Source organism: Methylobacter sp. Wu1, assembly GCF_036553575.1.
Classification (GTDB): domain Bacteria; phylum Pseudomonadota; class Gammaproteobacteria; order Methylococcales; family Methylomonadaceae; genus Methylobacter.
This window is the reverse complement of record NZ_JAZHOC010000074.1, coordinates 1-230,686: the sequence shown is the minus strand read 5'-3', so window position 1 is coordinate 230,686 and position 230,686 is coordinate 1. Positions and strand designations below refer to the sequence as shown.

The window sequence follows — 230,686 nt, the reverse complement described above, 5'->3', positions numbered from 1 at the left end:
GCACGTTCACATTGCTGCTCAACGATATCGTGACCGCATGCAAGAAAATATCACATCTCGTCAACCGGGGCGACCTGATCGGCGTGCTGGGCAGCGCCGAATCCGAGAATGTCCAGGGTGAGGTGCAAAAGAAACTGGACATCATCACCAACGATATCATGGTCAACGCCCTGAACTGGACCGGGCATCTGTCCGGCATGGCATCGGAAGAAGTCGATGACATCATCAAGATCCCGAGCCAGTACCCCAAAGGCAAATATCTGGCGTTGTTCGATCCGCTGGACGGCTCTTCAAACATTGACGTCAATCTGACTGTCGGCACTATTTTCTCGATACTGCGCTGCCGCGAAGGCATCGATCCGACACTGGAGGATTTCCTGCAGAAAGGCAGCGATCAGGTATGCGCCGGTTTCGTGCTCTACGGTCCATCAACGATGATGGTCCTGACGACCGGGCACGGCGTCAACGGCTTCACGCTCGACCAGGATATCGGCGAATTCATCCTGACGCACCCGAACATGACCATTCCGGATGACACCGGCGAATTCGCCATCAACATATCCAATCAGCGTTTCTGGGAAGCCCCCGTGCAGCGCTATATCGATGAGTGCCTGAAGGGCGAGGAAGGTCCGCGCGGAAAAGACTTCAACATGCGCTGGGTTGCATCGCTGGTCGCCGAGGTCTACCGGATTCTGACGCGCGGCGGCGTGTTCCTGTATCCGCTGGATTCCCGCGATCCGTCCAAGCCCGGCAAACTGCGCCTGATGTATGAAGCCAATCCGGTCGGCTTTATTATCGAACAGGCCGGCGGCGCCTGCTCTACCGGACAAGAGCGCATACTGGACATCAAACCGGCCTCTCTGCATCAACGCGTACCCGTGATTTTAGGATCAAAAAACGAGGTTGAGCGGATTGTGGATTATCACCGGCAAGGCTGAAAAATAATCATACCAGGGGGGCTCGCCCTCTATCACTCTAAACAAAATAAGAAAAATGAAGTTATTACCGACAATTGCGTTGTCTCTGTTCAGCCTAAATGCCGCTGCCGCCTATAAATGTATCGTAGACGGCAAAACAGTCTATTCCAGTTCGAAGTGCGCACAGGACGCGCAGCAATTTTCGGTCGATAAGGACTCGGACTGGACCATGAAGCTGAAGACCAGAACCTCGCCGCAGGAAGATGCTCGCTTGAACGCCATTGGCGCCTCGCCTAAGTCAAATGAACCTGAGAAAGAACTGCCGCCTAAAGCCACTGTTGTAACCGGTCAAGACGACGGCGGGCCATCAGAAGAGACTGAATTCAACTGTGACGGCAGAGACCACTGCTCGCAAATGACTTCGTGCGAAGAAGCAACTTTTTTTCTGAAAAACTGCTCAAACCAGCAAACGGACGGTGACAACAATGGCATCCCGTGTGAAAAACAATGGTGCAACGACAATAGTGAACACGATAATGGGACATATAATGACAGTGATAACGGCAGACGTAAGATCGCAACTCATCATCGCAGGCGCTAAATTGGCAGATCCGGCATTTCCAATGTCCTCAGCGAGATTAGCGCCGCGCTTCAATCAGCCGTGCTCAATTGCTTCATTATGAAAAAAATCCCCATCGGCATCAGCAGTTGCTTGCTTGGCCAGCATGTCCGTTACGACGGCAGCCACAAACACGATGCCTATATCACTGGCACGCTTGGCGAGTATTTCGATTTCCGGCCGTTTTGCCCGGAGGTTGAAATCGGCCTCGGCATACCGCGCCCGACCATCCATCTGGTCAAAGTCAATGGCGAGGTGAGCTGCATCGGCGTCAAAAACCCTGAAATCGATGTGACGGAGCGGCTGCGCAGCCATGCCGAACGGCTGAAAGCGCAACACACCGATTTATGCGGCTATATCCTGAAAAAGGATTCGCCGAGCTGCGGCATGGAACGGGTCAAGGTTTATACCGACAATATACCCAGGCGGGAAGGCATCGGCATTTATGCCGAGATCATGATGCGTAATAACCCGCTGCTGCCGGTCGAAGAAGAAGGCCGGCTGGGCGACCCCGGCCTGCGCGAGAATTTCATTCAGCGCGTCTATGTGCTGCACCGCTGGAAATCAATGCTGGAGGAAGGGCTGACGGTACGCAATCTGACCCGTTTTCACGCCCGGCACAAGCTGATCATCATGAGTCATGGCGACTACCAGGAGTTGGGCCAGTTAGCGGCCGGCGCAACTCCGGACAATATCGAGCAGCTTGCCGACCAATATATTCTGCTGTTGATGAAGATGCTCAGAAAAGTTGCCAGCCGCGGCAATCACGTCAATGTCCTCCAGCACATCCAGGGCTATCTGAAAAAAGAATTAAGCGCCGATGACAAGGCCGAGCTATGCGAGATCATTGAACGTTACCGCCAAGGCGAAGTACCGCTGATCGTGCCTTTGACGCTGCTGAAGCACCATTTCCGCAAAGCGCCCGATCCTTATATTGACGAATCCTATTACATGTCGCCCTATCCCCAGGAATTGCGACTGACCAACCTGCTGTAACCATGGCGAACATATTGATTGTCGGCTGCGGTGATCTGGGCACGCGCCTGGCTCATGCGCTCTCAGATAAAGGCCATCAGGTAACGGGGCTCAAACGCCATCCGCCAGCCCATGACAGCCGAATCCGCTACGTGGCTGCCGACATTGCATCGTGCATAGGGCTTGATAAGCTGGATGCAGACTATGATCAACTATTTTTCATCGTCACGCCCGATGGCCGCCATGAGTCAGCCTATCGCGCCATTTATGAGGCCGGCCTGCAGCATCTGCTGGCTAAACTGCCCCGGTGTCCGTGGATTTTCGTCTCGTCAACCGGTGTTTACGCGCAATCACAAGGCGAATGGGTCGATGAAGATTCGCCGGCCGAACCCGAAGCAGTCACAAACCGGTTAATCCGGCAGGCAGAAAAGCAGCTGATCGAATCCAATCCCGATAACATCATCGTACGATTTTCCGGCATTTACGGCCCCGGCCGCGAATCGCTGTTAAGAATGGCCGCGCAATCCCCCGCCATCCAAAAAGAACCGCCCTATTTCACCAATCGGATTCATCAACTGGACTGTGTCGGCGTGCTGGACTTTCTGCTCGAGCAGCGGCTAAAAGGCCGCAAACTGGAAAACTGCTATCTTGCCAGCGACGATGATCCCGCTCCTTTATGGGATGTGATTTCATGGCTGGCCGAACGCATGCATTGCGCACCGCCTGTCGCCAAAGCGGCCGGCAAAAATGCTGCGATGAACAAGCGTTGCAGCAACCGGCGCTTGAGAGATTTGGGGTATCAATTTCGCTATCCCGATTACAAAAAGGGTTATGCGGAGTTGATTGATAAAGATAGGCTGGGCTGACACCCCTTATCTTTGGAGCTACCTATGCTGGGTTTCCGCTAAAGCGCCAACCCAGCCTACATCTATTCTTCTATAGGCCAGATAGGGTAAAGCAGGACGCGGATGTCGCCGGGAAAAGCATCCGGTTTGGCGGCAGAAAATGTCACCGTGTTTTCGCCCGGCTTCAGCTTAAGCTGCAGCCTGGAGAATTCAACCTTCTTTCCCGGCGCCATGCCGCCGGGCCAATGAATTGTCTCGCCTGGGCCTTCCGAAGTCAGCGCTTGCCCCGCCGCCAGCGATTCGGAAAAGACCATGCTTTCTCCGTTGACCGTGATAATGGGCCGGTCAAGCGGAGGAACTGAGGCAGGCGTCCGGAATGCACGGACACCGTCGAGCGCGACGCTGACTGCCGTCTTGGCCGGCACGGCGTCGAAATAAAACAGCAGATACTCCGTATTCGTCCAGTCGAACTGACTGTCGGCTGGGAAGGGAAAGGTCAACAGATGCCATCCCATGAAGTCAATAGCGGCTTGAAAATCGGCGCTGCGCCCTTTTGAGTCTCTGAGCTGGATATGAAGCTGCTCGTATTTGGCATCCCCCATGACCCAGACGCCCAATGCATTATTCTCCGATAAATTCAAAGGCTTGTCGAACCGGCGGCCGATCGCCGACCATCCGCCATACTTGCCGTTGTTTGTTGCGGTATAAAGCAAGGCGCTCCCGCCGGCCTCTATCTCGCTCTTGGTTGTCCCGAAACTTTGCCGCACGCCATCGCGCACAGGCCCGCTGGATGACACAACCTTATCCGCGCGAGCAACGTGTTTCTCATATTGATTGCGATCGCTCATCTGGAAGTCGGCTGCATTGTCAAAACTTTCGATCGTGAAGGCTTCCGGGCCATTATAGGCGTCCAGCGCTCCGGGCATCCTGCCGGCAATGATCTCCACGCCAAGCTGGCGCTCGCTCGCCGTATCGTTGCGAATCATCCACGTATTCTGCTTGCCGTCCAGCACGTCCACATATCGCACCGGCTCATACAAAGCGCGGTAGAGCTGCCAGTCGCCGCCAGCATTGCTGAACAGTTTAAAATCCTTCTTCGGCTCTCTCAGCCTGGCTTTTATCTCCTGAGAGACAGGTTGGGCGCGCCGGTACTGCTCCCACTTCCGGAGCGTATCCATCATCTGCCGCGACTGCGTCTGACTTTCAAGCGCCGCGCGCGACGTCTCCAGCGAAATCGATCCATCCACTGCCAGCGCTTTGGCGGCGACATACTCGAGCTGGTCCGGCCGGATATCCTTGAACCAGTAATACCAGCCGATATCGGGGCGGGTAAAGTTCGCATCCATGCGCAGAATCCCGGGCCATCGCTCATCGAGATAGCCTTTGATGTCGCCGTGGCCGTCTGCCGAAGCGGACCGCGGCACGATATGCCAGCGCAAATCCGTACCGACGCCGTTGCTGGTCTGATAGAGCACGTCCTTCCTGAATTTACGGTAATAAGCAAGATGCATGCGGTTGAGGTAATACCAGCTGTCGATATAGTCATCGATGATGCCGTCGCTGGCGTCAACATACAGCATATCGAAATCCGCGCTGTTAAAAACATCGGCAAAATTCTGGGAAAGTTCGTCAACGAGCGAGCTGTCAGGGTCCACGAGAAAATAGCCCCACATTGTAAGCAGCCTTCTTACAGCCGATCCGGCAGGATGAGCCTCTGCCCTGGTGCCCAATGCACCGCGCACACAGCGGGTATACCGGAACGGCGGCCCCGGCTCCGCGGCCTCATAGCGGATGATCTCATCGCCTATTCTCAGGTACTGGCCTGGAAATTCCTTGCGGCGAGAATCTATCGGCGGCAGCCTGGGTTCAGCCGCCAGCGTGATGACGGAGGCTTTCGCATCGAGCGCCTCGGCAAGATCCGGCACGAGAACTGTCGCCAAACGGTCATCCGGCTTTGGCGTGATGTAGGCATCGTTCGGCGAGATCGAGGGGCCAAACACATGCACTCCGGCTTCAAGCCCGGCCGCATGAATCTTCGCCACCGCCGCTTTCACTCCCTCGAGACCGTGCGGAAAATTGTCGGTGTTGATTCGGTAATGACCGTGGCTATCCAGCCAATTGTTTTTCAAAAAAACAAGGGTGCCGAAGCCTCCCAGTTTGGCATGGTCGATCAGCGCATCGATATTGGCTTCCGACGCGTCGGTAGCAAACAGATAGGATTTTTGCACTGACTCCGAATCGCGCGCCCAATTTCCACCCAGCTCAGGGGACGGCAATCCCGCCGCGCGTTCGGCTTCCCGGATCGCAGGCTTGAAGTCCTCGATGGACGACGCCACGAGGGAAAATTTCGCTCCGACGATGCCATGGCTGCGATGAGCGCCGCTCCTGAGCAACTGCACCGAGTTACCCAACGATATCGGATGGTTGACCGTATTTTCGGTAATGCCAAAGAAGGCTGCGCCGAAGCCTTTGTCGTAGGTCGCGTTGAAAGCCGGCGCTACGATTTCGAGACGCCGCAAAGGAAACTCGATGGAAAGCCCTTCAAGATCCGCCGGTTCGGCACTAAGTACTTCAAAAGTGAGATGCCGCTTCGCAGGAATAACGCGCAAACTGACCTTGATCTGAGGATCGATGAATTGCGCGGTCAGGACATCGCCTTTCCGCGAGAGCCGGGTCACAGGCATTCCCTGTACTCCGGCCCGCGAGACAGTCAGCATCGGCCTTCTGGCATTGATTGCCGCATAGTCTTCGCTGGAATCCAGACTGATGAAGTGAGTCAAAAAACCGGCAGGTGAGAGACTCAACTGTACGGACTCATTCTGAAAAACCATGTCTGTCGCGTCAGCCGGCAGCTCCGGTAAATCCGTGGGCTCCACGCGGATGTCGTCGATATCGACGCCCGATTGCGAAGCGGTGGAAATAACCAATGCCGAATCAAGGTATCCTGCTCCGGCTGACTGATAAAAAACGGTGTACTGCTGCCATTTCGCGCCGGCATGCTCCTGCAGCAGCGTCTGGCTTTCGGCCTGTCTTTCCCGGAAGGATTCGTATGTCTGTACGGCGAATGCACCGCCTCTGGCCCATAAGGAAACGCGATACCACCTACCCGCCTGCAGGCCCCGGCAGCGCTGATAAATGTGTGCGGCGCCGCGAGCTGATGCCGTTATCCGGACAAATCGTGAGCCTGCATGCGGATCGCCAGCGCCTGACATCAACTGGCCGGGATAAGCCGGATTTAGCTGCCAGTCGGACGGAATTTGTCCGGCTGCGTCCAATTTCCATCCTGCCGCCCATCCGTCAGCGCCCGGTTTGGCGTCATGGAGAGACTCGAAACTGCCGTTATTGATGATGGAAACTCTTTCTACGGCCAAGGCCGGCCGGCTTGTCGCCATGACCATGAAAGCCACGGTTAATACCATTGTTGCGCTTAACCATGCACACTGCCGCCATTTCATTTTTATTCCTTAAGAACGCTGTTGAAAATTTTTCGACTTCCGAAATTGGCCGCCAACCGGCCGGTTTGCCCGGCTTCTTCTGGAGATTCTGTTGAGCTGGCGGGAAAGCCTCATCTTCAAGCAATCTTACCTGGTTCTGCCTTAGAAATTATTAAACCAGTAGACAATTCGCCCAATTCACCGTTTTCAGAGATTAAACAATTATATTCCTGGCCAGTTACTGAAAACTTTCGCCTTCAGCTTTAAATTTATTTAAGAGGCGCCGTAACCATCAAAAAATAATTTCTATCCTATACTTTAGTTATTTATATTTTTGATCAGACGAACTGCGCTATGGGCTACCTGAATATTTACTTTAACGATGAACTCAAATCCAAACACGAGGTGGACTCCCTCATCACCAGAATTGGCCGCAATCAGGATAATGATGTTGTAATCGACAACGTAGGTGTTTCAGGCAATCATGCTGAAATCATCAAAAACGGTGACAAATACACCATTCATGACCTCAAAAGCAAAAATGGCGTTTATGTAAACGGCGAGCGGATATCGGAAGCAGAATTAAATTTTGGCGATGAAATAAGTATTTTTAAACACACACTAAGATTCATCGCGGTTGATTTACCCCTGCCTGTTGCGGCAACAGACTCAAGAACCGCAATTGAAAAAGGCAACAACCCCCAATCGGCTACCGTGGAGGTCGACGTTTCCAGACTGGAAAGCCTGATAAAAGACAAGGAGGCCAGCAACGCTTGCCTTGAAGCTTCCGGCGGCGCAATGGCCGGCCGCACATTCAGACTGTCAAAAACCCGCTTTGTCATTGGAAAATCCTCGGATTGCGATATCCAGGTCGACGGCTGGTTTGCCCCGAAAGTCGCCGCCAAAATCGTCCGCCAAAGCGACGGTTATTATCTGGTTCCGGAAAAACGCGGAAAAATCCGCCATAACGGCAGCACGGTCAAAGCCAGGGTAAAACTCAAGCACGGCGATGATATCGAAATCCGCGGAACAAAATTTCGTTTCATCAACAAATGATGAGCCGCCGATTAAAGGCGCCTAATCCTTTTGCTCAACAGTGAAAAGCTACCATTGACTCTCCAGGTTCCCGGCTACACGATCCAGAAGCTTTTGGGCGAAGGCGGCATGGCTTCTGTTTTTTTGGCGACACAGAAATCTCTCGACCGCCCTGTCGCTTTGAAGATTCTGAAAAAATTTGATACCGAAGCCCAAATCAAGCGTTTCTTCAATGAAGGCAGGATCATCGCCTCATTGAACCATCACAATATCATTACCATCCATGACTTGGGCGAGGTCGATGGGCGCTGCTTCCTGGCAATGGAGTATATTGAGGGCGGAGATCTCAAGCAGCGCATCCATGCCGGCTTGCCGCCGGATGAAGCCATACAGTTGATAAAACTGCTCGCACGCTGTCTCGATTTTGTCCACCAGAAAGGCATCATCCACCGGGATATCAAACCTGAAAACATTCTTTTCAGAAAAAATGGCTCGCCTGTCCTGACGGACTTTGGCGTGGCCAAGCAACTTCAGTCCGATACTTCATTGACCATGGACGGCTCGGCCATCGGCAGCCCCCATTATCTAAGCCCGGAGCAAGCCGAGCAGAAACCGCTCGATGCCAGAACGGATATTTACAGTCTCGGCATTATTTTTTACGAAATGCTGACCGGGCAAAAACCGTTCCAAGGCGATTCCCCGATTGAAATCATCATCGCGCATTTAACGACCGAAGCCCCTCCGCTCCCCAAGCGCCTTGCACGATATCAGGAATCATTGGATTTGATGATTGCCAAGGATGCGGATGATCGCTTTGACTCCGCCGGCGATCTGGCAGACTTTCTTGAACAGCTCCAAAATCCTGCTTCCAGGCGTGTGTTGACCCGGAAAACCGGCAGGGCCACGCCTTCTGCCGACAAGAAAGCCAAAGCGCCCGTTGAAAGTCCGCTTTCAACAAATCAGCCAAGCGCCACCCAAAAACGCCTCTACAAGCTGGTATGGCTTGGCGCGGCAAGCGCCGCCATATTATCAGCCGCCATCTATTTTTATCCTTATTTAAATATAGAACCGGCTTCATCAGAGGACTCTTCGGCCGATCCTGCCCGAAATAAAAGCGCTACTGCCGAAGCGCCGCCTCCTTTACTGGACGAGAACAGAATCCGGCAACTGCTTGCCCAGACAGAAGCCCTTCTGGCCAAGCCGAACTTATCCATGCCAATTCTGAAACAGGCATACGATGCATACAATCTGGTGCTTGAAATAGACCCTGATAATGCTATTGCCACCCAGGGCATAACGCGCATCGGAGCCCTGTATGCGTCCATGCAGGAAAAAATTGATCTGTATCTTTCAGAAGCGGCAAAGGCGCTGCAGACCTACAGATTGACTTCGCCCTCCAGAAATAACGCCTTGTACTATTTTCATGAAGTCCTGCTTCTGGACCCCAGCAACACCGAAGCCCAACAAGGAAAATTCAAGGTCGCCAATGCTTATGCAGATCTGGCCGAGTCTAATCTGGACGCTTTTGATTACACCGCTGCCAAAGGAAATATTCAAAGAGGGCTTTCCATTTACCCTAACTCTTCCAGATTGCTGGCGCTCAGAAAGAAAACCAACGCCTTTACGGATGCCCCCCAGCGCCTGTTTGGAAAGATTAAATCGATATTTGATTAAACAGTGTATGACAACACATTAAAGAGAGGAGTCCCTGATGCCCTGGAAATTTGGACAAGCGATCAACATAGGCAAACGCAGTGAACAGCAGGATCGCATAGGCATATTCCACACAGGGGATGGAAAAAGGCATTTAATGGTTATCGCTGACGGCATGGGTGGAATCCCCAAAGGCGGTCAGGCCGCGCAAATTGTCGTAGACACCGCTGAACAGGCTTTCAAAAAAAACAGAATTCGCAATCCCGAGTTATTTCTTGAGGCTATCTGCAGTCAATCCCATGAAAAAATTAATCAACTTGAAGCAGATAGTTCATTGGCGCCCGGCACAACCTGCGTCCTGCTGTATATCGACAAACGGCAGGCCTATTGGGCCCATATCGGCGACTCGCGCCTGTACCATTACAGGCAAGGCCGGCTGATCAATCAAACGCTGGATCACTCACTGGTTCAGTTGATGATCGATCAGGGCGTTATTGAAGATCGCGGCAGTGAAGCCAGATCTTTACAAAACCAGCTTTACAAACGCCTGGGAGGCGCTAAAAAACCGGAGCCCGATATTCATACAGACGCTTTGAAAAGCGGCGATATATTCCTGCTATGCAGTGACGGGTTCTGGCAATTTATAGAAAAAGACCAGATTCCGGCTATTCTTCAGAATCATCCGCTTGATCAGGATGGCCCTGAGCATCTTGTAACCCTGGCTTTACAGAATGGAGGCCCGCATTGCGATAATATCAGCGTTACATTGGCGCAATGGGAACAAGCGCAAACGGGTTTTATACAGAAAGTGCGCTGCCTTTTTAAAAAGGATTAAGGTCAGAAATCTTCTGTTTTCCTTCCTCACATTCAAATAAAGCTTTATTCAATCTTTAAGCGTTACTTCCTGTACGGAATTACCAGGGCTTTATCCGCTTCGTTCCAGCCCTGTTTTGGTTGCGCTAATGTCAGCAAAACCTAACCTGACAGACAGCGCTGGAAGCTCGGAGACTGTCAGGCTAGCTTGCAATCACTACACACTTAGCGAGATTTTAGAGTCACCTATCAATCACTAGAGAAAGGTCATCAATCAGCCATTGGTTTGCTGGAGTAGGTGTCACTCGAACAGAGATACTATGAACTCCGGCGGTGGGAACTAGAAATGCACACTGTTTGGTAGCGCTCACCGCCCCATCAAGTACATTAGGCGTGCCATTGCCGGATACGAATGCGCCATCCAATTCTCCACTGGTTCCGCTAGTCCCACTGGTTCCACTGGTTCCACTGGTTCCGCTAGTTCCGCTAGTTCCGCTAGTTCCGCTAGTTCCGCTAGTTCCGCTAGTTCCACTGGTTCCGCTAGTTCCACTGGTTCCGCTGGTTCCGCTGGTTCCGCTCGTTCCACTGGTTCCGCTCGTTCCACTGGTTCCATTGCCAGAGAATGAGCATACAACCTGACCTTGTTGGCCACTAGGATCAACAAGAATCGTAGCCACTAGCTTGGCCGAAAAATTGCCTCGCACTGCACCTGTAGCATTAAAGATGATGCGCACTAACTGATTTGGGCGCGCTGTATTGAAAGTAACTGTTTGACCGCCAGCCTGCGGACCATTAAGGTCAAGATTTCTAGCGGCTGCGCCATTTTGTGGACTGTTGTTCTGTGTTGCGAATAAAAGGTCAGCAGTAGCTGTGTTAGTTACGAGCCCGAAACCCAAAAATGTCGCCAATGTGCCTACGTAACGCATCTTCTTGTTTGTTGATCGTATAATCATGTCTTTACCCTCATTGATATATGACAAAGTAAAACAACTAGACCAAAATTTCGTCCTCCATAGAAAGCTTGCGAAACTGAATTATGGCTGTTGGATTGGCCATGTTTTCGCTCATTACGAGAGTAATCCCAGTTTACCGGACCAGTGGCTTGGAGCGGGACCGGAAGCCTCAAGGCTTAAGCGATTGGAAGTGAATAGGATATAAAACGGCGCTGAATTGGATGGTTGAGTAGCATTATTATCGATCCGTTTTCTAAGGCCTGAACCCAATGCGGAATCAGAATGCAATGAAGCGAATACCGGGGTGTTAGTTGCGCCAAATTCTCTCTCTGCTTGTTCTTTTACCGAATTTGGCTGATTCGGCCGCAGCCAGGCTATGAAGCCAATGGCTAGGGCGGATATGATCGCCATCTTGATTGTTTTCATAAGACAACCTCCATCAGTATGGAGTTAAACTATTTTTGTCAAACATACAGCATAACGGCTGCCGGCAAGGCGCAGCCTGAATTGGTGTAATGATTAGTTGATGTTGACTTATGCTGGATTTTCGCTATTTGAAAGTTATTATTTATATTTTGGCTCTCGATTGCTATTCGTGCCATTACGGTCAAACTAAGCAGACATCGGGCCTATAGCCTGCCTCAACTTGGGCGGCTCTTGTTGTTTGCAAATAATGATCGGTTACTTTGCCTGCTATAAGGATATTCACTGCCATATTTCTTGACGAGGTTAAGGCTGCCCAGCTATTAACTCCATCCCCCGCCCAATGCCTTGTAAATTTTTACGGTCGATATGCGTTGGCGCTTGGTCACATCGATTAATTCGAGATTGGCCTGCAACGCATTTTGTTGAGCGATAAGCACTTCCAGGTATGTTGCTCTGGCAGATTTATAAAGCTCATCAGATGTTTCAATAGACTTTTTCAATGCTTCGCTTTGCTGCTTTTTCTGGAAATGGACTTGCTGCAAATTCTTCATCTTGGAAAGCTCATTCGACACTTCGACATAACCGTTCAGAATGGTTTTCTGATAGTTGTACATTGCCGACAACTGATTGGCTTTTGCCGTGTTGAACTGCGCTTTCAGCGCATTCATATTGATCAGCGGCGCCACTACGGTTCCAAACAGTGAATAAGCGAGTGAAGCCGGTGTCTGAAATAAAAATTCTGGATTGAATGCCTGATATCCCAACGTCGCCGTGATGTTGAAATTCGGGAAAAAGGCCGCCCTTGCCGCTTTCAGATCAAACTTGCTGGCCTCAATCTGATGTTCGGCTTCGCGGACATCGGGGCGGTTTGCCAGCAATTGCGAAGGAACGCCCGATGCGATTTGCTGAGGAACCGCTTCGAACAGCACTTCCTTCTTCCTCTCAATGGGCTGCGGATAGCGCCCCAGCAGGAAATTAAGCCGATTCTCGGCTTCCGTGATTTGTTGCAGCGTCTGTTTTTCCAGGGCTTGCGTATTGAGCAATTGAGCCCTGAACTGCTGTACGGCCAGTTCATTCGCCCTGCCGGCTTCTTTCTGCAGTTTGACGACCTCCAGCGCCTCCTGCTGTTTCTGGGCGGTCTGCCTGATGATGTCCAGTTCATTATCCAAGGCCAGCAATTCGTTGTAGTTAACCGCGACATCGGCCACCAAATTGGAAATAACAAAGTGGGTGCCTTCAATGCTCGACAGATAGCCCTCGATTGCCGCCTTGCGCTGGCTCCGCAGTTTGCCCCAGACATCGACTTCCCAGGAGGCCTGCAGGCCTAAAAAGAGATCGGTCAGATTTTCGGGAACAATTTGCCCGGGCGTGATTTCGGTAGAGGCGTTGCCCGCCCCGTCCATGGTGTAAAGCCCGAACTTTTGCACCCCGCCGCCTATGCTCAAATCCACTTTCGGCAACAGCGCCCCGTTTGCCAGCTTCACGCTGGAGCGCGAGACTTCAATCCGCTGCAAGGCCATCTGCAGATCGAGGTTGTTGGCCACGGCGGTATCGATCAGCTTTACCAGAAGCGGATCGGTAAAGTATTGGCGCCAGTTGATGTCTGCAATAGTCGTGGCCGTGTTTTTCTGATTTTGGAAACTTGCAGGAATCGCCTTTTCCGGAATGGACAGGTTGGTATCGAGCGATGCGCAGCCATTGATGGTTACGGCCAAAAACGAGATGGCCAAGGGGTAATAAATTTTATTCTTCATTTAATCTTAAATAGTTTCCGAGAGAGCCATTTCTTCTTTTCTTCCGTCGTGCTTGCGCTTGTCTGTAATGCTTGCAAACACCACATAAAGCCCCGGAATGACAATGACCCCGAAAATGGTCCCGAAAAGCATGCCTCCCGCAGCTGCCGTGCCAATGGTATTGTTGCCTATCTTTCCCGCCCCCGAAGCGAACATCAGCGGAATCAGACCGGCAATAAAGGCAAAGGAGGTCATCAAAATGGGACGCAGGCGCAGCGTGGCGCCTTCAATGGCCGCTTCGAGCGGCGTTTTCCCCAGCCGGTGCTGCATCGTGGCAAACTCAATGATCAGAATGGCGTTCTTGCCGAGAATGCCGATCAGCATGATCATGGCGATCTGCGCGTAGATATTGTTTTCCAGACCCATGACCATCAGTAAAAACAAGGCTCCGAATATGCCGATCGGCAAAGAAAGAATAACCGGCATGGGCAGCAGGAAGCTTTCATACTGGGCGGCAAGCAGCAGGTATACGAACACCAGGCAAATCAGAAAAATATAAATCGCCTGGTTGCCCGCCTGGGCCTGGTCCCGGGATGAGCCGGCCCAATCGTAGCCAAAGCCTTTCGGCAGTTTTTGCGCGGCCACGTCCTTGATCGCGGCAATGGCCTGCCCGCTGCTGTACCCTGGCGCCGGCTGGCCGTTGACCATGGCCGAGGTGTACATGTTGTAGCGCGTCACCTGCTCAGGGCCATAGACTTTTTCAACGCGAAGAAAGGAGGAAAAAGGCACCATTTTTCCGGCGTCATTTTTGATGTACAGCTCCATCAGATCATCCGGCTGAGCACGGTATTCGGGCAGCGCCTGCACCATGACCTTATACATCTGGCCGAAACGGATAAAGTTGGTGGCATACTCGCTGCCGATCAGGGTTTGCAGCGTACTCATGGCGTTCTCGGCGGTGATGCCTTTTTGCGCAGCCTTGTCGCCGTCAATGTGCAGCAGAAATTGCGGAAAACTGACGTTGAAGGTGGTAAAGGCATTCACGATCTCGGGCCGTTTGTTGAGCTCCTCCACAAAGGCATCGGCCACTTTCTGCAATCTTTGCAGATCGTCCGAACCGGTCTTGTCCAGCAAGCGCATTTCGAAGCCGCTGGAATTGCCATAACCCGGCACCGGCGGCGGCGTGAAAAACTCAATGCTGGCATCTTTGATATATCGGGTTTCTTGTTCCAGCATATGGATGATGTCCTTGTCGGAAACTGTTCTCTCATCCCAGTTTTTCAAGCTGATCAGATTCATGCCGTAAACGGCGCCCGTACCTTCGGAGAGCAGGCTGAATCCTGCCAGGCTGGAAACCGAATTCACACCGTCCAGGCCCGATGCAACGCGCTGCACCTCATCCGACACTTTTTCGGTGCGCTCAAGGGTTGCTCCCGAAGGTGCCGTAATGTTGGCGTATATGGTCCCTTGATCTTCTTCAGGGATAAAACCTGTAGGCACATAAGTTCCTATCAAACCGGAGCCTACAGAAAAGCCAACCAATATTCCAAACGTTATAACCCGTCTGTCAGCGATGGCGCCGATCAGCTTTTTGTAGTTGCCGGACAGCCTGTCGTACCCGTTATTGAATCTTGCAAAGAATCTCTGCAGGCTTGATTTTTCAGCATGATCGGAAACATGAACATTCTTGAGAAACAAGGCGCACAGCGCGGGAGTCAGGGTGAGCGCCGTAATCCCCGAAAGGACAATGGAAAACGCCATAGTCAAGGAAAACTGCCGGTAAAAAACGCCTTCAGGACCTTCCATAAAGGCGACCGGTAAAAATACGGCCGACATGACCAGCGTGATGGCGATAATCGCTCCGCTGATTTCGCGCATGGCCTGTTCCGTGGCTTTTCGTGCACCCATTTTGGAATGCTCCATTTTGGCATGCACGGCTTCGATGACCACAATGGCGTTGTCCACCACGATACCGATAGCCAACACCAGTGCAAACAGGGTAATGAGATTAAGGGAAAAGCCCATCAGCTGCATGAAGAAAAACGTGCCGACCAACGACACCGGCACGGCAATAATGGGGATGAGGGTGGAGCGAAAATCCTGCAAGAAGACAAACACCACCAGGGCAACCAACAGAAAAGCTTCTACCAGTGTCTTGATGACTTCATGAATGGAAGCATCCAGAAACTCGGAAACATCATAGCTCAGGGTATAATCCATGCCCGGCGGAAAGGACGTGGACTTTATCTTCGCCATGGTCGCTTTGATATTGTCAATCACCTCCTTGGCATTGCTGCCCGGGCGCTGCTTTAACAGAATGGCGGCGGAAGGCCGGCCGTTTTCTTTGGAAAGAACGTTGTAATCCTGAGAATCGAATTCGATTTCGGCAACATCCCTGAGCCGCAATATTTCGCCATTCTCCGCACTGCTCAAGACGATGTTTTCATAGGCTGCCTTGGTATTATGTTTGCCGGTGTACTTCAAGACGTATTGAAGCGCCTGCGCCCTTTTACCTGAGCTTTCACCAATTTTACCCGGCGCGGCTTCCACGTTCTGAGCTTTCAGTTTTTCAATGACTTCCGTAGCCGAGATGTTGTACATCAACAGTTTATCGGGCTTCAGCCACACGCGCATGGCGTATTCCCTGGAGCCCAGGATTTCGGCAAAACCGACCCCGTCTATTCTTTTGAGCTCTTTTAAAACATTGATGTCGGTAAAGTTATAAAGAAATTTCTCGTCCAGCGTTGGGTCCGAACTGAGTATGTTGATATATAACAGCATGGCGTTTTGTACTTTCTCGACAATAACCCCTGCTTTAATCGCTTCGGCGGGCAACTCGTCCAGCACCGAAGACACCCGGTTCTGCACGTTGACGGCGGCGACTTCCGGGTCGGTGCCGGCCTTGAAAATAATCTGGATTTCGCCGCTGCCGTCATTGCCGGAAACAGACGACATATAAGCCATGCCGGGCACGCCGTTGATCGCTCGCTCGAGCGGTGTTATGACAGCCTTAACGACAACTTCCGCATTGGCGCCGGTAAATTTTGTCGTCACGTTGACCTCGGGAGGCGCGATATCGGGAAACTGCGTGACAGGCAGTCGGGTTAAAGACAGCAATCCCATCAACGTGATCAGAATGGAGATGACAATCGACAGTACCGGCCGATGAATAAATCTTGAAGTCATGATAATCCTTACCGCCCGGTCAAGCTTTAATGTCTAACGACATCACTTCGGCTAAATCAACATCGACAGGATTGATTTTATGTCCATCCCTGACATTTTCGACGCCTTCGAACAGTATTTTTTCGTCTTTTGATAAGCCGGACTCCACGACATAAAAATCAGGAAACCGCATTTTGGGAACGATGTTCCTTTGCTGCAGCACTCCGTCCCGGCTGACTACGAAAACATACAGCTTATCCTGAATTTCAAACGTTGATTTTTGAGGAATTTGCAAGGCGTTCTTCAGCTCTTTGTTGACGATGACCTTGCCGCTCGCCCCATGCTTTAAAATGGCGTCCGGATTTGGAAACCTGGCCCTGAAAGCAATGTTGCCCGTTGAACGATCGAATTCGCTTTCGATCATTTCTATTTTTCCCGCGTGCCCATAGAGCACACTGTTGGCAAGCTTTAAACCCACCGTTTTTGCCTTTTGTTCTCCATTGGTGATGTAGTTCAGGTAATCGATTTCCGACAGATTGAAATAGGCAAACACTTCCCGGTTGTCGGAAATGGAAGTCAGCATGTCGCCTTCTTCTATCAGACTGCCGACCTTGTTCGGAAGCCGGTTGATGACGCCGTCATAGGGCGCCTTGATGCTGGCGAACGAAAGCTGTAAAGCGGCCTGTTCTTTGTTCGCCTTAGCCTCTTCCACGTCGGCTTTCAATGCTTCCGCTTTGGCCTTTGTTACAGCCAGTTCCGCTTTGGATACAATATTTTTTTCGACTAGCCGCCTTACGTTGGTTAACTCAACTTGGGCAGCCTTCAAATCGGCTATGGCATTTTTATAAACTGCATTGGCCTTTTGCAATTCCTTTTCGAATTCCAACGGGTTCAGCGTAAACAGCAGTTGCCCTTCCTTTACCGGCTGACCTTCATCCACATAAATTTTTTCAATGTAGCCTTTAACCTGGCTTCTTACCTCGACGTATTTTACCGACTGTATGTCGGCAACATATTCGCTGCTGTAGGTGGTGTCTTTTAACAGAGGGGTTATTACCTGATGGGAATCGACGGCCTCAACTTCTTTTTTAGGTGTGCAGGATGCCGTGATCAGGCAGAAGACAAGAAACAGTATTTGGCTATTTTTCATTTGAAGTCATTTAGGCAATTGAATGTCTGACACAGCAAGAGAATCGTACGAATTTTCTTCGTGCTGTTAGGATTACGGATTTTTTCAAACAGATGAAACTTAAGGCATAAAATTTTTTGCTCTGCTCATTAAACCCAGCTTTCACTTTTTCTATTAACGCATGCTTAAATTTGGAAAGCTGAATACTGAAAGGCGGACGCAGTTCTCAGAAAATGGGTACAAATGAGTAAATGAGTTGTTGTTGACAACATTGGCTAATGGCATTGCAAGTCATGGAATTATTGATTACAAAGCAATAATTATGCCAATATTAACAAAACTAAATAACATTGTTTTTCCTATAGATATTTCATCTTGTAAATTCATTCGCCTGAATACAGTGTTGCAATTTGCGAAAAGCGAGTGCAGAATGCATCACTATGTCTGTTATTTATAAATTAACTTTCTCCCTGTTCGCCTTGACATTAGTGGTTTTTGGCATCTACGGGACGTATCAGCTTCGAACCGAATCGCAGGACTTACGGGATGATGTTGAAAAAGAGACTCGCTTATTAGCCCACAGTTTGCTGGTTTCTGTAGAGAACGCTTTACGGGATCAGCAAACGGAAGACGTGCAAAAACTCCTGCAGCAACTGGAACGTCTGAAGCCTTCCATTGATGTGCGTATCTACATCCAGAATCGCAGCGTCATCCGTGCAGATGCGGAAAACGTAGTATGGCCGGAAGCCGTTAAACAAGCCCTATATCAGGCTGCACTTGAGGGTGAAACGAAGCAATTCTATTTTCCCGCGAAAGACCCCGACTTTCTGGTGCTGTCCTTGCCTTTCAATAAGGATACAGCCACTACGCCCGGCAATCTGGCGCTTGTGCGGTCATTGCAAAAGATGAAAGAAGATCTGAGCAAAACCAAAACCTACATCCTTTTATCTTTTTTCTCCTTGATTTTATTTATCACCCTGCTTTGTTTCTTTTTAGGACAGATTTACATTTCCCGCCCTCTGCGGGAACTCCGCCAAGCCATGCTGGCTTTCAGAAACAGCCGGGAACCGCCGGAGCCTTTACCGATAAGCGGAAATGACGAGCTTTCGTCCGTGCGGCAGGAATTCAACCGGATGACGGTGCAATTGTTTTCCGCTTACCGCAGACTGGACGCCGAAACCCAGCAAAGGCGGCAGTTGCAACGCGCCTTACAGAATGCGGATAAGATGATAACGATCGGCCAGTTATCGGCCGGACTGGCCCATGAAATCGGCTCGCCCCTGCAGATCATTAACGGCAGGGCGAGAGCGCTGGCCGACGGCAGCGAGGATTTGCAGGAGGTACGGCGGATAGCCAATATCCTGGTCGACCAGACCGACCGTATCACGCGAATTGTCCAGCGTCTCCTGGAGTTTGCCCCGCGCCCGTCATCCGAACCCGTGCTCTGCGATGTCATCCAGGCTGTAGCCGAAGTCATCGACATGCTGGGCTTCGAAGCGCGGCGCCAAGGCGTGGCCATGACTTTCACCCATCCTGAGATATTGCCGCTTCTGCTGATCAACAAAGACGGCATCCAGCAGATCGTGTTGAACCTGCTGTCCAACGCGCTGGCGGCAGTCGTTGACACAGGCTCGATCAGCGTCGATCTGTCCCAGGATTCCATTGTCTATGCCGACAATAAAATACCGGCGCTGAGGCTTACCGTCAGCGATACAGGGACAGGCATCGCGCCGGAACATCTGCCCTATCTTTTCGAACCTTACTTTACCACTCGCAGCAAACAAGGCGGCACCGGTCTGGGACTGGCCGTGGTCAAGACATTGGTGACCGAAATGGGGGGCAGTGTCGTCGCCGAAACAGAATTCGGCAAAGGCAGCCGGTTTATTGTTCACTTGCCCTGGAAGAATCCATCATGACTTCAGAAAACGTTCACCTGCTGGTGATTGACGACGATCCCGGCATTGTCGACTATCTACTCGACATGCTACGGCATGAGGGCTATTCGGCCGTCGGATTCACGCAAACCGATGAAGCGCTCAGCGCCATAGAAAAAGAGCCGTTCGATCTCGTCATATCCGATGTGGTCATGCCCGGCATGCGCGGCCTCGAATTAATGGCTGCCATTCACCGCAAACGGCCTGAACAGCTGGTATTGCTGATCACCGCCTTCGGCAGCATTGACCTGGCGATGCAAAGCATGCACGCAGGCGCTTGCGACTTTTTAACCAAGCCGTTCCGCATCGAAGAACTGTACGCCGCGGTAACCCGTGCGCTTGAAGACCGGCAAATGCGGCGTACGGCGGTAAAAATCGACTATACCGATGATAAAAACAGCGACACGAGCATTTTTGTAACCCGCAGCGCTTGCATGCGGCAATTGATCACTCTGGCAAAACGGGCTGCCGCAGTGAATTCGACGGTGCTTTTAACGGGAGAAAGCGGTACCGGCAAAAGCGCAGTGGCACGCTGGATTCATGACAACAGCCCGAACCGTCAAGGGCCTTTTATCGCCGTCAATTGCGCCGCGCTGCCGCACAGTCTGGTGGAAAGCGAATTGTTCGGCGTCCGCAAAGGCGCTTTTACCGATGCCAACAAAGACAGGCCGGGACTGTTTTTGCAAGCGAATTCCGGAACTTTGTTCCTCGATGAAATCGCTGAACTGCCCTTGGAAATACAGCCCAAGCTGCTGCAAGCGCTGGAAACCGGAACAATCCGCGCACTCGGCGATACCAAAGAAGAGCAAGTCAATGTTCGCCTGATCGCCGCGACCCACCAGCCGTTGGAACAACGCGTCAACGACAAACTGTTCCGCCTGGACCTTTATCACCGGTTGAATGTGATCAGCCTTGAAGTGCCTCCTTTACGAGAGCGCAAGGAAGACCTTAACGAGTTGATCAAGACATTAATCGACACGATCTGCCAACGTCTCGGCAAACAAGGGCCGGTCAATATTTCGGCGGAAGTGCTGCGTTGGATACAGGCCTACCATTGGCCGGGCAATGTCCGTGAACTTGCCAACACTTTGGAGCGGGCTATCGTACTTGCCGAACATGACACGCTTTTTATTGAAGATCTGGCGCAAGCCTCGAAAATTCCTTTCAACGACAAGAATTTTCTGGAACTGGCAATGATGCAGGGATGGACAGTCGAAGACGTTCAGCAGGCCTATATTCGCCATGTTCTGGAAGCAACCGGCGGCAATAAAATTCAGGCCGCCCGGATACTTGGCCTGGACCGCAGCACCCTGTACCGCAAGCTGGGATAATACTTTCCTGCAGGAAAATCAACCGGCTGATCTGAAACACTTTCACAGCCTCGAAGCCGCCTTTTCATATTAATGTGGACCAATACCTTCAAGCTAGACAGGTCATGGGTTTGCCGGTTTTTCCTGCCCCATGCAGACATTCAGTGCGCGCGGCAAGGTTGGTCTATGAACGGCTATTTTGCTATTATCCCTTTATGATAAACAACCACAGGTATAAATCCACACAGTAGAAATCAAATACGCCGCCTTTGTCGGGCTGCGCATCATTCCGTTCTTTAATACACATTAAGGAGGTTTTTCGTGTCCCCAAAAACACGTATTGGTCTCATCGGTTACGGCAAGACCGGCAGAGCCGTAGCCAACATATTTAGCACCGACCCGCGCTTCGAACTGCGCTGGATTGCCCGCCGCACGGCCAGCGGCGTCGCTCAAACACACCCAGACACCGCCGTCCCTATCATCAGCATTGAACAGCAACCGTTCGAGGAGCTGTTTATTCGGCATCCGGTTGATGCAGTCGTGGATTTTTCCTTGCCAGAAACAGTACATTTGTATGGAGAAATAGTGCGCAAACGCAGAATAATGCTGGTCAGCGCGATTTCCGCTTATTCGAAAAGCGATCTGGCTTATATTCGCAATCTTGGAAAGTATACACGGGTGATGTGCTCGCCCAACATTACGCTGGGGATCAATTTCCTCATGACGGCGGCCAATCTGCTACGCAAGGTCGCACCCTTCGCCGATGTGGAAATCCTTGAGCAACACTTTAAGGAAAAGCCTGAAGTTTCAGGCACGGCACTCAAGATTGCGGAAAAATTAGGCGTGGAAGATGATCAAGTCACCTCATTGCGGCTCGGCGGAATTATCGGCGAGCATGAAGTCATTTTCGGTTTCCCTCACCAAACCGTCCGATTAATCCATTCATCCATCAGACGTGAAGCATTCGGTACCGGCGCAGCTTTCGCTTTATCCCAACTGGCAAGCTGCGATATCGGCTTTTATACCTTCGAAGACCTGCTGCTACGTGCCACCAGCAACAATGAATTGCCGAAGCCCGGCATTTCCAGGGCGACAATTTGAATAAAATTAAGTTACCTTCGGCATGGCCGGAGGTAACTTAATTTACTATCCGGAATTAATATTCACTCAGCCAATAAAAGTGGAAAGGCTGGATGGACAGCCTGCCCTCCTCTATGACAGGCTGCTGGCCCGAATATAGATCGATTAACTGGCCGGAAGTACCGAACCCCTCATGAGCCAGGGTTTGCAAATCGAGAGCCTGCGGTTCGGCGCTGAAATTGCTCACCACCAGAACGCTTTTCGAGGAGCGGTTGTGATCGAAACGCATGAAGGCAAACAGATGCTCATTATTCGTATCGATCAGATGGCGATTGTTGAAATCGGCAAAGGCTGTCGTTTCCTTGCGTATCGCGATCATCTTCTTTAACGCGGTGAACAGCGTGTACTCTATCGTGCCCTGCTTCTTGCGCAGTTCAACACGTTGCCAGTCAATTGTCGGCCTGTGTATCCAGCGGCTGTCGCCTAATTTATCATGATCATCGCGGTAGCTGTAATCATTGAAGGTGCCGATCTCGTCGCCGTAATACAGCAATGGGATGCCGCCGAAGGCCATGATCAGGTTATGCAGCAGCAGGATTTTATCGATAGCGATCCTGATCTCCTGTTCATTGCCGGATTGGGCCGCTTTTTCGAGGCCGGCCAGCGAGGCCAGAGAGCCTGAGATACGCGCATCGCCGGTTTTATCATTGCGCATGAACGGCACGCCGCTGGCAAAAGACCCCGGATAACTGCCCGTATAGAAATCAATCAGAAACTGCCGGTGGGCGAAAGGATCGTAACCGGCGGCGCGAATGTCGTTGTCATCATAACCCAGACCAATATCATCATGGCAGCGCACATAGTTCAGCCAGGTGGCGCGCTCCAGTTTGCCGGGCAGGCTCTTCAAGCCCTGAGTCAGCAGTTTGCAGTTTTGGGTGGCGATGGCGTCCCAAAGCAGCGCCATGAACGTGGCGTTATAGGCAATCTCGCATTCCTTGGCAATGATCGCGTCTTCGCCGAAATATTTGATGATTTCCACCGGCGCGACGATGGCTTCGGCAATAAACAGCGCGCCCGGCGCCACGACCTGACAGCAGTCTTTCATCAATTGCAGCAGCAAATGGGCTTCGCGTTCATTCTGGCAAGTGGTGCCTATCTTCTTCCATAAAAACGCCACCGCATCGAGCCTTATTATATCGGCGCCCTGGTTGATCCAGAACAGGATGACATCGATCATCTCGATGAATACGGCGGGATTGCTGTAATTCAGGTCCCATTGATAATTATGGAAAACCGTCATGACCCATTTTTGCATGGTCTCGTTCCAGGTGAAATTGCCCGGACTGGATTCCGGAAAAATCTCCGGCATGCTTTGCTCGTACATGTCGGGAATTTCGCGGCTATCAAAAATGTAATAGTAATCCTGATATTTTTTATCGCCGGCAATAGCCTTCTGCGCCCATTCGTGCTCATCGGAAGTATGATTGACGACCACGTCCAGCACCAGCAGGATGTCGCGTTTGCCGAACTCCTCAGCGATTGTCTGCAGGTCTTCCAGCGTGCCGATCCGCTCGTCGATTTCACGGAAATTGCTGACCGCGTAGCCGCCATCGCTTTTGCCGACCGGGCATTTCAGTATCGGCATGATGTGCACAAGATTAATGCCCAGCTCTTGAAAATAAGGCGTTTTAGCCGCCATATTCCGTAAATTGCCGGCAAAGCCCGCACTGTAGAGCGCCATACCGACCCACTTCTGGCTTAAAAACCAGTTGTGGTCTTTTTCCCGGGCGATATCAAGGTCCTTCAATTCCCTTGGCCTATGCATGTATTTCCGCACCAGCGTTTCAACCAGACGCTGCATCTGAAGTTCAAAATCATCCCGCTGCCCGTAGAGGCGCTCGAAAAGATTATGGATGGCATAGAAATTCGCCCCCAGCCGCGTATAAAAATGCTGCAAATCCCGTCGCCGTTCGTATGCATTCGGCTGCAGCTCATCCAGAATTTCGTTCAGCAATGAATGGGAGATTTGTTCGTACATGATTTTCTCTCTGAGGCTACTGATTGAGTGCCCAGGCTTCCATAAAAGGCTGGTAGAAGCCAATGTCCTGAACCGTCGCGCCGCGCCGGCCGACCAGCGCCGAAGCAAAACACTGCGCGCGCTCCATGGTCAGTTTTATATTCCAGCCCATATTCAGGCCGAGCAGCAGAACGGCGGCAAAGGCATCGCCGGCGCCGACCGTATCGAGCACCTGCAGAGCCGGCGCAGGCGCCACATTGACATGATTGCCCGCCGCGTCGACCGCCAGCGCGCCCTGATCGCCATAGGTCACGACCACCCCCTCAAGGCCATAAGCCCTCTGAAACGCACGCATATCGGCGCCGATGTCGCCCGACAGCGGCTGCAGCTCAGCCAGCTCATGATGATTAAGCTTGACCCAGTCGGCATCGTCAAGCAACTGCCGCACATCGTCCTTTTTCCACCATGGCGCGCGCAGATTGACGTCCAGAAAAATCTTGCCGCGATGCCGGGCCTTTAATACGGCCAGCGCCCGTCTCGACACCTCATGCCGCACCGCCAACGTGCCGTGATAAAGCAGACCGTCGTGTATTTCCACGGCCAGCTCATCGGCAGCAATGAAGTCATAGGCCTGTGCCGGCAGGATCGCGTAACGGGGTTCGCCATCGTCGATCATGACTTGCACCGAGCCGGTGGGATGTTCGCTATCGCGTTGCAGGCCCGACACAGCCATGCCCCATGCCCGCATGGCCGCTTCAATGGCATCGCCTAACGGGTCCCGGCCGATGCGGCTGATAAAACGCGGAGCCTGGGCAAAAGCCTGCAAATGCCAGGCTGCATTGAACGGTGCGCCGCCGAGCACGCAGCTGCCGTCGGGAAAATGATCAAACAACACTTCGCCGAACACTGTAATAGGTTTATTAGTCATTAATTTTCATCCATTGTTGCGTGTGCGGCAGATAATGTGCGACACCTTCTAAAATACCAGCACTGTAATTGCCGTTCATGCCCATAAAACCGCCTTTGGCGAGATAAAGCGCGCTGCTTGTCGAGCGCAGCGCCGCCAGCTCCTGGGCTTCCTTGCGCACATCGGCGCTGGCGTTGGCAACCAGCACCGACCGGATCGGACTGATCAGCACCGGCAGATCATTGCCGCTGTCACCGGCGAACACGGTATTTTCGATGCCGAACCCTAACTCCCGCATCAAAAACTCAATGGCATGGACTTTGGTGGCGCTGGCCGGCAGCACGTCCAGCAATCCGATTGGACCGGCCTCATCGACACTATAGATCAGGTCGGCCCGGATGCCCTGCTCCCCTAGCAGGCCGCGCATCGCCGCCATCAGCCGGGGCAGACCGGCCTCTATCGGCACATAATAACTGAGCTTGAAGCGGTTCTGCTTGGCGCTTTCCTGCAACCTCAGATCCGCCAGATGCCCGAACATTCGCCGCATGTCGGCATGTTCGCGGCCGGCCCAGTCAGGCGCGATGGCTGCTATCCATTGCGGCCATTCCTGCCAGCCCTCGGCTGTTATCGCATAGATGCTGGTGCCGACATCGCCGATGACGAAGTCGGGACGCGGCAGTTCGTATTCGGCTATCGCCTGCTCCACCAGCGCCTTGTGCCGCCCTGAAACATAAGCCAGCAGCACTTCCGGGCGCGCGGCCAGAGCCGCGAACAGCGCCCTGGCCGGTGCCGATTCCGGCGCGTTGCCGTTCGGCAGCAACGTGCGGTCAAGATCGGTACAGATTAACAGCCGTTCAGTCATTGTTGTTGAAAAAATCATAGTGCTCGATCGCTTCGATAATGCCCAGCGCATGAGGTTGCCGTGCGAAATAAATACGCTCCGGTTCATCCAGTTGCGCAAGTTCCTCGCGGTGCCGGTTAGCCACGACGACGGCCAGCGTGTTGCCGCGCATCATGTCCTCGTCGGCGGCCGATCCGCCGGCGACCAGTATCCGTCCCAGCGGAATGTTCCACTGCTGGGAGAAATAGCGCAACGCCAGCCCCTTGGATGCGCGCACCGGCACGATATCGAAATATTGCCCGAAAGCGAGCCGTGCGTTGACAACCTGTTCTTCCTGACGCAGCCGCGCATTGATCTCATCCGGGGACGGCGCGATATCCGCATTGTAATAGAAGGAGATTTTGAAACGGCTTTGTTCATTCTTGGGCTGCCAGGTCAGGCCGGGCATTTCACTCATGATCCTGCGGATAGCTCCCGGATTCCAATAGTGATCGATGTGCCGGGCCCAGGCCATATCGGCTGTGATATGAGGCGCATAGTAGATTTCCGTGCCGAGGCTGGTCAGCAATACATCCGGTGTCGGGATACGGTGCTTCCTCAGCGCCGCAAGAGCCGAGTCGAGCCGTCGCCCGGTCGCGATGCCGAAAAAGACATGCCTGCGCTTGTCGCGGATATAGCGGGCGAATTCCAGCAAGCCTTCCGGGTTGCCGAGCAGGCTCTGATCGATATCGGTGAAGATGGCCCGATCCTGATAGCGCAGGGAGTTGCGTGAGCGGGCGACTTTGGGCAGCGGCACCTGCTGGCCGAGCAAGGGCCTGATGCTGTTCACGTACTTCTCGGCATGCGCCTGCCAGGAATAATATTTACGGACATTGGCCAGGCCGTTCTCTGAAAATGTCCGCCACTGCTGCCGGTCTTTGAGCAGTGCCATAAGCGCTTCAGCCAAGGCCTGTTTATCGAGCGGATCGATGAGCAGACCGTTATGGCAGTTGCCGATAATATCGACAGGGCCGCCGTTTTCGGTCGCGACCAGCGGCAAACTACATGCCGCCGCTTCCAGCAGAGTCAGGCCGAACGGTTCGGTCAGCGCCGGATTGACGAACACGCCTTTCGATAAAGCCGCCAGGCGGTAGATAACCGGAACGTCTTCCTGGTTGTGGTGTTTGGGGATTGCGATGCGCCCGTACAGATCGTAGCAGTCGATCAGGAGCAGGATGTCCGTGAGCACGGATTGGGCGCCTTCATCCATTTCGCGGATATCGTCGCGGCAGCCGGCCACGATGACCAGATTGGCTAGTCGCTGCAATTTCGGACATTCGCCGTAGGCTTCAATCAGAGTCGCAATGTTCTTGCGTACATCCGGGCGCGATAGCGCCAGGATCATCGGCTTTTCGGGTTCTTTCAGGAATCGCGTCAGGCTCTTGTGAATCGCTGTGTTTATCTCCGAACCGTCCGGCGCATGAAACTGATCCAGATCAGTACCGGGAGGAATGACCTCCATACGCTCGGGATGATAATAGTCGTAAAGCTCGTACTGTTCGGCGATTTCGTTGTTCGTGCTGGTAATGACCAGTTCGGCATTGGCCAGAACATCTTCCTCGACATTGATGCGCCGGGATAAATGGTAACGTTGTTCAATGGACTCATTGAGCAATCCCGTCGCCAGCAGCCGGCCGCGTTTGTCGCGCCCCAGGGAATGCCCGGTATGAATCAGCGGAATGCCGGTCAGATGAGCCAGACGCATGGCCACGTAGCCCGCATCGGCATAGTGGCTGTGCAGTACATCGGGCATGCGCGGCTGCTGGTGCAGCCAGTGCAGCAGATTGTCTGCGAATATATCCAGATAATCCCAGAGTTCCTCTTTACGAAAATAGCCGTCCGGGCCTGCGGCTATGCGGATGATGCGGGCCTTATCCTGAAGCCGCTCAACCGGTTCGCCGTAGTCGGCGCTGATATTGGCATCGATGATCTGGCGGGTTACCAGATCGACGCGCTCTACATCGTCGCGTAACGCCAGCGCCCGGGTCAGATCAACGACGTATTTGGTCTGGCCGCCGGTATCGGCATCACGGCCCAGTTCAAGATCGTGGCCGCGAATCAGGCCGTGAACACTGATCAGAAGCAGATAAAGGGGATCTGTTTTGCCTGTCATAACCATTCCAGTCAGCTAGAGGTTGATAGGTTTTTCGCATTCCTTTTTCATCTTATCTCTTCGTAAAAAATTTGAGCCTTCTGCCGTCCGTAGATCAGCAGAGCCTGTATTGAATCCATTGACACTATTGGTTCTATGCAGTTTCAGGCGCTATTCCTTTTTCTGAATCAACCAGTAAGTAATGCCCAATGCCATAACAACCAGTGCCGATGCACCGACATATTCATAAGGTAAATGCTTATAATCAAAGACGATGACTTTCCGTGAAATCGCCATCAAAGCGGTCGCGACCACCAGCTTGACGGGAATCACATCGCTGCGGATGTACAAAGTGATATTCAAGAAAATCTCAATGGCGATCAGTACGGCCAGAAATGCGCCGAAAGTATCCAGGATTTCATCAGTGGTCATCAGCAGTAAAGGCGGCGTCGTCAATTTTTCGTAAATGACATAGATGACATCGACAATGCTGAGCAATATCACAAAAGTCATCAGCATGGCCAGAAACTTGACGCCCGTGCGAATCGTGCGATGCAGGAACTGAATAAACGAGTCTTCGTGATCTATGGGCAGTTCTTCATGCTTCGTTACGCTCACATGCTTGATCAGTTTGACGCGCAGGAGATTGACTAAGGGACCGATTATGCCTTGATGCGCAGCAATGCCGGCAGGCGTAAATTCCTTGTCAAAAAAATGGGGAAAGTCTTTGAAAGTATTCAAATCGCGTTCGTCCAGCTTCTCAAATCCCATGCTCCAGTAGGGAAAATCCCGTTCGGCAATCGGTTTTCTTTCAATCTGGGTAACTTCTCTGTGCCGCGTATCTTTTTTTATTTTTTCAAAGGTTTCATCAACGGCTTGCTCGTCGCCTTCCAGGATCTGAAAAAAAGTCCTGTGCAAATAAATAAGCGCACCGGTAATATCTCTGGCGCTGTTATTGGTGCGGCAGGTTTTCAAAAGCCCTAACAGTTCTTCGGCATTCCAGTCTTTCAGAGCTGTACTTGCAAAAATCAATCTGATCATAGCTGTTTTCCTCTAACACTAGACTCCAATCGTCAAGCAAGATTCCTAGCATTAAAGGCTAATTGTCCGTTTCAGATACTTGAGAACGAATCAGAAAACTTTAGTATGGCTTTACCGGAAAACTCATATTGAAGCTGAAGGGATTGAAGACGGGCTTTCTTATGTCAAGCCGAGTTTTGCATCCATCAATTCGACTATCGCTCAACTGACTATAAAGGCATGCTCTCCCATCCGATCGGATGAAAGAGCATACCGGCTGCCTTTCGAGCAGTGAAATAATCGTCAACCTAATGGAATTCTAATCTTCTGGCCCGGGTAGATTAAATCCGGATCTTTGATGACTTCCCGGTTGGCTTCGAAGATGCGCTGATATTGATTGGCGTCGTGATAATATTTCTTGGCAATTTTCGATAAAGTGTCGCCGCTGGCAATCACGTAGTACTCGACATTTGCAGGTTCCAACGCCGATGCGGCATCCTGGCCTGCCGAGGCCGCTTCAACGATGTCGATTTTCGGCACGACCTTAGTAACGCCTTTGACGTTCCCGGCCATCAGCACGGCCTTCTGCGCCGCTTCCGCGCTATCGGTCTTACCGATCAGGGTCACTTCGCCGTCTTTGTAGGCAACGCCCAAATCACTGATTCCCGGGTTACTGGCCATAATATGTTCCGTAATTTTATCCGCGGCCTCGTCATCCCTATTGAACAATTTGCCGCCGATATCTTTAACAAAATCTAATAGTCCCATATCATCCTCCAGTGCTTGTTTGAAAAGCGATTAAAAGAATTTCTTGGCAAGATTCAATAAATCATCGGTGATATCGCCATCTTTATCCGCATCCAGAAAAGACGTGATCCAATTACCCGACGAATTGGCCCCGGCTTGTCCATAGTTTTGGGCTGAATCGGCGGATAAGGTCTTACCGGACGTCTGCTTGCTCAAGGCGCCCATGACCACCGCTGCCACCAAGGGCAGTAACTGCTTGACAATGCCCGTATCTGCGCCTGTTTCCTGGGCGGCATGAGCTGCCACATTGCGGCTGACATCCTTACTGCCGAAAATATGGCTCAAAATTGCGTTTCCGTCCGCTTTTGCAGTTTCTTCTTGCAATGCTTCGGGATGATCAATATAACGCTCATGGCTTCCGGTCTGTAGGGCGCTCAACAGCCCTTGCAGTCCTTCGCCGCTTGCCGCGTTGGATTTGATTCCTCTGGAGACAGCGGGCAATAATTGCCTGACAATATTCTGCACATCGCTTTGATCAATACCGACGCTTTGCGCCAACTTGGCAACCATGTCCGCATTCTGCTTTCCTAGAACAGCATCTAATAGACTCATCGCTCAACCTCCTCGTGGCTTGTGGCTTCTACTAAATAAGCACCACCGGTGCATACTGCTTTGGATCAAAATTCGCTTATTGATTTCCTCGTTTCCGAATAAAAACCATCGACTATTTCCTACATTCAGATCACCAACTTGAGATTTAAGTTCTGGAAAACTTGAAACGGCCCCTAGGACTGGCTAAATAATCGCTCACCAAAAAGAACCTCCACTATTAAGTTAAATCTATTCAATGACTAAGCAATACAATATATTAAAGCACTTTAAATATTGTCCTGCGTCAAATTTTTGTAAAAGTGTTGTGGTATAATTTTTTTTAAAAACCCTATCACTCTCTCGTGCATGAATGAAGATCAGGCCAAGCCAGCGCAATATTTAATCAGTACCGTTTCAAAGCGTTCCGGCGTCAAAACCGACCTGATCAGAGCCTGGGAAAGACGCTATGAAGCCGTGACGCCTTCCCGCACAGCAGGCAGACAGCGTGTCTATACCGACCAGGATATCGCCAGATTAAAATTGCTCAACCAGGCTATAAACAATGGTCACAGTATCGGCCGGATTGCCAGGCTCTCTCTGGATGAATTGCAGTCCCTGCTCAAAAGAGATACCCACGCGGCAAAACAGCCGATGGGCGTTGTCACTCCAATACGCGCCAACAATCGCGATCTGGCGGAAGAGTATCTGGAGAAATGCTTCAGCGCCATCATTGCTTTCGAAGCCGCGGTACTGGAAGGTCATTGTGAAAATGCCATTGCCGAGCTGGGGCCAATGCCCTTTATCGAGCACTTGCTGACGCCTTTACTGAACAAGATTGGTGAAAGTTGGCAAGCCGGTTTGTTGAGGCCGGCGCATGAACACATGGCTACGGCCATAATCCGTTCTCTGGCTTATATCCTGAGATCCAGCGCGCCCTGCCCAAAACAGGCCCCACGCTTAATTATGAGCACGCCGCTAGGCCAATTACATGAAATAGGCGCCTTGCTCGCCATGATTATTGCCGAATTCAAAGGCTGGCACGTAACTTATCTGGGACCCAATCTGCCGGCTGAAGAAATTGCCGCCGCCGTTAAATATGCCCGCGCTTGCGCGGTAGCAGTCAGCATCAGTTTCAGAACTGATGACCATGTCATCAATAGGGAGATAAGACGTCTGAACAAACTGATAGGAAAAGATGTCGCTCTCATTGCCGGCGGGAGAGCGACATCCGATTATCAAGCCGTCCTGGATGAGGTTGGCGCTTTAAGCGTTCAGAACTATGAACACTTCAAACTGATCCTGGACCGTTTACGCATTCAAACTTCGCTTCATGACTACTCTTAACCCGATCAAGTAGTTCTGATTCAAAAAGAGGGGGGATCCTTATCCCCCCCAGAATGAGCGCACCTCAAATCTGTTCGGTAGTCTTGTCGGCATCTGCTTTTTTCTGCCCTTTACTACCTGAATTAGACTGATTGCCTTGATAATCGTTTCCGTCCTGAGGCGGCCTGACGTCTCTGCGCGCCATTAAATCCTCGATTTGCTGGTGATCCAGTGTTTCCCATTTCATCAGTGCATCGGCCATTTTATGCAGGATGTCGATATTTTCCTGCAGGATGGTTTCCGCGCGTTGATAGTTGCGGTCGATGACCAGACGTATTTCCTCGTCGATCATGTGAGCGACGTTACTGGAAACGGGGCCGCCCTGAGAGCCGGAATATCTCATGAAAGGCTGACTGCTCTCCTCGCCGTAAACCTGCGGCCCGAGTTTGTCCGAAAATCCCCAGCGCGTCACCATATTGCGGGCCAGCTCGGTTGCGCGCTCGATATCATTGGAGGCCCCGGTGGTCACGCGGTCGCCGCCATAAATCATCAGTTCGGCAATTCTGCCGCCGAACAGCCCCGCTATCTGGCTCTCCAGTTTACGTTTGCTGGCGCTGTACTGATCTCTTTCCGGCAAGAACATGGTGATGCCAAGCGCCCGGCCTCTAGGCATGATGCTGACCTTATAGACCGGATCGTGATCGGGCGACTTCTGCCCGACGATACAATGCCCGGCTTCGTGATAAGCCGTTAATAACTTATCGTCTTCCGACATAACCATGGTGTGTTTCTCGGCGCCCATCAGAATCTTGTCCTTGGCTCTCTCAAGATCCTGCATGTTGACTTCTTCCTTATTGGCCCTGGCTGCGAACAACGCCGCTTCATTGACTATATTGGCCAGTTCCGCGCCTGAAAATCCCGGCGTGCCGCGCGCTATGTACTTCAGCTCGACATCTTCGGCGACCGGCACATTCTTGAGGTGCACATTCAAAATCTGCTCACGGCCGCGCACATCGGGCAGCCCGACATTTACCTGGCGGTCAAAACGCCCCGGCCTGAGCAGTGCTTTATCGAGAATATCGGCCCGGTTGGTTGCGGCAATAACGATGATGCCTTCATTACCGTCAAAACCGTCCATTTCCACGAGCAACTGGTTGAGCGTCTGCTCGCGCTCCTCATTGCCGCCCCCCGCTCCGGCACCGCCGCGTTGGCGGCCAACGGCGTCGATTTCGTCGATAAAGATAATGCAGGGCGCATGCTCTTTAGCCTGAGTGAACATATCCCTGACCCGGGAGGCGCCAACGCCGACGAACATTTCAACGAAATCGGAACCGGAAGCACTGAAAAACTTAACTCCGGCTTCACCGGCAATGGCACGCGCCAACAAAGTTTTACCGGTGCCGGGAGGGCCGACCATTAACACGCCGCGCGGCATTTTGCCGCCCAGTTTCTGAAACTTGTGAGGATCTCTCAGGTAGTCCACCAGTTCGACCACCTCTTCCTTGGCTTCCTCGCAGCCGGCGACATCTTCAAATTTGACGGTCATATTGTCTTCGGTCAGCATTTTGGCTTTGCTTTTGCCAAAGTTCATGCTGCCTCCCACGCCTCCGCCAGGCATTCTGCGCATGTAGATGACCCATATAGCAACCAGCAGCAATACAGGAAACCAGGATATAAATAATTGCGCAAGAAATGATTGTTGTTCTGGTGCGTAGGTTTTTATCTGAACACCGGCTTCGAGCAGATCATCAATAAGGTGGGGATCATCAGGATTAATAGTCTCAAAGGTTTGACCTTCCGATGTGCGGATTCTGATGAGATTCCCCAGAATTTCCACCCGCTCAACCTGACGATGTTTGACTTTTTCAATAAAACTTGAATAGGCTATGGAGTTATCCGTTGGAGGGGTTGAGTTCAGCCGGGTAATGATTACCGCCGCCGCGATCAAAACAACACCCCAAAGCAGTAAATTCATTGAATATTTCTTCATGATTTGTCTCCTGGCTTTGGCGGTACTATCAACACCTTGGCGATGTCTGAGTGCTTATGGGCACTGCTTGGTTTTATGCATAAAAAGATCATTATAGACAATTACTTATATTAACTTGCAGAATTGAAGAGATACGTAAAAAAAAATGTATCTCGCCTTTTTCCTTATCAGTTCCATATCAGGTTTTACTGCGCTTTGCCCGTGCACTCCATCCTCCGTTAGCAAAGCACGATGTTAAAACCCAGGCCTAATCATCAAGACATCCTTAAAAAGAACATCTAGCTATAGGGAAGCGGTTGAAATTTTTCATAAAAAAACCTGAGGCTCATATAAACCCCAACTTTTTCGGGCTGATTCTTCGGGCGTTGTTTTTATGGCTTGTCTGGCTTTCGGCATATCACTGATCCGATCTGAATCTATAACTTTGCTGATTTCCTGCAACGACTTCATGCCAAGACTCACTGTGAAATGATTTGAGGAGCGATAGGTCAAGCATTGCCTAACTCATTGTTTTGACCGCAGTTTATCTAAATAGGTCATAATAATGACGTCTTTGTAAGCCTAGTTAGATTACAGCCTGACCGATAGAATAATAACATATTGATTTTATTAGGTTATTTTAAACCTAGTAAATTAACAGCGCATGAACTAAGCGGCGCTTCGGAAGCGATAACCACCTGATTCTCCACCTAATCTTCATCCCATAATAATCAGTAGCCCGGCCTTTGTCTAATTATAATTAGACAAAATATGTACAAAAAGACCTGAGCAGCTAAACTTTATTAGAAAATTATAATATAAAATGAGGTTTTGGGGGAAATAGTTGATAATCAGCTACTGATAATTTTTGATGCTATCAGTCTGAGTATTTCACCGCCAAGGACATGAAGGCATAAGCCAGAACGCCTGCCGGCGCCCAACCCGCGCGGCAGTCAGGACCGGCACAATGGTGACAAGAACAATCAGTAAGGCAACCAGCGCGTTATTCTTCTCTTTTCAAATAGCTTTCGAGCTCTTCCCAGCGAGCCAGAAGATCGATCCGGGAAATGACGCCCACCAGTTTTCCGGCTTCCACTACGGGCAACGATGTCACCTCATGATCCACCATAAGCCGGGCCGCCATGAACAGGCGCATGTCCGGTTTAACGGTGTACACATCCTGAGCCATTATCTCGGCGGCTGTATGCCCCTGAGCCTTGTCGGACTGCGTGTTTTTAGGACCAAAGAAGGCAACCCAGAAATTCTCCTTCCAGATGGAATCGCGGGGTTTGAGCCGCTCGTCGAGCCCGCGGTGAATCAAATCTTCAGCTGTGACAATGCCGAGCAATTTGCCTTCATCGTCGACAACGGGAACGCCATTGATACGATTGGCGATCAGCAGGTCCGCTACCTCTTTAACCGGAGTTTCCGGCCTGACGGTGATAGGATTGGTAGTCATATAATCTCGAATTAACATGAACATTCTCCTGAGCTTGTAAGTTGGTAAGCATGCGTAGCCGTTCAACGCCTGTCGGTCCCTTCTTGAGCAGTGTCCCCCGCATAATGGCAGGCATGATGGCTGCAACAATGTCGATCTCAACCAATTTCTTGGCAGTGCGTTGGCGCAACAATAGAGAATCGCAGGTTGGCGTAACTTCTGTACAACTTCGAGGTCCATAAACTTATAATGTCTTAGACAACCGATAGGTATATTTTTACTTTTTTAGCACACAACCCAGCCGGTTTTGAAAGCAAGACTCGGAGTGTTTAATAGCAATGGTTTGTTAAATTAATCGGCAAATATCAATGAACACGAAAATTCATATGCCGAAACCGACTAACACAAATTATTTAAAAACAGAGGATGATCCTCGTTGGCAAACTGTACTTGCGCGCGATCATACCGCTGATGGTCACTTTTATTATTCGGTTAAATCCACTGGTGTCTATTGCCGACCATCTTGCCCGGCACGCATCGCCAGGCCGGAAAATGTACAATTCCATCTCAGCCGGGAAGAAGCCGAAACGGCTGGTTTTCGTCCCTGCCGACGCTGCAAACCTGATCAACCCTCCTTGCGTGAGCAGCATGCCGATAAAGTGACGGAGATTTGTCGTCTGCTGGAAACGGCGGAAAACGAACCTAGCCTTGCCGAATTGGCGGCTATCGCCGGACTTAGTTCCTTTCATTTTCACCGAATTTTTAAAGCGATTACCGGTTTGACGCCAAAAGCGTATGCGGCAGCCCAACGTAGTCATCGAGTTCGAAATCGATTGGCGAAAAGCCAATCGGTAACCTCCGCCATCTATGATGCCGGTTACAACGCCAACAGCCGTTTTTATGAACAATCGCCGCAACTATTAGGCATGACGCCATCCGATTATCGTGCCGGCGGCCCCAATAGCCGGATTCGTTTTGCTTTGGGTGAATGTTCGCTCGGTTCTATTCTGGTGGCGGCCAGCAAAATCGGTATTTGCGCCATTGCTTTGGGCGACGATCCGGATCTCTTGGCCCGAGAGTTACAAGACCGTTTCCCCCAGGCCGAACTCATCGGCGGCGATCATGAGTTCGATCAATGGGTTGCTAAAGTGGTTGGCTTTGTCGAAGCCCCGGCGATTGGCCTGGATTTACCGCTGGACATACGCGGCACCGCATTTCAACAAAGAGTTTGGCAGGCTTTGCGGCAAATCCCGGTCGGCGAGAAAGTGAGCTACACCGATATTGCACAGCGCATCGGCGCACCCAATGCAGTACGAGCGGTGGCGGGTGCCTGTGCAGCCAATACCTTGGCGGTAGCCATTCCTTGCCATAGAGTAGTCCGCTCGGACGGCAGCTTGTCCGGTTACCGTTGGGGCGTGAAGCGCAAAGCCGGACTGTTGCGGAGAGAGAACCCGGCATGAAGACCCATGTGATGGCTTGCACACTGCCGCTGCCTGCGAATTACCGGGTAACCGATATTCTGTCTTTCCATGCGCGCGATACTTTGGCTGTTGCCGAAGCCGTAGATGCCGACCGAGTGCGCAAAGGGATCGTCTGGCAAGGTTCACCGGCCTGCTTGACGCTCCGGTTTTCATCCCAGCGCGCTGAAATAGAGCTCAGTATCGATCATCCATCAGATTCATTTGAAGCTGACGCATTATCCACGCTGGCCTTGCGGATGCTCGGATTAAATCAGCCCATTGCTGTTTTCGAGGAAAGTGTCAGCCGGCATCCCCAGCTTGGGATGCTGGTCAAAAAACAGACCGGATTGCGCGTACCGGTCTCGGCATCGGCATTTGAAGCTTTGACTTGGGCGATCACCGGGCAGCAAATCAGCGTTGCCGCCGCTATTTCAATACGCCGTAAATTCATTCAGTTGGTCGGATTACAGCATTCCAGCGGCCTCTATTGCTACCCGGACGCACGGCATGTAGCGGATTTAAGCAGCGACGACTTGCACCGGGCCGGTTTTTCGCAAAGCAAGGCGCAGACTTTGCTGGCTGTGAGCCAAAGGATAGTGTCCGGTGAATTGGAACTGAATGGCGATCTGAAGGAGCCGCCGATAGAACAAATTCGTCAACAACTATTGAAAATTCGCGGCATAGGCCCCTGGACTGTCGAATATGCACTATTACGCGGATACGGTTGGCTGGACGGTTCGCTGCATGGTGATGCCGCAGTCCGCCGCGGCTTGCAGATATTACTGAACCACGTTGAGCCGATGGATGAAAACCAAACCCGGCAATGGCTGGAAAACTTCGCACCGTGGCGGGCTTTGGCGGCCGCGCATTTATGGAAACTGGCTTCCAGCGCGTCGCGGCGTCAGTGGAGATAAACGTTCGATTGGAGTATCATCTAGCGCTTCAATTTCAAACCTTAAGATCCTTCGAGATTTACTATGCCCCAATACCGTTCCCGTACTAGCACTTTCGGCCGCAACATGTCGGGTGCGCGTGCCCTGTGGCGCGCCACCGGCATGAAAGATGAAGACTTTTCCAAACCCATCATCGCCATTGCCAATTCCTTTACCCAGTTCGTGCCTGGCCATGTGCATCTGAAAGATATGGGCCAACTCGTCGCGGCGGAAATCGAAAAAGCCGGAGGCGTGGCCAAGGAATTCAACACCATAGCCGTGGATGACGGCATCGCCATGGGCCATGAGGGGATGCTTTATAGCTTGCCTAGCCGGGACCTGATCGCCGACAGCGTGGAGTACATGGTCAATGCGCACTGTGCCGACGCATTGGTCTGCATTTCCAACTGCGACAAAATCACCCCGGGCATGATGATGGCCGCTTTACGCCTGAACATCCCTGTAGTGTTCGTGTCCGGCGGACCGATGGAAGCGGGCAAAGTTAACTGGAAAGGCGAAATCCGCGCGCTGGATCTGGTGGATGCGATGGTGGAAGCGGCCGATGATCGCATCAGCGACGAACAAGTGGCTGCGGTGGAACGCTCCGCCTGCCCTACCTGCGGTTCCTGTTCAGGCATGTTCACGGCCAACTCCATGAACTGTCTGACCGAAGCGCTGGGATTAAGCTTGCCCGGCAACGGCTCGCTGGTGGCCACGCATGCCGACCGCGAGCAATTGTTCCTGCGCGCCGGCCGCCTGATCGTCGAACTGGCCAAGCGCTATTACGAGCAAGATGACGCCAGCGTGCTGCCGCGCTCGATCGCGACATTCGAAGCGTTTCAAAACGCCATGAGCCTCGATGTAGCTATGGGCGGTTCCACCAATACCGTGTTGCACTTGCTGGCGGCGGCCCATGAGGCCGGAGTCGATTTTACGATGTCGGACATCGACGCGATTTCGCGGCGCGTGCCCTGTCTGTGCAAGGTCGCACCGGCTACGCAGAAATACCATATGGAAGACGTTCATCGCGCCGGCGGCGTGCTGGGCATTTTGGGTGAACTCGATCGCGCTGGCGTCATCAATCGCGAGGTGCCGACCGTGCATAGCGCCACCCTGGGCGCCGCGCTGGAGCAATGGGACATCCAGCGTACCCAGGACGAAGCAGTCAAGGAATTTTTCCGTGCCGCACCCGGCGGAATACCTACCACGGTCGCCTTTTCACAGTCCCAGCGCTATCCGAAGCTGGACGACGACCGCACCAACGGCTGTATCCGCGACAAGGCGCACGCTTACTCGCAGGACGGCGGCCTGGCGGTATTGCACGGCAACATTGCGTTGGATGGCTGCATCGTCAAGACTGCCGGGGTAGATGACAGCATCCTCAAGTTTACCGGCCGCGCCCGTATATTCGAAAGTCAGGATGCCGCGGTTGCCGCCATTCTTGGCGATAAAATCCAGCCGGGCGACGTGGTTGTGATCCGCTACGAAGGCCCGAAAGGCGGCCCCGGCATGCAGGAAATGCTGTATCCGACCAGTTATCTGAAGTCCAAGGGCCTGGGCAAAGCCTGCGCACTGCTTACCGATGGCCGTTTTTCCGGCGGCACCTCCGGCCTGAGTATCGGCCACGCTTCGCCTGAAGCGGCCGAAGGCGGCGCCATCGGTCTGGTGGAAGAAGGCGATACGATAGAAATCGATATCCCCAATCGCCGTATCCATCTGGCCGTGTCTGTCGAAGAACTCGAGCGCCGCCGTGCCGCGATGGTCGCCAAAGGCTCGCAGGCCTGGAAACCGGTCGGCCGCCAGCGCAACGTATCGGCTGCGCTTAGAGCCTATGCCGCCATGACCACCTCTGCTGCCAAGGGTGCGGTGAGAGATGTGTCTCTAGTAGAGCGAAAGTAAAAGCTCTCCGTTGCACGCGGACGATGTCTGCTGGAGCTATACCCTTTGGCTCCAGCAGACTTCCAGACTTGAATGACTCGACAAAAATAGTTGATACCTATGGGGCGCAAGTGAATTCGTACCTACAGCGCATCGCAGGCGGTAGGCTGGGCTGCTAACCCAGCATTTCGGCCGCCCCTGCCGGGTTTCTGCTAAAGCTCCAACCCAACCTACACAGGCTGGTAAAAGTAAGCAACTCGCCTTCAGGTGCGGTAAACCCGATTAAATAACTCCGTCGCACGACACTTTGCTAAACCGATCTGTATTCAACTGACTGCATAACATCAATATTAATAACGCCATTCAACACAATCAGTTCAGATTATCCAGTACAGCTCCTGCCCAGGCCGAGAACTTGCCGGTGTAAGGAATAACTGTCAATCCCCTTCGCTCTCCGGAATAGTGAAAGATCTTATTGACCCTGCTGATTTGCGTATCATCGATAGCCAGGTCGATATAAAACACCACCTTGTTATAACCGTCGCTGCGATCTTCCGCGAACTGTTTGAGAATCAACCGCACTAATGCGTCTTCTTCGGGCAGACTGTAGCCGACGATCACCAGCACAGTCGATTCATGCAGCAGCCGGATAACCTTCGGAAAGATAGCCTGAAAATAGTTTTGCTGATAATCCTGCTCATGCGACGGCAGCATGATTTGCGGCGGATTTAATTTCAGACTGGCGAAGTCTCTCTCGCTGTAATCGAATTCGTAGCCTGCCGGGCTTTCATAAATCTCAAACCCGCCATTGATTTTCAGCAGATTATTGACAAAGCCATGATCGTGTATCGTTGTAGCCCTGCTTTTGCCGGAACATTGCCGCGGCGTGATCCCCCGATAGGTATATCGTAAAAATGAGTCATCCGGCCCCGCGCAATTGTCCAGAATAGCCTCAATTGTGGCGTCGTAGTTTGTGGTGATGAAATGCGGTCTTACGCCTTCAGGCAAACTCTCTGAACCATCGGCATCTGTAAGCAGCCGTAAAAAAAGCTGCAATATAATCTGCTGGTCATCGGTCAATCGGGTGTCGAAACAAAATTTGTCGAGATCAGGATTAACGGGGTACGTAGGCGCCATGTTTTTAAATTTTTCGACGATCAGCGCCTTGAGCTCGTTTTCAACGATAGCGATATTCTGTTCGTCCAGATATCTCGATCTGACGGCGGCATATTTTTTCATCATACCGATCTGGTAAACGATGTCTTTAAAAAGCTCGCAGGTTATATCCAGTCCATGCACCTGATAATTATTGAGCGTAAGAAATTGCTCCAGAGCCCTGCCGCGAGGCATCCATTCCTTGTATTTGAACTCAAACAACTGGTTTTCCAAAGGGAATCGCTCATCCCACGATTTAGGAAAACCGGCTCCCAGAAAAAATGAAAAATTACACAACGGCGCTGTCTTCTTGCCTTTAAAGGAATGCTGTTCAACCAGGGAAGCAAATGTTTTCGGTGAATTCATCATTTATCAATTTAGTAGCAGTACTAATTGCAAGACATTTGATACGGCAAGCCTAACGGAACTTTCATAATCTTCAGCCGCTTTGAACTTCAACTTTTATCAACAATTAGACCAGTTCACATGCCATTGATTTCATTGCCCTCTATCCTACTAATATTAAATTAGTGTGACACAATTGTATCCATAAAAGAAACAATTTGTCTTATTTTTGATATATTGTTAATTATATACGCCGACTGTATAGTAATCTCATCCTCAAGAACAGCTATTATTTTTTACAAAAACTGAAAAATGAACGATCTATCTAAAGATATTTTGACTGGTTTGGTATTTATAACAGGCCTTTACGGGTTTGTTTCAGGCGAATACATTATTTCGTCCACTCTATTTGCAACAGCCACCATTGCCAGCAACGTAAACCAGAACCGTAAAAGGAATAATGCGAAATTGATGTAATTATCCCTGAGCATTCCCTTCATATTGCTTCCCTCAACTATCATTTGATGACTCCCAGGCATTGTGCCCGGGAGATTTTTAACTTCATTTTTTCTTTTGTGATGGCGCCAACGCATCCGGATGACGCTTAGGCTAATTACCAGCTCCATCCTACCCGCTTGACAAACAGCCATACAGAAACAAGCGCGTGGCCTGCCGGGCCAAGATATCAATTTGCGCCTCATCCGGCGTTGAGTCTAAACCGAGCTGCAGCTTAAAAACCTTTTCACCGCGCAATGCGCTTATAAATTGTTCGGCAAGAAAATACGGATCCACATCGGAAAAATAGCCGGCTTTCTGCTGCCGGATAAAAAACTGCTCAAGATGATCCAGCGTTCTTTGCGGCCCTTGCTCATAGAACTGCATGGCAAGGTCCGGAAATTGCAATGATTCGCCTATCAGTATGGCGCGTATGCGTACCGCATCCGGCCGCGTAATGCCGAGAAGAAACTGTTTGGCGAAAGCAATCAGCGCCTCCTCCGGCCGGCCTTCCAGAAGCCCCTCGGACAGAACCTCGATAAACGGATCGCTGGCACGCTTTATAACCGCGCCGAACAGCCCGGCCTTGCCGCCGAATTGGTTGTAAATGGTGCGCATCGACACATGCGCCTCCCTGGCAATGGTTTCCAGACTCAGGTTTCCATAGCCGTATTCAAGAAACAGCTTGAGCGCCGTATCCAGCAACCGGTCACGACTCTGACGCTCCTCGCCCTTACGGGGGCGCCCGCATTTAATCATTTGTTCACTCATAAAAACATTAGTTGACTCGGACTATGATCATACCGTAAATTAAACGGTAATATGTTTTACCATTTATTTTTTCCTTTCACGATCAAGGTACAAAAGGGATGAAAAACGCAACACCCATATGGACTCTCATACGTCGGCCAGACTCGCCAGGGATATCAATGCATTATGCCCGGCAAGTTCTGCTGACTCTCATCACCTTATTGGCGATAGCCGGGTGCGGCGAACAGAACGATCCGGAAGCCCAAAAAGCTCAAGGCCAGGCGCCCGGCGTCAAGATCGCCCAGCCCCTGGCTCAAAATGTTACTGAATGGGATGAGTACACGGGCCGCATCGAAGCCGTCAGTTCGGTAGACGTTAGGGCAAGGGTCAGCGGCTATCTCGAAAAAGTCAACTTCAAAGCCGGGGAAAAAGTAAAAAAAGGCGATCTGTTATTCCTGATCGACCCCAAGCCCTTCAGTGCCCAGTTGAACTATGCCGAGGCCGAGCTGGAACGTGCGCGGTCCAAGCGCGAGCTGGCCAAGAATGACCTGGAGCGGGCCGAACGTCTGTTTCGCGCCAAAGCGATTTCCGAAGAAGAGCACGATGCCCGCAGCAAAGGCTTGCGAGAAGCCGCAGCGGCGGTTCAGTCCGCGGAAGCCAATGTTGTCACGGCCCGGCTGAACCTGGACTTCACCAAAGTACGCGCCCCGATTGACGGCCGCATCGGCCGAGAACTGATAACCGAGGGCAACCTGGTCAGCGGCGGCGGCGCCGATGCCACGCTCTTGACTTTTATCGTCTCTACCGATCCCGTCTATGTTTACGTGGATGCCGATGAGCGTTCGGTGCTGAAATATCGCCGTCTGGCCCAGCAAACCGGAGGCGGCCACATCGGTGCGCCCGTGCAGTTGGCCGTGGCTGACGAGATAGACTTCCCGCACCAGGGCAACCTAGACTACATTTCGCCGCGCGAGGATACGGCTACCGGCACAGTCACACTGCGCGGCGTGTTCTCCAACTCGGACGACTTGCTGAGCCCCGGCTTTTTCGCCCGCATGCGCGTGCGCGGCAGTGTCCCCTATCCGGCTATCCTGCTGCCCGACAAAGCCGTCGCGACCGATCAGGCGCAACGATTCGTCTGGGTCGTCAATAAAGACAACCAGGTGGAATACCGCAAAGTGACGCTGGGCGCCCGCATCGGTCAGTCGCGCGTGATCAAGGAAGGCGTGAAGGCCGAGGAATGGGTCGTCGTCGAAGGACTGCAAAAACTCAGACCGGGCATTAAGGTGAATCCGGAACGTATCTCGCTCGCCGAGCAGCCGATAGAGCAATAAATCATGAATCGCTTCACTCACTTTTTTATTGATAGGCCGATCTTTGCATCGGTCTTGTCTATTCTGATTGTTCTGGTCGGCAGTCTGGCGCTGCTTGGTCTGCCTATTGCCCAATATCCGGAAATCGCGCCGCCCACTGTCGTCATCAGCGCAACCTATCCCGGCGCCAATGCCCAGGTTGTGGCCGAAACCGTGGCGACGCCCATCGAGCAGGAAGTCAACGGCGTCGAGGACATGCTGTACATGTCCTCGCAGTCCACCAACAGCGGCTTCATGGCTCTGACGGTGACATTCAAGCCCGGCACCAATCTGGACAAAGCGCAGGTGCTGGTGCAGAACCGCGTGGCGCTGGCCGAGCCCAAGCTGCCTGAAGAAGTCCGGCGGCAAGGCATCAGCGTCAAGAAACGCAGCCCCGACCTGAGTCTGGTCGTCAACCTGGTCTCTCCGGACAAGCGCTACGACAGCGTTTACCTGAGCAACTATGCATTGCTGCAAATCAAGGATACGCTGGCGCGGCTGCCCGGCGTCGGTGAAATCATGGTGTTCGGCGCCCGCGACTACAGCATGCGGCTCTGGCTGAACCCCGAGCAGGTAGCATCCCGCAATATGACTGCCAGCGACGTGATCAACGCCATCCGCGAGCAGAATATCCAGGTAGCGGCCGGCGTGGTCGGCCAGCCGCCTTACAAGGAAAGCACCGATTTTCAGTATACCGTCAGCACGCTCGGGCGACTCATGGAGGCCGAACAGTTCGCCGATATCGTGATCAAGAAAGGCGAAGACGGCCAGATAACCCGACTCAAGGACGTGGCCCGCATCGAACTGGGCGCCAAGGACTACAATTCGGGATTGTTTCTGGACGGCGATCCCACCGTGGGTCTCGCCATTTTCCAGCTGCCGGGCTCCAACGCGCTGGATACCAAAAAAGCCGTCGTCGAAACCATGGAAAGGCTGAAGACGCGCTTCCCTGAAGGCCTTGAATACAACATGGTCTACGATACCGTCGTGTTCATTCAGCAATCTATCAGCGCCGTCGTCAAGACGCTGTTCGAAGCGATATTGCTGGTCGTGGTCGTGGTCGTGATATTCCTGCAGAACTGGCGCGCCACGATTATTCCGCTGCTCGCCGTGCCGGTCTCGCTGATCGGCACATTCGCCGTCATGGCGGCCATGGGCCTGTCCTTGAACACCCTGTCGCTGTTCGGCCTGGTACTGGCCATCGGTATCGTCGTGGACGACGCCATCGTCGTCGTGGAGAACGTGGAGCGCCACATTTCCATGGGCCTGTCGGCTCGGGAGGCTACGCGCAAGGCCATGGACGAGGTCGTAGGCCCCATTATCGCCACGGCCCTGGTTTTGATCGCCGTGTTCGTGCCGACGGCTTTTATCACCGGTGTATCGGGCGCATTCTACAAGCAGTTCGCATTGACTATCGCCGTCTCGGCGACCATCTCGGCGTTCAATTCATTGACATTGAGCCCTGCCCTGTGCGCACTGCTGCTGGATCGGGCGCACGGCGACAAAGACAAGCTCACGCGGGTGATCGACCGCCTGTTCGGCTGGTTTTTCAACGGCTTCAACAAGTTCTTCGACCGGTTCAGCGAAGGCTACTCGCGCCTGGTCGGGCGGCTGATCCGCATGACTGTGGTCGTGCTGGCGCTCTATGTGGGGCTGAACGGGCTCAACTTCCTGGCTTTCGAAAAAGTGCCGACCGGCTTCATCCCGCAGCAGGACCAGGGTTATCTGATTCTGTATGCGCAGCTGCCTGATGCGGCTTCGCTGGAGCGTACTCAGGAAGTGGTCCGGCAGGCAACGCGCATCGTGCTGGAAACCGAAGGCGTCAAGCATTTGAACGCCTATGCCGGCTTCTCGATCCTGAGCGGCTCCAGCCAGTCCAATGTCGCCACGATGTTCGCCCGGCTTAATGACTTCGAACAACGGGCCGGCCGCGAAAATCTGCATGCCGATGCCGTGATCAAAAATCTCCAGCAGCGCCTCGCGCAGATCAAGGATGCCCATATCGCCGTGTTTGCGCCGCCGCCGATCCGGGGCATGAGCTCGGTGGGCGGCTTCAAGCTGCAAATCCAGGACCGAACCGCGGCCGGCATTGATGCCTTGCAGCAGGTGAACTCGGAGCTGATCGCCAAAGGCAATCAGCAGCCCGGCCTGGTGGGACTGTTCTCGACTTTCCGCTCCGGCGTGCCGCAACTGTTCCTGGACGTCGACCGCGCGCGCGCCAAATCCATGGATGTGCCTTTGAAGGAAGTCTTCGACACGCTACAAATTTACCTGGGCTCGCTCTATGTCAATGATTTCAACCGCTTCGGGCGGACTTACCAGGTTATGGCGCAGGCCGATTCCGAATTCCGCATGAAGCCTGAAGACATTGCCGAGCTCAAGACGCGCAACCAGCAAGGCGGCATGGTGCCGCTCGGCTCGCTGGTCAATGTCAAGGAAATCACCGGTCCGGACAAGATTACGCGCTACAACATGTATCCAGCGGCCGAGATCAACGGCGGCACGCTGCCCGGCGTCAGTTCCGGCCAAGCCATCGATATCATGAACCAGCTGATGAAAGCGGAGCTGCCGCCCGGATTCGACTTTGAATGGACCGAGCTCAGCCTGCAGCAGGTTCTGGCCGGCAACGTGGCCCTGCTCGTTTTCCCGCTCAGCGTCATCTTCGTATTTCTGGCGCTGGCAGCCCAATACGAAAGCTGGTCGTTGCCGTTCGCGGTGATCCTGATCGTGCCGATGTGCATTCTGTCGTCCATGACCGGCGTGTGGTTGAGCCATATGGACAACAATATCTTCACGCAGATCGGCTTTATCGTACTGGTGGGGCTGGCCAGCAAGAACGCGATTTTGATCGTGGAATTCGCCAAGCAGCGGCAGGAAAGCGGCCTCAACCGCTTCGAAGCCGCCGTGGAAGCCTCCCGAATCAGATTGCGCCCAATCTTGATGACCTCGTTCGCCTTCATCATGGGCGTGTTTCCGCTGGTGGTGTCCGAAGGCGCGGGCGCAGAGTCGCGGCGACTGCTGGGCACGGCCGTGTTCAGCGGCATGATTGGCGTAACCCTGTTCGGTTTGCTGCTGACGCCGGTCTTCTATGTGACCGTACAGGCGCTGGCGCAGCGCCTGCGGCCAGCCAGAGCCAAGACCGGCAACTTGCCGATTCATGAGCCTTCTTCCGGTACCGAACTATGATCCAGTACAGAACCCAATCCCGCGTCGTCATGACTCTACTGACCGCCGCGCTGGTGAGCGCCTGCGCGGTCGGCCCGGACTATGAAACGCCGAAAGCCGATATGCCCCAAACCTTTCACCACGGCGTCCAGCCCGAATTTTCCCAGAAAGGCATAGAAGTCAGCTGGTGGAAGCTGTTCGATGACAAACAGCTGACGGCGCTGGTAGACCAGACCATACAGCACAACCGCGACCTGGAAACAGCCCGCGCCAACCTGCGCGAAGCACGGGCTCTCTATATGGAAGCGGGACTGAATCTGTTCCCCATTGTCAGTTCGCACGCCAATTATAACGAGCAGAAACGCAGCGTCGGCTCTTTGAACAACCGAGCCTTCGTGCCGCGCGAACTGAAATTGTACAACATCGGTTTTGACGCTTTCTGGGAAGTCGATTTTTTTGGCCGCGTACGCCGCAATGTCGAAGCGAGCAGCGACGAAGTCGAAGCGCAGGAAGCCAGCCTTCGGGATCTCAGCGTCAGCCTGATCGCCGAGGTAGCCAGAAATTACTTTGAACTGCGCGGCCTGCAAAACCAATTGGCCGTAGCCAGGAAGAACGCCGAAAACCAGACCCAGACGCTGGAAATAACGCGCATCCGGCTTGAAAACGGGCGCGGCACGGAACTCGATACCTCAAGAGCCTTGGCTCAGCTTGATTCCACGCGGGCCATCATTCCGCCGATGGAAAGCGCCATTTTCAGGGCTATCCATCGGCTCGGCGTACTGACCGGACAATTGCCGGATGCTCTGACCAAGGAACTGGAACAGCCTGTGCCAATACCCAAAATTCCCGAGCTCATCCAGATAGGCAATCCCGAAGAACTGCTGCGCCGGCGGTCCGACATCCGTATTGCCGAACGCACGCTGGCAGCCGCGACGGCTCTCGTCGGCGTGGCAACGGCCGATCTTTTCCCGCGCGTCACCTTCGTCGGCACTATTTCTCTTGAGGCTAGCACCCTGTCGGGCCTCGGCGCAGCGGGCGCGGACACCTACTCTGCCGGTCCCAGAATCAGTTGGGCCGCACTGGACCTGGGTCGCGTGTACGCGCGCATCAAGGCCGCCGATGCCAGCGCCGAGGCCAGCCTGGCTCAATACGAGCAAACGGTGCTGAATGCTTTGGAGGAAACGGAAAACGCGCTGGTTAATTACAATCGCGAACGGGCCCGGCGGGCATTGCTCACCACAGCCGCTAAAGCCAGCGAAAGAGCCCACCAGCTGGCGCATTTGCGTTTCCAGGAAGGCGTGACCGACTTTCTGACTGTGCTGGACACCGAACAGCGCCTGTTGCAAGACCAGGACCGTCTGGCGCAGAGCGAAACCGCCACGGCGACTGCGCTGGCAGCGCTTTACAAAGCTTTGGGCGGGGGCTGGGAATCGACTGTCGCCCTGGAAAGACCTGCTCGACTGTTGCCTTAAAAAAGCTGGCTGATGGGAAAGCTTGCCGCGAGTGCGATACGCTGTAATCGCAAATCGCGGCATCCATCGCTAGACAGGCTGTTGGTCTGACTTGGGGTTAGTCCCGTATTGATTGTCGCCGGGCTGGCTGTCCTGCGCGAAAAAGAAAATCAGAACCAAAACGCCGAGAACAGGAATCAGCGAAAGCAACTGCCACCAACCGCTGCGCCCCGTGTCGTGCAACCTCCTCGCCCCCACGGCCAGAGATGGAATCAGCATGGCCAGCGCATAAATCCCGCTGAATAATCCGGTACCCGTTTGCTCATTAAAAGCCCCTGTCACTTGATCAACGACGGACAAGGCAAAATAAATGAGCAAATAGAACAGCATGAAATACCAGAATTCCTGCCGCTGCGCCCGTCCGTCAAACACGGCATATTTGTTCTTCACTGCTTCCAGATACCAATTCATAACTTTCTCCTAGAAAATATATTCACTTAATACTATCGCATTTCAGTACAGTCAAGTCAGCTTAATATTCTAATGCTACCGGCCATCCTGACGCGACTACTATGAATTCTTCAGATCTCATTCGCCAGGAATAAAAATGGTTCTGTTGCATTAAACTGATGTTGAGCAGTTGTAGACGCCGAATTCACTTGTGCCCTTGTTGCAGCCTTCAGCATCATTTCGCTCGATTTCAGCAAACGCCAGGGCGGCTAATGCCTTGGTCGGCGGAATCTTGAATCGGAATAACCGTACAAATCCACGGTCGGATCCGCACAGTGCGGATTGACTGCCATATGGCGCGGGCCAGGCCGGAGACAGGTTCGTGCCCGCGGATACCCGACCAATGGTTCTCGCACAGCTTGATCAAGGTCCGCTAGGGCTACAAACTCCTGCTCCGACATCCACACCTTAAGCGTCTTCGCGCTTCGCTTTCCATAAGAGAGAGTTTTGTCATGGTGCTTACCTTACTTGGTTCATGCCGAGCCTTTGCTGAGCGCTACAGATCCCTGTTTGCATCGATGGCCGGGCAGCAGCTTTTATCGTTTTTTCAGCGCGTTGAAGCATCATCTTCAGGCTGATACCCGATTTCTGCCACGGCATTGGAAATATCCCAGAACCGGTCTCTGTTGTTCGAAACTCCGTAATAAATCGCAAACTGGACTTCAGCCAGAAGACTCTTCTTCACCAATTGCACGAGATCGCGGTGGCTGAGCCATATGCTTTGACTGCGGGCAACCTTAGTCGGATCATCGTCCTTTAGTACCGAGCCAATGCGGAGACATACCGACTCGAGGCCGTGAAGGTCATAATACATTCTGGCAATCGCCTCGCCGGCAACCTTGCTGACGCCATAGTATCCATCCGGACGAATGGGATCTTGCGTCGTGATTTTGACCGGGCTTGCCTGGATATGCAGGCTTGGAGGAAAACCTTCGTAAGCCCCTGTAACGTGGTTTGAACTTGCGAATATTATTCGCTTAACCTTATGAGCCTTTGCCGCCGCATAGACATTCCGGGTCCCGACAACATTGTTCATCAGTGCTGATTGCCAGTCTGCCTCAACACGCGGATCGCCTGCCAGATGAACCACGCAAGCAAGCTCAGGGATTCGTTCAAATACGGCATTTATTTGCTCGAAGTTTGAAATATCGGCTCGAAATACGTTTCCAGTCTGTTCGTCCAGGCAAATATCGACGCCATGGAGTTCGAATGCGTCTGCCAGGCCGCGCCACAGAATTTTGCCGATCAGGCCGCTGTGGCCGGTGATCAATAATTTCGGAAGTGTCATCGGTTTCGTCTCCTGGTAAGATATCGGCTCGCCGCATCCCGCTAACGGCTGATCATAAATTTCACATATCCACCCTCTTCAGACCGCTGACAACCATAAAAGGGTTCTCAGCAGGTGCTAATTCATTTATACCCTTTTGATACTTGTGCATTCGCACGGCATAAAGATCGCCCGCGTTTCCGGGCACCTCAGGCCGAATATCTTATAAGGCGCAAGTTAATTCGACCTTACAGGCACATGATATAAAGGCAAATTGCCTGCGCGGCAAAAGCCTCAGTACTCATGCTCTTCTGTTGCCAGAACTAAATACTGTGGTTTAGTCTAACCGTTAACGCTACATTCAACGCAAAGGAAGTTGTTTGAACGATGCCGAACGCAATCCCTACTATAAACTGCCGGCCATTCCCCTGCTCCGCAAGCGCATTAGCCATGACGGCCAGGTTTGGCCGGCTATGCCTGCTGGCCGGCCTGTGCGGCTGCACTGTAGGCCCCGATTACCGCGAACCTGTGCCAGCCGTTCCCAAGGATTGGCTGGCAGGAAAGGACCCGGCCTCGGATTTGAAATCCGTCGACCCGGAAACCCTGATAAACTGGTGGAAAAGCTTCGGCGACGCCCGGCTCGATCGCTTGATGGAGAAAGCGTTGGCGGACAACCTGGACCTCAAGGCGGCGATGGCCCGCATCGAACAGGCCCGCGCCGAGCGCCGGGCCAACCGCGCGGAACTGTTTCCCAGAGTGGATGCGACAGTGGGCGCCCAGCGCAACGACAACCCGCTGCCCGGACTGGCACCCGGCATCCGCTACAATCTGTTCGAGCTGGGCTTCGACGCCGTGTGGGAAATCGACCTGTTCGGCCGCCTGCGGCGCCGGCTGGAGGCCGCTTCCGCCGATCTGGACGCCGCCCGGGCGGAGTACAGCCTGACCCTGGTGACGCTGACGGCCGACCTGGCGCGCAGCTATATCGAATACCGCAGCCTGCAAAACCAGCTTCGCATTACCCAGGCGAACCTGGCGGCGCAGCAAAACACGCAGCATCTGACCGAGATACAGTTCAGGGAAGGCGTCGGCACGCGGCATGACTCGGTGCGGGCGCGGGCCCAGACCGAGACCACAGGCGCCCAGATTCCATCCCTGAGATCGGGAATCATTGCCGAGCTCAGGCAGATGGAAGTGCTGATCGGCCGCCAGCCCGGCACGCTGGCGGCCGATCTGCGCGAACCGGCCGGCGTTCCGGTGGCGTCCGGGCGGGAGCTCCTGGCCTCGCCGGCGGATACGCTCCGCCATCGCCCCGACCTGCGCATCGCCGAGCGCCAGCTCGCGGCCGCGACCGCCCTGCAAGGCGCCACGATCGCGGAACTGTTCCCCAATATATCGTTGTCGGCGTTTCTGGGCCTGCGCAACACCGACATCGAAGGCCTGTTCAAGTCGGCGGCCTTTTCCTACAGCACCGCCGCCAACCTGTTGCAGCCAGTGCTCAACTTCGGCCGCATCCAGGCCGGCATCGATCTGGCCAAGGCGCAGCAACAGGAAGCCTATCTGGCCTTCGAAAAGACGGTGCTCGAAGCCCTGCGCGAGACCGAAACCGCCCTGACCCGCTATCTCAACGAGGAAATCCGGCGGCAGACGCTGGCCCGTTCCGTGGCGGACCAGCGCGAATCCGTCCGGCTGTCCCAGCTGCGCTATCAGGAAGGCGTCATCTCGTTTCTGGACGTGCTGGAATCCCAGCGCGCCCTTTTCATCGCCGAAATCGAACTGGCCCGCTCCGAGGCCTCGGCGTCCACCAACCTGATTGCCGTGTACAAGGCGCTGGGCGGCGGCGCGGATGCCTTGCCGCCCATGTCCTCGAGGAATTAATGAACAAACCGAAAAAATCAACGCTGATCCTTATCCTCGTCGGCATCGCCATCGCCGCGGCGGCCGCGGCGTGGTGGGCCCTGCGCCCGACCGGCCAGCCCGAAGGCATCGTCTCCAGCAATGGCCGCATCGAAGCCACCGAGATCAACATCGCCACCAAAACGCCGGGGCGCATCGTCGAAATCCTGGCGCGCGAGGGCGATTTCGTCAAGGCCGGCGCGGTGCTCGCGCGCATGGACATTGAAGTGCTGCGCGCCCAGAAGGCCGAAGCGCAGGCCCAGGTCAGGCAGGCCGAAAACGCCTACCGGACGGCGCAAGCCGTCGTCATACAGCGCGAAAACGAACATTACGCCGCCCAGGCAGTCGTCGCCCAGCGCCGCGCCGAACTCGATTCCGCCCGCAAACGCCTGAAGCGCTCGCAGAATCTCGCCGTCGAGGGCGCCGCGCCGCTGCAGCAGCTCGATGACGACCGCGCACGGGTGCTCGGCGCGGAGGCGGCCGTCAGCGCGGCGCAGGCCCAGGTCGCGGCGGCGCGGGCGGGCATCGAGGCGGCGAAATCGCAGGTGGTGGAATCGCAATCGGTGATCGAGGCAGCCAAGGCCACGGTCGCACGCCTGCAGGCCGACATCAACGACAGCGAACTGAAGGCGCCGGTCGACGGCCGCGTGCAGTACCGCGTCGCCGAACTAGGCGAGGTGCTGAGCGCCGGCGGCCGCGTGCTGAACATAGTGGACCTGTCCGACGTCTACATGACCTTCTTCCTGCCCACCGAAGCCGCCGGTCGGGTCGCGCTCGGCAGCGACATCCGCCTCGTGCTTGATGCCGCGCCGGACTACGTGATCCCGGCCAAGGCCAGCTTCGTCTCCAGCGTCGCGCAGTTCACGCCGAAAACGGTGGAGACCGAGAGCGAGCGCCTGAAGCTGATGTTCAGAGTGCGCGCGGCGATCGACCCCGAATTGCTGAAGCGCCATCTCAAACAGGTCAAGACCGGCCTGCCCGGCATGGCCTACGTCAAGATCGATCCGGACACCGAATGGCCTCCCGAGCTTCAGGTCAAGCTGCCGCGATGAGCGTCGCCGCGCCCGTCGTCCGCGTGCAGGGCGTCAGCCTGCGCTACGGCGGCACGCTCGCCCTCGACGATCTCAGTCTGGACATTCCCGCCGGCCGCATGGTGGGTCTGATCGGCCCCGACGGCGTGGGCAAATCCAGCCTGATGTCGCTGCTGACCGGGGCGCGCGCCATGCAGGCAGGCCGCATCGACGTGCTGGGCGGCGACATCGCCGACGCCGCGCACCGCCGCGCCGTGTGTCCGCGCATCGCCTACATGCCGCAGGGCCTGGGCAAGAATCTCTACCACACGCTGTCGGTGTTCGAGAACGTCGATTTCTTCGGCCGCCTGTTCGGCCACGAGCGGGCCGAACGCCATGCACGCATCGCCGAACTGCTCGACAGCACAGGCCTGGCGCCGTTCCGCAACCGCCCCGCCGGCAAGCTGTCGGGCGGCATGAAGCAGAAACTGGGGCTTTGCTGCGCACTGATCCACGATCCCGACCTGTTGGTGCTGGACGAGCCGACCACGGGCGTCGATCCCTTGTCGCGCGTCCAGTTCTGGGAACTGATCGATCACCTGCGCGCGCGCCATGCCGGCATGAGCGTACTGGTCTCCACCGCCTACATGGACGAGGCCGAGCGCTTCGACTGGTTGGTGGCGATGGAGGCGGGCCGGATTCTCGCCACCGGCACCGCCGCCGATCTGCGTGCGCATACCGGCGCCGGGACGCTCGAAGCGGCCTTCATCCGGCTGCTGCCGGAGGCAAAGCGCCAGGACCACAAGGCCATTGTTATTCCTCCGCGCGACACCGGCGGCGCGCGGGAAATCGCCATCGAGGCGCACGACCTGACCATGCGCTTCGGCGATTTCGTCGCCGTCGACCATGTCGACTTAAAGATAGAGCGCGGCGAGATCTTCGGCTTTCTCGGCTCCAACGGCTGCGGCAAGACAACGACCATGAAAATGCTCACCGGCCTGTTGCCGCCGAGCGAGGGTGAGGCGCGGCTGTTCGGCCGGGTCGTCGACGCCGGCAATCTGGACACGCGCAAGCGCGTCGGCTACATGTCGCAGGCGTTCTCGCTGTACACCGAGCTGACCGTGCGGCAGAACCTGGAACTGCATGCGCGGCTGTTCCACCTGCCCGAGGCCGAAATTCCGGGCCGCGTCGGCGAGGTGGCCGAGCGCTTCCTGCTCGGTCCGGTCATGGACGCCCTGCCCGATGGCCTGCCTTTGGGCATCCGCCAGCGCCTGTCGCTGGCCGTGGCGGTGATCCACCAGCCTGACCTGCTGATCCTCGACGAGCCGACCTCGGGCGTCGATCCGGTGGCGCGCGACGGCTTCTGGGAGCTGATGATCGACCTGGCCCGCCGCGATAAGGTCACGATCTTCATTTCTACCCACTTCATGAACGAGGCCGAGCGCTGCGACCGCATCTCGCTAATGCACGCCGGCAAGGTGCTGGCCAGCGACAGCCCCGCCGCGCTGGTCGAACGCGGCGGCCACGCCTCGCTGGAAGCCGCCTTCATCGACTACCTGAAGGAAGCGAGCGGCCTCGACGCCGAGCCGGCGGCCGAACCCCAGGCGCAGGCCGCGGAAACGCTCGCCCGCCCCCAGGGCCCGGCGCACGGCCGCATCGACCGCTTCAGCCTGCAGCGGCTGTTCAGCTATACCCGGCGCGAAGCGCTGGAACTGCGCCGCGATCCCCTGCGCGGTTCGATCGCGCTGTTCGGCACAGTGCTGCTGTTGTTCATCATGGGCTACGGCATCAGCATGGACGTCGAGAACCTGCGCTTCGCCGTGCTCGACCGCGACCAGACCACGCTCAGCCAGAACTATGCGCTCGACCTCGGCGGCTCGCGCTACTTCATCGCCCAGCCGCCGATCGCCGACTACGACGAACTCGACCGGCGCATGCGCAGCGGCGAGCTGAGCCTGGCGCTGGAGATTCCGCCCAATTTCGCCCGCGATCTGGAACGCGGCGACAGGGTCAGGATCGGCGCCTGGATCGACGGCGCGATGCCCACCCGCGCCGAGAACGTGCTCGGTTACGTGCAGGCCATGCACCAGGGCTGGCTGATGGAGCAGGCGCGCCGCCATTACACGGGCAGCCTGCCGGTCGGCCTGATGACCATCGAGACGCGCTTTCGCTACAACCCCGACGTCAAGAGTTTGCCGGCCATCGTGCCGGCCGTGATCCCGATGCTGCTGATGCTGATCCCGGCCATGCTCAGCGCGCTCAGCGTGGTGCGCGAGAAGGAACTGGGCTCCATCCTCAACCTGTACGTCACGCCGGTGACCAAACCGGAGTTTCTGCTAGGCAAGCAACTGCCCTACATCGGGCTGGCGATGGTCAACTTCTTCCTGCTGTGCGCGCTGGCTGTGTTCGCTTTCGGCGTGCCGCACAAGGGCGACTTCCTGCTCTTGACCGTGGCCGCGCTGCTTTACGTCACGTCCGCGACCGGCCTCGGCCTGTTGGTTTCGGCCTTCACCCGCAGCCAGATCGCCGCCATCTTCGGCACGACGATCGCCACCACCGTCCCGGCTACGCGCTTTTCCGGCATGATCGACCCCGTGTCGACGCTGGAAGGCGGGGCGCGCCTGATCGGCGAAATCTACCCGACCACGTATTTTTTAAACATCAGCCGCGGCACCTTCTCCAAGGCGCTGGGCTTCGCCGACCTCGGCTTCTCGCTGCTGCCGCTCGCCATCGCCATTCCGGTGATTCTGGCCCTGAGCGTCGCGCTGCTGAAGAAGCAGGAGCGCTAGCCATGCGCGCCCTGCTCAACATCTTCCATCTCGGGGTCAAGGAGCTGCGCAGTCTCGGGCGCGACAGGCTGATGCTGGCGCTGATCCTGTTCTCGTTCACCGGACAGGTGTACATGACCGCGACCGGTGTGCCCGAATCGCTGCACAAGGCGCCGATCGCGATTGTCGATGAAGACCGTTCGCCCTTGTCGTCGCGCATTGCCAATGCCTTCTATCCGCCTCACTTCCTGACGCCCGCGATGATCGACCAATACGCCACCGATCCCGGCATGGACACGGGGCTATACACTTTCGTCCTCGACATCCCGCCCGATTTCCAGAGCGACGTGCTGGCCGGGCGCCAGCCTACGATCCAGCTCAATGTCGATGCCACGCGCATGTCGCAGGCCTTCATCGGCAACAGCTACATCCAGAACATCGTCAACGGCGAAGTGACGGCCTTCGTCGAGGGGCATCGCGCGGTCGCCGCGCTGCCCGTCGAGCTCGAAGTGCGCGCGCGCTTCAATCCCAACCTGAGCTCGGTATGGTTCGGCTCGGTCATGGAAGTCATCAACAGCATCACCATGCTGTCCATCATCCTGACCGGCGCGGCGCTGATCCGGGAGCGCGAGCACGGCACCATCGAGCATTTGCTGGCGATGCCGCTGACGCCGTTCGAGATCATGATGGCCAAGGTGTGGGCCATGGGCCTGGTCGTGGTGGTCGTGGCGACGGCCTCGCTCGTCTTCGTCGTGCAGGGCGTGCTCGAGGTGCCGATCGAAGGCTCGATCGGGCTGTTTGTCGCCGGCATGACGCTGCACCTGTTCGCCACCACCTCGATGGGCATTTTCATGGGCACGGTGGCGCGCTCGATGCCGCAGATGGGCTTGCTGATGATCATTGTGCTGCTGCCGCTGCAGATGCTGTCCGGCGGCACGACCCCGCGCGAGAGCATGCCGGAACTGGTGCAAAACCTGATGCTGGCGGCGCCGACTACGCATTTCGTCGCGCTCGCCCAAGCCATTCTCTACCGTGGCGCCGGCTTCGGCATCGTCTGGCCGGAGTTCCTCGCCCTGCTCGCGATCGGCGGCGTCTTCTTCGTGCTGGCGCTGGGGCGCTTCCGCAAGACCATCGGCTCAATGGCCTGATCGTCCCGGAAACCGGTTTCGTCGGCCTGTCGCCGCTGCCGGTCAACATCCGCCCGTGCATCAGTCTGAGTCCGCGAAAGACTCATGAAAGGTTTGCCGGTTATGCTTAAGTTTTCCAGCAAGCCGGAGTTGCAGCCCCGGTCCTGGCGTTTCCACGGTATCCAGGTTCAGTGGCGCATCGGATCAAAGCCCAATGTACCGATCGCCGCGTTCGGACCGAGTGAATTCGCCCCCGCAACTGAGGGTCTTAAGCCTGCATGACCAGTTTCACGCCATGCCCGATCGTTTCAGGACGGTTTGGCCATCATCAGGAGAATCAATGCGTAAAGACAACGTCCATGACAGACAAACGGCCGACTGGCACGGCCTCGACGCCGACAAAGCCATTGAGCGCCTCGATTCGGATCGCCATCGCGGACTGACCTCCCAGGAAGCCCATCAACGGCTGAAGCGTTTCGGCCGCAACCGGCTGCCGCCGCCCCGCAGGCGCCCCGCCTGGCTGCGATTTCTCCTCCAGTTCCACAACGTCCTGATCTATGTGATGCTGGCCGCGGCCGGCGTCACGGCGCTATTGGGCGATTGGGTCGACACGAGCGTGCTTCTGGGCGCCGTCTTCATCAACGCCATCATCGGCTTTATCCAGGAGGGCAAGGCGGAACAGGCCATGGACGCGATACGCGGCATGCTCTCGCTGCACACGATAGTCATCCGCGACGGCGGGCGCATCGAAATCGAAGCCCAGAACCTGGTGCCCGGCGATATCGTGGCGCTCGCCTCGGGCGACAAGGTGCCTGCCGACCTGCGGCTCGTCGCGGGCAAGGGCCTGCGCGTGAACGAGGCCATCCTGACCGGCGAATCCGAAGCGGTGGAAAAGACAGTCGATTCCGTACCGGCCGATGCGCTTCTGGGCGACCGCACCTGCATGCTCTATTCGGGCACGCTGGTGGCCTCCGGACAGGCAACGGGGCTGGTGGTCGAAACCGGCATCCGTACCGAACTGGGGCGCATCAGCGCGATGCTGGATCGCGTGCAGGCGGTCACGACCCCTCTGCTGCGCCAGATAGCCGGATTCGGCCACTGGCTGGCGCTGGCCATCGTGCTGATGTCCGCGGCCACGTTCGTCATCGGGGTGCTGTGGCACGGTCATCCTCCCAAGGAAATGTTCATGATGACCGTGGCGCTGGCGGCATCGGCCATACCGGAAGGGTTGCCGGCCATCATGACCATCACGCTGGCCCTCGGCGTGCGGCGCATGGCCAAACGCAAGGCCATCATCCGGCATCTGCCGGCGGTGGAGTCGCTGGGCTCGGTCACGGTCATTTGCTCCGACAAGACCGGCACGTTGACCCGGAACGAGATGACGGTACAGCAGGTGATCACCAGCGATCATGTGTTTGAAATCAGCGGTACGGGCTACGCGCCCGAGGGCGCCATCCTTCTGGGCGAAGCGGCGGTACCGCCCGACCAGTATCCCGAACTGGCCGAAATCGCCCGTGCCGCCGTGCTCTGCAACGATGCGCTGCTGCGCAGACATGACGACGATGTCTGGCAGGTGGAAGGCGATCCGACCGAGGGCGCCCTGCTCGCATTCGCGACCAAGGCCGGCGCCGATCCCGCGTCGGAGCGCGAAGCCCTGCCGCGCATCGACGCCATTCCCTTCGAATCCGAACATCGGCTCATGGCCACGCTCCACCACGACCATGAAGGCCGGGGCTGCATTTATGTCAAAGGCGCGCCCGAACGCATCATGGAGATGTGCGATCGCCAGGCCGGCGCCCTGGGGACAACGCTGAACACCGACTACTGGCACCGCCGCGGCAGGGAGGCTGCATCCGACGGGCTGCGCCTCCTGGCAATCGCCGCGAAGCCTGTCGATGAATCACAGCGCGAGGTGCGCTTTTCGGATCTGGAAGACGGTTTCACCCTGCTGGCGCTGATCGGCATCATCGATCCGCCGCGGGAAGAGGCAGTGGCCGCCGTGGCGACATGCCACAACGCCGGCATCCGGGTCAAGATGATCACCGGCGACCACGTCGAGACGGCCCGCGCCATCGGTGCCCGGTTGGGGATCGGCCGGGACAGGCCGGCGCTGACCGGAGCCGAGATCGAAACCCTCGATGACGAGGAACTGCGCGGCGTGGCCTTGGATGTCGACGTGTTCGCGCGGGCGAGCCCGGAGCACAAGCTGCGCCTGGTGCAAGCGTTGCAGGCGGCGGGACAGGTGGTCGCCATGACCGGCGACGGCGTCAACGACGCGCCGGCACTGAAGCGCGCGGATGTCGGCGTGGCCATGGGCCTGAAGGGCACCGAGGCGGCCAAGGAAGCGGCGGACATGGTGCTGGCCGATGACAATTTCGCCACCATCGGCAACGCGGTGCGCGCGGGCCGGGGCATCTACGACAACATCAGGAAATTCATCCTGTTCATGCTGCCGACCAACGGCGGCGAAGCCCTGGTGGTGGTCGCCGCCATCCTGTTCGAACTGACGCTGCCGTTGACGCCGGCCCAGGTGCTGTGGATCAACATGGTCACGTCCAGCACCCTGGGGCTCGCCCTCGCCTTCGAGCGCCCGGAGCGCGACATCATGCACCGCCCTCCCCGCGATCCTCGTGAATCGCTGCTATCCTGGTTTTTCGCCTGGCGGGTCCTAATGGTTTCCGTGCTCTTCATGGTCGGATCGCTGGGCCTGTTTCTCTGGGAAATGCAGCGGGGTTCCAGCCTGGAGACCGCGCGCACCATGGCCGTCAGCTCGGTCGTGCTGTCCGAGATGTTCTACCTGATCAACAGCCGATACATCTTCAAGTCCGTTTTATCTCTCGAAGGGCTGTTCGGCAATCGTTACGTGCTGCTCGCCATCGCGGCCTGCGCGGGGCTGCAGGTGCTCTACACCCATGCCGACCCCATGCAGGAACTGTTCGGCTCGACCGATCTGAGTCGGGAAGAATGGCTGAAAGTGGTCCTTTCCGGGGCGTTCGTCTTTTCCGTCGCGGAGTTTGAAAAAGCCGTGATCAGCGTCTTCAGATACATTACCCATAAGCAAGCCCGAAGCGCACCGCTGCTGAAAGACTAAGGAAGGCAATGTCTGCATTCACGGCATGACTGTAGTGAATGCAGACATCCGCTATTTTTTATTCCTTCAACACAGCCTGGCACTGTTCGGGAAGCACAAGCGCTGCAGCAGGCTTGCGGGCCTTGCCGGAGCGAAGCTGCTCGCGCGCCTCGGCCGAGAACCACCAGTCCAGCGAGGCGTCGCAGCCGTCGCCTTCGGGAATCAGTTCCTGGCCCTGGCATTGGCTGTTGCCGGCCGGACATTTCAGGCGCACATGGAAATGGTCATCATGCCCCCACCACGGCCGGATTTTCCGGAGCCAGTCATGCGGCGTCCTGCTGGTGCACAGTTGGCGTTTGACGCCGGGATTGACGAAGATGCGCTCGACCTCGGGCATGCGCGCGGCGGCTTCGAGAATTTTTTCGTTAGACGGCGACCAGCGGCTGGCATCCACCGCATCCGACCTGACGGCCAGCACGGAAGGCGCACCCCAGGTTTCGCGCTCATCGAGACTCAGGCTTCTGGCCGCCGCTTCCCGGGACAGCAAATACCAGATATCGACATCGAGCCCGGTCTGATGGCTGCGATGTCCGGTCAACGTCGGTCCGCCTCGCGGTTGGCCCAGATCGCCGATTAACAGGGTGCCCCAACCTTTATCGGCAGTCGTCTGCCCGAGTTTTTCAATGAAATGAATCAGGTCGGGATGGCCATAGACACGTTTGCGCGACAAGCGCATGGTTTGGTAGCCGGCTCCATCCTGTGGCAGCGCCACGGCGCCTCTCAGGCAGCCAGCGGTATAAGTGCCGATGCTCTGCGCCGCGCCGCTCATTATAGCGGGCGTGGTGACCCGCGCCCAGACATGGGCGGCAGGCTGCGCGACGGCGCTGCCGGAAAAGGCACTCAGCGCCAGAAAAAACATCCCATATTGCTTCACCGAAAACCGACTTCTGAACACACCCTTACCTCTGACTGATCAAATCTGAAATTATAGCGCGGCATTTTTAAATTTGCCTTGCGTAGTGTACGCGGCGTACCTTTTTGATCAGCCTTATTCTCCGCTTTTGCCTGCCGTTGGATTCGCCCGAGACGCCTGAACTCTATCCCTATAACTTGACAGCCTTAACCCATACCCTCACGGGCTTCATCTGTACCGGAATGTCCGCAGTAAAACTAAAACAGAACAGAGATCGATCGCGCGCAACATCAGTTAAGAAGAAAATCATGAAAAATAATTGAAAAATATTGTTTAATGGATATTGCTGGACGGCGAATTCTTGATAAATTCACATGACCCATTTGCAGATTAAAAAGCGTATCAATCAACGCTCCCTGGAAAGTTGCCCATTGAATATAATGTTATTTCAGTGAATATCTTTCATGTCTTGGGAATCTGAACGGAGTCATCATTAGCGCTATCGATTCGGTCAAAGCCAGATTTAGGAAGGAGTGCATATATGTGCTCAAATAATCCAATAGTTTTTATAGGCAGCAAGGACTCAATTTTACTAACGACAATGTTCTGATCGTAAAAAAGTACTTGATTAGAAAAAACCAAATTACTTATTGGTATAAGCAGGATCTTATTTAGTTTAGGTAGAAATAATGGAAAAATTATGTATTGAGGGTAAAACAGTTTTAAAAGGACGATTCGTACTGCAGGAAGTGCTCGGTCAGGGAGGAATGGGAACCGTATATAAAGCACTGGATTTAGTAGCCCAGGAAGCGCATGACAAGGACCCCTACCTCGCGATAAAACTTCTTAATCCTGAATTTCTTGATGACCCTATTTTCTTCGTGGCGATGCAACGGGAGGCCAAAAAAGCCAAATCTCTTGCTCATCCGAACATTGTTACAGTATACGATTTTGATCGCGATGCGGATAACGTTTATCTGAGCATGCAGCTTCTCAAAGGCCGCCCGCTCAGTTCCTTGATTAAAGAATACCCGTCAGGCATGCCGTTTGAAAAAGCCTGGCCCATCATACAGGACATGGCGGCAGCACTTTCCCATGCGCATAAAAACGGCATAGTCCACTCCGATTTCAAACCGGGTAACGTTTTTGTCGACGACAAGAGCCATGTCAAAGTCCTGGACTTCGGCATAGCTTGTCCATTCAAGAGAACAGGACAAAGCGATGACGATGCCACCGTTTTCCATTCCCGTTCGTTAAATGCGCTATCGCCCGCCTATGCCAGCCTGGAAATGCTCAATAACCTTGAGCCTGACCCAAGAGATGATATTTATGCCCTCGCCTGTATTGTTTATGAACTTCTGTCCGGAAAACATCCCTTTTCGCGGTCGACTGCCCAGCAGGCCTTCGATTTAAAAGTGCAGCCTGCGCCTATAACTTCGATAACAAAATCACAATGGAAAGGGTTGCAGCACGGCCTTGCACTAAAGCAGGAAAACCGTTGCAGAACAATCAGCCAGTTTATAAAGGAAATTTCTCCGGAAAAGCGTTATAAATCAGGAGCAATTGCCGCGGCCAGCCTGTTCTCTCTAGGCCTGTTTGCGGTCCTTTTATGGCTGTTTTATGGTAAAAACGAGCCGGGCTACGATGTTGCCAAATCAGAGACACAAAAACAGGCGCCTTCAGATAAGGTTGAGGCCAATGCCGTTCAGGCCAATACGCCAGCTGATCGGCAACATCAGGAAAATACGGTTGCAACCGTGCAGCATGAACCATTGAAACTGCGGTCTTCCGCACCGAATTATCGTATCGGGGAATCCATGACGCTATTGCTGGAAACGGAAAAACCGATGTATGTGACCATCGTTCACATAAGCACGGATGGAGAAATTTCTACGATTTTTCCTAACGCCTATGAGCCGAATAATTGGATAGCGGCCGGTAAGACGATTCGCCTGCCGAAGAAAAATGCGGGCTATGAACTCACTGTTTCGGGCCCGTCGGGAACAGATCGCATAGAAGCTTTCGGCAGCGCTGAACCGCTGCCTGTCACGGAGAATATTATTAATCCGGACGGTAAACTAAACCCTCAACTGCAATCCTATATCTCGTCAAGGGTCAGTTTGACCGTACCGGTTCTATAAATTTTCAGCTATTGAGTCGCTACAATGCGTACGCGTCTGTTTACCTCGCTGAACGGGTTGTTGGGATCCAGCAAGTTGCTCTTTCCCAATCCTGAAAATTGTACTCTTGAGGCATTCAGCCCATGTCTCTTGACAAAGAAATCACGTACAGTGGCGGCTCGCTTCAGCGATAAATCCTTGTTGTATCCATCACTGCCCTTGGCATCCGTATAGCCTTCCACATGGAAGTTCAAATTTTTCAGCTCGCCGGATACCAGAGCCTCCGCCACCGGAGTCAACTGCCTGACGGCATCATCCGTCAATTGAGCGGAGTTATATCCAAAACGGACTTCCAGGGAGATAGCTTTAGGCGTTGAGGCCAGTGAGGAATTCGTTGGACGAATATGGATGCCCCGTGTAAGCACTTTCTCACCACCTTCAGAATTTGTTTTAAACGCTTGAATAACTTCCTCTTTTGTAGGCGCCCTTGCTCCGACGTTTAAATCTTCGGCCCACCCGGCTTTAACTGAGGTCAGGCAACATACTATGGCCAAAGCGATGCCGTTTGATTTATTTAAAATACTCATATCCTATGCTCTCGTCTCTTAAAATTATGATAAATATTCGTCCGACCTTACCAGTCGGTAACCGTCTTTTTGTAAAACCTTTAATTTGATTGTGCTAAAGGCAGTTCAATATTCGCCAGCGAGCCTGGTGCGATCAACTGCGGCGTCTGCGCGCCGGCAGACGGATTGTGCAGTTTTTTCACCAGCGGCACTGAAAAATCGTGAAGTTCGGCCAGCGTAATTCTGCGGTCGTGGTTGTAATCTGCAAGTCCTTGTAAACCCTCCAATAGCGTGTGAGTAAATAAGCCATGTTGCGCCGGCTCATATTCCTGCGAAAGTTCATCCCCCTTGGAAGCCAGCAACAGCGGAAAGAGTGAGGCGGCTGATCGTTTGCGCAGGGATCTGGCATCAAACTCGCCGAAAATACTTTTCGCCTGACAAGTATCCACGATGAGTATGCGCCGTCCCGCCGCCTTGCGCATGTTATCGAAAAAGTCGGTCCAGCTGAGCAATGTAGAGGCTTTGCCGCTCAAATTCCTGCCGGACAATACCGACTCCACATCGTTATATTCGCCATCCTGCGGCAGAAAATAGTAATTGCCGGTCTGGTCACTGAAACCATGGGAGGCGAGGAATAAAAGCACCGTATCATTCGGGCCCGCCTGCTCAAATACTTTCAGTGCTGACAGAACATTTTCCCGGGTAGGCGGCAGCTGGGCGGAATCGGTCAACAACTGGACGTGGACCTGGTTGAAGCCGTCATTGCTCGCGGAATTTCCCAGCAAGCCAGCCAGCTTTTCGGCATCGTTGACTGCGTATTTCAGATTCGGCACTTTGTTCTTATCGGCCGCCGAGATACGGTCGAAGCGATTGACGCCGACAGCCAGCACATAGAGATCGCCTTTGGGAGGCGCTGCCTGACTCATGGCAGGCACTTCCACCCACTGTTCCGCCAGCCCTAAGGAAACGCCGTTATTGACTTCCACGCGGATCAGATTATCTCCGCCGCTGACAGGAAATCTGAAAGTCCTGCGAAACGTATCCGTCTCGTTAACGTCAAGGCGGCGTTCCTCGTTCGCCGCAACCGGCAGCAGGTTGGCATAAACGGTGACATCCTGCATGGGACGGCTGTTTTTTTCCGCCTCTACCGTCAACTCCAGTTCGGTCGCGCCCTCGGGAGTCTGTACTGCCCGGGCCGATGCAATCTGGATGCGAGGCGGGGCAATTTCATTCAGTTGATTTAGCGTAAACGTACCCTGAGCCGGTTCCGCGAAGTTCGGCGTCATGATTCCGGATAAGGTGACGGCCTGGCGTGTACCCGCGCTGGCCTGGCCAGGCTGAGGACTGGAATCCGCGCTGCTGTTTGCAGCCATTTGCATGGCCCCTATCTGTGCGCGCAGCAGATCAGGGCGATAAAACTGCTTTTCAAACTGCACCGCGCGATAAAAATCAGGCTCATTGCCTTTGCCTCGATTGATGTGCCAGCCGATCAGGCTGTCGCCGTTCTCCGATGAAGCATAATAACCGTCCGGCCGCCAAAGCACCCATTCCCGGGAAAGCCGGTCAACGAACAATGCCAAAGACTCCCTTCCGTCCTCAGCACGGTACCAGCGCACGGAACCGTCCGACAGAACGGCGACAAGCCATTTATCATCCTTGCTGACTGTAACATTCCATACTGCGCCAGGCGTCGGTGTTTTCCAGCTCAGCTGGCTGTTTTTATCATATGCCCGCAACAGCCAATCGGTTCCCAGAAATGTCTGCTTGCCAGTTCCGGAAAAGGATCGAATCTCTTCAAACGGTTCCAGCCTCAGCGGCTGCCCGTTTAACACCGGCGTTGTGTTGTCTTGCCAATGCGTTAATTGAATACGCTTTTGAGTCCTGTTCTTGGGCTTAAGTCCCGGCACGGAACCGGATTCGCTCAAAGATAAGCGCTCGATATCGAACGTAAAATTTCGGCTATCGGTTATGCTCACCGGAAAGGTGACTTGCTTGCCGTCGGCCGACACCCGGAATTCGCCACTCATGATCGGCGATTGAACCAGATGCGTATCGGAAATATGCGCCACACTGTCCTGATCGTTAATAACGCCAATCGAAGCGTCTTCAGTGGAAAAAATCACGCCATTTTGGCCATGGGGCCGGATGGATTGAATCCGATGAGCGACTTTGATCGTCTCATACCGACTCAAATCCGTTATGCGCCAGCGCAGGATTTCCGTCTCATGAACACTATCGGAATCTCCGACGCCGTAAATGAATTCGCCGGATTGGCTCCAGACAGCGCCTCTGAGCGTTTTCAAGGATGACTGCCCGGGAGCGGTACGCAAGCTGTGTTCAACCTGCAGCTGCGGCAAGGATAAGATCTGGATCAGCGGGCTATCGTATGAACCGACCAGGAGTCTCTTGCCGTCCGGAGAAAAATAGCTGTCGGCAATGCGGTTGATTTCGGGCACCTTGACGCGCGCGGCCAGTTTGAATTGCGGATCATAAACGCGAAGATAGCCATCATTGGAAGCGCTGACGGCATAACCATTACTGGAAAACGACAGCCCAGTGACCCGCTCGCCATATTCCTGATCCTGCGCCAGAACCTGAAAAGATTGAGCATCGACAAAAGCAACGCCGCCATTGCCGTGCAGGCCGATCGCCAGGACTTTGCCATCAGGGGAAAACTGCAACGCACCGATAATGTTTTTTAACCGCTCGATGCAATGCTGCAATTTTCCGGTCGCTGCGTCAAAAAGATAAACGCACCCCTGCTGATCCCATTGCCAGCAGGTCCAGCCTCCTACCGCAATAAACTTGCCATCAGGCGAAACGGCAATACTGTCGAGGTTGCCTTCGTAAGCATCGCCTATCGGGATACGAAGCGTCTTTAACAGCTTGAAATCCCGGCTACGCCAGATTTTGACGGTTTTGTCATGTGATATCGTTACCAGCCTTTCATTATCCGGCAATGGCTCTACGCCATAAATCGGCCCGCTATGGTAGGCGGTATCGACCCGGATAACCGGATCGCTGGAAGGCATTGCGGCATAAACCTTATGGATCAAGAGAAATCCAGCGGCCATTCCGAAAAGCGTTTTTTTTATGATCATGGGACAATTATTCCTCAGCTTTTTGATACCGAAGAGTTCCCGCAATGCGGAAGACCGGCTTTGGATTTGCCATTTGTTTTATTGACGCTGCAAACGGGAGAATGCTTGGTCGAATAAGTATCCTGTACTGCACCGGTTTCCGGAGAGTTCAAGCCCAGATCGGTATTATCGGCCTCACTGCCGCCGCCCAGGATAACCGACTCTTCATTCTCAGGATGATCCGCAGAGCCCGACCCTTCTTCCAACGAATTGGCGTAATTCAACGTCTGTTTGGTACTGGATGATGTGTCGGTCTGGTCAGGGTCCAGAGCGTTTGTTTTTGGCACATCCAATGTCTTTAAGCCATCCAGCGTTGACTCCGTGAGGGAAATTTCAAATTGCTCAGGGGTTGAGGCTGAATTTTCAGGTAGTTTGATTTTGGTCGTACTTTCTTCCGTTGGCTTGACAGTAATTGAATGGCCATCAACCTGAACCGTTTCCAGTGTTTTTGTGTAGTCCGAGGCCTGTTTGATAGCTGGTGAAATGGAAATTTGACCGGGGGCGGAAGGAATTGCTGAATTTCCCGACAGACTGATATCTGTTGTATTAATTTCCAATGGCTTAACGTCGATTGAGTGTCCATTAACGGAAGCAAGGCTGGAGAGGCTTTGAGAATCCGCTTTAGGTACAGAAATGACATTATCATTCAAGCCATTAAATGTAGTAAAAGAGACCACCCCATATCTCGAGTAAGTGTTTGTTGTAGCAGTACTTGCTATGCTTTGCGCCGTAACGGCATCAGGCTCAGGGATGAATTCAAAGTAAAATGCCGCGCTTCCTATCAAATGCACGTATTCATACGCCTTAATCTCAGTATCAAGGTATTTATTCACGACTTCGCCATCGATGATCCAGTATTTATTTGAGTCTTCTTCTTGTCCAGATGAATACTTGGTCTTTTCGATTACTTTCCATTTCGGTAGAGAAACAGATGATTCAGATGATTTGTAAGAAAACGCTATATTAAGCGGCGAATCCGGTTGGAATAACCCCGTTATATCTCCATTAACTGCGATTGTTCCATTTTTGTTTTCCAGCACGATTACAGGTTGATTTTCCTTATCTTGTGCGTTTTTCAAGGTATAACCTTTAAGTTCCTCGGGAAAAATAAAATCATCTGCCACAGCTATCTCTCCTGAATCGGATGCTGTCTTCTCAGGCGTTTTCACATGAACATTATTGTTCAGAGTAATGGCATCTCCCTTTAAAGCATAGATTGAATTTCCTAATTCGATATTGTTGTCATCAGTGAAAGAATCCGTTCCAACAGGCTTGCCTAAATAAACGCTACCATTATCCACCACGATTTTTCCGTTGATGGTTAACTTTCCGCTAGTGCCTGTTTGCTGAATATTCAGTACGTTATCGCTTTTACCATAATCTTTAGTAATCGGGTTGACGCCTGTCAGATGGATCTGGTCGTAAAATGTTATCGATCCTTTGCCTTGGACTGAAAGTGCTTCCAATCCGTTATAAGTAGTGTCTACTCCCAAAGCCTCATTGAAAATAATCGAGCCGTCAGAGACCAAATCCAGCTTTCCGGTAGTAAATACATCGTATAAGGAAACATCACCCTCACTTTTGAGAGAAATATCGGCTGTTCCGGTTTTCAGTCGCTTGTCCAATGCGCCCGTAATGCTTCCGGCATCGCTGACAGTCAGCATGCCGTTTTCAGTTAACACATCCCCATTCAAGACAATCGCGCCATTTGCCGATAATTGCAATTCGGCCAACTCTCGTAAACTCAAATCGATAGTGCCCAGGCCGAGTTTGCCTTGACTGGCAGTAATGGATAACGAGCGGTCGGCCATGAGACTGCCGTCGATATTGATATCGCCGTTTTGAGAAATAATGGTCGCCATGGCGGGATTATCGATACCAATTTCTGCATTTGGATCCTTGCTGCATACTTCGCCGGGCGCAAGACAGGTGTTACCCATATTGATATCGCCATCGGCATCGATATTCACGGCGGCCAATCCTGAGTTTATGCTGATGTTGTCAGCCGTGGTTATCGAGCTCTCCATGCCGGTCGCTTTCAACTCAATCGCCGCATCGCCGGTCATTAAGTTGGCATTAAGCATCATATTGCCGTTTGTAGTCAGCTTGATCTGGCTACCGGAATGTTTGCCATCCGCGCCTTTGGTACTAATATCCGCCCCACTCGCAACATCAAGCGATTTACTGTTGAAATCGACTGCGCCGGCAGTAAAGATCGGCTTGAGGATGCTGATATTATCGGCTTGAGCTACGGTCAGTGAGCCATTCGATACGGCACCGTTCAAAGTTACATCGCCGGCAGCATCAACTATCAGATCGCCTATGCCTTGTTTTTGTATCCCGGTTAATGCCTGCCCGAAAATGACGTCGGCACCGGAAATGACATCGATTTTATTGGTTGAGATAAGATGCTGCGCATGCACATCACCACTTGCCTCTAGCGAAATGTTCTGATTGCCGGCAGACAGGATTGTATTGTCCGCCATTTTAATGGCGCCGTTCGTCGATTGGATGGCAATCTCACCGTTATTGGTCAGGATATCATTGTTGAATTTAATGTCCTGCTTGCTCTGGGCTTGCAAAGTAGCGCCCGGACGCGAGCTCAGATCGATGCCGCCGAGCGTCAGAGCGCCGTTATTGGCTGTCAGCAGCAGCGACCGGTCGGCCAGCAAATTGCCGGCCATGGTGATGTTGCCGTTTTCGGAGGTGATGGTTGCCGCCGCTGCGGACTGCGCGTCAGCCTTGCCGTCACAGCCGCCGGAAACCAGGCACAAGGAGCCCAGGCTGATGTCGCCGCCCGCCTTCAGAGTCAGCACCTCCGAGCCGGAGTCGATGGCGATGTCGCCGGCTGTCGTCAGGCTGCCGTTCTGGGCCTGCAGGTTAATCGCGGCATTGCCAGTCAGCAGACTGCCTTTGACGGTCATATTGTCCGCCGCAGCCAGATTCAGCGCCTTGCCGGCCACGTTTCCGTTCGCCCCCTTGGTGCTGATGCCGGCGCCCGATTCAACGGTCAGGGTCTTGCCGGCGAGATTGACGTCGCCAGCCGTGAACACCGGCTTGACGACATCGACCAAACCATCCGCCGATACGGTGACGGCACTGTTGCTCCTCAGACCGTTCAGCACAACATTACCGCCGGCGTCAACGGCAAATTCACCGATACCCTGATTGTTCAGGCCCACCAGCGCCTGCTTGAATGTCGCGTTGGCGCCCGAAGTCACGGCGATTTTGGCCGTAGTCAGGAGATGCTGCACCTCGACATCGCTGCCGGCGGTCAGCGTGATGTTATGGTCGCCGGTCGACAGGATCTTATTGTCCGCCATTTTGATGGCGCCGTTCGCCGAACTGATGACAATGTCGCCATTACCGGTGAGGATGTCGTTGTTGAGATTGATGTTCTGCTGGCTCTGCGCTTGCAGGGTAGCACCCTGGCGTAAACGCAAATCGATGCCGCCGAGCGTCAAAGCGCCGTTATTGGCCTTCAGCAGCAGCGACCGGTCGGCCAGCAAATTGCCGGCTAAAGTAATGTTGCCGTTCTCGGAGGTGATGTTTGCTACTTTCGAGGTTTTCTCTGGGGTTGTTCCTCCACACTTTCCGGAGATCAGGCACAAGGAGCCCAGGCTGATGTCGCCGTCCGCTTTCAGGGCAAGCTCCGCCGATCCAGAGTCGATGGCGATGTTATTGTCCTTAGCCATGGTGATGGCGCCGTCCGTCGAGCTGATGGCAATTTCACCGTTATTGGTCAGGATGTCACTGTTGAGTTTGATGGCATTTTTACTTTGAGCTTGCAGGGTAGCGCCCTGGCGTGAGCTCAAATCAATGCCGCCGAGCGTCAGGGCGCCGTTGTTGGCCGTCAGCAGCAGCGACCGGTCGGCCAGCAAATCACCTGTTAAGGTAATGTTGCCGTTTTCGGAGGTGATGACTGCCGCCGCCGTGGTCTGCGCTGCCGCTTTACTGCCGCACTCGCCGGAACTCAGGCACAAGGAGCCCAGGCTGACGTTGCCGCCCGCCTTCAGGGCCAACCCTGCCGAGCCGGAATCGATGGCGATATCACCGACTGTGGTCAGGCTGCCGTTCTGGACCTGCAGATTGATCGCGGCATTGCCGGTCAGCAGATTGCCCTTGACGGTCATATTACCCGTCGAGGTCAGATTCAGCGCCTTGCCGGTCACGTTTCCGCTCAATCCCTTGGTATTAATATCGGCATTCGATTCAACCGTCAGGGTCTTGCCGGCGAGATTGACGTCGCCGGCCGTGAACACCGGCTTGACGACATCGACCAGGCCATCCGCCGACACGGTCAGGGCACTGTTGCTCAACAAACCGTTCAGCACGACATTACCGCCGGCATCGACGGTAAACTTACCGATACCCTGATTATTCAGGCCTGTCAGAGTCTGCTTGAATGTTGCATTGGCGCCCGAGGTCACAGCAATCTTGCCCGTGGTCATAAGATGCTGCAGGTCCGCACCGCCGCCGGCGTCCAGCGTAATGTTGCGGTTGCCGGCGGACAAGATTTTATTGTCCGCCATGGTAATGGCGCCGTCTGTCGAGCTGATGGCAATGTCGCCATTCTTGGTCAGGACATCATTGTTGATCTTGATGCCCTGTTTGCCTTGGGCTTGCAGGGTAGCGCCCTGGCGTGAACTCAAATCGATGCCGCCGAGCGTCAGGGTGCCGTTATTTGCTTTCAATACCAGCGACCGGTCGGCCAGCAAATTGCCGGCCAAGGTGATGTTGCCGTTCTCGGAAGTGACGACTGCCGCGGCCGCTGTCTGTGCATCAGCCTTGCCGTCACAGCCGCCGGAAACCAGGCACAAGGAGCCCAGGCTGATGTCGCCGCCCGCCTTCATGGCCAGCCCTGCCGAGCCGGAATCGATGGCTATATTACCGACTGTCGTCAGGCTGCCGTTCTGGGCCTGCAGGTTGATCGCGGCATTGCCGGTCTGCAGATTGCCTTTGACGCTCATATCACCCGTCGAAGTCAGATTCAGCGCCTTGCCGGCTACGTTTCCGTCCGCCCCCTTGGTGCTGATGCCGGCGCCTGATTCGACCGCCAGGGTCTTGCCGGCGAGATTGACATCGTCAGCCGTGAACACCGGCTTGACGACATCGATTAAACCATCCGCCGACACGGTGGCGACACTGTTGCTCCTCAGACCGTTCAGCACGACATTGCCGCCGGCGTCAACGGCAAACTCACCGATACCCTGATTGTTCAGGCCCGTCAAAGCCTGCTTGAATGTTGCATTGGCGCCCGAAGTCACGGCGATTTTGGCCGTAGTCAGGAGATGCTGCACCTCGACATCGCCGCCGGCGGTCAGCGTGATGTTATGGTCGCCGGCGGACAGGATCTTATTGTCCGCCATGGTAATGGCGCCGCCTGTCGAGTTGATGGCAATCTCACCGTTATTGGTCAGGATGTCATTGTTGAGCTTGATGCCCTGTTTGCTTTGGGCTTGCAGGGTAGCGCCCTGGCGTGAGCTCAAATCGATGCCGCCGAGCGTCAGGGCGCCGTTATTGGCCGTCAGCAGCAGCGACCGGTCGGCCAGCAAATCGCCGGCTAAAGTAATGTTGCCGTTTTCAGAGGTGATGGCTGCCGCCGCCGTGGTCTGCGCTGCCGCTTTGCCGCCGCACTCGCCGGAGATCAGGCATAGGGAACCCAGGTTGACGTTGCCGCTCGCCTTCAGGGCCAACCCTGCCGAGCCGGAGTCGATGGCGATGTCATCGGCTGCGGTAATGGCGCCATTCGTCGATTGGATGGCAATGCCGCCATTGTGGGTGAGGATGTCATTGTTGAGCTTGATGCCCTGTTTGCCTTGGGCTTGAACACTAGCGCCCGTGCGTGTGCTCAGATCGATGCCGCCGAGCGTCAGGGCGCCGTTGTTGGCCGTCAGCGACAATGATCGGTCGGCCAGCAAATTGCCGGCCATGGTGATATTGCCGTTTTCGGAGGTAATGACTGCCGCGGCCGAGGTCTGCGCATCAGCCTTGCCGTCACAGCCGCCGGACACCAGGCACAAGGAGCCCAGGCTGATGTCGCCGCCCGCCTTCAGGGCCAGCCCTGCCGAGCCGGAGTCGATGGCGATATCGCCGGCTGTCGTCAGGCTGCCGTTCTGGGCCTGCAGGTTGATCGCGGCATTACCGGTCAGCAGACTGCCTTTGACGGTCATACCGCCCGTCGAAGTCAGATTCAGCGCCTTGCCGGCCACGTTTCCGTTCGCCCCCTTGGTGCTGATGCCGGCACCCGATTCAACGGTCAGGGTCTTGCCGGCGAGATTGACGTCGCCGGCCGTGAACACCGGCTTGACGACATCGATCAGGCCATCCGCCGACACGGTGGCGGCACTGTTGCTCAACAGGCCGTTCAGCACGGCATTGCCGCCGGCATCAACAACAAACTCACCGATACCCTGATTGTTCAGACCCGTCAAAGCCTGCTTGAATGTTGCATTGGCACCCGAGGTCACAGCAATCTTGCCCGTGGTCACGAGATGCTGCAGATCCACATCGCTGCCGGCGGTCAGCGTAATAGCGCGGTTGCCGGCCGACAGGATGGTGCCGCCCGCCATGGTAATATCGCCGGTACTGGCCTTGATTAAGATGTCGCCGTTATTGGTGAAAATATGATCGTTTATATTTACGTCATGTCCGGCGGCAAGCGAGATCGAGGCGCCGGTTTTACCGTCGATGGCCTGGCGGCCGTCGATTTTTGCCGCGACCGTCAGGTCGTTGTCGGCTTTCAGGGATATGCTGGTGCCGCTCTGGAGCAAAGCATTGACTTTCTGTACGTTGACCGCCGCATCCGTTGAGGTGGCTGTTACAGAACCGTTAGCATCGGGTTTGGCTGCCGTTTTATTCTCTTCGACAGTCATCGTCTTAACGATTAAATTGCCCGGATCGAGCAACAGTTCGCCTGCCTTGCCGTTTTTGGCGCTGGCATCGACATCGCCGTCGTAGTGCAGAGTGTGCTTGCCGGAGACTTCCACCAGACCGCCATTGCCCGAACTTTGCCCTCCTCGGGCACTAATGGCGCCGTCAAAGTGCGTATGATCGTCCGCCCAGACAATCACCTTGCCGCCATCCCCTGCACTATGACTATCGGCATTGATCGCGGCATTGCGTTCGACTGTCGTAGTCCTGGCTCTGATGCCTTCGCCCGAACCCTGGAAATCGCCCCCGATCAGGACCGTACCGCCCTGCCCGTTGCCGGAGACGTCAATCCGACTGCCCTCTGCCAGCTGCACCTCGCCGCCGCGCACTTCCACGCGGCCGCCTCGGGCATGGGCAGTCTGCCCGGAAGCATCCAGCGTTCCGGCTACTTCGACTTGAGTGTTTTCATCGCCGAGCAAGGTGATGACACCGTTACGGTTTTCGACGGTCTGTGCCTGCACATGGCCTTTCAGGTTAATCAGACTGTCGACAATGGCTTTGCCGGTGCCGGCCAGAATGGTCACCATGCCGCCGTCGGCGATGATCTCGCCCGTATTGCTGACATAGTGCGACAGAGGTTTGCCTTCGGCGCTGGAAATTTGCGCCAGTTGTTCCTTGGTGACGGTAAGGTTGATGAGCTGGTCACCGTACAGGTCCAGGGTAAAAGCGTCGCCGCCGGCCAGCGCGATCTTGCCGAGTCTGGCGTTGATCGTGCCGTGGTTCTCCACCCCCGGCGCAACCAGGGCAACCAGACCGCCCTGTTGCACGGTGATGCTGCCGTGATTGATTATGCGGGCATCCGGATTGCCGGGTTCGGCAAAGTTCATGCGGCCTTCCATGAAATCCTTATTGCTGATGTTCGCCGTGGTGGCGGTCAGCGAGCCGACATCGATCTCGGCATCCTGGCCGACCATGATGCCGTTCCGATTGACAAGATAGACGCTACCGTTGGCAGTCAGCCGCCCTAAAATGGCCGAAGGATCGTTGCCCGCCACGCGGTTCAGTGTCGCGGAGTCACGGCCGGGCTGGTTGAAATTGACGTGTTCCCCGTTATCGATGCTGAAAGCTTGCCAATTGATGACGGCTCTCTGGCTGGCCTGATTGATATCCATCCGGGCGCCCTGCTGAACGATCTCGGCGGCGCCCGCGGCCACTTCGCCGCCGGTCGGGTTGGCATGTGCCATCGGCGCGCAGCTCAGGGCAATCGCCCCGACAGCCTCGGCCATCAGCAACCTTTTGATTACGGCAGGCAGTGTTTTCAGATTGTTATTGTTCGGTGATTGGTCAGTTACGGTCTTCATCGTAGTTGCTCCTGCTATTCTGGTGTCCTGGTGTTTCAAAAGGTCAATTTAAAGCCGCCGAACAAACGCATGTCTTTATTTTGCTCAGTCGATTGATCGGGATGCATGGGCTTCGCCCCTTCGATATAACCGGAGAAATAACGGGTCACCGACAGTCTCATGCCGACACCGGCCGCTTCGACGGAAACGCCGGGCCTGTCGTAGTTGTAATGGACTTCGCCGTAGTCGAAGAAGCCATAGAGGGTTGCGCTGGCTGCGTCGAAGGGGTTGAAGGTGTAACGCAGTTCTGCCTTGGTCGCAAAGCCTTTGTCGCCGATGAACTCCGATGGGTCATAGGCACGGAGGAACTGCTCGCCGCCCAGCGAAAATTGCTCAGGCGCCAGCAGAACATCTTCCGTATATTGACCCTGAAACGCGGCCAGAAAAGACCAGTTGGGCGCCAGGGCTTGAAGGCGAGCCAGATAAAGGTTGGTTTTGGTGTAGTCAACCTGCCCTTGTGCCGCCGAAAGCTGAGACGTGCCGGCTTCCCGGGACGCGTCGGAAGGATTGCGCGCGCCGAGCGCGTCTACCCCTTGGCTCAATTCCAGATCGGCAATGTTGATGCCGCGCCAGCTGTCGGCCAGGTCATAGGTTAAGCCCACCCGGAAGGAGCGGATACGGTCATTGGTGATGGTTTCGTTAAAGAAATCGCTCTTTGAGCGTGAATCGACCATCGAGTAAGTACCGCGTACGCTCAAATTCGTGTTACGGCTCCGGATCAGCGGATGCGATACCCCCAGGTTGAAGGAAACCAGATTTGATTTTAAATCATTAGAGATGTCGAACAGGGAGGAGTTAGACCAGACCTCATTAAACATCAGAGATAGCCGGGTTCCTTCACTGGACAACGGCAAGTCTTCACCTACCGACAGCACGGTCATTTTGTCTTCGAACGATTGCAAGACCCGTGCGTAGGATTTTTCCTGTAGACCTAAGATATTGTTTGCCTCGCCGTACACCTCGCCCCGATAGGTGCCCAACAATTCGGTCAGTCGGTTGTTGAAGCCGACTGAACCGCCGAAGTTTTGCTGGGCGATTTCGATCACCAGGTCGGCCGCCCCGGGCTGCTGGGCCGAAGGCGAGAGCGAACCATGCGCGGTAATGCCGGGAAGATCGTTGATCAGCAGAAGATAGCGTTCAAGCACATCAATCCTGACCGGCTTTGTTGCGCGGATTTTCTCGACATAATCCTGAAGCAATCCAATTCTATCGTCAGAGGTATCTCCCTGGAACCTGACTTCACCGATACTGCCCTCAACGACATCCAGGCGCACCAGCCCGTCTTTCAGTGTTTGCTTGGGAATGAGCACCTGGGCCAGCACATAGCCGTCATTCCGATATTGAGTGGCGGCGTTGTTGGCAGCAGCTCGTAACTGCTTGAGCGTCACCGTTTTGCCCACCAGATCCGCAAAAAACGCTCTCAAGTCTGCTTCGGGATAGACCGTGGCGCCTGAAAAAACAATTTCCTTAAGCTCAAAAGAAACTGCGCCTTCTTCCGGTGCTGGAATCGGTTGCTCCGGGATAATCTGTATGGCAGGCGGCTCGGCCTTTGGAATAGGCGCTACCTTGAGTTGTTTCTCGATCTGGCCGGGTTGAATGGAGCCTGGAATTTGCTCTCCTTGTGCCATGGCGTTGGAGGAAATGGTGAGCTGCATTGCGCAGACAATACTTCCCCGCATGGCTAAAATGCCTATATTTTTCACTGCGTCCCTTATTTATATAATTTTGTCTTTAATTTTTGTTTTTTATTTTTTGTATTGTATGGCCTTCCTGAATCAGACTCCCTCGTGATCGGCAGTTATCTATTCAGCATCGCCAGGAAATCCCGCAATCGTCACATAGTTCTGAGACTTTTCACGTCACGATGGCGGAAAATCAATTAAGCTTCGGGTCTTTATAAATCCGCGTTATGCCCCTGCAAAGTGAAGCGCGCTGAACCTTTCCCCAGGCTCAGTAGCCGAGCTCTTTTCATCAGCCATTTCCACAACGTTTATAATGTAAATCGCCCAAGCTTCATTCGTCAATGGTATGGGAAATTTAAAGAGTTCTTTTACCGCTGCTTTTGACGCCCCCGGACATATCAAGCAACACAAATACAAGGCACTTTTTTGGCTATCGCTAAATTATCACTATTGTAGCGGGCTAACCCAAATACCTCATACAGAACAGGCTTGCTCCTATAAGGGCAGAGTAAGAGTTTACCCAAAACAGATTGTACCGCAACTTAAATGAAATTTCCCGTTGTTCTTAAACACCTAATTGAGCGTTAATAACAGGCCAAGAGAAATAATATTGCTTTTCTACTGCCCGAAGGGATATGCCTTGCGGTGCCGGCTCGGATAATCCAGTCCGATTTCCCGACCACATAATCCTCAATCCGGCTCCGCTCAGCCATCCGGCCGATTAACCGCTTTTACTTAGCTGTCGGCGTAGCCCCTCTCAACCTGCTGCGTTTACTGAGCCGTTAATTTACGCTCTGTCATCTTTGTGGCGGTCAGACAGATAGTTGAAAACTTCTCCTCGCGACCGATGCCTATTTGCCAGAGCCGGTAATAACGCCGGTTGTCCATCATGTCCTGAAACGAATCTTCTTCCGTTGCTGACTCATCCTTTCTCAAACCATAACCTACCCATATCTCCCCATCCCCTTCAAACTCGGTCACATCCATCTGTTGCATGAAAATTTTCGCCTTTATCACCGGCTCCAGTTTTGCTGGCCTTTTATAAGCCGTATAGGGATGCTCATTATCGTCATAAGCACGCCATTCAGAGCCGTCGGTCAACCATAATGCATCAGGCTCGCTTTTGCGGCGAAAGCCGATGAACACATCCCCGATTTTAAAATGGTCTTCCTTCGGTATGATCAAATAGTGATCCAGAATGGTTTTGTCGGGTAAGCCTCTCAGTCTTGTTTGTCCAAAACAAAATTGCCCAGGCTCCGAGAATACCGTGGTATTGACTGTCTCAGCCTGTGATAGGGCGGCATTCAGCAGACAAGCCACAGATATGCCGGACAACATCCAATGTCGGATAGAAAGTTTCATTTTTTAAATCTCCAGATAATTTTAAAAATTGGGGATACGAGTCCACCAATAAATTCGGGCACAAACGATGATGGATATACCGCCTGACATAACGGACTAGACCGTACGCGCCCGCAGACGACACCCATAAAGGTTGGCCTTAATGCTGCAACATGCCAGCTCACTGCTTTACGAGACTGTCGATGTTACTGGGCTGTTATTGGGACATTCACCACAATATCTTCAGTACTTGTATCCTCCTCCATCTGTGTGGTGGTCAGGCAGACAGTTGAATTCTTCTCAATAGAACCGCCTATCTGCCAAAGTCGGTAATAGCGCTGATTGTTCATCATATCCTGAAACGCATCCTCTTCGGTTGATGTCTCGTCTTTCCTCAAGCCATAACCTACCCATATCTCTACATCCCCTACGAACTCGGTAACATCGATCGGATCCAGGAAAATTGGCACCTCCATCACCGGTTCCAATTTTGATACAGGTATAAAGGCCTTGGGATATAGGTACTGATTATCATCGGAATCGATCCAATCCCTAAAAAGACCATATAGCCATAACTTGTCAGGCTCGCTTTTGCGGCGAAAACCGACAAACACCTCCCCTAGTTTGAAATGGTCTTCTGGAGGTACGATCAAATGGTGTTCCAGGATGGCTCTGTCGAGTCCGCCTCGCAGGGATGTTTGCTCGAAGCAATATTCCACCGGTTCTGAGAACACCGTAGTATATTTGGGATCAGCCTGTGAAATGGCGGCGCTCAGCAAGCTAGTCGTTGACACGCCGAACAACATCCAGTGCCGGTTAAAGAATTTCATTGTTTAAGTCTCCGGATACCATTAAAAATTGGGGATGCGAATCCGCCGATAAGTTTTGGTGTCGACAGTAACAGGGATGCTGCCCGTATTCACGATCCAGTTCGTGGCATCAGCAACGCTGATGCCGGGAACGGCGGCCTTGATGGCGGCATACACACCCGACACATGCGGAGCTGCCTGCGACGTGCCTGCCATCAGCTTAGTGGCGGTTATCGAGGCACGGTCCGCGGATCTGATCGATGTCTTCCAACCGCCTCCCGGAGCCAGCAGAATTGGCCCAGTGAAGCTGGCCGGATTACCGATATTTGCAAACTCAGACAGGTCTGTACCATCCGCATCGCTGGCAACAGAACTTACCTTGATAGTATGAGGAACACAGGCCGGCCAGCGAATCCCAGTACGGCTCTTGTCGTTGCCGGTGGCGGTGACGATTGGAACTCCACGGTCAGTCAGACTCTTGATAGCATTCTTAATACTCTCATAAGTCTTTTGCGTATCCGTAAGGGAACCACAATCTCCAGAGTAGATTTGATTGTCGGCCATGCTTAAATTGACCACATAAGGGTTATTCGTGCCGGCCGTTGTGGCTGACAATACGGCGTCGAGGACAGCTAGAATATCCGCGTTAAATGCTTTTACCTTGTATTTATTCACGTCATACGAGTACACTTGCGCCGAGATCAGTCCGGCATCGGGCGCAACTCCTTGAAGGTTTGACGGCGAAACAGAAGGACTTTTGCGGCCTGCGGCGATGCCTGCGACGTGTGTGCCGTGCGAGCAGTCATGATAACCTGCGGAAGCACTCGTGGCCAAGGTCGAGCAGTCTGTCAATTTACTATACGGCTCTCCGGAGCCGGACAGACCCAGAGGGCTATCGCCCTTAATGTCTTTGCTGGGACAGATCGAATAATACCCTTCAGCATCAGTGCCGAAACAGGCTTCATAAGTGACCTTAGTCGCGCCATTCATCTTGAAGAGTTCGTGATCTTTTCGTATGCCGGAATCAACAATGATGATACTTTGGCCGGCAGCACGATAACCGGCATTCCATGCCGATTGCATATTCATCAGGCCTGTGCTGTTGGTCAGCGTCGCCTCGGCAACAGGCCGGTTCAATTCAATGCTGAGGATTCTAGAGTCGGCTTTTTTATATAGCCGCTTTAGGGAGTCGTACGGAAGGCGCGCATGAATAGCCCCGATGTCGGCATAACTTGCCAAAACCGCCGATGTTGATGATGTATCGGCATCAACGAGGATATCGTCAAAGGCGCGCTGATTGGCGCCGGCTTGAGCCTTTAATGCTTTGGCCGACATGGAACCGGCCTTCGTGGAAAAAACCGAGCCGCCGCGTAATGTGATTATTACCTCTGCCGATCCATCAGCCTGTGCCGTTTCCAGCACGTCAGCCGGCCATTGCGCCTGACGGGGATCAACAAAGCTTACCGGCCGGATGGCTCTCACGTCCTCGCTCTCACGCAAGCCATAGAACGTATTCCTGTCAATTTTTACCCGAAAACTTGGGCTGGGTATAGCCGCCAGAGACGGCGTGACATCAAAGTTTTTGAAAAACTTAGCGAACTTATGTATTTTAATATTATTCAGTCGGCTCGTGATCTGATCCAACAGCGCCGATGATGGCTTGAATACAGTTTTGCCTTTCCTGTCTATATCGTAATCGCCTTCATCAACGTTCAGAAACACTTCGACGTTGGCAAAGCCTTTTTCATTGATGATGGATTCGATGGCGTCGAGGCTGCCATCATCGTCATATGCCCGGATGCGATATGTCCGCGCATCATCGGACGAGAAGGATACTGCGTTGGCGCTATTGACCAGAACCTGAAGCCCCTTCGCATTCACATAGAGCCCGATCTGACCGATACCGTTATTCCAGTATCCTTCCGTTAACGCATACTCGCCCAACTCAGCCAGCAAAACTTCCGCTTTTGACTTCATCTCAGCTTTTATAGAGTCAAGGCTGCTTCCCATTTCTTCCAGTGTCACCGTGTCGTCCAGCGTCACCAAAACACTAGCTACGCCTTTTGAATTGGCCTCATTGAGTAATCTTTCATAATCGCCAGGATCGGATTGGGCGCCGAAGGCAATGGATGTAGCAAGCAAGGCTGACAGCGCCAGCATGGCACGACCGCTGGAAACCCATCCGGATGATAAGCAAGAGCATTCCGTTGTGCTGTGCAAAGGGATAGTTGTTACTGTTGATTCAAATTTTGTCATTATTATTCTTCCATAAGTTATTGTTATTCCCTACTAGTCCATCATTACTCTAATTCCATACTAGACAGGAGATCTCATACACGGGGCAAATGCTGCATAGTTTGAGCAAGAGCTTGCCCGAGCAAATTGTACCTCAGCTCAAACAGAATTTCCTGCCTTTAAACATGGTTTTGCTCTGTCTGGTTAACCATGATGCTGACTCCGTGTGTTAAGAGCGAGGCACGCCCGCTTTGCTTGCAGTTAACGGCGCGGCAAGGCCGCCGCGGCAGAAGAATGGCAAATTTGCTGCGCGGACGCGAAGTAGCAGTGAGCACGGAATAAATCAGAAAATTGCAGGTGCGGATTGATTCGCGCTGCGCGAATCAATCCGCACCTGCACCGGAAAATCCTCCTCCTGCTTGAGGAAGTATTTCATGCCCTTCCTGTTCAGTCTTTAAGCAGTTGATCCCCGATTGGCAGTTGGCGGATGCGCTGACCAGTGGCGGCAAAAATCGCGTTGCACAATGCCGGCGCAATAGGCGGTACGCCCGGTTCTCCCACTCCGCCCAGCGGCGTATCGAAATCAGTTGTCGGCAGCATGTGGACCCGAATTTCCCGGGGCGCATCATCCATTCGGGTGAGCTGATACGTATCGAAGTTATCCTGCATCACAGCGCCATCCTTGAAGCTGATCTCGCCCAGAGTGGCCAGGCTGACGCCCATGATGCAGGCGCCCTCGATCTGCGAACGGATTCTTTCCGGATTGACCTGAGGACCGCAATCCACCGCCACATCGATTCTGGGTATGCTCAGTCTGCCGTCTTCGCCGACAGCCACTTCCACCACGACCGCGACGTAAGTGACGAAACTGTAATGGGCCGCGATGCCCAGTCCCCGCCCCCGAGGCAGCGAGCGTCCCCAGCCGGCCTCACGCGCAACGGTTTCGGTCACGCGGCGCAGCCGCCCGGTATCTACCGGATACAATTGGGGTGATTCGCCATGATTCCAGGTATCTTCAAGCGTACGCGGATCGATGCGGCGCGGCGGTCCGATCAGGTCCAGCAAAAAATCCTTGGGATCGCGTTCTGTCGCCGCAGCCAGCTCAGCGACGAAAGACTGGACAGCGAAAGCATGGGGGATATTGGACACCGACCGGAACCAGCCGATACGCGTATGCGCCTCGGCCTCCGGATTTTCGATCCGCACATTGGGTATTGCAAAAGGCACATTGATGACGCCCATGCCAAGTTCAGCCGTCATCTCGTGCTTGCTGCCGTGGGCAAAAATAGAGGAAATCGAAGGAGCGACCGTTCTGTGCAGCCAGGCAGCGGGCTTGCCCTGGTCGTCCAGCCCCGCCTCCAGCCGTTCGAGTGAAACGGTGTGGAAGTAGGCATGATGCAGATCATCCTCGCGCGTCCAGGTCAGTTTGACAGGCTGGCCGTTCATGGCCTGCGACAAGAGCGCCGCTTCGATGACATAGTCGGGTTTGGATTTGCGTCCGAATCCGCCGCCCAGCAGGGTGACGTGTACCGTGACTTTCTCTGCCGGCAGCTTGAGCCATTTGGCCACGCGGTCGCGAGCCACTTGCGGAGCCTGCGTGCAGGTCCAGATTTCGCACTGGCCGTCAACGATGCGGGCGGTCGCCGCCGGCGGTTCCATCGGCGCCTGGGCAAGATGCGGAATATAATATTCGGCTTCAATCCGTCTGGCCGCGCCCTCCATAGCGGCATCGGTATTGCCGTCGTTGCGCATCACTTTGCCCGGTTTGCGCGCGGCGGCCTCGAGTTTAGCCTTGTAAGCTGCCGAGTCATAGCTGCCATTAGGCCCTTTGTCCCATTCAATCTTGAGCGCCTTGCGCCCCTGGATCGCCGCCCAGGTATTGCTGGCGATCACGGCGATGCCGCCGAGCGGGTTATATTCGGCAGGCGGAGGACTGCCTTTGAGTTCGACCACGCGTACTACGCCCGGCACCTTCAGGGCGTCTTTGGCGTCATAATGCAGGACTTTGCCGCCAAATACAGGAGGCCGTGCTACCACGGCATACAGCATGTCCTTGAGTCGAACATCGATACCGTACACGCTTCTGCCTATGACCATATCCTGTCCGTCGTAGAGCCCGACCAGGCCCTTGCTGATGTAGCGGAACTCGGCCGGTTTTTTTAAGCGCAGGCTTTCGCGGGAAGGTACCGGCAGTTTTGCCGCAGCCTGGGCCAGTTGACCGTAGCCGAGCGTTCTGCCGGTTGCGGCGTGGCGGATCTGATGCTGTTCGGCACGAACCTCCTGGATCGGCACTTGCCATTGTGCGGCCGCCGCCGCTTCGAGCATGGCGCGGGCCGCCGCGCCGACCCGGCGCATGGGCAGGAAGAAATGACGCATGCTGCGGGAACCGTCGGTATCCTGATTGCCGTAGCGTTTCTCGTCGCCAGGCGCCTGTTCGATGCGTACCCGCTGCCAGTCGGCCTCGAGTTCGTCAGCCACGACCATGGGCAGGCTGGTGCGTATGCCTTGCCCCATTTCCGAACGGTGGCAAACGATGGTGACTGCGCCGTCATCCGCTATTGCGACGAACACCAGGGGACTGTCCACCCAGCCGTGCGGCATGGCGTCGGCGCCATACTTCGCCTCGTCTGTATGAGGAGCGGTTTCCTCCGCCTCTATCAGCGAAGGAAACCCGGCGGCCAGTACGAATCCGGTCAGTGCCAGATCCTTGAGAAACGCGCGCCGGCTGATATTGACGATATGCAGGTCATCGCTATCCAGCCGATCGATGTTCAATTCGGAGCGATCCAGTGGGGTTTTCATGGCTTAGCCTCCGTTGTTCCTGCAGCCCCTTTAATGGCGGCGCGTATGCGCGTGTAAGTGCCGCAGCGGCAGAGATTGCCGCTCATGGCGGCATCGATATCGGCATCGGTAGGTTTGGGTTTTTGCTTGAGCAGAGCGGTGGCCGCCATGATCTGGCCAGGCTGGCAATAGCCGCATTGCGGTACGCCCAGCGTTAACCAGGCTTCCTGGACTTTCTTTCCGGTCGCATCCTGATCGATCGCTTCGATGGTGACAACTTTTTTGCCTGTCGCGGCCGAGATAGGCGTTACGCAGGCGCGCACCGGCTTTTCGTCGAGGTGCACCGTGCAGGCGCCGCATAAAGCCATGCCGCAGCCGTACTTGGCTCCGGTCAGGCCTAGATAGTCGCGCAAGGCCCAAAGAAGGGGGGTATCTTCGGGCAAATCAATCTGATGGGGCTTGCCGTTGATATCGAGCGTGATCATAAGGCATTTCTCCTCGAGTCGTTAAAAATACAAGATGCCCGCATAAACATCCGTGGCGCGCTGGCCAAGATTCTACATGAGCATTTCCAGGCAGTAAAAGTCGCACGCCGATGGCAGAGCAGTATCTGTTTCCTTTAGTCCGTCGCCGGCGAAATTTTGCTCAATGGTTCGCCGTTTCCTCTCCGTCTCACCCGTACCATTTCACTGACGATGGACAAGGCAATCTCCTCCGGCAATCTCGCCCCCAAATCCAGGCCGGCAGGCGCCCGCACTCTGGCAAGGCTGGTTTCAGGAAAATCTTCCTGCCGCAGTCGCTCCAGCACCAGTTTCGCCCGCTTGCGACTGGAGACCAGCGCGATATACAGGGCTTCGGATTGCAGAGCGCGGGTCAGCGATTCATAGTCGCCTTTGTGATGAGTGGCGATAACCACGAAATCGCCTGTTTGCGGCCGCAATTGCTGGTAACGGCTGTCGTCGCTGATCACGCGGAAAGCGGTGGGAAAGCGGTCCTCGGTGGCCTGCGGATCATTGACAACCGCTTCAAATCCTACCCGGTGAGCGAATTCGCAGAGGCTTTCCACAATGCGCCCATGACCCATCAGCCAGAGCAGCGGCTTGGGCAATACCGGTTCGACGTATACCCGCATGCTGCCGCCGCAAGGCATGCCCGCACCGAAAACTTCATCGTTCAGGTCGATTTCGATCACACAGGGTTCTCCTGTATCAAGACACTCAAGCGCCGTCCTGGACACCATGGCCTGCGCACAGCCGCCGCCGACCCAACCGGCAACAATCTTGCCCGAAAGGTCGATCAGCGCCTTGGCGGCAGGCTTGGCCGAGGACGAACCCAATATTTCGACCACCGTCGCCAGGACGTAGGGATGGCGCGCTTCGCGCAGTTCCAGCTGGAGATTGAGAATGTCCCGAGTCACGATGGTTTTCTAAATTTTTGTCAGTATTTCCAAATCTTGCGGTTTGTCAATGTCCCGAAGCACCCCCGGATCATCGCAATCGACAAGGCGAAGCTGCTCAAGATGGGCCTGAATCACCGATTTCGCGCCGGCATCGCCGCTCAGCGCGGTCAGATCCGGACCTAAAACGTACGAAAAGCCGACAGGATGCCCACGCTGGCCTTGCCAACATGGCGCGGCGATAAGTGCGCCCAAACGAAGCTCATCCGCTACCCTACGAATGGTCGCAGGCATTATCCAGGGCATGTCGGCCAAAGCGACCAGCCAGCCGGCGGCTTCAGGCCGGGCGTGAATCCCGAAGGCAAGGCTCGCGCCCATACCTTGCCCGGCATCGGCGCAGATTCGAACTTCGGCCCCTTCGGCCTGCAACCGGGCAGTGAGTGCCTCGCTGCCGGGGCGAACCACCGCCAGCACGCCATCCGTGCCGGCCAGTAAATTGCGGCAGGCACGCACTGCTACCTGATCGCCGTCGGGCAAAACATGGGTCAGTTTGTCGGCGCCGAAGCGCCGACTGGCTCCGGCGGCCAACAGTATGCCGATAATCGGGCTCATCAATTTAAAGATAATGTTGAATGCTGGCTTCGCAAGATCGGCGCGCGTATATTCATCGTGTTGACCATTCAGGTAAATCAATTCCGGCAAGACTAACATTCCCTTCGTCTTATTAGCAATATTCTCCAGCCGGGTGCCGCCAATACCTGGCGTGTCCTGACAGCGATAGGCTAAGGATAAGGCGAGAAATAACTTCCCTGAATTGTGACGAGCCATGTGGGGGCGACTTCAGTCGCCCAGGGCGAATACCCGAGGGGCATAAATGAATTCGCCCCGACATAAGCGCTGATTTCAGCGACAAACTGGAAAGTTACTTTTAACCGAATCCTAGACAATTCGCAACGACCTGATCCGGTTGACGGCGGCAGCCAGCTCGTATTTGCGCGGCATGGAAAGCGTGCCAGGGTAATCGGGCGCCAGCACTTGCAAACCCTGTTCGGCGATGTCGCTGTAAAGCCGGTCTATCCAGAATCGGATGGTTTCGGGCTGACCGGCCGACTGACTGATTTTATTGCGCAGCGCCAGCAGGCAATAGCCCAGAGCCAACACCTGCGGCGCTTCAGCGATCTGCACGACGGCCTCCAGATTGATCAGGTCCATGCCGTACTCCAATTGTCTCAGCGCACTGCGCAACGGCTTGATGCGTTTGGCGATGGTTTTTTTCAGGCGTTTGTTTTCATACGCCGGATCAAAATTATCGGCGGCCAACCGGCGTGCTGATGAGAAGTCGTTACTCGTTTCATCTTCATTGGTAATTTCACCCAGCCTGCCGCGCACGCTGGCAGTGATGTCCTGGCAATGGTAATGGGCCATAAGCAGGCAGGTGTCGGCTTTCTGCAGAAAACAGCCCAGTCCGCCTGCCACGAAAATCATCGAGACGCGCCGTTCGTTCCAAAGCGGGCGCATCATGGAATAAAGCGGCCTGATTGGTTCCAGCGAAGCGTCCAGCACCTGTCCGATCAAGGCGTCGCGCACCAGAAAGTTGGTCGCGCAGGTGTCCTCATCGAACAACAGCAATCTCGACCCGCTTTCGATAGCTTCGACAATGGCAGCCGCCTGCGACGTGCTGCCGCTAGCGTTGCCCGACGAAAAATGATCAGTCTTCAGGCCGTTCGGCAAATCGCCGATAAAAGGGCTGATGTCCACGTCCCTGATGCTGCGCCCTTCCTCGGCCCGGATAAAGAAAGCGTCCTCACGCGTCACGACAAATTCGCGGCCATCGCCCGGCACATGCGCATAAACGCCGGCCAGAATCGCCTGCATCAGGGTCGATTTGCCGTGATAGCCGCCGCCGGTAATGCAGGTAATGCCTTCCCGGACGCCCATGCCGGTCAGGTAACGGCCATCCGATAGCGGGATTTTGACCTGCAGGGAATCGGGCGATTGAAAAGCAATAACAGCCTCGCTCTCGGCCGGCCTGTCGTCGATGCCGCTGCTGCGCGGCAGCCGGGCGCCGTCGGCGATAAAAGCAACCAGACGATGCTCGTCCATAAACCGGCTGATTTCTGTACGCACTGTCAGCACATCGACAAACTGTTCCAGTTGCGCTCTGGTTTGTTCGTCGTAGCGTTCATAAAAAAACGTGGCATCGATGATGGCGGGCAGTTCCTGATTTATCATGATCCTCGCCTGTTCGGCATCAAAAACACCGCCGCCCGGCCCCTTGGCGGGCCAACTGATCATGAAGCGCAATTCAATGGCGGCTTGATCGATCAAAACGCTGTCCCTTTCCAGCATTTTCTGGCTTAACTCGATGGTATCGAATGAACCGCTGCCTTCCTTGCCGCGATTTTGCAGCGCAAACATATCGATTCCCTGTCGAAAGCGCCGAATCAGAAAATCTGCGACAGCCAGTCTGCCGGCCTCGGCCTGCAGAAAAACTTCTGGAATGACGCTATCCTGCCGGGATACGGTGACCGAGGCGATCGAGGCGGGATGGGCGCCGGCACTGCGTTGAACCCTGATCACCCTGAAATTGAAGCCGGGAAAATCATAGCTGCCTTTTAAGGCCTGTACATGATCAAAAGGCCGATCGGCAAGCGCCGAGATTAACTGATTTAGCCGGTTCATGGAGTTCCTCTCGTATGCATTAGCGGTTATGCAATTTTAGAAGACAATAGGAAGCTGCGGAGAGCACTGGCTCTGTAGCATACCTTTCGAAATTTACCGGATTATTACGGTTCCGGGAAGGTTACGCGCTGCCCATTCTACGGCGCGGCAAACGCCTTGTTTTCAATTGATGACGCTCAGGTCCTGAATCAATTCCACGGCATTGCCGTCAGGATCGCGGCAGAACAAGGCCCTGCGTCCCGATTTACTTAATGTGTAGAAAATATCCTGCTGTTCCAGTTGCTGCTGAACGGCGTCCAGATCATTGACCAGTAAAGCCGTATGGCGATCCAGTCCGCCATGTTCAGGGCGATTTTCATTCCGGTCGGGGTTAGGTACTTCGAGTAGATGGATCTGATGCTCGCCGAGCTGCAGCCAGGCGCCCGGGAACGGCAGATTGGGGCGCTCGCAGGTCTTCAGGCCCAGTATGCCGCTGTAGAACGCCAGCGCTTTCGATGTGTCGGACACGATAATGCTGACGTGATGAATTTGTAATTGGATGCTGTCAGACATGTTATTCCCTCTCCTGCATCGTAATTTTTTTTGTACGGCGCGATATCGCTTGCTTGACGAAACCTGTCGCCTTTTATTCTGCCTAATCATTGCAGACCTCGAATGTACGCTAACGCACAGAACTTCACTATGTCGTTGGTATATTTTAATCATTCTTTTTTTATATGAAAAAGAAGATGGTGTTTGGTTTTATCCCAAGAGGAATTAACCATTAATTTAAATCTTATGTTTGAGGAGACACGATCATGACTCAACAAAGAGGTAGTACCGGTTCTGGCCAAGGCAAATCATCCCGCGGGTTTGCTTCAATGGATCAAGAAAAGCAACGTGAAATAGCCAGCAAAGGCGGACATGCCGCTCATGAAAAAGGCACCGCCCATGAGTTTACGCCGGAAGAAGCAAGAGAGGCCGGACGCAAAGGCGGCCAGGTCGCTCATGAGAGAGGCACGGCCCACGAGTTTACTCCCGAGGAAGCCCGGGAAGCCGGACGCAAAGGCGGCAAAGCCGCTCATGAAAAAGGCACCGCCCACGAGTTTACTTCCGAGGAAGCCCGGGAAGCCGGACGCAAAGGCGGCAAAGCCGCTCGCGGCGGCAAAGAGGAAGAAGAAGGCGGCAAAGGCAAATCAGCCCGCGGTTTTGCTTCAATGGATGAAGAAAAACAACGTGAAATAGCCAGCAAAGGCGGCCAACACAGCCATGGCGGTGGCAAAAAGCATTAATCTTCATACCGGAGCGACCCTTTAACAGCAGCATACTGTTAAAGGATCGCTCCCCCCACAACCATCCCTATCAGCGTTTCATTGCCCTCTCAGTCTGCCATACGGCCTTATTTACGATTAAACCCACTCTCCTGCCGGCCTTCATAAGCTCGGCGTCGGATTACGTAAACGTTAATCTATTCTTAATTCAAACTTAACTTCTTCTTAATTAAGACGCGTTAGGCTATCGTCTGATTTGCCTACGTGCGATATTTCCAGCTCGCCTCGGGTATTTACAACTATACTTGAATGAATTTCATAGATGTTTACCTTAGAAGAAAAATTAAAAACCAGCATGTCCCATTCAAAATCAACAGCTTTTCGGCCTTCGCTTTTAATGGCCTGCACATTGCTCAGCAGTGTTCTGGCCGGCTGTCAGATCATGCCGTCCTTCGGGCCGTCGGAAGCACCGCCGGCCGCAGTCTCGTTGCCGAAGCAGGAAAATATTGAATCCCACAATTTTCAGCTGGCTGACGGCCAGAACATAGTCGGCTCACTGGCGACTGTCGATATACGCGAAAATGATACCTTGTCCGATATTGCCCGGCACTACGGCCTGGGTTATAACGACATCACAATAGCCAACGCCCGGCTTGATCCCTGGACCCCCCAACCGGGCAGCCAGGCGCTGCTGCCTTTGCGCTTCATTCTGCCCGAAGCCCCCCATAAAGGCATCGTGCTGAATCTGGCCAATATGCGGCTGTTCTTCTACCCTCAAAAACAGCCGAACACCTTATTCACTTACCCGGTCGGTATCGGCCGGCAGGGCTGGAATACGCCGATGGGTTCAACCAAAATCGTCTCCAAGAGAGCCAACCCGACCTGGACCGTGCCTGAGTCGATACAGCGTGAGCATGCCGAAAAAGGCGATACGCTGCCGAAAGTCGTGCGCTCCGGCCCCGATAATCCGCTCGGCAAGTACGCCATGCCGCTCGGCTTTCCAGGCTATTTGATCCACGGCACCAATAAACCCTATGGCATCGGCATGCAGATCAGTCATGGCTGCGTGCAGCTTTATCCCGAGGATATCGAGGTTCTGTTCAATAAATCCAAAGTGGGGATGCCCGTACAGATTGTTCATCAGCCTTATCTAGCGGCATGGGATCAGGACATGCTTTATCTTGAAGCGCATGAGCCGCTGCAAAAATGGGCCAAGCAAAAACCCAAGCTGAAAAAGAAATTGGTCGGCGAGTTGAAACGGATCAGCACCGAGCAAAACGTATCCATCGATTGGGAAAAAGTCGATCGTATCGTTGAACGCGCAGACGGCATTCCTACGCCGATACTGGCCGGCAGCCCTGATATAGCAGAACTGACGACGGCAGCCGTGCAACTGGATCACCCCGATCAGCTCTATGGCCAGCCTGTTGTCGAAGAATTGAAGGAAAGCGACTGGGCTCTGTTAGCGGCCACTTTCGATAACGAAACCGAAGCCCAACAGCTGGCCGCAATGCTGACGCATCAGGGACCGCCGATCCCGGCGCGCCAAATGGAAAAAAATGGCGTTTATCAGGTAATCGCCGGCCCCTTCAAGAATAAAAAGGAAGTCAAGACAGTGGCTCAACGCATACGCATGGATTTCGAGCTGGATGCCAAGCCGTTGAAGCCTGGTGAAGTCAATTAATCAGGAGTTTATGCTAACATGCAGGGCGATTTTGCCCAGGGTATCTATCGCTGACGCTCTACTGCCTGCATTGCAGGCATACTATCGAATGAAGAGAAAAAGTGTGCAAGCCCGGTCGATTTAAAAGCCATTTATCGACAAGGGTTTCACACCTTCTTCTTTTAGCCTGTCCAGGTGCGTGATAACGAGTCTTGTAGCCCATGCGGCCATTCGGGAAAACGAGATAAGGAAAGCAAAATCCCGAATCGAGGCCGATATATCCAAATAACAAAAAGAAGAACTCATCAAGATGGCCCGGAAATATTCTTCAGTTTTCAACAGCATTGCAAAACCGATACCGGTTCCTGTTCAACTCGACTGCCAATAAATGCCAATCATGGCCAGAATTTGCGCGGGCGCTTTTATTGCTGCTCGTCGCGCCAGCAGCAAACCGACACAGGCATTCACGATTTTTTGCCCTTTGGAATCCAGCCCAGTAATTGCCTGACTTTGCGTTCGGTAATAAACGCCAGCGAAAACAGTTGTATAAAGTTTTCAGTTTCAATCAGATCCAGACCGATATGTTCAGGCGCCAGTTCTTTTCGCGTACCAAAAACACGGTCCCAGATCGATAGAACAATGCCATAGTTGCTGTCGTGTTCTTTGCGCAATGTCGAATGATGCGCCCGGTGCAGCGACGGCGTAATAATGAACTGCGAGATCAGATCCTCCTTGGGCACGCGGATATTGGCATGATGGAAGAATATAAAGAACAGCTCGATAATCTCGATTGACAGCACCAGATACGCATTGACGCCAATGACGACAACAAATATCGACTTATAGACGATTTCCATCAATAAATCGAACACATGAAAGCGAAAGCCGGTGGACACATTAAAGCTTTTGTCGCTGTGATGCACTTTATGAAACCGCCACAGCCACTCATATTTATGGCTTGCCACATGCCAAAGGTAAATGGCCAGATCGAAAAAAGCGAAAGCCAGCACCCATTTGAGCGGTCCATTTTCCATACCGCCCAATAACCCGTAGGACGCAAACTGCTGCGCGATAAGAAACAGCGAGGATGCTCTTAATACCGCCAGAACAATATTGTTAAACAGAAACGCCGCGGTATTGGTGACGATCGATTCCTTATAGGTCTTGGCGGAAAAGTGCCGGTACGGCTTAATTTTCTCGACGATCAATAATAAAACAAAGGAAAGGATGGCAAGACCAAACAAGGCTTCATTAAAAAGCAGATCGCCACCGCCCCCGGTATTTACTGCAGCATTCATAAACTTACCTTCTGAAAAAACTTCATGACTTGTTCGGCATGGCCTTTAATAAACCCGTCAACTCTTTGATTTCCTTGTCTGCGTTCACTTGGTCGGTTATATCGTACTGGACGCCCAGATAATAAATAACCCTTTGCTTTTTATCGAATAACGGGATTATTTTGAGGCGATTATGAAACAGTGAGCCGTCTTTTTTATAATTTCGTATAGTCACTTCAACGGCCTGATGGTTTTTGATTGCGTCGGCAATCTGGTAGCGTGCGGCCTGATTCCTGTCGTCGCCTTGCAAAAAACGGCAATTGCGACCGACGATTTCTGCCTGGCTGTAACCGGTCAACCGCTCAAACGCTTTATTGGCATAAACGATCGGCGCATCATCCAGATCCGGATCTGCCAGGGTTATGCCGTTAACACACTCGTCCAAAATAGCGGACAGCACCTGCGGAATCAGACCGCTATCTTTTTCAACAATAAAAGCCATGATTAAACTCCAATATGTCTGATAATTGCGAATCGAGTTAGTTGCATTCAACGGCGATCAAATTTTTAATGTTTTCAACCGTGTTTTCCGCGCCATCTTCAATGGCGGCCCGTATCAGTTTTTCAAACGGACGCATGAAAACTTCCAGTTCCAGCAACTCAAAGCGAAAGGTCAGGTGCGTAGGTTGCGCCTGTTCGCCACTGGCCAGTAAATAACTGTGCCTGTAAGGTGCGGTCAAGCCTTGAAAAGTCAGCTTGATGACTGGTTGATAATCGGTAATTTCAAAAATTGACTCAACCTCCGCTCCGTTGTCCCTGCGTACTTGTTTGGCTTTGGCGCCTACAAACACCTGTTTGCCGTCCAACGGCTCAAATTCGACGACTTCCAGCGCCCATTTGGGATAGTTGTCAAAAAAATGCTCCCCGATAAACGCGAAAACCTCGCGGATCGGCTTGTCGATATCAATGCTGGCCTCGCCGGCAACCGGTCTGGACGAATCAAACGGAAACTTGATCTGCATGGAATCTCCCTTCACAGCTGAGCGAATCGCTCAACTTATGCATTATTTTTTATCTGAAAATGACAGCAGCGCCATCAGACCGACTATCAGTCTTGCCAATCATTACCTGAATATCGAGTGGTACAGCGCATGATCAGTTCCAGAAATCCAACATAAACAGTCATTTTTCCGGCTATCGCTTAAAAACGAACGGACTTAAAGTGATGTAAGTCCTGAGTGATAAACATTGAAACAAAAAAAGGGCGAAGCGCCTGACCCGCTTCACCCTTTCTCTGAACCGGGGATATAAAGCTTTACTCGCCGAATGGCCGCCGCCAGCGCTGTTGAGCGCCGGGTACATCGCCTCTGGCTTTATCTTCGGTTCGTTGACGGATATTTTCCATTTGCTGCTGCCGCTGCTCCATTCCCGGCGGTTCAGTTCTTTCCCTGATTTGTTGTTCGTTGCGCTCACGGATCTGCTGGCCGCTGCCCTGATCCTGATGGATTCTTCCCCGGATTTGCTGCTCCCGTCTTTCCTAAAACTGCCCCGGCGGGTTGCCGCCCTGCCCGCCCCGCCGCAGGGACCGGCATGGCCGGATGCCGCGAACGCTAAGGTAGAGGCGATTATTAATACTTTAACCATTTGCTTGCTGGACATAACTTCCTTCACAAACCGGGTTGATCGACCCGACATAAGCGCAATAAAGATCGGTTGAACCGAACCGACGGCAGACCGATGCCGGCACCGATCCGCCGCCATTTGGCAAAGTTTCAGTTATTCTCCGAATGCTTTACCAAAACCACCTTCGTTCAGGGATTTCCCGGCGTTCCGGCACTTTGACCAAACACCCAGGCATCCAGCGGAATGTAGTCGTCGATCCACCAGACTCTGCGAGCCATAGCGTCGGATTCGGCAGCTGCATCGTCGCCGGGCGGAATTTACACCTGATCACTCTGTCAAAAAAATATGCCTCGTCCGATCAGTTTGAGCGCTTCTAAAAAACTTCGGTTTGCCGTTCCTGATGCAGCGGATTCTTTTCCACTTGATGGCTGGGGCAAGCGCCCTCCTGTCGTGCCGGCACGAAGGCCGGCCCAAGCTGAAAATCAAGCCTTATGAAACTGCAGTTGCTGAAAATCCGTGATGCCCTGACTGACTCATTCTGGTTTCTGCCGGCACTGATGGCCCTGCTCGCGACTGGTGCCGCGCTCGGGAGTGTCGCCATTGACCACGCCGTCGGCAGCGCCTGGGTGCATGGCATGGATTGGGTCTGGTCAGGCGGCGCCGAAGGCGCTCGCGGCGTATTGTCGGTCGTCGCCGGCTCCATCATGACCGTGATTTCGATTGTGTTCTCGCTGACCGTGACGGCGCTGGCACAGACTTCATCGCATTTCGGGCCGCGCGTGCTGAGGAACTTCACTTCCGACCGCGGCGTTCAATTTACGCTCGGCACGTTCATCGCCACCTTTGTCTACTGTCTGCTTGTCTTGCGGACGGTGCGGTCGGAACACTCTGTCGAGGCATCCAGCTTCGTACCGTATCTGTCGGTGAACATCGGCATGCTGCTGGGGCTTGCGTCGCTTGCGGTCCTGATCTATTTCATTCATCATGTTTCGCAAAGCATTCAGGCCGAAAATCTCATCGCGGATGTGGGCGCGGAATTTCAAAAATCGCTGCCTGTTCTATTTCCCGAACGCATCGGGCTGCCGCAAGGCAACGATACGAAACCATGCCGTTTACCCGATGAAAGCCAATGGCAGGCAGCGCATGTCGTGATATCGGCCGCCAACGGCTATCTTCAGGGCATGGACAATGAACGATTGATGCGGCTGGCGATCCGGCACGATCTGATGCTGAAACTGGAAAAACGCCCCGGCGCTTTTGTGACGCACGCCGAGCCTTTGCTGCGCGTGCTGCCGCGTTCGAACGTCAATCATGATTTAGAGCTCGATTTGCGCGCCTGCTTCAGCCAAGGCCCGCACCGCACGCCCCACCAGGACGCGCTGTACATAGTGCAGCAACTGGTCGAAATCGCGGTCCATGCACTTTCGCCGGGCATCAACGAACCCTTTACCGCTCTAACCTGCATCGACTGGCTGGGCGCATCGCTGCGCGGCGTGGCAAGACGTGAACTGCCGACAACGTTGCGTCAGGACGAAGACGGACAGTTACGCGTAATTGCCTGCACGCTCGATTTCGAGGAACTGGCGCACGCCGCCTTCGACCAGATCCGTCATTACGGCGCCGACAATGCTGATGTGATGGGGCATCTTCTCGAAATCATCGCCAAAATTGCGCCTGATCTGCATCGCGATCAGGATCGCGCCGTGCTGGTACGGCATGCCCGGCTCATCGGCGAAGACGCCGCGCAAATCGCCAACGAAACCGACCGGCGGCGCGTGGCCGACTGCCTGCAGAAAACGTTGCGCGCTCTGAGCCGGAACGATACCTGAAGTTGTGATTTTCCTTATAAGTATGCCACGTAATCTATGATTATCTGCGGATGAAAGAGCCGCTTTAAGACGAGACGGTCTATAGGCCCTATAAACTATTAGCTAAGTCAGACAGTAATAGCACGAATAGCAATCCGATCCGAAATATAAACAATAGTACCTTGGCAGCTGAAATCTGGCCTGGCTCATCAAGATCAATAACCAGCCCTTTTACCAGGACTGCATGTTACATCTATTTGCTATATAGGATGTGTCTGGCCTTATGTGATCTCGCTAGTTGGTGAACTCCATGAAATGGAGAACAAGCGCCAACTGAGTACAGAAGAAAAGGCCATGCATGGGGCGGTATTTATTTCCCTCGAAGAAGAGGCTCAGCGCAAGCCAGCCGTGCCCTATCACGACGCTCAACTTGGTTTGGCAAGAGCAAACACCTTTATTAAAAATGGAGGTCAATACAATGATGACGCCTATGGTAATACTGAGAGGGATTCTTGGACACAACCTTTGGATCAAGAAGCTATCTCTCCTGGCAGTAACGGCATTAATTGTATTACCCAATATTGCTGATGCTCGTCCTTTCCGAGGGCAGATCGGGCTGAGTGCTATACTCTGCACGTTCAGCGATAGTCCGCAACCTCCGTATGATGCTAATTTTTATCGCCGTATGATTCTGGGGCGAGGTAATGGCTCATTTGCGGATTACTGGCGCGCTGTTTCATATAACGGTGTTGATTTCGCTAATGCCGTTGTCACCGGCTGGCATCAGGAGTCTCTCACTCTCGCACAGGCGCAGGCAAAAGCAGGCGGCCCTAATCCGAAACGAGGAGAACTGGTCACTGATTGTGTGGCAGCGGCACGTAACGATCCTGTATCACCGTATACCGTCCCGCAAGGTCATCTTATTGCCGCCATTACCTCCCCGGGTGTGGATTTGTACGGCGGCGTCGGACGTGCGTTTTTTCCGGATAATGTGGATATTGGTGGATTAGGGCATGAAAATGGACATGGACTCGGCCTTCACCACTCGTTCTCCGATGCCGCGACAAATGCCGAGTATGACGATCCTTGGGATGTTATGAGCTACGCTAACGTGTTTGCGCGCCCCAATCCTGAATTCGGTAACGGCGGCCCTGGCCTCAATGGCTATCACGTTGATCGCATGGGGTGGTTTCCGAGGCATCGAATCCGGACATTCAGTGCTGACGGCATTTCGCGCGCCACATTAACCCTTGCCGCACTGAACCATCCGGAAGTCCCCGGTGACCTGCATGTCCGGGTGCCGTTCGATCCCGCCGATCCATTCCACTATTTCACTATTGAGTTCCGAAAACGTGATGGCTGGGACTCAGGAATTCCTGCCGATATCGTATTGATACATGAAGTAAAGCGTCATTCAGATGGCCGGTATCTTTCTTTCTTGCTGAGGGAACGCAGCGGCAACCGGGCTCCTGTGCAAAGTTTAAACCGCGATGGGGTCGTCATCCAGGTCAATCCGAGATCAGCTGCAATTGGACCCAATCAGGCGCAGGTGACTGTTCAAAGCGAATATGCATCCCGTTGTCTCATAGGCTATGTTTGGCGTGAAGCCGTCCCTGGCGACAAGGTATGTGTTGCTGTCGCAACACGGGCTCAGGCTCGCGCGGACAATGCAGCGGCCGCTTCCCGCCGCAATCCGGGCGGCGGAGCGTATGGTCCGGATACATGCCGGCAAAGCTACGTCTGGCGTGAAGCAATCCCCAGCGATCATGTTTGCGTGACGCCCGCTGTTAGGACACAAGCCCAGCAAGACAATTCCCAGGCGGCCAATCGGCGCAATCCGGCTCGTTTCGTCTATGGGCCTAATACCTGCAAACAGGGCTATGTCTGGAGGGAAGCCGATGCGAGCGATTGGGTTTGCGTAACCAGCCAGATTCGTACACAAACCCGGCAGGATAATGCAGCAGCCGCTTCCCGCCGCAATCCGGGCGGCGGACCGTATGGCCCGGACACATGCCGGCAAGGCTACGTCTGGCGCGAAGCATTCCCAGGCGATCATGTTTGCGTAACTGTAGCGGCGCGTACCCAAGCGGCGACTGATAACCGCGAGGCCCCCAATCCGTTAATGATTCCATAGTTTTTCCATGTCAGGGTTATGAACCCGCTATCTCACAAGGATAGAAAAAGAGAGGAGAACCGGTGATGAAACACTCACTAAAAAGGCAACTTATCCTTATCTTGATGTTGATCTCGATACCCATAGTCAATACTCATGCCGATGAATATGAATCGCCAGTACCGGAACCGGAATCCGGAGTAGGCGTCATGTCGGAGGAAGTAGCCCGCGTACGTGTATCTTCTGCCGGCTACGGCGAAATTCAGAGTATAGAAAGAATAGACCGGTACTATGTGGTCAGGACTGTCCGCGATGGCCATCCCGTCGTTGTCAAGATTGACATTATGACAGGAGAAATGATCGAAGTCCGTTAATTGATTTTTTCCTTCCTTTTAGGATAGGATGGCGGAAGAGCCAGGAAGATCCGCAGGCTCGGTTAAAAACAGATGTTGCGCCGTTATAGGGTCGAATTCATCTATGCTTTCTGGGTACTCGACCAAGAACAGACGCCCGTATACCGGCCTATGCAGTGCGAATACCCTCAAGGGGCACAAGTAAATTCGCACCAACACGACAAAACATCCGTACTCATGAACCGAATTTTCAACTCAGGCCTTAAAGCAGCGTTTAACTAAAAATAGCGGACTGTCATAGTTGGCGGCATACTGGAGAGACTAAATGATCACAGTTATTTGGGACACTTGGCTGAAACCCGGTGCGGAAGAAGAAGGGCTGCGCCTCACGCGCCAGGTGTGGTCGGATATGAAAAGTTTCGACGGCTATATTTCGCATCAGATCTTCATTGATCAGGATGCGCCAGGGCATATCATCGCTCTGGCTAAATGGCAGAGTCGTGCGAATGCGGACGCTGTCAGGGAAAAATACCAGAACGCCGAAACGATCCGCCAACTCACTCCACTTCTCGCCCGCCCGAGGGATCGCTGGATGACCTATGAAGATCAGGTTTCTTAAATCCGATCGACCCGCACCTTGCCGGTCAGTCGTCGTCAGATGGTTGCAGATTTCAAGCCCCTAGCCCGAGTATTTCATGAAACCGCAGAAATCACGAAGAAAATTCTTAACGAAGACCGCAGTGCCGGCCATAAGGCATAATTTGATCCTGCAGCGCATTGGCGAATATGCCATTTGACTGCTTAACTTCAGCTTCCGATGCCTTGGCTGATTGATTCTATGTAAGCGCCGATAATGCGGATTCCACATAGCCGAAGCTGATAGCTTCCTGCTCGAGGCGCAGATTCTTGCGTATCCGGTTGTCTCGTAAATCATCATAGAGCGCCGCTTCTTCCGGATTCAACCTGGACAGGTCGCGCAACGTCTGTTTCCCTTCCTCTCCCCATAACGGTTCAAATGTCTGCAAAGTGTCGCGATCCATCAGGATCGACTCCGCGTGGCAGAATAGGCCGCGCAGCTGATCGAGGATGGCAAAGCCGTGGGTATCGATATCTCCCCAGTAATGAATGCGGCAACGCGAAAGCCATTCGGCCCGGGCCAACATTTCGAAACCGTATCCCGCGCCGAAAATGGCCAGACTGTTCTTAACTCGAGGGAAAGCCAGAAAGTTGATCTCATTCTCGGTAATAAAAACACGCGCAACAGGGAGATCGAGTCGGGCAAAGCTCTCGGCATCAAGGGTAATATCCTGCGCAAGGCCCAAAAGGCTATGCTCAGGATCAAGAACACGGAAGCGGATGCGAGCCGGTTTATCGCGAAATCCGTAACGCCTGGCAAATTGGCTCACACCGCTGGCTGTCTGATCAATGGCCTCGGGGGGCAATACGAGATCCAGCAATTCCATGAGCACTCCGCGATGGGCTTCGATAAACTTACTGTGCACGCCCGGGATGTCCACCTGCCTGAGGTACACTTCAGGGCGCTGATGATTCTCAAGCCAGGCGACGATTGCCAGCAACAACTCCCATTCGTCGGCAAGCTCCAAGGCGCGCAATGGCCGCCTGGCCAGCCAGTCCAGCAACTTTGGTTCGCGTTTGCGCGTCATGTCAACCAACGTTGTAAAACGGGCCGCGTCCTTCCGCTTGCCGATCAGCGCCGCGGCGTCTTCGACGGTATCGATCCATGCCTCCTGGGGCACTGCATTTGTACCGAAAATTCGATGCCTGAATTCCCGCATCTCCACCCGGCAGTAAGGCATCGCCCGAAGTTCGGCAATCCAGGCGCGAACATCGTCAAAGCGGTCCGCCATCTCGGCCGATGTCGGGCTCTTTAATACCAGACGTTTCGGGAATAGCGATCCGCCAGTAACGAGATCGCCCAGCAGTTCGCCCCGGTCCCAGAGCTTGCGCACCTGAGCGCGCAAATCAGCCGGTCTGGTCCAGGTCATCCCGCCAGCCTCGCCTTCTCCGCGCGGTACTCCTCTATCGAGAGATTGCGCAGCTTGGAAGCTTTGCCTTCCTCGTTGTGAACAAACCCCACGCTGGAGACAAAAGGCTCGATGATGTGGATTTTCTGCAGCGGCGTAACGATCAAAAGCTGCAGATTGAGCTGGGAAAACAGCCGCAGACCGTATTGCGCAGATTCGTCCGAGCCGCGCCCGAAGGCCTCGTCGATCACCACGAAACGGAAGGATCTTGAGCGTACCGCGCCCCATTCGAGACCGAACTGATAGGCCAGACTCGCCGCCAGAATGGTATAGGCCAGTTTCTCTTTTTGACCTCCCGACTTGCCGCCCGAATCGGAGTAATGCTCGTGTTCGCTGTCGTCCTCGCGCCAGCGCTCGCTGGCGCCGAACACGAACCAGTTGCGTACATCGGTAACCTTGGCGGTCCAGCGACGGTCCTGCTCGGACAGCCCTTCCCGGCCGCGGAAACGCTCGATGATGTGTTTGACCTGCAGGAATTTGGCTTCGGAATACTGGCTATCCTCGGAACCGGTCAGCGCTCCTTCGGTGCAGGCGCGCAGTTCGGTCTGAAAATCGCGGGTATCGGCATCCGGCGCCGGCTGAGCTTCCAGAATGATATAGCGGCCGGTGTTGTAGTCGATTCCAGTCAGTGATTCGTTGATGCGCGCGATGCGTTCCTTGATCGTTTCCCGCTCGCGCGCCAGCTGTGACTGAAAGTTCGCCACCTCGCGGATGGTGTTCTCGTTCAGCAGTTCCTTGAAGCGCGCTTCGAAGCGCGGCAAATCATCGGCCTGCAGCTGGTCCAGCATATTGCGGTATTCGAAAGCGGCTTCAATACTGGCATCGACCTCTGCCGTCTCCAGCTTGAATTCTTCCTTATACGCCGCCATCGCCTGGATGATCTTGTCGCGCAGGCGTTTGAGCTTCTGATCCTCGCCATCGATCCGGGTTTGCAGCCAGTCGCGCATGTCGCGCTCGCGGTTGTCGCAGGAATCGACAGACAGTTGATGTTCACCCAACGCCTCGTTTTTAATGGCATCGAGCCGCTCGAAGTACGCCGCGTGGACAGCAAAAGCAGAGGCATCCAGTACCACTTGCGTCTGTGCCTGCAAGACTTCGGCATCGCTCTTCCTCTGCTCGGTTTTGGAGCGTTCGTCCTTGCGCTTCTCTAATTTGGATTCCGTATTTTTCAATTCAGCGACAATCTCATTCAGCTGTTCAGTCAACTGCTTCAATATATCCGAAGCGGACGCCAGCCTTTTCTTCTCATCCTTCAATTGAGCCAGTTCCAGGGTCAGCGATTGCCAGTCGAGTTCGCGGAAATCGGCGTACTCATCGAGCTTTGACAGCGCCGTGAGCCGCTCCTTGAGCAAGTCCTTGTCGGTCTGGATCTTGCCAATGAGACTGCCCAATTCGCCCAGCTGGATCTCCAGCTTTCTGGCATTGGCTTCGAGGGCCGCGATCTTCGCCGTATTGGTCCAGCCCAGCACATAGCGGCTGCGGTCATCCAGGCGGTGGCGGTCGTCTTTCTCGTGACGCTCGCCGGGGGCCTTGATCTGGCCCGCGCGGGTAATGGCTTTGATTTCACGGCGGAATTGCTCTTGCGTCGCGCAGCAGGCCACATCGAAACGATGGGCGATTTCCCGCTCCAGCCAATCATAAAAAGGCGTGTCGGGCTTGATGGCCAGCTTGCGCACCAGGGAATCCCGGTGCAGGTTCGGCAGTTCACCCCGGGCGCTTTGGCGTATCCGAAAATAGACCAGCCGTCCCCTGAGGTGCGTTTTGTCTACCCATTCCGCCACTTTCGAATAGTACTCATCCGGCACCAGCAGCGACAAGCCGAAATTGCGCAACAACCGCTCGGCGGCGCCTTCCCAGTCGCGCTCATCTTCATGAACTTGCAGCAGTTCGCCGGCAAAAGGCATATCGGCCTCTTGCAAATTAAGGGCTCTGCATAATGCGGAGCGCATAGCTATCTGCTCGGCAGGGATATTGCTGCGCCGGGCTTTCAGGCTATTGATCTCGGCGGTCAGTTCGTCATGCGCCTGCTTGCCTTGACGCAAGACCACGCTCTGTTCGGTCAGGTCGTTTTGCAGTCTGTCATCTTCTATTCGCGCCGCTTCGGCCAGTGCCAAAAAGCGCTGCCGCTGCGCTTGAAAGCCGGCATCATCTTCCGACGGGCTTTCACCGATGGCGCGCACCAGTTCGGCATAACGCTGCGCCTTGCTCTCGCGCGTCTGGCGCTCCCGCTCCTTGTTACGGATATCAATATCCAGTCTCTCAAGGCGATCCCCACCGTTGTCCGAAATGCTGCGTTTGAGTTCATCCATTTTGACGCGCTGCGTGTCACGAAGCTCCTCGAAGCGCTTGACCTGGGCATCCTGCCTGTTCCATTCATCGGCAAGGCCGGCGATGCGTTTCTCCAGAAGGCCCAGTTTCAGATTTGCGAAGTAGGGCCTCAGCGCCTCGCGGCAGGCACGCAGTTCCTCGACTTGCGAAACAAGGGTGGAATGAAGCCCGCAGTCGGCAACCAGCGGCGAGAGCAGGTCCACTTGCCGCTTGGCCTTCAGCACGGCCTCGTGCGCCCGGTTCAGGTCGTCGAAGTGGCCGATCAGGGCCGTGATGCGCGGCGCGACATCAAAAGGCTCGAGCATGTGGCTGCGGACAAAATCGGTCAGGTTGCCCACCGACTTCATCGACACCGTCTGGTGAAATAATTCCAGCGCCTGTTCATTCTCGATGCCGAAGCGGCGACGGAACCAGGCGCCGTAGGGCGGAAAACTGTCGTGCACCTCCGCGCCGAGACCTCGCAGTTTCTTTCGCAGGGCGGCAATGTCCGAACCGAAGCGCGTGAAGTCCGTCGCAATCGACAAGGCGTGCTCCGCGCAGACAAAGAAGCGCGTGGGTTGCCCCTGCGCCTCCTTCATCCAGAAGACCTGTGCCAGCGTCACTGTCTGATCGTAACCGGCGTTGTGGAAGACGCCCAGAATCACCGAGTAGCTATTGTGATCGCGCAGCGGTACGGGCTTGGCGGTTCCGCTCACCTCATTGCGCTCGGATTTGTAATGCCCGAGCACATAGGAACGCAGCGAGCGTTCCTTGCTGTCGGCGCCGGCGGCCTTGTTATAAGCGATGCGATGCGCCGGCACCAGCAGTGTGGTGACTGCATCGACCAGTGTCGACTTGCCCGAGCCGATGTCGCCGGTGAGCAAGGCATTCCGGCCATCCGGATTCAGCGCCCATATCCGGCCATCGAAGGTGCCCCAGTTGTAGACTTCCAGATGATGCAGGCGGAATCCCGACAGTGTGTCGTCATCCACGAAATCCAGGCCCAATTGCATATGATTCATAATGTATTTCCTTGCGCGAGCTGTACCTGATACGCCGCGAGCCGCGCATCGAAATCCGCCAGCCATTGCGCATCGACGAAGGCTTTGAGGATGCGCCGTACCTCGAACATGGGCGCTTGCCCCGTGGCCGGTTTAAGTTTGCGCAGGAAACCCAATTCCACGATCTTGTTGAGATGAGTCTCTATCTGATCGATCAACCTGGCCTCATTGCTGCTTTCCGGCAGGAATACCCGGATCAATTCGACAATTTCGTCACGCGAAAGCACCAGCCGCGTGTCGCCTCCGCCCGCGTCGAACTCGGCCAGCTTCTTGCGCAGCAGCGCCAGCAGCAGGCTCACCGGAAACGATAGCGGTCGCCGTGCCACCAGGCGCGGAAGCTTTGGGGCGTCATCATCGTCGTTCTCATGACGCGAGCGCAGGAATGAATAGCCTTCAGACTCATCAAGCACCAGCTCCAGGCCCAGCACCGACACATAGTCGCGTACGCGGGACTGCAGTTTGAGCAAGGCATTCCAAAGGCCGGCGTCAGCCTCCTGATAGATCACGCCTTTGAGCAAAAGGATAACCAGGGCCGATAAGTCATTCGCCGCTGCATTTTCAAGTTCTTGTTCTAGCATTCTTATCTCACAAAAATCACGCGCGGCAACCGCGCCTGTTTCACATATTCCTGGCCATCCGGCCCTTCACGTTTCCAAACGATTATCTCGGCCACCTCTTCATCCGTAACCGTCTTGAACGTATCGCCGGCGAGTTGCAGGTACGCCACCAGTTCCGCCAAGCCGTGCCGCAGAGGCTGCATCTCGCACAGCTCGCGCAGGGTAATTTGCGAACGGTCTTGCAGGGTGTGGCGGATATGTCTGGCCAGCTGTGCTTTGTCGATCAGGATCTGCGAGTAAAGCGCCGCCGCATCCACCTCGACGTCGCCTGACTCCGGCTCGATATCGGCGATCACCGGTTTGACAGTCGGCGTATAGAGCGGCCGTTCCATCGGCAACTCGATGCCGGCCGCAGTGTCCGCAATGCTCATCACCTCGCCCGGCGGCGGCGATTGCCGCAACGCCAGCGCCTTGGCCTCGATGCCGCGCAGGATGTCCATGATACGGCGGTTCTCCAGCCAGGCCTGGTCGTCCAGAAAGCGCCGCAGCTGTTGCGAAAGCTGGGCCACTGTACGCTGGGCGTGTTCGCCGGCCTCCAGCCAGTCGTAATGCACGCGGCGGGTGCGGGCGTCTGGCTTGAGTTCGGTGACCGGCGGCAAGGCCAGAACGCGCTCAAGCAAGTTCGATAGCTCTTCCTGCCGGCTGCTGGACATCAGGAAATCCCAAAAGGCGCGAAAGCTGCGGCCCTGATCGGAATCGGCAATGGCATCGCGCTCGCCCATGATTTCCTCCAGCAGCGCGCCTTTCGAGCCTTCCCACAACGCGATGCGCTCCCTTACGCGCCGATCCAGCCCGCGAAAATTGTGTTCCACTTCGCGAAAATCGGTCAGCAGATCACGCGCAAGCTGGGTGAATTGCTGAAAGCGGTCTTTCAGCGCCGTATCATCCAGCAATGGAATGTCGCCCGCTTCAACGCGGGCTATCTCAAAGTCGATCTCGTCCCGCCGCTTTTGCAGTTCCGCAATGCGCGCCTGCGGGTCGGTCTCGCTGCCCTCGCTCATCTGCTTGAGCAGTTCAAACAGTGTGAGCAAACGCGATTCGGTGCCGACGAAGCTGCGCGCAGCAAGCGTACCCAGCCAGGCAATCGCCTTCTCGGTGGCCGGGGTCAGGTCGAACTGCGGCTCGTCCGAGCCTGAAGCGTAGAATTTTCGCAGCCAGCCCTTTTCGGTCCCGGCCCAATCGTTGAGATAATCAACGGCCGATTTTGGAAAAGTCCCCGCACCCAATCGCTCGCGCAAGGCAAACAGCTCATCTTCCAGCGCCTCGGCCAAATCCGATTGAGGCATTACCCGCACGTTGGGCGCGATAAAAACGCGCTGCAGAAAACTCGCCACCAGCGGCGCATGGTCCGAGCGCAACAGCCGCCAGGCCGGATGGCTCTGGCGTAACAGGTCAAGTGTGACGTAGTCTAAGTTCATTGAGGTGTTTTGATCATTCGAGAATTTTCCGCTCATCTTTTATCGTTTGCGCGGCGACATTGAGCCGCTTGCCCCGCTTCTTGCCGTTCGGCACTATCAACCTTTCGGCCTTCATCATCAATATTCCAACCGATCAGTACCACCTCATTTTACACAAAACGCCTCGGCAAAAATCGTCCACATCAGAGTATTTGTGTTAATTTTGTCAACAGCAGTTTTTTGTTCTGAAAAGTTAGTGTCAAAAACTTATTTTCCCTTTGTACAAAGATCTGCTCTTTGCTGATTCCGAGCTCAGGCTATTTAGGCGTTTTCGAGTATGCGCATAATGCCAGAAAACACGGTAAAGCGTTATTAAGTTCACTGTTGTAGCTGGTTATCAGCTAACTCCCCGGAATCCATTATGAGTCTTAGTATTTAGGGCTGTAGAACTCAGCACATGCTGCTCCTGCTCTAGCAATACTGTCTAGGTAGAATGGAAGCTAATATTTCTCCTGGATGGGACAAAATACTCATTAACCGTTACCCACCTGTTGCAGGTGGGTAACGGTTAAGCTATTCGATTCAATACAAAATCGGAATGAAGGCTGATATATTAGAGACAAGGAGTGGGGCAGACCGTGATGCTAAACCTAAACCTACCATTCATTCAAAACATCATTTTATGATGTTCTGTAAGTAGTTGCGTGGCATTTCCAGCCTTTCTTGCTTTGTAAGGATAAAAAAATGCAGAGCTATAAGTCCAGGTTAAAGTAATGTTTACAGTAACTTGTGAACTCACGCCCTGCGATCTTTAATCCTCTTACCTATACGGCTTTATCTAGGATAACCGTATTGCTGAGGATAGGTGTTTTGCTGTGGGTAGCCTTGTTGCTGAGGATAGCTGTAGCTGCCGCCTTGCGGGTAATTTTGCTGCGGATAATTTTGTTGTTGTGGGTAACCACCCTGCTGAGGGTAATTTTGCTGCTGATAGCCGCCGCCTTGGGGATAACCTTGCTGCTGGTAACCACCTTGAGGATAGCCGCCTTGCTGCTGTGGGTAGCCCTGCTGCTGTTGGGGGTAGCCTTGTTGCTGCTGCTGATATCCGCCTTGCGGCTGTTGAGCGCCTGGCTGGCTGCCGGCAGTCGGATTGGCGACAATGGCCAATTCCACGCGACGGTTCTCGGCCCGGTTGGCATCACTGGTATTAGGCAATTTCGGCATGCGCTCGCCCATGCCCTGTTGAGTGATACGCGAGTAATTTACGCCATGCTGGGTCAAATAACTGGAAACGCTGGTAGCGCGCTGCTCGGATAATTTCTGATTATAATTATCAGCCCCGACATCATCGGTATGGCCGGTGATACTGATCTTGGAGTCCTGATACTGGTTTAACACATTAGCCACCGAATCCAGAGCGGATTGGGCCTGAGGCGTCAAGTTGGAGGAATCGAATCCAAACGTAACGTTGTTCGGCATGGTCAGGGTCAGCGTATTCTCGGCTGTCCTCTGAACCTCGATACCGGTTCCTTGCAGCGATTCATTCATCTGCTGTTCCTGACTGTCCATATAGGCGCCCACCGCCGCCCCTAACGCACCACCGGCCAAAGCGCCCCAACCGGCATTCTTAAGATCGTTGCCGCCAAACAACGTACCGGCACCAGCGCCTACTGCGGCGCCCAAGCCTCCTCCTTTGGCCATATTGCTTAAACCTGATTGGCCGGTATAAGGGTCAGTCACGCAAGCGGTCAATAAAGCGGAACTGATACCGATAACTAATAAACTTTTTTTCATAATTGCACAGCCTTTGGCTAATTTTTACAAAAATACTAATGGTTCTATCTGAGATCTTTCAGTTAGAAACAAAGTGATAATTATAGAACAACACAATCCTCGGTCCACAAGGTAATCGTTCTTTCCATTTTAAGCATTTGAACTAATGATTGATGAAGTTTTATGAATTCCGGCTGAACGTTACTATAAATTCCTTTATAGCTCGCGTAGGCTGGGTTAGAGCTTTAGCGGAAACCCGGCATGGGCGGCTCAGAAATGCTGGGTTTAGCAACCCAGCCTACCGCGATTAAAAGCTCCGGTGTCCGGCGCGGCAAACGGGATAAAACATCTATGCATAACATCAGTTCCTTTATAGAAACTTAGTTCAAAGCGTGCGGGTTATCTCCGCATCGGGAAGATTATGATAGACATCAAGATAGCTATGATTTTCCGTTAAGGCTTTAATGACTGACGGCAACGGCTCGGGCCAGATTTCCGGAAAGTCCCGCTCCCGTTTTTCTGTGGCTGCAAATGCCAGCTGTTCCTGCGGAGGGTGAAACTCGGCATTGACGCCGTCTTTATTGCCTCTGGCATCAATGCGATACCAGCCGTAGTCCTGCAGATAAACCGCATTAAGCCCATGCAGGCAGTAAGGCGCGCCGTTTCCTTCCAGGCTTAAACGCTGATAGCACAATCCGGCCGGTATGCTATTGGCACGCAATAAGGCAGCCAACAAGTGACTTTTTGCGTAGCAGTAGCCTGTTTTATGCTGAAGCACTTCGGATGCCCTGCAGGTTACTGGGTTTAACCGGTAGTCCCAGCTATGACGGATATTATCCCTTACCCACTCGAAGCATTTTTTGGCCGTGTCATGGTCGGCATCTGTGTTATCCGTCAGTTGTGCAGCCAAGTTGACGATGGCTGGATGTTTCCAGTCAATGTATTCGGTCGATTGTAGATATTTTTCCATAACGAAGCTGTGCTAAACCTCTCTTCACGCCAATTCGTCATCGCGTTGGAAGTTCAAGCGTGCGGCAATGGCGTCCAGCGTCGCCGCTTCTACCCCAATGCCGAAATCGTCAACAATGATCCTGCCCAATTCTGCCGGCGTCTCGATGATGCGTGTTTCTGATAGGCCGGATTGCGTTTCGGTAAAATTCGTGTCGAAAATGCTGATGCGTCCGCCAGGCGTACACCGATTCATCATCAGATGAAACGGGAACGGCGATTGGCTCCAGTTTGAACACACCACATTGCCTGCCTCCAGATCGCAGAACCGAACGGAAGCCCGGTCAAAGCCGTACAATGCGAACCAACCATCCGCCGTGTGTTTTTCAACCACCAGCTCATCGAACAGGCTATCCTGCCTGATGCGGAAAATCTCTCCGTCTACCGTTTGCTCCAGTCCGATCTCCAACTGCAAGGGCACCGAAAAGCCGGGGCCGCCGAAACCGGCATCGGCCAGCCAAACGCCGGTTTCGGCCTCGACCAGAAAACACAGATGCGTGCGGGGTCCTCCTTCCGGCAGCCCCATGCGGACGCGCGCCAGAACAGGCGTATAGTGAAAACCCAAAGCGCCCAAAGCCTGCCCGAATAGACCGTTCAACTCGAAGCAATAGCCGCCTCGCCGTTCAAAAATCAGTTTGCGGACAACCGAAGCTGTATCCAGGCTCGGAGTGACTCCCAACAATGGATCGATGTTTTCAAACGCGATGGCCTGAAGTTGCGCCGACTGCAAACAGGCGAGCCCCTCGGGCGAAACCTCGGGCTGGCTGATGCCTATGCGGCTCAGGTATTGTTCTTTGTCAAATGGCATCGTCAGTCCTCATAGGCAGGGATCACTTCCAGCTCCTGCATGCCGGCTTCAACCCATTCCTTGAGCGCCGGATGTTCAAGCACTGCATTGACATAACCGCGCGCTTCCGCATTGGTATCCAATTGATATAAATGAAAGCGCAAAGCCACCGGCGCAAACATGGCGTCGGCAATCGTGAACTGGCCAAACAGCCAGGGGCCTCTGTCCCAATACTGTTTCCGGCATTGCTGCCAGATTTGTCCGATGCGCTCGATATCATTGCGCACTTCCTCGGGCAGCTTCTTGGCGGCCGGCGGGCGCCGACAATTCATGCCGCAATGCGCGCGCAGAGCTAGGAAACCGGCATGCATTTCCGCCGAAATCGAACGCGCGAACGCCCTTTCCGCTTGTTCTTGAGGCCAAGCCTGAGTTTCCGGGAACCGTTCGGCCAGATATTCCATAATAGCCAGCGAATCCCAGACCTTAAGCCCGCCATCGATCAGGACCGGCACTTTGCCTGACGGAGAAAAGCCAAGTATCCGATTTTTGGAATCCGCCTGAGCCAATGATATTTTGACTTCATCAAAGATGATGCCGTGGTGTTTCAGAAACAGCCACGGACGCAAGGACCAGGAAGAATAATTTTTGTTGCCGATAACTAAAGTCATGCTCATGATGCTTTAACTCCTTTTGATGCTATGAATTAGGCTTTATTACCTTGTAAATGATCGATTTATCGTCGTCCCGGGACAGCCCGAGAGATAAAGGCAGTGCGAATACCCGCAAGGGGCACAAGTAAATTCGCACTTACACGACATCGCAGTAAAACAGAGATCGATTCTGTGCGCAACATCGGATAATAAACCAACAGCTATCAAGCGTCGATGAAAATCATGTTTTTCATCATAAAGATGCTTTGCGATCATGTGCTGCGGCTACGCGCATGAATTGCCGAAACCATGATTCTATCCTGTATGAATGCACTATCCCGTAAGCAAAGCACGCATTTTACCGCCTAGCCAGTGAATCATGGCCAGGCGGTTGGGGAATAACGGCAGGGAGCCGCTTGGGCGCTGTAATGCGCAGTTGCTTATTGACGTTATAGACACCGAACACGACCACGATAGCACTGATATTGACTTGGAACTCCTCAGCCAGAAACTGTACCAGATGCGCAGTAGCCCTGCCTCGCACCGGCATTTCGGCAACATGAATCTCCAATTGCTTGCCGATGACCTTGCCGATTGCCGTACGTTTGGCGCGCGGCCGGCCCAGGATATTCAGTACCAATGTATCTTCCTCCCAATGGCAAAATGATGACATTTACGCTCCCGATAAATTTATAAAAATGCGGCCAATTGCAGCTCCAGCAAGAGGTTAAAACGCTATTCTCCTGCGGATATTGAACAATTGGCGCATATTAGAATCATATGGATTAATTATTGATCAAATTTTTTATTTTGAAAAATTGATCAGTTCGAGCCTGACTCGTAAGTTTTTTCTGATCAATGCTACATACGGACAGTTTTTACCCTCGTTTGCTGCACCAATCAGCCTGCTCCACAAGAAAATACCGGGTTAAAAATCTTCCGTTTTATGGAGGTAATTCCAAAAAATTTGAAACATGAGGCCTTTGTCCTCAGACTAACTAATGTTATGCAGACCCGGCCTTCACCGTTTGCAACGCCAACCCTTTTCTAAATGCAGTGTCTTTAAAAACTGCTGCCTGAAAAAAGCCGAGCTGTCTATTCATTGCTGGACCTAAACAATTTTTATTATATATCAAGAGGTTATACAGATGAAAATTGCCCAAGTCGCACCTTTGCATGAAAGCGTTCCACCGAAAACCTATGGGGGAACGGAACGAGTAGTTCACTATCTGACCGAAGCCCTGGTACAACAGGGTCATGAAGTCACGCTCTTCGCCAGCGCCGACTCCCGCACCAGCGCCAAGTTACACGCCATTGTCCCCGAAGCCTTGCGACTGGCTCCCGAAAAACGCGATCCCGTGGCCTGGCATATGTTGCAATTAGCTCAAGTAAGCAGTGTTGCCGAAAGCTTCGACTTTATTCACTTTCATACCGACTATTTCCATTTTCCTTTGTGGCGGAAAATGCGAACGCCGCAAGTGACAACCCTGCATGGCCGTCTCGATTTGCCCGACCTTAAATCATTATTCAATGAATTCCTGGATATGCCGGTAATTTCGATAGCCAATCATCAGCGCGACCCTTTACCCATGGCATGCTGGACCGACACAGTATATAACGGCATTCCGATCGATTTATACGATTTCCAATCTGATGCCGGTGAGTATTTGGCCTTCCTTGGCCGCATGTCGCCTGAAAAAGGCGCTGAAGCGGCTATCGAAATTGCCTTGAATGCAGGCATGCCATTAAAAATGGCAGCAAAAATCGATGATTTGGATCGCGAGTATTTTGAAACCCGCATTCGCCCTCACCTTGATCATCCATTGATTGAATTTATCGGCGAAGTGGACGAACGGGGCAAAAATGAATTGCTGGGCGGCGCGAAGGCGCTCATATTTCCGATAGCCTGGCCGGAACCTTTTGGCCTGGTAATGATTGAAGCCATGGCTTGCGGCACACCCGTCATCGCTTATCGGCGTGGTTCCGTACCTGAAGTAATGATAAACGGTGTGACCGGTTATGTCGTGGCATCCAAAGAAGAAGCCGTCTCAGCTATAGACCGTATCGACCAGATCGATCGCGGCGTCTGCCGGAGCTATTTCGAAGAACGCTTCTCGGCAGAGCGAATGGCCAAAAATTATGTCAATGCTTATCAAAAACTGATGGTGCAGCAGGAAAATAGCCGTTCGGATTCCGGCGCGTACCTCATCAATATGAGGAAAAATCGAAAAATAGCGCCAAGCGATGCCTGGAAGCAACGGCTAGCCACTGCATCGACCGGCACTTCCGACAAACTTTAACGATAACTATCGGAGGATGCAATGGAAGGTTCTGTACAAATAGATAACAGCTGGTATATCCCGGCCACTTCTTCCCGCGCCGATGATCGGACCAAGGTTCTTAAATCCGGCGACAGCTTTGGCGTTTTCAGCCGTCACGGCGAAATAAGCTGGGTTGGTTTCGGCGAACAAGGGTTTTATTTTCTCGGCACCCGTCACCTGTCATTCTGGCATATCAAACTCGCCGAACGAGAACCGATGCTGCTCAACTCCATGGTTCGGCTCGACAACAGTCGCTTGGTAGTCGACCAGACTACGCCGGATATGTTTCGCGATGAAGCGCTCTGGCTCCCTAAAGGCAGTCTGCATCTGCATCGCGAATTGATCGCCCATGAGAGTTCGCTCAGCGAGCACCTGAAAATAGTTAACTACCATGATCAACGGCATCGCTTCTATCTGGAGTATCAATTTGATGCCGATTTTAGCGATATTTTCGAAGTGCGCGGTGTGGAACGGGCGCGTCGCGGCAAGCAAAAAGACCCGACCCTAGAACAGAACGCAGTCATTTTAACTTATGAAGGATTGGACGGCGTTATCCGCCGCACACGTATCGGTTTTAACAGGCGTCCCGATCAATTGGTCAACGACAAAGCGAAATTCTGGATCGATCTGGCGCCGGGAGACAGTTATGAACTGGAATCTCTGATCACATGCGTTAATGGTGACGCCCATTTTCATTTGCTCGATCATTCGAAGGCCATTGAAGCCAAGAACCGTGAAATTGAAGCCGACCGGGCATCCCGCGCATCGGTCTGGTCCGACAACGTGCAATTCAATGAATGGCTCAACCGTTCAGCGGCCGACTTGCAGATCCTGACCACGGAAACCACTTACGGTCCTTATCCCTATGCAGGAATCCCCTGGTTTTCCACTCCTTTCGGACGCGACGGGCTGATCACCGCACTGCAAACTTTATGGGTGCAACCGGAACTGGCCCGCGGAGTTTTGGCCTTTTTGGCCGCGACACAGACCGAATTGGAGGACCCGAAAATAGAAGCCGAACCGGGAAAAATTCTGCATGAAATGCGTGAAGGAGAAATGCCCGCGCTGGATGAAGTCCCTTTTCGCCGATATTACGGAACCGTGGATGCAACGCCTTTGTTCGTTGTGCTTGCCGGCCGTTATTTTCAGCGTACCGGTGATTTGGCATTTATCAAAGAACTCTGGCCTAATATCGAAAAAGCCTTGAAGTGGGTCACTACAAAGCTGGAACAAGATGGTTTTCTCAGCTATCGCCAGCATGTAGCCGGCGGTCTGGTCCAGCAAGGCTGGAAAGATTCAAACGATTCAATATTTCATCGTGACGGCAGCGATGCCATACCGCCAATAGCCCTGTGCGAGGTTCAGGGTTATGCCTGGGAAGCGTTAAAGTGCGGTGCGGAACTTGCCGACCGCCTGGAGCTTGATGCGAATCTTCCCGGGCGCTTTGAGTTTGAAAACAAGGCGCATTACTGGCGAACCGTAGCCGATCGCCTGCAGGAGGATTTTGAAGCGGCTTTTTGGCTCGATGATCTCGACATCTATGCCATAGCACTGGATGGCACGGGCAAGCCCTGCGCAGTCCGCAGTTCCAATCCGGGACATTTGCTCTATAACGGGATAATTAAACCGGAACGAGCCGAGCGGCTGGTCCGGCAATTGACCGGGGAAAATGCCTTTAACGGTTGGGGGTTAAGAACAATTTTCGCCGGCGAAGCACGCTATAATCCCATGTCCTATCATAACGGCTCGGTCTGGCCGCATGACACCGCGCTGGCCGCCGCCGGCATGGTCCGCTATGGTTTTGTTGATGAAGCCTTGAAATATGTCGAAGGCTTGTTCAATGCCTCCATTTTCTTCGATCAACACAGGCTTCCGGAACTGTTTTGCGGCTTTAACCGCATGCAGGGACAGGGCCCGATACTTTATCCGGTCGCCTGTGCGCCTCAGGCCTGGGCCAGCGGGGCTATATTCATGCTGATCGAAGCCATGCTGGGCATTAGTTTCGAGGGAGCTCGCCCGCGGCTTCGATTGCATCACCCGCGTCTTCCAAGTTATCTTGATTGGCTGCGCATCCGGGATTTGCGCTACGGCACCGCCACCATTGACTTGACTGTTCGCCGGCATGGCAATGATATAGCGGTGAGCGTAGAACGGCGCAACGGCGATATTGGACTGGTGGCCGTGCTTTGATCGGCGGCCGGCCAATTCCGGCTAGTCGAAGGCCTATTTTCGGGCATTTCGCATGGCCGGCATTTCATGGCAGGCAATGGAAGCGGTAGAAATTGAACAATTCTTAGAAAATTCAATCATAAAGACTGAATCTATCGCTCCCGCGCTCTGCATGAAAATGCATTCCGAAGTCCCTGTTTGAGGCATGGAAGCCATGAATCAGATGGATTATGCATTTATGCCCAGCGAGCGGTTGCGTACCGTTTTCATCAGCCCGCCATAAACCCTGGCGGGGGATTTTCGGGTCGAATGAATTCGACCCTACAGTCGCTATTGACTGTGCACTATCAGTTGCATAAATACTCAAAGCACCACCTGTAAAGGAGGATGAAATGAAAGTATTTTTATTACTGCTCGCCTTGCTATCAACTTCCGCTTACGCCCAGGTTTACAAGTGCGCCCCTGGCAAATACCAGCAAGATCCCTGCCCTCATAAGCCTTCCATCCGGCCGATGGTGATCTACGACATTCCCAAACAAAGACAGCTTGCCGCACAGCACCGCTGGGCCATAAAAAAAGAGGAAATCCGGATGGAGGATGAGGCCATGGCCGAAGCCTGGGGCAGAGAACGCGTCTTCCGGATTGAAGAGGCCAAAGTGGTCGCCGCCTTGCGGCAGGCCAACGCCGCTCTACAAGCCGCGCAGGCGCTGGAAGTTCAGAACGATATTGAAATCTTCAAACTCCAGCCGTGGATTCCTCGCTTTTATCCTGATTTATCTATTTATGATTATCCTTATTAAAGGCTGGGCTTAGGCATTCTGCTCTTCTGCTGCCGGTAGAAAGTAGGATTGGATGATCTAAAGATAAAAAAGCCGTTTTAAAAATGTGGGGGCGACTGCCAGCAGTAGGCGCTTTAGGCGAAGCCGCCCCCGCACAGGCTTGCGCAAGTCCTAAAAAGATAATCCGCGCTCGCTCAGTGCCTGCGCCAGTTTGAGGTCATGCCGGAAGCATGGAAATCGCCATTGAGCTGGGACACACCAGGCAATATTTACCCATAACTATATGAATTTTTAGATATTTTTAGCACCAACCTGATGAAGCAGGATCGCGCAATTGCTCTGCATAGGTATTTGTACGAATAAACATCTCATGGGCCGTTTGTTAGTATGAATCCCGTCGATTAGCAATAGCTCCCATGCTTCTCGACAATTTTGTCTCTACTTTAAAAAGACCACCTCCCACCAACCCCCCACAATTTCTGGTGGTCTTTCTTTTTTAACTTCCGATGTCTTCTTCAATCTCCCGCTCAGGGTTACGCTTGATCCTGTTCAGCAACAAAAGCACTGCCGCCCCGGCAAAAAACGAAACCAATAAAACTCCCCAGGCGCTTTTGTCCCAGTCTACCGAATAAGAATCTGCATTTACGGCCGCCGATATGCCCGGAATGCTGGGCAGATCGCCGTCGCCGCCGTCCACTTTCAGTTGGGCCTTCATGCCTTTTTCCATGTGCTGAGGCACTTCGCAGTGCACCAGATAGGTTTTACGCTGGCTGGGCACGATAATAGAGGCTGTCTTCTGGCCCGGCCCGTAGATTTCCATCGTGAACATGCCTTGCGGGTAAATATAGCCCGGCAGATCGTGGATCATGAACTGATGCCGGATCTTGTCCTCGTTGATAAACGTGACGTTAATACGCGAACAGGGCGGAACCTCCCATTGCTGCTGGTCAAACGCGTACATGATGCCATTGAATTTTTTGGCCTGTTTATGGCCGGCACGAACCGTAATGTTGACGTCGCCGGCGATTTTTTTACAGTCGCGCGGCACATTGTCGGTATTGCTGTTCATGATCATGCCGGTTTCGTCCATCATCATGCCGTTATGGTTCATGGCCGCCACAGCAGACTGAACGCCGGCCATGGCCATTAACAAAATAAGATGCTTAACGAAATTCATTTTACCGCTCCATTTTAAAGCTGCGAACGAGATAGAACACCAGTGCGAACAGCAGTCCGACCGTCAAACCGAAGGCTATGATTTTCAGGTAATTCGGGGCCAGAGGCCCTGCTTCGCCCAGCAACTGCGCAAATTCGTCTGTAGCCCACATGGGTTTTTCGCGCGCGTAATAAGCGCTGGTAAAGAACTCATCAAACGCACCCTCGTGCAGTTTCGGCATGCCGTGCTCATCGATAAAATCGCGGTACACGACCAGAGAGATATTGCCCCCCGGCTCCACGCCGTCATTGGTCGCGCCGGTCTCGACATGATCGTGGAACATCCAGACGCCCTCGCCATCGTTATGGAGACCGTCATTGGTCGTGTCCAGCTTGATGTCCACGCGCTGCGCCGAAGCAAGATCGACCACATCGCGAATGACTTGCGCGGCTTCAGGCTGCTTGATGCCATCATAATGCGTGACCGTGGCCTTATGGCCGTGGAAATGCAGCGCCATAGCCGAATTCTGGGCGTTGGCGACGCGCAATTTGATCTTTTCATTAGGCCTTGCAACGATCAGGTCGTCGCGCAACGTATACGGGAAGGCATGGCCGTTCAGCAGGAAATAGTTTTCATGCGATTCGGTCATGTTGTATTCGCGGTTCATTTTTTTCTCGATCAGACGCGGATCGTTGGCTTCCTGAATGATTTTCGCCAACCGCTTGTCGACGGATTGATAATGCAGATCATATTCCTGGCTGTATTCCTCTTTGACGCCGACCGACAGATGCCGCACATGCCCTCCGCCGATATTGAAGGTCTGCACCCAGTTGTTCGGGCGGTTTTCCTCTACGATGAACATGCCGGCCATGCCCATCATGACGTGTTTGTCGGTCTGTACATGGCAGTGATAAAGCATGGTACCGGTCGTCCGCGGCTTCATTTCATAAGTATGGCTGTCGCCCGGGAAAACGGCCATAGCGCCGCCGTGCGCATCGCCGTCATTTTCGCCGCCGTCCGCTGTTTTCCAAGGGTGGTCAACGCCGTGAAAATGAATTGTGTGCGGGAAATAATGCGTGTTTTCCAGTGTGATATAGACCTGATCGCCCTGCTCGATACGAATCACCGGCGACGGCGCGCGCAGGAAATAATTGGCCTGGTTGGAACCGTAATTCTTCACAGCCATATCGCTGGTCTTGGGTGCGAACACCCACAGCCCCGGCTGCACGCCCGGCAACACATCATAGCTGGGAATCAGGAAATCGCCGTCGGGCGATCTGCCGTTAAGCTCGATGACTTCCAGCTTGATGCGGATCACATCGGGGTCGCCGTCGCCGTCCAGGTCGTCCGTTTTGGTCAGCGCGTCTTCGGACAGATGCGTGCTCATCAGGGTAGGCATCGAAACGTTATTGACGCCCTTGACGAAAGCGGCGATATCATAGGGATTATCAGGGTTGCACGCTAGCGATTCGGCAATCTCGACGCCGTCAATAGTCTGGGCCTGGCGCCATTCGGGATGCTCGTCCTTGCAGGGCTTTTCGAAACCTAACTGCTTGGAAGCCATCTTCGGGCGCGTGGGCGGCGGATTGAGATCGGCTTCTTCGAACTTGCCGGGCCTTAACCAATATGCCAGGGGAATCAGGAGAACTATCAGGAGAAGACTTAATAAACGTAAGTATTTATTCTGCATTTTTAGACAACTGTACCGCAAGATTCATAACTAAACGCGCCACTATACCGAAAATTTTCCGACTAGGAAGCATTAGTTCATCATAATATTAAGGCAAACGCCTCATCCGGGGCAGCCTCAGCCGTGACTTTCATGAAACCGCATGAGTCCACGAAGAAAAACCGGTATTATCACTTCTCTTGCAAAATCATGAATTTAAAAAATTTCGTATACTTCATGTTTTTCTTGATGAAATAGCCAAGTTGAGGAATGGCAATAACTGTTTCGAGGGTTTCGCCTGCATGGCTTCGTCCCGATTCTCAGCCATGAGGCCAGGTTTACCTAAAAATCGAACGGCATGCCGCCATAAAATAAATCATCAAAATCATCCAGATCTGATTTTTTGGGAATTTTATAGCTTTTTAGCCATGCTTTAAGTTCAGCAGGATTTTGAAAAGTCTCGAGCTCTTTCCGCACACCGTCTATATCTGCCTGAACTGACTTAAGATCGCGTTTCAGCGATGTAATCAATTGCCTGGGAGTTAGATACGCATAGAAAGGCAGATTTGATTGCAACTTGAACATCTCTTCAATTTGATGAATTTCCTGATCCAGCTCAGACGACTGCTCTCTCAATATCTTATTGAAATGTTTCAGACGACTGTCGGCCATTTGGCTCAAATGCGCAGGATCGATCTGCTCAATTTCCAATTGCAATTCCAGTAGCTGCAATAAGTCTTTTTTGCCGTAAGCGGTATTGACGCGTTGCATTAATTCTGTTTTGCGAGCCCGCTCCTGCTCATCCGGCTCGCGGTCGGGATGCAATGTGGCGACTAATTTACGGTAAACTTCCTGGACCGACTTGCTTGCCTGAGCCTCTTCCTCTCGTTGGCGCGCTTCTTTTTCCAATTGTTTTTTGGTTTTTTTACGCTGTTTAACGGGAGCGTCCGATTGCTCTTTTATTTGAGCTTCTGCCTGCGCTTGCAGCTTTTCCTGCAAGTGGGCGTGCAACTTTTCCGGCGAACTTACATCGACGTCATCTCCAAAATCCACATTAAACAAGCCTTCCGCGATGCTTTTCATGAGTTCGCCGACAGCGGCTTCAGCCTCCTGGTTGATGGTATCGTAATCTTCATCGCTATATTTGTTGAACAAGGCTTTCAGTTCATCCTTGTTCAACTCGGGAATTAATTGCTCACATGTCTCGCAAATAAGGTGCCTAATTTTCAACTTGTCGGTTTTTTTGAATAGCGGCTTGTCATAAGACTGATCCAACAACTTGGCCCACTCAAATTTCTGGTTGTACAAGATCTCTACAGCGGGGTCGTATTCCTGCTCAACTATTTGATGATACAAAGGGATGGCTTCTTTCCACTCGAGCAACAGCTTTTTTTGACGGTCAATTTTTTTAGTCAGGCTATTGAATTGTTTTTGGGCCGTGGATAAGGTTGTTTTTCCGTCTGCTTTGGGGGCAATTCTGACGATTTTGCGTTTGGATTGAGTCATGGTTTAAATTTCGTGGTTGAGCGGATAAGAGTCTGGAGGCGTTTATGAGTACCATTTTACCAAAATAATTCGACTGATCCTTCTCCTAATATATCCGGCCAGGGCAAGCGCATATAAATCTCAAGAAGAAAAAATGACCTGCTCCCTAAATTGATCATTTAATGCCGCTCGAAACCGCTTGCGTTTGATACTCAATTGGGAGGGTTCATTTTTCAACAGGTTAATGGCCAGCTGCCGGACAATATTAAAATTTTCTGGGGCATAACCGGTGCGGATGCGCGAGTCATCCTCTCTAAACGTCACGTCCAGCACCCAATGCAAGCCATTTTCCACGCCCCAATGCGCCCGTGCCGCGTGGGCGAACGCCTTCACATCGGTTAAAGAACAGAGGTAGTGCCGCCGCTCAATGCTCACTTCGCCGTTGATGCAGCGTTCACTTTCAACCAGGCCGATGCCGGCCAAGCCTTGCCAACGGTCGGCATCGGGCAGCGTGTCCAGGCAAGTCGACAAGTAACAACGCCGCGTCTCAATGCGTCCATGCCCCGCTGTGGTCTCCTCATGGCACTGCAACTGACACAAGGTCGGATTGCCAGACGCGACAGCCACATCAAAATAATCGCTGACCGCTTCATGTAGCCGCTTCTGGTTAGCCTTCACCGCCAACACGTAATCGGCTTGTTGGCTAACGATGTGGGCGGCAATGTCGGTTTGGCAGCCCATGGCATCAATCGTGACAATACAACCTTTCAGCTCCAGTAGCTCAAGTAACATCGGTATCGCCGTAATCTCGTTCGACTTTTCTTCGGTTTTGATTTGACCGAGAGAAAGCCCGGCTTGGCTTGCCCACGCGCTGACCATGTGGATAGCTCCCCGTTTGCCCTGACGGTCGTAAGAGCGCCGGGCCGTCTTGCCATCAATCGCCACGACTTCGCCCGCCGTCAGCTCGGCCACCTCCTGCACCCAGGCAATAAAGCACTCGCTCAGTTTCGCCGGCTCAAGACGCGCAATGACTCGCGCTATACAGTCATGCGATGGAATGCCGTTCTCCAACTCGAGCCATTGGCGCAGCCAAGCCTCTTTATCTTTGCCAAACTGTTCAATCGCTTCCCAGCCTTCCGCTCCACTGATCACCGCGCAAATCGTCAGAATGAGGATGTCGAGCAGCTTATGCCGTTTATGTCGTTCGACCCGTGGGTCTTCCAGCGTTGAAAAAACTTCCTGTAAACTCAAGGCCACTGTTTGCTCTCCAAAATGCTCAGTATCTCTGATTTTTATGACAATTTATATGCGCTTGCCCTGCGGCTATTAGTTAAAGGAACAACTCTGCCAAAAAATTTTGCATCGCCTGCCAGGAGCGCCGGTCGGCAACGGGTTGATAAACCATGCCGGAATCAGGATTGTTGGCGACCGGATTGGTGAACGCATGCATGGTATGACCATAGGCATGCAGTTGCCAGTCCGCGCCGGCCGCGGTCATTTCCTGCTCAAACGCCAGCACCTGCTCGGGCGGAGCCAATGGGTCGGCATGGCCGTGCAGCGCGAGCACCTTGGCCTTGATGGCATTGCCCTGGGTATTGCCCGGCGCGCTCAGCAGACCATGAAAGCTGACCACGCCGTTTATGTCGGCGCCGGTTCTGGCCAGATCCAGCACGCACAGGCCGCCGAAGCAAAAGCCGATCGCCGCTATTTTAGTGTCGTCAACCCAGGGCAGCAGCTTGACGGCATACAAAGCGGCCTGCATGCGCCTTTGCAGCATAGCCCGATCTTCCATGAGAGGCTGCATCAGTCTGGCGTTTTCCTCAGGCCCGGAGCCTAAAATCCCCTTGCCGTACATATCAACGGCAAAGCCGACATAACCCAATCCGGCGAGCTTGCGCGCTTTCTCGGCAACAAACTCATCCCTGCCGGCCCAGGTGTGATTGATTAAAACCGCCGGGCGACGGCCTGACACAGAATCGTCAAAAGCGAAAAATGCTTCCAGCTGTACATCGCCATCCATGTAACCTACGGTATTCGATATGATTGCCATCGTACTGTCGTCCTATTCAATGAGTTGTTATTATGTGCTGATGTGGCTACAGATGTCCCGCTTCCCGAAGACTCTTCAGAAAGCCTTCCGACGCGTCTTCCACCATATCCAGCACCCGCTCAAAACCATAGTCCCCGCCATAGTAGGGATCCGGCACTTCGCGCGTTCCCAGATGCGGCGCGTATTCCAGAAAATATCTGATTTTATCTTTATATTGTTCGGGGCAGGCGTTGAGCAATATCGAATAATTGTCGTCGTCCATAGCCAGCAGAAAATCGAAATCCTCGAAATCGCCCATCACGACTTTTCTGCCCCGTAAATGAGCCAATTCCACGCCGCGACCGCGGGCCGCTCTTTGTGCGCGCAAGTCAGGCGCTTCGCCGACATGATAAGCATGCGTGCCGGCGGAATCGATCAGAAAATGCCGTTCCAGATCACGCTCCTTCAGCAGTTTTGCAAAAACGCCTTCAGCAGTCGGCGAACGACAGATATTGCCCATGCAGACAAAGAGAACTCTTATTTTCTTCATAGTTTTACCGGTTAAAAAAATCAACTGAATATTATATTACGTACTATTCGGGGAAGATACGGCCAAACTAATAGCTGAAATCTTGCAGAGCGCGAAGATAAAGCCGGTCAATCCACAACCGCCGGCCATAAAAAGCCTTATTCGAAGGAATGATCAAACTTGCCGGAATCCGGCCGCTGTTGAGGCCTAACGCCGACCCAACTCCACATCGACATCATGCGGCTTCCGATCGTCGATCAACGATATGGCGCCCGGCTCTTCAGACTCAGCGCCGTCGATCAGAACCCGAATCACCCGCTCCGGCTTTTCGCCGATGCGTTTGATGGTGATGCGGTATAGCGTGTCGCGGTATCGATAGTGAATCTTGTACGACGGCCAATGGTCGGGCATGCACGGAGTGATGTGCAGCTTGTCAACTTTCAGCTGCAGGCCTAGCAGGGTTTCCACCGATAGCCGATACAGCCATCCGGCGGCGCCGGTGTACCAAGTCCAGCCGCCGCGGCCGGTATGCGGCGGTGCGCCGTAAATGTCGGCCGCTATGACGTACGGCTCGACCTTGTAGAGTTCTCTCTGTTGCGCCTGACCGGTGCGATTAATGGGATTGAGCATGGTAAACAGTTCCCAGGCCCGTTGCTTGTCGCCCATCATGGCGAAGGCCATTGCGGTCCAGATGGCGGCGTGCGTGTATTGCCCGCCGTTCTCGCGGACGCCGGGCACATAGCCCTTGATATAGCCAGGCTCGAGGTCGGACTTGTCAAAAGGCGGCGTCAGCAGCTGGACGATCTGCGCGTCCCGCCTTACCAGCCGTTCATCAACCGCCTCCATGGCCTGGCGGGCGCGCTCCGGATTGCCGCCGCCCGAAATAATGGCCCAGCTCTGGCTGATCGAGTCGATCTGGCATTCGTCATTGCCGGCCGAGCCCAGCGGCGTACCGTCGTCAAAATAGGCGCGACGGTACCAGCCGCCATCCCAGGCATTGGCTTCAATGTTGAGAAGCAGTTGCCCTGCCCGCTCCCGGCAAATTTCGGCAAAGCCCTCGTCGCCCCGGCTTCGAGCCAGCTCGGCAAAAAGCCTGAGATTGTCATACAGGAACCAGGCCAGCCAGACGCTTTCGCCCTTGCCTTCGCGTCCGATCAGGTTCATGCCGTCATTCCAGTCGCCGCAGCCGATCAGCGGCAGATCATGATCACCGAAGCGCAAGCCATACTTGATGGCGCGCACACAATGCTCGTAAAGACTGGCGCCTTCGGACGATTGCAGCGGCTGATCGTAATAAGCCTCTTCTTCCGGCCCCAGCTCTCTGCCTTCCAGAAAGTGCACGAACTCGTCGAGCACGCCGGTATCGCCGGTCGCGGTGACATAGCGGCACGTCGCATAGGGCAACCATAAATAATCATCGGAAAAGTGTGTGCGCACGCCCTGCCCGCCCGGCGGATGCCACCAGTGCTGCACGTCGCCCTGGATGAACTGGCGGCCGGCGCAGCGGAGCAGCTGCTCGCGCGCCAGCCGCGGCGCTGCATGGATCAGCGCCATCGTATCCTGCAACTGATCGCGGAAACCGTAAGCGCCGCCTGACTGGTAATAACCGCTGCGCCCCCAGACCCGGCAGGACAGGGTCTGATAGATCAGCCAGCCGTTGGCCATCACATCGAACGCGCGGTCGGGCGTCTCGACATAGACCGCTCCCAGCGTCCGGTTCCAGTGAGCCCAGACGGCCTCCAGCGCTTGCCGAGCACTGATTGGCTCGCCGAACCGCCGGATCAGACGCTGGGCGCCTTCGGTATCGTGGCTGGCGCCGATCACGAACACGATCTCACGCTCCTGTCCGTTCTCCAGCCCGATAGGGGTCTGCATGGCGGCGCAGGGATCCAGGCCCGCCCCGATCTTGCCCGACAAATGCGTGCGGTACAGCGCCGCCGGTCTGGCCAGCGAGCCGTTGCGGCCGATGAATTCCGCGCGGTTGCCGGTTACCGTATGCATGAGCTCGCTGATCTGCACAAATACGACCCGATGCGCGCTTTCGCGGCCATAGGCATTGCGCGCAAACAGCGCCCCGCTGTGATGATCCGTTTCAGTGACAATATGCATCTGGTTGGCGTGCCGCCATTCGCCCATGACCAGTTCCCAATAACCTGTCAGCGACAAGTGACGGGGGCGGCCGGAGTCATTGCGCAGCTTGACGACGACAAATTTCACCGGCTCATCCATCGCCACATAAGTCGTCAGCTCGGAATAAATGCCCGCTTCGAAGTGCTCGAATGTGCTGTAACCGAAACCATGCCGGCAAACATAACCGGACCGGCCGCGCGCCGGCAGCGGCGTCGGCGACCAGAACTCGCCGGTTTCTTCATCGCGAACGTAGAAGGCTTCACCGCTGATATCGCTGAGCGGATCGTTGTGAAACGGCGTCAGGCGGAACTCGTGGGCATTCTCCACCCAAGTATAGGCGCCGCCGCTCTCGCTGACGACGGTGCCGATATAAGGGCTTGCGATGACGTTGGCCCACGGCGCCGGCGTATTCTGCCCCGGCTCCAGGGTAATGACATACTCGCGCCCGTCCGGCGTGAACCCGCCCAGCCCGTTGAAAAAAATGCGTTCGCGCGCCGGCAAGGGAGTGATGATCTCGGCTGCCGGTTGCCGTACAGGCACCAGCGCTTCCGGAAAATGCTCGGTCAGCATGCGGCGCTGTATCGAGCCCTGGCGCCAGCGTTTTCTGCGTTCCGCGACACGCTCCGCCGCGACGCGCTGCTCCACCTGTTCGGCTAATGTCCCGGCGGTATCGGTCAGCACGACGCGGGCAACGGTCTGAAACAGGACCCTATCCTCTTCAGTCAGGTCTTCGGCGCGCCGCACGAAAACTCCGCCGGGCTTGTCAAGCATCTGGGCTTCATTGCTTATAATATTGATCAGCCCCATGATCTGATCATGCAGCACGGCGCGATAGCCCGAGAAATCCTCGTTCAGAATCACCAGATCCGTAGCCAGGCCTTTCACGCGCCAGTAGGCATGCGCTTGCAGCATCTGTCTGACCAGATCGATGCGGCTGACATCGCCTATGCGTACCAGCACGATGGGCCAGTCGCCGGAAACGGCAAACGGCCAGAGCCCCGGCTGACCCAGCTGATTGCGCGCAATAACACTGGGCGGCGCGCGGCGCAAGGCATTGCTATAGATCACCGAGGTGGCCAGCCGGCCGAAAATCTGTGCATCGGCTTCACTGGCGTTAAGATGGCGCAGTACCTCCTGGCTGTGAAACCAGGCCATCTCAAAAGCCCGCTCGATAAAATGCCGGTCGCGATACTTGCCAATCAACTCAAGGACCGCCTCGCGCGTATCGGCCGCGCCGGTAATGATCTGCACGGTCGCTGACTCATCGGGCTCTATCAGCAAAGTCTGCCGAATCGCGACGATTGGATCAAGCACCGGACCGTCGGTATTGGATAACGCTGATGGCTGATCACTGTCCTCGAATACGGCAGGGTTGGCGGCCGTTCGTCCCCTGCCGATAAACTGGGCGCGATCAGTCTCATAAGACGGCTCTTCAGCAATAGCGCCTTTCGAAACCATAATCAGATGGAACATCCAGGGCGTATGCTCCTCCGGCGTGCGGCGGCGGCGCGTGCAGAGTATCGCTTGCCGTTCGGGCAGGATTTCGGTTTGTACGAACAGGTTGCTGAAGACGCGATGCGCCAGATCGGCATTCAGCGGCGCCAGCACGACCTCGGCATAACTGGTGACTTCGATACGGCGCATCTGGAGAGACAAATTAGTCAGCGTCACGCGGCGGATCTCGACATCGTCCTCGGGCGAAACGCTGATTTCGGTATGCGCTTCAATGTTCCGGTCCCGGCGGCGGTATTCGGCGCGCGACTGCACGAAAATCGATTCATAATGGTCAGCTTTGCGCAGGGTTGGATGGTAGGCGCTGGACCAGTACTCGCGCGTATCGAGATCGCGCAGATAAATGAATGCCCCCCAGTTGTCGGCCGTGGTGTCTTCACGCCAGCGCGTAACGGCCAGATCGTGCCAGCGGCTGTAGCCGCCGCCGGCCTGAGTCGCCATGACATGGTAGCGGCCGTTCGATAACAGATGGACTTCGGGTATGGGCGTATTGGGATCGATGAACACGCGCAGGATCTCGCCTTCCTCGGCGACGGGCGGACGCGCGGCAGCGCTGACTTCAGCCGCATGCGGATGCAGGGTATAGCCTTTCTTAGGCACTCTCTCCTGCAGCAGCAAATCGGTCGCCCGAACCAGCGGGTCCGACATAAACCGGCGCTGCATCGGCCGGTCCAGCAGCACATGCTCAAACGCCAGAAGGCTCATGCCCTGATGATGCGCCATGAAATTGCGCACGATCGCGCAGTTCTTGCCGCGCATGACGCGCGCCGGCGTATAATCGATGGCCTCATAAAGCCCGTAGCGGCCGAGAAAACCGTTGGCCACCAGTGTCTGCAGATTACGGCAGGCCGATTGGGGCATGACGGTCAACGCCAGCGCCGTAGCATAGGGCGCGATGACCAGATCGTCGCCCAGGCCGCGTTTGAAGCCCAATCCGGGCACGCCGAACGCGCGGTACTGATAAGTCTGATGCATATCGGTCAGGTTGTAGCACGACTCGGAAATGCCCCATGGCACGTTGCGCTGCCGGCCGTATTCTATCTGCCGCGATACGGCGGCCCGGCAAGTCTGCTCCAGCAGCGTGTTCTGGTAACTGGGCATGATCAGCTGCGGCATCAGATATTCGAACATCGAGCCGCTCCAGGAAATCAGGCTGACGTCGCTGCCCTGGCTGGTCAGCAAGCGGCCGAGCGTGAACCAGTGCGTCTGCGGCAGCTGCCCCTGCGCGATCAGCAGAAAACTGACCAGGCGCGCTTCCGAAGCCAGCAGATCGTAACAGGCCGGATCGCGACGCCGCTCGCCGACATCGTAGCCTATGGCCAGCAGATCCGCCTTGGTGTCATAGAGAAATTTGAAATCCATATCGGCCAATCGGCGGCAGCGCTCGATCAGTTCGTCGATGAATCTGATGCGCTCCTTCGCCAGCTTATGATGCATTCCTGCTGCAGACTCAGCATCTGCCCCGCCTGTTTCGGCCAATTCCTGCAGAGTCGGGATGACGCTGAAATGCCGCAGATCGGGCACTAAAGTATTAAGGTCCTCCCGCAACGAGCTGACCTGATGGTCCAGCGCTTGCGCCCAATAATGGAGTTCGCTTTCGGTATCATCCGACAACGCGGCAAATAGTTCTGCTGCGGCGTGCTGTATTTTTTCCAGCTGAGCATCTGCCTCGACCAAGGTCTGAATTTCGCTATCCGGCTTGCGCGCAGCCAATAAATGCTGCAGCGTTTGAATGGGACTGGTCAGCGCCTGTGCTGACGGCAGACGATCGTATTCAGCCAGCAGCACCTGAAACGTATCTTCCAGCCCTTGAAAGGCATTGGCGGATAACACCGGCTGGGATTTCAGCTCGGCCAGTCCCGTTTGCAGCGTCAATAAACTGCCGACCAGATTGCCGCTGTCGACTGACGATACATACTGCGGGTGCAGCGGTTGCAGCGTGCGCGTATCGTACCAGTTGTAAAAATGGCCGCATTTGTAATTGCAGCCTTTGCCGTGCTGGTAGCGCTCCAGCTTTTCCATGGTCGCCACGGTGTTCCCGGTACGGTACAACAGCTCGCCGGCTGAAATATAGCCGAAATCATAGGCCGCCAAGTTGGCCGCCAATGCCATGCCCATGTTCGTGGGCGACGTGCGCGAGGCAATGACCGGATCCGGATATTCCTGGAAATTGTCGGGCGGCAGCCAGTTATCGAGCGGCGCGACAAATTGCGCGAAATACCGCCAGGTCCGCCGGGCCAGCGAGCGCAGGAAAATCCGCTCGTCAGCCGTTAAATCAGCGGCTGGCGGCGCCAATGGTTTACTGATCCACCAGCCTATGACCGGCGATACCAGCCAAATCAACAGCACAGGCGCCGTAAGCAGCCATTCTGTCCAGCGGCTGCCGTCCCAGGCGAATATCAGCGCTACGGCCAATCCCGAGGCCATAACCGGCGCTATCCACATTTCCAGGAAAAAGTCGACTAGCGTTCTGCGGGTATTGCGGCGCACATAGGAGTCCGTGTGCCATAGCAGCAATCCGCGCCGGGTAAACAGCATGCGCCCCGCCGAAGACAGAATGGCATCCAGGCAAATCATTGCGTCATAAGGCAAAAGCACCAGAGCCAGCGCTGCGAGCAATACCGAGCGTGTAGCGGATTTATTGACCAGAATGAAATGCTCCAGCCACTCGCGATCTCCCGGTTTGCGGATCAGTTCAATCCCGGCCTCCAGCAGTGGCTGAAAAAACAGGATAACAATCACCAGCAATGTCCAGAACCATGCAGGCATGGGACCGAGCAGCCACCCGCCCGCCAGCAGGGCAAGCAAAGCCGGCGGCACCAGGCTGCGCCTTAGATTATCGAAAATTTTCCAGATCGATAAAGGTGCAAGCGGGTTCGGCTGCCGCTCGCCGTCCGGCCCCGGCACCTTCGGCAGCAGCCAGCTGATCAGCTGCCAATCGCCGCGTATCCAGCGGTGCCTTCTGCTGGCTTCCATCGCATAACTGGCCGGATGTTCCTCGATCAGATCGACATCGCTCACCAGACCGGATCGCGCATGCCCGCTTTCCAAAAGATCATGGCTGAGAATGAGATTTTCAGGAAAACGCCCTTCCAGAGTCATGCGAAAGGCATCAACGTCATAAATGCCTTTGCCGATAAACGAGCCTTCGCCGAAAATATCCTGATAGACATCCGATACTTCACGGGTATAAGGATCAATGCCGGCTTCACCCGCGAACAGGCGCGTAAACCTTGACTGGCTCGCACTGAACAGGCTGATCGACGCGCGCGGCTGCAGGATGGCATAGCCGTCCGTTATGCGCCGCTTCACAGGGTCGTAAATCGGCCGGTTAAGAGGATGGGCAATATTTCCGACCAGCCTATGCGCCGCGTCTCGCGGCAGTTGCGTATCGGTGTCCAGGGTAATGACATATTTGATCGAAGGGAGAATGGACGGATCGCCGACCAGTTCCGAAAAGGCGGCTTCGCCATCGCCTCTCAGCACTGCGTTGAATTGTTCCAGCTTGCCGCGCTTGCGCTCGTAACCCATCCAGACGCGTTCATGCGGATTCCATACCCGCGGCCGATGAAACAAATAAAAAATACACGGTCTGTCGTTCCGGTATGTTGCATTGAGCGCCTCAACGGCTGTGCGCGCCAGCGTCAGCAGTTCTTCATCGCCTGGCTGCGTCTGTTCGGGCGCGTCGCTGAAATCGGTCAACAACGCAAAGAACAGATTGGGATCCCGGTTGCCGAGATAGCGGATCTCCATGGCTTCAACAAGATCGTCCACATCCTGCGGCTTGCTCAGCAAAGTCGGAACCGCCACCATTGTACGATACTCGGGCGGGATGCCCCTTGAGAAGTCCAACCGCGGCGGCATGCGAGGCGGAACGATCATCATCGCGAACTGATTGACCAGCGGCACGGCCAGCGCCATGCCCCCGATCATGCTGCAGATGGCAAAGAACCAGAACTGCCAGTTACCCGGATCTATGCCATCCAACGACATCAGTACAATCGACGTCGTTACGGCGGTAAGCAACAGAATGGCGCCGATATAAATACTCAGCCGAAACCGCCGCAAGGCACGGACGGCGCGAACCATCCAGGTCATGTGATAGTCGACCTTGCGCTCCAAAGGGTACCGGCCTTTGTCGATCAGATAAAAACCGACATGCGCGGAACGGTCAGCGGCCGTCGAGCGCTCGGCAGCAGCCTGCGCGAACGCAACCGCTTCGAGGGCCACGTCTGATTCACTGTGCACGCTGCCCTTCGCTATTTTTTCAATGATGTGCCGATACAGGTCACGCGTGGCGAAATTCTGCCTGCTGTGCATGCCGGTCGGATCTTTTCGCAGGATTTGCTCCACGGCGCTATGCGCTTCGACAAAATCCCGCCAATCCATAGAACTGATAAACCGCAAACTGCCAATGCTGTTGGCGATGGAGATCTGGTTGGCTGCCGCCGTGTGGCTGGCGTCCTGGATTAACTGCGTCGAATTGACACCCTGTTCGAGCAGCTGGTTGTCGATCCAGGTCTGCACGAAGGCCAATGCCGTGCCCTGACTCTGGAGCCTTGCATTGAATTCTTCCACAAACGCCGCCGTTAATGGCACATCAGCAGCCGCAAACTCGGCGAGTAATTGCGCGAGCTGTTTGGGGTCCTTTTCGGCCATGTCCAGCATGCGATCAGCCCACATGACCGCCGTATTGTACTCCTCGCGCCCGCGCGCTATGCGCGATCCAACCCGGCGAAGATTCTCCAGTAAAGCCAGACGCAGCATGATCGGAAATGCCCATAATTCGCCCAGCTTCAATGGCTCGACACTCTGGTAGGCGGCGATGAAATGGGTCGCGTTTTCGCTGTCGACCCTGCCGTCCTGATGTGAAATCAGTTCCAGAGCCAACTCGTAAATACGAGGGAAACCGGCTGACTGACCGATGGCCAGTTGTGGCAGTTCCCGACTGTATTTGCGGGGGAGATGTCGGCGTGCCAGATGAATCTGCTGCTCGATCAAATAAAAATTATCGAGCAGCCAAGCCTCAGCCGAGGAAATGTGCTGCTCCTCATTGACTGCCGCTGAGACCACATCATAGGCTGCCAGCAGAACCTGTTCATTATCGGCCAACCGCGGCAGCAAACGGTCCGGCCCGGGCCTTGGATTGATTCGATGCTGGCCGGCCAGCGCGACCGCATACCGCTTCAATTGCTCGACGCTGAACAGTTCCGAGCGCAATAGCTCAGTATCTCTGCCATCCTGATGGTTGTGCCGCTCAAGTGTAGAAAACCCAAACTCTTTGAACACTATGCTATTCTCCTTGCTCGAGTTCGACACTGATTGGTCTGTAATTCCGCTCCTTTAGAAACTGACTCGTACTATCCCGATACCGGCATTACCTATCGGTCAGGCAAGAAAGCTGACTAATTCCTGTGCAACGGGCTGTAAGGAAGCATGAACTGTTTAATAGAGCTTTTCCTGAACTCAAGCCTAAATTAATGGCCCGGACTTTTCATTCAATGCTCAAATAGAAAAATTCCGGATTAATTTTAAAGACATAAAAGCGAACATTTAATAAAAACCACTGATTAATCCATACGGAACAAATCTGATAAATCTTGTCATCAGCCGAGAAATAGCAAAGTTGATTCTAAATTTCTCTTCTCAAGTGTCCTTGGCAAGTATATTGATCGTTTTAATCAAATTTTAGACTCATTAATCCTGTTGTTTTCTCCAGCTCATTAAAACTTACGCGCCCAATCCAAAAAACATTGAAAGGCTTAAATCGGCCTTCGACCTTGAATAACGCGTATCACGATCACTATCAACGCGAGAACCAAAAGAAGATGAATAAAACCGCCCAGCGTGTATGAGGAAACCAAGCCAAGCAACCAAAGAATAATCAGGACGACCGCTATAGTTTCAAGCATTTCTACTTCTCCTCTAAAAAGCCATCAATGGATGACGTTTTTAACTCAAACGGGCAAAATGGCTGCCGCGAAAGTCAGCCAAAGAGGGTTAAAAATATTGCTGTAAATTTCTATCCTTGACCGAAAAGGCGTCAGGATAAAAATATCTTGCCTCGAGCACTTCATTTCAAACGCTTGCCTGTCAAAAATGGAAATGAGCGCCGAGACCTACATATTCCATTTTATTGACATAGAACTGGCCGCTTGGGGAGTGGCCGTTAAAATATTCCAGAAGAATCTGAAAATGCCGCCCCATCACGTCCAGGTTTTCGAATTGGACGCCGGCGCGCGCCGACACGTCAGTTTGCCAGTCATTCTCTTCGTAGTTTTTGAGATCCACTGCTGCGATTGGCCGCATGGCGCCGAAATCCAGATGCCATGGACTTCTGTACTCAATCCCGTATTGCACCGACCAAGGTTTGAGCGATGCAGGATCCGTATGGAACAGGCCACCGCCGCCGCCATACAATCGAATCCCGTAAGGAAATTCATAAGAGAGCTTTAAATCTATCCCTTCGAAACTCAAGTTTATACGCTGCAATTGAGTTCTCAGTAGGAACTCGTCGCCGACATGAGAGCTTTGATGGAAGAGCCGGCCGAAAGCCGAAAAGTCACCGATGCGTATGCTCGAATACACCGCTCCAAAAAAATCGGTATTGATTAAATCCGTTGAAGGAGCGTCGAGATTGAAATCACTGAATACGCCGGCCTGAAGCCCCGCCTCCCATTGCCCTGCAAATCGTCGCCCAGAACCTAAGTTTCCACGGTAAAACGGTATGGTTTCGCCAAAGCTGACTGTTGCTATATTGTCGGCATTCTCAAAATCGCCAGTGGCACTGGTATAATGATAAGCGGCAGAAAAATGAGGCCAACGCGGATCGGCCAGTAAACGCTTGAACAAATGCCCTTCCGGCAAAAATCCGGCCTGCAGTGCCAATTGCCCGCTCGGTTGAGCAGTTTCACGAACCCATGGTGACGGCGCTGATGCCAACTGGTTTTCACTTGCCACCGTCTCAACGCCGGCAACGCCCGGAATGCTCGACAATGCGTCCATGACCTTGGCACGATCTGTTCCCATTAAGTCATCGGTGCGAACCTTAATAACGCCGTTTCTTACGTTCAATTCCGGATTAGCGAGCTTGAACTCGCGCTGAAGTATACTGGCAGCATATCCGGCGATATAAGCATCTTCTACCGGCGCCGCTTTGACGCCGGGAAGACACAGAAAAAAAATGATGGCCATTACTAAGTAGTAACGCACGTAACTCATCTTATTTCGCTACAGGACTAACGACCAGATTGCTCTCTACCGATTTCACTCCCTTAACGCCGCGGGCTATCTCTAAAGCTCTGTCTGCGCTTTGCTGGGAGTTAAGGACACCGCTCAGCTTGACGACGCCTTTATCGGTCACTACATCAATCTTAGTTGCACTCAACAAGGGATCGGCTACCATTTCCCCTTTAATTTTGGCGGTTATAGCGGAATCGTCCAGATATTCTTCGACAGAGCCGGATTTTTGTCCCATCGCCTCATCCCGCTTTTCCATGCTTTCCTGTCTCTGCTCAGTGCCCTCTTCGAGTCTCTCCTGCGTTCTTTCAGTAGCTTCATCGACTTTTTTGCCTGCCTCTTCGGCCGGCCCTTCCTGTTTGCAGCCGGTCAGGCCGACTACTGCAGCTAACAAGAGAGTTACAAACAGGTTATTTGAAAAAATCACTGGTTGATCGTTTTTTATCTTCATGGGATATTCCTTAAATCAAGTGGTTGTTAAAAGTCTTGGCTATTTGCAACTTAATGATTGCCAATTGGTCAAGGTCACTCCTAATTCCCAAGTTCCTATTCATGACTAAGTCCTGTTCATAAAGATCAGAATCTTAAAAATGACCGGCATCAATCCGATTTTACCGACGTGATTTACAATCCTGCGGCCGGCATATGTCGGGCGGAGATTACACTTTAAGAAATTGCAGCCATTCCTGGCCTTTAAGTTACTGCTTAAGTCAGTGTTGATTCTAGAACTCAAACTCTATCGCCGACGAATATCAGCCATCCTATGGCTCAAAATAATCAGCATCAGTCCGATATTAACATTTAGAGGGTAATTCCATATACGGCGATACGAACAGCCAAGTCAGAATTACATTTATCTTTCACATCAGAAGATTAAAGTTCCAATAGGGGTTATATCTATTGGCCTGCTCATGCTCCTGAAGCTATATGCTCAAACTTATCCATTCATGGCTGGGCTTCAGCCAAAGATTCAATTATGATGTCCTTAGTAAAGGGGATGCTTTGATGCAATGCCGTCCGTCCATGTCTTGGCATTGCAATCAAAATGTGTAATACATCAGAAAACCATCCCCTTTCTTTCCAAGAATCTATGTGATTAATGGATTCTATCTTCAAAATCCCGAAGCCTTCGTTCGGCTTCGTCTTTTTGAATGCCATAGCGTTCCTGGATTTTGCCCAGCAACACGTCACGTTTGCCTGCAATTTGATCGATTTCGTCATCGGTCAAATCGCCCCAGGCTTCTTTTACTTTACCTTTCAATTGTTTCCAATTACCTTCTATTTGGTCCCAAGCCATTTCTATTCTCCTCATTGTTTGTGAAAGAACAAATTTCCTATAACACAGGAAACTCAGCTTAGCGGCGAACAAATGTGCATTTCGCCTTACGTTTAAGGCTAAAATATAGTCAAGTAAACCCAGATGGTCTGTGCGGTGACACACATAAGCATTCTGTCCTTAATATGACCTTGAAGCTTATAAGTATGCAAAGGTGAAGGCGAAGCCGGTCTGTTATTTAGGTATTCATAGATTAAAAAATTTCCAATTCTATGAATTACATGTATTAGTTAAGAATTAACCTGATAGATACTGATTTATTAGCAGTATCTATCAGACTAATTCAGCCTTCAGTTTGATTCCAAACGGCTTTGTCTGCAAATGAAATAGGCTTCGAAAAGCTTCATTCGCCGTCTAAATGCCATTAGGATAGTCGTAGCTATAATGCTTGCGCAATGGCTTGACTACTTCCCATTGGCTATCCAATCCGGCGTGGAACGACACCAGATCACCAGGCAGAATCCGTACTGGTTCGCCTTCTGCTGGAGTTACTAAAATTTCGCCTTCCAAGATATAGGCACATTCAGTCTCATCAAAATTTATTGGGAATTTTGAAATTTCTTTTTCCCAGATTTCCCAATTAGAAACTCCCAACTGTTTTAATCGCTCTTCGCTGGGATTGTGTTCGATGGTGATTTTGCTCATATTCTTCCTAAAAAATTACACTTATTGAAAATAATCATTTTAACATTTCATATATTATTGCTTGGACCTTTTTAATCAGTTTGTCTTGCTATTGACTGATTAACAATTTTCGCAAATTTTACATTCTTAAAAATGCTTAGGTCACATCGTTTATAAGCATGTCGAGATATCAAAACCCGTTTTTTCCAAAACCGCTCTGTGAAATTTTTCCGCTTCGGCTATGCGCTCGCTCAAACCCAAATCAGGCGAAACTGTTTCTGTGAATTGATGAATGCCGCTTGTTTTTCTCTCATTCACTACTTCCAGAATGGTTTTCCAGCCAATTTCATGCGTATCGGTAGCAAAAGCAAAAACCATTGCTAAATCACAAATATTGTTGATTAGCCGAGGTACGCCTTCCGTATAATAAAATACAGCTGCACAAGCTGATTCATTAAACACCGACGCGCTTCCACCGGCAGCCTCAATACGATGCGCTATGTAATTTTTTGTTTCGTCATAATTAAGGGGCTTTAAATGGTATTCGATGGAAACGCGCTGTGCGAATTGAGCAAGTTCAGGCAAATTGAGTTTATCGATCAGCTCCGGCTGCCCTACCAGTACGAGTTGCAACATCACGTTATTGCTTAAATTGATGTTAGACAGCAACCTTAGTTCTTCCAGGGTTTCAATGTCCATATTTTGAGCTTCATCAACAATCAGGACGACGCGCCGTTTTTTTTTATTTTGCTCGGCTATAAATTTAACAAAGATTTGATAGCGATCGGATTTATTCTTAGCATCATGCTGGATATTAAATGAGGCCAATACCCATGTAAGCAGATCGCCAAAGCTGCTGTGTGTGTTAGTGATCAGCCCTACAGCACATTGATCCTTAATTTTGCCTAACATGCATCTGATCAATGTTGTTTTGCCTGAACCTATCTCGCCGGTAATCACGGTGATACCAGCCTGACTCACTAACCCGTAATGGAGCGTAGTCAACGCTTTTTTATGCTTAGAGCTCAAATACAGGAATCCTGGATCAGGTAGAAGAGCGAATGGTTTTTTTTTGAGTCCAAAGAATTTTTTATACATATTACGTAATAAGTTCGTTAGTAGGAGCTTATCAGGAAGACCTTACGAAAGCGTGGCTCAGATGATCTTGTTACTCTGCGCTTATTGAATAAGCTGGTTTTATAAAGTAAAGGCTAGACATTAAAAAATCCTGCCAAGCTCAAGCAGTTCTAAATCAAGGAATAAAATACACTTTATACATGGCTTTCTTTGCTTTTTTATAACACATCTCTAGTAATTAAAATAATTCTCTTGGATTAAAATTTCCGAGCTCGCTATAACATCATATTACGGTGTGTAAGACTTATGATTTATGCAAAAATTGTCACTAAAAAGGCCACCGTTAATGTGGCCTTTTTTGCTTTATACTAAGGAATGGATAATAAATTATCCAGGACTCTACTGCTATCTATAACTAAGAGAAATTGATTTAAATTTTATGCGTTTTAGTCAAATTTCTCAGGTAAGCCAAGAAGTCATCTTTTAGCTCTTTATGCAGTAAACCATGTTCTACTGTAGCGATTAAAAATCCCAGTTTAGAACCGCAATCGTAGCGTTTTCCTTCAAATTCATAGGCCAATACTTGCTCGTCGGCCAATAAGTCGGCAATCGCATCGGTTAACTGAATTTCACCTCCTGCGCCTCTGCCTGTTTTTTTAATTTTGTCAAAAATGGCTGGAGTCAAAATATAACGGCCTACAACCGCCAAATTTGATGGTGCTTCCTCGGGTTTAGGCTTTTCAACGATAAGTTCAACAGGGGCTGATGTACCTGATGATTCCCGGGTTTTCACAATACCGTAACTGCCGGTCTCGGAGGGATCCACTCTCTCGACGCCGAGAATAGAAGTATGTTTTTGTTCATAGAGGCGCACCATCTGCGCCATGCAGCCTCTGCCCGCATCTTCAATCAGGTCATCCGCCAATATAACGGCAAAAGGCTCATTGCCGACCACAGCTCTGGCGCAATATACGGCATGACCTAGGCCCAGCGCTTCAGATTGACGAATAAAAACGCATGAAACATGTGACGGTAAAATGTCTCGAATCATATTCAGCGTTTCAAATTTACCTTTCGCTTCAAGCTCTTTCTCAAGTTCGTAAGCTTTATCGAAATGATCCGGTATAGCTCTTTTGTTACGGCCGGTAACAAAAATCATGGTATCAATGCCAGCTGCGACAGCTTCTTCTACAGCATATTGAATCAGCGGTTTATCAACGATCGGCAGCATCTCTTTCGGGCTGGCCTTGGTTGCCGGTAAAAAACGCGTACCTAACCCTGCAACAGGGAAAACCGCTTTAGTAATCTTTTTATTCATCAATTTTTTCCTTCAATTTAGTATAACAAATCGATAATTTCAGTTGTGGCATTGCAAATTTATTGAACCCTACAATCTTACGCGACAACATGGTGTTGTAAATATAGAATGTTAATTACGCCCATAGGAATCTTCAAAGCGTACAATATCGTCCTCGCCCAGATAACTGCCCGATTGAACTTCAACCATTTCCAGCGGAATGATGCCGGGGTTTTCAAGGCAATGTACCGTCCCCAAAGGAATATAAGTGGACTGATTTTCGGAGAGTAAGATTGTTTCATCATCCCTGGTTACTAAAGCCGTGCCTTTTACCACAACCCAGTGTTCGGCGCGATGATGATGCTTCTGTAAAGATAATCTGGCTCCAGGCTTGACTACAATACGTTTCGTTTGATAACGCTCGCCGCTATCCACGGAATCGTAATGGCCCCAGGGCCTATAAACTTTACGATGCAATTCCGCTTCACTGCGCTTATGTTGTTTTAGCTGTGCGACTACATCTTTTACTTCTTGCACTCTGTCTTTTGGCGCAACCATCAATGCATCAGCAGTTTCTACAATAACCAGGTCGCGAACTCCGATAATGGCCACCAGTTTATTCTCAGCGTGTACAAAGGAATTTTCGCTGTCAACCGCCAGTACATCGCCGCTGATGGCATTGCCAAACTGATCTTTATCGGCCACATCCCATAATGCCGACCACGACCCCACATCATTCCATCCTGCGTCCAGCGGAATCACTACAGCTTTATCAGTTTTTTCCATCACCGCATAATCAATGGAATCCGCCGGGCACGCGGAAAAGAGCGTTTTATCCAAGCGGATAAAATCCAAATCTACCTTAGCGGCTTCAAGTGCACGCTTGCAAGCCATTAACATATCGGGGTTGAATTTATTGAGCTCTTGTAAAAAAACACCCGCTTTGAAGGCAAACATTCCGCTGTTCCAGAAGTAATCTCCGCTTTCTAAATAATACTTTGCCGTGTCTAAATCCGGTTTTTCAACGAAAGCCGCAACATTGAATGCTCCTCCCTGCTGTAGCGTATTCCGTTTGATATAGCCATATCCGGTTTCGGGCTCCGTAGGTACGATACCGAACGTAACCAATTTCCCCTGCTCTGCCAGGACCTTTGCTTGTGCAATAGCATGATGAAAGACTTCCAAGTCCGATATGACATGGTCCGCAGGCAACACTAACAAAACATCATCTTCAGATTCCGCTGTCAGGGCCGCAATAGCAACAGCCGGCGCGGTATTTTTGCCCATAGGCTCCAGGATTATTGCGGACGGCTTGATGCCAATTTCCCATAATTGCTCGGCCATCATGAAGCGATGATCTTCATTGCAAATAGCGATCGGGGCTTTCATTCCTTCGACGCCATTGAGTCTAAGCACTGTTTCCTGCAACATAGTATGATTAGAAATCAACGGCAGAAATTGTTTAGGAAACTGCCCTCGAGATAATGGCCAAAGTCTTGTGCCGGAACCGCCGGATAAGATAACGGGAATCATATCTTTTTCTCTTCCTTTGCTTTGTTAAAAGTTATAAGTCCTAACTATAATGATTCTAACACTTCTTTATTAAGACAAAATTGTTTTCAATCAACCGTTGAATATCAGATCAATTTAGAATAATTTTCAGGATAAGCAACTTCTGCCTGGCAAAGTTATTGACGCGGTATGACTGCTACTGATCAGCCGCAATTGGTTGAAGTTATTCTGAGACTGGTCTCGCATAGAGTCCAACTCAGCGAAACTTGATTAAAACCTTGAACCACCGGCATCGTACGGTTTATATCGATGTAAGCCGCACAATAAAGCGAATGAAGATTATGCAGTACGTTTTTTGAATTTGAACAATTTTCGCCGTACAACGCGCTCAACATGAACCAGCGTTTAGCATGAAGCTTTTGCCAAATCGCTCTTGATTTAATGGTTTGCTAATTGAATTGTTATGATTGGGCTTCAAATGATAAAGAAGCTGGATGGTGGGGCAGAAGTTTTATTCTGCATGGAACAATAAAACAGGAAATTGATGAAATAAAAAAGCCGCATACATTCGCGGCTTTTTATAAAACATTGGAGCGGGAAACGAGATTCGAACTCGCGACCCCAACCTTGGCAAGGTTGTGCTCTACCACTGAGCTATTCCCGCATTTCAAATTGTATAAGTGGAGGCTGCGAGCGGAATCGAACCGCTGTTGATGGCTTTGCAGGCCACTGCATAACCACTTTGCTACGCAGCCTTAAAGGCAAAATAAAAAAGCCGCGTACATTCGCGGCTTTTTATAAACACATTGGAGCGGGAAACGAGATTCGAACTCGCGACCCCAACCTTGGCAAGGTTGTGCTCTACCACTGAGCTATTCCCGCGTTTCAATTTATTCGTACATTATAAAGTCTTTCTTAATAATGTCAACATTTGTTTCTATTTATTGAAGATTAATTGATAAGACCCAGCCGTCTTTACCTTGACACTCGCCTTCCAGCATTTGAACCTTGGCAAATGCGTTTTTCTTGCCAGAAAAATCCTGCAGATCTGTAACGGTTACAGGAGTACCTTGAGGCATATGCTTGCAGAGGCCGTTTCTGTCATCTTCCTCTGTATCATCATACGCTGCTATAGTGCCTGGTACGGCGACTAAACGGATTGTCGATGACTTATCATAGGTATTGGGGCTATTCAGAACATATTTCTGGCCTATTACAATATTTTTGGCAGCCGGTCCGGAAACCGTGCTTGTGGAATCGCCGCCGCTCGCCATGATAATAATCAGAAGAACTACTATGCCTCCAATCGCCCCAAAAAAGACTTTCGGATTTTTTTCTTTTAAACTCAATATTGAAGAAATCAGGTTTCCTGCCGCATCTTTTGCCGAGCTTTCGCTTTTGTTAACATTTTCTTCGACTGTGTTAACGCTTTCTTCTGTTTTGTTAACATTTTCTTCGTTACTCATTTTTCATCCTCACGAAATGTAATTGTATTTATTATATTTATTGAGACCCTGCCCAAACTATCATCAACCGCTTGCTCAGATAATTCAAAAGCGAGATTTGCCATATTAATTCATTAAACTATAAATAAGAAATAGTCAACCAACATTCAATTAGGGCAAGAGCTTTCATTTCACCCAACCATAGCAATTTCCAAGATTGAAGGTCCATTATCAAATTTCCGAATCAATTTATCAACTTACCATGAAGAAAAAACTTTTCAAGCGCTATGTGTGCCTTTATTTTGGCCAGCTTAAATAAAATCGTAGCCTTTTTTAGTATGAGCCGGGGTTTGTTTTTCCGCTATGCGCTGGAATTCAAATTGCCAATAACCTAACCCGATATTTTTCCTGTTTTTAAGGACTACAGGGAATTCTTCCTGTTGTATAAATAAACGGATAATATCGCCTTCCAGCATGCTGGTATCGGTGATGATATAAGTCATTTCACTTTCGTGTTCATTTCCTGCATAAAACAAGGCTTTTTGCAGTTCATCTTTTACCGAGGCGTCCAACTGCCTGTAAGTTACGGAGATAGATTGCTGTGCTATCAATTGCATGCCAAAATCTATCTTTCCGTTTTGTTTCGCTACAATGATTTTGTTGACTATCCCCAGGGAGCGCTGATGTTCCGGCATATTTGTTTTTCTGAAGCTCACCAGACTCCCGACGGACAAAACGCCTGTTTTTTCAAATACGCAAGATAATAATTGGTCGGAGCTTGACTGGGCCAAAAACTCCAGCGTTTTTTCGGCATTCGTTTCCGATGAATTTTGCAGATCAAAAGACGCTTCCAGACCAATGGCGATATATCGGTCTAATCTGTCGCTGAAAACAGGAGTTCCCTGAAGATCAATTCCTGACCACCTTTGCCCAAGGTAGTCAAGTAATTCTGGCGATAACTTCGCACTGTTATTTTTCGAGACATACATTGAGCTGAATCTTGCCTCGGTCGCGCTGATCAGCTTATTCTTTTTCTGTAATGCCTTAAATAACTTGGTGAAATCCACATATAGCGCGGCCGGGTCATGCCTGACACCCATGCTCTCCTGATAATGCGGCGGTTTATCTTCATCCGTTGAAATAATGCATTGCATCTGCTGGCCGGCAACGGCCTCATTTTTCAGACTCACTAAATAATCTATGGTTTCTATGAAGTTATAAACCAACAAGATCTCTTTTTGTACCAATCCTGTTGGATCAGCAAGGCTGAGCAACAGGATCTGTTTATAACATTCTTCGGGCGAACTTGCTTTATCGGACTGGTTTATGCCATTGGCTATTTTGGTCTTGTCTTTTTTTATGTCGACGCTGAGTTTATAAAGCGAATGGAGATCTATCCATACCCAATCAGGAATGGAAATCCCCATAAGAAAATGACTGACAACAAGACTGCTTAATCCTCTAATACAGCGCTGAACCGCCAACGCCGCATTTTTCCCCTGAAACCAACTCACATTGCGCCGAGTCAGTTCTTTAAGCACTATCCAATAACCGATGGTGAATTCCTTTTCAATCGCGACCAATACATCGAGAATTTTCTTGTCGTTTTCTTCTTTGGGAAAGCCGGTTCTTGTCAGTCTTGAGCGAAGATAATCTTCAATAACCAGCAAGCTAGGCCTTACAAGTTCCAGGGCGTCCAGCCTCATCTGGCTATCCATCTCAATGGAATTGCAATCTACAATAAAATCATAAAGCAGACGCGTAGCTAAACCAGGATTAGCTGTCGGCAATTCGGTAATCCACTGCTGCAATGCCCTGGTTGAAAATTCTCTAAGGCGCTGAGGCTCATTCTGTTGCGCTGGGATTACCAGAAAGAAAGAATTCTTCACATATTCCACCGATTTTGACTTCGCTCTGTAAAAACTGACCAGACCATTTAGCCCATGCTCAAATAACGCTCTCCGGTATCATGAATAATGGTGACAACTGTTTTTCCCGGCCCCAGTTTTTTAGCCACCCTTAAAGCAGCGCAGACGCTGGCTCCTGATGAAATGCCTGCCAGAATGCCCTCTTCTTCAATTAATCGCTTGCGCATTGCGAATGCCTCATCCGTGCTCACCAATTCAATACTATCCAATAAATCCACGCTCAGGTTCTTGGGAACGAAGCCGGCGCCGATGCCCTGAATTTTATGAGGACTATGGGTGCCGCCGGATATAACGGGAGACTCTGCGGGCTCTACGGCAATAACCTGAAAATCGCCTTTTCTTTTTTTGATAACATCGGCAACCCCTGAAATCGTTCCGCCCGTGCCTACGCCGCACACGAACGCATCAATATTTCCATCAGTGGCCGACCATATTTCTTCTGCCGTCGTCTGTCTGTGTACTTCCGGATTGGCGGGATTCTCAAACTGTTGAGGCATAAACGCGCCCGGCGTATTGGCGACGATTTCTTCTGCCTTATTAATAGCGCCCCTCATGCCTTCGGGCCCGGGAGTCAGAACAATTTCCGCACCGTACAACGCCAGCAAATGCCGTCTTTCCACCGACATGGTTTCCGGCATGGTCAATATGCATCGACAGCCGCGCACTGCGGCAACCATCGCCAGAGCAATGCCTGTATTGCCTGATGTCGGCTCGACTATGGTGCCGCCGGCCTTAAGCTTGCCTTCCTGCTCAGCTGTTTTGATCATCGCGAGGCCGATCCTGTCTTTGACTGAGCCCCCGGGGTTGCGGGACTCGAGTTTGACCACTACATCAGCTGAATCAGCCTCTGCAATATGCCTCAATTTCAATAAACTGGTGTTGCCAATCAATTCACTAATATCCTGAGCGTAAGTCATTTCTTTCTCCTAATTAAATTTATTGATTCCGACGTTGAGATAATTTTAGACCAAACCAGCAAATCGGTTTAGACGTGAGAATCGGCTGTCAGCCGCCTCCCTTTCTCGTCATCATACCCTTTGATGGATTATAACCAATGATCGCCGCTGTCATAAAAATAACGAATGCGACCAATGTGTAAACAAAAGCCTCCTGATTAAACTGCTCGTACAAGGCGAATCGAGTTAGCTCAACCGCCTGCGAGAACGGATTGTATTTAGCAAGATTATAAAGCAGCTCACTGGATTCCTTGATTTTCCACAAAGGATAGAGCGCCGTGGACATGAAAAACAGCGGAAAAATGACGAAATTCATGACGCCTGCAAAGTTTTCCAGTTGTTTTATGAATGAAGACAACAATAACCCCAGAGCGCCCAGCATCAGTCCGGACAACATCAATGTCGGCAATATCCACAGATACCCCTGCCACGGAGCCTGTATTTCATAAAACCAGGCAATCGCTAAAAACACATACACCTGCAAGATGGATACCGCCGTGCCGGCCAATAATTTGCTGAGCAATAAAAACCCTCGCGGCAGCGGGCAGACCATCAGTATCCGCATGCTGCCCATCTCCCGGTCGTATACCATTGACAATGAGCTCTGCATACCATTGAACAGTTGAATCATGCCGATCAGGCCGGGCGTGATATATACTTCATAAAGTATATAAGTTTCATAAGGCGGCGTGATAGCCAGCCCTAATGCCGCTCTAAAGCCGGCGGCAAATACGAACAGCCAGACCAAAGGCCTGACCAGAGCGGAAATAAAGCGCTCGCGTTGCGTGACGAAACGCCATAATTCGCGCCAGATGATGCCCCACATTGCCCGCCAGTAATGCAGTATATTCATGCCTGCTCTCCCTGCGTCAATGTGTAGAAAGCCTCTTTAATCGTTGCGGATTGGGTGACTTCCTGGACTTCATCAACAGTGCCCTGAGCTTTAATGCGGCCTTTATGCAGCACGATCAAGCGATCCTCCGGATAAATTTCATCAATCAAATGGCTAGCCCACAAAACAGCCATCTGTTCCTCGCCGGCAAGCCTGTGCACATACTCCACGATATCGTGACGGCTGGGCACATCCAAACCGACGGTAGGCTCGTCCAATAACAGCAGCGACGGCTTATGCAGCAGCGCCCGAGCAATCTCGACCCGCCGTCTGTGCCCACCGTTAAGTTCTCGTATCTGCTCAAAGCGACGCTCGAACATGTTCAAGCGCTCCAGTTCTTCCTGAATCCGCTGCGCGGCCAGCTTGCGGCCCATGCCGTGCAAAGCGGCATGGTAACGCAAGTTCTGCATCACCGTCAGATCCATGTCCAGCGTGGTTTGTTGGAAAACCACCCCCAGCCTTGCCAGGGCTTTGCGCGTTTGCCGCTTGATATCGAAGCCGCATAGTTCGATGCGCCCGATCCGAGTGTCATAAAGCCGCGTAATCAATGAAAACAGCGTGCTCTTGCCGGCGCCGTTCGGCCCCAACAGAATCGTGCACTCGCCTTGCTGAATCTGAAAACTCACCTGATCCAGCGCTTTCTTGCTGCCATAGGAAAAGCTTAAGTCCTTGACTAATAATGCTGTAGGCGCACTCATGGCTTGACTGCAACTCCCCAAGGGTAAAGCCCGACGCCGACCGATTTAGTCACTTTCTGGCTGTCCAGATCGATAATGGAGATATCATTGCTGATACCGTTTGTGGTATAGAGTCTTTTCTGGTCAGGCGAAAAAGCCAGGTTCCAGACCCGTTGACCGACCAGAAGATATCTTTCGACTTCAAACGTCTTTGCATTGACAACCGCGACACGGTTTGCAGGCCCTAACGCCACGTAGCCTCTGTTTCTATCCTTATCGATCACGATGCCTACCGGCTGAATTTTATCGCTAGTGACGCCAGGTATTTCAAAGTGGATGTTTTTGACGATTTGTCTGGTATTGGCGTCCAGAATCGTTAAAGTGCCGGCCATCTCCGATGTCGCCCATAACTGCTGACTGTCGGCTGTGAAGTTGACGGCGCGGGGGCGCGGATCAACCAGGGTATTGTCGGTAATCGCCATGCTTTTCGTATCGATCCAATGGAGCATATTCGTCGTCTCTGAAGCACTGATCACCCAACGGTTATCAGGACTGACCGTAATGCCTTCAGGCTCGACGCCCACCTGAATCTGTTTGACGGCCTTTTTGCTGGCGGTATCGATGACGGTTACCCTACTGTCATCTTCATTGGAGACATAAAGCCGGTCGCCGGCCGGGTTCAGTGCGAATGTCTCAGGGTCCTCACCCGACGGCAATTGGCCTACTACGGCCAAAGTGTCGGCATCAACAATCCTGATGGTATTGTCATCGCTGGTGGCAACATAGAGGTACTTGTTATCCGGACTGATGGCGATGCCGCGCGGACGCTGGCCGACAGGCACTGTCTTGATTAACTTGCCTTCCACCGGATCGACGACTGCCAGGGCATTATCTTTTTCCAGCGTGACGAAAACAGTCTCCGCCTGTACTGAACTCATCGATGCCATTGCCAAAAACAGTGCTAAATAATTTTTTTTCATGCAGCTTCCTCATTTACATGTTGATTCGGATTGATCATACCCTAAAGTGTCGAGTTCGGTTTTCGGATGCAGAAAACCTTCAATCGGTGCTACGGCGACCAATGATCTCGGGGCCGCCAGCAGAATCGGCTGCCTTAATTGGCCGTTCCAGGAGCGGAAAGACAAAGGATTGCCTTTATAGCCTTGCAACGCAAACTGCTCACTCAACAGGTAATCCTTAACCGGTTGCAATTCATTGGATTTCGTCCGCGTAGCCGCTTCGCCTACGGCCCTGACCGCCAGATAAGCGGCATAATCCTGCTCTTCCATCCAGCGCCCGGCCTGTTCCTTGAAACGATTTTGAATCTGCACGGCGCCCCATTGCTCATGCGTCCGGTGCCATGCCGTGGCAATCAAGCCTTGGGTTCCAATCACCGGCCGCGGATACCAGGTGCGATAATCGAGGTATTCCCCGAACAGCCCCTGCTCATCGGCGACAACCAGCACATCATAGTCATCCACTTGGGTAAATACAGGCACATCCGATTGCGCCGTGCGCCTCGCATCGTAAGTGTGCTCCCAAGCTTTTTCTTCCACAATTTTCATGCCGAAACGCTTGGCGGCCCGCCTGATGGCATCGGCAAACAAGCGATCCTCGGGATTGGGGCCGATGACCAGAAACCACTCGGTCCAGCGTTTTTTCATCATATATTGCGCTAATGCATCGGCCCGCATGGCTCTGCTGGGCAGCATGTGCAGCACGTTTTTGCGGCACTGCTCATTGCGCAAGGCATCGTCGCGCGTAGCCGCATCGAACAACACCATCTGCTGAGCCGCAGGCAAATCGGCAATGCCGATTATCTGCTCGGCAGGCAGCGTACTCACGACGAACTGAAACTTGCCGGCAATATTTTTGTTGAACTCCTCAGCGACATTGCCGCCAATCGGCACGATGAATTTTTTCAGGACAAATTTCTGTCCGGTAAATTGACCTGTCGTATTGTTGTCATCAATCGCCAGCCCTGCCCCTAAAACGCCCTTATTTTCGATAAAAGGATCTAAATTAGACAGAGGCGGAGGCGCTTGCTGCTCCTGCGCCAAATAAGCGATATCAACCGTCTGTTTAGCTTCCGCATAAACCAGACTGACAGTAAGCAATTGAATAATAAATAAAAATTTAACAACTATCCGAAGTGACTGGCTGCGCAACACGGTATTTCCTTAGCAATAAAAACGAACAGATCATCAATTTTAACGGATTCACCGACTTTTTTGCTTTTCATTTGAAGTTCGCGCAAAACCGTTATATTGAAATTTACCCATTTACAGGCAATACTTGGAATCATCCTGATAACAATGGTAATCACCATACCCATGAGCTTTGATGATGCAGAAGCTGCCGATGAATTTTTTGACTTTGATCTAGCAGAAGATCAAGCCATCAACAATCGCATTACCACTCGCTTCATAAGAAAAGACATCAAAGTCACCTTCAGTAAAAACGGCCTGTTCAGCTTTGGCCGCGAAACGCCGGCCGATTTAATTGACATCAGCAGCAAAGGCGTCTTGATTCGCAGCCATAAAAAACTCGATATCCGGGACGAAATAACGCTGGAACTTAAGTTCGACAGCGGAAAAACTTTTAAAATCGAAGGCATCGTGGTCCGCAAGCCCACTCTTTCGAATATCCGGTATGGTATCAAATTCAAACGTTATAATGACGAACTCGGGGATTATTTGCTCGAAACCCAGAAAGAATTAATATTCAAATGAATCCCATTTCTGTACAGTTTTGGTAAACATCCTGTACTAATCATGCAAGACAACTTAATCCGAATGACACACTTTACATTAAGCGATATATACATTTACCCGGTAAAATCATTGGCGGGCATCAGTGTGCGCCATTGGCCCGTTACCAAAACCGGACTTTTGCATGACAGAAAATGGATGCTTATCGATAAAGACCGGCAATTTCTGAGTCAGCGCAAACTGCCGCGAATGGCCTTGATTAAAACGGCCCTGGCCGAAAACGACCTGGTCCTGTCCGCGCCCGGCATGGAAAACCTGATACTGCCGCTGACGCCCGAAGGCGGCGAGATCATCGACAGCACCATCTGGCGCGATCAGTGTGATGCCCGCAGCGTGTCGCCAAAAGCCGATCAATGGCTGAGCCGTTTTCTAAACATCGATTGCCGGCTTGTCTATCAGCCCGACGACGAGATCCGTCGAGTCGACCCTAATTATGCCCAAACCACTGACCAGGTCTCGTTTGCCGATGGCTTTCCTTTTCTGATTATCTCGGAAAATTCGCTGGCTTCATTAAATCGTGAAATGGGACTGGATTTTCCGATAACCCGCTTCAGACCCAATCTGGTCATTGCCGGCTGCCCTGCTTATGCTGAAGACAGCTGGCGCGAAATCCGCATTGGCGCTATTGATTTCAGGCTTCCCAAACCCTGCTCGCGCTGCTCGGTGCCCACCATAGATCCCGAAACTGCGCAAACAGGCAAAGAACCTCTGATAACACTTAACCGTGTCAGAAAATGGCAAAATAAAGTCTACTTCGGGCAAAATGCCCTGCATGATCAGTGCGGCGTACTGACGGTCGGCGATATTGTCCAGGTCAAATCGACCGGGCCGAGCCAACCACCGATTTAATCGCAATTCATAAAGGCGGCTGAAGCCGCCTTTTTTATTGCCGACAGGCGACGAAAGTCACCCCCGCCTTTAAACTATGCCGTTTTTTCATGGCTCTCCCCAAGTAAGCCTCAGCCTTTGCCCTATTTTATTGAAACATGCCAAAAACTCTTCTATTTGTTGTTGTTCCGCTGCTGTCTTATGGTTTCTGGCTAAGCGATGAATTTAAAGGCATTGCCGCAGGCATCGCGATTTTTATCTTCGGCATGCTGTCTCTGGAACAAGGCTTTAAAGCCTTTACCGGCGGCATGCTGGAGCGGATTCTGCAAAAAACCACGGATACGATCTGGAAAAGTCTCAGCTTTGGCATCGTATCAACGTCTTTTATGCAGTCAAGCACCCTAGTTTCGATTATCACCATTTCCTTTTTAAGCGCCGGCTTGCTCGATTTAGCCGCAGGTATTGGCATCATATTCGGCGCCAATCTCGGATCAACTACCGGCGCATGGCTGATTGCCGGATTGGGATTGAAAGTCAAAATCTCCACTTATGCCATGCCCATGCTGGTTTTCGGCGTTTTATGCAGTTTTCAGAATGACAAGCAGCTAAAAGGGATCGGTTACATCCTGACCGGATTGGGCTTTCTTTTCCTCGGCATCCATTTTATGAAAGAAAGTTTCGAAAATTTCGAAAATACCATCAAGCTGGCGGATTACGCCATGCCGGGCTTAAAGGGACTGTTGATTTACACATTAATAGGCATCATCGCCACCATGATCATGCAATCCAGCCATGCCACGCTGGTGCTGATCATCACGGCGCTGTCCGTGCATCAGATCACTTATAACAATGCACTGGCGCTGGCCATCGGCTCCAATATCGGCACGACCTTTACCGCCATCATCGGCTCCCTGAGCGCCAATGTCCAGGGTAAACGACTGGCCGGCGCGCATCTGCTGTTCAACCTGCTGACCGGCATTATCGCCCTGATTTTCATCAGAGAATTTATCATTGCCGTTGACAGGATCGATGCCGCGCTAGGCATTGCTGTCACGGATAACACACTGAAACTGGCGACTTTCCATAGTCTGTTCAATCTGGTCGGCGTTGCCGTTATGCTGCCGTTCGTGAACCATCTGGTCGCGCTGCTGGAAAAAATATTCGTAGAGAAACGCCCCAACCTTTTCAGGCCCAAATATTTAAATCCGTCCGCCATCGGATTTCCTGAAACCGTCGCTGAATCGGTCAGGCTGGAAACCATCCATTTATATGACCATGGCATCCATATCATTCTGCATGCGTTTGGGTTGCGCAAACGCAGCCTTTCGGACCAATCCGATCTCAAACACTTGATAAAACAAAATAACGACCCTATCGAATACGATATTGACGCGGGCTATGAGAAAAGAATAAAAGGCATCTACAGCGCCATCATTGCTTTTATCGGCCAAGCGAATTCCGCATGGGAAATGAAACAATCGCCCAATCTCGCCTTGCTGCGCGATGCCAACCGGACGCTGGTTGAAGCGATCAAAGACACCAAACATTTACAGAAAAACTGGGTCCGCTCCAGAACCTCGAAAAATCAGGCCACAATCGACGAGTATAAAAAAATCGCTTATCAGATAGTGTCGCTGATCCAGCAAATTGAACAGTTCAGGCGGGAAATTGCCGAGAACGAATTGCCGTTATTGTCATTGGATGTTTTAAAGGCGATGATTGAAGACGAGGATATGCGAATGAACCGCTCAATTGACACACTAATCAGGGAGCGAAAAATCACGCCTGAAACCGGCTCGTCTTTGATCAACGACAGCACATACATGTACAACATCAAGAAAAATTTGATTAAAACTGCCGAAACGCTATTTGTGAATGACAATATCAACGCTGTTCACATTGAACAGCAATTAGCCCTGGATGAAGCCGAGATCAAGGAAGTCGTTCAAGCGGTGGATGCGCCCATAACAGACAATCCGTAGATTAGGATTATACTCGACAGTACTTTTTTAATTCTTGCTTCCACCCGCCATGAATAAAGAAAAGCTATTGCATAAATTACAAGCCTTTTTTGACCCTGCCCAAAAAAGAAAAAAACGCCACAGAGAAGAGCTGAAAAAGATCCTGAAGAGTCTCAAGAAAAAAGAACGGAAGATCTCGGATAAAATAGAACAGGCTGATGATGAATGCTTGAAGAAACTGTATCAAACCGAACTGGAAATCATCCGCCTGCAACGCAAAAAAGGCATCGACGTACTGCAACAGCTCAAGGAAAATAAAGATTCGACCGACTAAATTCCCTATTGCGTATTTTCGCGCCTGGCACGGTCTTTACTAAAGCGGGCACGTACAGTAGTATGCTCGACAATGATCCAGCAGCTTGAAATGCTAAATACTTATAGAAAGCCTGCCGATCACTCAACGGCTGATCTGGCTGCATTATCTGACTATTAAATCAACATCCATAACGCGACAATTACATACAGACCTCATGGCCACAAACGAAAATCTGCCATCACCAAATTTTATTCGCCATATCATCGACAACGATCTCAAGGAAAACAAAAATAATGGAAAAGTCGTCACCCGGTTTCCGCCTGAGCCCAACGGCTATCTGCATATCGGCCATGCGAAATCGATCTGTCTGAACTTCGGCATTGCCCGCGAGTATAACGGCACTTGCAACCTGCGTTTCGACGATACGAACCCTGAAAAAGAAAGCGACGAATATGTAGAATCCATTAAACGCGACGTGCAATGGCTGGGCTTTCAATGGACGGAATTACGCCATGCCTCGGACTATTTCGAACAGCTTTACGATTATGCCGTACAGCTGATCAGAGACGGCAAAGCCTATGTCGATAGTCTGTCTGCCGAACAAATCAGAGCCTATCGCGGCACCCTGACCGAACCCGGCAAGGAAAGCCCGGACAGAAACCGCTCTGTAGAAGACAACCTGGACCTGTTCAGACGCATGCGCGACGGCGAGTTTGCCGATGGACAATACGTACTGCGCGCCAAGATTGATATGGCATCGCCGAATATCAACATGCGCGATCCTGCTCTGTACCGCATTCGCCGCGTTCATCACCAGCGCACCGGCGACAAATGGTGCATCTATCCGATGTACGATTACACACACTGCATCTCCGACGCGCTTGAAGGCATTACGCACTCGCTGTGCACACTGGAGTTTGAAGACCATCGTCCGCTTTACGATTGGGTTCTGGACCAGCTCGCTACGTCCTGCCATCCGCAGCAGATAGAATTTGCCCGCCTGCAATTGGAATACACCATCGTCAGCAAGCGCAAGCTCAATCAGCTGGTCACCGAAAAACACGTCAATGGCTGGGATGACCCGCGCATGCCGACCATTGCCGGTCTGCGCCGCGCAGGCTTTACGCCTAAAGCCATACGCGATTTCTGCGAACGCATCGGCGTGACCAAACAGCATTCATGGATAGAAATGGGCATGCTGGAATACTGCATCCGCGAGGACCTCAACGAGAATGCGCCCCGCGCGATGGCCGTACTGCGGCCTTTACGGGTAGTCATCGAAAATTATCCCGACGACACGACCGAATACATGGAAATCAGCAACCATCCCCAGAAGCCTGAGTTCGGCAAGCGTGAAGTTGCCTTCTCCAAAGTCGTGCTGATTGAACAGGATGATTTTGCCGAAGTGCCGCCGCCTAAGTTCAAGCGCCTGATAGAAGGCGGCGAAGTCCGCCTGCGCGGCGCTTACATCATTAAATGCAACGAAATCATCAAGGATGCCGACGGCAACATTATCGAACTGCACTGCACTTATGATCCTGACACGTTGGGCAAGAATCCGGAAGGACGCAAAGTCAAAGGCGTCATACACTGGGTTTCCGAAGCGCACGCACAGCCAGCGGAAGTACGTTTGTATGATCGCTTGTTCAAGCTGCCCAATCCGGATAATGAAGAGAATTTCCTCGACGCATTGAACCCGAACTCGCTGGAAATACTGACAGACTGCCGCGTCGAAGCCAGCCTGGCTGATGCAAAGCCTGAAAGCCGCTACCAGTTTGAACGCACCGGCTATTTCTGCCTGGACTCCGACAGCTCAGACGGAAAGTTGGTATTCAACAGGACAGTGACTCTGCGCGATAGCTGGGAAAAAGACTGATCGCTAGAAAACTAACCGGACCTGATCAAAGGTTGCCCATTTGATATATGGGCAACCTTTTTCTTCACTGTAACTCGGAATGCACAACAAAACGTCATTTGAGCTGCAGCCCTGCCTTTGCTGACAATTCCATATTCTTAGTCTAGAATGGAGCGGCTCTTAAAGTGATTTAAAAATACCCATCTTTAAAATCTAACGCCCACTTCTAAAGGAACTCATTGCTTGACTTTTCTGCGCAACCTCGGAACAGCGCTTACCGCAAGCCGCAAATGGCGCTATTCATTGCTGGCCCTGCTTGGTCTGGCAGTCATCATAGTCATCGGGACGGGCCTATATCATTGGTATTCGCGGGCTAGGACCGAGCCTGCGTTAGCGGTCGAGGTAAACCTGCTGACCCCGGATGCCTTGCTCAACACACAAAGCCTGTCCAGACTCCCGAAAGATCTGCTCACGGCCCCGGTTCTGCAGCATCTGGCCCTGGAAGACCTGTTCTTCTATTATCAGGAGAATGAGGAGCGGCTGAGCCTGGAAGGTACTTTAAGGCGGATCGGCTTTGAGCACGAGCTCAATCTGGGCGATCGCTTCCTTGCTGCGATTCTCGACCGCCCGGCCCAAATCGCCTTTTGGAAAAGCCGCGATGGCCGACTCGGACGCTGGCTGACGGTGGTCCGCCGCGAAGGTTTGGTGCCGGTCCTGGAAGCGCTGGCAAAGACGGCCCTGGCCGACAGCCAATTGCGCATCGCCGGCGCGCTCCCAGGCCCCAGCGCCCCCCAAGTATTCGAACTGAGTTATGGGCGCCGCCTGAAGCTATATTTCGCCAGCGTCGGAGATCGCCTGCTGATCTTTTCCGATGCCGGCATCCTGCTGCACACAGATGCGGAGGAACTGGAGAGAGTCAACCGCCTGCTGAACACGGAAAACCCGGCCGACCTTTGGACGCAGAGTTTCCAGTTGGACGCTCAGCCCCATGTCCATACTTTCGCGGTGTCCGCGAATTACCTAAGCCTGGGCTATCAGACGCTATTTCCGACGTTGCACGCGCTGCGCTTCGATTATGATGCTCCCGGCTGGACAGCGGCAGTTTCGGCATCGCCCCCTTTCCCCACGGCCTCCAAAGTATGGAACGCCGTACCCGACCATCCGGCCTTATGCGCGGCAGTTCCAATCGATCCGGACCGGACAGCCGCGCTCCTGTCCAAAGTGGTGTCTGCGGATGATGCCGAGCGCTTGGCGGACGCCCTCGAGCCGCCTGCCGCCGTGTGCTGGTACGACAAGACCAAACTCTACGCTCCTTTGGTAGCGATCCGGAAAAATTCCGAAGCCAGCTTGAACACGACCCTGCAGAGCTTGTTCAGGGCCGCCATCGGCACCCACGAAGCGGGCGTGGCGCAAGTCGAGCCATCCGCCGCTAAACCGGCACAACAGGCCGGAGAAGATGAGCCAGCAGAAGCCCCTGTTGTCATCTATCACCCGCCGTTCGAAGTCTTGGAGGACAAGCAGGCGAACGGTACGGTCTGGCGTCGTGAAGTCAGTTCGCCCTACGGAATCCGGCCGCGAGAAGATAGTAAGCGCAGTGAAGACATGCGCTCAGGCCGCTATTTCACTGTCGCTCTGGCAGAGTGGCGAGATATGCTGCTGTTCTCGCCGGATGCGACGCTGGTGGATGATGCCATTGCGGTCCTGGAGGGACGCTATCCGGCCCTGGGCGACGCCCTGCCTAAAAATAGCGAAACCGCTGTAGCGATGTATCCCGACCGCCTTGTCGACATGGTCACAACCGCCCTGCTGGATAGTCTGCCGGGCGAACGGGAACCGATATTCCGGGCCAATGTCTCCGAGCGCCTGCTGCCGGAACTGGAAAAGCTTAAGGACGGACGGATCATGCGTCTGCCGGCGCCGACTGGAAAAACTGCCTGGGAACCGCTCAAGTGGTCCGAATAGTGCTGGCGGCGCTGGCTCTGCTCGGCGCTTCCGCAGCCTGCGCCGAACCGGTGCTGGACACCCGGCAGACCGATGCCTTCCGCGCCTGGTTCGTGCGCATCGTCGGCGAACAGCTCCGGCAAGGGCCGACGCCGCGCTGGGCGCAGCAGGACTGCGCCGGTCTGGTCCGGTTCGCCGTGGGCGAGGCGCTCAAAGCGCATGGCGAGGCCTGGCGCAAAGCCAACGGGGTGTCTAACCGCTTCCTCCCGCCGGAAGTCCGACTGACGCCCGAACAGTCCGCGCTGCATAACCGCTGGAGGCGGGCGGACGGCCAGCGCGGCGCCTACGCCTCGGCCATAGATCTGGTCCAGGAGAACAGCGTCTTCATATCCTCGGATATCAACCAGGCTTTGCCGGGAGACCTGTTGTTTTACGACCAGGGCGACAGCCAGCACCTGATGGTATGGATGGGGGATTACATCGCTTACCATCGCGGCTCCAAGGCCAAAAACGACAACGGCCTGCGGGCCGTTCCCCTCGACACTCTCATGAATTGGAAGGACACCCGGTGGCAACCACGACCCGACAATCCCAACTTTGCCGGTATCTACCGTTTCTCGTTCTTATCACGCTGATTAACATCGCGTGGGCGGGCGACATTGATCCCAGCGGCTATGAACGAGCCGCCGGAGACAGGTTCTTTTTAGTCGCGGAAACCCCGTTCGGTTCCGACGAAATGGCGGTGGTCAGGCTGGACGGGCCGACGAGCGCTTCGGACGAGGATGCGGACATCCTGATATACCGCGTGCCCGACCCCTTGGCGTTTCTGAAAAGCCAGCGCAACCTGCACCGCATCCAGGTGACGGCGCAATCCCGCCCCGAAGGCATCGTCAATGCGCTGAACTACGTCTTCGACACGTGGTACAAGAAAACCCGGCTGGCCTGGCAGCGCATCTTTTCCAGCGAGGCGCGGGCCAAAGTGGTCGAGGCTATCCCGACGCTCAAGCAGGCGCCGCCGCACAGCTACCACACCGAATTCCGCCATGATCCGCAGATTAAGCCCCTGCCCGGCTTCGAGCTGGTCGATCGCTTCCGTTACCCGATCTGGACAGCGAAGCCCATACAGCAGGACTCGACCGTGAACATGGAGGGCAGCAGCAGCGAATTCATCAATCCCAAACCGGGCGATGTGAAAATCCCGCTGGGCAAACTGCCGCCCGGCCTGTACCTGGTGGAAGCCGCCATCGGCGGGCAGCGGGCCATAACGGTGGTATTCGTATCCGATATGATCGCGGTCGCCAAGGTGTCCAGGGAACAGTTGCTGGTTTGGACCGCCGAGCGGCAAACCGGCCGTCCTGCCGGACAGGCCCGCATCCTGTTCTCGGACGGGGTGGGCGTAATGCAGGAGGGCGAGACCGACTCGCGCGGCCTCCTGATGATCCAGCGCAAGATCCCTGAGCGCAGCTACATCATCGGCCAGGACAGTCGGGGCGGCGTGTTCGTTTCGGAGAATTTCTACTACGACAGCGAGATCGAAGGCGACAAGCTTTACGCTTTCACCGACCGGCCGCTTTATCAGCCGGGCGACAAAGTCCACGTCAAGCTGGTGGGAAGAACCTTCCAGGATGCGCTGAACTCCTCGCCCCTGGCAGCTGGCAGCGTCACCCTTTCCGTGCTCGACCCCAACGGCACGCCGGTCGCGGTTCAGGCATTGCAGGCATCCCCTGAACAGGGCGCCAACGCCGAGTTCCGCTTGCCCAAGGAAGCCGTAGCCGGCGGCTATACCCTGAACCTGAGCTATCAGGGGGCGGCCTACATGGGCTCGTTCCGGGTCGCCGCCTACACCAAGCCGCATTTCGATGTGGAGATTACGACCCGCGAGCAGAACTACAAAACCGGCCAACCCATTCATGCGCGCATCCAGTTGCGCTATCCGAGCGGAGAGCCGGTCAAGGGCGCCACCGTGGACCTGAACCTGCGCGCCCAGGCGCTGAACCTGCTCGGCGGCGAGGGCTACAATAATTATTACACCGGCGCCCAGATGCATTTCCCGGTCAAGCTGGCTCAGGAAAGCCGGATCGCCGGCGACGACGGCGCGGTGGAGTTCGACCTGCCGCCGGCCAAGGAACCCAGCCATTACATTTTGCGCGTGGCTTGTGCCGACAGCTCGACCTATCGGGTGACTGCGGTCAAGGAATTCATCATCGAGAGCGGCCGCAAACTTTATCAACTCAGCGCTGCCGCTCATGTCTCCAAGCCCGGCGAGGGCATCGATTTCACCGCCGAGCCGTTGGCTGGCACTCGGCAGGCGGCGGGCCAGGCCGTGTCCTGGGAAACCCTGCGGCTGGATGACCAAAGCCGCGCAACCGGCGAGGTGAAAGACGGCCGCTTCAGGGTAGAATTCACTCAGGCTGGCGCCTATACGGTGCGGATCAAGGATGCCGACGGTGAAGTCGTCGGCCGGACCGAGCATTGGGTATCCGACAATGGCGCCAGACTGGCAACGGGCGGACTCAGGATCGATCTGGACAAGGACGAATACCGCGAAGGCGAAACCGCCCATGCCCTCATCAGCTTCCGCGATCCGGTGGACAACGCTCTACTCACGCTGGAACGGGATTCCGTGCAGGGCGCAGGACTCATGGCTGAAGGCACCGACTGGGCCAGCCTCACCCGCATCGGCGAAACGCAATGGCGGGCGGATATTCCGATACGCCCCGGCTATGCGCCCAACCGGGTGTTCTCGGTGCTGTACGTGAAGGATGGACACTACAACTTCCAGAACAAAGGCATCAAGGTGCGGATTCCTGCCGTCGAGATCGCCTTCACTGCCGATAAAGCGATTTACCGGCCCGGCGATGAGGTACGGGTGGAAGTCCGCACGCAACTGGATGGCCGCCCCGTTTCCACCCGTCTCGCCGTGGGTGTAGTGGATGAAGCGGTGTACGGCCTACAACCTGAAATCGCGCCGAACATTCAGGACTTCTTCCAGCACATCCGCCGCAACCAGGTGCGGACTTCATCCAGCCTCAATTTTCATGCCTACGATATGGCCCTGCCCGTCGAGCGCAGCGCCCCGCCGCAGCCCTCCTACAGCAATCGGCCATTGAAAATGCTGGAACGCCCGCGCCGGGAAGCCATCGACACCGCCGCCTGGCTGCCCGATCTGGTGACCGACGCCGAGGGCAAGGCCAGCTTTTCGTTCAGGATGCCACAATCGCTGACCCGCTGGCGCATCACCGGCCGGGCGTGGACCGATGCCGGCGCGTTCGGGCAGAGTGTTGGACAACTGGTCTCCGCAAAGGACATTTATCTTAAATGGACAGGCCCCCATTCTTTCGTGGCCGGCGAAAAACCGGTCATCACCTTGGTGGGCTATAACCGGACAGCCAAAAACCAGCCTGCGACATTCACGGCCAACGGCGACGGCATCGACCTTAACCGGGAAGTGGAATTAAAACCGGGCGCCAATTACCTGGAACTGCCTTACGACGCCCGAATCAGCGGCGCGCTCAAGACTGCGCTGGCCGTCAACGGACAAGTGCAAGACGTGCTGGACACGGCGATCGAGGTGGTTCCTAAGGGCTGGCAAACCCGCTATGAGCAGCCGGTGGATCTGAAGCCCGAGGGCAGCACGGTTGCTCTGCCCCAGGGTGCGAGCAATATCCGGCTCATGCCCGCCGCGAAAGGCTGGCAGCACTTCTGGCGCATTGCCGAATCGCTGGCGGATTATCCCTACGGCTGCGCCGAGCAAACCGCGAGCCGGCTGATTCCTCTCAGCCTTGCCTATGGTCATCTGAAATCGCTAGGCCCCGACCCGTCCGTGCAGAAAACGACCGCGGAACTGCGGGACGAAATCGCCAACGCCCGCTTGCGGCTGGTCAAAATGGCCGGGCCGAATTCCGCATTCGGCTGGTGGGGCAATCAATCCAAAGATGATCTGCTGCTGACCGCGTATGCCTATTTCGCCGACTGGCACGCCCAGCAAACGCTGGGCATCACCGCGCCGCCCGTCACCTGGCTGAGCCTTCTGGATGTGTACAAGCAGCAGGCCGCCAGCGAGGACATTCTGACTCAGGCTACCGCATTGTGGCTGACCAGCACGATGGGCTTGCCGGTCAAAACCCAGACACGAGCTTTAGTCAGGCGCATCATGCAGCCCGGCGAGAACAAGCCCAGTGTGACACCGGGTTTGCTTACCCACATCCTGCATGAAGATGAGCTTGACGAGAAAGCGCCCGCCACCCGGCTTCCCATGCTGCGCCAGGACGAACGACTGGCCTTGCTGATCCTGGATACACTGGGCGATGTGGGAGCCTATGACCCGGCGGCCCGAAAGATCGTGGATGCCTTCGCAGGCGATATTCCCGAAGCCAGCGATGACCGGCTGAAACAAGCCGCCCTGATGCTGGATGCCGCCCGCAAGGGCCAGCCTCCAGCAGACGGCCAACTCTCGGAACTGCTCGCCGATATCGGCCCGGATACACCGACCTTGGAACGCTCGCTGGTGCTGCTCATGGCGCAAAAAGCCGCGGGAGCGGAACCTTACGCAGCGGCGGAAAAGCTGGATTTCACCGCGCCCCCGGCTTTCGAACCCGCTGAATCCCGCTTCGGCCTGCCGGTCTGGAAACTGGCCGGCAACCGCGACGCCGGCGCCGCCCCCCTGAGTATTCAGATCTCTGCCGCCAAGCCGGCGGCAGCCTATCTGAGCTATGAATTGCATGAAGTAGAGATTCGGAATCCGCTTTCCGACGTCCGGGTGACGCGCAAGCTGTATAAACTGGACTTGCAAAAGCCGGATGCCGAACAGGAGGAGAACGGGGAAGCCGAGGAAAGCCCTGGGCCGGCCTATGCCGCCACGGAAATCCAGCCGGGAGCGGAGATCGATTCCTCGGCCCTTTACCTCGATGAAGTGATTGTCAGCGGCGAAAGCGGCGCGCGCTATGGCGCCGTAGACATTCCCTTGCCTTCGGGAGCCGATGTGGAAGCCGCACCGTGGGGCATGAAAATTTCGGGGCCGGGTTTTGGCGGCGGGGCAGCGGAAGATGGGCAGGATCAGGCGCAATCCCAGCCTCTGGAACTGGAGAACACCGAATACCAGGCTTTCCCGCATCGATACACCGTTCCGGTCGAAGCGTTAAATGGCGATGCCCGCTTCCTGCACCTGCTCCGGTTTTCCCAACGCGGGAAATTCGAGCTTGGCCGGGCGCGCTATTTCGAGATGTACCATCCCCGCCGGCAAGCGCTGCAAACCGGGGCAGCTTATACACTCAAGGTCAGGTAGACGATGAAAAGATTGAAGCACGCTTGCAGCCTTTGTCTCTGGGCATTTTCCACCTTCACGGCTGGGGCCTGGGCAGGTTCTCAGGAAATGCCGTGCCAGAGAAACCGGCTTATGGAGCAATGGCTGGATAAGCAGACTCCGCGCTGGAACAGGCAGCTGGCTGTAATCGACGGATTCGAGGCGCCCGGCGGCATCGAAATCTGCCTCGCCCATTCCGGCAGTCCCCGCGCGGACTATGCCGCCAACCGGATCTGGTTGCGTCATCTGGATTATGAGGAAGACCGCCGCAGTCTGGCGCACGAATACCTGCATCTGGCGTTCAAGCATTCCCCGCGGGCGCTCGACGAAGCTTTCATCGAAGCCACCGCAAGACAAATCCTCGAAGGAGACGTATGAGATTGTTCAAGATGATTGCCGCTGGGACCGCGCTGCTGGCCTGCGGTATGCCCGCCGCCGCGGCCGGCTTCGATTGCAGCAAGGCGACCAGTGCGGTCGAAACCGCAATCTGTGCCGATAATACGCTCTCGGCTGCCGACGAGGCCGTGGCTGAGCTTTACGATCAACTCGCCTGGCTTGCATCAGGCGATAAGAAAGCCTTGCAGCAATTGGCAGCCGGGCAAAGGGAATGGCTGCAAAAACAACGCAATCCCTGCCAGGATAATGCCTGTATTGCCTCGGCCTATAGCCGTCGGCTGACTGAAATCGAAACCCAGATCAAAGCCTTTACCGACGCAGCGCCAGCCGCTCCCGGCCGGGCCGAACTGGACGCGCCCTTGGGCGGCTGGCGCAATTCCTCCGGTGAACGGATGCGCTACGTGCAGAAAGTCACCTATCCGGCCTCGGACGTAAACGCCGAAGATGAGGACAGCCCGCTGGCGCTGATCAAGGGCCGCATCGCCGCCAGCCCGAAATCCGGCGTTGATGTTGAACAGCCGTTAACACTGGTGGTCAACGGCGTCTCGATGCCGCTCAAAACCGACCAGGGCGAATTCGAGCGGCCCTACGCTTTCGGCGCCGGCTCGAACAGCGTTGAAATTCTCGCGCCCGACGGCAGGAGCCTGGCGCGAACGCAGTTTTACGAAGCCTACCGCGAAAAGCCGAGTCCTAAACTCCGTGTTGTGCTGTCCTGGGACAGCGACGGTACCGATGTCGACCTGCATGTGATCACACCGGACGGCGGACATGGCTTCTACGGCAACCGGGTGTTGGAAAACGGCGGCGCGCTGGACGTGGACGTGACCACAGGCTTCGGTCCGGAGATTTTTTCCATGCCCACAATCCTGCCGGGAACCTATCTGGTCTACGTGAATTATTACGGAGGTTACGACAGCGACGAGCAACTGACTACGGGCAGAATCACCGTGATTACCGGCGAAGGCACGCCGGATGAGAAAATGGAAACCGTCACGGTTCCCTTGCGCCATCCGGGGGATTTGGCTTTGGTGTACTCGTTCAGTTACCCCTAATCATGAGCGCCAACAATTGCCACATCCATCATAGAGATTTTCGGCTGAAGGGCTGAGGCCGCTCGAACCCGGCCTGACTGAGCCAGAACCTACTACAGTTATGTGTTGCAGTGGTTCCTATACTGACTTCAAACAAGCTCGTAGTTCACTAAATGAGGCTTCAGCTCATCAATGGTATTGTTCATAATGACATCAATTATGGAAAGGCCGCCCACGAATCCTTCGCCTCCCAATTGCTTATACTTCTCCAACTTCGCTTTAATGAATGAGAGATTTACACCCTTGTCGGAAAAGTATTGTTTATCGTAAAGCGCCGTTCCTCCTATTGGATTTATGTAATTTTCAGAATCAAGCGACTTGACTATCGTAATAAGCCTGTCAGCTTTATCGATGCCTTTCGTTTCACCGAAACATTCGGATGAAACCAGAAAGTTTTTCTCAATATTTAACATTTCAAAGAAATCAGTCACAGATTTCATTGCCAATTGACTGATTAAGTCAATATCGGTATCCAATACTTTATCGACGTAACTCATGCCTGCTTGATAATTACATGCCTTGCTATAAGATTGTTCTAATTGCTTAATGAATTTCGATTTGAATTTTTTAATATCAAGTACATTGATATTCTTAATCAATTGAAAAGAGCTTCTTTTTCTCAATGGAATGGTAAAAGTGTATGGAACTTTATTTAATAGCAATCGGTTTCTGTTAATCCACCCTTGTTTGATGTAATTGACATCGTCATAGAAAACGAATGTATCGCTTGCCTGCACCAGGCAATAATAGCCGATATATGGAAATACGTAAGGCTGCATGATTGCAACGTTTTTTCCGTTCATGTTAAACACACCGTTTTAATGTACTAAAGGAAAAGTACCAACGCCGACGTTTTCAATCACTTTTTGCACTGGTGTTGTAACGTGAAACTTCAATCGGATTGGTTCTGACGGTTGGCTTCGATGAACACTTCGTCCGCTATAGCGCGATCAGTGTGAAGATTAATAGGAAAAAATATTGCTATAAATGTGATTATGAGAAAAAAACTGTTTTTTCATGGGGCATCTCCTCTCTGACGGATTACTGAGCAGAACCTGATAGAAACAGGACGAAAACCTCTTCCTCGAGATTAAACGCTTGAACCATATATGAAAGATGTGACTGATGCGGGAAATTTTTGTTCAAGATTTTTTAACCCATGGGTCATTAGATTGGATTGATAAGTCCGGCATGACGCTGCGCTCCATGATGGTTTTTACAGCACTGCAACTCAGCTTACGAATGTTCTGCTTAAGATTTTTAACCTCGCAAATCTTGTCGCTTATCAACTTTACAGAGCCGGACACGAGTCTTTCGATCTCATCCGGCACCTATTGTACAACCGCCGCCTTGAAATTCAGGTGTTCAAAGAGATGTGTATGAAGGATCAACTCGCGTTTTTGGCGAAGGTCTCTATCAGTGTTGCCATGGATGCGGCATCAGAGGTGCCGCACGCCTTCAACCCTGAAATGACGCTGGCCTGATTCCGCTCCGGCTGATTCTGGCTCACTTTCCATTTGCCTGACAGTTTGGTAACGGTAATTTCAATGCCGACGATCGCCTCGATCAGCTTTTCCGTATACTCATAAGGCGCATCCGATACGGCCCATTGCTCGGAAAAAACCGCTTCGTTATGTGCGGTCAGCGCCTCGAGCTGGGAACGTAGCCATGAAGCATCATCAATAACACGCAACCTGCCGTAAGCATGAACAACAGCATAATTCCAGGTAGGCACCACTTTTCCGGTTTCCTGCTTGGAAGCGTACCAGGATGGGGTAATGTAAGCATCCGGACCATGAAATATAGCCAGCACCTCAACATCTTTTGCCAGATCGAACCACATGGGATTGGAACGGGCGACATGGCCTCTCAAGACTCCGAGCGGCGCCGACTCTGCCGACACGAGCAGCGGAATGTGATTTGCATTCAGTCCGTTTGCAGACAGCGTAACCAGCGTAGCAAGTGGCCGGGCCCGAATCAGGTCATGCATGACTTCGATTCTGGGTTCATCAAAATGCTTCGGTATGTACATGGATTTTTCCCTTATATTCCGTTAAAGATAAGCAAGAGCAGAGCGCTTGCAGAAAAGATAGCTTTTGATCAGATTGAACTATTGCCCAAGCACCACCATTTTTTTCCGATTCTTATAGTTTTGAGGCATCGACATATTTCTCACCGTTAAAAACGTAAGTCACATTTTTGGCGGGAACTATGGAAACGCCGTTTTCTCCGCTTTCAGTGCCGGTGCGGGTGATCAGCAGATCAGGATATTCGGCATTCTCGCCGGGAACGATGGATATAGTGCCTGTATAACGCCAACACGGCATCGAGCCGCCTTCATCAGAGGGTGCTTCATCACAGGCGCCGGAATTATCCGCATCCGTTTGAACATAGCCAAGATCGCGCCAGCTGTTTTTCGAGTAGGCGAACAGCGCCTTTCCTGATTCGAAAAACCCGCCCATGCCGCCTCCGGCATCGAGCATAAATGCAATGTTTTCGGGCGACAGTTGAAGTATTTCAGCTTGTTTCACTTCCGGGACATCGCCCCATTCCCCGAAATCGCCAAATTTTGGCTGTTTCGATACGGCCTGCCATTGACTATCTATTCGCTTATAAGTGATTGCGCCCACTTTGACGCCCTGAGCATGCGCTTTGACGATCGCGCCGGATTGTGGGTCGATTTCCTGAGTTTTCGTGAAAATGACATGAAACTCATCGTTGCCTAAGCTGAATGATTGTTCAAACCAGATGCTGCTCAATTCGTTAGCCGAAATTCTGACCTTCCCGCCTGAATCGGGAATGCCGAATAACTCGCTCAAGGCTGCGGTATGATCAGGCACGGCAGACAGGTTTTGCGACAAAAATGCCGAATCTTGACCGTCTTGCCGACTGTAAAAAAACACAGAGACAGCGATGGAAATAATCAATGCTCCAGCCAGAACGGCAATGAGTCTTGATTGTTTCACTGATAATTTTTGGTTCATTTTCTTTCTTATAAAATCCGTTAATCAAAAGATTGAAGCCCGACATGATGGGACGACCGGCCCCAAAAATGTGCACTAATTTTTCATGCAAATTTAAAGATTGTTTACATTGCCGAGCAAATTTATAAAACTTTACGGCTCAGATTATTTCATCCTTATGCTACAGGCATATTCTGGCTGGATGGCTGTATCAATAACAAGACAAACAATAAAGCATTTTTCAAACTATTCAATTCTGCACAAAAAGCCTCGCCGGCATTTGTTCTGTTTGTCGCATTCTTAATAAAAACACCTCATCAGGCCAGATGATTTCCAATAACTATTCCCTAATGATCTCAAGAAGAAAATCATGAATTTGGAATTGTTGCCTGACTAACCGGCACATTATTCAATAAACTGCGCAAGGACCCGGTCAAGCTGAATTCAATCACTTCAACTAAGACAGCTTCCGTAAAAGCATGATTAGGATTTTTTAAGCTTGCTGAACTAGAAGCAGCTTCAGCGACGCATAGCGTCGTTGAAGCCATTGCTGGACATTCAGGACTTACGCAGTTTTCCTGTTCAACCGCCGAAACAAGCGGTTTTAAAACCTGTAAGGGCGACTTCGCCTAGAGCGCCTACTGTTGGTAGTCGCCTTTTATCTGAATGGGCGACTGAAGTCGCCCCCACAGGCTTGCGTAAGTCCTGACATTAAATCTTTTAATCTTCCGTACTGCCAATAAAACGATAGATTACTGCACCAAGCAGTGCGCCAATGATAGGTGCCACCCAAAACAGCCATAGCTGAGCAACCGCCCAATCCCCGACATAAATTGCGACGCCTGTACTGCGCGCAGGATTTACTGAAGCATTGGTCACCGGAATGCTGATCAGAAGAATCAAGGTAAGACATAAACCGATGGCGATGGGCGCCAAGCCCTGCGGCGCACGCACATCCGTCGCACCGAGGATGACGAGCAGAAACATCATCGTCATCACGACTTCCGTGACCAAAGCCGCTAACAGAGAATAGTCGCCTGGTGAATGCTCCGCATATCCATTGGAAGCGAATCCTGCCGAAACATCAAACCCTGCTTTGCCGCTGGCGATCAGATAAAGGATGCCTCCAGCTACGATAGCGCCTAAGACTTGCGCTGCGATATAAGGCAGTAATTGGCTTGCGGGAAAACGACCACCAGCCCAGAGCCCGATGGAAACAGCAGGATTCAGATGGCAGCCGGAAATATGCCCGATTGCGTAAGCCATGGTCAGCACTGTCAAACCGAAAGCCAGCGCAACTCCAAGAAAGCCAATACCAAGATCAGGGAATGCCGCAGACAGTACCGCGCTGCCGCATCCGCCGAGGACAAGCCAGAATGTCCCGAAGAATTCAGCAATATATTTTTTCATACTCATCTCCTTAATTTATGATTATTTTTTAACGCAATAACTAAGCCGCCATGATGGAAAGCATAATAAAATTTATTTAAATTTCATGTAATAAGCTTTTATTTTTAAAAAACACAACCAAGTTTATATTCTAGACACCTCAAGTCAAGAATTTAATCATCAGTCCTTCCCTGGCGAATTTATGCGATTCAAGTTTTATTCTAATCATCCAGAACGAAACATAACGGAGCGGGTAATTTATTAGAACCGCTTATCTTTAAGGTAATCAATCTGCATCAATTCGTATAAAACCCTCCCTATTCGGCATTTTAACTTCGGGCAACGTTTGGGCATTCATGCTATCGGTTTCCCCGATAATCCCGTTCAGATAGAGCAGATAGGCAGTGACGGCATACAATTGATCATGGCTCAAACTGCCAGGCGCATTCAATGGCATCGCCCGGCGTGTGAAATCGAAAATTGTCGTCGCATAAGGCCAATAAGTGCCAATCGTCTTATCGGGAGGATTATCGGTCAGTGAATGCCGAGCACCGGCCAGTTCGTCAGCGCTGCCGCCTGAGCCTTCGACGCCATGGCAAGAGAAGCAATAAGTTTCGTAAACCTGCTTGCCTTTGACGGCATTGCCGCTGCCTTCAGGAAGTCCTTCCCCATCGGGGAAAACATCGATGTTCCAGCTCTTTACCAGATCCTCGGGCGCAGGCTTGCCCAAATTGGGGCCGACATTCTCCGCCTGTGCCGCATGACAGAGAAATAAGCAAAAACAGAACAGCAAATTACGCATAAACATGGCTGACATTCCCTTCCGGCGATATTTCCCAACCGACAATGGCGTTGTAATGAAAATAGCCATGCCGGCCGCGCTGGGCGATCAGCGCATTGCGCTCCGGCTGCACATAGCCTGTCTCATCAATAGCCCGGCTTTTTAATATGGTTTTCTCGCCATTCCACTGCCAGGGAATTCTGAACCGCGTAAAACATTTAGATAGCACCGGCTCCTGAAGTTGAGCCTCGGCCCAGGTCTGACCGCCGTCCGCCGAGACTTCAACCTTGACGATTTTGCCCCGGCCGCTCCAGGCCAGGCCGCTGATCTGGTATAAACCATTCCTATCGAGCTTGTGGCCGAATGACGGATTGGTTATCAGCGATTTGGCCTCCATAACAAAAGTAAACTGTCGCGATTTTCCGGAAGGCAACAGTTCTGTATATTTCGCCGTTTCATTTCGGGCCATGGTCGGCCTGTTAGTGACATGCAGACGTCTCAGCCATTTGACATTCAGCACACCTTCCCAACCCGGCACGATCAGGCGCAAGGGATAACCGTTCTCCGGCCTGATGCGCTCGCCGTTTTGGTAGATAGCCAGCAGACAATCGTCGAGCGCTTTTTCCAGAGGGATACTGATATTCATGACAGCGGCATCGGCGCCTTCTGCTATCAGCCATTTTGCCCTGCCCTTGACTTTGGCTTCCTCAAGCAGTATCCGTAAAGGGACGCCCGTCCACTCACTGCACGAAGCCATGCCATGAAAATAGCCGACGGCGGTCTGGATGGGTTCATCGCGCCACCCCGCGTTGCTGTTGCCGCCGCATTCCACGAACGAGTAGCAGGACTGCATCGGATAACGCAGCAGTGTTTGCATATCGAAGATCAGCGCCTTGTTCACCAGGCCGTGAATCAGCAGCTGATGTTTATCGGGATCAATCTGCGGCACGCCGTTATGATGACGCTCAAAATGCAGCCCGCTGGGCGTGATGATGCCTTCCAGGTCCTGTAGCGGCGTCCACGAAACCCCATTGCCGGGCGCCATGCTGTTGCCCATGGTCCAGCGGATGGTTTTGCGCTCATGCGAAGAGGGCTGGCCGTAATTGGAAAAAGGCTCGCCCGGTTTCTGCATCCACGGCAAACGCTCCTCATCGCTAGCTAAAGCTTCAGGCGCTAAAACGACAGCGACCGAAAAGGACAATCCGCGCTTTAAGAACAAACGCCGATCCAATAAACCGCCGCCGGCAACGGGCTGCAAATCGGTTTGCCGAACCATATCAAAACTCCTGCCAATCACTAATCAAAACTAATTTATTGCAAAATAATAAGTCAAAAACGCGGTTTAATTATAAAATAGGCGGCATTTTTAACTTGACCGATAGGATCACTATGAACCAAGACAGCATCAAACTGATAGAACAATATTATGCCGCTTTCAACAAAGGAGACATGGATACTTTTCTAAACCTGCTCACTGACGATGTCATCCATGACATTAACCAAGGCAGACGCGAAATCGGCAAGGATGCATTCAAGCAGTTCATGGGAGGCATGAACAACAGTTACAAAGAAGAGCTCGTCGATATGGTGATCATGGCAACTGCGGACGGCACCCGCGCCGCAGCTGAATTTGTTGTATTGGGCGAATACCTGAAAACCGACGAAGGCTTGCCTGAAGCAAAAGGCCAGAAATATCGCCTGCCGGCCGGCGCTTTTTTTGAAATCCGCGATAACAAAGTCGCGCGTATTACCAACTACTACAATCTGCAAGACTGGATTGCGCAAGTCAGCAAGTAGTCTTGGTGACTTTCTCTGAGACGGAACCATGCCGCCGTTCTGCCAGGTAAATACGAATCTGATATTTAGTTTGAGCGCACTCCATGAAATACATTCTTAACTTGATCTTGACTTTATCGCTGGCCGGCTGCGGAAACGCGCCTGGCGAGCTTGAACTGGAAGGACTGGCTCAGGGCACCAGCTATCATATCAAGTTCGTCCCGGCCGAAAATACTGATGCCAGCGCAGTGCATCGAGAAATCGATGCACTGCTGGCGAAAATCGACCTGCAGCTTTCCAACTATCGGGATGACTCGGAAGCATCCCGTTTCAATCAGCAGCAAGGCACTGATTGGGTGACGGTTTCGCCGGCGCTGCCGGAACTGATCGACATCGCCAAGGTTGTGCACGACAAATCTCACGGTTGCTATGACCTGACCGTCAAACCGTTACTGGAGGCTTGGGGTTTTTTCAAGCACGAGGAGCGCATGCCCAGTGATGAGGAAATTACCTCCGCCAAAAACAAAGTCGGCCTGGATAAGATCGAAGCCGACAGCAAGGGCGGACGCTTGCGCAAAAAGGATGGCGCCATGCAGATTGATTTCTCCTCCATTGGCCAGGGCTATTCGGTTGGTCAAGCGGCGGCCCTGCTGGAAAGCCGCGGCATCACTAACTACCTGCTGGAAATTGGCGGTGAAATGAAAGTACGCGGCAAGAAAGCCGACGGCTCTCATTGGCGCGTAGCGATAGAAAAACCGGTGCCCGGGGGACGGCATGAGCTGCAACGCATTATCGAAGTACCGACTGACCGCGCCGTGGCTATCATGACTTCAGGCAGCTACCGCAATTTCTTTGAGAGCGGCGGCAAAGTCTATTCCCACATCGTCTCCCCTTCGACCGGCAAGCCTGTTGATCATCATCTCCTATCGGTAAGCGTGCTGCACGACGACCCCACCTGGGCCGATGCCTGGTCCACGGCGCTATTGTGCCTGGGTGAAAAAGAAGGGCCTCAGCTGGCCGCGGCGGAAGGTTTGAAAGCGTTCTTCATTTATGGCGAAAATGGCAATTTAAAGGAAATCACCAGTCCTGCCCTCAGCCAAGAGCACTTCGTTAATTTACCGAAGTAGCCAGCACCTGCCTGCTGAAGCACTATCAATATCCCTGGAGTTTATGCGTTGACGGCTGCTGCGCTTGTGTGTAAAAGCGGGCTCTGAAGAATTTATTTTCCCGAATAATAAAAAAAAACCCGCCTTAACAGCGGGTTTTTTTATTACATGAAAGACAACTAAACTTTCAAATTCAAGACTTTATTTAATCGCCGATCCAGATTAACTCAACGCGACGGTTCTGAGCTTTGCCTTCTTCTGTGCTGTTGTCAGCCACAGGGAAGTCTTCGCCGTAACCTTTAGCATATAATTTGTTGGTCACACCTTTGCTCTTGAGGTATTTGGCAACCGCTTGCGAGCGTTTCTGCGACAGTTTCATGTTATAAGCACTGGTTCCTTCGCTGCTGGTATGACCTTGTACTTCAATGTCTTTTTTATCTGACGTGGCAATCAGATTCGCAGCGACGCCATCCAGAACAGTTTTCGCATTTTCGGTCAACTGGGCCGAGTTGTGCTCGAAGTTTACGCCTTTCAGTTCGATACTCATTGGACAGCCATTGAAATCAATTTTGCTGCCTTTCATCGTATCAGGACATTTGTCCTGGCAATTGTTGACGCCGTCGCCATCGGAATCCTGGGTCGAACAATCTGGAACTGCCGCAACCGGCGGAGCCACAGGTATTTCTGATTTCACTGCAGATCTCGGCTTGGCGCCAAACGGCATGACGAAACCAACATTAACTGTCATGTCATGGTACTCGTCGGTGCCGGGAAGCAAATGCGCATTGAAATTGTTGTTGTAACGGTAGCGCACATCGCTGCGGATCAAGAAGTTGTCGTGCAGTTCATAGGTAAAACCGACACCCGTCTCGCCAGTAATGGATGCACCGCTATCGCCTAGAACGCTGGTGTTCATGCCGCCTAAACCAACCACTGCATAAGGCGAGAATTTATCGCGGAAGAAATAATATTGAAGATCAGCTGAGCCGCCGGTCAGATCCCAACGTCCGCCTTGCCCAGTCGTAGGATTGGAATAACCGCCAAAGCCCTGATAGAAGCCTCTCAGCTCGATGTTAAAATGTTCATTCAACATTTTGCCGAAGCCCATACCGCCGCCCCAGCCATCTTTCGCAGCTCGGTCACCGCCGGATTTGATAAAAGTACCGAAAGGTGCAATATACCACCGTTTATCAACGGTAGAGTCGTAATCTTGAGTATCATCGGCCTGCGCAACCGATACAATGCTCATGCCTGATAATGCAAGCGCAAGTAAACGTGTTTTTACCTTACCATTTTTATTTGCAATTCCAGCGTCAGTTTTAACGCTCAACTCATGCATTTGCGCCGTTTGTTTTTTATTTTCATCTTGTATTTGCATAGACTTAATCCTTAAATGTTGATTTGCGTTTGCACGTTAATTTCTATTCGGCTAGCACTGCTCCAAATGCCGATGCTCGACCAGTAGTTCTTCCTGCGGGATAGTATAACCGTTGTTTAAAAATAATAAAATGTAGTTTAAGCGCAACAGCTAAAAAATTACGCAAAAGAACACATAAAACGTGTTGCAAAAATGCAACAGAATTCAAAAATAAAACTTATTTGATTAATTTATGCTTGCAATTCCAAGGCTTATCATTGGGGATTGGAATTAAAAACATTATTAGGCATGCAAACTGAAAATTATCCTCTTATCAAGGCCAGATACTCTTCTTCACTGATCACGCGGACGCCTTTCTGCATAGCCGCATTGACTTTTGAAGCGCCCACCTCGGAGCCTGTCACCAGATAATCGGTTTTTCCTGTGACTGAATCCGCAACTTTGGCTCCCAGGCGCTTGGCCTCTTTTTTCATATCGTCGCGCTTGCCATGCTGCATCGTGCCGGTAAAAACGATTGTCTTGCCTGCAACCGGACTACTCGTCTGCGACTGCTCCCTTATCAAAGGGGTACGGATCAGATTGAAGCCTAATTGATAAATCTGCATAAAGTCATGTTCGACTTTTTTGAGAGACTCGACTACCGCTACGGCGGTTTTTTCCGCGAATCCTTCAATAGCAGTGATATCTTCAACCGTTAATTTGAAAATATCCGTCAGATGGTAATGCTGCAGCAGCCGCTCACAATTGCCCAGCCCCATTCTGTAGATGCCGAATGCTCCCAGGAAACGCCAGTCTTCTATCGCTTCGGTTCGGCTGCGCTGCAATTGATCCAATAAGTTTTGAGCGGTTTTCTCTCCGAAACCCATGCTTTGCAATTGATCTGAACTCAGTCGATAAATCGCATGCACCGAGTTAATTCCTGCGGCATGCAGTTTCTCGATCGTTTTGAGGCCGAATCCGTCGACATTGGCCAAAGTCCTGAAAAAATGCTCAATCGTATTTTCGATTTGCGCAGGGCATTGCGTCGTGTTCAAACAATACAGATAATCGCTGTCCCAGACCAGTTCGCTGCCGCAACTGGGGCATTTATCCGGAATTTGCGGGGATTGCGGCGTAACGACGCGTTCAATTTTGGGTATAACGAGGCCGCTACGGGTCAGTTCAATGACAGTGCCCGGGCCTATGCCCTGAGCTTTGACCATGCCATAATGGTGAGCGGTTGCTCTGGAAATCATGGCGCCGCTGAGCCTTGTAGGCTCCAGCTCAGCAACCGGATTGACACGCCCTGAACGCGAAGTTTGCGGCGTAACCTCTAATACTTTGACAATAGCTGTCTCGATATTGTTTTTATAGGCAATCTGCCAGCGATGATGATGCCGCGTTGCGCCCATATGCCTTTTTACTGCATCATGCGTTACCTCAAAAATAACGCCATCGACATCATAATCAACCAGAAAGCGGACTTTTTCGACAATATCATGGAAATTTGTCCGAATTTCCATAGCAGATCCATACCAGTCGGGCAGTTGTGAAAACGGATAAAAGACCGCTGCGTGATTCTGTATGGCTTCCAGAGCATGCGGCTCCAGCTCTTTTTCCCGGATGATGCTGGCCTGGAAGTTACGGGCATTTTCGAAATAATCAGCCAGGTAAGTATTGAAATAAGCCTGGCCTACAACAATTTCACCTGCTCCCTGTCCTCTTTTGCCGTTGCCGCCAACGATCAGCCCGCGCTCAAAAACCCGGCTGATATCTGTACCTTTTCGGCCATCGCCGCGCGTGTACAAAATCTTTCCATCATCATAGGCCGCATAACCATCCAGTTTTGGAGTAGCCCTGAAAATCAGCGAGGCAGGATCAATGTTAATTTCCTCAGCGGCCTTCTCAATGCGTGTCAGCCATCGGTTAATCTCTTCCTGACTGTAGGCTTTGTCAGTGGACAACATTCTCTCTGGCAAAGTGACCGTCTTGCCGACAAAAGCTTTTTCCGGCTCGACCGCTTCCAGATAAGGATGATGCGGATGCCGGCGCTGCAGTTCGGCCAGAAAACCCGAATCATAAATGTAATCAGAAATGATTGGCTCGCCGCCGCGATATAACGCATTGCAGATTTTCAAAAATTCAAGCAGTTGCTCATCCGTGAGTCGGCTGGCATCGGCCTGCGCGGCGGTCTGCTCGATAAATTCGAGTGACAGCACTTTATCCAAATCCGCTTCATGCAGGATTTTTAGTTGCTCACTGTTAAGCATCGGCGCTTACAAACTCTGCCGAATCATTTGAATTGTAGCTTCGGTCAAAGGCTGTCTTTGATGATCCCGGATCACGCCATTCAATTCCGCCGCCAATAACTGAATTGTTTGCACATAATCGTCAAAAACGGCCTGCGCATTATCTACCGCTTCAGGCTGCATAAAAAACACGATGCCCGGCGTGTAGAATGTGTCCAGATTCTTGGACGGAAAAGTGCCTGATTCAACCATACTGGCGACGCCAAAATCGACCAGCCGGTTAGCATCCAGGCGTTCAAAAATTTTCAGACTGCCGTATTCAAGCCCGACCATTTCAAGCGCATTCACCAGATCCACGCCATTGAAGCCCTCCTCGTCTCTAGCGATCAGGCTGAACTGAATGATTTTGGGCGCGACAAAACGGGACTGCGATTCGCCATAGTCTTCGTCATCCGACTCATAATAATCGTCATCACTTTCGTATTGTTCTGATTTTGCCGCATGAGCGCCGCGTTTATCGGAAGATGCAATATCAAAGTCGTCATCATCCTCTTGGAATGCCAGCGCTTCATCAGCACCTTTCAAGATATCTTCACCCTCATACCCCTCCATGTCATGCTGCGCTTTTCTATTTCTGACATAAGCCCACAGCAACATGCCGATTATGACGAGCAACCCGGTTGCAATAATTACAATTCTCAATATTTCTTTATCCATTAGTTTTCCGCCAAACTCACTGCTTCTTCAATATCAACCGCGACCATCCGGGAGACACCCGGCTCTTTCATAGTAACACCTGCCAACTGTTTTGCAATTTCCATCGTGGCCTTGTTATGGGAAATATATAAAAACTGAACAGATGCCGACATTTCTTCAACCATTCGTGAAAATCTTCCGACATTGGCATCATCCAAAGGCGCGTCCACCTCATCCAGCAAACAGAAAGGCGCCGGATTGAGCTCAAAGATCGAAAACACCAGCGCTACCGCGGTCAATGCTTTCTCGCCGCCTGACAGCAAATGAATGGAACTGTTCTTTTTGCCGGGAGGCCGGGCGATGATATTGACGCCGGTCTCCAGCAAATCCTGCTCGGTCAGTTCCAGATAGGCCTGGCCGCCTCCGAATAGCTTGGGGAATTTCTCCTGCAAGCCGCCGTTGATTTTATCGAAAGTTTCCTTAAAACGCAGTCGGCTTTCCTTGTCGATTTTACTGATCGCCTGATCCAGCGTTTGCAGAGCCTCCATCAGATCCGCATGCTGCTCATTAAGAAAATTCATGCGCTCCGACTGAGACTTGTATTCTTCTATGGCTGTCAAGTTGATCGTTCCCAGACGCTCAATCTGAGCCGACAAATCATCGACTTTTCTTTTCCAGCCTTGCTCTTCAGCCTGTTCGGACAGATTTTTCAGCACCTGCTCGGCATCGGCGTCGATTTCCTTTAGCTGTTCATTGACCGTCTGCTGGCGCACCTTGCTTTCCTGCAATTCAAAGCGGATTTTATCAAGCGCCTCCTTCTGCATGTCCAGCGCTCTTTGGGTTCGAACCTGCTCTTCCGACAAATGCGCAATCACCGATTCGATTTCTTCCTGGGCCTGACGCTGCGTTTTAAGATCCGCCTCCAGCTTGTCCTTATTTAAATAGAGCTGTTCCAGCCGCTTTTTCTCTTCATCCAGCGGCGCCAGAGTCTGCTGTAATTTTCTCTCCAGCTCGGCGATGCGTGTAACCGATTGCTGATGCTGCATCTGCAAACGCTCAATCTGCCTGGCGGTCAGGCTTTCCGAAGACTTTAACGATTCAACCTGGGCCTTGATGCTGTAGACCTGCTGCCGGGCCTCATGGACTGACTGTTCGGCGTCATGCTGCCGGGACTGCAATTCCTGATTCAGCAAATCCAGGCTCTGCCTTTTCTGCTCCAGCTCTGCCAGAGCCTGTTCGGCTTCTTCCTGCAGCAAGCTGGACTCTGCGATCAGCGCGGCGTTTTCGGTATTCTCATGAACGATGTCTTCTATTTCGCTGCTGATCTGGGCGAGCCTGCGTTGCTGATGCTCCCAGCGCGCAGAATAGGCGCTGAATTCGGCATTTTTAAGCGACAGCTCCGAACCGAGACTACTGTCCTGCCGCTGCATCGCTTCACGATTGACTTCAGCTTCTTTCAAGCTCGCCTCAGTCGCTTCCAGCTGATCTTCGAAGTCTGCGGTTTCAAACTGCAGCGCTTCCTGCCGCTGCTTCAACAGGCGCAACTCCTTCTCGCGCTGCAGCACGCCGGTTTTGCTGTCCTTGGTACGGATGATTTTCAGCCAGCCCGGACCGAACCAGGTCCCGTCCGGCGCAATAACTGACTCATGAGGCTTAATCTCGGCTGACAAGCTTCTTGCCGCGTCGAGCGTATCGGCACAGTAAACCCCGGATAACAGATCGCTTAAGTCCCACGGCGCCCTCACTTTATCGAGCAACCGAACAAATGGCGCGCCTGCTTCAGCTGGTTTTCTGCGCCCCGTTTCGATAAGTGTCAACGATTCGTTTGCCAAATGCGGCAAGCCTGGAATGATTTGATCGGCGCTGTCGATGCAGATCGCTTCCAGATAGCTGCCCAGCACGGTTTCCACGGCCGTTTCCCATCCTGACTCAACTTCCAGGAATTCAGCCAGGCGCTGGTTGTTAACCAGATTCATTTCTTCCAGCCAGGCGCTCAGGTTTTTATTGTCTTTGCCCATGGCGTGCTGCTGCAGCAATTCCAGCGACGTGATCTTGCCTTTGACGCTGTGCATTTCCGAACGGCGCGCATGCAGTTCATCATGCAGGTGCTTGACCTGCTGCCGCTGCTCGCGGATTTGCTGATGAAGCAGTTCCAGCTGGCTGTGCAGATCGGCGCGCTGCGATTCAATCAGCTCGATGCCGGCATCCAGCGTCTCGATATCGGTTTGCAGCTGGCTCGATGACAGCTCATCGCGCTCACCATGCAATTTATCGAGGCGTGTCTGCAATTGCCGGCTCTGGTTTTCCATCTGCACGGTTTTTACACGGTGCACTTCCGCCTGTTCTTTATATTTCGCGCTTTCAGTCCGGTAGGCATCCCATTGCTGCTGCCAGGATGTTCTTTGATGCTGCGATTCCTGCTGGAGCTGCACAACCTCGTCCTGCCTATCCTCCGCAACAATCAGCGCTTCTTCGGCCTCTTCCAGTGCCTGTCTGATTTCTTCCAACTGCTGCATATCGGCCTGAAGCTCACTCAGCGCCTGCTCGGCCTGCTGGCGCGAGCGATTGATTTCCTGCTGGGTTTCTTCATGGCTCATTTCATTGTGCTTGATCGCCTGTTCGAGACCGCTGACTTCCGCCACAACCTGATAATATTCGCCCTGTGAACTGTTGGTATGCTGCTGCTGGACTTTGTGCTCTACTCGCTTGTCTTCCAGGCTGTTATTGATATCGCGCAGCTGAACGAACAAGCGGTTATGCTCCGCCGCAATATCTTGCAGTCTTGTTTCCAGCTGTTGCGCGGCCTGATGATAGGCATTCCAGCGCATCGCCAGCAGTTCCAGCCTATACTGGCGTTCCTGCTTTTTGAGTTCGGTGTATTTTTCGGCTTTTTCGGCCTGCTTTTGCAGATGCTTGAGCTGTTTCTCAACTTCCTCGCGCAGATCGTTCAACCGCTCCAGATTTTCGCGCGTATGCTTCATGCGCGCTTCGGTTTCGCTGCGCCGCTCCTTGTATTTGGAGATGCCGGCCGCTTCTTCGATATGCATCCTCAGATCTTCGGGCTTGGCTTCCACCATCCGCGAGATCGTGCCCTGCTCGATGATGGCATAACTGCGGGAGCCCAGCCCCGTGCCCAGAAATATATCGGTGATATCCTTGCGCCGGCAGCGCGAACCGTTCAACATGTACAAGGATTGACCGTCGCGGCTGACCTGGCGCTTGATGGCGATGGTGTCGTATTGCGCATACTCGCCGCCCAGCTTGCTTTCGCTGTTGTCAAAGACCAGTTCGACGGAAGCCGTGCTGACCGGTTTGCGCCCGGATGAGCCGTTAAAGATAACATCCGTCATACTGCCGCCGCGTAAATGTTTGGCCGAGCTCTCGCCCATGACCCAGCGCACCGCATCAATAATATTGGATTTACCGCAGCCATTAGGCCCGACTATCGCCGTCAGATTGCCGTTGATCGGGATGACCGTCGGATCGACAAACGATTTGAAACCTGAAAGCTTGATTTTTTCCAGTTTCATAACTGGTATGAATATCCCTGTATTTGAATTAAAATAACCGCTTATTATTCACGATATTCAGCTGAGTTTCGACTTTTTTATTTACTTTTATCTACCAAGCAACGATGACAACACGACCCAGCAAAGACCTAGAAACTTTCGATAACCCGCAACGGGACCGCGATTATACGATACGCATCGACATTCCAGAATTCACCTGCCTGTGCCCTAAAACCGGCCAGCCGGATTTCGCCAAGATCACGATCGAATATGTACCGGCGGCGCTATGCGTGGAATTGAAATCGCTGAAGTTATATATGTGGTCTTTCCGCGAACAAGGCGCTTTTCATGAAGCCGTCACCAACGAAATCCTGAATGACATCGTCAGAGCCATATCGCCCAATTTCATGCGCATCCGCGCCGAATTCAACGTCCGGGGCGGCATTTATACGACCGTCGTCGTAGAACATAGAAACAAAGACTGGCGCGCGCCGGAACGGGTCCATCTGCCTTAATCGGAAGAATCTGATTACACTAGCGATATTGCCGTCGCTTTATGATGCGTCGGCAATATCGCTCCGGAAATGACTGACAAAGCGCAATAAGCCGCAAAATATCTGACACTACCTTCATGAACATAAAAGAAGCCCTGACGACATTACCGCAATACGCTCTACCTCATCATACCTTATCCCAGATGATGAGCGTACTGACGCATTCTGAGAACCGGATCTGGAAAAACCTGTTCATCAAACAGATCATCAGACATTACGGCGTCAACATGGATGAAGCACTGGAGCAGGACATCAATGCCTTCAAAAGCTTTAACCATTTCTTTACACGCGAGCTCAAACCGGGCGTCCGGACTTTCTGCTCCGACAGAAACGCCATTGCCTGCCCTGCCGACGGCGCCGTCAGCCAGGCGGGCGCGATTACCGACGGCGATATCTTTCAGGCCAAGGGCAAAAGCTTTACCGCCACGGATCTGCTGGGCGGCAGCCCGGAGCGCGCCGAACCGTTTAACAACGGCTCCTTCACGACGATTTATCTGTCGCCGAAAGACTATCACCGCCTGCACATGCCATTGACCGGCACGTTAAAAGAAATGGTGCACATTCCAGGCCGTCTGTTCAGCGTCAATGCCGCCACGACCAATTCCGTACCGGGCCTGTTCGCCAGAAACGAGCGCGTCGCAGCTATCTTCGACACCGAGGTGGGCCCGATGGCGCTGGTCCTGGTTGGGGCGATTTTTGTCTCCAGCATTGAAACTGTCTGGCACGGCGTCGTATCGCCGCCCACCATAACCTCCGTGCGCAGCTGGCAATACAATGAAGATGCTCTGGCTTTGAAAATCGGCGAAGAAATGGGCCGCTTCAATATGGGCTCCACGATTATTGTTTTGTTCGGCAAGGATAAAATTCAGTGGGAGTCTGAATTCAAAGCCGGCAAAACAGTTAGACTGGGCGAGCAGATTGGCAGGGCTTTGGTTTAATCATCAGTCAGCGGAATAGTTTAATGGTGGGCACCGAAAAATAAGTGCCCATCATTAATCCGAATACTTCATCGAAATCATAAAACCCACGAATAAAATCACGGGCTTACCATCATTTCCTTATAACGCCTTGAAGCTTATCAGGTAATATTTACAAATATTTTAGTTTCAAAATCTTCGCATATTACGCGTGCTTCGTGGCGAAATATTCAGACTAAACTATAATTAGCCTCGGCTCGGCTTAAGTCTTAGAAGAAATGTTAATAAATCGACCCGATGCTCGTGTAGTGCGAATTCACTTGTGCCCCAAGGCATTCGCACTGCAACTGCTCGCTCTATCTCTCGAGCTCGGGCGGCAGGTCGAATGAATTCGACCCTACAGTTTCTCTCTTCTTATTCCGAATTCAGGTTAATTATCTGCCAAAAGCACTAAAAAATATCTCTTGCCCAACAAAATACAAAAAATGGCGTGATAGGAAAAGGATTTTATGTCAATTGAATCCGAAAATAACAATCATCAAACAAACCTGCGTCCCAAGGTTTTACTCATAGATCTTGAAAATTGCCCCAGCCAGATCAAACAGCTACAAGAAGATTTGTCGACTTTTCAGCAAGTCGTGATTTGCTATGCGAACCATACGCCTAAAATTCCTCTGGACTGGCTGATTACATTATCGGCAGCAGTCAACAACAATAAGCTGAAAATAGTCAGAATGGAGAACGGCGGCAAAAACTCTGCTGATTTTGGAATCTGCTTTTTCGCTGGCGTACTCATGCAAAGCCTGCCTAAGGAAACCCATTTTGTTATTGTGTCCAATGACAGCGATTTAGATCATGTGGTAAGGCTTTTAATTAGCCAGGAGCGTTCTGCTGAACGTATAGGTAAAAAGAAAGAAGAGATTCAAGCAAGTGTCTGTGAAAACAATGGACCACTCAGCGCTTATTGCGCTCATTTAATATCGCACAGCAAGAATCGTCCGACCAAAGAGACCACGCTTGTCAACAGTATAAAGAGTAAGTTTAATGATACGCCATCTATTGCAACAAACATTTTAGGCTTATTGCTAAATCAATCTGCTATCAAAATTGAGAATGGCAAAGTTATATACAACGACCAAAGAATAATAAGGCTGGCCAATACAAACCATTAAACACAGAATTTACGCAGTTTGCCCGTTCAACCGCCGAAACAAGTGGTTTTAAAACCTGTGGGGCGAAGTCGCCCCCACAGGCTTGCGTAAGTCCTGAAACAGTAAAAATTAGCTTAGCAGGAGCAGCCCTATCAAAAATCCAAGCTCCCCAACATCCTGCAGTAACAGAACATGGCGGGGCTACAGCACTCAACTTCCTCACAGCTTATAAAACTGCATGCTCCTGGCAGATTTTTTCACTATCGCTTTGGCTTAGCGGTCCTTTGGTTAAATCGCACCTGTAACCTCCCGGAGTTTCCGTAAAATATTTACAGGTCTTGCACAGACCAAAGGACTGCGATTTATTGGCTTTTTGCAGCGCCGAGAGTGCTTTAACAAAAACCTCCTCATGAATATTGAAATCAATCTCTCTCAAAATTGATGAAGCCTGATTGAATAATTCCGAAGGCCTGGCTTGTTTCAGGGTAGCCTCGCCATCAGGCAAAAGGCCAAGATGCACCATGCGCCGGTCATCGGCATCAGGCGTCTTTTTTATAAAGCCTTTTTTCACCAGCAATAGCAGTGTTTGCGAAACAGTCCCCCGGGTCATGCCCAGATAATTGGTTACAGCGGCCGGCGTATCACTATAGCGGTTGCAGCGCGATAAATAGTCCAGCACTTGTAAATGCACCGGCTGAAGGCCTAATTCCGTACATTTTTTACGTTCTTCCGAACGGATCAGCGCGGCCATCCGTTCGATCAGCTCAAATACATCAACTTTTTCCATAGAACCTATATAAACATTCGTTAATTAAGTTGACAACGGAAGATATCTTAACATATTCTTGCTCCCGTATCGAATCGATACCATAATAAATTTGAGTAGAATATCTCCCGGAGTCTTTGCCATCCGATATAAAAGTCATTGGTTGTGTGCCGCCAGGCAGCATGAATACTGGCTTTCGGGAGTTTCAATTCATCAGGAAAATCATAATATCCTATTTAGTAGTTATTGTTCCGGCGGCTATGCCGCCGGTTTTTTACAGGAATTAAGTTATGCCTATCTCACATGTATTCGACACTTATGCAAAAACAGCCAAAGGCAGGATTATGCACTTTGATGTGGTTCTTGATGAGAAAGACCAGGAAAAAGCGCTGAATTATGCCAAAGAATGGCTGCAAAGCATAGGCCACGAAGACGCGATCGTCACGCAGGAGAATTGTTGTTTTTGCCATAGCGCGGAAGCCCCTGGCGATTTAAGACAGCAAATCGACACGCAAGGCTATGCAATTTATAAGCTGGAAGGCTGCCCAAGATAAAAATATCTGGCAGGGTTTTTAAGCTGTTGAAAGCATAAAACCAGTTCTGACTTTACTGTTTCATAAGATTATTCACTATATCGATCGGCAACGGAAAGACAATCGTCGATGATTTATCTCCGGCAATTTCAGTCAGGGTTTGCAAATATCTAAGCTGTATGGCTTGTGGTTGCTGAGCTAATATATTCGCCGCGGCCATCAGTTTTTCCGATGCCTGCATTTCACCTTCCGCATGAATGATTTTCGCCCGACGGGTACGCTCGGCTTCGGCCTGTTTGGCTATCGCCCGGATCATGCTTTCATCAAGGTCGACATGCTTGATTTCCACATTGGCGACTTTGATGCCCCAGGCATCGGTCTGCTGATCCAAAATGGTTTGTACATCCATGTTCAGGCGGTCGCGTTGCGCCAGCATTTCATCCAGTTCGTGCTGGCCCAGTACGGAACGCAGTGTCGTCTGGGCCAACTGGCTGGTCGCTTCAAGAAAATTCTCAACCTGGATAATGGCTTTATCCGGCTCGATCACCCTGAAATAGACGACGGCATTGACTTTTACGGAGACGTTGTCCAGAGAGATCACATCCTGGGAAGGCACGTCCATGACAATGGTACGTAAATCAACGCGTTCCATCTGTTGAATCAATGGGATCACGATAATCAATCCGGGACCTTTAACGCCATAAAAACGTCCGAGAAAGAAAATGACGCCGCGCTCATATTCCCGCAGGACTCTAAAAGCGCTGATTAAAATAGCTAAAAGAATGCTGATGAATATATACCAGAAGTATGCAAACATTACTCGGCCTCCTCTTTAACCGGGCTAATCAATAAAGTCAGGCCGTCCAGACCTGTTACTGTCACTCTCTGTTTCTTACTGACCGGGGTGTCGCTGCGGGCACGCCAGGTTTCACCATGAATACGAATCATGCCAAGGTCGGTAAAATCCTCCAGCGCCACGCCTGCCGCACCCATTAGCTGTTCCTTGCCGCTTACAACGGGCACCCGCCTGGATTTGAACAATAATCCTAAGGCCAGAATAAAAAACGCGGCGCTGCTCAGGGCAACGGCGCCGATAATAGCCGGATTAATGCCGAACCCCGGCTGGTCGGTATCGATAAGAATCACCGAGCCCACAACAAAAGCCAGCAATCCCCCGAAGCCAAGAATGCCGACGCCGGGCATGAAGGCTTCCTCCGCCATTAAAGCAATGCCCAGGAGGACTAGCGCCATGCCGGCATAATTGATCGGCAATAACTGAAAGGCGAACAATGCGAGCAATAAACAGATGCCGCCGATAGTGCCCGGCACAACGGAACCGGGAATGGAAAATTCGAAAATCAATCCGTAAATGCCAATCAGCATCAGCAGATAGGCAATATTGGGATTAGTAATAACGGACAGCAGTTCGCCGCGCCAGTCCAATCCTATTTTCTTTACCACGGCCCCGTCGGTCAGCAATATCCGCTCCTGACCCAGCACATTGATTTTGCGGCCATGCAATTGCTTTAATAAATCAGCCTGATCGGCTGCAATTAAATCTATAACCCGTTCAGCCAATGCTTCTTCAGCCGGGATGCTTGCCGCCGTACGCACCGCCTGTTCGGCCCAATCGGCATTTCTGCCGCGCATCTGAGCCAGCCCCCGTATATAGGCAACGGCATCATTGACGGCCTTGGCGGTCATAGGATCCGATATAGCCGGCGCTTCTTTTTTAGCGCCCTTGGCATCCTTATCCTTCTTTTCATCCTCAGAACCACCCAAGCCCGACATTTGCACTGGCGTGGCCGCACCCAGGTTGGTGCCCGGCGCCATGGCCGCAACATGGCTGGCATAGAGAATATAAGTGCCGGCACTGGCGGCACGGGCGCCGCCAGGCGCTACATAAGTCACGACTGGGACCGGTGAAGCTATGATTTTCTTGATGATGTCGCGCATGGAGGTATCCAGCCCGCCGGGCGTATCCATGCGAAATATTACACAAGCCGCGCCTTCTTCGGCGGCTTTATCGAGATGCCTACCGATATAGTCGCTGATGGCAGGCCCTATCGCGCCATTAATCTCAAGCTGAATGACAGTTTCCGCTTTATTTTGCCGCCTGCCGTCATCTGCTTCGGCTTGTACCGTGAAAGCCAAAACCACCAGGAAAACAAAAAAAGCCTGTCTCATCATAATCATTTGGTTTTCTCTGCCTTTAGACGCCATATAACATCAATTCGATATTTTTTTTTACGCGAGCCCCTCAGTATTAATGCCTTGGACAATAAAAGCAGCGTTAGTTCGAATATAACCGACTCCCATCAATACCGGCTTGATTTTTGGTTTTAATCAGGGTAAATGTTCAGATATTGTATTTAATTTTTAAGTTTGTATGACCAAAAACCAATTGCGTGTGATGACTTATAACATCCACAAAGGCTTCAATATCGGCAATCGACGTTTTGTTCTGCATCAGATACGCGACGCGCTGATTGACGCAGGCGCGGATTTGCTGTTCCTGCAGGAAACACAAGGCGCTCACAGCCTGCACAAGAAAAGGATATTGGACTGGCCTGACGCCTCACAATCAGAATTTTTGGCCCACGGCGGCTGGCCGTATTATGCCTATGGCAAAAACGCAATCTACAGCGAAGGCCATCACGGCAATGCCATTCTCAGCAAATATGATCTGGAATTCTGGGAAAATGTGAATGTTTCGCCCTATCCCTGGGCCAGCCGCAGCCTTTTGCACGGCGTAATTCGAGTTCCCGCGGCCAATAAAACCGTACATATTGTCTGCATTCATTTCGGCCTTATAGGCACTGAACGCCGGCGCCAGGTCGAAACTTTATGCAACCGCATAGACAGCCATATACCGCATGATGCACCATTAATCATAGCCGGTGACTTTAATGACTGGATGGGGCTGATCGAGCGGCATTTCCACGACCATCTGGAATTAAAAGAGGTGTTCCAGACTCTACATGGGCGTCATGCCCGAACTTTCCCGGCCTGGATGCCTTTTTTACCAATGGACAGAATTTATTACCGGGGGCTTGAGCCGGTCTCCTGTAGTCGGCTGGGGCAGTTGCCCTGGCGCATGCTGTCGGATCATGCCCCGCTCTCTGCCACCTTTCAGTTATGACTATGAATCTGAAGATCAATCCGGAATTATTGACTCTGCCCAATCTGCTGACCTGCTTTCGGTTCGCAGCCGCGCCAGTGCTGTTGTGGCTGGCTTGGCATGACTACAAGAACCCGTTTCTGATTTTATTGGCTGTATCCTTTCTTTCCGATGCACTGGACGGCATCGCCGCACGCCTGACCGGGCAAGTAACCCAGTTCGGCGCCACGCTCGACAGCTGGGCCGATGTCATCATTTATTTAGTCATCGCAATCAGCGCATGGTGGCTGTGGCCCGATGTGGTCAGCCGTGAGCTGATTTATGTGCTTCTGATTATCGGCAGCTACCTGCTGCCATCGATCGTAGGCATGATCAAATTCGGTTCCTTTACCAGTTATCACACATGGACGGTCAAATTAGCGGCGGCGGCAATGGCATTGACGTTGTATGTGTTATTTTTGGGAGGTCCGGCCTGGCCATTCAGGCTTGCCGCCTTTCTTTGCACGCTTGCCGCCGCTGAAGAAATTGCCATTACGCTGATACTTACCGAAAAACGCTCAAACATATCGTCTCTCTGGAGCGTTTTAAAACATTTGGCTCAACCCTCGCAGAATACTAACCGGCACAGTAAATGAATTCCGCGCCAGAAGGCATCCCGTCGCCATGTATACGGCAATGTTGCCTGAATAAAGCTGATATTTGTCTCGGTTGTTTTCGGTCGCTCGATGAAATCATCAGCTGGACGAAAGTAGATGAGGAAACCCGGCATCAATTTTTTAAAAAAGCGGAGACGCGCCGGCAATTGCACAAACACAGCAATCATTTCCGATAATTCGCAACCAAATATAACGGCATCTTGTCATTATTGGTGGCATCAATAAAAAGAGGACTTCCAATGAATGAATTGGCGAAAAAAAAATGTGAAGCTTGCCGAACCGGTGCGCCTTTATTATCTCAAGAAGAAATCGATGAGCTTATGCCGCAACTGAAGGATTGGATATTAATCCAGACGGATGACGTCCGGCATCTGTCGCGGACATTCCGATTCAGCGATTTTAAAGAAGCCCTATCCTTTACCAATAAAGTCGGCGCCCTAGCCGAGCAGGAAGGCCACCATCCCACGATTATAACGGAGTGGGGACAAGTAACAGTCTGCTGGTGCACCCGCAAAATCAAAGGCCTGCATCTTAATGATTTTATTATGGCCGCCAAAACTGATACGCTTACCCAATCTGCAAATGAGGGCAACGCACGTAACAAATACCGGGAAGGCCTGGGTATTAACTTCTGGTGAACCATTGCCCTCACCGGACAGATAAGCCCCATCAACAACCGGAATCTTAGAGATCAATGAGAGCGCCATCATGAAACAGTTGCATCGAAAAGATTTGTTTGGCTGGTCTGTATTTGATCCGGAAAAAAATCTGGATTTCCACAGTGTGCTATGGGTGCGCAACGGCGGCAATGTATTGATCGACCCCTTGCCCTTGTCCGAACATGATCACAGCCATCTGCAAAGACTTGGCGGCGTCAGCCTCATAGTCATCACCAATAGCGACCATTGCCGTGATGCCGAACATATTGCCAGTGAAACAGGCGCCCTGCTTTGCGGCCCTGCCGCCGAAGAGGACACTTTCCCGCTTTCCTGCCACCGCTGGCTTTACGATAATGAAGAAGTCGTTCCCGGCTTGGTAGCTTTTGAGCTCGAGGGCTCTAAAACACCGGGAGAGCTTGCCCTGGTCCTGGAGCATAGCACGTTGATAACAGGCGATTTAATTCGTTGCCACATCGGCGGTGAATTATGCATGTTGCCGGAACACAAGCTGATGGATGTGAACGAAGCTATTCAATCGGTCAAACGCTTGGCTGATCTGCCAGGTATCAAAGCCGTATTGACCGGCGACGGCTGGCCGTTGTTTAATCATGGCGGTGAAGCGCTGCATCGCCTAGCGAGATCGCTCTAATTATATCACGCATGGCTTTTCCGGCAGACTGATACAGCCAGCCATAACAAGCGTTCCTGCATGGAACCCAACTTAAACTTTATAAAAATAGCCCTGATAACGGAATTCAGTGACTTGATAATGATTAGAATCGTTGGCTCAAAGTTATACAGTCTTTTATTTTTTATCCTCGCAAGCTGCCTCGTCTTTGCCTATAACACGATAAATTTTGCAAGCACGAACAATCCGGCCGCCATCAAACCGCAAGCGCTTCGGCCTGTCGACTTTAACCGGCCATTTCGTCAGGTTTCCTACTCTAACGATGTCAAGCCCATCCTGGATTCGCGTTGTGTCGCTTGCCATTCCTGTTATGACTCCCCTTGCCAGCTTAAATTAAGCTCTTTTGAAGGTATAGACCGAGGCGCCAGCAAAAAGACCGTCTATAATCATGAGAGACTAATCGCGCAGGAACCGTCCAGGTTGTACATTGATGAAACCACAACCGCCGACTGGAGGCTGAAAGGCTTCTTTCCGGTTCTGAACGAACAATCTTTGTCGCCCGAGGACAACCTGAACAACTCGCTGATCGCACGGCTGATACAGTTAAAGCGCGATAATCCCTTGCCATCGAACGGCAAACTGCCGAAATCCATAGAACTTGAGCTGGAGCGTTCCTTGCAATGCCCTACTCTTGACGAATTTGAAGACTACCAGCACGACCATCCGCTTTGGGGCATGCCCTACGGTTTGCCGCCGCTTACTCAGGATCAGGAAGATACGCTGCTAAGCTGGCTCAGAGATGGGGCTAAAGCCGATATTCACCCTTCGTTGCCGCCTGCCGCAATCGCTGAAATTGAAAAATGGGAACAGTTCCTTAACGCTCCATCACTGAAGCAGCAACTGGTCGCGCGCTATATTTATGAACATCTGTATATCGGCGATCTACATTTCAAAGACCATCCGGCCAACGAATTTTATAAGCTGGTCCGCTCCAAAACACCTCCGGGGCAAGCTGTCGAAGAGTTGAAAAGCATTCGTCCGTTTGACGATCCCGGCATCGACCGGTTTTATTATCGGCTACGCCCTGTTACCTCCACCATCGTCGATAAAAACCATTTTGTTTATGAATTAAGCGACAGCAAAATGCAGCGCTTGCAGGAACTGTTTCTCAAGCCTGAGTACACGGTCACTCAGCTGCCCGGCTACGATCCGCAGTCGGCTGCCAACCCGTTCAACACCTTCAGCCAGCTGCCGGCCATTTCGCGCTACCAGTTCCTGCTCGACGATGCGCAATACTTCTTTTCAGGTTTCATTAAAGGGCCTGTCTGCCGGGGCCAGGCTGCGGTTAACGTTATCCGCGATCAGTTCTGGGTAGCCTTCATCAAGCCTCAAAATGACTTTATGCAGGAAAGCACCGAATTCCTGGCTGAAAACAGCCATTACCTGCGCATGCCCGCTTCCGAAGGCGAAAAGATCGGCTTAATTTCATGGCTCGACGTTAACAGACTGCAACAGCAATATGTCGATAAAAAAGAAACTTTCATTCATAAAGCCCTGCTAAGGCATCACGATGTCGATTTCAATCTGATATGGGATGGCGACGGCCATAATGACAATGCGCTGTTAACGGTCTTTCGGCATTTTGACAATGCCACGGTGGTAAAAGGACTGGTGGGCAAGACGCCGCTGACAGCCTGGGTCGTCGATTATCCTTTATTCGAGCGCATCCATTACTTGCTCGTCGCCGGCTTTAACGTCTACGGCACGGCCGGACATCAAGTGACTACGCGCTTGTACATGGATTCATTGCGCATGGAAGCTGAAAATGATTTTCTCCGGTTCATTCCGGCGCAGCATCGAAAAGCGATGCGCGATTCCTGGTATCAAGGCGTCGATGCCAAGCTGTTCGGCTTTTTCGACAAGCCCTTGTATGGCATCGACAAGGAAACGGCTATCAGCTATCAGACCAGCGACTATAAAAAGGAATTTTTTGAAAGAGTCCGGCAGCGTTTGGGGCCTGCAGGCGGAGAACCTGATTTGATCAATCGTTGCCCGAAAGAATCGTGCATGAGAGCGAACAGTTCTCCCGATCAGCAGCAGGCAGATGCCATGATGCGCCAATTGGCCGATTTAAAAGGCTACGAAATCGAAGCCTTGCCTGAAGTGTCATTTCTGCGTATAAAAACGGCCGACCCTGACAAGGATCTCGTCTACACACTGATCCGAAATCAAAAGCTATCGAACGTCTCGTTTATCTTTGCAGAAAGCCTGAGACGAGAGCCTGAACAGGACACACTGACCGTTATGCCAGGATTTCTTGGCAGCTACCCAAATATGTTTTTGAGCGTGCCAATACGGCAGCTCCCGGAATTTATTGAGCACCTGAAACATACCCGAACTGAAGCCGAGAAAGAATTTTTTTACAATCGTTACGGCATTCGCCGCAATAATCCGGAAATATGGCTATATTATGACTGGTTCAATCAAAAATACTTGAAAGAACAGCCTGGGACAGCCGGGCTATTTGATATGAACCGTTATGAAAACTTGTAATCTTAAAGAACCGACACGCTGATCTTTCCTTATTCTCGGCGCTAGATGTGGCCGGATAAGTTGAACTTTCTAAAGTATCAGCCAGTCCTTGATGAAAAAATTGTTCAGTATAAGGCAATAGGAAATGAAAATAATTGACACGCGCAGGGGCGAACGGCGCTCAATGGAAGAACGACGCAAAGCGGATAGACGCACCTGCCCCCATGAATTCGGTTCACCGGAATGGGTAGAAAACATAAAGAAAAATCATCTGGCATGGCCAAAAACTGATCGCCGAAAAGGAGAAAGGCGTAGCAACGAGGATCGGCGCGTAGAGGATCGCAGACAGCAGGAATTCCCCGATCGAAGCCAGTATGAAAAGGAACATCCGTGGCTCGCGCTTGCTCCGGAGGAAAGAGAGTTGATTAAAGCCTTATATCTGGATGATGACGAACACCCGGATGACAAAAAATAGCCGCATATTGAAGAAAAGTCCTTTCATCAAAAAAACTTAAGCTATTCCGCCAAATCGGCTGTCTATTTAATGACTGGACTTTTTTTAGTTTTAAATGTAAACAAGCCATTGTAAAAATTGCACTTTAACGATTTGTTTCTTGTATTTAGATAACCGCTACCATGAATTTACAGCATTTTTCATGACACAAGTTGAACCATAGCACTTTCCGTTCAGCTTTAATTAATAGTGCCGATGGAGATAATGCGTGAACACATGGTCTATATTGATGTCGTATTGATAAAACAGAACTAACCATGTGGGGGTTGTAATGAGCATATTTGAACGCTATACCTCAAAGTTTGAAGAATTGAAGGAAGAGGAATTAACGCTTCCGGAATATCTGGAACTCTGCAAAAAAGATCCGCTGACTTATGCCAGCCCTGCAGAACGCATGCTGGCGGCTATCGGCGAGCCGGAACTGCTCGACACGCATAATGACCCCAGGCTCAGCCGGATTTTTTCCAATAAAGTCATCAGGATTTATCCCGCATTCCGCGAGTTTTATGGCATGGAAGACGTCATCGAGCAAATCGTCTCGTTTTTCAGGCATGCGGCGCAGGGCCTGGAAGAAAAGAAACAGATCCTTTATCTGCTCGGCCCGGTCGGCGGCGGTAAATCCTCACTGGCCGAACGGCTTAAATTGTTAATGGAAAAAACGCCTTTTTACGCGATTAAAGGCTCGCCTGTGTTCGAGTCGCCGCTAGGGCTGTTCAATATTGATGAAGATGGCGATATTCTTGAAAAAGATTACGGTATCCCCAGACGCTATCTCAACACGATCATGTCTCCCTGGGCGACCAAACGCCTGCATGAATTCAATGGCGATATCCGCCAATTCAGAGTTGTGCGCATCCGCCCCTCCATCCTGAGGCAAATCGCCGTCACCAAAACCGAACCAGGCGATGAAAACAACCAGGATATTTCGTCGCTGGTGGGCAAAGTCGACATTCGCAAACTGGAAAAATATTCACAGGACGATCCCGATGCCTACAGCTATTCCGGCGGTTTGTGCCGGGCCAACCAGGGCTTGCTCGAGTTTGTCGAAATGTTCAAGGCGCCCATCAAGGTTCTGCATCCGCTGCTGACAGCAACGCAGGAAGGCAACTACAAAGGTACGGAAGGTTTTCCGGCGATACCGTTCCAGGGCATTATTCTCGCGCACTCGAATGAATCGGAATGGCTGGCGTTCCGAAACAACAAAAACAACGAGGCTTTCCTCGATCGTATTTACATCGTCAAAGTGCCTTATTGCCTGCGCGTCTCGGAAGAAATAAAAATCTACGAAAAACTGCTGGAAAACAGCTCACTGCATAATGCGCCGTGCGCGCCCGGCACACTGCAAATGATGGCGCAGTTTGCGGTATTGTCCCGGCTGAAAGAGCCCGAAAACTCCAACATCTTCTCCAAGATGCGGGTCTACAACGGCGAGAATCTGAAGGATACCGATCCTCATGCCAAATCCTATCAGGAGTACCGCGATTATGCCGGCGTCGATGAGGGCATGACCGGCCTGTCCACGCGTTTTGCGTTCAAGATCTTGTCCAAGGTGTTCAACTTCGATAATACCGAAGTCGCGGCCAACCCGGTTCATCTCTTGTATGTCATCGAACAGCAGATCGAGCGTGAGCAATTTCCGGCGGATACTGAAGAAAGGTATCTATCCTATCTTAAAGGCTACCTGACGCAGAAATATATAGAGTTTATCGGCAAGGAAATTCAAACCGCCTATCTGCAGTCGTATTCGGAATACGGGCAAAACATCTTCGATCGGTATGTAACCTATGCCGACTACTGGATACAGGATACCAACTACCGCGATCCCGATACCGGCGAGATGTTCGATCGAAGCGCCTTGAATGACGAGTTGGAAAAAATCGAGAAACCTGCCGGCATCAGTAATCCTAAAGATTTCCGCAATGAAATTGTGAACTTTGTCCTGCGGGCGCGTGCCAAACATGGAGGCAAAAACCCGGCCTGGACCAGCTACGAGAAGTTGCGTACCGTGATTGAAAAGAAAATGTTTTCGACCACTGAAGATCTGCTGCCGGTAATTTCCTTCAATGCCAAGGCATCGCCTGAAGATCAGAAAAAACATGAAGAGTTTATTGATCGCATGGTTGAAAAAGGTTATACAGAGAAACAGGTGCGATTGCTCAGCGAATGGTATTTAAGAGTACGTAAATCGTCTTAAAGCTTGAGGAGAAATTTGTGACTCGAATTGTAGATAGACGCCTGAACGGAAAGAATAAGAGTGCCGTTAACCGGCAGAAATTTATTCGCCGTTTTCGCACCCAGATTAAAAAAGCGGTTGCCGACGCTGTAACCGAGCGTAGCGTGACCGATCTGGATAAGGGTGAGAAGGTTTCTATCCCTGCGCGAGATACCTCCGAACCTTTCTTCCACCACGGCCAGGGCGGTTATCGGGAAATCATCCATCCAGGCAACAAGGAATTCCGCAAAGGCGACAAAATTGAGCGCCCCGAAGGCGGAGCCGGACAAGGAGGCAGTCAAGCCTCTAATACCGGTGAAGGACTGGATGATTTCGTCTTTGAGCTGACCCGTGAAGAATTCATGCAATTCTTCTTTGAAGATCTTGAACTGCCCAATCTGGTCAAGACCAAACTGGCAACCATCCAGGAAACCAAAAAAGTGCGGGCTGGCCATACCAGCGAAGGAAATCCGACCAATATCAATGTCATCCGTTCGCTGCGCGGCGCACTGGGCCGGCGCATCGCTTTGCGCGCGCCGCATCTGAACAGCATCGCAGAAGCCGAAGCCAAACTTGAGGATTTGCTCAAACGCTACAGCGAAACCGATGCGGTGGTTATTGCACTGCGCGAAGAGATCAAGCGGCTCAAGAAAAAAGTCGAGCAGATTCCCTTTATCGACACTTTTGACTTGCGCTATGACAACCGCATAGACAGGCCCAAACCGTCCACGCAAGCGGTTATGTTCTGCGTTATGGATGTCTCGGGCTCCATGGGGCCTGAGGAAAAGGACATGGCAAAACGATTTTTCATGCTGCTGTATCTATTTCTGACCCGCACTTATGAAAAAATCCAGGTTGTCTTTATTTCGCATCACACTGAAGCCAGCGAAGTGGATGAAGAAACCTTCTTTTATTCCAGGGAAACCGGCGGTACAGTAGTATCCAGCGCACTCAATCTGATGAGCAAGATCATTCAGGAGCGTTTCCCGACCTCCGAATGGAATATTTATGCGGCACAAGCCTCGGACGGGGATAACTGGGACAATGATTCAAAAGACTGCACAAAAATACTGTCCGAGCAGATCATGCCTTATATGCAGTATTACGCTTATATCGAGATCACCGAGGACAGGCATCAGAACCTCTGGCATGAGTACCTGACTCTGAAAAGTCAATGGAGCAACTTTGCCATGCAACGTATTGCCGGGGTCGCCGATATTTATCCCGTATTCCGTAAACTTTTTGAAAAGCAAAGCGCATGAACAGAAAGCCACTATCAGAAACATCGGAATGGACATTTGAGCTGATAGAAAAATATCACGCGGAAATAGCCCGAATCGCCAATAACTTCGGCCTGGACACCTACCCTATTCAGCTCGAAATCATTACCGCCGAACAAATGATGGATGCTTATGCCTCGGTCGGCATGCCCATCGGATACAGTCACTGGTCGTTCGGCAAGGAATTCGTCAAAAACGAAAAGCGTTATAAAAGAGGCCAGATGGGGCTGGCTTATGAAATCGTGATTAATTCCAATCCGTGCATTGCTTATCTCATGGAAGAAAACAGCATGACCATGCAGGCATTGGTTATCGCGCATGCTGCTTATGGGCACAATTCTTTTTTTAAAAAGAATTATTTATTCAAGACCTGGACCAGTGCGGATTCCATTATCGACTACCTGCTGTTTGCCAAAAACTATATTGCGGCCTGCGAGGAGCGTTATGGCGAAGAACAGGTTGAGGCCATCCTCGACTCTTGCCATGCCTTGAAAAACTTCGGCGTAGACCGATACAAACGCCCATCCAGATTATCCCTGCAGGAAGAACAGGCCCGTCAGAGAGAGCGCGAAGCCTACCTGCAATCTCAAATTAACGAATTATGGCGCACCATACCCGCCAGGGAAATGCCGCGCCATGACGCTGAAGAAGTACGGTTCCCCGAAGAGCCCCAGGAAAATATCCTTTACTTCATCGAGAAAAATGCGCCGTTCCTGGAGCCCTGGCAGCGTGAAATCATTCGCATCGTACGCAAAATTTCCCAGTATTTTTATCCCCAGCGACAGACTCAGGTGATGAATGAAGGCTGGGCCACTTTTTGGCATTATACGATTCTGAATCAGCTTTATGATGAAGGGTTGGTAACGGATGGTTTCATGATTGAATTTTTGCAATCGCATACCAATGTGGTTTATCAGCCGCCCTTCGACAGCAAGTACTACTCGGGCATTAATCCCTACGCGCTGGGTTTTGCCATGATGAGCGATATCCGCAGAATCTGTGAGAACCCGACGCCTGAAGACAAACACTGGTTTCCGGAAATGGCCGGCAGCGACTGGAATAAAACGCTGCATTTCGCCATGCAGAATTTCAAAGATGAGAGCTTTATCAGCCAGTATCTATCGCCCAAGGTTATTCGCGACCTTAAACTGTTCTCTATTATGGATGACTACAGGGAAAGAGAGATCGAGGTGACTTCCATTCATGATGAACAAGGTTATCAATATATTCGCCAGGCATTGTCGGAACAATACAACCTGGGCAGTAACGAACCCAACATCCAGGTTTATCATGTCGATCGTAAGGGCGATCGTTCGCTGACTTTACGTCATACTCAATACCACCGTATGCCGCTGGCCCAAAGCGCAAATGAAGTGCTAAAGCATGTCGCCAGGCTCTGGGGATTCGATGCCCGGCTTGAAACACTCGCTGAGGATGGTTCGGTACTTGCCACCTTTGAATGTAATCTTTAGTTTTAGCTCCATCCCGCATCAACTTTGGCCAGCCAATGCAATAACCACTGGCTCTACATGTATTTTTAAACGCTTTGTTGCCGCGATGACTCGATCGATCATCAGGATGTGTTTAGGAAGGGCTTTGGCGCGCACTGCCGCGGCCTGAAAGCCCTTGTGATTTTTATGGAAAACTTACGCTCTAAATTTTTGATCGAGGTACATCAAACCTGATCGGAATAGTGACGTTGAGAAAATAATCGGGTGATTCCTCTGTCAACCCAACACCGCCCAATACAGAGAAAAACAGGTTGCGGCCAATGGTTGATGAAGCGCCTGCAGTAAAGGCGCTTGCAACACCATCACTACCAGGTATTTTAACATTGTTAAGCTTGGTTTCCTGAAGAAATGCCTGCTGCAAACCGATGTTTAAAGATGTCTGCGGACTGGCTGCCAAAATTGCGCTAACAGCAAATTCAACTTGATCACCCGGTTCTATGCCTTCTGCCTTTAAAGATGTTTTATAGGCTACTTTTCCGGTGAAAGCCAATGGATCTTGGCGTTTTAGAAAGGTCAGTGATCCGATGAAATCATTAAATCCGATTCCTGTAGGAATACTGTTGTCTGCGATACTGCCAGTCGCCGAATCCCATGTAATTCGACCTATCACATCCGGGAGCCAATCCGTTTCATGCATTAAGGTTTTGGCCAAGCCGATACTGACATCACCAAAAGTTGAGGCGCTGCCGCTTGTCTCACTAGGCAATGCTCCCAATGCTGAGATGGTCTTAGATTCATTTATAAACCGTCCAGGAATACGTGCTTCAAGCTGAGATTCAAAAGGCAAGCCAACCAGTATGTTTGCACCTGCATCGATTTCATCCCGGCGAATGCGTTGATTTCCTACTAGCGTTCCTGCGGTGCTTGTAAGCGAAACAGGCGTATCATCTTCTCTTCGCGTATAGGTAGCAAATGGCTGAATTTCCGCCTGACCAAAGGGTAACAGCAAAGCGCCGGTTTGAACTAATGTACGTTCCAATGCGCGCTGAGCCGCATCTTCATCAATTTCAAAACTACCAGGCGCCGCACTGGCTTGTTGTGTCTTGGCCGGTGCTTTTTGAACTTGCGCCTGAGTTGCAGGCGACTTTGCCAGTGTGGCGGCAGGGCTAGTGCTAGCGGCAGCAGGCCGATTGGCCTCAGGGGCTGCGGCGCGCTGTTCCAAAAGCTGTACTCTACGCTGAAGATCAGCGATCACTTGATCCCGTTCAGCGATTTTTTGGATAAGTTGATCCTGCAGGCTAGAGTCCGATGTTTTATCTGCCGCATACCCCCAACTCGATACCAGCATCCCTGTGCCGATCATCAAGATAAGCCCTGGTGAAATTTTCCAGGGTTGTTGAATGGAGCGTTCCGATGCTTTCATTCGATTATTATTATTTTTAGGGTCCATTATTTACCTAATTATCTTGTCATAACAAACTCGTGTGGCTGAGGCTGCAAGCGATTGGGCGGCTCAGCTCCATCAAGCCTAGTAACTACAAAACCGACCTTGCCTATTTTAGGAAAATCGATTCTCATCTTTTCAAACATATCAACAAGCATTGTCCGGTTTCCCCATGCAGGGTCGGCTAGCAGCACGCGGTTGTCCTGTATCCCACGAAAGATAACAAAATGGTTATAACCCATGACATTTATCGGAACAATGATTGGAGCCTTTTTAATGAGGTCATCGAGCGTGAGTTTACCATAACCGACTCCTTTATAACCATGACCATCCGCATAACGCTTAAGGTCCAGTAACGAGAAACCTTGTCGAATATTGACCAATATTGGATTCTTGATGTATTCATCTCTGTTCATAAGCTCTTTTGCAACCTCCTTTTCTGTTACAAAATCGCCATGCTGATAATTTAATAACGTTGTTAAAGCTGCAGCCCCACAGCTTAGGTCCCATTGTTGTATAACAACATTTTCGTGCCGCATTTCTATAAGCGACTTCACAGAGCGGGCTTCAGAAGCGCCTGAAAAGCTTCCTATCAGACACACCAACAATCCCAGTTTTTTAGCCATTAAACAATCCATATATGACAATGTGATTAATTTTTTAATGCGCTGGCTTATACCAGAGATACTATTTTTTTTAAGGGAAATGAGATTTGAATCAAAACGCTTCAGCATAAATATAAAGATCGATACAGGAACAAACTTGGGGAAAAATTGAATAATAAGCGCTTTTTTATAATTATATTAAAAGCATTTCCATATCTGGTTGGGGTATTTCCATTTTAGCTTTCGGATAGAATTAGGAGAAATTGTTTTCTATACCCAATATTACGCAGTCAATTGGCTCATCCATTATAGGTAATTCAAGCTCGAATTTATTTGGAAAAAGGTTTGCAATACTTTAACGCCCTATTATAAGGTGTAAATACCTGCCTACCTAATTCATGGCTCCCACACCAAGAATGGAAACTATAAGTTATATAACACTAGCCAATATTTTCTTTCTTTATAACTGATGTTACGCCGTTGCAGGATCGAATGGATTCGAGCCGGGACAAACGCCCGTATACCGGCCTAGGCAGTGCGAATACCCGCAAGAGGCACAAGTAAATTCGCACACGGCATCGCATTAAAACAGCACAGAGATCGATTCGTGCGTAACGTCAGTTATGTAACTAAACCAGAGAACTATTGATCCCTGTTTAGCCAATACCATTCCTCGACAACCGGATTGGCACGGCGGCCTTGTTGTTTGAAGGGGTAATTTTTTGCCAGATAAGTCAGTATTTCCCGTTCTGTTTCCGCAGGCAGTTGACGTAATCCTTGGGTATTTTGCATCCAGCGGATCGTTTCCAGCCAACCCTGGCGGGTCGCTCTATTTTGAATGATCAGTTTTGCCGAATGGCAAACAGTACATTCCGTTTTTACCGTTTCAAATCCCTGATCGATGATCAAACCTGTTTCAGCATCTATGTTCTGTTGCGCCATCAATTGCGGCACAGAACATAACAGCAGGAAGCAAATTTTAGCCCTAATGAATAATCTCATGCCTCGCCTGCCTAAATCACTTTAACGGCAATGCGATGACAGGCATTATTCAGATAGCCTTTCGGGTTCCAGCCCGGTACAACCATGGGCTGCATTTGTCCCGCACTATCTGTCGCCCTGACCCAGACCTCATAATAACCCGGCCCGGGAAAATCCAGTTTCGTCCGCCAATGCTGCCAGGCCAACCGGTTTTTAGGCGCTTGCAGGCTGCTGCGCTGCCAGGTCATGCCGAAATCAATCGAAGTATCTACCGCCGATACGCTCAAGTCTCCGGCCCAGGCATGGCCTCGCAAAGGCAGTTTCTGGCCGGCCTTGATCATGGCGCCTGTTTTTGGATACGTGATCAGCGATTTGACCGGCATGGATTCGATAATGCACATATCCTTTTCCATAACCTTCGCCCCCGGCTCGACGGGATGGCATGGCAGTTTATAAGACAACCCGGTCATTTTTGCGCCATCATGGACTTTATTGCGCACGACGATTTTACTGAGCCATTTTCCGGACGTGGAAGCGGGCCAGCCTCCGCAAACCAGCCTCAGCGGATGGCCGTTCATGACGGGCATATCCGCGCCATTCATGGCCCAGGCGATCAGCGTTTCATCTTCCAGCGCCTTGCTCATCGGCACGCCTCTCGATATCGGTTCAAGACCGGATTTGCCGCTGATGTGGGTATCGCGTCCGTAATAGCCTATATAAACCGCATCATCCTTGATGCCTACCGATTCAAGCACATCCCGAAGACGCACGCCGGTCCATTCGGGGCAACCGACAGCACCGACCGTCCACTGCCCTTCAGGGACCGGCGGATTAAACTCGCTTCTGCCATTGCCGGCGCATTCGATCGTTAATTGATAGGTATAATGCTTGAATTTCCTTTTCAAATCTTCAAGGCTGAACCGGGCGTGGGATTTGACGGATTCGCCTTCGATGCGCAGTGTCCAGGCGCCTGGATCAATGTTCTCAGGGGGAATGCCGTTATTGCGGATGAATAACCTATCGGCCGGCGTGATTAAATCATCCAGTAGATGGGCCGGCGTTTCCGCATTGACAGGCCTGTCGTTTATCACGATCAGGCCGGGATGTTTGCCGGCAATGCGGAAAGGCTCATCGGTATCGGCGAAAGCGGCCGCTATCAGTCCGCCGGGCATGTTACTGGAAAAAGGGATATTGGCGCCCAATGCCGCACTCATAGCCCACAATCCGCTTTTCTTCAGGAACCCTCTTCGGGTAATGGGATGGACTTCCCTTCCCCAAATTAATTGATCAGCTTTTTCCGGATTTTCTTTATACAGTTCATGAATACCTTTCGAGACGTTATGATTTCTCATGACTGATCCTTCCAGCCTGCTAAACGAAGCTGGAGTTAATTCTTGTATACGGGCATTGTTACCCTTTCCCGAGCAAGGGAAAATAAGTCCCAATACCTACATTCCTTAAGCCAATGAGCAGGTATCAGCGTCTATGGTTGCTTTGCCAGATAGAAACCAACACCCAGAAAAATCCCAGAGTCGCACATATAAAGCCGAGAAACGCGAAGGCCTGAATACCGAATATGTAAGGGCCTCTTTCTATCGTCGTGATAATGGAGGAGCCGATAATCAGCGCGGCGGTTATAATGCCCATGGTTAACCGGCTCATGGCATTATCGTTCTTATTGACGTAATAATCGAAATGTTTGATGTTGATATCGACCTGGAAAGAGCCTTTGCGCGAAGCATGCAGCAGTTTGCGCATATCTTTCGGCAAGTTGGATACCATATCGGCAAAACTGACCAGATTCCGCCAGCCGCGCCTGGTGATGGCTTCCGGCCTGTAGCGGTCCATCATGATTTCCTGAAGATAGGGCGCCGCGAAAACCAGCGTATTGAACTCGGGATTAAGGTGTCTGCCGAGGCCGTCCAGCGTAATATAAGCCTTGATCAGCAGGGCTAGATCCGCCGGCAGAATCAGGTTATGATCCCTTAGCAACGCCATCAGGTCGGTCATCATGTCCGTGAGGCTCAGATCCTTGACCGCAAGCGAACTGTACTGATCGACAAACGCTTCTATCTCCACGGTAAGCGCCTGTTCATCCACCGTCGGATTGTCCGACCAGTCTTCAAGGATCTCAACCACCCTGGCAGGCGCATGGTTGACCATGCCGTACAACAGACTGACCACCTGCTCCCGGCGCTCTTCGGTTAAACGGCCGATCATGCCGAAATCGATGAAGGCCAGTTTATTGTCGCGCAGGTAAAACACATTGCCGGGATGCGGGTCGGCATGAAAAAAGCCGTCTTCCATGATCATTTGCATGACGGCCTTCGCGCCGCGATCAGCCAGCAGTTTTCTGTCAAGTCCGTCTCTCTCCAGGGACTCCAGATCCCTGCCGGGTATGCCTTCAATGTATTCCTGGACGTTCAGTCTCTCACAGGTCCACTGCCAATAAACCTTGGGAATCCTGATATTCGGATCGTTGCTTAAATTGAGAGCGACCTGTTCCGAATTTCTGCCCTCGCTGGCAAGATCGAGTTCCCGGCGCAAGGACTGGTTGAACTGACGCAGGATATTTCGCGGATGAAAACGCCGAAGCTCCGGCTCTTCGGACTCGGCAATATCCACAATGCGTTGCAAAAGCCGCAAATCGGCTTCGATGATTTTGCGCAAACCGGGCCGGCGGACCTTTAAAATAACCGGGGTTCCATCCTTGAGGAGGGCTTTATGAACCTGTGCTATGGATGCGGCTGCCAGCGGTTGCCTGTCGACATAGGCAAAAGCCTCGTCAATGCCGCCTCCGATATCTTCTTCAATCTGCGGCAGCAATTCTTCAAATGGGATGGGAGGCGCCTGATCCTGAAGCTTCTCAAATTCTGCGATGTAAGCGGGCGGAAATACGTCGACACGGGTAGCCATAATCTGCCCCAGCTTGATATACGTGGGTCCCAAATCCTCGAGCACGCGCCTGATGCGTTGCGGCGTATCAAGCCTGACATATTCTTCCACATGCTGCCAACGCAGCACTCTTCCGGCTTTCTCCAGCGCCTGCCCCATGCCCAGGACGCGCACAAAGCTGCCGAATCCATAACGTATCAGTATGGTTGCTATATCCTGAGCGCGCCCCAGATCCCTGGCCGCGCTTAACATTTGCCATAGCATGCGCCGGCTTTATTTTTTGGCTTGCGATGAACGCAGACTTTCGGCGATGCCTGCCAAAATGCCGCCGCCAATCTCGGCTAATGCGGAAGTTGCCGCCATCGCGCTCGATATAAGCGTGCCTGTACTGAACTTCGGCAAATCCTTCAGCGCGTCCATGGCGATGGAGGCCTGCTCGCCGACCGCCGTTCCGCTTTGTCGCGCGTGCGTCGTAAAATCATTGACGATGTCGGCGACGATTTGATTACTGTCTTTGGCAATTTTCTTCACCGTATCCAGAAACATCGTTTCCAGTTGCTGTATATCGTCAGCGGCCTTGTTAAAATCATAATGAGAATAGTCGCTAACTTTGGAAGCCGCTTCCTGAATAGCCAGTTTCGAGGCTTCCGCAGCTTTCGCCAAAGCATCATCCAAGGCCGAGACGGCCTGCGTGAAAGCCTCTCTGGAGTGTCCGCCCTGACTTCCTATGGCATCGCCAATGCCTTTAGCGACAGCATCAGCCACTTTGGTGATATTATCCATATCCAGTTGCCGTGCCGTCAGCGCTTTCAGGGTAATATCCTTAACCCGCTGATAAATATCGGAACCCGAATCGACCGCGTCACGGACTGCCTCTTGTACATCTTCTTGCTGATTGAATTCAGTCATAGCCGTTCTCCAAACGCCTGTAAAATTAAAATACCCTTTTATTTTTTAGAAAGTGAAGACGCGCTAGGGTTCATAGTGATGTAAATACAACTCATGCAGGCTTCTATCCCTGCCCATCGGAAAAAACACCTACTCCAGTTCTATCCCGCCCTTGATATTGTAAGTCAGGTCTATGGCAGGAATATTAAGCGTCATCGAGACATCGAGCGTCTCTGAGCCATCCAATTTTCCGGCTTGAATCGCCTGGGCGACGGCATGCTCAATTTCCCGCTGCGATGATACGCCGACTTTCTTGAGATATTTCCTGATTTCCATATTAAAAGTATCTTCGTTCATTTCGACCTCCGTGGATCAAACTGCGAAATTATGTACTTCGTTGACGGATTACCCTGCAAGCCGCGTTTAATCGTATTTGATATATTTGAATCGCGGATCGTCAGGCGTGCCTTGCAGAGCACCGCCTTCCTTGCCCGGCTGCCAACCTATCACTTCCTCGATCTTTCTGGCCAGTTCAAAATCCTTATTGGTAATACCTTTAGCTTCATGATTCATTAATTTAACGATCACAAAAGCATAGGAAACGCTGAGATCGGGATGATGAAAAGCCGCCTCGGCCAGATGCCCGATAGTATTCACAACCATCAACGTCGCTTTCCAGCCGCTGGTTTTGTATTTGCGGCGAATCCAGCCGTTTTCAAGATACCAATGCGGCAACTCTTCTTTCAGTCGCGCTTCTACTTCGGCATCGGAATAAGTTTCTTCTTGTTTGCGTTCTCTCCAGCCCATGTCAGTCTCCTCTCTCTATTTGATTATCAACTGATATTACGCCGTTGTAAGGTCGAATTAATTCGACGCAGGACAACCGGGATATACAGGCAATGCGAATACCGTAAAGGGCACAAGTGAATTCGCATCTACACGGCATACTAAAACAGCACATAGTCGATTCATGCGTAACATCAGTTATTGATTTCAGGTTATAAACCAAAGTTAAAAAACAAACCAGCAATTAAATCCGGAGAACTATCGGGCCAAGCAAACCGCAGAATCATTTGAGTGATTTTTACCTATTTTCGTTGCATTAACAAAAACCTAGGTAATCGGCCCAATTGCACCATTTTGATCTATCAGAAACAATAGCGTCCGTTCAATGTTAACTTTAGCAAAAAACAAGTTAACTTCAGTTTAAGCAATAAAGGACGGCTTTATGTTTAATAATAAACTGATAAATTCCATCAACTTAATGATCAGCATCAGCACGCTGATGCTGCATTTTCTGATCAAAGAACTATCTTCATCTTTAAAACATACCAAAATTCGACCTCTTAACCGCCTGCCCTTGCCCGAGAAGCAGGATGAAGGCGTATAGAACAGGTCTTTTCCTGAAATAATCAGGCTGCCTGCCTGATACCGAGATTCCGATGAGGCTAAGAAGCAAATCTTAAGCCTCATTGACCTTCCGCCCCTCCTGGACCTTCCGTTTCCGGCTCAAGCTGACTGGCTCCGCAACCTTTCTGATAAAAAATAAGCGACGGCGGGAACGGAACAACATCTATATTTAATGTTGTTTCTTCTTGAAACGCATCGATGGGAACCGTCACAGCACTCCGGAAATTTTTAGTCAATTGTGTGGCCAGTTTCCGCTGCGCATCATCCTCTCCCAGAGAAAAAGGGTCTTCGGCGAGATTAGTAGCCTGAACAGCTTCATCCAAAGCATTGATTGAGAAAGTCTGTATTTTATTTTCGAAGTCAGCGAAGACTTTCGGACCTTTCTCGCGCTTGATACGTTCTATGTCGTCGGCATCTGCATAGACCAGGAACACGCCTTTAACGCCTTGAAAATCATTTTTGCAGATACCACCGTCCATGATTCTGACCAGTTTCAGGGTTTTATCGTCTTTGACGATCGTAAGCGGCGGATTTTGGCCGGACATATCAACCGTGCTTTCAGGCACGGCGGGTGTTTCGGTGGTTGCAGGCGTCTCGCCCTCTTTCTCCTCTTTGACTTCTTTAGTTGCACATGCGGCCAGCATAATAAATAGCATACCTGTCAAAATTTTTACGCTTGCCTTCATTATTTCTCCTTTTGTTATTGTTAGAGGCGACGAGTAATCCATCATATTATAATATTTAAGAAACATTTAAGATAAAGTATAGATGAGCTATTTAATCAAATAACTTTGATAAATTGATTGGCTTTTTTAGAGCGTTAACCTGCCGTCACGATAATCGCGAAAAGCCTGTTCAATTTCTTCATGCGTATTCATGACAAAAGGGCCGGATTGAACGACAGGTTCCCCGATCGGACTGCCAGCCAATACTAAGAACCGGCAATCGTAACCGCGCGTCTTCAATTCAATATCGGTGCCCGGCGTCAGCAAGCCAAGTTGACCTTCTGTCAACGAATTGTCCGAGTCGCCGACATTAAGGTCACCCTCATAAACATAGATCAGGACAGTCTGCTGTTCATCCACAGGAATATGAATATCTTGACCTTCAGTCAGCAGGATGTCGAAATAAAGCGGCCTGGTGGCAACACCCGTTACCGGCCCTGTCGCCTTTCCAGAATCCGATGTAAATTCCCCGGCGATCACTTTGACATAGGCGCCATCGGCAAGCGGCACGACCGGAATCATGTCAGCGCCGAATTCCTGGTAGTGCGGCGGTTTCATCTTTTCGCTGGCCGGGAGGTTAATCCATAACTGAAAGCCGTGCAGACGGCCCTGTTCCTGCTCGGGCATTTCAGAATGGATAACGCCATGAGCCGCCGTCATCCACTGTACCGAACCGGGCTTCAAATGGCCCTCATTACCCATGTGATCGCGATGGCGCATCGCGCCTGCCAGCATATACGTGACCGTCTCAAAGCCCCGGTGCGGATGTTCGGGAAAGCCGCCGATATAATCGTCAGGATTATCGGTGCAAAATTCATCCAGCAGGATGAACGGATCGAGCAGATCCTGCCGTCTACGGCTTATGCAGCGCTTGAGCTTGACGCCGCTGCCGTCGGATGTGCCGAATGCGGTAATAATATCTGCAAGTTTTCGCGTCTTTTTTGTCATGGCATTGGCCTTTTCAGTCATTACCGGTCTGAGGGCAATTCTTCCAGGGATTGCCGCTGTTTACGCGTAGACTGTGGGCCTCAACTTTTGTTCCGGCAGCCGGCCAACCATGATCAGCTCTGAAATGTCCACAGCAAAGCGCCCCAGAGTATAAAAATGGCGCCGCCCGCTTTACAGATGACGGCCGACTCGACAGGCAGCCATTTCTCGGCAATAACCAGCAGGGTAATCAGCGCCATGGCAGGCAGATTCATAATCCCGACGGCGAACATGATCAGCATCTGCGCCCAGCAGCAACCCAGGCAGGTTGCCCCATGCCTGAGGCCCATGATCAGGGCGCCCAAAACGCCTTCACGCCATTCATTCAACAGAAAACCCATCGGTGACTTGCAATGCGTCAGACAGGCGTTTTTTATCGGCATAAATTGATAGATACCGGCCAGAAACAAAACGCCGACCGCCAGTACGGTGCTTTGATTGTCCATCATCGGCGACAGCCAGGACCAGCCATGAAACTGCCACTGCATCAGTGTCAGGACGCTGCTGAACAGGAACCAAATCATCAAATAGGCCAAAGTAAACAGATAACTGAGCCGATAGTGCTTTGCCATACGCTGCCGGCAAACACGATGAAAAGCCAGGATCATGGGGATGGCGGACGGCAGCATCATAGCCGCCATCATGACCGCCCACATGCTGTAAACCAGCGCGAAGTCCGCAACACGCCAGGCCGCCGTATCGGAGGGCGGCATCCACATCTGCGACATCGGCAGTGAGACCATCTGCCAGTGCTGATAGAAGAGCCAGCCCCAAGCGACAAGAATCATCGCCAGTAAAGCCGCCAGAATAGGTATTTGCGCTTTAAACAAACTGTTAAGGTGTGTAGGTAAATGCCGAGAAATAGCCGTTGCGCTCGGAAAACGTCCAGTCCTTGTCATAATCCTGATAACGATAATGCTTTGACCGGCTGACAATGGACGGATGGCTCGTCACCACGCACAAAGGCGGATTGTTGATCGTTGCCGGCCCGCCGGATATGCCCGCGATGCTTTCAATCTCGGCCTGGGCGATGCCGGGAATGGTCAGCTGCCGGCTGACGCCCTGCCCCTGATAATCGATTTTCACTTTTTTGACGCCCAGCATCTCGCCGACAAAGCTGGTCAGAACAGCCGGGTGACCGCCCCTCTGGCCGCTGAAAATCTGCACGATTGCATCAAACTGACTGTCGCTTGCGCGCTCATCGACATACAAAGCCGCCTGCCAGCCGCCGTCTATCATCAGTCCCGGCGCATAGCAGGCCAGCGCGACATTCAACCCATCCAACGATTGCCCGTCCAGATGCCCTTGGTCGATATGCCAGGCCACCAGCAGCTTGCAATCGCCCTCGCTGGGCGGTTGCAGCCAGACACAGGGACACGAGGTTTTACAGTTGCAGGTTTCGAAATAATCGCCTTGCAGGGACCAGTTCTTCGTTTGCGGCATAACACTCTCCTAAAACGGTTCTTTGAACGGGCGCAGATCCAGCTCGTGCGTCCATGCGCTCGGATGCTGCTCATGAACAGCCCAGTAAGTCTGAGCAATCGCTTCCAGCTGCAACAGACCCTCCTTGCCCTTGGCCTTGACGTAATCCGGGAATTGCTGCCGGGCGCGGTCACCGTCGATGACACCATCGATGACGGCATGCACGACATGGATGCCCTGCGGCCCGAATTCCCGTGCCATGCCCTGCGCCAAGGCCCGTACGCCGGCTTTGGCGCAGGCAAAAGCCGTAAACGGCGGCTTGGCCCGCAGTGAAGCCGTCGCGCCGGTAAAGAACAGCGTGCCCTGCTTTCTATCCTTCATGGCATTCACGGCGGCTTTACCGAACAGGAATGCGCCCAGGCAGTTCTGCTGCCAGAGTCTGGTAAAGGTTTCCTCATCGGTTTCCAGCAAAGGCGCCGGAATATTGCTGTCCACATTATAGGCAGCAATAGCGACCTGAAAGCCTTCCCGCTGAACCGTTTCGAATAAATGCCCGACATCGCGTCCGACAGTGGCATCGGCTATCACGCAAGTAACCGAGCCCCCCTTCTGCCGGATCGCGTCGGCGACCTGATGCAGCTTATCCTCGCTACGGCCGGCGATAAAAACGTGCAAGCCTTTTGTGGCGAAATATCTGGCGAGTGTCGCGCCGAGTCCGCGCTCTGGACCAACACCAATAATAACGGCTGTACATGGCTGCACTATTTTACTCTTCCCGCTTCGGTTGCCTCAGGCACTTCGATTAATTTCCCCGATTTCACGTCATAGACATAGCCGTAAACCGGAATATCGGACGGAACCAAAGGATGCGACTTAATGCGTATGACATCTTCGAGCACGCTTTGTGCCTGGTCTTTAATGGTCAGCCAGTCGATATACTTGCCTTCCGCCGAACCTGGACCTTCGCAGCAGTCATGCCAGCCGTTTGCATCGATGCTGGCGGTTTTCAGGCTGCTGCTCAGCAGATCGCGCATGATTTCATCGGTGAACGTTTCCATGCCGCAATCGCTGTGATGAATGACAAACCATTCGCGCGTGCCGAGCAGTTTGTAGGAAATGACCAGCGAGCGAATCGCATCGTCGCTGGCCCTGCCGCCGGCAGGGCGGATGACATGCGCATCGCCTTCGGAAAGCCCGGCATATTTGGCCGGGTCCAGGCGCGCGTCCATGCAGGTCAGGATCGCAAAATGCCGGCCCGGGGGCATCGGCAGATCGCCTTTATCAAATCCAGCCGCATAGTCGCGGTTGGCCGCCATTACTTCATTGAGTATTTTGCTCATAAAAATACCTCAGTTACTTTCTGCCGAATATCAGCGAGAAATTGTTGGCCGGCATATCGATTTTTTCCTTTAACTCCAGGCCATGCTTTTCGGCCGCCTTTTTCAGGTCAGCGATGTCTTTAAGCCCCCATTCAGAGACGCCGGCGGAACTCAGCGTGTCATGGAACTCCCTGTTGGACTCGGTCGTAAACTCGCCTTCCACCCGGAAAGGTCCGTAGATCAACAGAAAACCGTTGTCATTGAGTAAATGGGAAGCGCATTCCATCATGCCGTCAGCGATAGAAATCGGCGCAACCTGGAAAATATTGATACAGAAAATGGCCGAGAATGACTCTGGCATGCCGGGATTAAACCAGGTAGTCGGGTCCGTCAAATCCAGATGAACCGGATCGGCAATATTGTCGTTGCTGTGATCGATCGACAATTGTTTGATATTGTCAAAAACGCTTTGGTCCTTGTCGGACGGATGGAAATGCAAATGCTCGAAATGCGGCGCGAAATAATTGATATGCATGCCGCTGCCGCTGGCCATCTCCAGTACGCGGCCCGTATCTTTGGGCAGTTTTTCCTTCAATACGCCCAAAATCGGCTCACGGTTACGGCCGCCGGCCCAGGCGACATATTCACTTAAAGGATGAGGATCTAAAGGCGGTTTTTGTTGATTCATAATTAAATACTCTTAGTGATAAATATTCATTAGTTTTAAGGTGCGATCAATAAACAGCAATCTCCATGCCAGTAAATTTGAGTAATATTTTCCTTTAAATACAAAAAGTTAAATTTTTACTTTACCTGATTAGCGAAGCCATGCTTCAATGTGTGAAAATTCATTTCACAGAGCAGTCTTATGAGCAGTAACTCTCTTTCCGACCTGACACCCGTCTTTTTTCTGCAGACTTTCATCCTGGAATTGATGCATGCCAGCGAGCAACTGGGGCAAAAGCACTGTGAGCAACTGATCGAACACATCGCCCGAACGGCCGGCTGCTTTTTTGAGGAAACCTACCGCAACGATACCGGCAAAAACAGCCTGCTCGATCGGGAAAGCTACATAGAACTGATTCTGGGGCTCAAGAACAATATCGGCGGCCGGTTTTCGCTGGCTTCGAGCAACCAGGATTGCATTACCGTCACCAATTCCAGCTGCCCTTTCGGCGACCGCGTGACCAATTTTCCTGAATTATGCGGCATGACATCGAGCGTGTTCGGCGGCATCGCGGCCAGAAACTTCGGCTATGCCAAAGTCGAGATCAAAAAAAGCATCGCCCGCAATCACGGCGGCTGCGAGGTTTGCGTTTATACCAACCGCGATGCCGGCAAGGATCGCCCCGGCATTGAATACACCGATACGACCCCAATCAGGGAAAAGCGCGATATCGATGACCTGCAGGAGCGTATCGAAGAAAGCATGCTGCAAATCTGGCGCAAGCAGGCCAAGCCGACCGCCAAAAAGCACCAGCCGCCGGCCATCATCGCCAAATCGCCGGCCATGCAGAAAGTCCTGCAATCCATCGAAGTGATTGCGCCGACGCTGGCCACGGTACTGATCGAAGGCCAGACCGGCGTCGGCAAGGAACTGATCGCGCGCGCCATCCATGCCATGAGCGATCGCAGCCAGAAACCGTTCATTCCGATCAATTGCGGCGCCATCCCCGAAAGCCTGATCGAAAGCGCATTGTTCGGGCACGAGAAAGGCGCTTTTACCGGCGCCGTGGAAATTCACCAGGGCTATTTCGAGCGCGCCGAGGGCGGCACGCTGTTTCTCGATGAAGTCGATTCCCTGTCGCCGGCCGCGCAGACCCGTCTGTTGCGCGTGCTTCAGGAAGGCGAGCTGGAACGGGTCGGCGGCAAGCAAACCCTGGCAGTCGACCTGCGCATCATTTCGGCAACCAACCAGGATCTGGAAGAGCTGGTCAGACAGGGCCAGTTCCGCCATGACCTGTACTTCCGCATCAACGTGGTCCGGCTCGGCATTCCGCCTCTGGCCGAACGCCCCGAGGACCTGCCCTACCTGGTGCAACTGATCATTCAGCGTCTGAATAAAAAATACAATAGGCAAGTTGAATCGGTCAGCCGCGAAGTCATGCAGAAAATCCGCACTTACCCCTGGCCGGGCAACGTGCGTGAACTGGAAAACATTCTCGAACGCAGCCTGCTGTTTACCAAGGGCAAAGAAATCACCACACTGGATCTGGCGGTTCCGGCCACGGCCAACTCCGCCGAGGACTGGAAAAATCTCAAAGAAAGCGCCCTGTCCCGGGTCGAGCAAGCCTATCTGGAAACAGCGCTAAAAACCCATCAGGGCGATGTCAACAAAATCGCCGAAAGCATGGGCATCACTTCGCGCGCCGTCTACGGCAAGCTGAAAAAATACGAGATTAATCTGGCTGAGTACCGGAATCTGAAAACTTGACTGCTGTTTTGCATATCGGATTTGCACCGTAAAGAAACGCTGTAGGCTGGGTTGATAAACCCAGCATTTCGGCCGATCATGCCGGGTTTCCGCAAAGCTCCAGCCCAGCCTACACTTAATTCATGCAACTCGCCTTTCCTGATGCTGCAACACCAGACTGTACAGCACCGGAAACACCAGCAGGCTCAGCATGAGCACGCTCAGCATGCCGCCCAGCACCGGCGCGGCGATGCGCTGCGTGACGTCGGCGCCGCTGCCTGTCGCCCACATGATCGGGATCAGGCCGACGATATTGCAGATCGCGGTTATGGACACGGGACGCACGCGCAGAGCCGTCGCGGTTTCGGCGGCATTCCTGATTTCGGCGGCCGTCAGCGGCGCCTGTTTCAGCGTGCGCAGGCGCTCTATCTCCATGTCTATAAAGCTCAGCACCATGATGCCGGTTTCGGCGGCCGTGCCGGCCAGCGCGATAAAGCCGACATAAACCGCAACCGATAGATTGTATCCCTGGATAAAAATCAGCCAGATGCCGCCGATCAGGCCGAACGGGATCGTCAGCATGACCAGCAGAGGCTCGACGAAATTGCGGAAGGTAAAATACAGCAGCAGGAAAATCAGCAGCAGCGTGACCGGCACGACAACCTGCAGGCGCTCCGCGGCGCGCTCCATATACTCGAACTGGCCGGACCAGCTCACGGTATAGCCGGCCGGAATCTGCAGATTGTCTGCCAGCGTCTGTTTGGCGCGGTTCACAAAGCCGCCGATATCGGATGTCGTGATATCGACATAGACCCAGGCATTGGGCCGCGCGCCTTCGCTTTTAATGACGTCGGTGCCGCGCCTGAGCGTCAAATCAGCTACCAGCGCCAGCGGTATCTGGGCGCCTGCCGGCGTCGGCACCAGCACGCGCCGCAATGCGCCCAGATTATCGCGAAAATCACGCGGATAGCGCACGTTGACCGGATAACGCTCCAACCCTTCCACGGTTTCAGTGATATTCATGCCGCCGATCGCGCTCTGGATGACATCCTGCACATCGCCGACGGTCAGGCCGTAACGGGCCGCCGCCTCGCGGTTGATGTCGAAATCCAGGAAATAACCGCCCACCACGCGGTCGCCGTAAGCCGACAGGGTTTCGGGCAACGTTTTCATGAGCTGCTCGATCTGCTGGGATAACGATTGCAGGACGTTCAGGTCAGGCCCCGACACTTTGATGCCGACCGGCGTCTTGATGCCGGTCGACAGCATGTCGATGCGGTTCTTGATCGGCATGGTCCAGGCATTGGCCATGCCCGGAAATTTGATGGCCTCGTTCATCTCGTCCATCAACTGCCGGGTGGTTTTATCGGAATCGGGCCACTGGCTTTTGGGCTTCAACTGGATCGTCGTTTCGATCATCATCAGCGGCGCCGAGTCGGTGGCCGTCTCGGCGCGCCCTACCTTGCCGAACACGCGCTCGACTTCGGGAAAAGTCTTCAGGATCTTGTCGGTCTGCTGCAGCAGTTCGCGCGCCTTGGTGATTGAAATGCCCGGAAACGTGGTCGGCATATACAGGATGTCGCCTTCATCCAGCGGCGGCATGAACTCGCTGCCAATCTTCGACAACGGGTACAGCGTCGTCACCATCAGCAGCACAACCAGCAGGATCGTCAGGCCGCGCCAGCGCATCGCCAGTCTCAGGACCGGCGCGTGCAGAAAATGCAGGAAGCGGTTGGCCGGATTTTTATGCTCGGGAATGATACGGCCGCGGATGAAATAGCCCATCAGTACCGGCACGAGCGTAACAGTCAGTATCGCCGCCGCGGCCATCGCATAGGATTTGGTAAACGCCAGCGGGCTGAACAGCCGCCCTTCCTGAGCCTCCATCGCGAAAATCGGGATGAACGAGACGGTAATGATCAGCAGCGAGAAAAACAGCGCCGGGCCGACCTCGCGCGAAGCGTTGCCGATAGCCTGCCAGCGCTCGCGCGCAGTCAGTTCGCCCTGCTTCCTGTGCGCCGCCTCGGCCAGGTGCTTGTGCGCATTCTCGACCATGACGATGGCGCCGTCGACCATGTCGCCTATTGCGATCGCGATGCCGCCCAGCGACATGATGTTGGCGTTCAGGCCCTGCCAGCGCATGATGATGAACGCAGCCAGAATCCCGAGCGGCAGGCTGACGATGATGACCAGCGACGAGCGCAAGTGCAGCAGAAACAGCGCGATCACGAGACAGACGATGACCAGCTCCTGGGTCAAGGCTTCATTGAGCGTATCGACGGCGCGTTCTATCAAGCTGCCGCGGTCATAAACACTGACAATTTCGACGCCTTCGGGCAGCCCTTTCTTGAGTTCCTCCAGTTTGGCGCGCACGCCTTCAATGGTCGCCAGCGCATTCTCGCCGAAGCGCATGATGACGACGCCGGCCGCGACTTCGCCCTCGCCGTTCAGTTCCACGAGGCCGCGCCGCAATTCCGGACCGATCTGGATGCGCGCGACATCCTGCAGGCGGATGGGCGTGCCGTTGGCATCGACGCCGACCGGGATGGTTTTAAGATCCGCTATCGATTTGATGTAGCCCAGCCCTCTGACCATGTACTCGGTCTCGCCCATTTCCAGCAGGCGGCCGCCGACGTCGTTGTTGGAGCGCTTGATGGCCGTGACGACGGTCGACAGCGGAATCTGGTAGGCCTGCAATGCGTTGGGGTCGACTTCGACCTGATACTGCTTGACGAAGCCGCCCACCGACGCCACCTCGGCGACGCCGGGCACGGTCTGCAGCGGGTAGCGCAGATACCAGTCCTGAATCGAGCGAAGCTGCGCCAGGTCATGGCGGCCGGTTTTGTCGACCAGCGCGTATTCATAAATCCAGCCGACGCCGGTGGCGTCCGGCCCCAGCGTCGGCGTCACGCCCTGCGGCAGCCGCTCCCTGACGTAATTCAGGTATTCCAGCACCCGCGACCGGGCCCAATAAATATCCGTGCCGTCCTCGAAAATGATGTAGACGAACGACAGGCCGAAAAAAGAATAGCCGCGCACGACCTTGGCATGCGGCACGGCCAGCATGGCCGTCGTCAGCGGGTACGTGACCTGGTCCTCGACGACCTGCGGCGCCTGGTCGGCGTAGTCCGTGAACACGATCACCTGCACATCGGACAGGTCCGGAATCGCATCGAGCGGCATGTGCCGGTACGACCAGATCCCCGCCGTAGCAAGAATCAGGGCCGCCATCAGCACCATGAGGCGGTTGCTCAGCGACAGGCTGATGACGCGGCTAATCATGCTGATGCGGTGCCTGTTGTGATGGCTCGGGCGCCATCATCTTGCCCGTCGCTTCGCGCAGATTGGACTCGGAATCGATCAGGAACTGCGCCGATGTCACGACGGCTTCGCCCTCGGCCAAGCCTTCGCGTATTTCGACGTGACCGTTTGAGGCCAGTCCCAGCCTGACCGTGCGCGGCTCAAACCGGCCTTCGCCTTTCACGACAAAAACCCGGTCGCCGGCACTGGAACGAACCACGGCCTCGGTCGGAACAACCAAGGCTTCCTGCCGCCTGCCGGCCTGAATCGTGACTTCGGCGAACATATCCGGCTTCAGCAGCAGCTCGGCATTGTCAAAGACCAGCCGCACTTTGATCGTGCGCGTTTTGGCCTCGGCATACGGATAGATGAACGCCAGATGACCCTTGAAAACCTTGCCGGGTATGCCGGCCAGCCGCATTTCCACCGGATCGCCTTCCTTGACCCAGGGCAGTTCGTATTCGTAAATGTCGGCATACACCCAGACCTTGCTGAGGTCGGCGATCATATACAATTGCGTGGCCGGGGTGACATACTGGCCTTCACGCGCGCCGATCTCGATCACGATGCCGGCCGCCGGCGTGTGAATATGCAGGCTCTTTTTGATTTCATGCGTGTGCGTCAGATCGTGCAATTGATGCTCCGGCACATCCAGCAGTTTCAGGCGTTCGCGCGAACTGTTGACCAGTTCCTCGGCGCCGCGCCGGATCTCTGCTATCGGGCTTTGCTTCAGGACTTCGAGATTCTTCAAGGCCAGCACATACTCCTGCTGGCTGGCCACCAGCTGCGGCGAATAAATGCTCAGCAGATCGGTATTTTTCTTGACCCACTGGCCGGTCTTATCGACCGACATCTTCTCGATCCAGCCTTCCGTTTTCGGATGCAGGCGCACGATACGCTCTTCGTCATAAGCCACGCGCCCTACCGCGCGAATCTCCTGCGACAGTGTTTGCCGGCTTGCTTTGGCGGTGCGTACGCCGATGTCCTGCGTCGTCGCAGGGTCGATTTTGACGGTGCCCGGCTTTTCGGCAGCTTCCTCTTCCTCGGCATAGACCGGAACATAATCCATGCCCATGCTGTCCTTGGCCGGCACCGGCGAAGTCACATCCGGATTCATCGGGTTGCGGTAAAACAGCGGCTTTTTAGGCGCTGCCGGCGCGACAGCCGACTGTTCGTGAACCATTTGCCGGCTCGCCAGCCAGTAGCCGCCGCCGGCGCCCAGCGCCAGCATTAAAATAGCGGTTATGACTGTCTGTTTATTCATAAATCTCATCACTGCCGACGGCGGCGCTTAATTGTGCCAATGACTGATTGGCCTCGGTAAAAGCCTTCCAGTATTGGGTTTGGTAATCGAACAGCGTGATCTGGCTGCGCACCAGGTTAAGAAAATCGACTTTGTTGACCTGGTAACCGCTCAGCATGGAAGCGACGGTCTGCTGCGCCTGCGGCACGATGCCGGTTTCAAACAGCACGAACTGCTCCCTGGCGCGCCGGTAATCGCTGTAACTTTGCGAGATCTGCGAACGGACATTGTTCCATTGATCCTGCAGCGCATATTTCTGCTGCATCAGTTCGCTGGTACGCTGATCGACAGCTTTGGCTTGTTTCTGAGCCGCGAAGATCGGCACATTGACGCGCACCCCCAGACTCAATAAATCCGAGCGCCGGTCGCCGGCCAGGGTGTCATCGCGCGCACCATAGGACGCATCGACCATGAAATCGGGCAGATAATCTTTTTTTGCCAGCTCCAGCCGCGACTGCGCGGCATTGATATCCTGGCGTCCGCCTTCCAGCATGGCTCTCGACGCTTCGGCCTGCGCATAAAGCTTATCTTCCGGCAACACGGCCGGCAGCTGCATCGCAACATCAGCCGGCAGTTCAAGATCGCCGTTAGCCGGCCTGTCCAGCAGTGCATTCAGCTTGGCCGCCGCATTGCGCCGCAAGGCGGCCAGGTTTATTTTCTGGTCGAGCAGCTTGGACAATTCCAGCTGGGCCAGCAGAACGTCCTGCTGCAGGCCTTCGCCGACTTCATATTTGGTCCGGGCGATATCGACGAACTGATGCAGCAGGGACTGGTTGTTATCGACGATGCCGAGCGCGCGGTCCAGATAGAAGATCAGCCACCAGGTGACCTTGACGTCGCTGAGCAGGCGCCGGCGCACTTCGGCCGCGTTGTGCGCTGCCGCGGCCGCTTCGTAGGCGGCCGCCTGTTCGCGCAGGGCCAATTTGCCCGGGAATGGAATCGCCTGCGTGATGCCGACCAGAAGCTGGGTCATGTCCTCTTGCCGGGTATCGAAGTTGTCTACGGGCAGGCTCATAGCGCTGAAGCTGAGTTCGGGGTCCGGCAAGGTGCCGGCCTGCGAGGGAATGTCCGCCATTGCCCTGGCGCGGGCCAGCATCTGCGCCAGATCGGGATTATCCCGGACGGCCAGTTCGGCCGCGGCTTCCAGCGTCAGAACGGCCGGCTCCTGGGCACCGGCCATTCCTCCGGCCAACAAGAGCGCGACTAAGGCGATAGGCTTGAATAGGTTGGACGGCATGATATCCTCGCAATAAATCCGTTAGGGCAATGTACTGATTTAACTGTTAAGGCGCAAGCCCTCGTAGGCTGGGTTGAAGCTTTAGCGGAAACCCGGCATAAGTGGCTTGGAAATGCTGGGTTTAGCTACCCAGCCGACAATGCTGAAATGGCGCAAGCCCGCCCGGCATCAGCAGCTTCGAAATGAGGAGTTGCCAAATCAGCCCGCCTTTGTCTGGTTCGGCTTCCTGCGTTATTCCGGAACGTTTCGCCGACTCCTGTCATCCAATCTTTGTTGTAAATCACCTTCATCAAAAAGAATAACAAGGATCCGAATGATTTCGTTCGATAAAGTCATGTTCTTGCTCAGCGATGTGCTGAGCCAGCCGACGCCGGTCTGGGCCATTGTAGCCGCCCTTTTTATCTTGATTGCCGGAATCCTGTTCATTTACAGCCGGCGGCGTTACCGGAGCGTAGCCGAAGCGCCTGCGCCAAGCGGCGAGGCGCCTGCCTGGCACGGCATGAGCGCCGAACAGGTGCTGCGGGAGCTGGCATCGGTTCAGGCCGAAGGGCTCAGCCAGACCGAGGCGGCAGAACGGCTGAAACGATACGGTCCCAACAAGCTTGCCGAAAAACCGCCCAAACCTGCCTGGCTGCTGCTTTTGTCGCAGTTCAAGAGCTTTCTGATCGTGGTACTGATCGCCGCCGCCCTGCTGGCCGCGGCCGTCGGCGATATCACGGACGGCGCCGTGATTCTGGTAGTGGTCATCATCAATGCCTTCCTGGGCTTCTATCAGGAATTTCAGGCCGAACAATCACTGGCGGCGCTGAAAAAAATGCTGGCGCTGCAGGCTGAAGTCCGCCGCGAAGGCCGTAACCGGGATCTGCCGGTGGAGCAGCTCGTGCCGGGCGATATCGTGATTCTCGACGCCGGCGATAAGATCCCGGCCGATGGCCGCATCATCTCAGCCCACACGCTGGAGGTTGATGAATCTTCGCTGACCGGCGAATCGATACCGGTTGCCAAGCAGATCCAGCCGCTGCCCGAGCTTTTACCGCTGGCCGAACGCAACAACATGGTCTACATGAACAATGCCGTCACGCGCGGCCGCGCCGAAATGGTCGTGACCGCGACCGGCATGGACACCGAAATCGGCCGGCTGGCGGGATTGCTCGCACAGGCCGAAGACGGCGAGACGCCGCTGCAAATACAGCTGGACGGCCTGGGCAAGCGGCTGGCTCTGATCGCGTTACTCGTGATTATCGGCCTGTTCGTGAGCGCATTGTGGCGCGGCGAACCGCTGATAGAAACCGCATTTACGGCCATTGCGCTGGCCGTGGCCGCCATACCGGAAGGGCTGCCGGCCGTTGTCACCGTCACGCTGGCGCTGGGCATGCATCGTTTGGCCCGGCAGCGCGCGATCATCAAGCGCCTTGCGGCCGTCGAAACGCTGGGCTGCACAACCGTGATCTGCACCGACAAAACCGGCACGCTGACGGTCAACCAGATGACGGCGCGCTCGGTCTTTTATCAGGGCCGGAATTACTCTATCAGCGGCGAAGGCTATGACCTTGACGGCACGATTTCGGCCGAAGCCGGCCATAACGGGAATCTGTCGAATCTGCTGCTGCCGCTGGCGCTGTGCAATAACAGCCATCTGCATGACGGTCAAGTCGTCGGTGATCCGATGGAAGGCGCCCTGCTGGCATTGGCTGCCAAGGGCGGCATCGGCAAAAAAGAGGCGCTCGCCCAACTGCCGCGGTTGGTCGAACTGCCTTTCGACGCCGAGCATAAATTCATGGCGACCTTTCATCGCAACGGCGGCCACGTCAAGGTATTCGTTAAGGGAGCGCCCGAAATAATCCTGAACCGCTGCACTGCGATGCTCGATACCGAAGGCAAGCCCGCCCCGCTCCGTAACGACGAACTGCTGGCCGTCAACAAAACCATGGCCGCTACGGGCCTGCGCGTATTGGCCGTGGCCGAAAGAACGCTGCCGGTCGACCGGTTTGCCGGGGACCACGACCTGTTCCATTACATGGCGGAGCTGACCTTTGTCGCGCTGATCGGCCTGATGGATCCGCCCAGGCCCGAAGCGCGCAATGCGATCGCCCTGTGCCGGCAAGCGGGCATCGAAGTCAAGATGATCACGGGCGACCAGCAAGTGACGGCCAAAGCCATTGCACAGGAACTGGGACTGACAGGCGGCGTCATCGAAGGACTGGAACTGGCCGATCTGAACGATGAAGCGCTGGCTGGCCGCATTGAAAAGATCGGCGTTTTTGCGCGCACGGCGCCGGAGCAGAAAGTCCGCATCGTCAAAGCCCTGAAGGCCGACGGCCATGTCGTCGCCATGACCGGCGACGGCGTCAACGATACGCCGGCCCTGAAAAGCGCCGACATCGGCATCGCCATGGGCGTCACCGGCACCGATGTCGCCAAGGAAGCGGCCACGATGGTGCTGACCGATGACAATTTCGCCACGATCGTCAAAGCGGTCAAGGAAGGGCGCGGCATTTACGACAACATGATCAAATTCGTCCGTTTCCAGCTTTCGACCAATATCGGCGCCATCCTGGCCGTAGCCAGCGCCCCGCTGCTGAATCTGCCGGCCCCGTTCACGGCCGTGCAATTGCTGTGGATCAATATCATCATGGACGGGCCGCCGGCCATGGCGCTCGGCATCGACCCCGTGCGGCCGGGCAGCATGAAGGAAGTGCCGCGCGATCCGAACGCGCCCATCCTGTCCTGGCGGCGTCTGGGCAATCTGTTCACTTACGGTCTGACCATGGCGGTCGGCACATTGGCCATTCTTTATCACGGCCTGCAAACCGGCCCGGCCGGCTATGCCGCGACACTGGCTTTCACGACGTTCGTGCTGTTTCAGGTGTTCAACGTGTTCAACGCGCGCGCCGAAAGGATGACGACGTTCAACCGGCATTTCTTTGCCAACCGCATGCTCTGGCTTGCCCTTTTCGGCGTTGTGCTGCTGCAGGTACTGGCCGTGCATTGGTCCCCGGCTCAGGCCGTTTTCCATACCACGGCGTTGAAACCGGCAGACTGGCTCCTTGCCTTTGCCGTTGCCTCGTCCGTTTTGGTGTTTGAGGAATTGCGCAAATTCTTGCAGTTCATAGTCAAATGGCTTAGGACAGAAAAGTAGCCTTTGATTCTGCCCCGACAATAAAAACGAAGGTACTGTATGAAAAAAGTTACCGAAGTTTATGGTCAGTTTATCACCAACCTGGATAGCCGCTTGCTGCGTTACCCGAAAACGCTGATACTGCTGGTCCTGCTGCTTTGCGGATTCAGCCTGTATTATACGGCCAAGCATATGGGCGTCGATGCCGATACGACCGACATACTGTCGAAGGATCTGCAGTTTCAAAAAGATCGGGAACGCTTCATCAAGACCTTTCCGCAGGATGATCAGGCGATCCTGGTCGTTGTCGATGCCTGGACGCCGGAACAGGCCACTCAAGCGCTGGACTATCTCGGGGCGCAGTTCAGCCGTGAAAAACAGATACAATCGGTTTACATCCCCGGATCAGGGGAGTTTTTCGACCGGCACGGCCTGCTCTACCCGGATCTTAAAGATGTCCAGAATCTGGCCGGCAAAATGACGGAAGCCCAACCCTTTATCGGCGCGCTCTCCAAGGACAACAGTCTGAAAGAGCTATGGCTCATTCTCGGGCAGGCTCTCACCGAGGAAGCGCATGAGCTGCCGGTCGACCTGAATCCCATGCTGGATAAAATACGCCTGGCGATCCGGGCCGCGATCGAAGGTAAAACCTATCAGTTGTCCTGGCAGCAAATGATGATGGGCGAAGACAATGATTTGTTGAGCACCCGGCGCTTCGTACTGCTCAAGCCGCACCTGGAATTTAACGAATTGATGCCGGCCGAGAAGCCGCTGGCGGCGGTGCGGGCTATTGCGGATAAAGCCGAGCAAACCTTTCCCGGCGTCAATGTACGGCTGACCGGCGAGGTCGTGCTGGAACATGATGAACTGGCCACGGTGACTTACAGCGCCGAAATGGCCTCGGCGTTTTCGTTCCTGCTGGTCTTTCTGTCTTTACTGATCGGCTTCCGCTCTTTCAAGTTGACACTGGCTACATTAGGCGTCCTGACCATGGGCTTGATGCTGACTTTCGGCTTCGCCACGCTGGCTTTCGGCAATCTGAACCTCATCTCCATCTCGTTTGCGGCTTTATATATCGGCATCGGCGATGACTATGCGGTTCAGGTATGCATGCGCTATCGGGAGCTGTTGCGGCAAAACCTGTCCCGGCGGCAAGCGCTGACCGAAGCCGTGCACAGAGTCGCCCCGCCCATCACCCTATGCGCGATCACGGGGGCGACGGGCTTTTTTTCCTTCATCCCTACCCAATACACCGGCGTTTCCGAACTGGGTGCCATCGCCGGCGCGGGCATTTTTATTTCCCTGTTGATCACGCTGACAGTGCTGCCGGCCATGCTGAAGCTGTTCCCGCTGAATTCCGGGCCGGCAGAAAAAAAATCCGCTCATCTGTTCCCGGACTGGGTTTACCGCTTTCCGATCGAACATGCGGCCCTGGTCAAGTGGACAACGGCCGCCTTGATAGTGGTCGGACTGGGCCTGCTGACTCAGGCCCGGTTCGATATCAATCCGCTCAATCTGCGCGATCCCAAGTCCGAATCCGTCGTTACGTTCCGGGAGTTGCTGAAAACCCAGGATACCTCCCCGATGACCCTGACGGTGATGACGAAAAATAAAGATGAGGCGCTCGCCATGGCAGAAAAACTGAAAAAGCTGGAAACGGTCGAAAACGCGATCACGATATTTGATTATATTCCCGCCGATGAGGAAGCCAAGCTGGCCCTCATCGAAGACCTGTCTTTGGTTATGGGGCTCCAGCTGACTACTTTCCCGCCGCCTCATCAGGACAGCATCGAGAACAACATGGCGGCGCTGGAAAAGTTCAAGCAGGCCATCGAACAGCATTTGAAGGAAAAACCGGACGGCCAGCTGGCGGCAAACCTGCGTCTGTTGCTCCAGGAAGTGGAGTCGCTGATTGCCGTGCTGAAATCCGAATCCGAACCGGAAAAAAAGGCCACCCTGGATAAATTGCAGCGCAGCCTGCTGGGCACGCTGCCGCAAACCATGAACACGTTGCTGAAAGGACTGAGCCCTGGCCCGGTCACGATCGACACGCTGCCCCGCGATCTGGCCGAGCGCTGGCTCAGCAAGGATGGCGTTTACAGAATCCAGGTTACGCCCAGCAAGGATCTCAACGATGAAAAAAACCTGAAAGCGTTCATCAAGGAAGTTCGTCAGATAGCGCCTCACGCCACGGACCTGCCGGTCATTTATCTGGAATCGGGCACTGCGATAGTGAAAGCCTTTCAACAGGCGCTGGCCGGCGCGGTGGCGGCCATCATTCTGGTTTTGCTGTTCACGCAGAGAAGCGCCAAGGATGCGCTGTTGATTCTGCTGCCGCTGGTAACCACGGCCATCCTGACCGGCGTCTCAACGGTGCTTATGGACAATCCGTTCAACTTCGCCAATATCATCGTCATACCGATACTGTTCGGGCTGGGCGTTGATGCCGGCATCAACATCATGAGCCGCATACGCAGTCCCGAACACGAAGACAGCGTATTAAGAACCGGTACGGCGAGAGGTGTGGTCTTCAGCGAACTGACTACGATGTGCAGCCTGGTCAGCATGGCGTTTACACCGCATCTGGGCCTTGCCAGCATGGGGAAGCTGCTGTCTATCGGGCTGCTGCTGAACATTCTCTGCACCCTCATTATACTGCCGGCGTTTGCTTATAAGACACAGAGTTGAGCGGGTTGACTGATGCTGCGTAAGCGGGGCCGCGGGCCAAGACATATCAGCCGTTGGATCGGTTACCGATACTTATGCCAGAAATGAAACATGAATCCAATCACTAGCTTATAAGTTCATGGTCTATTATTTTGAGCCAAAACTTCCAAGATTTAACAAGGAAGTTATGCGATAATTAAGAAATAATTAACAAATGCCTTATGGCTTAAAATCAGGAAAGAAACACATGTTTTCATTGCAAACCATCTTCGGCAAAGGCGATAAATTCTATGGCCTGCTCGAAGCCAGTGCAGAATCCGCACGTTTGTCCACCAGGGCGTTAATTGAACTCCTAAGTACGCCCGCCTCGCAGCAATCCTTGGAAAAATTCAAACAGGCCCGCCGCCAGGAAAAGGATTTATTCGGGCAAATCAGTGAAGAATTAGTCAATACGTTTGTGACGGTGCTCGATCGTGAAGACATTGAGGCCCTTAACAGAGCCCTCTATAAAATCCCCAAAGTCGTGGAAAAGTTCGCGGAACGGTATACATTAGCCATAGATCGAATTGGCGATGTGGATTTCACCAGCCGCGCCGCCATGCTGGAACAGGCCTGCGAAGTCCTGGAACAAATGGTCAAACTGCTGCGTGCAGGAATGGACCTGGATCGGACCAAAAAACTGAACGATAAGCTGCAAGCCATTGAAGCCGAAGCTGACCGTCAAATCCTTGATCTATACCGGGATGTTTATGTCAACGAAACCGATCCGATCCGCTATCTGGTAAAAAAGGATTTGTTTCAGATTCTGGAAAAAGCGATCGACCGTTGCCGAGACGCGGGCAATGTCATTTATCACATCGTTCTGAAAAATTCATAAAAGGTTGCTATGCTGACTCTGCTCTTGCTTGTCATCCTGGCAGCGCTTATTTTTGAATTCATCAACGGCTTCCACGACACCGCGAACTCGATTGCCACGGTTGTGGCCACCAAAGTACTGACGCCGACGCAGGCGGTCATTCTCGCCGCAGTCACCAATCTGGTCGGCGCGTTTTCCGGTACGGCAGTGGCGAAAACCATTTCGTCGGGATTGGTCGACACCAGCCTGGTAAACATCACCTCCGAAGTCTTGATCTGCGCGCTGGCCGGCGCGATCATCTGGAACCTGATCACCTGGGCGCTGGGCCTGCCTTCCTCTTCCAGCCATGCCTTGATCGGCGGCCTGTGCGGCGCAGCGGTTGCGGCAGGGCACAATAATTTCGATGTGTTGATCTGGTCGAAAACCGCGGCGGTCTGGACAGAGAACAAAGGTTTGCTCTGGAAAGTAGTGATCCCTATGGTCAGTTCGCCCATTGCCGGTTTTACTTTGGGCGTCATCATCATGGGCGCCCTGATGGCCATCGTCAGCGGCATGAATTCCGCGGGCGGGGTCTTGGCGCGCATGGCGCGTCCGAAATGGATTAACGTCGTCTTTGGGAAAGCCCAGCTTTTATCGGCCGGTTACATGGGATTTGCCCACGGTACCAACGATGCCCAAAAAACCATGGGCATTATCGCCCTGGCGATTTTTGCCGCCAATAGCGCGGGCACGCTCGATCAACTGCCGGCCTGGGCCGAATTCCTGCGGCCGGATGGCGGAGAGAAAGATATCGATGCCTGGGTTGTATTTGCCTGCGCCATAGTCATGGCGTTGGGCACTGCGGTGGGCGGCTGGCGCATTATCAAAACGCTTGGCCACAAGATGGTGAAACTGCATCCGATCAACGGTTTCGCGGCGGAGACCAGTTCCGCGACAATCCTGCTGACCGCAGCCCACTTTGGCATGCCCGTTTCCACTACCCATAGCATTTCAACTGCAATCATGGGCGTGGGCTTCGCCAAGAATCCGCACGCGCTTAAACTCACCATCATTGAACGGATTGTCTGGGCCTGGGTTCTGACGATCCCGGCAGCAGGCGGGTTGTCCTGGGGCATGGTGAGTTTGTTGTCTCTGCTGCATTAACGGGAAATCGGGATTCCTGTATGCTCAAGCAGGACGGGATTTCCAACCCCGTCCTGCGCGGTAATTGAAATTGGCTCTTATTGGAATCCGGGAGATATCCAACCCTATTTGAACCCTTGAATTTGAGGTTCAGCGACGTAGCCATGCCGCACGAACAAAGCAACGATCAAAAAACCGGGAAAGCATCATCTGTTCGGGAAGATTCGAGAGAAATTCGGATTAGTCGGCTTCGATGGTGGCGGAATTGCTGGCGCGAATCCACCTTACGCGTTTTGCGGTATTGGTTTTCCACTGACTTTAAAATAATGGCCTAGTTTGAATTTTCTCCATACTCCACTTGGCTCCGAAAAGAAGGGGATTATGAATCGCTTATGCGGATAAAGATCGACTTTCCAGGTAGTTTCACCGAAGAACTCAAAAGTCACTAAATTAGGCTGAACTATATCTAATAACCTAAACTTTCCAGTGGCATACGGCCAGACTAAAACCGCATGGTCCAGAACGTGATATTGGTAATCAAGAAGACTAATATTTAGCGACTCTTCGTAGGGACAGTCATTTGTTGTGAAGACTAAATAGAACTCTTCATATTTAATACAGGCTTCAAATGTAGCCCCATCAATAAATGAATCAACCGCTTCTCCATTAACCAGCACTTGACTTTTAGGAGATTCTGTTTCCGTAGATTCAGAAACCAACTTTGTAGAAAATTCCTTTTGATCGAGCAGTTTCATCGTTTAACTCCTACCAGATAAAACCCATACCAAAAGCCGCTAAACCTCCGCCAACAAAGGCTCCTACTGTGACGCAAACAGGCGCCCCTGGTCCACAGGCTAGACCTGCAAGCGCTCCGCCCACTATCCCTCCACCAATTCCTGCCCCTGTAACAGCAACTTCCTTGCCTGCAGCATCAAACTTGTTTTCTGCAGTTGCAACCGTATACACAGATAAAGCAATTGATAAAAATATCAACCCCCTACCAGCATGAGAAAGCTTCTGCATCGCAGCTGTTACTTTAGGCTCTGATTTACCCGCTGATTTTACTATCTCAGAGAAAACTTTATTTTGTTGCTGTACTGTCAGATTATCGAATGCAGCTGCACCTCCATATAAATTTTGAGTTTTTTAGCTACAAGCTCGTTTAAAGTTCTTCCTTGACGCTTCATACTCTGGGCAATGGCTAACCCAACTGGAGTGCTTCTTGTTCTGATAACCTCCATAATAAGGTTTCTGGCCTCATTTGCTTGTTGAGCTGCTTGTGCCCAGCTTATCTTTCCAGTGGATGCCATCGTCCTTAATTCCGTTGACATTGCATGGATTTGCTTTGTATATGTCTGCCTCGCAGATGAGTCTACTGTCAAATGAACTCCTATATTCGCAATTTCTGCCTCTAAAGCTCTGATTGCACTTTCAAAAAGTTCACGGTCTTTTAATTGATTACTTGTCACTTTCAACCTCCATTTGCGTTCGACTCTGATCTAACGAGTTATCTAGATCTGGATATTCTATACTCTATCTCAACCTAAGCATTTAAAATATTCTTCGAAATCCAGTTTTCTAAATTGGGTAACATGCTAAATAGGCAATAAAGAATAAGGCTCTTATTGGAATCCGGGGAGATATCCAACCCTATTTGAACTCAAGCAGGACGGGGGTTGTAGCCCCACCCTGCACAGTGATCATTTACTCTTCATCCTGATCAACAGCCAACCGATAACCAACGCCAACCTCAGTCAGCAAGTAGCGGGGCCTGGCCGGATTGATTTCCAGCTTGTGGCGCAGTTGGCCCATGTAAATCCGAAGATAATGCTGATCATTGATATGCTCGCTGCCCCATACCTCCTTGAGCAGTTCATGATGCTTGACGACCAGCCCGGCATGACGGATCAGGATGCTTAATAGCCGAAATTCGATCGGGGTAACGCGCACTTCATTGCCGGAAATGAAGACTTTGCGATTCACCAGATCGACTTTCAATTCGCCGGTTTCAAAGACTTCGCTGCTGACAGCCCGTTTGGTCCGGCGCAGCAGGGCTTGCAAGCGCGCATGCAGTTCACCGGTGCCGAACGGTTTGGTCAGATAGTCGTCCGCGCCGGCATCCAGCGCCAGAATCTTGTTTTGCTCCTGGCTGCGGGCCGACAATATCAGCACCGGCAAATCAGACACTTGCCGCAGCTTTTTCATGACCGAAATGCCATCCATGTCAGGCAGGCCCAAATCCAGGATCATCAAATCGGGATTGTCGCTATGGACCAGAGCCAGCCCGGTCTTGCCATTATCGGCTTCAAGGATGCGCCAGCCTCTATGCATGAGATTGCTTTTTAGAAAGCGCCGGGTTTGCGGATCGTCTTCGATCAACAAAATCAATGGAGGAATTTCGTTCATGCTGTAGCGCTCTCAGCCTTATCCCAATTTAACGAGGGCGGTTCGCGCATCGGCAAATCGATCATGAATGCCGCGCCTTTGCCGGCCAGATTGGCCGCCTTTATGGCGCCGCCATGGGCTTCGACGATGGCCCGGCATAATGCCAGCCCCAATCCGACGCCGCTTGTCTGGGTTTCAGTCTCATGCCGGTAGAATTTATCGAACAATTTTTCCTCCATGCCTTTCGGTATGCCGTCGCCGTAATCGGATACAGTCAGCCGCACCGTGGCCGGCAACAGCTCGGCGCTTATATCGATAGGACTGCCCGGCGGCGTGTATTTGATGGCGTTTTCGATCAAATTGACCAGTACCTGTTCCAGCAGTACGGCATCTATCCACACCAGCGGCAGGCTGCCAGGCAACTGTGTGCGTACCGGCCTGCCCTGCAGGTTTTTATCCAGGCGGGTCAATGCGCCGCCGACAATCTCTTCAACCGCGTTCCAGTCCTGATGCAGAATGATTTCGCCGCTGCTCAACCTTGCCATATTGAGAATCTTGCTGGTCAGATCCGACATGCGCTGAGCTTCCTCCAGAATGACCTTGCCCAAATCCTGCTTTTCTTCCTCCAAACACTCGCTGCAGCTTTCTATCAGCGTGCTTGCGGCACCGCTGATACGGGTCAGGGGCGTGCGCAAATCATGCGATATGGCGCTCAGCAATGCATTGCGTAAGGATTCGGTTTCAGCCTGCAATGTGGCGTCTCTGGCCTGCCCTGCCAAATACAACCGTTCCAGGGTCTGGGTAATCAGGCTGCAGAATGTGTCGAAAAATGCACTGAGCTGCGGGTCGGAATCGATCGAGCTTGTCTTAAAACTTATGGACAGAACCGCCAATACGGTTTGTGATCGCATTAATGGGTAATAAAACGGGGCGCAGCCATTACGCCAATGCTGAACCTTAGCGAGCTTAAACGCCCGCTGCGCATCAGCCAAATCGGCAGCGCGCAGCGAAAAAGGAAGCGGTTCGGCCTCAGGATAAGCCAGACGGCCTTGTTCATCAGCAAACAACAATACGGACATGGCCCCGAATTGATCGTGAATATGCTGCACGGCAACGACGGCAACATTTTCCTGATTGCCGGTTTCCGCTAACGCCTGGCTTAACCGGTACAAGGCTTCGGTGCGACTCTCCCGCTGCCGGGCCAGTTCGGCTTGCAGGCGTGCCTTATCCTGCAAATTGCTGGTCAGGTTAGCGACGACTATCATCGCCCCCAAGCCGACGATGTTCTCAAGGTCGGAGATCGCGAGCGAAAAAATCGGCCTGGCAAAATAAAAAGCGAATAAAGGCGCACTTAACAGCGAAGCCAAAATAGACGCCCCGCGGCCGAAATGGTTTGCCACGAGAAATACGCCCAGCAGATAAATCATCAAAATGCTGGCTTCACCCAAAACATTCTGCAATGGCCAGTTGATCAGCGTACAGACAAACGGCGCAGCTATGCCCCAAGCATAACCTCGCAATTCACGGCCGCGCGGCAGTTTGTCGAGAAATGTCGGACGTTTTTTTAGCGTTGGCGGATTTTGCATGGCTTTATTGTTCAAATCTTAAAGGCATTTTATTTAAGATCGCTCGGATAAATGATGCCTTTTTCTTTAAAGTTCAATACGAATGCCCAATTCGATGACTAGCCCGACTGGAATTTTAAAAAACTCTATCGCGCTGGATGAGTTATGGAATAAAAAGCTGAACAGCGGCCGGCGCCATCGCGGCATCGGGCTTTTACGCCGGAAAGAAACCCGCTCGCTGCCGATGAAAAACGAAGTCTGCTCGGGATCGATAGCCAAGCCGTGCTGCCTGCATAATTCCAGAGCGCGGCGCACGTCGGGCGTTTGCTGAAAGCCGAAATAAAGCTTTACGCGATGGTAATTATGGCTTTGTCCGAAAGTCCGGATTTTGACGCGATGCGCTTCGTCCACATAAGGCTCTTCCTTGGTCACGACCGTCAGCACCATGACTTGCTCGTGCAAGACATGATTGTGCTCAAGGTTGTGCGCCATCACCTGCGGAACGCCATGCAGATTCTTGGCCAGATACATGGCCGAACCCGGCACCATCACCAGGGACTTATCCAATATTTTTTCTTCCAGTTCCTCGAACAGTACCCGTTTTTCATCCAGATACGCCGCCAACAGTTCGCGGCCCTTGATCCAGGTCGTCATGATCAGAAACAGCACCGTACCGATGAGCAGCGGCAACCAGCCGCCGGTCGGAATTTTCAGACTGTTCGATGACAGGAACAGGAAATCGATGGTAAGGAAAACCGACAAAAAAGTGATGCTGGTGATTTTGTTCCATTTCCAGAGTGCCTTGATGACGATGAACGCCAGCACGGTGTCGACAATCATGGTGCCTGTCACGGCAATGCCATAGGCCGAAGCCAGCGCCGACGAGGACTGGAAGCTCAGCACCAGCACGAATACTGAAACCATCAGCAGCCAGTTGACCACCGAGATATAGACCTGCCCCATCTCCTCGCCCGAGGTATGCAGAATCTGCATGCGCGGGCAATAACCCAACTGTATGGCCTGCCGCGTCACGGAAAAGGCGCCGGAAATGACCGCTTGCGAGGCAATGACGGCGGCGAGCGTCGCCAGCAGCAGCAACGGATACAGAGCCCAGGTCGGGGCGAGCAGATAGAACGGGTTTTGTATCGCTTCGGGATGCTCGAGCAGCAGCGCGCCCTGGCCAAAGTAATTCAGCAGCAGGGCCGGAAATACAAAGCTGAACCAGGCATAGCGTATCGGCTTCAGGCCGAAATGCCCCATATCGGCATACAGCGCTTCGGCGCCCGTAATAGTCAATACGATGGCGCCCATGATCAGAAAGCCATGCCAGCCCAATTCGATCAGCAAATGCACGGCAAAATAAGGATTAATCGCAACCAGCACGCTGGGCGCGTGAGTAATATTGATAACGCCCAGGACAGCCAGTGTCCCGAACCAGAAACACATGATCGGCGCAAACAGTTTGCCGACATGGCCTGTACCCTTGGTCTGCAACACAAACAATCCGCCCAGCACGGCAACGGTAATCGGCACCACATGATGGGCTAACGGCGGGGCGGCAATGCCCAAGCCTTCGACCGCGCTGAGTACGGAAATGGCCGGCGTGATCATGCCGTCTCCGTAGAATAACGCCGCGCCGAGCAGGCCGATGGTGACGATAAAGCGCATCCGGCCCGGATTATCCCGGGAACCGTGCAATGCCAGCGCCATCAGCGCCATAATGCCGCCCTCGCCTTTGTTGTCGGCGCGCATGATGAAGATCGCGTATTTGGTCGTAACCACCAGCGTCAACGACCAAAAAACCAGCGACAGCACACCGAGCACATGGATGTGATCGATCGGCACGCCGCCGTGGAAGACTTCCTTGAGCGCATATAGAGGGCTGGTGCCGATGTCGCCGAACACCACGCCTATTGCACTCAATGCCAAGCCGGCCAGTTGTTGTTTGGAGTGACTTGGCTGAGTAGACACAGTTGCGTGTTGAATAGACATGGCTAAGCGTTCCAAATTTCAAGTCAGGATTAAAAGGAACCGGCGTTAACCAGAAAATGCACGCCGATGGCCGCAAAGTAGCCCAGCAAAACCGCCGGAAGCCACTTCATATGGCTGCTGAAAGTATATTGGCCCTTGGCTTGTCCCAGCAAGCCTATGCCCGGCGCCGAGCCGATTGCCAGCAGACTGCCGCCGACGCCCAGCGTCAAGGTCAACAGCAGCCATTGGCCTTGAGGAATATCAGGCTGCATAGTAATCACCGCAAACATCAGGGTGCCGTTATCGACAAATGCCGAAGACAGGCCGATCAAGATATTCGCCAGCGTGGGGCTCAACTGGCCGTACAGCATATGCGAAACGGCGTCCAGATAGCCAATATAGCCCAGGCCGCCGATGCCCATCATCGCGCCATAGAAAAACAGCAGCGTATCCCATTCCAGACGGCCGACTTTTTCAAACACATCGAGCTTCTTGGCGCGGGCATCGGCAATATCGAGATCACTGACATCGGCGCCCGAAAATAAATCGTACTCTAATTGCCTTAAGCTCCGCGAATTTGAGGTTTTGTGCAGATAGAAAAAGAAAAATTGCAGCAATGACAAACCGGCCATCATGCCTGCCGCCGCCGGCAAACGGAGTTTCACATCAAAAGCGACAGCCAGGGCGATAGTGACCCCAAACAGAAAAATGATGCGCTTTGCGCCGCGCGGCAGAACCACCCTCTCGGTCTCGACAGCCGGCTTGTCTTTGGGCAACGCAAAATGCATTGCCAAAGCCGGAACTAAAAAATTCACCAGACAAGGCACGAACAGCTTAAAAAACTGAAGAAATCCCAATATGCCGTATTGCCAGACAAACAAAGTCGATATACCGCCCAGAGGACTGAAAGAACCGCCGGCATTGGTGGCTATTACAATATTGATGCAGGCTAACGAAACAAACTTCGGACTGTCTCTACCGACGGCGACCACTACAGCGCCCATCAACAATCCCGCCGTCAAACCATTGACGACGCTGGAGATAAAAAACACCATGAAGCCGGTAATCCAGAACAATCGCCGATAACTCCAGTGTTTGCTGACCAGCCAGAATTTTATCGCTTCGAATATCCGCATGTCTTCCATAGCATTCAAGTATGTCATGGAGACCATGATAAACAGCAGCAATTCCATGTAAGTCTGCAAATTGCCCCTAAAGGCCGCGATGGCAAGCTGGTTTTGACCTTGCTGTTGATAGACTGTCACGATGACAGCCCAAATCAGCGCCGAAGCCAGCAACATCGGCTTGGATTTGCGCAGTTCGGTGACATCTTCGAGCATGGCCGCGATATAGGCGACGACCATCACAGCCAATGAAAAATAGCCTGCCCAGTGATGAGTCAGATCAAGCTGCTGCACCGCCGGCGTTACCGCTTCGTCTTCGGCATATCCCAAACCCGGCACTAGCAATCCAACCGTTCCAAGCAGATAAAACAAATACCGCACTTCACTCTCCTGTGCCGATCAGACCAAGAAACCGATCTACAAGCCTTGATTATTAACAATACAAAACGGCAGTCAGAAACTGCAGTTCACAAGGCCGGGCATTGTAATGAGCTGAGTGTAAAAAATGCGTAAAGAGCCCAAATTCTTTCGTAGGAAGTGCTGATCTGCAATTGCAGTTTAGATGAAGTGACAGGCAATCTCCGGCCAGCGCCGAGTCTAGTCAACCTTCAATCTGAAACCGCTGAGAAGCGAGGAGTAGGCTGGGTTGGAGCTTTAGCGGAAACCCGGCATGGGCGGCGTTGAATGCTGGGTTTGGCAGCCCGGCCTAACGCGTTCATGATAAAAAGCGCTTCGCCTTTCGTCTACCCCTTCCAAAAGACGGGTGACCCAGCGTATAGGGCGCATTAGCGCCAGCGTAATGCGCCGAATGGCCGAAGCCAACATGCGGCGCAATACGCTCACGCTATTGCGCCCTACGAATGCTACGAATGCACTTTACCGCATCACGAATGCATCTTACCGCGTTGATTGTAAAATGCATATGGCATTATGCGGGCTCATAACGGTCGTCATAAGGGGCGCACTTACTGCGTCCCATTTGATGAATAGGTTAGGTTTATTGCCGCAGCCAACACCTGCAGGGCGATACTTAGAATCCATACCCAGTAACCACTAGCCACTGAGAAGGTCTCAGATCCTGTATCAGTAATCGGAACTTTTTTGTATAGCAGGAAGCTAAGTGCAAGGATTAATGCAACTAGCGAGTAGGTTAAGCATTTTGACAAATTGTGAGAGTGTTCTGTCCAGGACAGGAGCAAGAACACGTTTGCGAGCCATGTTGGATAGAGCAGAAAGAGGCTGATCGGACCAAAGAACACAAACACAAACCAAGCGGGATAGTCATTGTTACTGCTTGTGCGAAATGCTGTGAGGGTTAGACAGACGAAAAATAAAATGATGCTTAACCCAACTAATAATCCAGATAAATTCTTAGGCATACAAAATCCTGAAACCTAACGTTACAGTAAAGGGCGCGCCGCTAACGAAAACAAAACGAAGCCACCAGACCTTAATAAAAAACTAGACTTCAAAATCGCCAACGGGCGGCGCATCCCTTTGAGCGATATGTTGGACGAAGCCGCTAACGCGGAGAAAAAGCCCCAGCGCCCGATTATTTATAGAATGTAACCTCAAGCCCTCACTGCGAGGGATCATTCCACGACGAATCATGAGGTTACCCGACAA

General features: G+C 52.7%; 173 protein-coding genes and 3 tRNA genes (1 of these 176 cut by a window edge). 67 read left to right on the top strand and 109 right to left on the bottom strand.

Annotated features, from left to right (window positions below):
• The 4 genes from V2P20_RS17260 to V2P20_RS17245 form a co-directional block, all read left to right on the top strand.
• Positions 1–938: the 3' portion of a class 1 fructose-bisphosphatase gene (locus tag V2P20_RS17260; RefSeq protein WP_194969317.1), read on the top strand. 67 nt of this gene lie to the left of the window's left edge; 938 of the gene's 1,005 nt are visible here — the last part of the coding sequence; its start codon lies off the left edge, out of view; it ends in the stop codon at positions 936–938.
• Positions 939–993: 55 nt separating this feature from the next.
• On the top strand, positions 994–1,518 hold the full coding sequence (locus V2P20_RS17255; RefSeq protein WP_331820475.1) for an excalibur calcium-binding domain-containing protein: 525 nt from the start codon (positions 994–996) through the stop codon (positions 1,516–1,518).
• A 78-nt stretch (positions 1,519–1,596) separates the two neighbouring features.
• Entirely contained in the window at positions 1,597–2,532 is a 936-nt protein-coding gene (locus V2P20_RS17250; RefSeq protein ID WP_331820473.1) for a DUF523 and DUF1722 domain-containing protein, read from the top strand.
• 2 nt (positions 2,533–2,534) lie between these two features.
• Entirely contained in the window at positions 2,535–3,377 is an 843-nt protein-coding gene (locus V2P20_RS17245; RefSeq protein WP_331820471.1) for an NAD-dependent epimerase/dehydratase family protein, read from the top strand.
• Between the two features lie 62 nt (positions 3,378–3,439).
• Here V2P20_RS17245 and V2P20_RS17240 read toward each other — a convergent pair whose 3' ends face one another.
• The gene (locus V2P20_RS17240) at positions 3,440–6,811 is read right to left on the bottom strand and encodes a hypothetical protein (protein WP_331820469.1); all 3,372 of its coding nucleotides are present in this window, start codon (positions 6,809–6,811) and stop codon (positions 3,440–3,442) included.
• Between the two features lie 333 nt (positions 6,812–7,144).
• Here V2P20_RS17240 and V2P20_RS17235 point away from each other — a divergent pair, with 333 nt between their 5' ends.
• Genes V2P20_RS17235 through V2P20_RS17225 form a run of 3 tightly spaced genes read left to right on the top strand, consistent with a single transcriptional unit; the run spans position 7,145 to position 10,313 of the window.
• Positions 7,145–7,846, top strand: coding sequence for an FHA domain-containing protein (locus V2P20_RS17235; protein ID WP_331820467.1), 702 nt, complete (start codon positions 7,145–7,147; stop codon positions 7,844–7,846).
• A 30-nt stretch (positions 7,847–7,876) separates the two neighbouring features.
• Positions 7,877–9,499, top strand: a complete 1,623-nt coding sequence (locus tag V2P20_RS17230; RefSeq protein WP_331820465.1) for a serine/threonine-protein kinase — start codon at positions 7,877–7,879, stop codon at positions 9,497–9,499.
• A gap of 37 nt (positions 9,500–9,536) precedes the next feature.
• Positions 9,537–10,313: a protein phosphatase 2C domain-containing protein gene (locus V2P20_RS17225; RefSeq protein ID WP_331820463.1), complete on the top strand. Its 777-nt coding sequence runs from the start codon at positions 9,537–9,539 to the stop codon at positions 10,311–10,313.
• Between the two features lie 1,045 nt (positions 10,314–11,358).
• On the opposite strand, the gene V2P20_RS17220 is transcribed toward V2P20_RS17225, so the two are convergent.
• The 4 genes from V2P20_RS17220 to V2P20_RS17205 all read right to left on the bottom strand — a co-directional run bounded on the left by V2P20_RS17220 (position 11,359) and on the right by V2P20_RS17205 (position 17,718).
• Positions 11,359–11,670: a hypothetical protein gene (locus V2P20_RS17220; protein ID WP_331820461.1), complete on the bottom strand. Its 312-nt coding sequence runs from the start codon at positions 11,668–11,670 to the stop codon at positions 11,359–11,361.
• Positions 11,671–11,990: 320 nt separating this feature from the next.
• Complete coding sequence (locus V2P20_RS17215; RefSeq protein WP_331820459.1) at positions 11,991–13,424, bottom strand: efflux transporter outer membrane subunit; 1,434 nt, start codon at positions 13,422–13,424, stop codon at positions 11,991–11,993.
• 6 nt (positions 13,425–13,430) lie between these two features.
• A complete protein-coding gene (locus tag V2P20_RS17210) occupies positions 13,431–16,589 on the bottom strand; it encodes an efflux RND transporter permease subunit (RefSeq protein WP_331820457.1) in 3,159 nt (1,052 codons plus the stop codon).
• Between the two features lie 19 nt (positions 16,590–16,608).
• On the bottom strand, positions 16,609–17,718 hold the full coding sequence (locus tag V2P20_RS17205; protein WP_331820455.1) for an efflux RND transporter periplasmic adaptor subunit: 1,110 nt from the start codon (positions 17,716–17,718) through the stop codon (positions 16,609–16,611).
• A gap of 419 nt (positions 17,719–18,137) precedes the next feature.
• On the opposite strand from V2P20_RS17205, the gene V2P20_RS17200 reads away from it, so the two are divergent.
• The 3 genes from V2P20_RS17200 to V2P20_RS17190 all read left to right on the top strand — a co-directional run bounded on the left by V2P20_RS17200 (position 18,138) and on the right by V2P20_RS17190 (position 22,042).
• Positions 18,138–19,613 carry an ATP-binding protein gene (locus V2P20_RS17200; protein WP_331820453.1) on the top strand — a complete coding sequence of 492 codons (1,476 nt, stop codon included), beginning with the start codon at positions 18,138–18,140 and terminating at the stop codon, positions 19,611–19,613.
• On the top strand, positions 19,610–20,962 hold the full coding sequence (locus V2P20_RS17195) for a sigma-54 dependent transcriptional regulator (protein WP_331820451.1): 1,353 nt from the start codon (positions 19,610–19,612) through the stop codon (positions 20,960–20,962). Before V2P20_RS17200 ends, V2P20_RS17195 begins: the two co-directional genes overlap by 4 nt.
• Before the next feature lie 300 nt (positions 20,963–21,262).
• Positions 21,263–22,042: a dihydrodipicolinate reductase C-terminal domain-containing protein gene (locus tag V2P20_RS17190; RefSeq protein ID WP_331820449.1), complete on the top strand. Its 780-nt coding sequence runs from the start codon at positions 21,263–21,265 to the stop codon at positions 22,040–22,042.
• Between the two features lie 55 nt (positions 22,043–22,097).
• Here V2P20_RS17190 and V2P20_RS17185 read toward each other — a convergent pair whose 3' ends face one another.
• The 7 genes from V2P20_RS17185 to V2P20_RS17155 all read right to left on the bottom strand — a co-directional run bounded on the left by V2P20_RS17185 (position 22,098) and on the right by V2P20_RS17155 (position 30,296).
• Positions 22,098–24,059 carry an alpha-amylase family glycosyl hydrolase gene (locus tag V2P20_RS17185; RefSeq protein WP_331820447.1) on the bottom strand — a complete coding sequence of 654 codons (1,962 nt, stop codon included), beginning with the start codon at positions 24,057–24,059 and terminating at the stop codon, positions 22,098–22,100.
• 16 nt (positions 24,060–24,075) lie between these two features.
• The gene (locus tag V2P20_RS17180) at positions 24,076–24,966 is read right to left on the bottom strand and encodes a PfkB family carbohydrate kinase (RefSeq protein WP_331820445.1); all 891 of its coding nucleotides are present in this window, start codon (positions 24,964–24,966) and stop codon (positions 24,076–24,078) included.
• Positions 24,959–25,807 (bottom strand): HAD-IIB family hydrolase, encoded by an 849-nt coding sequence (locus V2P20_RS17175; RefSeq protein ID WP_331820444.1) that lies wholly within the window; start codon positions 25,805–25,807, stop codon positions 24,959–24,961. The genes V2P20_RS17180 and V2P20_RS17175 overlap by 8 nt, the downstream gene beginning before the upstream one ends.
• Entirely contained in the window at positions 25,800–27,944 is a 2,145-nt protein-coding gene (locus V2P20_RS17170; RefSeq protein ID WP_331820442.1) for an HAD family hydrolase, read from the bottom strand. Before V2P20_RS17170 ends, V2P20_RS17175 begins: the two co-directional genes overlap by 8 nt.
• Before the next feature lie 144 nt (positions 27,945–28,088).
• Positions 28,089–28,958, bottom strand: coding sequence for a phosphate-starvation-inducible PsiE family protein (locus V2P20_RS17165; protein ID WP_331820440.1), 870 nt, complete (start codon positions 28,956–28,958; stop codon positions 28,089–28,091).
• Positions 28,959–29,240: 282 nt separating this feature from the next.
• Positions 29,241–29,705, bottom strand: a complete 465-nt coding sequence (lysM, locus tag V2P20_RS17160; protein ID WP_331820438.1) for a peptidoglycan-binding protein LysM — start codon at positions 29,703–29,705, stop codon at positions 29,241–29,243.
• 30 nt (positions 29,706–29,735) lie between these two features.
• A complete protein-coding gene (locus V2P20_RS17155; RefSeq protein WP_331820436.1) occupies positions 29,736–30,296 on the bottom strand; it encodes a DUF937 domain-containing protein in 561 nt (186 codons plus the stop codon).
• A gap of 345 nt (positions 30,297–30,641) precedes the next feature.
• Between V2P20_RS17155 and V2P20_RS17150 the strand changes: the two genes are divergently transcribed.
• A complete protein-coding gene (locus V2P20_RS17150) occupies positions 30,642–31,619 on the top strand; it encodes a MerR family transcriptional regulator (protein WP_331820434.1) in 978 nt (325 codons plus the stop codon).
• A 64-nt stretch (positions 31,620–31,683) separates the two neighbouring features.
• On the opposite strand, the gene ftsH is transcribed toward V2P20_RS17150, so the two are convergent.
• Both ftsH and V2P20_RS17140 read right to left on the bottom strand, forming a co-directional pair.
• Positions 31,684–33,588: an ATP-dependent zinc metalloprotease FtsH gene (gene ftsH / locus V2P20_RS17145; protein WP_331820432.1), complete on the bottom strand. Its 1,905-nt coding sequence runs from the start codon at positions 33,586–33,588 to the stop codon at positions 31,684–31,686.
• A gap of 982 nt (positions 33,589–34,570) precedes the next feature.
• Complete coding sequence (locus V2P20_RS17140) at positions 34,571–35,044, bottom strand: CBS domain-containing protein (protein WP_331820430.1); 474 nt, start codon at positions 35,042–35,044, stop codon at positions 34,571–34,573.
• A 329-nt stretch (positions 35,045–35,373) separates the two neighbouring features.
• On the opposite strand from V2P20_RS17140, the gene ada reads away from it, so the two are divergent.
• The 3 genes from ada (at position 35,374) to ilvD (ending at position 39,296) form a co-directional block, all read left to right on the top strand.
• Entirely contained in the window at positions 35,374–36,465 is a 1,092-nt protein-coding gene (gene ada, locus V2P20_RS17135; RefSeq protein ID WP_348532254.1) for a bifunctional DNA-binding transcriptional regulator/O6-methylguanine-DNA methyltransferase Ada, read from the top strand.
• Entirely contained in the window at positions 36,462–37,379 is a 918-nt protein-coding gene (locus V2P20_RS17130; RefSeq protein ID WP_331820428.1) for an AlkA N-terminal domain-containing protein, read from the top strand. The genes ada and V2P20_RS17130 overlap by 4 nt, the downstream gene beginning before the upstream one ends.
• 63 nt (positions 37,380–37,442) lie before the next feature.
• On the top strand, positions 37,443–39,296 hold the full coding sequence (gene ilvD, locus V2P20_RS17125) for a dihydroxy-acid dehydratase (RefSeq protein ID WP_331820426.1): 1,854 nt from the start codon (positions 37,443–37,445) through the stop codon (positions 39,294–39,296).
• Between the two features lie 351 nt (positions 39,297–39,647).
• Here ilvD and V2P20_RS17120 read toward each other — a convergent pair whose 3' ends face one another.
• Positions 39,648–40,799, bottom strand: a complete 1,152-nt coding sequence (locus V2P20_RS17120; RefSeq protein WP_331820425.1) for an SIR2 family protein — start codon at positions 40,797–40,799, stop codon at positions 39,648–39,650.
• Between the two features lie 603 nt (positions 40,800–41,402).
• Complete coding sequence (locus V2P20_RS17115) at positions 41,403–42,029, bottom strand: TetR/AcrR family transcriptional regulator (RefSeq protein ID WP_331820423.1); 627 nt, start codon at positions 42,027–42,029, stop codon at positions 41,403–41,405.
• Between the two features lie 170 nt (positions 42,030–42,199).
• Between V2P20_RS17115 and V2P20_RS17110 the strand changes: the two genes are divergently transcribed.
• Genes V2P20_RS17110 through V2P20_RS17100 form a run of 3 tightly spaced genes read left to right on the top strand, consistent with a single transcriptional unit; the run spans position 42,200 to position 48,009 of the window.
• Complete coding sequence (locus tag V2P20_RS17110; RefSeq protein ID WP_331820421.1) at positions 42,200–43,354, top strand: efflux RND transporter periplasmic adaptor subunit; 1,155 nt, start codon at positions 42,200–42,202, stop codon at positions 43,352–43,354.
• Positions 43,355–43,357: 3 nt separating this feature from the next.
• Positions 43,358–46,558 carry an efflux RND transporter permease subunit gene (locus tag V2P20_RS17105; protein ID WP_331820419.1) on the top strand — a complete coding sequence of 1,067 codons (3,201 nt, stop codon included), beginning with the start codon at positions 43,358–43,360 and terminating at the stop codon, positions 46,556–46,558.
• On the top strand, positions 46,555–48,009 hold the full coding sequence (locus V2P20_RS17100) for an efflux transporter outer membrane subunit (protein WP_331820417.1): 1,455 nt from the start codon (positions 46,555–46,557) through the stop codon (positions 48,007–48,009). Before V2P20_RS17105 ends, V2P20_RS17100 begins: the two co-directional genes overlap by 4 nt.
• Before the next feature lie 69 nt (positions 48,010–48,078).
• Here V2P20_RS17100 and V2P20_RS17095 read toward each other — a convergent pair whose 3' ends face one another.
• The gene (locus tag V2P20_RS17095) at positions 48,079–48,459 is read right to left on the bottom strand and encodes a DUF805 domain-containing protein (RefSeq protein WP_331820415.1); all 381 of its coding nucleotides are present in this window, start codon (positions 48,457–48,459) and stop codon (positions 48,079–48,081) included.
• Between the two features lie 586 nt (positions 48,460–49,045).
• Positions 49,046–49,786 (bottom strand): NAD(P)-dependent oxidoreductase, encoded by a 741-nt coding sequence (locus tag V2P20_RS17090; protein WP_331820413.1) that lies wholly within the window; start codon positions 49,784–49,786, stop codon positions 49,046–49,048.
• Between the two features lie 429 nt (positions 49,787–50,215).
• Between V2P20_RS17090 and V2P20_RS17085 the strand changes: the two genes are divergently transcribed.
• From V2P20_RS17085 to V2P20_RS17065, 5 genes are all read left to right on the top strand, one after another.
• On the top strand, positions 50,216–51,640 hold the full coding sequence (locus V2P20_RS17085; RefSeq protein ID WP_331820411.1) for an efflux transporter outer membrane subunit: 1,425 nt from the start codon (positions 50,216–50,218) through the stop codon (positions 51,638–51,640).
• Positions 51,640–52,710, top strand: a complete 1,071-nt coding sequence (locus V2P20_RS17080; RefSeq protein WP_331820410.1) for an HlyD family efflux transporter periplasmic adaptor subunit — start codon at positions 51,640–51,642, stop codon at positions 52,708–52,710. Before V2P20_RS17085 ends, V2P20_RS17080 begins: the two co-directional genes overlap by 1 nt.
• The gene (gene rbbA, locus V2P20_RS17075; RefSeq protein WP_331820408.1) at positions 52,707–55,457 is read left to right on the top strand and encodes a ribosome-associated ATPase/putative transporter RbbA; all 2,751 of its coding nucleotides are present in this window, start codon (positions 52,707–52,709) and stop codon (positions 55,455–55,457) included. Before V2P20_RS17080 ends, rbbA begins: the two co-directional genes overlap by 4 nt.
• A gap of 2 nt (positions 55,458–55,459) precedes the next feature.
• Complete coding sequence (locus V2P20_RS17070; protein WP_331820406.1) at positions 55,460–56,584, top strand: ABC transporter permease; 1,125 nt, start codon at positions 55,460–55,462, stop codon at positions 56,582–56,584.
• Positions 56,585–56,903: 319 nt separating this feature from the next.
• On the top strand, positions 56,904–59,654 hold the full coding sequence (locus V2P20_RS17065) for a cation-transporting P-type ATPase (RefSeq protein WP_331820404.1): 2,751 nt from the start codon (positions 56,904–56,906) through the stop codon (positions 59,652–59,654).
• 58 nt (positions 59,655–59,712) lie between these two features.
• Here V2P20_RS17065 and mepA read toward each other — a convergent pair whose 3' ends face one another.
• Positions 59,713–60,552, bottom strand: coding sequence for a penicillin-insensitive murein endopeptidase (gene mepA / locus V2P20_RS17060; RefSeq protein WP_331820402.1), 840 nt, complete (start codon positions 60,550–60,552; stop codon positions 59,713–59,715).
• A gap of 683 nt (positions 60,553–61,235) precedes the next feature.
• Here mepA and V2P20_RS17055 point away from each other — a divergent pair.
• The gene (locus V2P20_RS17055) at positions 61,236–62,687 is read left to right on the top strand and encodes a serine/threonine-protein kinase (RefSeq protein ID WP_331820400.1); all 1,452 of its coding nucleotides are present in this window, start codon (positions 61,236–61,238) and stop codon (positions 62,685–62,687) included.
• Between the two features lie 8 nt (positions 62,688–62,695).
• On the opposite strand, the gene V2P20_RS17050 is transcribed toward V2P20_RS17055, so the two are convergent.
• From V2P20_RS17050 to V2P20_RS17020, 7 genes are all read right to left on the bottom strand, one after another.
• On the bottom strand, positions 62,696–63,253 hold the full coding sequence (locus V2P20_RS17050; RefSeq protein ID WP_331820398.1) for an OmpA family protein: 558 nt from the start codon (positions 63,251–63,253) through the stop codon (positions 62,696–62,698).
• Positions 63,254–63,333: 80 nt separating this feature from the next.
• Positions 63,334–66,333, bottom strand: a complete 3,000-nt coding sequence (locus tag V2P20_RS17045) for a caspase family protein (protein WP_331820396.1) — start codon at positions 66,331–66,333, stop codon at positions 63,334–63,336.
• A 14-nt stretch (positions 66,334–66,347) separates the two neighbouring features.
• A complete protein-coding gene (locus tag V2P20_RS17040; RefSeq protein ID WP_331820394.1) occupies positions 66,348–74,606 on the bottom strand; it encodes a filamentous hemagglutinin N-terminal domain-containing protein in 8,259 nt (2,752 codons plus the stop codon).
• A gap of 35 nt (positions 74,607–74,641) precedes the next feature.
• Entirely contained in the window at positions 74,642–76,324 is a 1,683-nt protein-coding gene (locus tag V2P20_RS17035) for a ShlB/FhaC/HecB family hemolysin secretion/activation protein (RefSeq protein WP_331820393.1), read from the bottom strand.
• Between the two features lie 774 nt (positions 76,325–77,098).
• Entirely contained in the window at positions 77,099–77,689 is a 591-nt protein-coding gene (locus V2P20_RS17030; RefSeq protein ID WP_331820391.1) for a hypothetical protein, read from the bottom strand.
• A 185-nt stretch (positions 77,690–77,874) separates the two neighbouring features.
• Positions 77,875–78,498, bottom strand: coding sequence for a hypothetical protein (locus tag V2P20_RS17025; RefSeq protein ID WP_331820389.1), 624 nt, complete (start codon positions 78,496–78,498; stop codon positions 77,875–77,877).
• 21 nt (positions 78,499–78,519) lie between these two features.
• The gene (locus tag V2P20_RS17020) at positions 78,520–80,520 is read right to left on the bottom strand and encodes a S8 family serine peptidase (RefSeq protein ID WP_331820484.1); all 2,001 of its coding nucleotides are present in this window, start codon (positions 80,518–80,520) and stop codon (positions 78,520–78,522) included.
• A gap of 82 nt (positions 80,521–80,602) precedes the next feature.
• Here V2P20_RS17020 and V2P20_RS17015 point away from each other — a divergent pair, with 82 nt between their 5' ends.
• Positions 80,603–80,749 carry a hypothetical protein gene (locus V2P20_RS17015; protein ID WP_331820387.1) on the top strand — a complete coding sequence of 49 codons (147 nt, stop codon included), beginning with the start codon at positions 80,603–80,605 and terminating at the stop codon, positions 80,747–80,749.
• Positions 80,750–81,159: 410 nt separating this feature from the next.
• Here V2P20_RS17015 and V2P20_RS17010 read toward each other — a convergent pair whose 3' ends face one another.
• The 6 genes from V2P20_RS17010 to V2P20_RS16985 form a co-directional block, all read right to left on the bottom strand.
• Positions 81,160–83,514, bottom strand: coding sequence for a xanthine dehydrogenase family protein molybdopterin-binding subunit (locus V2P20_RS17010; protein WP_331820385.1), 2,355 nt, complete (start codon positions 83,512–83,514; stop codon positions 81,160–81,162).
• Positions 83,511–83,978, bottom strand: a complete 468-nt coding sequence (locus V2P20_RS17005; RefSeq protein ID WP_331820384.1) for a (2Fe-2S)-binding protein — start codon at positions 83,976–83,978, stop codon at positions 83,511–83,513. The genes V2P20_RS17010 and V2P20_RS17005 overlap by 4 nt, the downstream gene beginning before the upstream one ends.
• Positions 83,979–84,112: 134 nt before the next feature.
• On the bottom strand, positions 84,113–84,910 hold the full coding sequence (locus V2P20_RS17000) for an XdhC family protein (RefSeq protein WP_331820382.1): 798 nt from the start codon (positions 84,908–84,910) through the stop codon (positions 84,113–84,115).
• Positions 84,911–84,919: 9 nt separating this feature from the next.
• A complete protein-coding gene (locus tag V2P20_RS16995) occupies positions 84,920–85,600 on the bottom strand; it encodes a nucleotidyltransferase family protein (protein ID WP_331820380.1) in 681 nt (226 codons plus the stop codon).
• A 228-nt stretch (positions 85,601–85,828) separates the two neighbouring features.
• A complete protein-coding gene (locus V2P20_RS16990; RefSeq protein ID WP_331820378.1) occupies positions 85,829–87,571 on the bottom strand; it encodes an ABC-ATPase domain-containing protein in 1,743 nt (580 codons plus the stop codon).
• Between the two features lie 162 nt (positions 87,572–87,733).
• Positions 87,734–88,123, bottom strand: coding sequence for a VOC family protein (locus V2P20_RS16985; RefSeq protein WP_194971252.1), 390 nt, complete (start codon positions 88,121–88,123; stop codon positions 87,734–87,736).
• A 245-nt stretch (positions 88,124–88,368) separates the two neighbouring features.
• Between V2P20_RS16985 and V2P20_RS20275 the strand changes: the two genes are divergently transcribed.
• Together V2P20_RS20275 and V2P20_RS16965 are read left to right on the top strand one after the other, a co-directional pair.
• Complete coding sequence (locus V2P20_RS20275) at positions 88,369–88,842, top strand: KGG domain-containing protein (RefSeq protein WP_194971253.1); 474 nt, start codon at positions 88,369–88,371, stop codon at positions 88,840–88,842.
• A gap of 301 nt (positions 88,843–89,143) precedes the next feature.
• Positions 89,144–90,505: a L,D-transpeptidase family protein gene (locus V2P20_RS16965; protein WP_331820376.1), complete on the top strand. Its 1,362-nt coding sequence runs from the start codon at positions 89,144–89,146 to the stop codon at positions 90,503–90,505.
• A 443-nt stretch (positions 90,506–90,948) separates the two neighbouring features.
• On the opposite strand, the gene V2P20_RS16960 is transcribed toward V2P20_RS16965, so the two are convergent.
• Genes V2P20_RS16960 through V2P20_RS16950 form a run of 3 tightly spaced genes read right to left on the bottom strand, consistent with a single transcriptional unit; the run spans position 90,949 to position 92,783 of the window.
• Entirely contained in the window at positions 90,949–91,782 is an 834-nt protein-coding gene (locus V2P20_RS16960) for a sterol desaturase family protein (RefSeq protein ID WP_331820374.1), read from the bottom strand.
• Between the two features lie 22 nt (positions 91,783–91,804).
• Positions 91,805–92,263 carry a PAS domain-containing protein gene (locus V2P20_RS16955; RefSeq protein WP_331820372.1) on the bottom strand — a complete coding sequence of 153 codons (459 nt, stop codon included), beginning with the start codon at positions 92,261–92,263 and terminating at the stop codon, positions 91,805–91,807.
• A 37-nt stretch (positions 92,264–92,300) separates the two neighbouring features.
• Complete coding sequence (locus tag V2P20_RS16950; RefSeq protein WP_331820370.1) at positions 92,301–92,783, bottom strand: SRPBCC family protein; 483 nt, start codon at positions 92,781–92,783, stop codon at positions 92,301–92,303.
• A gap of 323 nt (positions 92,784–93,106) precedes the next feature.
• Here V2P20_RS16950 and V2P20_RS16945 point away from each other — a divergent pair, with 323 nt between their 5' ends.
• From V2P20_RS16945 to V2P20_RS16920, 6 genes are all read left to right on the top strand, one after another.
• Entirely contained in the window at positions 93,107–93,478 is a 372-nt protein-coding gene (locus V2P20_RS16945; RefSeq protein WP_331820368.1) for a hypothetical protein, read from the top strand.
• 397 nt (positions 93,479–93,875) lie between these two features.
• Entirely contained in the window at positions 93,876–95,213 is a 1,338-nt protein-coding gene (locus tag V2P20_RS16940) for a DUF2254 domain-containing protein (RefSeq protein WP_331820366.1), read from the top strand.
• A gap of 294 nt (positions 95,214–95,507) precedes the next feature.
• Positions 95,508–95,780 carry a hypothetical protein gene (locus tag V2P20_RS16935; RefSeq protein WP_331820364.1) on the top strand — a complete coding sequence of 91 codons (273 nt, stop codon included), beginning with the start codon at positions 95,508–95,510 and terminating at the stop codon, positions 95,778–95,780.
• Positions 95,781–96,057: 277 nt separating this feature from the next.
• Positions 96,058–97,326, top strand: coding sequence for a hypothetical protein (locus V2P20_RS16930; RefSeq protein ID WP_331820362.1), 1,269 nt, complete (start codon positions 96,058–96,060; stop codon positions 97,324–97,326).
• 65 nt (positions 97,327–97,391) lie between these two features.
• Positions 97,392–97,679, top strand: coding sequence for a hypothetical protein (locus V2P20_RS16925; RefSeq protein ID WP_331820360.1), 288 nt, complete (start codon positions 97,392–97,394; stop codon positions 97,677–97,679).
• A 304-nt stretch (positions 97,680–97,983) separates the two neighbouring features.
• Positions 97,984–98,277 carry an antibiotic biosynthesis monooxygenase gene (locus V2P20_RS16920; RefSeq protein ID WP_331820358.1) on the top strand — a complete coding sequence of 98 codons (294 nt, stop codon included), beginning with the start codon at positions 97,984–97,986 and terminating at the stop codon, positions 98,275–98,277.
• Positions 98,278–98,494: 217 nt separating this feature from the next.
• On the opposite strand, the gene V2P20_RS16915 is transcribed toward V2P20_RS16920, so the two are convergent.
• The 9 genes from V2P20_RS16915 to V2P20_RS16875 all read right to left on the bottom strand — a co-directional run bounded on the left by V2P20_RS16915 (position 98,495) and on the right by V2P20_RS16875 (position 109,973).
• The gene (locus V2P20_RS16915; protein WP_331820356.1) at positions 98,495–99,664 is read right to left on the bottom strand and encodes a Wadjet anti-phage system protein JetD domain-containing protein; all 1,170 of its coding nucleotides are present in this window, start codon (positions 99,662–99,664) and stop codon (positions 98,495–98,497) included.
• Positions 99,661–103,032, bottom strand: a complete 3,372-nt coding sequence (locus V2P20_RS16910) for an ATP-binding protein (protein ID WP_331820354.1) — start codon at positions 103,030–103,032, stop codon at positions 99,661–99,663. Before V2P20_RS16910 ends, V2P20_RS16915 begins: the two co-directional genes overlap by 4 nt.
• Complete coding sequence (locus tag V2P20_RS16905; protein WP_331820352.1) at positions 103,029–103,649, bottom strand: DUF4194 domain-containing protein; 621 nt, start codon at positions 103,647–103,649, stop codon at positions 103,029–103,031. Before V2P20_RS16905 ends, V2P20_RS16910 begins: the two co-directional genes overlap by 4 nt.
• Positions 103,650–103,651: 2 nt before the next feature.
• Positions 103,652–105,142, bottom strand: coding sequence for a DUF3375 domain-containing protein (locus V2P20_RS16900; protein WP_331820350.1), 1,491 nt, complete (start codon positions 105,140–105,142; stop codon positions 103,652–103,654).
• 777 nt (positions 105,143–105,919) lie between these two features.
• Positions 105,920–106,876, bottom strand: a complete 957-nt coding sequence (locus tag V2P20_RS16895) for an OmpA family protein (protein ID WP_331820348.1) — start codon at positions 106,874–106,876, stop codon at positions 105,920–105,922.
• A 364-nt stretch (positions 106,877–107,240) separates the two neighbouring features.
• Positions 107,241–107,825, bottom strand: coding sequence for a transglutaminase-like domain-containing protein (locus V2P20_RS16890; protein ID WP_331820346.1), 585 nt, complete (start codon positions 107,823–107,825; stop codon positions 107,241–107,243).
• A 24-nt stretch (positions 107,826–107,849) separates the two neighbouring features.
• Positions 107,850–108,671: an arylamine N-acetyltransferase gene (locus tag V2P20_RS16885; protein ID WP_331820344.1), complete on the bottom strand. Its 822-nt coding sequence runs from the start codon at positions 108,669–108,671 to the stop codon at positions 107,850–107,852.
• Positions 108,672–108,673: 2 nt separating this feature from the next.
• Positions 108,674–109,324 (bottom strand): glutathione S-transferase family protein, encoded by a 651-nt coding sequence (locus V2P20_RS16880; RefSeq protein WP_331820342.1) that lies wholly within the window; start codon positions 109,322–109,324, stop codon positions 108,674–108,676.
• Between the two features lie 334 nt (positions 109,325–109,658).
• Entirely contained in the window at positions 109,659–109,973 is a 315-nt protein-coding gene (locus V2P20_RS16875) for a DUF167 family protein (RefSeq protein WP_331820340.1), read from the bottom strand.
• A 475-nt stretch (positions 109,974–110,448) separates the two neighbouring features.
• On the opposite strand from V2P20_RS16875, the gene V2P20_RS16870 reads away from it, so the two are divergent.
• From V2P20_RS16870 to V2P20_RS16860, 3 genes are all read left to right on the top strand, one after another.
• Positions 110,449–111,600: a glycosyltransferase family 4 protein gene (locus V2P20_RS16870; RefSeq protein ID WP_331820338.1), complete on the top strand. Its 1,152-nt coding sequence runs from the start codon at positions 110,449–110,451 to the stop codon at positions 111,598–111,600.
• Between the two features lie 21 nt (positions 111,601–111,621).
• Positions 111,622–113,811 carry an amylo-alpha-1,6-glucosidase gene (locus V2P20_RS16865; protein ID WP_331820336.1) on the top strand — a complete coding sequence of 730 codons (2,190 nt, stop codon included), beginning with the start codon at positions 111,622–111,624 and terminating at the stop codon, positions 113,809–113,811.
• A 371-nt stretch (positions 113,812–114,182) separates the two neighbouring features.
• On the top strand, positions 114,183–114,590 hold the full coding sequence (locus V2P20_RS16860; protein WP_331820334.1) for a hypothetical protein: 408 nt from the start codon (positions 114,183–114,185) through the stop codon (positions 114,588–114,590).
• A 475-nt stretch (positions 114,591–115,065) separates the two neighbouring features.
• On the opposite strand, the gene V2P20_RS16855 is transcribed toward V2P20_RS16860, so the two are convergent.
• The 25 genes from V2P20_RS16855 to V2P20_RS16735 form a co-directional block, all read right to left on the bottom strand.
• Positions 115,066–115,746, bottom strand: a complete 681-nt coding sequence (locus V2P20_RS16855; protein WP_331820332.1) for a cupredoxin domain-containing protein — start codon at positions 115,744–115,746, stop codon at positions 115,066–115,068.
• 1 nt (position 115,747) lies between these two features.
• On the bottom strand, positions 115,748–117,415 hold the full coding sequence (locus tag V2P20_RS16850) for a multicopper oxidase domain-containing protein (RefSeq protein ID WP_331820330.1): 1,668 nt from the start codon (positions 117,413–117,415) through the stop codon (positions 115,748–115,750).
• 321 nt (positions 117,416–117,736) lie between these two features.
• Positions 117,737–118,900, bottom strand: a complete 1,164-nt coding sequence (locus tag V2P20_RS16845; protein ID WP_331820328.1) for a J domain-containing protein — start codon at positions 118,898–118,900, stop codon at positions 117,737–117,739.
• 120 nt (positions 118,901–119,020) lie between these two features.
• Entirely contained in the window at positions 119,021–120,130 is a 1,110-nt protein-coding gene (locus V2P20_RS16840; protein ID WP_331820326.1) for an ISAs1 family transposase, read from the bottom strand.
• Between the two features lie 79 nt (positions 120,131–120,209).
• Positions 120,210–120,929, bottom strand: a complete 720-nt coding sequence (locus V2P20_RS16835) for a dienelactone hydrolase family protein (protein WP_331820324.1) — start codon at positions 120,927–120,929, stop codon at positions 120,210–120,212.
• 46 nt (positions 120,930–120,975) lie between these two features.
• Positions 120,976–121,458 carry a low molecular weight protein-tyrosine-phosphatase gene (locus tag V2P20_RS16830; protein WP_331820322.1) on the bottom strand — a complete coding sequence of 161 codons (483 nt, stop codon included), beginning with the start codon at positions 121,456–121,458 and terminating at the stop codon, positions 120,976–120,978.
• 186 nt (positions 121,459–121,644) lie between these two features.
• Positions 121,645–130,368, bottom strand: a complete 8,724-nt coding sequence (locus V2P20_RS16825; protein ID WP_331820320.1) for a glucoamylase family protein — start codon at positions 130,366–130,368, stop codon at positions 121,645–121,647.
• A 473-nt stretch (positions 130,369–130,841) separates the two neighbouring features.
• The gene (locus V2P20_RS16820) at positions 130,842–130,991 is read right to left on the bottom strand and encodes a lmo0937 family membrane protein (protein ID WP_194968855.1); all 150 of its coding nucleotides are present in this window, start codon (positions 130,989–130,991) and stop codon (positions 130,842–130,844) included.
• Between the two features lie 181 nt (positions 130,992–131,172).
• On the bottom strand, positions 131,173–132,300 hold the full coding sequence (locus tag V2P20_RS16815) for a DUF1207 domain-containing protein (RefSeq protein WP_331820318.1): 1,128 nt from the start codon (positions 132,298–132,300) through the stop codon (positions 131,173–131,175).
• Position 132,301: 1 nt separating this feature from the next.
• Positions 132,302–132,769: a BON domain-containing protein gene (locus V2P20_RS16810; RefSeq protein ID WP_331820316.1), complete on the bottom strand. Its 468-nt coding sequence runs from the start codon at positions 132,767–132,769 to the stop codon at positions 132,302–132,304.
• Positions 132,770–133,414: 645 nt separating this feature from the next.
• The gene (locus tag V2P20_RS16805) at positions 133,415–133,615 is read right to left on the bottom strand and encodes a CsbD family protein (RefSeq protein WP_194968858.1); all 201 of its coding nucleotides are present in this window, start codon (positions 133,613–133,615) and stop codon (positions 133,415–133,417) included.
• Positions 133,616–134,008: 393 nt separating this feature from the next.
• Positions 134,009–134,299 (bottom strand): cupin domain-containing protein, encoded by a 291-nt coding sequence (locus tag V2P20_RS16800; protein ID WP_194968859.1) that lies wholly within the window; start codon positions 134,297–134,299, stop codon positions 134,009–134,011.
• 150 nt (positions 134,300–134,449) lie between these two features.
• Entirely contained in the window at positions 134,450–135,376 is a 927-nt protein-coding gene (locus tag V2P20_RS16795; RefSeq protein WP_331820314.1) for an AAA family ATPase, read from the bottom strand.
• 409 nt (positions 135,377–135,785) lie between these two features.
• On the bottom strand, positions 135,786–136,673 hold the full coding sequence (gene galU, locus V2P20_RS16790; protein WP_331820312.1) for a UTP--glucose-1-phosphate uridylyltransferase GalU: 888 nt from the start codon (positions 136,671–136,673) through the stop codon (positions 135,786–135,788).
• Between the two features lie 111 nt (positions 136,674–136,784).
• Positions 136,785–138,185, bottom strand: coding sequence for a mannose-1-phosphate guanylyltransferase/mannose-6-phosphate isomerase (locus tag V2P20_RS16785; protein ID WP_331820310.1), 1,401 nt, complete (start codon positions 138,183–138,185; stop codon positions 136,785–136,787).
• A 568-nt stretch (positions 138,186–138,753) separates the two neighbouring features.
• A tRNA-Gly gene (locus V2P20_RS16780) sits at positions 138,754–138,828 on the bottom strand.
• Positions 138,829–138,845: 17 nt separating this feature from the next.
• Positions 138,846–138,919, bottom strand: a tRNA-Cys gene (locus tag V2P20_RS16775).
• Positions 138,920–138,971: 52 nt separating this feature from the next.
• Positions 138,972–139,046 (bottom strand) — tRNA-Gly (locus V2P20_RS16770).
• A gap of 59 nt (positions 139,047–139,105) precedes the next feature.
• Complete coding sequence (locus V2P20_RS16765; protein ID WP_331820308.1) at positions 139,106–139,630, bottom strand: hypothetical protein; 525 nt, start codon at positions 139,628–139,630, stop codon at positions 139,106–139,108.
• A 290-nt stretch (positions 139,631–139,920) separates the two neighbouring features.
• Positions 139,921–141,498 carry a hypothetical protein gene (locus V2P20_RS16760; protein ID WP_331820306.1) on the bottom strand — a complete coding sequence of 526 codons (1,578 nt, stop codon included), beginning with the start codon at positions 141,496–141,498 and terminating at the stop codon, positions 139,921–139,923.
• 47 nt (positions 141,499–141,545) lie between these two features.
• Positions 141,546–142,454 carry a cysteine synthase A gene (cysK, locus tag V2P20_RS16755; RefSeq protein WP_331820304.1) on the bottom strand — a complete coding sequence of 303 codons (909 nt, stop codon included), beginning with the start codon at positions 142,452–142,454 and terminating at the stop codon, positions 141,546–141,548.
• Positions 142,455–142,542: 88 nt separating this feature from the next.
• On the bottom strand, positions 142,543–143,346 hold the full coding sequence (locus V2P20_RS16750) for an ABC transporter permease (protein ID WP_194968866.1): 804 nt from the start codon (positions 143,344–143,346) through the stop codon (positions 142,543–142,545).
• Positions 143,343–144,083 carry an ABC transporter ATP-binding protein gene (locus V2P20_RS16745; protein WP_331820302.1) on the bottom strand — a complete coding sequence of 247 codons (741 nt, stop codon included), beginning with the start codon at positions 144,081–144,083 and terminating at the stop codon, positions 143,343–143,345. The genes V2P20_RS16750 and V2P20_RS16745 overlap by 4 nt, the downstream gene beginning before the upstream one ends.
• The gene (locus tag V2P20_RS16740) at positions 144,080–145,042 is read right to left on the bottom strand and encodes a PQQ-dependent catabolism-associated beta-propeller protein (RefSeq protein ID WP_331820300.1); all 963 of its coding nucleotides are present in this window, start codon (positions 145,040–145,042) and stop codon (positions 144,080–144,082) included. Before V2P20_RS16740 ends, V2P20_RS16745 begins: the two co-directional genes overlap by 4 nt.
• Positions 145,043–145,051: 9 nt before the next feature.
• Positions 145,052–146,188 (bottom strand): ABC transporter substrate-binding protein, encoded by a 1,137-nt coding sequence (locus V2P20_RS16735; protein ID WP_331820482.1) that lies wholly within the window; start codon positions 146,186–146,188, stop codon positions 145,052–145,054.
• 189 nt (positions 146,189–146,377) lie between these two features.
• On the opposite strand from V2P20_RS16735, the gene V2P20_RS16730 reads away from it, so the two are divergent.
• The 10 genes from V2P20_RS16730 to V2P20_RS16685 all read left to right on the top strand — a co-directional run bounded on the left by V2P20_RS16730 (position 146,378) and on the right by V2P20_RS16685 (position 160,484).
• Positions 146,378–146,794: a PilZ domain-containing protein gene (locus V2P20_RS16730; protein WP_331820298.1), complete on the top strand. Its 417-nt coding sequence runs from the start codon at positions 146,378–146,380 to the stop codon at positions 146,792–146,794.
• Positions 146,795–146,857: 63 nt separating this feature from the next.
• Positions 146,858–147,682: an MOSC N-terminal beta barrel domain-containing protein gene (locus V2P20_RS16725; protein ID WP_331820296.1), complete on the top strand. Its 825-nt coding sequence runs from the start codon at positions 146,858–146,860 to the stop codon at positions 147,680–147,682.
• A 137-nt stretch (positions 147,683–147,819) separates the two neighbouring features.
• Positions 147,820–149,643, top strand: coding sequence for a Na/Pi symporter (locus V2P20_RS16720; RefSeq protein WP_331820294.1), 1,824 nt, complete (start codon positions 147,820–147,822; stop codon positions 149,641–149,643).
• Positions 149,644–149,710: 67 nt separating this feature from the next.
• Positions 149,711–149,956: a hypothetical protein gene (locus V2P20_RS16715; RefSeq protein WP_331820292.1), complete on the top strand. Its 246-nt coding sequence runs from the start codon at positions 149,711–149,713 to the stop codon at positions 149,954–149,956.
• 196 nt (positions 149,957–150,152) lie between these two features.
• Complete coding sequence (locus V2P20_RS16710) at positions 150,153–151,814, top strand: glutamine--tRNA ligase/YqeY domain fusion protein (RefSeq protein WP_331820290.1); 1,662 nt, start codon at positions 150,153–150,155, stop codon at positions 151,812–151,814.
• Between the two features lie 222 nt (positions 151,815–152,036).
• A complete protein-coding gene (locus V2P20_RS16705; RefSeq protein WP_331820289.1) occupies positions 152,037–153,755 on the top strand; it encodes a DUF2138 family protein in 1,719 nt (572 codons plus the stop codon).
• Positions 153,755–154,369 (top strand): DUF1175 family protein, encoded by a 615-nt coding sequence (locus tag V2P20_RS16700; protein WP_331820287.1) that lies wholly within the window; start codon positions 153,755–153,757, stop codon positions 154,367–154,369. The genes V2P20_RS16705 and V2P20_RS16700 overlap by 1 nt, the downstream gene beginning before the upstream one ends.
• 170 nt (positions 154,370–154,539) lie before the next feature.
• On the top strand, positions 154,540–159,018 hold the full coding sequence (locus tag V2P20_RS16695) for an MG2 domain-containing protein (protein ID WP_331820285.1): 4,479 nt from the start codon (positions 154,540–154,542) through the stop codon (positions 159,016–159,018).
• A 3-nt stretch (positions 159,019–159,021) separates the two neighbouring features.
• Positions 159,022–159,414 (top strand): DUF2300 domain-containing protein, encoded by a 393-nt coding sequence (locus V2P20_RS16690; RefSeq protein ID WP_331820283.1) that lies wholly within the window; start codon positions 159,022–159,024, stop codon positions 159,412–159,414.
• On the top strand, positions 159,411–160,484 hold the full coding sequence (locus tag V2P20_RS16685) for a DUF2135 domain-containing protein (RefSeq protein WP_331820281.1): 1,074 nt from the start codon (positions 159,411–159,413) through the stop codon (positions 160,482–160,484). Before V2P20_RS16690 ends, V2P20_RS16685 begins: the two co-directional genes overlap by 4 nt.
• A gap of 128 nt (positions 160,485–160,612) precedes the next feature.
• Here the strand turns inward: V2P20_RS16685 and V2P20_RS16680 are convergent, their stop codons facing one another.
• The 7 genes from V2P20_RS16680 to soxC all read right to left on the bottom strand — a co-directional run bounded on the left by V2P20_RS16680 (position 160,613) and on the right by soxC (position 166,932).
• The gene (locus tag V2P20_RS16680; protein ID WP_331820279.1) at positions 160,613–161,326 is read right to left on the bottom strand and encodes a WbqC family protein; all 714 of its coding nucleotides are present in this window, start codon (positions 161,324–161,326) and stop codon (positions 160,613–160,615) included.
• A gap of 584 nt (positions 161,327–161,910) precedes the next feature.
• Entirely contained in the window at positions 161,911–162,555 is a 645-nt protein-coding gene (locus V2P20_RS16675; RefSeq protein ID WP_331820277.1) for an FMN-binding negative transcriptional regulator, read from the bottom strand.
• A gap of 112 nt (positions 162,556–162,667) precedes the next feature.
• A complete protein-coding gene (locus V2P20_RS16670; RefSeq protein ID WP_331820275.1) occupies positions 162,668–163,507 on the bottom strand; it encodes a hypothetical protein in 840 nt (279 codons plus the stop codon).
• Between the two features lie 347 nt (positions 163,508–163,854).
• A complete protein-coding gene (locus V2P20_RS16665; RefSeq protein ID WP_331820274.1) occupies positions 163,855–164,034 on the bottom strand; it encodes a hypothetical protein in 180 nt (59 codons plus the stop codon).
• Between the two features lie 172 nt (positions 164,035–164,206).
• A complete protein-coding gene (gene aqpZ / locus V2P20_RS16660) occupies positions 164,207–164,896 on the bottom strand; it encodes an aquaporin Z (protein ID WP_331820272.1) in 690 nt (229 codons plus the stop codon).
• A gap of 265 nt (positions 164,897–165,161) precedes the next feature.
• Positions 165,162–165,683 (bottom strand): cytochrome c, encoded by a 522-nt coding sequence (locus V2P20_RS16655; protein WP_331820270.1) that lies wholly within the window; start codon positions 165,681–165,683, stop codon positions 165,162–165,164.
• A complete protein-coding gene (gene soxC / locus V2P20_RS16650; RefSeq protein WP_331820268.1) occupies positions 165,670–166,932 on the bottom strand; it encodes a sulfite dehydrogenase in 1,263 nt (420 codons plus the stop codon). Before soxC ends, V2P20_RS16655 begins: the two co-directional genes overlap by 14 nt.
• Positions 166,933–167,045: 113 nt before the next feature.
• Between soxC and V2P20_RS16645 the strand changes: the two genes are divergently transcribed.
• Together V2P20_RS16645 and V2P20_RS16640 are read left to right on the top strand one after the other, a co-directional pair.
• On the top strand, positions 167,046–167,453 hold the full coding sequence (locus tag V2P20_RS16645; protein ID WP_194968883.1) for a ketosteroid isomerase-related protein: 408 nt from the start codon (positions 167,046–167,048) through the stop codon (positions 167,451–167,453).
• 83 nt (positions 167,454–167,536) lie between these two features.
• Positions 167,537–168,559 (top strand): FAD:protein FMN transferase, encoded by a 1,023-nt coding sequence (locus tag V2P20_RS16640; RefSeq protein ID WP_331820266.1) that lies wholly within the window; start codon positions 167,537–167,539, stop codon positions 168,557–168,559.
• Positions 168,560–168,743: 184 nt separating this feature from the next.
• Here V2P20_RS16640 and V2P20_RS16635 read toward each other — a convergent pair whose 3' ends face one another.
• The 4 genes from V2P20_RS16635 to smc all read right to left on the bottom strand — a co-directional run bounded on the left by V2P20_RS16635 (position 168,744) and on the right by smc (position 176,370).
• Positions 168,744–169,916: an OmpA family protein gene (locus V2P20_RS16635; protein WP_331820264.1), complete on the bottom strand. Its 1,173-nt coding sequence runs from the start codon at positions 169,914–169,916 to the stop codon at positions 168,744–168,746.
• A 302-nt stretch (positions 169,917–170,218) separates the two neighbouring features.
• A complete protein-coding gene (locus V2P20_RS16630; protein WP_331820263.1) occupies positions 170,219–172,165 on the bottom strand; it encodes a helix-hairpin-helix domain-containing protein in 1,947 nt (648 codons plus the stop codon).
• Positions 172,166–172,171: 6 nt separating this feature from the next.
• Positions 172,172–172,861: a cell division protein ZipA C-terminal FtsZ-binding domain-containing protein gene (locus V2P20_RS16625; RefSeq protein ID WP_331820262.1), complete on the bottom strand. Its 690-nt coding sequence runs from the start codon at positions 172,859–172,861 to the stop codon at positions 172,172–172,174.
• Positions 172,861–176,370 carry a chromosome segregation protein SMC gene (gene smc, locus V2P20_RS16620; protein ID WP_331820261.1) on the bottom strand — a complete coding sequence of 1,170 codons (3,510 nt, stop codon included), beginning with the start codon at positions 176,368–176,370 and terminating at the stop codon, positions 172,861–172,863. The genes V2P20_RS16625 and smc overlap by 1 nt, the downstream gene beginning before the upstream one ends.
• A 104-nt stretch (positions 176,371–176,474) precedes the next feature.
• Here smc and queF point away from each other — a divergent pair, with 104 nt between their 5' ends.
• The 3 genes from queF (at position 176,475) to V2P20_RS16605 (ending at position 178,992) form a co-directional block, all read left to right on the top strand.
• Complete coding sequence (gene queF / locus V2P20_RS16615; RefSeq protein ID WP_331820260.1) at positions 176,475–176,864, top strand: preQ(1) synthase; 390 nt, start codon at positions 176,475–176,477, stop codon at positions 176,862–176,864.
• 116 nt (positions 176,865–176,980) lie between these two features.
• The gene (asd, locus tag V2P20_RS16610; protein ID WP_331820259.1) at positions 176,981–177,841 is read left to right on the top strand and encodes an archaetidylserine decarboxylase; all 861 of its coding nucleotides are present in this window, start codon (positions 176,981–176,983) and stop codon (positions 177,839–177,841) included.
• Between the two features lie 488 nt (positions 177,842–178,329).
• Positions 178,330–178,992, top strand: a complete 663-nt coding sequence (locus tag V2P20_RS16605) for a PIN domain-containing protein (protein WP_331820257.1) — start codon at positions 178,330–178,332, stop codon at positions 178,990–178,992.
• A gap of 205 nt (positions 178,993–179,197) precedes the next feature.
• On the opposite strand, the gene V2P20_RS16600 is transcribed toward V2P20_RS16605, so the two are convergent.
• A complete protein-coding gene (locus V2P20_RS16600; RefSeq protein ID WP_331820255.1) occupies positions 179,198–179,758 on the bottom strand; it encodes a MarR family winged helix-turn-helix transcriptional regulator in 561 nt (186 codons plus the stop codon).
• A 269-nt stretch (positions 179,759–180,027) separates the two neighbouring features.
• Between V2P20_RS16600 and V2P20_RS16595 the strand changes: the two genes are divergently transcribed.
• Positions 180,028–180,291, top strand: a complete 264-nt coding sequence (locus V2P20_RS16595) for a DUF2024 family protein (RefSeq protein ID WP_194968891.1) — start codon at positions 180,028–180,030, stop codon at positions 180,289–180,291.
• 52 nt (positions 180,292–180,343) lie between these two features.
• Here the strand turns inward: V2P20_RS16595 and V2P20_RS16590 are convergent, their stop codons facing one another.
• Both V2P20_RS16590 and V2P20_RS16585 read right to left on the bottom strand, forming a co-directional pair.
• Positions 180,344–181,087, bottom strand: coding sequence for a slipin family protein (locus tag V2P20_RS16590; protein WP_331820253.1), 744 nt, complete (start codon positions 181,085–181,087; stop codon positions 180,344–180,346).
• A complete protein-coding gene (locus V2P20_RS16585; RefSeq protein ID WP_331820251.1) occupies positions 181,087–182,466 on the bottom strand; it encodes a nodulation protein NfeD in 1,380 nt (459 codons plus the stop codon). Before V2P20_RS16585 ends, V2P20_RS16590 begins: the two co-directional genes overlap by 1 nt.
• A 193-nt stretch (positions 182,467–182,659) precedes the next feature.
• Between V2P20_RS16585 and V2P20_RS16580 the strand changes: the two genes are divergently transcribed.
• The 10 genes from V2P20_RS16580 (at position 182,660) to V2P20_RS16535 (ending at position 193,344) form a co-directional block, all read left to right on the top strand.
• Positions 182,660–183,412, top strand: a complete 753-nt coding sequence (locus tag V2P20_RS16580) for an endonuclease/exonuclease/phosphatase family protein (RefSeq protein WP_331820249.1) — start codon at positions 182,660–182,662, stop codon at positions 183,410–183,412.
• 2 nt (positions 183,413–183,414) lie between these two features.
• Entirely contained in the window at positions 183,415–184,026 is a 612-nt protein-coding gene (locus tag V2P20_RS16575) for a CDP-alcohol phosphatidyltransferase family protein (RefSeq protein ID WP_331820248.1), read from the top strand.
• A complete protein-coding gene (locus tag V2P20_RS16570; protein WP_331820246.1) occupies positions 184,023–184,223 on the top strand; it encodes a DUF1289 domain-containing protein in 201 nt (66 codons plus the stop codon). Before V2P20_RS16575 ends, V2P20_RS16570 begins: the two co-directional genes overlap by 4 nt.
• Before the next feature lie 63 nt (positions 184,224–184,286).
• Positions 184,287–184,685: a 4a-hydroxytetrahydrobiopterin dehydratase gene (locus V2P20_RS16565; RefSeq protein ID WP_331820480.1), complete on the top strand. Its 399-nt coding sequence runs from the start codon at positions 184,287–184,289 to the stop codon at positions 184,683–184,685.
• A 70-nt stretch (positions 184,686–184,755) separates the two neighbouring features.
• Complete coding sequence (locus V2P20_RS16560; RefSeq protein ID WP_331820244.1) at positions 184,756–185,355, top strand: MBL fold metallo-hydrolase; 600 nt, start codon at positions 184,756–184,758, stop codon at positions 185,353–185,355.
• Positions 185,356–185,475: 120 nt separating this feature from the next.
• Positions 185,476–187,887, top strand: a complete 2,412-nt coding sequence (locus tag V2P20_RS16555) for a fatty acid cis/trans isomerase (RefSeq protein WP_331820242.1) — start codon at positions 185,476–185,478, stop codon at positions 187,885–187,887.
• A 124-nt stretch (positions 187,888–188,011) separates the two neighbouring features.
• Entirely contained in the window at positions 188,012–188,341 is a 330-nt protein-coding gene (locus V2P20_RS16550; protein ID WP_331820240.1) for a hypothetical protein, read from the top strand.
• Between the two features lie 310 nt (positions 188,342–188,651).
• Positions 188,652–190,574, top strand: a complete 1,923-nt coding sequence (locus V2P20_RS16545; protein WP_331820238.1) for a PrkA family serine protein kinase — start codon at positions 188,652–188,654, stop codon at positions 190,572–190,574.
• Positions 190,575–190,591: 17 nt separating this feature from the next.
• Positions 190,592–191,854, top strand: a complete 1,263-nt coding sequence (locus V2P20_RS16540) for a YeaH/YhbH family protein (RefSeq protein WP_331820236.1) — start codon at positions 190,592–190,594, stop codon at positions 191,852–191,854.
• A complete protein-coding gene (locus V2P20_RS16535) occupies positions 191,851–193,344 on the top strand; it encodes a SpoVR family protein (protein ID WP_331820234.1) in 1,494 nt (497 codons plus the stop codon). The genes V2P20_RS16540 and V2P20_RS16535 overlap by 4 nt, the downstream gene beginning before the upstream one ends.
• Before the next feature lie 181 nt (positions 193,345–193,525).
• On the opposite strand, the gene V2P20_RS16530 is transcribed toward V2P20_RS16535, so the two are convergent.
• The 8 genes from V2P20_RS16530 to V2P20_RS16495 form a co-directional block, all read right to left on the bottom strand.
• Positions 193,526–194,773, bottom strand: coding sequence for a hypothetical protein (locus V2P20_RS16530; RefSeq protein WP_331820233.1), 1,248 nt, complete (start codon positions 194,771–194,773; stop codon positions 193,526–193,528).
• Positions 194,774–194,784: 11 nt separating this feature from the next.
• Positions 194,785–195,393: a C39 family peptidase gene (locus V2P20_RS16525; RefSeq protein WP_331820231.1), complete on the bottom strand. Its 609-nt coding sequence runs from the start codon at positions 195,391–195,393 to the stop codon at positions 194,785–194,787.
• 621 nt (positions 195,394–196,014) lie between these two features.
• On the bottom strand, positions 196,015–196,374 hold the full coding sequence (locus V2P20_RS16520; RefSeq protein ID WP_331820229.1) for a hypothetical protein: 360 nt from the start codon (positions 196,372–196,374) through the stop codon (positions 196,015–196,017).
• Positions 196,375–196,385: 11 nt separating this feature from the next.
• Entirely contained in the window at positions 196,386–197,705 is a 1,320-nt protein-coding gene (locus tag V2P20_RS16515; protein WP_331820227.1) for a sulfite oxidase, read from the bottom strand.
• Positions 197,706–197,829: 124 nt separating this feature from the next.
• Positions 197,830–199,512, bottom strand: coding sequence for an AarF/UbiB family protein (locus tag V2P20_RS16510; protein WP_331820225.1), 1,683 nt, complete (start codon positions 199,510–199,512; stop codon positions 197,830–197,832).
• A 9-nt stretch (positions 199,513–199,521) separates the two neighbouring features.
• A complete protein-coding gene (locus V2P20_RS16505; RefSeq protein ID WP_331820223.1) occupies positions 199,522–200,157 on the bottom strand; it encodes a DUF6781 family protein in 636 nt (211 codons plus the stop codon).
• 129 nt (positions 200,158–200,286) lie between these two features.
• Complete coding sequence (locus V2P20_RS16500) at positions 200,287–200,493, bottom strand: DUF6494 family protein (protein WP_194968908.1); 207 nt, start codon at positions 200,491–200,493, stop codon at positions 200,287–200,289.
• Positions 200,494–200,559: 66 nt separating this feature from the next.
• Positions 200,560–200,943: a 4a-hydroxytetrahydrobiopterin dehydratase gene (locus V2P20_RS16495; RefSeq protein WP_194968909.1), complete on the bottom strand. Its 384-nt coding sequence runs from the start codon at positions 200,941–200,943 to the stop codon at positions 200,560–200,562.
• Between the two features lie 421 nt (positions 200,944–201,364).
• Here V2P20_RS16495 and V2P20_RS16490 point away from each other — a divergent pair, with 421 nt between their 5' ends.
• Positions 201,365–201,526 (top strand): hypothetical protein, encoded by a 162-nt coding sequence (locus V2P20_RS16490; RefSeq protein ID WP_331820220.1) that lies wholly within the window; start codon positions 201,365–201,367, stop codon positions 201,524–201,526.
• A 79-nt stretch (positions 201,527–201,605) separates the two neighbouring features.
• On the opposite strand, the gene V2P20_RS16485 is transcribed toward V2P20_RS16490, so the two are convergent.
• From V2P20_RS16485 to V2P20_RS16455, 7 genes are all read right to left on the bottom strand, one after another.
• Positions 201,606–202,232 carry a hypothetical protein gene (locus V2P20_RS16485; protein ID WP_331820218.1) on the bottom strand — a complete coding sequence of 209 codons (627 nt, stop codon included), beginning with the start codon at positions 202,230–202,232 and terminating at the stop codon, positions 201,606–201,608.
• A 126-nt stretch (positions 202,233–202,358) separates the two neighbouring features.
• Complete coding sequence (locus V2P20_RS16480; RefSeq protein ID WP_331820216.1) at positions 202,359–203,219, bottom strand: pirin family protein; 861 nt, start codon at positions 203,217–203,219, stop codon at positions 202,359–202,361.
• A gap of 113 nt (positions 203,220–203,332) precedes the next feature.
• Complete coding sequence (locus V2P20_RS16475) at positions 203,333–204,088, bottom strand: DUF2182 domain-containing protein (protein ID WP_331820214.1); 756 nt, start codon at positions 204,086–204,088, stop codon at positions 203,333–203,335.
• 4 nt (positions 204,089–204,092) lie between these two features.
• The gene (locus tag V2P20_RS16470; protein WP_331820212.1) at positions 204,093–204,701 is read right to left on the bottom strand and encodes a DUF1326 domain-containing protein; all 609 of its coding nucleotides are present in this window, start codon (positions 204,699–204,701) and stop codon (positions 204,093–204,095) included.
• Positions 204,702–204,710: 9 nt separating this feature from the next.
• On the bottom strand, positions 204,711–205,445 hold the full coding sequence (locus V2P20_RS16465; RefSeq protein ID WP_331820478.1) for an SDR family NAD(P)-dependent oxidoreductase: 735 nt from the start codon (positions 205,443–205,445) through the stop codon (positions 204,711–204,713).
• Positions 205,442–206,020, bottom strand: coding sequence for a carbonic anhydrase (locus tag V2P20_RS16460; RefSeq protein ID WP_331820210.1), 579 nt, complete (start codon positions 206,018–206,020; stop codon positions 205,442–205,444). Before V2P20_RS16460 ends, V2P20_RS16465 begins: the two co-directional genes overlap by 4 nt.
• 13 nt (positions 206,021–206,033) lie before the next feature.
• The gene (locus tag V2P20_RS16455; protein ID WP_194972222.1) at positions 206,034–206,687 is read right to left on the bottom strand and encodes a DUF938 domain-containing protein; all 654 of its coding nucleotides are present in this window, start codon (positions 206,685–206,687) and stop codon (positions 206,034–206,036) included.
• A 180-nt stretch (positions 206,688–206,867) separates the two neighbouring features.
• Between V2P20_RS16455 and V2P20_RS16450 the strand changes: the two genes are divergently transcribed.
• On the top strand, positions 206,868–208,433 hold the full coding sequence (locus V2P20_RS16450; RefSeq protein ID WP_331820204.1) for a sigma 54-interacting transcriptional regulator: 1,566 nt from the start codon (positions 206,868–206,870) through the stop codon (positions 208,431–208,433).
• A gap of 120 nt (positions 208,434–208,553) precedes the next feature.
• Here the strand turns inward: V2P20_RS16450 and V2P20_RS16445 are convergent, their stop codons facing one another.
• From V2P20_RS16445 to V2P20_RS16435, 3 genes are read right to left on the bottom strand one after another with little or no spacing between them, the layout of a single operon-like run.
• Positions 208,554–211,694: a CusA/CzcA family heavy metal efflux RND transporter gene (locus V2P20_RS16445; RefSeq protein ID WP_331820202.1), complete on the bottom strand. Its 3,141-nt coding sequence runs from the start codon at positions 211,692–211,694 to the stop codon at positions 208,554–208,556.
• A complete protein-coding gene (locus V2P20_RS16440) occupies positions 211,687–212,976 on the bottom strand; it encodes an efflux RND transporter periplasmic adaptor subunit (protein WP_331820200.1) in 1,290 nt (429 codons plus the stop codon). Before V2P20_RS16440 ends, V2P20_RS16445 begins: the two co-directional genes overlap by 8 nt.
• Positions 212,969–214,252: a TolC family protein gene (locus V2P20_RS16435; protein ID WP_331820198.1), complete on the bottom strand. Its 1,284-nt coding sequence runs from the start codon at positions 214,250–214,252 to the stop codon at positions 212,969–212,971. Before V2P20_RS16435 ends, V2P20_RS16440 begins: the two co-directional genes overlap by 8 nt.
• 313 nt (positions 214,253–214,565) lie before the next feature.
• Here V2P20_RS16435 and V2P20_RS16430 point away from each other — a divergent pair, with 313 nt between their 5' ends.
• The 4 genes from V2P20_RS16430 to V2P20_RS16415 all read left to right on the top strand — a co-directional run bounded on the left by V2P20_RS16430 (position 214,566) and on the right by V2P20_RS16415 (position 222,036).
• Entirely contained in the window at positions 214,566–217,391 is a 2,826-nt protein-coding gene (locus V2P20_RS16430) for a calcium-translocating P-type ATPase, PMCA-type (protein WP_331820196.1), read from the top strand.
• A gap of 39 nt (positions 217,392–217,430) precedes the next feature.
• On the top strand, positions 217,431–220,058 hold the full coding sequence (locus V2P20_RS16425; RefSeq protein ID WP_331820194.1) for an MMPL family transporter: 2,628 nt from the start codon (positions 217,431–217,433) through the stop codon (positions 220,056–220,058).
• A gap of 226 nt (positions 220,059–220,284) precedes the next feature.
• Positions 220,285–220,914, top strand: a complete 630-nt coding sequence (locus V2P20_RS16420) for a pit accessory protein (protein ID WP_331820192.1) — start codon at positions 220,285–220,287, stop codon at positions 220,912–220,914.
• A gap of 9 nt (positions 220,915–220,923) precedes the next feature.
• Complete coding sequence (locus tag V2P20_RS16415; RefSeq protein WP_331820190.1) at positions 220,924–222,036, top strand: inorganic phosphate transporter; 1,113 nt, start codon at positions 220,924–220,926, stop codon at positions 222,034–222,036.
• Between the two features lie 263 nt (positions 222,037–222,299).
• Here the strand turns inward: V2P20_RS16415 and V2P20_RS16410 are convergent, their stop codons facing one another.
• The 8 genes from V2P20_RS16410 to V2P20_RS16375 all read right to left on the bottom strand — a co-directional run bounded on the left by V2P20_RS16410 (position 222,300) and on the right by V2P20_RS16375 (position 230,439).
• Entirely contained in the window at positions 222,300–222,770 is a 471-nt protein-coding gene (locus V2P20_RS16410; protein WP_331820188.1) for a hypothetical protein, read from the bottom strand.
• Between the two features lie 10 nt (positions 222,771–222,780).
• Positions 222,781–223,038: a hypothetical protein gene (locus V2P20_RS16405; RefSeq protein ID WP_331820186.1), complete on the bottom strand. Its 258-nt coding sequence runs from the start codon at positions 223,036–223,038 to the stop codon at positions 222,781–222,783.
• A 77-nt stretch (positions 223,039–223,115) separates the two neighbouring features.
• Positions 223,116–223,484 (bottom strand): hypothetical protein, encoded by a 369-nt coding sequence (locus V2P20_RS16400; RefSeq protein ID WP_331820184.1) that lies wholly within the window; start codon positions 223,482–223,484, stop codon positions 223,116–223,118.
• 235 nt (positions 223,485–223,719) lie between these two features.
• Positions 223,720–224,421 carry a response regulator gene (locus V2P20_RS16395; protein WP_331820182.1) on the bottom strand — a complete coding sequence of 234 codons (702 nt, stop codon included), beginning with the start codon at positions 224,419–224,421 and terminating at the stop codon, positions 223,720–223,722.
• A complete protein-coding gene (locus tag V2P20_RS16390) occupies positions 224,418–225,986 on the bottom strand; it encodes a DUF4118 domain-containing protein (RefSeq protein ID WP_331820180.1) in 1,569 nt (522 codons plus the stop codon). The genes V2P20_RS16395 and V2P20_RS16390 overlap by 4 nt, the downstream gene beginning before the upstream one ends.
• A gap of 66 nt (positions 225,987–226,052) precedes the next feature.
• Positions 226,053–227,957, bottom strand: coding sequence for a potassium transporter Kup (locus tag V2P20_RS16385; protein ID WP_331820178.1), 1,905 nt, complete (start codon positions 227,955–227,957; stop codon positions 226,053–226,055).
• A gap of 29 nt (positions 227,958–227,986) precedes the next feature.
• The gene (nhaD, locus tag V2P20_RS16380; protein ID WP_331820176.1) at positions 227,987–229,441 is read right to left on the bottom strand and encodes a sodium:proton antiporter NhaD; all 1,455 of its coding nucleotides are present in this window, start codon (positions 229,439–229,441) and stop codon (positions 227,987–227,989) included.
• Between the two features lie 584 nt (positions 229,442–230,025).
• Positions 230,026–230,439 carry a hypothetical protein gene (locus V2P20_RS16375; protein ID WP_331820174.1) on the bottom strand — a complete coding sequence of 138 codons (414 nt, stop codon included), beginning with the start codon at positions 230,437–230,439 and terminating at the stop codon, positions 230,026–230,028.
• Between the last annotated feature and the right edge of the window lie 247 nt (positions 230,440–230,686).

Coding starts and splice junctions, on each gene's coding strand:
- V2P20_RS17155 (WP_331820436.1), bottom strand. CDS start 30,296: ATGAGTCTATTAGATGCTGTTCTAGGAAAGCAGAATGCGGACATGGTT.
- V2P20_RS17245 (WP_331820471.1), top strand. CDS start 2,535: ATGGCGAACATATTGATTGTCGGCTGCGGTGATCTGGGCACGCGCCTG.
- V2P20_RS17215 (WP_331820459.1), bottom strand. CDS start 13,424: ATGAAGAATAAAATTTATTACCCCTTGGCCATCTCGTTTTTGGCCGTA.
- V2P20_RS16950 (WP_331820370.1), bottom strand. CDS start 92,783: ATGCAGATCAAGTTTCCGTTTGATTCGTCCAGACCGGTTGCCGGCGAG.
- V2P20_RS17115 (WP_331820423.1), bottom strand. CDS start 42,029: ATGATTAAATGCGGGCGCCCCCGTAAGGGCGAGGAGCGTCAGAGTCGT.
- V2P20_RS16585 (WP_331820251.1), bottom strand. CDS start 182,466: ATGATTATGATGAGACAGGCTTTTTTTGTTTTCCTGGTGGTTTTGGCT.
- V2P20_RS16935 (WP_331820364.1), top strand. CDS start 95,508: ATGGAGAACAAGCGCCAACTGAGTACAGAAGAAAAGGCCATGCATGGG.
- galU (WP_331820312.1), bottom strand. CDS start 136,673: ATGAATAAAAAGATTACTAAAGCGGTTTTCCCTGTTGCAGGGTTAGGT.
- V2P20_RS17040 (WP_331820394.1), bottom strand. CDS start 74,606: ATGAAGACCGTAACTGACCAATCACCGAACAATAACAATCTGAAAACA.
- V2P20_RS16750 (WP_194968866.1), bottom strand. CDS start 143,346: ATGAATATACTGCATTACTGGCGGGCAATGTGGGGCATCATCTGGCGC.
- V2P20_RS16725 (WP_331820296.1), top strand. CDS start 146,858: ATGACACACTTTACATTAAGCGATATATACATTTACCCGGTAAAATCA.
- V2P20_RS16455 (WP_194972222.1), bottom strand. CDS start 206,687: ATGAATCAACAAAAACCGCCTTTAGATCCTCATCCTTTAAGTGAATAT.
- V2P20_RS16670 (WP_331820275.1), bottom strand. CDS start 163,507: ATGAACCAAAAATTATCAGTGAAACAATCAAGACTCATTGCCGTTCTG.
- V2P20_RS16880 (WP_331820342.1), bottom strand. CDS start 109,324: ATGAGCATGACTTTAGTTATCGGCAACAAAAATTATTCTTCCTGGTCC.
- rbbA (WP_331820408.1), top strand. CDS start 52,707: ATGAGCGTCGCCGCGCCCGTCGTCCGCGTGCAGGGCGTCAGCCTGCGC.
- V2P20_RS17225 (WP_331820463.1), top strand. CDS start 9,537: ATGCCCTGGAAATTTGGACAAGCGATCAACATAGGCAAACGCAGTGAA.
- V2P20_RS16410 (WP_331820188.1), bottom strand. CDS start 222,770: ATGAAACTGCTCGATCAAAAGGAATTTTCTACAAAGTTGGTTTCTGAA.
- V2P20_RS17095 (WP_331820415.1), bottom strand. CDS start 48,459: ATGAATTGGTATCTGGAAGCAGTGAAGAACAAATATGCCGTGTTTGAC.
- V2P20_RS16835 (WP_331820324.1), bottom strand. CDS start 120,929: ATGGCAATCATATCGAATACCGTAGGTTACATGGATGGCGATGTACAG.
- V2P20_RS16800 (WP_194968859.1), bottom strand. CDS start 134,299: ATGAGCAAAATCACCATCGAACACAATCCCAGCGAAGAGCGATTAAAA.
- V2P20_RS16630 (WP_331820263.1), bottom strand. CDS start 172,165: ATGCTTAACAGTGAGCAACTAAAAATCCTGCATGAAGCGGATTTGGAT.
- V2P20_RS17185 (WP_331820447.1), bottom strand. CDS start 24,059: ATGTACGAACAAATCTCCCATTCATTGCTGAACGAAATTCTGGATGAG.
- V2P20_RS17130 (WP_331820428.1), top strand. CDS start 36,462: ATGAAGACCCATGTGATGGCTTGCACACTGCCGCTGCCTGCGAATTAC.
- V2P20_RS16730 (WP_331820298.1), top strand. CDS start 146,378: ATGGTAATCACCATACCCATGAGCTTTGATGATGCAGAAGCTGCCGAT.
- V2P20_RS16910 (WP_331820354.1), bottom strand. CDS start 103,032: ATGAATCATATGCAATTGGGCCTGGATTTCGTGGATGACGACACACTG.
- V2P20_RS16855 (WP_331820332.1), bottom strand. CDS start 115,746: ATGAATTTCGTTAAGCATCTTATTTTGTTAATGGCCATGGCCGGCGTT.
- V2P20_RS16995 (WP_331820380.1), bottom strand. CDS start 85,600: ATGTTAGTCTTGCCGGAATTGATTTACCTGAATGGTCAACACGATGAA.
- V2P20_RS16555 (WP_331820242.1), top strand. CDS start 185,476: ATGATTAGAATCGTTGGCTCAAAGTTATACAGTCTTTTATTTTTTATC.
- smc (WP_331820261.1), bottom strand. CDS start 176,370: ATGAAACTGGAAAAAATCAAGCTTTCAGGTTTCAAATCGTTTGTCGAT.
- V2P20_RS16395 (WP_331820182.1), bottom strand. CDS start 224,421: ATGAACGAAATTCCTCCATTGATTTTGTTGATCGAAGACGATCCGCAA.
- V2P20_RS16575 (WP_331820248.1), top strand. CDS start 183,415: ATGAATCTGAAGATCAATCCGGAATTATTGACTCTGCCCAATCTGCTG.
- V2P20_RS16850 (WP_331820330.1), bottom strand. CDS start 117,415: ATGCAGAATAAATACTTACGTTTATTAAGTCTTCTCCTGATAGTTCTC.
- V2P20_RS16460 (WP_331820210.1), bottom strand. CDS start 206,020: ATGAGCAAAATACTCAATGAAGTAATGGCGGCCAACCGCGACTATGCG.
- V2P20_RS16960 (WP_331820374.1), bottom strand. CDS start 91,782: ATGAATGCTGCAGTAAATACCGGGGGCGGTGGCGATCTGCTTTTTAAT.
- V2P20_RS17210 (WP_331820457.1), bottom strand. CDS start 16,589: ATGACTTCAAGATTTATTCATCGGCCGGTACTGTCGATTGTCATCTCC.
- soxC (WP_331820268.1), bottom strand. CDS start 166,932: ATGGTTCGGCAAACCGATTTGCAGCCCGTTGCCGGCGGCGGTTTATTG.
- V2P20_RS16875 (WP_331820340.1), bottom strand. CDS start 109,973: ATGTCATCATTTTGCCATTGGGAGGAAGATACATTGGTACTGAATATC.
- V2P20_RS16915 (WP_331820356.1), bottom strand. CDS start 99,664: ATGACCTGGACCAGACCGGCTGATTTGCGCGCTCAGGTGCGCAAGCTC.
- V2P20_RS16480 (WP_331820216.1), bottom strand. CDS start 203,219: ATGACAAAAAAGACGCGAAAACTTGCAGATATTATTACCGCATTCGGC.
- V2P20_RS16490 (WP_331820220.1), top strand. CDS start 201,365: ATGTTTAATAATAAACTGATAAATTCCATCAACTTAATGATCAGCATC.
- V2P20_RS16895 (WP_331820348.1), bottom strand. CDS start 106,876: ATGAAAAAAAGTTTATTAGTTATCGGTATCAGTTCCGCTTTATTGACC.
- V2P20_RS16525 (WP_331820231.1), bottom strand. CDS start 195,393: ATGGCTAAAAAACTGGGATTGTTGGTGTGTCTGATAGGAAGCTTTTCA.
- V2P20_RS16500 (WP_194968908.1), bottom strand. CDS start 200,493: ATGAACGAAGATACTTTTAATATGGAAATCAGGAAATATCTCAAGAAA.
- V2P20_RS17250 (WP_331820473.1), top strand. CDS start 1,597: ATGAAAAAAATCCCCATCGGCATCAGCAGTTGCTTGCTTGGCCAGCAT.
- V2P20_RS16390 (WP_331820180.1), bottom strand. CDS start 225,986: ATGCAAAATCCGCCAACGCTAAAAAAACGTCCGACATTTCTCGACAAA.
- V2P20_RS17010 (WP_331820385.1), bottom strand. CDS start 83,514: ATGAAAACCCCACTGGATCGCTCCGAATTGAACATCGATCGGCTGGAT.
- V2P20_RS20275 (WP_194971253.1), top strand. CDS start 88,369: ATGACTCAACAAAGAGGTAGTACCGGTTCTGGCCAAGGCAAATCATCC.
- V2P20_RS16520 (WP_331820229.1), bottom strand. CDS start 196,374: ATGAGATTATTCATTAGGGCTAAAATTTGCTTCCTGCTGTTATGTTCT.
- V2P20_RS17055 (WP_331820400.1), top strand. CDS start 61,236: ATGGAAAAATTATGTATTGAGGGTAAAACAGTTTTAAAAGGACGATTC.
- V2P20_RS16515 (WP_331820227.1), bottom strand. CDS start 197,705: ATGAGAAATCATAACGTCTCGAAAGGTATTCATGAACTGTATAAAGAA.
- V2P20_RS16580 (WP_331820249.1), top strand. CDS start 182,660: ATGACCAAAAACCAATTGCGTGTGATGACTTATAACATCCACAAAGGC.
- V2P20_RS16805 (WP_194968858.1), bottom strand. CDS start 133,615: ATGGCTTGGGACCAAATAGAAGGTAATTGGAAACAATTGAAAGGTAAA.
- V2P20_RS16565 (WP_331820480.1), top strand. CDS start 184,287: ATGAATGAATTGGCGAAAAAAAAATGTGAAGCTTGCCGAACCGGTGCG.
- V2P20_RS17235 (WP_331820467.1), top strand. CDS start 7,145: ATGGGCTACCTGAATATTTACTTTAACGATGAACTCAAATCCAAACAC.
- ada (WP_348532254.1), top strand. CDS start 35,374: ATGAACACGAAAATTCATATGCCGAAACCGACTAACACAAATTATTTA.
- V2P20_RS16435 (WP_331820198.1), bottom strand. CDS start 214,252: ATGCCGTCCAACCTATTCAAGCCTATCGCCTTAGTCGCGCTCTTGTTG.
- ilvD (WP_331820426.1), top strand. CDS start 37,443: ATGCCCCAATACCGTTCCCGTACTAGCACTTTCGGCCGCAACATGTCG.
- cysK (WP_331820304.1), bottom strand. CDS start 142,454: ATGACTTACGCTCAGGATATTAGTGAATTGATTGGCAACACCAGTTTA.
- V2P20_RS16820 (WP_194968855.1), bottom strand. CDS start 130,991: ATGCTTGAAACTATAGCGGTCGTCCTGATTATTCTTTGGTTGCTTGGC.
- V2P20_RS17080 (WP_331820410.1), top strand. CDS start 51,640: ATGAACAAACCGAAAAAATCAACGCTGATCCTTATCCTCGTCGGCATC.
- lysM (WP_331820438.1), bottom strand. CDS start 29,705: ATGGGACTATTAGATTTTGTTAAAGATATCGGCGGCAAATTGTTCAAT.
- ftsH (WP_331820432.1), bottom strand. CDS start 33,588: ATGAAGAAATATTCAATGAATTTACTGCTTTGGGGTGTTGTTTTGATC.
- V2P20_RS16940 (WP_331820366.1), top strand. CDS start 93,876: ATGAAACTGCAGTTGCTGAAAATCCGTGATGCCCTGACTGACTCATTC.
- V2P20_RS16495 (WP_194968909.1), bottom strand. CDS start 200,943: ATGGGCTGGAGAGAACGCAAACAAGAAGAAACTTATTCCGATGCCGAA.
- V2P20_RS16375 (WP_331820174.1), bottom strand. CDS start 230,439: ATGCCTAAGAATTTATCTGGATTATTAGTTGGGTTAAGCATCATTTTA.
- V2P20_RS17100 (WP_331820417.1), top strand. CDS start 46,555: ATGATCCAGTACAGAACCCAATCCCGCGTCGTCATGACTCTACTGACC.
- V2P20_RS17090 (WP_331820413.1), bottom strand. CDS start 49,786: ATGACACTTCCGAAATTATTGATCACCGGCCACAGCGGCCTGATCGGC.
- V2P20_RS16985 (WP_194971252.1), bottom strand. CDS start 88,123: ATGTCTGACAGCATCCAATTACAAATTCATCACGTCAGCATTATCGTG.
- V2P20_RS16785 (WP_331820310.1), bottom strand. CDS start 138,185: ATGATTCCCGTTATCTTATCCGGCGGTTCCGGCACAAGACTTTGGCCA.
- V2P20_RS16405 (WP_331820186.1), bottom strand. CDS start 223,038: ATGCAGAAGCTTTCTCATGCTGGTAGGGGGTTGATATTTTTATCAATT.
- V2P20_RS17065 (WP_331820404.1), top strand. CDS start 56,904: ATGCGTAAAGACAACGTCCATGACAGACAAACGGCCGACTGGCACGGC.
- V2P20_RS16920 (WP_331820358.1), top strand. CDS start 97,984: ATGATCACAGTTATTTGGGACACTTGGCTGAAACCCGGTGCGGAAGAA.
- mepA (WP_331820402.1), bottom strand. CDS start 60,552: ATGTTTTTTCTGGCGCTGAGTGCCTTTTCCGGCAGCGCCGTCGCGCAG.
- queF (WP_331820260.1), top strand. CDS start 176,475: ATGACAACACGACCCAGCAAAGACCTAGAAACTTTCGATAACCCGCAA.
- V2P20_RS16795 (WP_331820314.1), bottom strand. CDS start 135,376: ATGTATAAAAAATTCTTTGGACTCAAAAAAAAACCATTCGCTCTTCTA.
- V2P20_RS17200 (WP_331820453.1), top strand. CDS start 18,138: ATGTCTGTTATTTATAAATTAACTTTCTCCCTGTTCGCCTTGACATTA.
- V2P20_RS17165 (WP_331820440.1), bottom strand. CDS start 28,958: ATGATCAGATTGATTTTTGCAAGTACAGCTCTGAAAGACTGGAATGCC.
- V2P20_RS16710 (WP_331820290.1), top strand. CDS start 150,153: ATGGCCACAAACGAAAATCTGCCATCACCAAATTTTATTCGCCATATC.
- V2P20_RS16440 (WP_331820200.1), bottom strand. CDS start 212,976: ATGAATAAACAGACAGTCATAACCGCTATTTTAATGCTGGCGCTGGGC.
- V2P20_RS16870 (WP_331820338.1), top strand. CDS start 110,449: ATGAAAATTGCCCAAGTCGCACCTTTGCATGAAAGCGTTCCACCGAAA.
- V2P20_RS17070 (WP_331820406.1), top strand. CDS start 55,460: ATGCGCGCCCTGCTCAACATCTTCCATCTCGGGGTCAAGGAGCTGCGC.
- V2P20_RS16845 (WP_331820328.1), bottom strand. CDS start 118,900: ATGACTCAATCCAAACGCAAAATCGTCAGAATTGCCCCCAAAGCAGAC.
- V2P20_RS16990 (WP_331820378.1), bottom strand. CDS start 87,571: ATGAACCGGCTAAATCAGTTAATCTCGGCGCTTGCCGATCGGCCTTTT.
- V2P20_RS17050 (WP_331820398.1), bottom strand. CDS start 63,253: ATGAGTATTTTAAATAAATCAAACGGCATCGCTTTGGCCATAGTATGT.
- V2P20_RS16885 (WP_331820344.1), bottom strand. CDS start 108,671: ATGCCATTTGACAAAGAACAATACCTGAGCCGCATAGGCATCAGCCAG.
- V2P20_RS17205 (WP_331820455.1), bottom strand. CDS start 17,718: ATGAAAAATAGCCAAATACTGTTTCTTGTCTTCTGCCTGATCACGGCA.
- V2P20_RS16415 (WP_331820190.1), top strand. CDS start 220,924: ATGCTGACTCTGCTCTTGCTTGTCATCCTGGCAGCGCTTATTTTTGAA.
- V2P20_RS17120 (WP_331820425.1), bottom strand. CDS start 40,799: ATGATGAATTCACCGAAAACATTTGCTTCCCTGGTTGAACAGCATTCC.
- V2P20_RS16645 (WP_194968883.1), top strand. CDS start 167,046: ATGAACCAAGACAGCATCAAACTGATAGAACAATATTATGCCGCTTTC.
- V2P20_RS17030 (WP_331820391.1), bottom strand. CDS start 77,689: ATGAAACTTTCTATCCGACATTGGATGTTGTCCGGCATATCTGTGGCT.
- V2P20_RS17150 (WP_331820434.1), top strand. CDS start 30,642: ATGAATGAAGATCAGGCCAAGCCAGCGCAATATTTAATCAGTACCGTT.
- V2P20_RS17240 (WP_331820469.1), bottom strand. CDS start 6,811: ATGAAATGGCGGCAGTGTGCATGGTTAAGCGCAACAATGGTATTAACC.
- V2P20_RS16485 (WP_331820218.1), bottom strand. CDS start 202,232: ATGAAGGCAAGCGTAAAAATTTTGACAGGTATGCTATTTATTATGCTG.
- V2P20_RS16860 (WP_331820334.1), top strand. CDS start 114,183: ATGAAAGTATTTTTATTACTGCTCGCCTTGCTATCAACTTCCGCTTAC.
- V2P20_RS16605 (WP_331820257.1), top strand. CDS start 178,330: ATGTCAATTGAATCCGAAAATAACAATCATCAAACAAACCTGCGTCCC.
- V2P20_RS16420 (WP_331820192.1), top strand. CDS start 220,285: ATGTTTTCATTGCAAACCATCTTCGGCAAAGGCGATAAATTCTATGGC.
- V2P20_RS16385 (WP_331820178.1), bottom strand. CDS start 227,957: ATGTCTATTCAACACGCAACTGTGTCTACTCAGCCAAGTCACTCCAAA.
- V2P20_RS16590 (WP_331820253.1), bottom strand. CDS start 181,087: ATGTTTGCATACTTCTGGTATATATTCATCAGCATTCTTTTAGCTATT.
- V2P20_RS16865 (WP_331820336.1), top strand. CDS start 111,622: ATGGAAGGTTCTGTACAAATAGATAACAGCTGGTATATCCCGGCCACT.
- asd (WP_331820259.1), top strand. CDS start 176,981: ATGAACATAAAAGAAGCCCTGACGACATTACCGCAATACGCTCTACCT.
- V2P20_RS16815 (WP_331820318.1), bottom strand. CDS start 132,300: ATGAGTTACGTGCGTTACTACTTAGTAATGGCCATCATTTTTTTTCTG.
- V2P20_RS16560 (WP_331820244.1), top strand. CDS start 184,756: ATGAAACAGTTGCATCGAAAAGATTTGTTTGGCTGGTCTGTATTTGAT.
- V2P20_RS16570 (WP_331820246.1), top strand. CDS start 184,023: ATGAATTCCGCGCCAGAAGGCATCCCGTCGCCATGTATACGGCAATGT.
- V2P20_RS16965 (WP_331820376.1), top strand. CDS start 89,144: ATGTTTACCTTAGAAGAAAAATTAAAAACCAGCATGTCCCATTCAAAA.
- V2P20_RS16680 (WP_331820279.1), bottom strand. CDS start 161,326: ATGAACGGAAAAAACGTTGCAATCATGCAGCCTTACGTATTTCCATAT.
- V2P20_RS17005 (WP_331820384.1), bottom strand. CDS start 83,978: ATGATCACGCTCGATATCAACGGCAAGCCCCATCAGATTGATTTGCCC.
- V2P20_RS16740 (WP_331820300.1), bottom strand. CDS start 145,042: ATGAAAAAAAATTATTTAGCACTGTTTTTGGCAATGGCATCGATGAGT.
- V2P20_RS16510 (WP_331820225.1), bottom strand. CDS start 199,512: ATGCTATGGCAAATGTTAAGCGCGGCCAGGGATCTGGGGCGCGCTCAG.
- V2P20_RS16450 (WP_331820204.1), top strand. CDS start 206,868: ATGAGCAGTAACTCTCTTTCCGACCTGACACCCGTCTTTTTTCTGCAG.
- V2P20_RS16640 (WP_331820266.1), top strand. CDS start 167,537: ATGAAATACATTCTTAACTTGATCTTGACTTTATCGCTGGCCGGCTGC.
- V2P20_RS16550 (WP_331820240.1), top strand. CDS start 188,012: ATGAAAATAATTGACACGCGCAGGGGCGAACGGCGCTCAATGGAAGAA.
- V2P20_RS16830 (WP_331820322.1), bottom strand. CDS start 121,458: ATGAAGAAAATAAGAGTTCTCTTTGTCTGCATGGGCAATATCTGTCGT.
- V2P20_RS16505 (WP_331820223.1), bottom strand. CDS start 200,157: ATGACTGAATTCAATCAGCAAGAAGATGTACAAGAGGCAGTCCGTGAC.
- V2P20_RS16470 (WP_331820212.1), bottom strand. CDS start 204,701: ATGCCGCAAACGAAGAACTGGTCCCTGCAAGGCGATTATTTCGAAACC.
- V2P20_RS17255 (WP_331820475.1), top strand. CDS start 994: ATGAAGTTATTACCGACAATTGCGTTGTCTCTGTTCAGCCTAAATGCC.
- V2P20_RS16745 (WP_331820302.1), bottom strand. CDS start 144,083: ATGAGTGCGCCTACAGCATTATTAGTCAAGGACTTAAGCTTTTCCTAT.
- V2P20_RS16545 (WP_331820238.1), top strand. CDS start 188,652: ATGAGCATATTTGAACGCTATACCTCAAAGTTTGAAGAATTGAAGGAA.
- V2P20_RS16675 (WP_331820277.1), bottom strand. CDS start 162,555: ATGTACATACCGAAGCATTTTGATGAACCCAGAATCGAAGTCATGCAT.
- V2P20_RS17140 (WP_331820430.1), bottom strand. CDS start 35,044: ATGTTAATTCGAGATTATATGACTACCAATCCTATCACCGTCAGGCCG.
- V2P20_RS17110 (WP_331820421.1), top strand. CDS start 42,200: ATGCATTATGCCCGGCAAGTTCTGCTGACTCTCATCACCTTATTGGCG.
- V2P20_RS16635 (WP_331820264.1), bottom strand. CDS start 169,916: ATGCAAATACAAGATGAAAATAAAAAACAAACGGCGCAAATGCATGAG.
- V2P20_RS16890 (WP_331820346.1), bottom strand. CDS start 107,825: ATGGAAAAATATCTACAATCGACCGAATACATTGACTGGAAACATCCA.
- V2P20_RS16955 (WP_331820372.1), bottom strand. CDS start 92,263: ATGGCTTTTATTGTTGAAAAAGATAGCGGTCTGATTCCGCAGGTGCTG.
- V2P20_RS16685 (WP_331820281.1), top strand. CDS start 159,411: ATGAGATTGTTCAAGATGATTGCCGCTGGGACCGCGCTGCTGGCCTGC.
- V2P20_RS16535 (WP_331820234.1), top strand. CDS start 191,851: ATGAACAGAAAGCCACTATCAGAAACATCGGAATGGACATTTGAGCTG.
- V2P20_RS17195 (WP_331820451.1), top strand. CDS start 19,610: ATGACTTCAGAAAACGTTCACCTGCTGGTGATTGACGACGATCCCGGC.
- V2P20_RS17180 (WP_331820445.1), bottom strand. CDS start 24,966: ATGACTAATAAACCTATTACAGTGTTCGGCGAAGTGTTGTTTGATCAT.
- V2P20_RS16425 (WP_331820194.1), top strand. CDS start 217,431: ATGAAAAAAGTTACCGAAGTTTATGGTCAGTTTATCACCAACCTGGAT.
- V2P20_RS17025 (WP_331820389.1), bottom strand. CDS start 78,498: ATGAAATTCTTTAACCGGCACTGGATGTTGTTCGGCGTGTCAACGACT.
- V2P20_RS16655 (WP_331820270.1), bottom strand. CDS start 165,683: ATGTTTATGCGTAATTTGCTGTTCTGTTTTTGCTTATTTCTCTGTCAT.
- V2P20_RS16925 (WP_331820360.1), top strand. CDS start 97,392: ATGAAACACTCACTAAAAAGGCAACTTATCCTTATCTTGATGTTGATC.
- V2P20_RS16665 (WP_331820274.1), bottom strand. CDS start 164,034: ATGGCTTCAACGACGCTATGCGTCGCTGAAGCTGCTTCTAGTTCAGCA.
- V2P20_RS17175 (WP_331820444.1), bottom strand. CDS start 25,807: ATGACTGAACGGCTGTTAATCTGTACCGATCTTGACCGCACGTTGCTG.
- V2P20_RS16445 (WP_331820202.1), bottom strand. CDS start 211,694: ATGATTAGCCGCGTCATCAGCCTGTCGCTGAGCAACCGCCTCATGGTG.
- V2P20_RS16765 (WP_331820308.1), bottom strand. CDS start 139,630: ATGAGTAACGAAGAAAATGTTAACAAAACAGAAGAAAGCGTTAACACA.
- V2P20_RS17105 (WP_331820419.1), top strand. CDS start 43,358: ATGAATCGCTTCACTCACTTTTTTATTGATAGGCCGATCTTTGCATCG.
- V2P20_RS16690 (WP_331820283.1), top strand. CDS start 159,022: ATGAAAAGATTGAAGCACGCTTGCAGCCTTTGTCTCTGGGCATTTTCC.
- V2P20_RS16810 (WP_331820316.1), bottom strand. CDS start 132,769: ATGAAGATAAAAAACGATCAACCAGTGATTTTTTCAAATAACCTGTTT.
- V2P20_RS17035 (WP_331820393.1), bottom strand. CDS start 76,324: ATGCGGGGAAGTATTGTCTGCGCAATGCAGCTCACCATTTCCTCCAAC.
- V2P20_RS16720 (WP_331820294.1), top strand. CDS start 147,820: ATGCCAAAAACTCTTCTATTTGTTGTTGTTCCGCTGCTGTCTTATGGT.
- V2P20_RS17170 (WP_331820442.1), bottom strand. CDS start 27,944: ATGGTTATGACAGGCAAAACAGATCCCCTTTATCTGCTTCTGATCAGT.
- V2P20_RS17045 (WP_331820396.1), bottom strand. CDS start 66,333: ATGATCATAAAAAAAACGCTTTTCGGAATGGCCGCTGGATTTCTCTTG.
- V2P20_RS16430 (WP_331820196.1), top strand. CDS start 214,566: ATGATTTCGTTCGATAAAGTCATGTTCTTGCTCAGCGATGTGCTGAGC.
- aqpZ (WP_331820272.1), bottom strand. CDS start 164,896: ATGAAAAAATATATTGCTGAATTCTTCGGGACATTCTGGCTTGTCCTC.
- V2P20_RS16595 (WP_194968891.1), top strand. CDS start 180,028: ATGCCTATCTCACATGTATTCGACACTTATGCAAAAACAGCCAAAGGC.
- V2P20_RS16900 (WP_331820350.1), bottom strand. CDS start 105,142: ATGAGCGGAAAATTCTCGAATGATCAAAACACCTCAATGAACTTAGAC.
- V2P20_RS16530 (WP_331820233.1), bottom strand. CDS start 194,773: ATGGACCCTAAAAATAATAATAATCGAATGAAAGCATCGGAACGCTCC.
- V2P20_RS16600 (WP_331820255.1), bottom strand. CDS start 179,758: ATGGAAAAAGTTGATGTATTTGAGCTGATCGAACGGATGGCCGCGCTG.
- V2P20_RS17015 (WP_331820387.1), top strand. CDS start 80,603: ATGGATGTAGCAAGCAAGGCTGACAGCGCCAGCATGGCACGACCGCTG.
- V2P20_RS17220 (WP_331820461.1), bottom strand. CDS start 11,670: ATGAAAACAATCAAGATGGCGATCATATCCGCCCTAGCCATTGGCTTC.
- V2P20_RS16625 (WP_331820262.1), bottom strand. CDS start 172,861: ATGGATAAAGAAATATTGAGAATTGTAATTATTGCAACCGGGTTGCTC.
- V2P20_RS16905 (WP_331820352.1), bottom strand. CDS start 103,649: ATGCTAGAACAAGAACTTGAAAATGCAGCGGCGAATGACTTATCGGCC.
- V2P20_RS17085 (WP_331820411.1), top strand. CDS start 50,216: ATGACGGCCAGGTTTGGCCGGCTATGCCTGCTGGCCGGCCTGTGCGGC.